This window comes from Thioclava sp. F36-6 (assembly GCF_002020305.1).
Taxonomy (GTDB): domain Bacteria; phylum Pseudomonadota; class Alphaproteobacteria; order Rhodobacterales; family Rhodobacteraceae; genus Thioclava; species Thioclava sediminum.
In genome coordinates this window covers 1-227,267 of sequence record NZ_MPZX01000003.1, presented here as the reverse complement: position 1 = coordinate 227,267, position 227,267 = coordinate 1, and the positions used below count along the sequence as shown (strand labels likewise).

The 227,267-nt window shown below is 64.5% G+C and carries 209 protein-coding genes, 2 tRNA genes and 2 riboswitches (1 of these 213 running past the window's edge); of the genes, 74 read left to right on the top strand and 137 right to left on the bottom strand.

Annotated elements, in window-relative coordinates; all coding sequences use genetic code 11:
* On the bottom strand, window positions 1-154 hold the beginning of the coding sequence (locus BMI88_RS15305; RefSeq protein ID WP_078550152.1) for a DoxX family protein. The gene continues 251 nt to the left of window position 1, outside the view; the window shows 154 of its 405 coding nt (coding positions 1-154); its start codon is at window positions 152-154; its stop codon lies beyond the left edge, outside the window.
* Window positions 155-281: 127 nt separating this feature from the next.
* Here BMI88_RS15305 and BMI88_RS15300 point away from each other — a divergent pair, with 127 nt between their 5' ends.
* Window positions 282-1,175 carry a LysR family transcriptional regulator gene (locus BMI88_RS15300; protein ID WP_078550150.1) on the top strand — a complete coding sequence of 298 codons (894 nt, stop codon included), beginning with the start codon at window positions 282-284 and terminating at the stop codon, window positions 1,173-1,175.
* 4 nt (window positions 1,176-1,179) lie between these two features.
* On the opposite strand, the gene BMI88_RS15295 is transcribed toward BMI88_RS15300, so the two are convergent.
* The 15 genes from BMI88_RS15295 to BMI88_RS15225 form a co-directional block, all read right to left on the bottom strand.
* Window positions 1,180-1,737 carry a LuxR C-terminal-related transcriptional regulator gene (locus BMI88_RS15295; protein ID WP_078550147.1) on the bottom strand — a complete coding sequence of 186 codons (558 nt, stop codon included), beginning with the start codon at window positions 1,735-1,737 and terminating at the stop codon, window positions 1,180-1,182.
* Between the two features lie 30 nt (window positions 1,738-1,767).
* On the bottom strand, window positions 1,768-2,277 hold the full coding sequence (locus BMI88_RS15290) for a hypothetical protein (RefSeq protein WP_146673601.1): 510 nt from the start codon (window positions 2,275-2,277) through the stop codon (window positions 1,768-1,770).
* An 82-nt stretch (window positions 2,278-2,359) separates the two neighbouring features.
* Entirely contained in the window at window positions 2,360-2,893 is a 534-nt protein-coding gene (locus tag BMI88_RS15285) for a PepSY domain-containing protein (protein ID WP_078540699.1), read from the bottom strand.
* A 139-nt stretch (window positions 2,894-3,032) separates the two neighbouring features.
* Entirely contained in the window at window positions 3,033-4,265 is a 1,233-nt protein-coding gene (gene trpB, locus BMI88_RS15280) for a tryptophan synthase subunit beta (protein ID WP_078520826.1), read from the bottom strand.
* A gap of 105 nt (window positions 4,266-4,370) precedes the next feature.
* Window positions 4,371-5,057 (bottom strand): phosphoribosylanthranilate isomerase, encoded by a 687-nt coding sequence (locus tag BMI88_RS15275; RefSeq protein ID WP_078550143.1) that lies wholly within the window; start codon window positions 5,055-5,057, stop codon window positions 4,371-4,373.
* A 1-nt stretch (window position 5,058) separates the two neighbouring features.
* Entirely contained in the window at window positions 5,059-5,415 is a 357-nt protein-coding gene (locus BMI88_RS15270) for a LapA family protein (protein WP_246831901.1), read from the bottom strand.
* A 6-nt stretch (window positions 5,416-5,421) separates the two neighbouring features.
* Complete coding sequence (ihfB, locus tag BMI88_RS15265) at window positions 5,422-5,709, bottom strand: integration host factor subunit beta (RefSeq protein ID WP_075774953.1); 288 nt, start codon at window positions 5,707-5,709, stop codon at window positions 5,422-5,424.
* A 301-nt stretch (window positions 5,710-6,010) separates the two neighbouring features.
* Window positions 6,011-7,690: a 30S ribosomal protein S1 gene (gene rpsA, locus BMI88_RS15260; RefSeq protein ID WP_078520828.1), complete on the bottom strand. Its 1,680-nt coding sequence runs from the start codon at window positions 7,688-7,690 to the stop codon at window positions 6,011-6,013.
* 197 nt (window positions 7,691-7,887) lie between these two features.
* Complete coding sequence (locus BMI88_RS15255; RefSeq protein WP_168174003.1) at window positions 7,888-8,493, bottom strand: glutathione peroxidase; 606 nt, start codon at window positions 8,491-8,493, stop codon at window positions 7,888-7,890.
* 96 nt (window positions 8,494-8,589) lie between these two features.
* Window positions 8,590-9,156 (bottom strand): hypothetical protein, encoded by a 567-nt coding sequence (locus BMI88_RS15250; RefSeq protein WP_078550138.1) that lies wholly within the window; start codon window positions 9,154-9,156, stop codon window positions 8,590-8,592.
* A 9-nt stretch (window positions 9,157-9,165) separates the two neighbouring features.
* Window positions 9,166-9,774: a d(CMP) kinase gene (locus BMI88_RS15245; RefSeq protein WP_078550135.1), complete on the bottom strand. Its 609-nt coding sequence runs from the start codon at window positions 9,772-9,774 to the stop codon at window positions 9,166-9,168.
* Entirely contained in the window at window positions 9,771-10,280 is a 510-nt protein-coding gene (locus BMI88_RS15240) for a hypothetical protein (protein WP_078550133.1), read from the bottom strand. Before BMI88_RS15240 ends, BMI88_RS15245 begins: the two co-directional genes overlap by 4 nt.
* Entirely contained in the window at window positions 10,277-11,626 is a 1,350-nt protein-coding gene (aroA, locus tag BMI88_RS15235) for a 3-phosphoshikimate 1-carboxyvinyltransferase (protein ID WP_078550131.1), read from the bottom strand. The genes BMI88_RS15240 and aroA overlap by 4 nt, the downstream gene beginning before the upstream one ends.
* Before the next feature lie 59 nt (window positions 11,627-11,685).
* Window positions 11,686-12,432: a tRNA (guanine(46)-N(7))-methyltransferase TrmB gene (locus tag BMI88_RS15230; protein WP_078550129.1), complete on the bottom strand. Its 747-nt coding sequence runs from the start codon at window positions 12,430-12,432 to the stop codon at window positions 11,686-11,688.
* A 33-nt stretch (window positions 12,433-12,465) separates the two neighbouring features.
* Complete coding sequence (locus tag BMI88_RS15225; RefSeq protein WP_078550127.1) at window positions 12,466-12,912, bottom strand: DMT family transporter; 447 nt, start codon at window positions 12,910-12,912, stop codon at window positions 12,466-12,468.
* Between the two features lie 195 nt (window positions 12,913-13,107).
* On the opposite strand from BMI88_RS15225, the gene BMI88_RS15220 reads away from it, so the two are divergent.
* Complete coding sequence (locus BMI88_RS15220; protein ID WP_078550125.1) at window positions 13,108-13,539, top strand: DoxX family protein; 432 nt, start codon at window positions 13,108-13,110, stop codon at window positions 13,537-13,539.
* 99 nt (window positions 13,540-13,638) lie between these two features.
* Here BMI88_RS15220 and queF read toward each other — a convergent pair whose 3' ends face one another.
* The 6 genes from queF to BMI88_RS15190 form a co-directional block, all read right to left on the bottom strand.
* Window positions 13,639-14,100: a preQ(1) synthase gene (queF, locus tag BMI88_RS15215; protein ID WP_078520836.1), complete on the bottom strand. Its 462-nt coding sequence runs from the start codon at window positions 14,098-14,100 to the stop codon at window positions 13,639-13,641.
* A gap of 310 nt (window positions 14,101-14,410) precedes the next feature.
* Window positions 14,411-15,577, bottom strand: coding sequence for a methionine adenosyltransferase (gene metK / locus BMI88_RS15210; protein WP_078550123.1), 1,167 nt, complete (start codon window positions 15,575-15,577; stop codon window positions 14,411-14,413).
* Between the two features lie 7 nt (window positions 15,578-15,584).
* Window positions 15,585-15,634, bottom strand: a riboswitch (SAM-SAH riboswitch).
* Window positions 15,635-15,644: 10 nt separating this feature from the next.
* A complete protein-coding gene (gene lnt / locus BMI88_RS15205) occupies window positions 15,645-17,210 on the bottom strand; it encodes an apolipoprotein N-acyltransferase (RefSeq protein WP_078550121.1) in 1,566 nt (521 codons plus the stop codon).
* A gap of 18 nt (window positions 17,211-17,228) precedes the next feature.
* The gene (locus BMI88_RS15200; protein WP_232621786.1) at window positions 17,229-17,996 is read right to left on the bottom strand and encodes a hemolysin family protein; all 768 of its coding nucleotides are present in this window, start codon (window positions 17,994-17,996) and stop codon (window positions 17,229-17,231) included.
* A gap of 162 nt (window positions 17,997-18,158) precedes the next feature.
* A complete protein-coding gene (ybeY, locus tag BMI88_RS15195; RefSeq protein ID WP_078550119.1) occupies window positions 18,159-18,656 on the bottom strand; it encodes an rRNA maturation RNase YbeY in 498 nt (165 codons plus the stop codon).
* Complete coding sequence (locus tag BMI88_RS15190) at window positions 18,646-18,981, bottom strand: DUF6476 family protein (RefSeq protein WP_078550118.1); 336 nt, start codon at window positions 18,979-18,981, stop codon at window positions 18,646-18,648. Before BMI88_RS15190 ends, ybeY begins: the two co-directional genes overlap by 11 nt.
* Between BMI88_RS15190 and BMI88_RS15185 the strand changes: the two genes are divergently transcribed.
* The 3 genes from BMI88_RS15185 (at window position 18,980) to rpoH (ending at window position 22,549) form a co-directional block, all read left to right on the top strand.
* On the top strand, window positions 18,980-20,032 hold the full coding sequence (locus tag BMI88_RS15185; RefSeq protein WP_078550116.1) for an RluA family pseudouridine synthase: 1,053 nt from the start codon (window positions 18,980-18,982) through the stop codon (window positions 20,030-20,032). The two genes, BMI88_RS15190 and BMI88_RS15185, sit on opposite strands and share 2 nt — an antisense overlap.
* On the top strand, window positions 20,029-21,471 hold the full coding sequence (gene cls / locus BMI88_RS15180) for a cardiolipin synthase (RefSeq protein WP_168174002.1): 1,443 nt from the start codon (window positions 20,029-20,031) through the stop codon (window positions 21,469-21,471). The genes BMI88_RS15185 and cls overlap by 4 nt, the downstream gene beginning before the upstream one ends.
* A 178-nt stretch (window positions 21,472-21,649) precedes the next feature.
* Window positions 21,650-22,549 carry an RNA polymerase sigma factor RpoH gene (gene rpoH / locus BMI88_RS15175; RefSeq protein ID WP_078520844.1) on the top strand — a complete coding sequence of 300 codons (900 nt, stop codon included), beginning with the start codon at window positions 21,650-21,652 and terminating at the stop codon, window positions 22,547-22,549.
* Window positions 22,550-22,628: 79 nt separating this feature from the next.
* Here the strand turns inward: rpoH and BMI88_RS15170 are convergent, their stop codons facing one another.
* Window positions 22,629-22,856: a hypothetical protein gene (locus BMI88_RS15170; protein ID WP_146673600.1), complete on the bottom strand. Its 228-nt coding sequence runs from the start codon at window positions 22,854-22,856 to the stop codon at window positions 22,629-22,631.
* Window positions 22,857-22,980: 124 nt separating this feature from the next.
* Here BMI88_RS15170 and BMI88_RS15165 point away from each other — a divergent pair, with 124 nt between their 5' ends.
* A complete protein-coding gene (locus tag BMI88_RS15165) occupies window positions 22,981-23,958 on the top strand; it encodes a Gfo/Idh/MocA family oxidoreductase (RefSeq protein WP_078550112.1) in 978 nt (325 codons plus the stop codon).
* A gap of 48 nt (window positions 23,959-24,006) precedes the next feature.
* Window positions 24,007-24,915, top strand: coding sequence for a formate/nitrite transporter family protein (locus tag BMI88_RS15160; protein WP_078550110.1), 909 nt, complete (start codon window positions 24,007-24,009; stop codon window positions 24,913-24,915).
* A 21-nt stretch (window positions 24,916-24,936) separates the two neighbouring features.
* On the opposite strand, the gene BMI88_RS15155 is transcribed toward BMI88_RS15160, so the two are convergent.
* Window positions 24,937-25,737 (bottom strand): SseB family protein, encoded by an 801-nt coding sequence (locus tag BMI88_RS15155; protein WP_078550109.1) that lies wholly within the window; start codon window positions 25,735-25,737, stop codon window positions 24,937-24,939.
* Window positions 25,734-26,315 carry a uracil-DNA glycosylase family protein gene (locus BMI88_RS15150; protein ID WP_078550107.1) on the bottom strand — a complete coding sequence of 194 codons (582 nt, stop codon included), beginning with the start codon at window positions 26,313-26,315 and terminating at the stop codon, window positions 25,734-25,736. Before BMI88_RS15150 ends, BMI88_RS15155 begins: the two co-directional genes overlap by 4 nt.
* A 155-nt stretch (window positions 26,316-26,470) precedes the next feature.
* Here BMI88_RS15150 and BMI88_RS15145 point away from each other — a divergent pair, with 155 nt between their 5' ends.
* From BMI88_RS15145 to kdsA, 3 genes are read left to right on the top strand one after another with little or no spacing between them, the layout of a single operon-like run.
* Entirely contained in the window at window positions 26,471-27,124 is a 654-nt protein-coding gene (locus tag BMI88_RS15145) for an ATP-binding cassette domain-containing protein (protein WP_078550106.1), read from the top strand.
* Entirely contained in the window at window positions 27,108-28,922 is a 1,815-nt protein-coding gene (locus BMI88_RS15140) for a capsule biosynthesis protein (protein ID WP_078550104.1), read from the top strand. The genes BMI88_RS15145 and BMI88_RS15140 overlap by 17 nt, the downstream gene beginning before the upstream one ends.
* A 37-nt stretch (window positions 28,923-28,959) precedes the next feature.
* A complete protein-coding gene (kdsA, locus tag BMI88_RS15135) occupies window positions 28,960-29,793 on the top strand; it encodes a 3-deoxy-8-phosphooctulonate synthase (RefSeq protein WP_078550102.1) in 834 nt (277 codons plus the stop codon).
* Window positions 29,794-29,854: 61 nt separating this feature from the next.
* On the opposite strand, the gene BMI88_RS15130 is transcribed toward kdsA, so the two are convergent.
* A complete protein-coding gene (locus BMI88_RS15130) occupies window positions 29,855-30,700 on the bottom strand; it encodes a fumarylacetoacetate hydrolase family protein (protein ID WP_078550099.1) in 846 nt (281 codons plus the stop codon).
* Window positions 30,701-30,760: 60 nt separating this feature from the next.
* Window positions 30,761-31,090: a DUF202 domain-containing protein gene (locus BMI88_RS15125; RefSeq protein WP_078550691.1), complete on the bottom strand. Its 330-nt coding sequence runs from the start codon at window positions 31,088-31,090 to the stop codon at window positions 30,761-30,763.
* A 631-nt stretch (window positions 31,091-31,721) separates the two neighbouring features.
* Here BMI88_RS15125 and BMI88_RS15120 point away from each other — a divergent pair.
* The 7 genes from BMI88_RS15120 to modC all read left to right on the top strand — a co-directional run bounded on the left by BMI88_RS15120 (window position 31,722) and on the right by modC (window position 38,998).
* A complete protein-coding gene (locus BMI88_RS15120) occupies window positions 31,722-33,296 on the top strand; it encodes a cbb3-type cytochrome c oxidase subunit I (RefSeq protein WP_246831900.1) in 1,575 nt (524 codons plus the stop codon).
* Window positions 33,293-33,946 (top strand): cbb3-type cytochrome c oxidase subunit II, encoded by a 654-nt coding sequence (locus tag BMI88_RS15115; RefSeq protein WP_078540647.1) that lies wholly within the window; start codon window positions 33,293-33,295, stop codon window positions 33,944-33,946. The genes BMI88_RS15120 and BMI88_RS15115 overlap by 4 nt, the downstream gene beginning before the upstream one ends.
* Before the next feature lie 16 nt (window positions 33,947-33,962).
* Window positions 33,963-35,243: a c-type cytochrome gene (locus BMI88_RS15110; RefSeq protein WP_168174001.1), complete on the top strand. Its 1,281-nt coding sequence runs from the start codon at window positions 33,963-33,965 to the stop codon at window positions 35,241-35,243.
* Window positions 35,240-36,340 carry a c-type cytochrome gene (locus BMI88_RS15105; protein ID WP_078550095.1) on the top strand — a complete coding sequence of 367 codons (1,101 nt, stop codon included), beginning with the start codon at window positions 35,240-35,242 and terminating at the stop codon, window positions 36,338-36,340. The genes BMI88_RS15110 and BMI88_RS15105 overlap by 4 nt, the downstream gene beginning before the upstream one ends.
* A gap of 140 nt (window positions 36,341-36,480) precedes the next feature.
* Window positions 36,481-37,230, top strand: a complete 750-nt coding sequence (gene modA, locus BMI88_RS15100) for a molybdate ABC transporter substrate-binding protein (RefSeq protein WP_078550093.1) — start codon at window positions 36,481-36,483, stop codon at window positions 37,228-37,230.
* Window positions 37,227-37,922: a molybdate ABC transporter permease subunit gene (gene modB / locus BMI88_RS15095; protein ID WP_078550091.1), complete on the top strand. Its 696-nt coding sequence runs from the start codon at window positions 37,227-37,229 to the stop codon at window positions 37,920-37,922. Before modA ends, modB begins: the two co-directional genes overlap by 4 nt.
* A complete protein-coding gene (modC, locus tag BMI88_RS15090; protein ID WP_146673599.1) occupies window positions 37,922-38,998 on the top strand; it encodes a molybdenum ABC transporter ATP-binding protein in 1,077 nt (358 codons plus the stop codon). The genes modB and modC overlap by 1 nt, the downstream gene beginning before the upstream one ends.
* Window positions 38,999-39,004: 6 nt before the next feature.
* Here modC and putA read toward each other — a convergent pair whose 3' ends face one another.
* Window positions 39,005-42,424 (bottom strand): bifunctional proline dehydrogenase/L-glutamate gamma-semialdehyde dehydrogenase PutA, encoded by a 3,420-nt coding sequence (gene putA, locus BMI88_RS15085; protein WP_078550087.1) that lies wholly within the window; start codon window positions 42,422-42,424, stop codon window positions 39,005-39,007.
* A 114-nt stretch (window positions 42,425-42,538) separates the two neighbouring features.
* On the opposite strand from putA, the gene BMI88_RS15080 reads away from it, so the two are divergent.
* A complete protein-coding gene (locus tag BMI88_RS15080) occupies window positions 42,539-43,006 on the top strand; it encodes an Lrp/AsnC family transcriptional regulator (RefSeq protein WP_075774978.1) in 468 nt (155 codons plus the stop codon).
* Window positions 43,007-43,474: 468 nt separating this feature from the next.
* Here the strand turns inward: BMI88_RS15080 and BMI88_RS15075 are convergent, their stop codons facing one another.
* The 5 genes from BMI88_RS15075 to BMI88_RS15055 all read right to left on the bottom strand — a co-directional run bounded on the left by BMI88_RS15075 (window position 43,475) and on the right by BMI88_RS15055 (window position 51,836).
* Window positions 43,475-44,995 (bottom strand): bifunctional UDP-sugar hydrolase/5'-nucleotidase, encoded by a 1,521-nt coding sequence (locus BMI88_RS15075; RefSeq protein ID WP_078550085.1) that lies wholly within the window; start codon window positions 44,993-44,995, stop codon window positions 43,475-43,477.
* Window positions 44,996-45,246: 251 nt separating this feature from the next.
* Window positions 45,247-46,671, bottom strand: a complete 1,425-nt coding sequence (locus BMI88_RS15070) for a GTPase (RefSeq protein ID WP_078550083.1) — start codon at window positions 46,669-46,671, stop codon at window positions 45,247-45,249.
* Window positions 46,672-46,684: 13 nt separating this feature from the next.
* A complete protein-coding gene (locus tag BMI88_RS15065; protein ID WP_078550081.1) occupies window positions 46,685-48,826 on the bottom strand; it encodes a dynamin family protein in 2,142 nt (713 codons plus the stop codon).
* Window positions 48,823-49,899: a dynamin family protein gene (locus BMI88_RS15060; protein WP_078550079.1), complete on the bottom strand. Its 1,077-nt coding sequence runs from the start codon at window positions 49,897-49,899 to the stop codon at window positions 48,823-48,825. Before BMI88_RS15060 ends, BMI88_RS15065 begins: the two co-directional genes overlap by 4 nt.
* Entirely contained in the window at window positions 49,896-51,836 is a 1,941-nt protein-coding gene (locus BMI88_RS15055) for a dynamin family protein (RefSeq protein ID WP_078550077.1), read from the bottom strand. The genes BMI88_RS15060 and BMI88_RS15055 overlap by 4 nt, the downstream gene beginning before the upstream one ends.
* A 474-nt stretch (window positions 51,837-52,310) precedes the next feature.
* On the opposite strand from BMI88_RS15055, the gene BMI88_RS15050 reads away from it, so the two are divergent.
* From BMI88_RS15050 to BMI88_RS15030, 5 genes are all read left to right on the top strand, one after another.
* Window positions 52,311-53,150 carry a helix-turn-helix domain-containing protein gene (locus tag BMI88_RS15050; protein WP_078550075.1) on the top strand — a complete coding sequence of 280 codons (840 nt, stop codon included), beginning with the start codon at window positions 52,311-52,313 and terminating at the stop codon, window positions 53,148-53,150.
* A gap of 10 nt (window positions 53,151-53,160) precedes the next feature.
* The gene (locus tag BMI88_RS15045; RefSeq protein ID WP_078550073.1) at window positions 53,161-54,159 is read left to right on the top strand and encodes an ArsJ-associated glyceraldehyde-3-phosphate dehydrogenase; all 999 of its coding nucleotides are present in this window, start codon (window positions 53,161-53,163) and stop codon (window positions 54,157-54,159) included.
* On the top strand, window positions 54,156-55,433 hold the full coding sequence (gene arsJ / locus BMI88_RS15040; RefSeq protein ID WP_078550071.1) for an organoarsenical effux MFS transporter ArsJ: 1,278 nt from the start codon (window positions 54,156-54,158) through the stop codon (window positions 55,431-55,433). Before BMI88_RS15045 ends, arsJ begins: the two co-directional genes overlap by 4 nt.
* Window positions 55,434-55,522: 89 nt before the next feature.
* Complete coding sequence (locus tag BMI88_RS15035) at window positions 55,523-57,199, top strand: AMP-binding protein (RefSeq protein ID WP_246831899.1); 1,677 nt, start codon at window positions 55,523-55,525, stop codon at window positions 57,197-57,199.
* The gene (locus BMI88_RS15030; RefSeq protein WP_078550067.1) at window positions 57,196-57,963 is read left to right on the top strand and encodes a crotonase/enoyl-CoA hydratase family protein; all 768 of its coding nucleotides are present in this window, start codon (window positions 57,196-57,198) and stop codon (window positions 57,961-57,963) included. Before BMI88_RS15035 ends, BMI88_RS15030 begins: the two co-directional genes overlap by 4 nt.
* 254 nt (window positions 57,964-58,217) lie before the next feature.
* On the opposite strand, the gene BMI88_RS15025 is transcribed toward BMI88_RS15030, so the two are convergent.
* From BMI88_RS15025 to BMI88_RS14990, 8 genes are all read right to left on the bottom strand, one after another.
* Window positions 58,218-59,060, bottom strand: coding sequence for a dipeptide ABC transporter ATP-binding protein (locus tag BMI88_RS15025; protein ID WP_078540628.1), 843 nt, complete (start codon window positions 59,058-59,060; stop codon window positions 58,218-58,220).
* Window positions 59,057-59,890, bottom strand: coding sequence for an ABC transporter ATP-binding protein (locus BMI88_RS15020; protein ID WP_078520872.1), 834 nt, complete (start codon window positions 59,888-59,890; stop codon window positions 59,057-59,059). The genes BMI88_RS15025 and BMI88_RS15020 overlap by 4 nt, the downstream gene beginning before the upstream one ends.
* Before the next feature lie 4 nt (window positions 59,891-59,894).
* On the bottom strand, window positions 59,895-60,794 hold the full coding sequence (locus BMI88_RS15015; protein ID WP_078520873.1) for an ABC transporter permease subunit: 900 nt from the start codon (window positions 60,792-60,794) through the stop codon (window positions 59,895-59,897).
* A 5-nt stretch (window positions 60,795-60,799) separates the two neighbouring features.
* Window positions 60,800-61,807, bottom strand: a complete 1,008-nt coding sequence (locus BMI88_RS15010; protein ID WP_078520874.1) for an ABC transporter permease subunit — start codon at window positions 61,805-61,807, stop codon at window positions 60,800-60,802.
* Window positions 61,808-61,967: 160 nt separating this feature from the next.
* Window positions 61,968-63,566, bottom strand: a complete 1,599-nt coding sequence (locus tag BMI88_RS15005; RefSeq protein WP_078540627.1) for an ABC transporter substrate-binding protein — start codon at window positions 63,564-63,566, stop codon at window positions 61,968-61,970.
* 222 nt (window positions 63,567-63,788) lie between these two features.
* Window positions 63,789-64,667, bottom strand: a complete 879-nt coding sequence (locus tag BMI88_RS15000; protein ID WP_078550065.1) for a transglutaminase family protein — start codon at window positions 64,665-64,667, stop codon at window positions 63,789-63,791.
* 4 nt (window positions 64,668-64,671) lie between these two features.
* Window positions 64,672-67,107, bottom strand: coding sequence for a circularly permuted type 2 ATP-grasp protein (locus BMI88_RS14995; protein ID WP_078550063.1), 2,436 nt, complete (start codon window positions 67,105-67,107; stop codon window positions 64,672-64,674).
* Window positions 67,108-67,128: 21 nt separating this feature from the next.
* Window positions 67,129-70,503, bottom strand: coding sequence for a transglutaminase family protein (locus tag BMI88_RS14990; protein ID WP_078550061.1), 3,375 nt, complete (start codon window positions 70,501-70,503; stop codon window positions 67,129-67,131).
* Between the two features lie 231 nt (window positions 70,504-70,734).
* Between BMI88_RS14990 and BMI88_RS14985 the strand changes: the two genes are divergently transcribed.
* Window positions 70,735-71,736 (top strand): Fe(3+) ABC transporter substrate-binding protein, encoded by a 1,002-nt coding sequence (locus BMI88_RS14985; protein ID WP_246831898.1) that lies wholly within the window; start codon window positions 70,735-70,737, stop codon window positions 71,734-71,736.
* Window positions 71,737-71,823: 87 nt separating this feature from the next.
* Here the strand turns inward: BMI88_RS14985 and BMI88_RS14980 are convergent, their stop codons facing one another.
* Window positions 71,824-72,597, bottom strand: coding sequence for a hypothetical protein (locus tag BMI88_RS14980; RefSeq protein ID WP_078540622.1), 774 nt, complete (start codon window positions 72,595-72,597; stop codon window positions 71,824-71,826).
* Window positions 72,598-72,792: 195 nt separating this feature from the next.
* On the opposite strand from BMI88_RS14980, the gene BMI88_RS14975 reads away from it, so the two are divergent.
* Entirely contained in the window at window positions 72,793-73,728 is a 936-nt protein-coding gene (locus tag BMI88_RS14975) for a nucleoside hydrolase (protein ID WP_078550057.1), read from the top strand.
* A gap of 160 nt (window positions 73,729-73,888) precedes the next feature.
* On the opposite strand, the gene BMI88_RS14970 is transcribed toward BMI88_RS14975, so the two are convergent.
* Together BMI88_RS14970 and BMI88_RS14965 are read right to left on the bottom strand one after the other, a co-directional pair.
* On the bottom strand, window positions 73,889-74,494 hold the full coding sequence (locus BMI88_RS14970) for a peptidylprolyl isomerase (protein WP_078550055.1): 606 nt from the start codon (window positions 74,492-74,494) through the stop codon (window positions 73,889-73,891).
* Complete coding sequence (locus BMI88_RS14965; protein ID WP_078520883.1) at window positions 74,487-74,993, bottom strand: peptidylprolyl isomerase; 507 nt, start codon at window positions 74,991-74,993, stop codon at window positions 74,487-74,489. The genes BMI88_RS14970 and BMI88_RS14965 overlap by 8 nt, the downstream gene beginning before the upstream one ends.
* Before the next feature lie 181 nt (window positions 74,994-75,174).
* On the opposite strand from BMI88_RS14965, the gene BMI88_RS14960 reads away from it, so the two are divergent.
* The 3 genes from BMI88_RS14960 (at window position 75,175) to BMI88_RS14950 (ending at window position 78,623) form a co-directional block, all read left to right on the top strand.
* The gene (locus BMI88_RS14960; protein WP_078540618.1) at window positions 75,175-76,371 is read left to right on the top strand and encodes a phosphoglycerate kinase; all 1,197 of its coding nucleotides are present in this window, start codon (window positions 75,175-75,177) and stop codon (window positions 76,369-76,371) included.
* Window positions 76,372-76,594: 223 nt separating this feature from the next.
* Entirely contained in the window at window positions 76,595-77,488 is an 894-nt protein-coding gene (locus BMI88_RS14955; protein ID WP_078550053.1) for a fructose bisphosphate aldolase, read from the top strand.
* 181 nt (window positions 77,489-77,669) lie between these two features.
* Window positions 77,670-78,623 carry a hypothetical protein gene (locus tag BMI88_RS14950; protein ID WP_146673598.1) on the top strand — a complete coding sequence of 318 codons (954 nt, stop codon included), beginning with the start codon at window positions 77,670-77,672 and terminating at the stop codon, window positions 78,621-78,623.
* Here BMI88_RS14950 and BMI88_RS14945 read toward each other — a convergent pair.
* Window positions 78,585-79,529 (bottom strand): glycosyltransferase family 92 protein, encoded by a 945-nt coding sequence (locus tag BMI88_RS14945; protein ID WP_168174000.1) that lies wholly within the window; start codon window positions 79,527-79,529, stop codon window positions 78,585-78,587. The genes BMI88_RS14950 and BMI88_RS14945 overlap by 39 nt on opposite strands.
* A gap of 266 nt (window positions 79,530-79,795) precedes the next feature.
* Here BMI88_RS14945 and BMI88_RS14940 point away from each other — a divergent pair, with 266 nt between their 5' ends.
* The 4 genes from BMI88_RS14940 (at window position 79,796) to BMI88_RS14925 (ending at window position 84,074) form a co-directional block, all read left to right on the top strand.
* Window positions 79,796-80,092: a septum formation initiator family protein gene (locus BMI88_RS14940; RefSeq protein WP_152844401.1), complete on the top strand. Its 297-nt coding sequence runs from the start codon at window positions 79,796-79,798 to the stop codon at window positions 80,090-80,092.
* Between the two features lie 182 nt (window positions 80,093-80,274).
* Window positions 80,275-81,300, top strand: a complete 1,026-nt coding sequence (gene pdhA / locus BMI88_RS14935) for a pyruvate dehydrogenase (acetyl-transferring) E1 component subunit alpha (protein WP_078520888.1) — start codon at window positions 80,275-80,277, stop codon at window positions 81,298-81,300.
* Between the two features lie 14 nt (window positions 81,301-81,314).
* Window positions 81,315-82,703 carry a pyruvate dehydrogenase complex E1 component subunit beta gene (locus tag BMI88_RS14930; RefSeq protein WP_078550044.1) on the top strand — a complete coding sequence of 463 codons (1,389 nt, stop codon included), beginning with the start codon at window positions 81,315-81,317 and terminating at the stop codon, window positions 82,701-82,703.
* Between the two features lie 12 nt (window positions 82,704-82,715).
* On the top strand, window positions 82,716-84,074 hold the full coding sequence (locus BMI88_RS14925) for a pyruvate dehydrogenase complex dihydrolipoamide acetyltransferase (RefSeq protein WP_078550042.1): 1,359 nt from the start codon (window positions 82,716-82,718) through the stop codon (window positions 84,072-84,074).
* Between the two features lie 194 nt (window positions 84,075-84,268).
* On the opposite strand, the gene cysE is transcribed toward BMI88_RS14925, so the two are convergent.
* From cysE to BMI88_RS14850, 15 genes are all read right to left on the bottom strand, one after another.
* Entirely contained in the window at window positions 84,269-85,075 is an 807-nt protein-coding gene (gene cysE / locus BMI88_RS14920) for a serine O-acetyltransferase (protein WP_078550039.1), read from the bottom strand.
* A gap of 29 nt (window positions 85,076-85,104) precedes the next feature.
* Complete coding sequence (locus tag BMI88_RS14915; RefSeq protein WP_078550036.1) at window positions 85,105-85,449, bottom strand: hypothetical protein; 345 nt, start codon at window positions 85,447-85,449, stop codon at window positions 85,105-85,107.
* Window position 85,450: 1 nt separating this feature from the next.
* The gene (locus BMI88_RS14910; RefSeq protein WP_078550034.1) at window positions 85,451-87,916 is read right to left on the bottom strand and encodes a glycoside hydrolase TIM-barrel-like domain-containing protein; all 2,466 of its coding nucleotides are present in this window, start codon (window positions 87,914-87,916) and stop codon (window positions 85,451-85,453) included.
* Window positions 87,846-88,262, bottom strand: coding sequence for a hypothetical protein (locus BMI88_RS14905; RefSeq protein WP_246831897.1), 417 nt, complete (start codon window positions 88,260-88,262; stop codon window positions 87,846-87,848). Before BMI88_RS14905 ends, BMI88_RS14910 begins: the two co-directional genes overlap by 71 nt.
* A 106-nt stretch (window positions 88,263-88,368) precedes the next feature.
* On the bottom strand, window positions 88,369-89,535 hold the full coding sequence (gene mltG, locus BMI88_RS14900) for an endolytic transglycosylase MltG (RefSeq protein ID WP_078550032.1): 1,167 nt from the start codon (window positions 89,533-89,535) through the stop codon (window positions 88,369-88,371).
* On the bottom strand, window positions 89,535-90,797 hold the full coding sequence (fabF, locus tag BMI88_RS14895; RefSeq protein WP_078550030.1) for a beta-ketoacyl-ACP synthase II: 1,263 nt from the start codon (window positions 90,795-90,797) through the stop codon (window positions 89,535-89,537). Before fabF ends, mltG begins: the two co-directional genes overlap by 1 nt.
* A 122-nt stretch (window positions 90,798-90,919) precedes the next feature.
* The gene (locus BMI88_RS14890; RefSeq protein WP_078550028.1) at window positions 90,920-92,329 is read right to left on the bottom strand and encodes a GGDEF domain-containing protein; all 1,410 of its coding nucleotides are present in this window, start codon (window positions 92,327-92,329) and stop codon (window positions 90,920-90,922) included.
* A 120-nt stretch (window positions 92,330-92,449) separates the two neighbouring features.
* Entirely contained in the window at window positions 92,450-93,022 is a 573-nt protein-coding gene (thpR, locus tag BMI88_RS14885) for an RNA 2',3'-cyclic phosphodiesterase (protein ID WP_078550025.1), read from the bottom strand.
* Between the two features lie 108 nt (window positions 93,023-93,130).
* Complete coding sequence (locus BMI88_RS14880) at window positions 93,131-93,364, bottom strand: acyl carrier protein (RefSeq protein WP_075775036.1); 234 nt, start codon at window positions 93,362-93,364, stop codon at window positions 93,131-93,133.
* Window positions 93,365-93,579: 215 nt separating this feature from the next.
* Window positions 93,580-94,317: a 3-oxoacyl-[acyl-carrier-protein] reductase gene (gene fabG, locus BMI88_RS14875; protein WP_078550687.1), complete on the bottom strand. Its 738-nt coding sequence runs from the start codon at window positions 94,315-94,317 to the stop codon at window positions 93,580-93,582.
* Between the two features lie 220 nt (window positions 94,318-94,537).
* Window positions 94,538-95,467: an ACP S-malonyltransferase gene (gene fabD, locus BMI88_RS14870; protein ID WP_078550023.1), complete on the bottom strand. Its 930-nt coding sequence runs from the start codon at window positions 95,465-95,467 to the stop codon at window positions 94,538-94,540.
* Window positions 95,468-95,531: 64 nt separating this feature from the next.
* Window positions 95,532-96,086: a sugar O-acetyltransferase gene (locus BMI88_RS14865; RefSeq protein ID WP_078550021.1), complete on the bottom strand. Its 555-nt coding sequence runs from the start codon at window positions 96,084-96,086 to the stop codon at window positions 95,532-95,534.
* A gap of 81 nt (window positions 96,087-96,167) precedes the next feature.
* Window positions 96,168-96,599 (bottom strand): glyoxalase superfamily protein, encoded by a 432-nt coding sequence (locus tag BMI88_RS14860; protein ID WP_078550019.1) that lies wholly within the window; start codon window positions 96,597-96,599, stop codon window positions 96,168-96,170.
* 281 nt (window positions 96,600-96,880) lie between these two features.
* Window positions 96,881-98,287, bottom strand: a complete 1,407-nt coding sequence (glnA, locus tag BMI88_RS14855; RefSeq protein ID WP_078520902.1) for a type I glutamate--ammonia ligase — start codon at window positions 98,285-98,287, stop codon at window positions 96,881-96,883.
* Window positions 98,288-98,358: 71 nt separating this feature from the next.
* Window positions 98,359-98,697: a P-II family nitrogen regulator gene (locus BMI88_RS14850; RefSeq protein WP_075775041.1), complete on the bottom strand. Its 339-nt coding sequence runs from the start codon at window positions 98,695-98,697 to the stop codon at window positions 98,359-98,361.
* Window positions 98,698-98,883: 186 nt separating this feature from the next.
* Between BMI88_RS14850 and BMI88_RS14845 the strand changes: the two genes are divergently transcribed.
* The 3 genes from BMI88_RS14845 to BMI88_RS14835 all read left to right on the top strand — a co-directional run bounded on the left by BMI88_RS14845 (window position 98,884) and on the right by BMI88_RS14835 (window position 103,610).
* A complete protein-coding gene (locus tag BMI88_RS14845) occupies window positions 98,884-100,449 on the top strand; it encodes an NAD(P)H-hydrate dehydratase (protein ID WP_078550017.1) in 1,566 nt (521 codons plus the stop codon).
* 162 nt (window positions 100,450-100,611) lie between these two features.
* Window positions 100,612-102,309: a type I secretion system permease/ATPase gene (locus BMI88_RS14840; protein ID WP_078550015.1), complete on the top strand. Its 1,698-nt coding sequence runs from the start codon at window positions 100,612-100,614 to the stop codon at window positions 102,307-102,309.
* The gene (locus BMI88_RS14835; protein ID WP_078550013.1) at window positions 102,306-103,610 is read left to right on the top strand and encodes an HlyD family type I secretion periplasmic adaptor subunit; all 1,305 of its coding nucleotides are present in this window, start codon (window positions 102,306-102,308) and stop codon (window positions 103,608-103,610) included. Before BMI88_RS14840 ends, BMI88_RS14835 begins: the two co-directional genes overlap by 4 nt.
* A 177-nt stretch (window positions 103,611-103,787) precedes the next feature.
* Here BMI88_RS14835 and BMI88_RS14830 read toward each other — a convergent pair whose 3' ends face one another.
* The 4 genes from BMI88_RS14830 to BMI88_RS14815 all read right to left on the bottom strand — a co-directional run bounded on the left by BMI88_RS14830 (window position 103,788) and on the right by BMI88_RS14815 (window position 108,782).
* A complete protein-coding gene (locus BMI88_RS14830) occupies window positions 103,788-104,393 on the bottom strand; it encodes a hypothetical protein (protein ID WP_078550011.1) in 606 nt (201 codons plus the stop codon).
* A gap of 36 nt (window positions 104,394-104,429) precedes the next feature.
* Complete coding sequence (locus BMI88_RS14825; protein WP_168173999.1) at window positions 104,430-106,823, bottom strand: calcium-binding protein; 2,394 nt, start codon at window positions 106,821-106,823, stop codon at window positions 104,430-104,432.
* A 284-nt stretch (window positions 106,824-107,107) separates the two neighbouring features.
* Entirely contained in the window at window positions 107,108-108,508 is a 1,401-nt protein-coding gene (locus BMI88_RS14820) for a surface lipoprotein assembly modifier (RefSeq protein ID WP_078550007.1), read from the bottom strand.
* Window positions 108,509-108,584: 76 nt separating this feature from the next.
* Window positions 108,585-108,782 carry a hypothetical protein gene (locus BMI88_RS14815; RefSeq protein WP_078550005.1) on the bottom strand — a complete coding sequence of 66 codons (198 nt, stop codon included), beginning with the start codon at window positions 108,780-108,782 and terminating at the stop codon, window positions 108,585-108,587.
* Window positions 108,783-108,997: 215 nt separating this feature from the next.
* Between BMI88_RS14815 and BMI88_RS14810 the strand changes: the two genes are divergently transcribed.
* Window positions 108,998-109,753, top strand: coding sequence for a Crp/Fnr family transcriptional regulator (locus BMI88_RS14810; RefSeq protein WP_078520910.1), 756 nt, complete (start codon window positions 108,998-109,000; stop codon window positions 109,751-109,753).
* A 6-nt stretch (window positions 109,754-109,759) separates the two neighbouring features.
* Here the strand turns inward: BMI88_RS14810 and BMI88_RS14805 are convergent, their stop codons facing one another.
* Window positions 109,760-110,491: a Crp/Fnr family transcriptional regulator gene (locus tag BMI88_RS14805; RefSeq protein ID WP_078550003.1), complete on the bottom strand. Its 732-nt coding sequence runs from the start codon at window positions 110,489-110,491 to the stop codon at window positions 109,760-109,762.
* A 211-nt stretch (window positions 110,492-110,702) separates the two neighbouring features.
* Window positions 110,703-111,242, bottom strand: a complete 540-nt coding sequence (locus BMI88_RS14800; protein ID WP_168173998.1) for a Hint domain-containing protein — start codon at window positions 111,240-111,242, stop codon at window positions 110,703-110,705.
* 173 nt (window positions 111,243-111,415) lie between these two features.
* Here BMI88_RS14800 and BMI88_RS14795 point away from each other — a divergent pair.
* The 3 genes from BMI88_RS14795 to tig all read left to right on the top strand — a co-directional run bounded on the left by BMI88_RS14795 (window position 111,416) and on the right by tig (window position 114,382).
* Window positions 111,416-111,499, top strand: a tRNA-Leu gene (locus tag BMI88_RS14795).
* A 119-nt stretch (window positions 111,500-111,618) separates the two neighbouring features.
* Window positions 111,619-112,551: a hypothetical protein gene (locus BMI88_RS14790; protein ID WP_078549999.1), complete on the top strand. Its 933-nt coding sequence runs from the start codon at window positions 111,619-111,621 to the stop codon at window positions 112,549-112,551.
* Window positions 112,552-113,053: 502 nt separating this feature from the next.
* Window positions 113,054-114,382, top strand: coding sequence for a trigger factor (gene tig / locus BMI88_RS14785; RefSeq protein WP_078549997.1), 1,329 nt, complete (start codon window positions 113,054-113,056; stop codon window positions 114,380-114,382).
* Window positions 114,383-114,491: 109 nt separating this feature from the next.
* Here the strand turns inward: tig and BMI88_RS14780 are convergent, their stop codons facing one another.
* The 6 genes from BMI88_RS14780 to BMI88_RS14755 all read right to left on the bottom strand — a co-directional run bounded on the left by BMI88_RS14780 (window position 114,492) and on the right by BMI88_RS14755 (window position 118,526).
* Complete coding sequence (locus BMI88_RS14780) at window positions 114,492-114,782, bottom strand: hypothetical protein (protein WP_078549995.1); 291 nt, start codon at window positions 114,780-114,782, stop codon at window positions 114,492-114,494.
* Between the two features lie 87 nt (window positions 114,783-114,869).
* A complete protein-coding gene (locus BMI88_RS14775) occupies window positions 114,870-116,033 on the bottom strand; it encodes a YihY/virulence factor BrkB family protein (protein WP_078549993.1) in 1,164 nt (387 codons plus the stop codon).
* A 209-nt stretch (window positions 116,034-116,242) separates the two neighbouring features.
* On the bottom strand, window positions 116,243-116,866 hold the full coding sequence (gene rplI / locus BMI88_RS14770) for a 50S ribosomal protein L9 (protein ID WP_078520923.1): 624 nt from the start codon (window positions 116,864-116,866) through the stop codon (window positions 116,243-116,245).
* 12 nt (window positions 116,867-116,878) lie between these two features.
* Complete coding sequence (gene rpsR, locus BMI88_RS14765; protein WP_038073027.1) at window positions 116,879-117,103, bottom strand: 30S ribosomal protein S18; 225 nt, start codon at window positions 117,101-117,103, stop codon at window positions 116,879-116,881.
* A gap of 22 nt (window positions 117,104-117,125) precedes the next feature.
* Window positions 117,126-117,479: a 30S ribosomal protein S6 gene (rpsF, locus tag BMI88_RS14760; protein ID WP_078520924.1), complete on the bottom strand. Its 354-nt coding sequence runs from the start codon at window positions 117,477-117,479 to the stop codon at window positions 117,126-117,128.
* A 204-nt stretch (window positions 117,480-117,683) separates the two neighbouring features.
* On the bottom strand, window positions 117,684-118,526 hold the full coding sequence (locus BMI88_RS14755; protein ID WP_232621609.1) for a DUF1223 domain-containing protein: 843 nt from the start codon (window positions 118,524-118,526) through the stop codon (window positions 117,684-117,686).
* A gap of 307 nt (window positions 118,527-118,833) precedes the next feature.
* Between BMI88_RS14755 and acnA the strand changes: the two genes are divergently transcribed.
* Window positions 118,834-121,584: an aconitate hydratase AcnA gene (gene acnA / locus BMI88_RS14750; protein WP_078549991.1), complete on the top strand. Its 2,751-nt coding sequence runs from the start codon at window positions 118,834-118,836 to the stop codon at window positions 121,582-121,584.
* A 105-nt stretch (window positions 121,585-121,689) separates the two neighbouring features.
* On the opposite strand, the gene BMI88_RS19640 is transcribed toward acnA, so the two are convergent.
* On the bottom strand, window positions 121,690-122,106 hold the full coding sequence (locus BMI88_RS19640; protein ID WP_146673596.1) for a hypothetical protein: 417 nt from the start codon (window positions 122,104-122,106) through the stop codon (window positions 121,690-121,692).
* 266 nt (window positions 122,107-122,372) lie between these two features.
* On the opposite strand from BMI88_RS19640, the gene BMI88_RS14745 reads away from it, so the two are divergent.
* Window positions 122,373-122,984 carry a thioredoxin family protein gene (locus BMI88_RS14745; RefSeq protein ID WP_078549989.1) on the top strand — a complete coding sequence of 204 codons (612 nt, stop codon included), beginning with the start codon at window positions 122,373-122,375 and terminating at the stop codon, window positions 122,982-122,984.
* A gap of 63 nt (window positions 122,985-123,047) precedes the next feature.
* On the opposite strand, the gene BMI88_RS14740 is transcribed toward BMI88_RS14745, so the two are convergent.
* A complete protein-coding gene (locus tag BMI88_RS14740; RefSeq protein WP_078520927.1) occupies window positions 123,048-123,254 on the bottom strand; it encodes a cold-shock protein in 207 nt (68 codons plus the stop codon).
* Between the two features lie 327 nt (window positions 123,255-123,581).
* Between BMI88_RS14740 and BMI88_RS14735 the strand changes: the two genes are divergently transcribed.
* Both BMI88_RS14735 and BMI88_RS14730 read left to right on the top strand, forming a co-directional pair.
* The gene (locus tag BMI88_RS14735) at window positions 123,582-124,400 is read left to right on the top strand and encodes an alpha/beta hydrolase (protein ID WP_078549987.1); all 819 of its coding nucleotides are present in this window, start codon (window positions 123,582-123,584) and stop codon (window positions 124,398-124,400) included.
* A gap of 111 nt (window positions 124,401-124,511) precedes the next feature.
* A complete protein-coding gene (locus BMI88_RS14730) occupies window positions 124,512-125,096 on the top strand; it encodes a hypothetical protein (protein ID WP_078549985.1) in 585 nt (194 codons plus the stop codon).
* Between the two features lie 9 nt (window positions 125,097-125,105).
* Here BMI88_RS14730 and BMI88_RS14725 read toward each other — a convergent pair whose 3' ends face one another.
* The 4 genes from BMI88_RS14725 to BMI88_RS14710 all read right to left on the bottom strand — a co-directional run bounded on the left by BMI88_RS14725 (window position 125,106) and on the right by BMI88_RS14710 (window position 127,923).
* A complete protein-coding gene (locus BMI88_RS14725; protein WP_078549983.1) occupies window positions 125,106-125,897 on the bottom strand; it encodes a hypothetical protein in 792 nt (263 codons plus the stop codon).
* Window positions 125,898-125,966: 69 nt separating this feature from the next.
* Window positions 125,967-126,719, bottom strand: coding sequence for a protein tyrosine phosphatase family protein (locus BMI88_RS14720; protein ID WP_078549981.1), 753 nt, complete (start codon window positions 126,717-126,719; stop codon window positions 125,967-125,969).
* 41 nt (window positions 126,720-126,760) lie between these two features.
* Window positions 126,761-127,411 (bottom strand): DUF6691 family protein, encoded by a 651-nt coding sequence (locus BMI88_RS14715; protein WP_078540567.1) that lies wholly within the window; start codon window positions 127,409-127,411, stop codon window positions 126,761-126,763.
* The gene (locus tag BMI88_RS14710; protein ID WP_078540566.1) at window positions 127,408-127,923 is read right to left on the bottom strand and encodes a YeeE/YedE thiosulfate transporter family protein; all 516 of its coding nucleotides are present in this window, start codon (window positions 127,921-127,923) and stop codon (window positions 127,408-127,410) included. The genes BMI88_RS14715 and BMI88_RS14710 overlap by 4 nt, the downstream gene beginning before the upstream one ends.
* Before the next feature lie 154 nt (window positions 127,924-128,077).
* On the opposite strand from BMI88_RS14710, the gene BMI88_RS14705 reads away from it, so the two are divergent.
* Window positions 128,078-128,968, top strand: a complete 891-nt coding sequence (locus tag BMI88_RS14705) for a serine hydrolase domain-containing protein (RefSeq protein WP_246831896.1) — start codon at window positions 128,078-128,080, stop codon at window positions 128,966-128,968.
* A 278-nt stretch (window positions 128,969-129,246) separates the two neighbouring features.
* Here BMI88_RS14705 and BMI88_RS14700 read toward each other — a convergent pair whose 3' ends face one another.
* From BMI88_RS14700 to speB, 9 genes are all read right to left on the bottom strand, one after another.
* Window positions 129,247-130,857 carry an FMN-binding glutamate synthase family protein gene (locus tag BMI88_RS14700; protein ID WP_078549977.1) on the bottom strand — a complete coding sequence of 537 codons (1,611 nt, stop codon included), beginning with the start codon at window positions 130,855-130,857 and terminating at the stop codon, window positions 129,247-129,249.
* 77 nt (window positions 130,858-130,934) lie between these two features.
* Window positions 130,935-131,726, bottom strand: a complete 792-nt coding sequence (locus BMI88_RS14695) for a cobalamin-binding protein (RefSeq protein ID WP_078549975.1) — start codon at window positions 131,724-131,726, stop codon at window positions 130,935-130,937.
* Entirely contained in the window at window positions 131,726-132,472 is a 747-nt protein-coding gene (locus tag BMI88_RS14690; RefSeq protein ID WP_078549973.1) for an ABC transporter ATP-binding protein, read from the bottom strand. Before BMI88_RS14690 ends, BMI88_RS14695 begins: the two co-directional genes overlap by 1 nt.
* Window positions 132,472-133,455, bottom strand: coding sequence for an iron ABC transporter permease (locus BMI88_RS14685; protein ID WP_078549971.1), 984 nt, complete (start codon window positions 133,453-133,455; stop codon window positions 132,472-132,474). Before BMI88_RS14685 ends, BMI88_RS14690 begins: the two co-directional genes overlap by 1 nt.
* A complete protein-coding gene (locus BMI88_RS14680; protein ID WP_246831895.1) occupies window positions 133,452-134,201 on the bottom strand; it encodes an ABC transporter substrate-binding protein in 750 nt (249 codons plus the stop codon). Before BMI88_RS14680 ends, BMI88_RS14685 begins: the two co-directional genes overlap by 4 nt.
* A gap of 88 nt (window positions 134,202-134,289) precedes the next feature.
* Window positions 134,290-136,113, bottom strand: coding sequence for a TonB-dependent receptor (locus tag BMI88_RS14675; RefSeq protein ID WP_078549968.1), 1,824 nt, complete (start codon window positions 136,111-136,113; stop codon window positions 134,290-134,292).
* A 138-nt stretch (window positions 136,114-136,251) separates the two neighbouring features.
* Window positions 136,252-136,446: riboswitch (cobalamin riboswitch) on the bottom strand.
* A 29-nt stretch (window positions 136,447-136,475) separates the two neighbouring features.
* Complete coding sequence (locus BMI88_RS14670) at window positions 136,476-137,522, bottom strand: DUF475 domain-containing protein (protein WP_078549966.1); 1,047 nt, start codon at window positions 137,520-137,522, stop codon at window positions 136,476-136,478.
* A gap of 113 nt (window positions 137,523-137,635) precedes the next feature.
* Complete coding sequence (locus tag BMI88_RS14665) at window positions 137,636-138,061, bottom strand: DUF1499 domain-containing protein (RefSeq protein WP_078549964.1); 426 nt, start codon at window positions 138,059-138,061, stop codon at window positions 137,636-137,638.
* On the bottom strand, window positions 138,058-139,029 hold the full coding sequence (gene speB, locus BMI88_RS14660) for an agmatinase (RefSeq protein ID WP_078549962.1): 972 nt from the start codon (window positions 139,027-139,029) through the stop codon (window positions 138,058-138,060). Before speB ends, BMI88_RS14665 begins: the two co-directional genes overlap by 4 nt.
* A 337-nt stretch (window positions 139,030-139,366) precedes the next feature.
* On the opposite strand from speB, the gene BMI88_RS14655 reads away from it, so the two are divergent.
* Window positions 139,367-140,332 carry a homocysteine S-methyltransferase family protein gene (locus BMI88_RS14655; protein WP_078549960.1) on the top strand — a complete coding sequence of 322 codons (966 nt, stop codon included), beginning with the start codon at window positions 139,367-139,369 and terminating at the stop codon, window positions 140,330-140,332.
* A 12-nt stretch (window positions 140,333-140,344) separates the two neighbouring features.
* Here the strand turns inward: BMI88_RS14655 and BMI88_RS14650 are convergent, their stop codons facing one another.
* Window positions 140,345-141,355 (bottom strand): SLAC1 anion channel family protein, encoded by a 1,011-nt coding sequence (locus BMI88_RS14650; RefSeq protein WP_078550683.1) that lies wholly within the window; start codon window positions 141,353-141,355, stop codon window positions 140,345-140,347.
* Between the two features lie 324 nt (window positions 141,356-141,679).
* Between BMI88_RS14650 and BMI88_RS14645 the strand changes: the two genes are divergently transcribed.
* The gene (locus tag BMI88_RS14645) at window positions 141,680-142,159 is read left to right on the top strand and encodes an Rrf2 family transcriptional regulator (RefSeq protein WP_078549958.1); all 480 of its coding nucleotides are present in this window, start codon (window positions 141,680-141,682) and stop codon (window positions 142,157-142,159) included.
* A gap of 556 nt (window positions 142,160-142,715) precedes the next feature.
* Window positions 142,716-143,075, top strand: a complete 360-nt coding sequence (locus BMI88_RS14640) for a TfoX/Sxy family DNA transformation protein (protein WP_078549956.1) — start codon at window positions 142,716-142,718, stop codon at window positions 143,073-143,075.
* Window position 143,076: 1 nt separating this feature from the next.
* Here BMI88_RS14640 and ndk read toward each other — a convergent pair whose 3' ends face one another.
* Window positions 143,077-143,499: a nucleoside-diphosphate kinase gene (gene ndk, locus BMI88_RS14635; RefSeq protein ID WP_078520946.1), complete on the bottom strand. Its 423-nt coding sequence runs from the start codon at window positions 143,497-143,499 to the stop codon at window positions 143,077-143,079.
* A 274-nt stretch (window positions 143,500-143,773) separates the two neighbouring features.
* Here ndk and BMI88_RS14630 point away from each other — a divergent pair, with 274 nt between their 5' ends.
* Window positions 143,774-145,627 (top strand): ABC-F family ATP-binding cassette domain-containing protein, encoded by a 1,854-nt coding sequence (locus BMI88_RS14630; protein ID WP_078549954.1) that lies wholly within the window; start codon window positions 143,774-143,776, stop codon window positions 145,625-145,627.
* 84 nt (window positions 145,628-145,711) lie between these two features.
* Here BMI88_RS14630 and BMI88_RS14625 read toward each other — a convergent pair whose 3' ends face one another.
* The 4 genes from BMI88_RS14625 to BMI88_RS14610 all read right to left on the bottom strand — a co-directional run bounded on the left by BMI88_RS14625 (window position 145,712) and on the right by BMI88_RS14610 (window position 150,278).
* Complete coding sequence (locus BMI88_RS14625) at window positions 145,712-147,178, bottom strand: carboxypeptidase M32 (RefSeq protein ID WP_078549952.1); 1,467 nt, start codon at window positions 147,176-147,178, stop codon at window positions 145,712-145,714.
* Window positions 147,175-148,329 carry a heme A synthase gene (ctaA, locus tag BMI88_RS14620; RefSeq protein ID WP_078549950.1) on the bottom strand — a complete coding sequence of 385 codons (1,155 nt, stop codon included), beginning with the start codon at window positions 148,327-148,329 and terminating at the stop codon, window positions 147,175-147,177. Before ctaA ends, BMI88_RS14625 begins: the two co-directional genes overlap by 4 nt.
* Window positions 148,330-148,473: 144 nt before the next feature.
* Window positions 148,474-149,154, bottom strand: a complete 681-nt coding sequence (locus BMI88_RS14615) for an FAD-binding oxidoreductase (RefSeq protein ID WP_078549948.1) — start codon at window positions 149,152-149,154, stop codon at window positions 148,474-148,476.
* A 140-nt stretch (window positions 149,155-149,294) separates the two neighbouring features.
* Window positions 149,295-150,278: a hypothetical protein gene (locus BMI88_RS14610; protein ID WP_078549945.1), complete on the bottom strand. Its 984-nt coding sequence runs from the start codon at window positions 150,276-150,278 to the stop codon at window positions 149,295-149,297.
* A gap of 234 nt (window positions 150,279-150,512) precedes the next feature.
* Between BMI88_RS14610 and infC the strand changes: the two genes are divergently transcribed.
* From infC to BMI88_RS14585, 5 genes are all read left to right on the top strand, one after another.
* Complete coding sequence (infC, locus tag BMI88_RS14605) at window positions 150,513-151,055, top strand: translation initiation factor IF-3 (RefSeq protein WP_078549943.1); 543 nt, start codon at window positions 150,513-150,515, stop codon at window positions 151,053-151,055.
* 659 nt (window positions 151,056-151,714) lie between these two features.
* Window positions 151,715-154,030 (top strand): glycosyltransferase family 2 protein, encoded by a 2,316-nt coding sequence (locus BMI88_RS14600; RefSeq protein WP_078549941.1) that lies wholly within the window; start codon window positions 151,715-151,717, stop codon window positions 154,028-154,030.
* A 64-nt stretch (window positions 154,031-154,094) separates the two neighbouring features.
* Window positions 154,095-154,760 carry an SDR family oxidoreductase gene (locus BMI88_RS14595; RefSeq protein ID WP_078549939.1) on the top strand — a complete coding sequence of 222 codons (666 nt, stop codon included), beginning with the start codon at window positions 154,095-154,097 and terminating at the stop codon, window positions 154,758-154,760.
* Window positions 154,761-154,804: 44 nt separating this feature from the next.
* The gene (locus BMI88_RS14590) at window positions 154,805-155,848 is read left to right on the top strand and encodes a glycosyltransferase family 2 protein (RefSeq protein WP_078549936.1); all 1,044 of its coding nucleotides are present in this window, start codon (window positions 154,805-154,807) and stop codon (window positions 155,846-155,848) included.
* A 176-nt stretch (window positions 155,849-156,024) separates the two neighbouring features.
* Window positions 156,025-156,963: a hypothetical protein gene (locus tag BMI88_RS14585; protein ID WP_078549934.1), complete on the top strand. Its 939-nt coding sequence runs from the start codon at window positions 156,025-156,027 to the stop codon at window positions 156,961-156,963.
* A 93-nt stretch (window positions 156,964-157,056) separates the two neighbouring features.
* Here the strand turns inward: BMI88_RS14585 and BMI88_RS14580 are convergent, their stop codons facing one another.
* Entirely contained in the window at window positions 157,057-157,269 is a 213-nt protein-coding gene (locus BMI88_RS14580) for a DUF1127 domain-containing protein (RefSeq protein ID WP_078540538.1), read from the bottom strand.
* A gap of 172 nt (window positions 157,270-157,441) precedes the next feature.
* Between BMI88_RS14580 and pyrC the strand changes: the two genes are divergently transcribed.
* The 3 genes from pyrC to BMI88_RS14565 all read left to right on the top strand — a co-directional run bounded on the left by pyrC (window position 157,442) and on the right by BMI88_RS14565 (window position 161,003).
* Window positions 157,442-158,482, top strand: a complete 1,041-nt coding sequence (gene pyrC / locus BMI88_RS14575; RefSeq protein WP_078549931.1) for a dihydroorotase — start codon at window positions 157,442-157,444, stop codon at window positions 158,480-158,482.
* 108 nt (window positions 158,483-158,590) lie between these two features.
* Entirely contained in the window at window positions 158,591-159,268 is a 678-nt protein-coding gene (locus tag BMI88_RS14570) for an orotate phosphoribosyltransferase (RefSeq protein ID WP_078550681.1), read from the top strand.
* Window positions 159,269-159,503: 235 nt separating this feature from the next.
* Window positions 159,504-161,003, top strand: coding sequence for a replicative DNA helicase (locus BMI88_RS14565; protein WP_078540536.1), 1,500 nt, complete (start codon window positions 159,504-159,506; stop codon window positions 161,001-161,003).
* A 152-nt stretch (window positions 161,004-161,155) separates the two neighbouring features.
* Here BMI88_RS14565 and BMI88_RS14560 read toward each other — a convergent pair whose 3' ends face one another.
* From BMI88_RS14560 to BMI88_RS14550, 3 genes are all read right to left on the bottom strand, one after another.
* On the bottom strand, window positions 161,156-163,723 hold the full coding sequence (locus BMI88_RS14560; protein ID WP_078549929.1) for a PBP1A family penicillin-binding protein: 2,568 nt from the start codon (window positions 163,721-163,723) through the stop codon (window positions 161,156-161,158).
* A 167-nt stretch (window positions 163,724-163,890) separates the two neighbouring features.
* A complete protein-coding gene (locus BMI88_RS14555; RefSeq protein ID WP_146673595.1) occupies window positions 163,891-165,105 on the bottom strand; it encodes an N-acetylmuramoyl-L-alanine amidase in 1,215 nt (404 codons plus the stop codon).
* Window positions 165,106-165,258: 153 nt separating this feature from the next.
* Window positions 165,259-166,398, bottom strand: a complete 1,140-nt coding sequence (locus BMI88_RS14550) for an aminotransferase class I/II-fold pyridoxal phosphate-dependent enzyme (protein WP_078549927.1) — start codon at window positions 166,396-166,398, stop codon at window positions 165,259-165,261.
* A gap of 204 nt (window positions 166,399-166,602) precedes the next feature.
* On the opposite strand from BMI88_RS14550, the gene BMI88_RS14545 reads away from it, so the two are divergent.
* The 3 genes from BMI88_RS14545 to BMI88_RS14535 all read left to right on the top strand — a co-directional run bounded on the left by BMI88_RS14545 (window position 166,603) and on the right by BMI88_RS14535 (window position 169,610).
* Window positions 166,603-167,373, top strand: a complete 771-nt coding sequence (locus BMI88_RS14545) for a DsbA family protein (protein WP_078549924.1) — start codon at window positions 166,603-166,605, stop codon at window positions 167,371-167,373.
* A 184-nt stretch (window positions 167,374-167,557) separates the two neighbouring features.
* The gene (locus tag BMI88_RS14540; protein ID WP_078549922.1) at window positions 167,558-167,854 is read left to right on the top strand and encodes a hypothetical protein; all 297 of its coding nucleotides are present in this window, start codon (window positions 167,558-167,560) and stop codon (window positions 167,852-167,854) included.
* Window positions 167,855-167,924: 70 nt separating this feature from the next.
* Window positions 167,925-169,610: a methyl-accepting chemotaxis protein gene (locus BMI88_RS14535; RefSeq protein ID WP_168173997.1), complete on the top strand. Its 1,686-nt coding sequence runs from the start codon at window positions 167,925-167,927 to the stop codon at window positions 169,608-169,610.
* Window positions 169,611-169,800: 190 nt separating this feature from the next.
* On the opposite strand, the gene BMI88_RS14530 is transcribed toward BMI88_RS14535, so the two are convergent.
* From BMI88_RS14530 to hemA, 4 genes are all read right to left on the bottom strand, one after another.
* Window positions 169,801-170,499: a DUF1236 domain-containing protein gene (locus BMI88_RS14530; RefSeq protein WP_078540526.1), complete on the bottom strand. Its 699-nt coding sequence runs from the start codon at window positions 170,497-170,499 to the stop codon at window positions 169,801-169,803.
* Window positions 170,500-170,654: 155 nt separating this feature from the next.
* Entirely contained in the window at window positions 170,655-171,776 is a 1,122-nt protein-coding gene (ispG, locus tag BMI88_RS14525) for a flavodoxin-dependent (E)-4-hydroxy-3-methylbut-2-enyl-diphosphate synthase (RefSeq protein ID WP_078549919.1), read from the bottom strand.
* Window positions 171,777-171,860: 84 nt separating this feature from the next.
* On the bottom strand, window positions 171,861-173,132 hold the full coding sequence (locus BMI88_RS14520; RefSeq protein WP_078549917.1) for a helix-turn-helix domain-containing protein: 1,272 nt from the start codon (window positions 173,130-173,132) through the stop codon (window positions 171,861-171,863).
* Window positions 173,133-173,239: 107 nt separating this feature from the next.
* Window positions 173,240-174,469, bottom strand: a complete 1,230-nt coding sequence (gene hemA / locus BMI88_RS14515; protein WP_078549915.1) for a 5-aminolevulinate synthase — start codon at window positions 174,467-174,469, stop codon at window positions 173,240-173,242.
* 222 nt (window positions 174,470-174,691) lie between these two features.
* Here hemA and BMI88_RS14510 point away from each other — a divergent pair, with 222 nt between their 5' ends.
* Window positions 174,692-176,068, top strand: a complete 1,377-nt coding sequence (locus BMI88_RS14510; protein ID WP_078549913.1) for a dipeptidase — start codon at window positions 174,692-174,694, stop codon at window positions 176,066-176,068.
* 187 nt (window positions 176,069-176,255) lie between these two features.
* On the opposite strand, the gene BMI88_RS14505 is transcribed toward BMI88_RS14510, so the two are convergent.
* The 3 genes from BMI88_RS14505 to BMI88_RS14495 all read right to left on the bottom strand — a co-directional run bounded on the left by BMI88_RS14505 (window position 176,256) and on the right by BMI88_RS14495 (window position 179,455).
* Window positions 176,256-177,647, bottom strand: coding sequence for a peptidoglycan -binding protein (locus BMI88_RS14505; RefSeq protein WP_078549911.1), 1,392 nt, complete (start codon window positions 177,645-177,647; stop codon window positions 176,256-176,258).
* Between the two features lie 3 nt (window positions 177,648-177,650).
* Window positions 177,651-178,847, bottom strand: a complete 1,197-nt coding sequence (locus BMI88_RS14500) for a biopolymer transporter ExbB (RefSeq protein ID WP_078520972.1) — start codon at window positions 178,845-178,847, stop codon at window positions 177,651-177,653.
* A gap of 62 nt (window positions 178,848-178,909) precedes the next feature.
* A complete protein-coding gene (locus BMI88_RS14495) occupies window positions 178,910-179,455 on the bottom strand; it encodes a gamma-glutamylcyclotransferase (protein WP_210402038.1) in 546 nt (181 codons plus the stop codon).
* Between the two features lie 47 nt (window positions 179,456-179,502).
* Here BMI88_RS14495 and BMI88_RS14490 point away from each other — a divergent pair, with 47 nt between their 5' ends.
* Window positions 179,503-180,558 (top strand): DUF2125 domain-containing protein, encoded by a 1,056-nt coding sequence (locus tag BMI88_RS14490; RefSeq protein WP_078549909.1) that lies wholly within the window; start codon window positions 179,503-179,505, stop codon window positions 180,556-180,558.
* A 3-nt stretch (window positions 180,559-180,561) separates the two neighbouring features.
* Here the strand turns inward: BMI88_RS14490 and BMI88_RS14485 are convergent, their stop codons facing one another.
* From BMI88_RS14485 to rpsD, 4 genes are all read right to left on the bottom strand, one after another.
* Window positions 180,562-181,167, bottom strand: coding sequence for an extensin family protein (locus BMI88_RS14485; protein ID WP_146673594.1), 606 nt, complete (start codon window positions 181,165-181,167; stop codon window positions 180,562-180,564).
* The gene (locus tag BMI88_RS14480; RefSeq protein WP_078549907.1) at window positions 181,164-182,090 is read right to left on the bottom strand and encodes a prephenate/arogenate dehydrogenase family protein; all 927 of its coding nucleotides are present in this window, start codon (window positions 182,088-182,090) and stop codon (window positions 181,164-181,166) included. Before BMI88_RS14480 ends, BMI88_RS14485 begins: the two co-directional genes overlap by 4 nt.
* Window positions 182,087-183,187: a histidinol-phosphate transaminase gene (hisC, locus tag BMI88_RS14475; protein ID WP_078520975.1), complete on the bottom strand. Its 1,101-nt coding sequence runs from the start codon at window positions 183,185-183,187 to the stop codon at window positions 182,087-182,089. Before hisC ends, BMI88_RS14480 begins: the two co-directional genes overlap by 4 nt.
* 389 nt (window positions 183,188-183,576) lie before the next feature.
* Window positions 183,577-184,197 carry a 30S ribosomal protein S4 gene (gene rpsD / locus BMI88_RS14470; RefSeq protein WP_078540514.1) on the bottom strand — a complete coding sequence of 207 codons (621 nt, stop codon included), beginning with the start codon at window positions 184,195-184,197 and terminating at the stop codon, window positions 183,577-183,579.
* A 443-nt stretch (window positions 184,198-184,640) separates the two neighbouring features.
* Between rpsD and BMI88_RS14465 the strand changes: the two genes are divergently transcribed.
* The 3 genes from BMI88_RS14465 (at window position 184,641) to BMI88_RS14455 (ending at window position 188,224) form a co-directional block, all read left to right on the top strand.
* Window positions 184,641-185,822 (top strand): substrate-binding domain-containing protein, encoded by a 1,182-nt coding sequence (locus tag BMI88_RS14465; RefSeq protein ID WP_078549905.1) that lies wholly within the window; start codon window positions 184,641-184,643, stop codon window positions 185,820-185,822.
* A gap of 6 nt (window positions 185,823-185,828) precedes the next feature.
* Complete coding sequence (locus BMI88_RS14460; RefSeq protein WP_078549903.1) at window positions 185,829-187,934, top strand: ATP-binding cassette domain-containing protein; 2,106 nt, start codon at window positions 185,829-185,831, stop codon at window positions 187,932-187,934.
* A 200-nt stretch (window positions 187,935-188,134) separates the two neighbouring features.
* A tRNA-Ser gene (locus tag BMI88_RS14455) sits at window positions 188,135-188,224 on the top strand.
* A 315-nt stretch (window positions 188,225-188,539) separates the two neighbouring features.
* Here BMI88_RS14455 and BMI88_RS14450 read toward each other — a convergent pair.
* From BMI88_RS14450 to BMI88_RS19930, 3 genes are all read right to left on the bottom strand, one after another.
* On the bottom strand, window positions 188,540-189,313 hold the full coding sequence (locus BMI88_RS14450) for a hypothetical protein (protein ID WP_078605731.1): 774 nt from the start codon (window positions 189,311-189,313) through the stop codon (window positions 188,540-188,542).
* 48 nt (window positions 189,314-189,361) lie between these two features.
* Window positions 189,362-189,661, bottom strand: a complete 300-nt coding sequence (locus tag BMI88_RS14445) for a DUF4156 domain-containing protein (RefSeq protein WP_078549899.1) — start codon at window positions 189,659-189,661, stop codon at window positions 189,362-189,364.
* A gap of 128 nt (window positions 189,662-189,789) precedes the next feature.
* Window positions 189,790-190,047, bottom strand: coding sequence for an HGGxSTG domain-containing protein (locus tag BMI88_RS19930; RefSeq protein ID WP_078549897.1), 258 nt, complete (start codon window positions 190,045-190,047; stop codon window positions 189,790-189,792).
* 147 nt (window positions 190,048-190,194) lie between these two features.
* Here BMI88_RS19930 and BMI88_RS14435 point away from each other — a divergent pair, with 147 nt between their 5' ends.
* Window positions 190,195-190,719, top strand: a complete 525-nt coding sequence (locus BMI88_RS14435; RefSeq protein ID WP_078549895.1) for a hypothetical protein — start codon at window positions 190,195-190,197, stop codon at window positions 190,717-190,719.
* Between the two features lie 86 nt (window positions 190,720-190,805).
* On the opposite strand, the gene BMI88_RS14430 is transcribed toward BMI88_RS14435, so the two are convergent.
* The 5 genes from BMI88_RS14430 to BMI88_RS14415 form a co-directional block, all read right to left on the bottom strand.
* Entirely contained in the window at window positions 190,806-191,918 is a 1,113-nt protein-coding gene (locus tag BMI88_RS14430) for a bifunctional DNA primase/polymerase (protein ID WP_168173996.1), read from the bottom strand.
* Window positions 191,919-192,009: 91 nt separating this feature from the next.
* The gene (locus BMI88_RS14425) at window positions 192,010-192,315 is read right to left on the bottom strand and encodes a hypothetical protein (RefSeq protein ID WP_078549891.1); all 306 of its coding nucleotides are present in this window, start codon (window positions 192,313-192,315) and stop codon (window positions 192,010-192,012) included.
* A 108-nt stretch (window positions 192,316-192,423) separates the two neighbouring features.
* Window positions 192,424-192,600: an AlpA family phage regulatory protein gene (locus BMI88_RS14420; protein ID WP_078549889.1), complete on the bottom strand. Its 177-nt coding sequence runs from the start codon at window positions 192,598-192,600 to the stop codon at window positions 192,424-192,426.
* Window positions 192,601-192,688: 88 nt separating this feature from the next.
* The gene (locus BMI88_RS19635) at window positions 192,689-193,393 is read right to left on the bottom strand and encodes a hypothetical protein (RefSeq protein WP_146673593.1); all 705 of its coding nucleotides are present in this window, start codon (window positions 193,391-193,393) and stop codon (window positions 192,689-192,691) included.
* Window positions 193,393-194,685: an integrase arm-type DNA-binding domain-containing protein gene (locus tag BMI88_RS14415; protein WP_078549887.1), complete on the bottom strand. Its 1,293-nt coding sequence runs from the start codon at window positions 194,683-194,685 to the stop codon at window positions 193,393-193,395. Before BMI88_RS14415 ends, BMI88_RS19635 begins: the two co-directional genes overlap by 1 nt.
* A 611-nt stretch (window positions 194,686-195,296) precedes the next feature.
* Here BMI88_RS14415 and BMI88_RS14405 point away from each other — a divergent pair.
* On the top strand, window positions 195,297-195,713 hold the full coding sequence (locus tag BMI88_RS14405; RefSeq protein ID WP_078520990.1) for a universal stress protein: 417 nt from the start codon (window positions 195,297-195,299) through the stop codon (window positions 195,711-195,713).
* A 297-nt stretch (window positions 195,714-196,010) separates the two neighbouring features.
* Here the strand turns inward: BMI88_RS14405 and BMI88_RS14400 are convergent, their stop codons facing one another.
* The 9 genes from BMI88_RS14400 to BMI88_RS14360 all read right to left on the bottom strand — a co-directional run bounded on the left by BMI88_RS14400 (window position 196,011) and on the right by BMI88_RS14360 (window position 207,038).
* Window positions 196,011-197,060 carry a betaine/proline/choline family ABC transporter ATP-binding protein gene (locus tag BMI88_RS14400; protein ID WP_078549883.1) on the bottom strand — a complete coding sequence of 350 codons (1,050 nt, stop codon included), beginning with the start codon at window positions 197,058-197,060 and terminating at the stop codon, window positions 196,011-196,013.
* A gap of 10 nt (window positions 197,061-197,070) precedes the next feature.
* Window positions 197,071-198,114 carry an ABC transporter permease subunit gene (locus BMI88_RS14395; protein WP_078540496.1) on the bottom strand — a complete coding sequence of 348 codons (1,044 nt, stop codon included), beginning with the start codon at window positions 198,112-198,114 and terminating at the stop codon, window positions 197,071-197,073.
* Window positions 198,115-198,228: 114 nt separating this feature from the next.
* Window positions 198,229-199,224 (bottom strand): ABC transporter substrate-binding protein, encoded by a 996-nt coding sequence (locus BMI88_RS14390; RefSeq protein WP_078549881.1) that lies wholly within the window; start codon window positions 199,222-199,224, stop codon window positions 198,229-198,231.
* 494 nt (window positions 199,225-199,718) lie between these two features.
* Window positions 199,719-200,762 (bottom strand): ABC transporter ATP-binding protein, encoded by a 1,044-nt coding sequence (locus BMI88_RS14385; protein ID WP_078549879.1) that lies wholly within the window; start codon window positions 200,760-200,762, stop codon window positions 199,719-199,721.
* A 1-nt stretch (window position 200,763) separates the two neighbouring features.
* Complete coding sequence (locus BMI88_RS14380) at window positions 200,764-202,032, bottom strand: hypothetical protein (RefSeq protein WP_078550672.1); 1,269 nt, start codon at window positions 202,030-202,032, stop codon at window positions 200,764-200,766.
* A gap of 6 nt (window positions 202,033-202,038) precedes the next feature.
* A complete protein-coding gene (locus tag BMI88_RS14375; RefSeq protein ID WP_078549877.1) occupies window positions 202,039-203,253 on the bottom strand; it encodes a carbohydrate ABC transporter permease in 1,215 nt (404 codons plus the stop codon).
* Complete coding sequence (locus BMI88_RS14370; protein ID WP_078549875.1) at window positions 203,250-204,485, bottom strand: sugar ABC transporter permease; 1,236 nt, start codon at window positions 204,483-204,485, stop codon at window positions 203,250-203,252. Before BMI88_RS14370 ends, BMI88_RS14375 begins: the two co-directional genes overlap by 4 nt.
* 81 nt (window positions 204,486-204,566) lie before the next feature.
* Window positions 204,567-205,928 (bottom strand): extracellular solute-binding protein, encoded by a 1,362-nt coding sequence (locus BMI88_RS14365; RefSeq protein WP_078549873.1) that lies wholly within the window; start codon window positions 205,926-205,928, stop codon window positions 204,567-204,569.
* 30 nt (window positions 205,929-205,958) lie between these two features.
* A complete protein-coding gene (locus BMI88_RS14360) occupies window positions 205,959-207,038 on the bottom strand; it encodes a LacI family DNA-binding transcriptional regulator (RefSeq protein WP_146673592.1) in 1,080 nt (359 codons plus the stop codon).
* Window positions 207,039-207,553: 515 nt separating this feature from the next.
* Here BMI88_RS14360 and BMI88_RS14355 point away from each other — a divergent pair.
* Both BMI88_RS14355 and BMI88_RS14350 read left to right on the top strand, forming a co-directional pair.
* Window positions 207,554-208,633: a type III polyketide synthase gene (locus tag BMI88_RS14355; RefSeq protein ID WP_078549871.1), complete on the top strand. Its 1,080-nt coding sequence runs from the start codon at window positions 207,554-207,556 to the stop codon at window positions 208,631-208,633.
* Window positions 208,633-209,130: an isoprenylcysteine carboxylmethyltransferase family protein gene (locus BMI88_RS14350; RefSeq protein WP_078549869.1), complete on the top strand. Its 498-nt coding sequence runs from the start codon at window positions 208,633-208,635 to the stop codon at window positions 209,128-209,130. Before BMI88_RS14355 ends, BMI88_RS14350 begins: the two co-directional genes overlap by 1 nt.
* A gap of 59 nt (window positions 209,131-209,189) precedes the next feature.
* On the opposite strand, the gene BMI88_RS14345 is transcribed toward BMI88_RS14350, so the two are convergent.
* The 10 genes from BMI88_RS14345 to pcaD are packed head-to-tail and all read right to left on the bottom strand — an operon-like array spanning window position 209,190 to window position 217,943.
* Window positions 209,190-210,545 carry a TRAP transporter large permease subunit gene (locus BMI88_RS14345; RefSeq protein ID WP_078521001.1) on the bottom strand — a complete coding sequence of 452 codons (1,356 nt, stop codon included), beginning with the start codon at window positions 210,543-210,545 and terminating at the stop codon, window positions 209,190-209,192.
* Complete coding sequence (locus BMI88_RS14340; RefSeq protein ID WP_078521002.1) at window positions 210,545-211,027, bottom strand: TRAP transporter small permease subunit; 483 nt, start codon at window positions 211,025-211,027, stop codon at window positions 210,545-210,547. The genes BMI88_RS14345 and BMI88_RS14340 overlap by 1 nt, the downstream gene beginning before the upstream one ends.
* Window positions 211,028-211,047: 20 nt before the next feature.
* Window positions 211,048-212,097, bottom strand: a complete 1,050-nt coding sequence (locus BMI88_RS14335) for a TRAP transporter substrate-binding protein (RefSeq protein WP_078549867.1) — start codon at window positions 212,095-212,097, stop codon at window positions 211,048-211,050.
* Between the two features lie 47 nt (window positions 212,098-212,144).
* Entirely contained in the window at window positions 212,145-213,314 is a 1,170-nt protein-coding gene (gene pobA, locus BMI88_RS14330; protein WP_078549865.1) for a 4-hydroxybenzoate 3-monooxygenase, read from the bottom strand.
* Window positions 213,311-214,630, bottom strand: coding sequence for a lyase family protein (locus BMI88_RS14325; RefSeq protein ID WP_168173995.1), 1,320 nt, complete (start codon window positions 214,628-214,630; stop codon window positions 213,311-213,313). The genes pobA and BMI88_RS14325 overlap by 4 nt, the downstream gene beginning before the upstream one ends.
* A complete protein-coding gene (locus BMI88_RS14320; protein WP_078550668.1) occupies window positions 214,627-215,469 on the bottom strand; it encodes a 3-keto-5-aminohexanoate cleavage protein in 843 nt (280 codons plus the stop codon). Before BMI88_RS14320 ends, BMI88_RS14325 begins: the two co-directional genes overlap by 4 nt.
* 3 nt (window positions 215,470-215,472) lie before the next feature.
* A complete protein-coding gene (gene pcaG / locus BMI88_RS14315; RefSeq protein ID WP_146673591.1) occupies window positions 215,473-216,072 on the bottom strand; it encodes a protocatechuate 3,4-dioxygenase subunit alpha in 600 nt (199 codons plus the stop codon).
* The gene (gene pcaH, locus BMI88_RS14310) at window positions 216,072-216,794 is read right to left on the bottom strand and encodes a protocatechuate 3,4-dioxygenase subunit beta (RefSeq protein ID WP_078549861.1); all 723 of its coding nucleotides are present in this window, start codon (window positions 216,792-216,794) and stop codon (window positions 216,072-216,074) included. The genes pcaG and pcaH overlap by 1 nt, the downstream gene beginning before the upstream one ends.
* Entirely contained in the window at window positions 216,791-217,165 is a 375-nt protein-coding gene (pcaC, locus tag BMI88_RS14305) for a 4-carboxymuconolactone decarboxylase (protein WP_246831894.1), read from the bottom strand. The genes pcaH and pcaC overlap by 4 nt, the downstream gene beginning before the upstream one ends.
* The gene (pcaD, locus tag BMI88_RS14300) at window positions 217,158-217,943 is read right to left on the bottom strand and encodes a 3-oxoadipate enol-lactonase (protein WP_078549857.1); all 786 of its coding nucleotides are present in this window, start codon (window positions 217,941-217,943) and stop codon (window positions 217,158-217,160) included. The genes pcaC and pcaD overlap by 8 nt, the downstream gene beginning before the upstream one ends.
* Window positions 217,944-218,019: 76 nt before the next feature.
* On the opposite strand from pcaD, the gene BMI88_RS14295 reads away from it, so the two are divergent.
* A complete protein-coding gene (locus tag BMI88_RS14295; protein WP_078549855.1) occupies window positions 218,020-218,940 on the top strand; it encodes a LysR substrate-binding domain-containing protein in 921 nt (306 codons plus the stop codon).
* A 47-nt stretch (window positions 218,941-218,987) separates the two neighbouring features.
* On the opposite strand, the gene BMI88_RS14290 is transcribed toward BMI88_RS14295, so the two are convergent.
* Window positions 218,988-219,917, bottom strand: a complete 930-nt coding sequence (locus BMI88_RS14290) for a hypothetical protein (protein WP_078549853.1) — start codon at window positions 219,915-219,917, stop codon at window positions 218,988-218,990.
* A gap of 331 nt (window positions 219,918-220,248) precedes the next feature.
* On the opposite strand from BMI88_RS14290, the gene BMI88_RS14285 reads away from it, so the two are divergent.
* Entirely contained in the window at window positions 220,249-221,094 is an 846-nt protein-coding gene (locus tag BMI88_RS14285; protein WP_078549851.1) for a hypothetical protein, read from the top strand.
* Between the two features lie 252 nt (window positions 221,095-221,346).
* Complete coding sequence (locus tag BMI88_RS14280) at window positions 221,347-221,577, top strand: hypothetical protein (protein WP_348638898.1); 231 nt, start codon at window positions 221,347-221,349, stop codon at window positions 221,575-221,577.
* A gap of 118 nt (window positions 221,578-221,695) precedes the next feature.
* Here the strand turns inward: BMI88_RS14280 and BMI88_RS14275 are convergent, their stop codons facing one another.
* Window positions 221,696-222,592 (bottom strand): LysR family transcriptional regulator, encoded by an 897-nt coding sequence (locus BMI88_RS14275; RefSeq protein ID WP_078549849.1) that lies wholly within the window; start codon window positions 222,590-222,592, stop codon window positions 221,696-221,698.
* Window positions 222,593-222,736: 144 nt separating this feature from the next.
* Here BMI88_RS14275 and BMI88_RS14270 point away from each other — a divergent pair, with 144 nt between their 5' ends.
* From BMI88_RS14270 to BMI88_RS14260, 3 genes are read left to right on the top strand one after another with little or no spacing between them, the layout of a single operon-like run.
* Window positions 222,737-223,966 carry an aromatic ring-hydroxylating dioxygenase subunit alpha gene (locus tag BMI88_RS14270; RefSeq protein WP_078549847.1) on the top strand — a complete coding sequence of 410 codons (1,230 nt, stop codon included), beginning with the start codon at window positions 222,737-222,739 and terminating at the stop codon, window positions 223,964-223,966.
* A gap of 4 nt (window positions 223,967-223,970) precedes the next feature.
* Entirely contained in the window at window positions 223,971-225,041 is a 1,071-nt protein-coding gene (locus BMI88_RS14265; protein WP_078549845.1) for a hybrid-cluster NAD(P)-dependent oxidoreductase, read from the top strand.
* A gap of 41 nt (window positions 225,042-225,082) precedes the next feature.
* Window positions 225,083-227,119: an NADH:flavin oxidoreductase gene (locus tag BMI88_RS14260; RefSeq protein WP_078549843.1), complete on the top strand. Its 2,037-nt coding sequence runs from the start codon at window positions 225,083-225,085 to the stop codon at window positions 227,117-227,119.
* Window positions 227,120-227,267: the final 148 nt, after the last annotated feature.

Below are 227,267 nucleotides of genomic sequence, written 5' to 3'. Positions count from 1 at the left end.
CGAGCCAGCCGGGCAGGCCCAGCGATTCAAAGAAGCCCATCGTGCCGGCCGGGGTGAAGACGAACAGCTTCGTCAGCCCGTGGACGAGGAACAAAGCGCCGGTCAGAAGGCGCAGGACGAGGATGCCGTAGGGGGCGAGTTTGGTGTCGATCATGGTCTGTCTCCTGTAGCCGCACTCTCTGTGCGGTGTGTTCGCGTTACAGCGAGGAAATTAGCCATTCCGTTAGCGAATAAAATGGATATTATCAGGAATGACTTTTACCATTTTGTTCTGAATAGCGATGGACATCACCGAACAACTCCGCGCCTTTGTCGCGACCGCCCGCGCGGGCTCTTTCACCGCAGGGGCGGAGCAGCTGGGCATCTCCAACCGGCTCGCCTCGAAATACGTGGCCGAACTGGAGGACCGTCTGGGCACGCGCCTTCTGCAACGCACGACGCGGCGGATCGGGCTGACGCCCGCGGGCGAGCGTCTGCTGGCCGAGGCGCCAAGCGTTCTCGACGGGCTCGACGATCTTCTGGGAGCGGTGTCGGAACAATCGCGCGGATTTTCCGGTGTGCTCCGGATCTCCGCGCCGGTCACCTTCGGCGAGGTCTATCTGGCCGAAATGCTCGCACGCTTCGCCGCCCCCCACCCCGATCTGGTGATCGACCTGACGCTCTCGGATGCGGCGACCGATCTGGCCGCCGAGGGGATCGACCTCGCCTTTCGTATCGGACAGCTGCGCGATCAGGCCCTGCGGGCGCGCAAGCTGGGTGAGATCGGGATGCGCGTCGTGGCCTCTCCCGCCTATCTCGAACGTGCGGGCCGCCCGGCCCAGATCGCCGATCTGGCCGATCACCGCTGTATCCACGACACCAATCACAGCGCGATCCCGCATTGGCGCTATCGCGCGGGCGGAGACATCGCCACCCTGCCCGTTCCGGCGCAGATCCGCGTGAATAGCGGGCGCGCCGCCTGCGAACTGGCGCTGGCGGGGCATGGCATCACCTATGGGCCGGACTTCGTGCTGGAGCCGGAGATCGCGGCGGGGCGGCTGGTCTCGCTGTTTCCGCCCGAGACGCTGCTGCGCATCCCGCTTCATGCGGTCTATCTCGACGGGCCGCGCCTGCCGCGCAAGCTGCGCGCGCTGATCGATTTCGCCTATGAGGATACGCGCGCCCTCCGGGCCTGAGCGCTCAGCCCTTGGCCACCGCCGTCACGCTTTGCTTCGTCGCCGTATCTTCGCGCTGCGCCGCCTCGGCGCGCTGATCCATCATGTCCTCGACGAAAAGGCTCAGAAGCGCACCGCGCCCGTTCACCCCCGCCTTGCGGTAGATCGCGGCGCTTTGCGCCTTGGCGGTGCCCTCGGACGTCTCGCGGAGCGCCGCGATCTCCGCCGTGCTCAGCCCCTTGATCGCAAAAAGCGCGACCTCGCGCTCTGCCGCCGTGAGGCCCCAGTCGGAGAAGCGCTCTTCCAGCAGGTCTTCGAAGGCCGAGGTCGCCCGGCGTAGACGCGCCTTCGCCCGTGCGCCTTCTCGCAGCGCCCCTGCGAGGGCGAACGCGCCGAGGGCGAGGCCCAGAACAAGGCCGATCGCGGCCCCGAGTTCGAGGATTTCACGGTTCTGCCAGCTGATCGGCGCGGGATAGAGGCCGAAGACCGACAGCAGGATATCGGAAATGAAAAACAGCGCGCAGACCGCCTGGAAAAGCAAGATCGCCCCGACAAGCACCGCACGGCGCAGCCGCGACGTCATAGCGCCGCTCCCGCCGGTCGGTCCGAGGCGTCAATCATCGTCGCTTTCCCCGCCGCCATCGTCTCCGCCACCGCTGTCGCCGCCGCCGCCACCGCTACTGTCGCTGTCGCTGCTGTCATGGCTTCCGCCATCGTCGCTGCCCGACGCGCTGCTGCTATCGTCCGAGGAGTCGTCGGAGGAGTCGCTATCGGAGGTCGTCGTTGTGCGGTCGGAGGTGGAGGTCGCGGAATAGCTCCCCGAGGCGGTGCCGCCCAGAGGGCTATTGTTCAGGATCGGCGTACGGCTGGAGCGGGACAGGTCGCGCAGAATCTCGCCGCTGCGCGGATCGAGGACGATTTCGCGCTCGACGCCTTTGCGGGTGCCGGTGATGCGCACGCGGCCCAGCAAGGTCCGGTGCACGTCGATATTCTGGTAGCCGTAGGATTTGAGCTGCCGGGTGACCGCTTCGCTCGCGGTTTCGGCCCGCGCGAGCCCTGGCGCCACGGGCACGCTCAGCGCGCCGATCAACGCGGCTATCGCCAGATCTCTGCGCAGTCTCATCGGCAAAACTCCCCCCGCGCGCGAACGCGGCATTTCAGAGGATTATGCCCGGCGCACATGGCACCGGGCAAGTCCGTTCGGATCAGTCGTCGTCGCCACCGTCGTCGCCGCCGCTGTCATGCGACCCGCCGCCGTCGGAACCACTGTCATGCGAACCGCCATCGTCAGAGCCGCTCTCATGCGAGCCGCCGTCATCCGAGCTGTGATCGGAATCGGACGTGGTGTGGTCGTCGTCGTGGCTGTCATCCATGTGATCGTCGCTGCCCGAATGGTCGTCGCCGTGATCGTCCATATGGTCGTCGTCGCTGCCGTCGTAGAAATCTTCCGACTGCTGACGGACGCTGACGCCCTGCGTCATGTCATAGCCGGCGCGCGTCCGCGACATTTCCTGCTTCTGGATCTTGCCGGTGGCGCGGTCGTAGACCACTTCGATCTTGGTGCCGTTCGGGTTGTAACCCTCGGCCTTCACCTGGGTCGGGCCGACCTTGATCTCGACATTGGTGAAGCCGTTGGCCTGCAGATCGGCAGCGATACCGTCCGTGGACACTTCAGCCTGTGCCATATGCGCCGAGACCGCGAGAGCCGCCAGCGCGGCGAGGGTGGATTTCATTTTCATCTTCTATCTCCTCCGGAACAATTGTCCGCCGCGGGCTGCGACGTCGGAGCAAAGGGTCAGCGGACAACGCCCGCCGGTCCATTGCCAATTGGGTTATGGAGGAGCAATAAACCTCAGGTTGTACGCCGTAAACCTGAGTTTATGCGTCCATATCGAAGCCGAGATGCTTCGCGACCGCGAAAATGTCCTTATCGCCGCGCCCGCACATGTTCATCACGATGATATGGTCCTTGGGCAGGTCAGGCGCAATCTTCATCACATGGGCCAGCGCGTGCGAGGGCTCGAGCGCGGGGATGATCCCTTCGAGACGGCAGGAGAACTGGAACGCCTCCAGCGCCTCCTTGTCGGTTATGTTCACATATTCCGCGCGGCCGGTGTCGTGCAGCCAGCTATGCTCGGGACCGATGCCCGGATAATCGAGCCCCGCCGAAATCGAATGCCCTTCGAGGATCTGCCCATCCTCGTCCTGCAGCAAATAGGTTCGGTTGCCATGCAGCACGCCCGGACGCCCGCCGGTGAGCGAGGCGCAGTGTTCCATCTTCTCGTCGACGCCGTGACCGCCAGCCTCGACCCCGATGATGCGCACGGATTTGTCGTCGAGGAACGGATGGAACAGGCCCATCGCGTTCGAGCCGCCACCGATCGCCGCGATCACGGTATCGGGCAGACGCCCCTCGCCTTCCTGCTCTTCAAGCTGCCAGCGCACTTCCTTGCCGATGATCGACTGAAAGTCGCGGACCATCGCCGGATAGGGATGCGGCCCAGCGACCGTGCCGATGCAATAGAACGTGTCGCGCACATTGGTCACCCAGTCGCGCAGCGCATCGTTCATCGCATCTTTCAGCGTGCCACGGCCCGATTTCACCGGGACGACTTCGGCGCCCAGCAGGCGCATCCGGAAGACGTTGGGCGCCTGGCGCTCGACGTCCGTGGCGCCCATATAGACTACGCATTTGAGGCCGAATTTCGCGCAGACGGTCGCGGTGGCCACGCCATGCTGGCCCGCGCCGGTCTCGGCGATGATCCGGGTCTTGCCCATGCGCCGCGCCAGCAGGATCTGCCCCAGCACGTTGTTGATCTTATGCGCGCCGGTGTGGTTCAGCTCGTCGCGCTTGAGATAGATTTTCGCGCCGCCCAGCTCTTCGGTGATGCGGGGCGCGAAATACAGAGGCGACGGACGACCGACATAGTGCTTCCAGAGGTCGTCCATCTCCGCCCAGAAATCGGGATCGGTCTTGGCCTTCTCGTATTCCTCTTCGAGCGAGAGGATCAGCGGCATCAGCGTCTCGGACACGAAGCGGCCACCGAAAATGCCGAACCGCCCATTCTCGTCGGGCACATTCATGAAGGAATTGATCAGATCGTCAGCCATGGCACACCTCGCGCTTGTCGTGAGGATCGGTCTAGCGTCAAAGCGAGACGAGATAAATCCCCGCCCCGGCTTCTGGCTAAAAATACTCGATTGCGCGGGGCCCCGCTACGCCCCGTCACTTCCCTGACGGGCAGCATGAACGAAAGCGCGGATTTTCTCGGGGTCCTTGACGCCCGGCGCGCTCTCCACGCCCGAGGAGACATCGACCTGCCGCGCGCCGGTCAGCAGGATCGCCTCGGCCACGTTCTCCGGCGTCAGCCCGCCGGCCAGCATCCACGGCTTTTCCCAGGTGCGCCCGGCGATCAGCCGCCAGTCGAAGGAAAGCCCGTTACCGCCCGGAAGCTCCGCCTCTTTCGGCGGCTTGGCGTCGAGCAGTATCTGATCGGCCACCGCCTCATACTCCGCGATCTTCGGCAGATCGGCGGCATCGGCCACGCCCACGGCTTTCATCACCGGCAGGCCGAACTTGGCGCGGATTTCCGTCACGCGCTCAGGCGTCTCCGAACCGTGAAGCTGGAGCATATCGAGCGGCACGGCATCCGTGATCTCGGTGAGCAGCTCATCCGAGGGGTTCACCACCAGGCCGACTTTGGCGATGCCGGGCTCGACCTCCTGGGCCAGCGCGCGCGCCTCGGCGATTTCCAGATGGCGCGGGGATTTGGCGAAGAAGACGAAGCCCACATAGCGCGCGCCCGCCTCGACGGCGGCGGCGATATCCTCGGCCTTGCGCAGCCCGCAAATCTTGACGCGGGCGAGACCCTGCGCATTGCGGTCTATGGCAACGGTCGGCATCTCAGCGCGAGGGCTGTTCGAGCAGCGCCAGCACGTCGTCCTTCGGGCCGGTCTTGTCGTGGCGCAGCGTCTGAACTTCAGCTTCGAGCTTGCGCGCCTTGCGGTCCGACTGGCGGGCATTGCGGCGCAGACGCGACTCGCGCGCCCATTCCCAGACGAAGCCGATCAGCAGACCCAGCAGAACGCCCGCGAGGATCACGAGGAACAACGGCACCTGAACCGCCCAGTCCCAGCCAAGGAAGCCGCCCGCCTCGAGCGGCAGCACCCGCAGCGTGACGATTTGACGATTGGCCAGCGCCAGCCCGATCAGGACCACGGCGAGCAGACCGAGAAACAGCAGCCGAAGCGCTCGAATCATTAGCTCTTATTCCTCTTTCCCGTTCAGCCGGTCGCGCAGCAGCTTACCGGTCTTGAAGAAGGGTACGTGTTTTTCCTCGACCTCAACCGCCTCGCCGGTGCGCGGGTTCCGCCCGGTGCGCGCGTCGCGCTTCTTGACGGAAAAGGCCCCGAACCCACGAAGCTCGACGCGGTCGCCCGAGGCCAGCGCCTCGGTGATCTCGTCGAAGATCGTATTTACGATTTTTTCGACATCCCGCTGGTAGAGATGCGGATTCTCCTCGGCAATCTTGGTGATCAACTCAGAGCGGATCATCTTGTTATCTCCCCCCACGGGCTTGGCCGGGTGTCCCCCGGCTCTTACATGCGTCATTTCGTAATTATAGGACCAATCGTTGCAACGCGGAACAGCAAAGACCCGGAAAATCCACGTAAAATCGAGCCCCTAGCGGTCTGCCGCCGACGGAAGCGCCTTCGCAAACGCAGAAATTCAGCGCTTCGCCCGCCCACGCGTCACCCGTTGCGCGAATCGTCGTCGCAGATCGCCAAGCTTTTGCGGAACGAAAAAGGCCCCGCCAAACGGCGGGGCCTTTCGTTGAGCCAAGCGGCTCGATCTCTTATTGGTCGCCCTTGAGCGCGGCACCCAGGATGTCGCCCAGCGACGCACCCGAGTCCGACGAACCGTACTGTTCCACGGCTTCTTTCTCTTCAGCGATCTCACGCGCCTTGATCGACACACCCAGCTTACGGGTCTTGGAGTCGACGTTGGTCACGCGGACATCGACGTGATCGCCAACCTGGAAGCGCTCGGGGCGCTGGTCGGCACGATCGCGGGCGAGGTCCGAACGGCGGATGAACGACTTCATGCCGTTGTATTCCACCTCGACGCCACCGTCTTCGATCGCGGTCACGGTCACGGTCACGATCGAACCACGCTTCACGCCGTCAACGGCATCGGAGAACGTGTCGGCGTCGAGCGCCTTGATCGAGAGCGAGATACGCTCCTTGTCGGTGTCCACTTCGGTGACAGCGGCCTTGACCATGTCGCCTTTGCGGTAGTCCTGGATCGCATCCTCGCCACGCTGTTCCCAGCTGAGGTCCGAGAGGTGCACCATGCCGTCGATGTCGTTCTCGAGGCCAACGAACAGACCGAACTCGGTGATGTTCTTGACTTCGCCTTCGATGACGGTGCCGACCGGATGCGTCTCTGCGAAGACTTCCCACGGGTTGCGCATGGTCTGCTTGAGGCCAAGCGAGACGCGGCGCTTCGCGGTGTCGATCTCGAGGACCATGACGTCGACTTCCTGGCTCGTCGAAACGATCTTGCCGGGGTGGACGTTCTTCTTGGTCCAGGACATCTCGGACACGTGCACGAGACCTTCGACACCCGGCTCCAGCTCGACGAACGCGCCGTAGTCGGTGATGTTGGTCACGCGGCCGGTGTGGACCGAACCCAGAGCGAACTTCGACTCGACCGAGTCCCACGGATCCGACTGCAGCTGCTTCATGCCGAGCGAGATGCGGTGGGTTTCCTTGTTGATCTTGACGACCTGGACCTTGACGGTCTCGCCGATCGACAGGATCTCGGACGGGTGATTCACGCGGCGCCATGCCATGTCGGTGACGTGCAGCAGACCGTCGACGCCGCCCAGATCAACGAACGCACCGTATTCGGTGATGTTCTTGACCACACCATCGACGACCTGACCTTCGGAGAGGTTGGCGATGACTTCGGCGCGCTGTTCGGCGCGGCTCTCTTCGAGGATCGCACGACGCGAGACAACGATGTTGCCACGACGACGGTCCATCTTGAGGATTTGGAACGGCTGCTTGAGACCCATGAGCGGGCCAGCGTCGCGCACCGGGCGCACGTCCACTTGCGAGCCGGGCAGGAACGCGACAGCGCCGCCCAGATCAACGGTGAAGCCACCTTTGACGCGACCGAAGATGGCGCCTTCGACGCGCTCTTCTTTGGCGTAAGCTGCTTCGAGACGATCCCATGCCTCTTCGCGGCGGGCTTTCTCACGCGAGATAACGGCTTCGCCGCGAGCGTTCTCGACACGGTCGAGATACACTTCGACTTCGTCGCCGACTTCGATCTGCGGAGCCTCGCCGGGGTTGGCGAATTCTTTGAGTTCGACGCGGCCTTCCATTTTGTAGCCGACATCGATGATGGCCTGGCCCGCTTCGATGGCGATGACCTTACCTTTAACAACCGAACCTTCGTTCGGGGTGTCGATTTCGAGGCTCTCGTTCAGAAGGGCTTCGAATTCGTCCATGGTTGCATTTTGCGACATGCGTTCAGATTTTCCTTTTCATCTTCGGTTTTCTGGCCTTGCGGTTGGCTCCGCCGGTCTTTCGTTGGAATGTCCGTGCTGCAATAGCATACGGGTCGGGTGAGTCCCAACCTGTCTCAGACCGCGCCCATATAGGCGCGATCAGCCAGTATCGCAAGCATTTATTGCGTCATAGGCAGGGCGCGAGCGCCTTTCGCTCAGCCTCGGCTCGCGGTTGCGAGAGCGGCTTTGACGTCGCCCAGCATCCAGGTCGAAAGGGGCTCTGCGCTGGCGGGATAGGTCGCGATCACCGAGCCGTCGCGGCCCAGTAGCACCTTGTTGAAGTTCCAGCTCGGCTCGAACCCCTCGGTTTCGCGCATCCAGCGATAGAACGGATGCGCCTGCGGCCCCTTCACCTTGGCGAGCTGCGCCATCGGCAATTCGGCCCCGAAGGTCAGCGCGCAATAGCGCTTGGCTTCCTCGGCACTGGAGAGTTCCTGCCGGAAATCGTTCGACGGCACGGTGAGGATCACCAGACCCTCGCGGCCATAGGTCTCCGACATTTCCTGCAACTCGGTGAATTGCGGGGCGAAGCCGCATTTCGAAGCGGTGTTGACCACCAGCACGACCTTGCCGCGGAAATCGGCGAGCGAGACCGTCTCGCCCTCCACCAGATCGAAGGACAGGTCCCCCGGCACCGGCATCGCGGACCGGGCTTTCACCGCGATCGGTTCAGGCGTCGCCGCCGGGCCGTCGGCGCGTGCCGGAGCGGTCGCAAAGGACACGCATGACAGCATGCAGGCCAAAATCAGGGACAAGCGCATCGGTCCACCCTCGAAATACATCCACCAATACCCAACGCGAGAGTCGGGAAAAAAGTTCACCACTTCGTGAAGATATATTTCACGCGCCCCTTTTCTTCAATCGCAAATGCGGTCGACGCGGCGGTATTTCGGCTCCGGGAACTCCGGTATTTCCATTGGGTCACGGGGCTTTACGCCGGGGCGCACCGCCTCCGGCGCGGTGTTCACGCTGTCGAAATCGAGCGCGAGGCGCTGACAGATTCCAAGACTTTTCTGGCCGATATCGCCGAGATCGCGCAGATCGATCAGATGCCCACCCTTCCGCGCGTAGCCCGTGACCCCGAAATCGAGCGGCGGGTCGAGGCGTAGCCTTTCCGTCTCGGGGCCGAACAGCGCAGCGCCGCCCTCCCAGTCTTCCGCAGGCCCGAGCGCCACCTGCACCTCGAACCGTCCCGGCGGCACCAGCAGGCGAAAGAATTCACCGCCCTGCGCATAGGCGCCCATCACGTCCTGCCCGGTCTTGGCATCGCGCAGCACGATATAGAGATCGCGATCAGGGGCGGATTTGATCTGCAGCGGCAAGGTGCGCGGCAGGTCGGTCTCGCTCCACAACAGCCCCTGCGGGCGCCCCTCGGCGGTGGCCTGTGAGGCAAGAACCAGTGAGAGGAGAACCCAGCGTAGCATCCCCGCCCCCTAGTCCAGATCGCCCGCGCGGCGGGCCTCGATCTGATCGGCGGCGCGCGCGACCGCCTCTTCGATGCTCAGCTCGGACGTGTCGATCACCAGCGCATCCACCGCCGGGCGCAGCGGGCTGTCGGCGCGGCCCATGTCGCGGGCGTCGCGCTCGCGCACCTGCTCCAGCACGTCGGCCTCATCGCCGCCGAGCTCGAGCCAGCGCCGATGCGCGCGCACCTCCGGTGAGGCGGTCACGAACAGCTTCACCTCCGCCTGCGGGCAGATCACCGTGCCGATATCGCGCCCGTCGAGCACCGCACCGCCCTCGCGCGCCGCGAAGTCGCGCTGAAACGCCACCAATGCCGCGCGCACCTCGGGGATCGCGGCCACGATCGAGGCCGCCTGCCCCGCTTCCATCGTGCGCAGATCGTCGCGCTCCAGATCCTCGGGGCAAAGCGCCTTGGCCGCAGCGATGGGCTCCAGCCCCTCGGTCTCGGATTTCATGCCAACCGCGCGATAGAGCGCACCCGTATCGAGATGCGCCAGCCCGAACCGCTCGGCCACGGCCCGACTGATCGTCCCTTTGCCCGCAGCGGCGGGGCCATCGATGGCTACTGTGAATTTCATCGTTTCATCCGCAAATAAACTGCCCGCAGGATCAATAGCGCCAGGGCCGTCAGGCTCAAAGAGACTGCGACGCTCTTCAGAAGCGTCCATCTGCTCGCGAAGGCGATCATGTCATCCGTTACCGTGCCGGTCCGCAACAATGCGGCAACGGCATGATTTTCGAGATAGTCAAACACAGCACCAAGAGCCGCTAGGATCGACAACACCACGGCAAGCCAGCCCTTTGCAAGGGCACGAAACGCGACAATCAGCGTCACCGCCTCCAGGGCCGGAAAGACAAGATCGAGCCGCTGCTGAACCGAGAGGTAATACTGTCGCGCCGGAGCATCGAGCGCATCGAGGAACGCCCGGGCCTGCGCAGCACTGTAGCCGCCCGGACGCATATCGAACGGCGCCAGACCGCCCGCCGCATCCCGAAGATGCGGCAAGGTAACGAGCGTCATCGCAAGATAGACCGCCCCCGTCAGGGCCGCGAGCAGGACAAAGGCGACCTGCGCCCGGCTCACCGGTCCGCCCGGACGATCTCCGCGCCAAGCCCGGCCATCAGGTCCTCGAAGATCGGGAAAGATGTGGCAATGGGCGAGCCGTCATCGACCGAGACCGGCTGTTGCGCGGCCATGCCCAGAACCATGAAGCTCATCGCGATCCGGTGGTCGAGATGGGTCACCGCCGTGCCGCCACCGGGCACGCCCTCGGGGCCGCAGCCATGCACGATCAGCGTGTCCTCGTCTTCCTCGATCTTGATGCCGTTGGCCTCCAGCCCGCGCGCCATCGCGTCGATCCGGTCGCTTTCCTTCACGCGCAGCTCATGCACGCCGGGCATCCGGGTCACGCCTTCGGCAAAGGCCGCGACGACCGAGAGCACCGGATATTCGTCGATCTGCGCCGAGGCGCGCTCGGCGGGCACATCGATCCCGTGCAGCTTGGAATAGCGCACGCGCAGATCGGCCACCGGCTCGCCGCCCTCTACGCGCTCGTTCTCGAAGGTCAGATCGGCGCCCATCTCGCGCAGCGTGATGAAGATCCCGTTGCGCGTCGGGTTCTGGCTGACGCCCGGCACCACGATCTCCGAACCCGGTACGATCAGCGCAGCACAGACCGGGAAAGCGGCCGAAGACGGGTCGCGCGGCACGGCGACCTCCTGGGCTTTGAGTTCCGGCTGGCCCTGTAGCGTGATCACATGGCCCTGCTCGGTCACCTCGGTGGTGATCTCGGCGCCGAAGCCGCGCAGCATCCGTTCGGTATGATCGCGGGTCGGAGTCTTCTCGATCACGACGGTCTGACCGGGCGCGTTCAGACCCGCCAGCAGCACCGCCGATTTCACCTGCGCCGAGGCCATCGGCGTCGCGTAGCGCACGGGCGCGGGGCTCGGCGCGCCGAGGATGGTCATCGGCAGACGCCCGCCATGACGTCCGAAGGCCTGCGCCCCGAACAGCCGGATCGGGTCGGTCACGCGGCCCATTGGGCGTTTGCGCAAGCTACCGTCGCCGGTGAAGGTCGCAACGATCGGCGAGGTCGCCATCGCGCCCATGATCAGACGCACGCCGGTGCCGGAATTGCCGCAATCGATGACGTCTTCGGGCTCGGCGAATCCACCCACGCCCACGCCATGCACCGACCAGCTGCCCGGACCGTGCTGCGTGACCTCGGCCCCGAAGGCACGCATCGCCTTGGCCGTGTCGAGCACGTCTTCGCCTTCGAGCAGGCCGGTGATCTTCGTCTCGCCCACCGAGAGCGCGCCAAGGATCAGCGCGCGGTGGCTGATCGACTTGTCGCCGGGAACCTCCGCCGTGCCCTTGAGGGGCCCGCATTTGCGCGAAGTCATTTTGATCGGAGTGCCGTGGCCGGACATAGTGCCTCCCTTATTTCAACGCGCCCCTGTTAGCGCGATCTGGCGGGAGGCGGAAGGGCTCAGATCCGCCGATAGGTCAGGTAATGCGGCTTGCGGCCCTCACGCAGCGCTTTCTGTTCGTAGCGCGTCGAGAGCCAGTCCGCCCACGGCGTATCCCAATCGCCCGAAACCGGCTGCGGATCGTCGAAATCGAACGCGGCTGGCACGTCGAACAGAGGCTCGAATCCGGCTTGCGGCACTTCCTCGACGGTCTGGCGGACGTAATCGGGGATGTCGGTCGCCACGCGGAATTCCGATCCCGGTTTCAGCGCGCGGTGCAGCGGCTCGAGATGCTCCTGCGTCACGAAGCGCCTGCGGTGGTGCTTCGATTTCGGCCACGGGTCGGGATAGAGGAGAAACGCCTTCGAGATCGAACCCGCGGGCAGCACGTCCATCAGGTCGCGCGCATCGCCGGGATGGACCGCGACGTTCGCGATCTTCTCGCGCCGCAGCTTGCCCAGAAGCATTGCGACGCCATTCACGAAAGGCTCGCAGCCGATGAACTCCACCTCCGGATAGGTCTGCGCCATATGCGCCAGATGCTCGCCCCCGCCGAAGCCCACTTCGAGCCAGACCGGCTTGCCCTTGAACCGCGCCTCCATGTCGAGCGGTTCGCGGTCGGGGTTCACGTCCCAACCGACGGGACCGGGCAGACGGCCCGGAAGGTCCTCGCGCAGATATTCCTTCTGCGCCTTGTTCAGCGTCTTGCCGTGGCGGCGACCGTAGAAGTTGCGCCAGGGCTGTTCGGGGGTGTCATTCTCGCTCATGGGAGGGGCCTCTAGCCGCGTCGCTCGAAAGGTTCAAGCCTTCTGAATGAGGAACAGCCCGAGGCACATGAAGCCGATCCCCGCCCCGCGCAGCAGGGTGATGGGCCGCACGAGCGCCCCGAACAGGCCGAACTGGTCGATCGCGGCGGCCGAGATCATCTGTCCGAGCAGCACGAAGAACACCGCATTGCCGACCCCGAACCGCGGCGCGATGAAGGTGATCGAGAGCACGTAGAAGGCGATCAGAACGCCTGCGAGAAACAGGTATTTCGGCTGATCGGGGATGCGCGCGAAGCTCGAGGGCCCTGTCGTGACCGCGACGGCCAGAACCGCGCCCAGAAGCGCCACGGAGAACAGTACCACCGCCGCCACCGCGGGCGAGCCGATGCGGCTGCCAAGCTGGGCGTTGAGTGCGGCGAGGACCGGAATGCCGATCCCGGCAGCAAGCATGATCGCGGCATAGCGCAGGGCGTCGGGCATGGTCTTTCTCCTCCGGTTTTCGGCGGAGAGTGGCGCGGAAGGGCTGGGGGTGCAAGGTGGATCGCAAAGCGCTAGTTCTGTTCGTTTTTGCGCATATTCTGTAATTTTATCGGTATTCCAAATTTTTACGCACAATGTAGACCCTGTCGCCATCGCCTCCGGTTCCATCAGACGACGACACAAAGGATAGATTCCATGACGAAACTCACCGACCTCGCGGCCCCGCTCGGCCGCCTCCTCCTCGCCCAGATCTTCATCATCGCGGGCTTTCAAAAAATCACCGGCTATGCCGGGACCCAAGGCTACATGGAAGCGATGGGCGTGCCCGGCGCGCTTCTGCCGCTCGTGATCCTGACCGAACTGGGCGGCGGCATCGCATTGCTGCTCGGTTGGAAGACGCGGATCGTAGCCTTCCTGCTCGCGGGCTTCAGCCTCATCTCCGGCTTCCTGTTCCACTACGTCCCGAGCCTCGGCATAACTGGCATGGAAGCGCAGGGCCAGATGATCAACTTCATGAAGAACATCTCGATCGCGGGCGGCATGCTGATGATCGTGGCGCAGGGCGCGGGCAAATGGTCGCTCGATGCCCGTGAAAACACCCAGCACACCGGCCGGGTCACCGCGTAAGCGACAACGCCCGAGGCGACCAGCCAAGGGCAGCGCCCCACCCTCCGAAAAACGGAAAAGGCCCCGCCGATGCGGGGCCTTTCTCATTGCAAGATCAACTCAGCCGCGGCCGCGATAAGGCGGCACGCCCTGATCGGGGATCCACATATCCTCGGGCTTCGGCGCGCTTTGCCAGAAGACGTCGATCGGGATGCCGCCGCGCGGGTACCAATAGGCGCCGATGCGCAGCCATTCGGGCTCCAGCAGATCGCGCAGACGCTGCCCGATCATCACCGAGCAATCCTCGTGGAACGCCCCGTGATTGCGGAACGCGCCGAGGAAGAGCTTCAGAGATTTGCTCTCCACCAGCCAGTCGCGCGGGACGTAATCGATCATGATATGCGCGAAATCAGGCTGGCCGGTCAGCGGGCAAAGCGAGGTGAATTCGGGGGCTGTGAACCGCACGAGATAGCGCTCGCCTTTGCGCGGCTGGGGCACGCGCTCCAGCACGGCCTCGTCGGGCGTTTGCGGCAGGTCGGTCGATTGGCCCAGCTGGGTCAGGCCGGAGGTATCGGTGCTCATGGGATGGTCTTTCCGTCGAGAAGCGTTCGCGCGGCACTAAGGCCACGCAGGCCCGCCGTCAAATCAAACCTCGCTGCGCCGTTTCGAACGAATGGCCCGGGCGGCTAGCCCGGGCCGCGCCCGACCCTCCCCATGGGAGGGCGCTTTGGCGATGATAGCGCGGGCTCTAACTTCGTTCGGGGCTTCCGAGATAAAGCGCCAAGCCTCAAGCGGAGGAAAGCGCCCACCCAAGGGTCGGACGCGCCCCTCACGCAATAGAAAACGGGCAGCGGTTTCCCCCTGCCCGTCGCACATTCCAGAAAAGCACGCCTTACACGGACTTCTTCAGCGCCTCGACCAAATCGGTCTTCTCCCACGAGAAGCCGCCATCGGCCTCGGGCGCGCGGCCGAAATGACCATACGCCGCAGTGCGTTCGTAGATCGGCTTGCACAGATCGAGCGTGTCGCGGATGCCTTTCGGCGTCAGGTCCATCACCTGCGCCACGGCCTTTTCGATCACCTCGTCAGGCACTTCGCCGGTGCCGAACGTGTCGACATAGATCGACAGCGGTTTCGCCACGCCAATCGCGTAGGACACCTGGATCACGCATTTGCGCGCCATGCCTGCCGCGACCACGTTCTTCGCCAGATAGCGCGCTGCATAGGCCGCCGAGCGGTCCACCTTGGTCGGGTCCTTGCCCGAGAACGCGCCGCCGCCATGCGGGGCCGAGCCGCCATAGGTGTCCACGATGATCTTGCGCCCGGTGAGGCCCGCATCGCCATCCGGACCGCCGATCACGAAGGTGCCGGTCGGGTTCACCCACCATTCGGTCTCCGGCGTGATCCAGCCCTCGGGCAGTGTCTCGCGGATATAGGGTTCGACGATGGCGCGGATGTCATCCGAGGTCTGATGCTCATGCGCGTGCTGGGTCGAAAGCACGATCTGGCTGACGCCGACGGGGCGGCCATTCTCATAGCGCACAGACAGCTGAGATTTCGCATCGGGGCGCAGCTCGGGTTCGGCGCCCGATTTGCGCGCCTCGGCGAGACGGCGCAGGATCGCGTGCGAGTAATGGATCGGTGCAGGCATCAGTTCGGGCGTCTCGTCGGAGGCGAAACCGAACATGATCCCCTGATCGCCAGCCCCGTCCTTGTCGACGCCCTGCGAGATATGGGCTGATTGCGGGTGCAGGAAATTCGCGACTTTCAGCGTCGCCCAGTGAAACTCGTCCTGCTCGTAGCCGATATCCTTGACGCATTCGCGCACGATCTTGTCGATGCCTTCGAGATATTCGGCGAGCTTGGTTTTGTCGGCCAGACCGACCTCGCCGCCGACCACGACCTGATTGGTCGTCGCGAAGGTCTCGCAGGCCACCCGCGCGTTGGGCTCTGCGGCCAGGAAAGTATCGAGAACGGCATCCGAAATCCGGTCACAGACCTTATCGGGATGCCCCTCCGAAACGGATTCGGAGGTGAAGACGTAATTCGCGCGTGCCATTGAAGGGTGCTCCGTTGTTGATATCCCCACCCCGTCAGGAAGCCGTTGGGGTGGTTCGGCTTTCTAGCTAGGAGCGCCTGCCGGTCGGGTCAATCGAAATACGCGCAAAGATTGAAAGAAGCGCTAAGGCTGCAACAATCAGCGCGATGAACGGAGCGTCACCCAGCTTGGAATAGAGCGTCGGCGGCAGGCTCGGCGGCAGTTCGACGTCGAGTTTGCCCATCTTGTCCAACCCGAGACTCGCCGTGATCCGCCCCTTCGCGTCGATCATCGCAGTGACGCCGGTATTGGCGTCGCGCGCAAGCGGCAGGCCCTGTTCGATCGCGCGCAGCCGCGCCTGCGCGAAATGCTGATAGGGCCCGCTGAGCGTGCCGAACCACGCGTCATTCGTGACCTGCAAGATCCAGTCGGGCCGCTGCGCGAAGCCGCGCAGGTCCTGCGGGAAGATCGCCTCGTAGCAAATGAGCGGCGCAACATGGCCGAGCTTGCCCAAGTTCAGCAGCTTCTCCCCCGGCCCGGACGAATAGCCGTTGCCGACCTGTGCGGCGAAGGCGGTGATCCCGATTTTCGCCAGCGCATCGCCGAAGGGCATGTATTCGCCGAAGGGCACGAGGTGGGATTTGTCGTAAAGCGCCTCGATCCGGTCATCGGGCGTGATGACGGCCAGCGAATTGAAATAGCGGCTGCCTTCACTGCGCTGCACCCCCATCGCGAGCGGGATCCCACCCGCCGCCTCGGTCGACATCTCCAGCCCGCCCATCGGACGGTCGAGCAGGAAAGGCACCGCAGTTTCAGGCCAGACGATCAGGTCGGGTTTCGGCTGGCCGGGTGCAGGATCGGCTTTCGTCAGGTCCAGCAGCCGCTGGAAGAACTTCATCCGGTATTCCGGCAGCCATTTCAGGTTCTGCGGCGCGTTGGGCTGTACAAGCCGCAGGGTGATCGGCTCAGCCCTCGGCGCCACCGGCGCATTGAGCCGCGCTACCCCGCCAAGCCACAGCCCGACCAGCACGACCAGCGCCGCGCCCACGATCCCGAAGGCGGCAGGCATCCGCATCCCGCGCGTCATCGCGGGTGCCGCCGCGATCAGCATCGTGATCAGGCTCAGCCCCAGCGGACCGACAAAGGCCGCCGCTTGCGCGACGGGCGAGCCGATCCAGATATGGCCGACCAGCACCCATGGAAATCCGGTGAAGACGTAAGAGCGCAGCGCATCCGAGGCCGCCATGCCAAGCGCGATCCCGAGCGCACGCGAGCGCGGCCCCTGCCCCGCATAGGCCCCGAGCCCGTAGCCGATCGCCCAGAAGACGCCCATACCCGCGGCCATCAGGACCAGCGCAAACGGCGCCATCCAGCCATAGACATCGGCCTCGACCATGAAAGGCTCGACGATCCAGAACATCGCGGCCAGCGCATAGCCGAAGCCGGTGGCGAACCCGATCCAGATCGTGGAGGCTCGCCAGCGTTCGGCGGAGGCGAACCAGACGGACGCCGCCAGCGCGGGCAGCGCGATCCACCACAGACCCAGCGGGGCTTGCCCGGCGGCGAACAGCACACCGAAAAGCGCTGCCAGAGCCAAACTCTGCCAGCGCGGGCGCAACGGTGCGCGGAAGCCGTCTCGGAGGGTCGCGATCATGGGCGCGTCATAGCCCGCTCACTCGGCGGGCGCCACTCCCGGAAGACGCACGCGCAGACGTTTGATCCGGCGCGGATCGGCATCGACCACCTCGTATTCGACGCCGTTCTCGGTCACCACGACCTCGCCACGGGCGGGCACCCGGCCAAGCTGCATGAAGACCAGACCGCCCATCGAATCAATCTCGTCATCGGCCTCCTCGTCAGAGAGCCGCATCCCGATCTGCGCTTCGAACTCGTTGACCGGCGCGCGGGCTTGCACGACCCATTGGCCAGGCTTTTCCTCGCGCCAATAGGCGTCATCGGCCTCGTCATGCTCGTCCTCGATCTCGCCGATCACCTGTTCGATCAGATCCTCGAGCGTGAGCAAGCCGTCGACCCCGCCATATTCGTCGATCACCAGCGCCATATGGGTGCGCTGCACCTGCATCTTCTGCAGAAGCACACCGATCGGCATCGACGGCGGCACATAGAGCAGCGGACGGATCAGCTTGCGCAGCGAGAACCGGCCATTGCCCGATCCGAACCCGTATTCCAGCGCCAGATCCTTCAGGTGAACAAGGCCCAGCGGCGTATCGAGCGTTTCCTTGAAGACCGGCAGGCGCGAATAGCCGTGCTGGCGGAACTTCTCCACCAGCTCGTCGCGGGTGATGGAGACCGGAACGGCCTCGATCTCGACTTTGGGAATGGCAACATCGCCCACCCGCATCTTGCGCAGGTTTCCCAGCCCCAGCGGCGCTGGCGCGGGTTTGGGCGGCATTTCTACCTGTGGGGCCTCTTCTTCCATGGGGCGTTGCCCGAAGAAGCGGCTGAGCAACCCGCGCGAAGCGGGCTCCGAAGACTGACCGGGTTCTGCGTTTTCCGAACTACCGGTATTGGCGGAGGTAACTCCGTCGGCGACCTGTCCCATTGTTCCTTTCCGAAAGATGACGCGGCGTTGCGTCTAGTCTTACACATATGGGTTACGAATTCCTACGCTTTCAAGAAGGCGGATTTCGATTTGTTCCATAACTTGCGCATCTTCGTCGCGAATATGGTCATAGCCCAACAGATGCAGCACCGCATGGATGAGCAAATGCAGCGTGTGATCTTCGACGGATTTGCCTTGTTCTTCAGCCTCTCGGGCGCAGGTTTCATAGGCAATCGCGAGGTCGCCGAGCTCGATTTCGCCGAAGACATCAGGCGCGGGCGGTTCGGGATGCGCACCGGGGTCCTCCGCGCCGCGCTCCTCGGCGGGCCAGCTGAGTACGTTCGTCGGCTTCGCCTTGTCGCGATATTCGCCGTTCAGTTCTGCGATGCGGGCGTCGTCACAGGCGAGAACCGATAGGCGGCAGAGCTCGGCTTCGACCCCGCGATCCTCCAGCACCAGCGTTGCGGCGCGGGTGATCAGGTCTTCCAGCCCCACAGTCTCCCAGCGGGCGTCTTCGATCTCGAGATCAATTTCCATCGGTCATTCCGCCCTCAGCCCCAAGCGTCAGATCGCCGACCTGCTGCCCGGCCTTGTCATAGACCAGCACTTGCCCCCCATCGGTCACCACCACGGTATAGTTGCGCGCGAAGGTCACGGCCTCTGCCTGCGCGCCCTCGGGCAGCGTGATAGCGGCGGGTAGTTGCGGCAGCGGATTGGGTTGCTGCAAGCGGATGACAAGCAGCGCCACGATCGCTACAAGCCCGACGATCATCACCGCCGCAAGCGTGGTCACCAGTATCTTGAGAAAGCGAAGATCGGGTGGCAGCGTGGTGGCAGGCTCTTCGTCAGGCAGGTCGGACATGAATAAGGAAATCCTCAGCATCGAGATCGGACCCGGCATGGGTCCCCGCCTTGATAAGGCCTTGGCGGCGGCTGTGCCAGAGGAAGCGGCGCTCTCGCGCTCGCGTCTGGCGAAACTGATCGCGGAGGGCTCGGTCAGCCGCGAGGGTGTGGCCGTGACCGATCAGAAAACCAAGGTCGCCGAGGGCGAGGTCTATCAGATCGCGCTGGAGCCGCCGAAAGAGGTCGAGACGGTGGCGCAGGACATTCCGCTCGAAGTGCTGTGGGAGGACGACGACCTGATCGTCGTGAACAAGCCCGCGGGCATGGTCACTCACCCCGCGCCGGGCACGCCCGAAGGCACGCTCGTGAACGCGCTGCTGCACCATTTCGGCGGCAATCTCTCAGGTATCGGCGGCGAGGCGCGCCCCGGCATCGTGCACCGCATCGACAAGGACACCTCGGGGCTGCTGGTCGTCGCGAAATCGGACCGGGCGCATCACGGGCTGGCTGCGCAATTCGAGGCGCATACGGTGCATCGCCATTACCGCGCGCTCTGCCATGGCGTGCCGCAGGCCTCCGATCCGCGTCTGCGCGGGCTTAAGGGCGTCAGCTTCGAGCAAGGCGGCGTGCTGAAGATCGTCACCCAGCTCGCGCGTCACAAGACCGACCGGCAGAAGCAAGCGGTGGTCGCCAATGGCGGCCGTCACGCCGTCACCCGCGCCCGGACGATCGAGGATTTCAACGGCACGGCGGCGCTGATCGATTGCTGGCTGGAGACCGGGCGCACGCACCAGATCCGCGTCCACATGGCCTATGCGGGCCACGGGCTGATCGGCGACCAGACCTATGGCGGCAAGCGCAAGATCTCGGAAAAAGCGGTGGGCGCTGCGGCGGCAGAGGCCGTGCGTGCCTTCCCGCGTCAGGCGCTCCATGCGGCGACTTTGGGCTTCATCCATCCGGTCACCGAGGAGGAGCTGTCCTTCGAGGCGCCCCTGCCCGATGACATGACCGCGCTGATCGACGCATTGCGTGCGGCCTCCGCGCCCCCAACCGGCGGCACGGGCCCGTGAACGTCTGGTGGGCCGAGCTTCTGACGCTGCTGATTCACTTCGGCTCTCAGGTGCTCGCGCTGTTGCGGGTGCTCACCCGTCCCGACAAACCGCCTGCGGTGCGCGCAAGCTGGACCGTCCTGATCCTGTCGGTGCCGTTTCTCGGCGTCATCCTCTACATCCTGATCGGCGAGACGCGGCTCAACCAGCGCATCGCGCGCAAGCTTCAGGCGACGGTGGACGCCCTGCCCGCCCCCGATCCGGTCGAGCCTGAAGACCTCGAGGCCGTCACGCCGGAATATCGCGCGGCTTTTGCACGTGCCGCCGCCATCAACGGCTATGCGCCCAGCACCGGCGATGCGATCACCTTCCTGCCCGACCCGTCCGACCAGCTCGAACCGCTAATCGCCGATATCGACGCTGCCACCCAGAGCGTGCACCTGATCACCTATATCTGGCTGAGCGATCTGACCGGCATCGCCATGGCCGAAGCGCTGACCCGCGCGGCGGAGCGCGGCGTGAAAGTGCGCGTCCTCGTCGACGGGCTGGGCGCGCGCGGCTTCATCAAGTCGCGGCACTGGAAGGCGATGAAGAAGGCCGGCGTGAAGACCGCCATCGCCTTTTCCTTCCGCTGGCCGCTTTTCAAGCTCGCGACGATGCGGATTGATCTGCGCAATCACCGCAAGCTCGCCGTGATCGACGGGCATGTGGCCTATGCCGGCTCGCGCAACATTGCCGACCCGGAATTCCGCATCAAGGCGCGCTTCGCCCCCTGGACGGATGTGATGCTGCGGATCGAGGGGCCGCTCGCCGCCCAGCATCAGCATATTTTCGCGACCGATTGGGTGACTCATAGCCGCGAGGAAATCTCGGACCTCGTGCTCCCGACCCCCGCCGCACCGACCGCGCGCCCGGGTACGGCGGTCGCCTTCGCGACGGGGCCGATGCTGGACACGCGCGGGGTGCCGGATGTGTTCCTTGCGGTGATCGGGGCCGCGCGCGAGACGCTGACGCTCTCGACCCCCTATTTCGTGCCAGGCGAGGAGATCGCCTCGGCGCTGCGCGCCGCCAAGCGCCGGGGCGTGCGGGTGCAGGTGATCGTGCCAAGGCGCAACGACTCGCGCTTCGTCGCCCATGCCGCGCGCAGCTTCTATCCGGTGCTGGCCGAGGCGGGCGTCGAAATCTGGGAGCATGGGCCGGGCCTGTTGCACGCCAAGACGCTGCTGGCCGATGGCCGCGTGGCGATCCTCGGCTCGGCCAATCTCGACCGCCGCAGCTTCGAGCTGAATTACGAGAATTGCGTGCTGATCGAGGATCACGAACTGGGGCTCGCACTTGGCGAACGCCAGCGTCACTGGATCGCGCAGGCCCGCCGGATCGGCCCGGAGCGCATCGCGGAATGGCCCCTTCACTGGAAAATCATCAACAATCTGATGTCGGTCCTCGCCCCGATCTTGTGAGGCGTCAGATGTTTTTTTACACAATCGCGACGGAAATCCCGTTACGATACGTTGATCTTTCTATGCGACTGCGTCAGGGCGGCTTTCGGTGAACCAATCGCCACTGCCCTGCGTTTCTTGAAAGAACGGGGAGATATCCCCATATTGAGCAGCCGCCAAAAGGGAGACATGGGAGACGATGACGAGCTATACAAACCTTCCGGCCCCGAGTCCTGAGCAGGGGCTGAACCGCTATCTTCAGGAAATCCGGAAGTTCCCGCTTCTGGAGCCGGAACAAGAATACATGCTGGCCAAGCGTTGGGCCGATCATCAGGATACCGAGGCCGCGCACCAAATGGTGACCTCGCACCTGCGTCTCGCCGCGAAGATCGCGATGGGCTATCGCGGCTATGGCCTGCCGCAGGCCGAGGTGATCTCGGAGGCCAATGTCGGTCTGATGCAGGCTGTGAAGCGCTTCGATCCCGAAAAGGGTTTCCGCCTCGCGACCTACGCGATGTGGTGGATTCGCGCCGCGATCCAGGAATACATCCTGCGCTCGTGGAGCCTCGTGAAACTGGGCACCACCTCGGCGCAGAAGAAGCTGTTCTTCAACCTGCGCAAGGCGAAGTCCAAGATCGGCGCTTATGAAGACGGCGATATGCGCCCCGAGAACGTCAAACAGATCGCGACCGATCTGAACGTGACCGAGGAAGAAGTGATCTCGATGAACCGGCGCATGTCGGGCTCGGACGCTTCGCTGAACGCGCAGATCGGCGCCGGTGACGAAGGCGGGGCCGCGCAGTGGCAGGATTGGCTCGAAGACGAGGATGCCGATCAGGCCGAGGCTTACGCCGAGACCGAAGAGATGGAAGCCCGTCGCGAGATGCTGATGGACGCGATGGACGTCCTCAACGATCGCGAGAAGGACATCCTGATGCAGCGCCGCCTGCGCGACGACCCGGTCACGCTGGAGGAGCTTTCGGGCGTCTATGACGTCTCGCGCGAGCGTATCCGCCAGATCGAGGTCCGCGCCTTCGAGAAGCTGCAAAAGCGCATGACCGAATTGGCACGCGAAAAAGGTATGAACGTGCCCGACTGACGCGCGACTGGTAACGAGTGTCGAAGTATCTCGCCGTTCCCAACTGGGGGCGGCGATTTTCTTTGCGCCGCGCCGCTCGCTATCGCCGCGCCCGCGTCATGTGCCGCAATTGGTAAAGGAAAACGACGGAGGCCATGCAGGTGAGCGCCAGCCAGACCGCGCCTGATTGCGCATGATAGACCACGCCCTCCTCCGGATCGAAGCAGCGCCCCATTTCGTTGAAGCAGCTCCGCCAGCGAAAATATTGCGCGTAATAGGCATAGCCGAAGGCAAGCGTCAGCCCGAGGCTGAGAAGCATAGTGATCACTCGCATCTCCGACGCCCCCTTCCGTTTCGACGCAGCGTAGCGATGCGGGACACCCGGTCAACGCGCCCCCGTTGCACCCGGTCCTGATTGCGCTACCATCGCGGCGAGAAAGGGAGGCTATCACATGACCGTTTTGAACTGGGGCATTCTGGGGGCTGCGAAATTCGCGCGCGAACATATGGGCCGGGCGATCCACGCCGCTGAGGGCGCACGGCTGGCGGCGCTCGCGACGTCGAGCCCCGAAAAAGCCGACCCGTTCAAGGCCTTCGCGCCCGATCTTAAAGTCCATGACAGCTATGACGCGCTGCTCGCCGACCCCGAGATCGACGTGGTCTATATCCCGCTGCCCAACACCCTCCATGTCGAATGGACGAAGAAGGCGCTGGCGGCGGGCAAACATGTGCTGACGGAGAAGCCGATCTCGATGAAGGCCGAGGAGATCGACGGGCTGATCGCAGCGCGCGACGCCGCCGGCAAATTCGCGACCGAGGCCTATATGATCGTGCATCACCCGCAATGGCAGCAGGTGCGCGACTGGCTCGACGCGGGCGCGATCGGCGAGCTGCGTCACGCCGATGTGGCCTTCACCTTCAACAACCCCGACCCCACCAATATCCGCAACAAGCCGGAGATGGGCGGCGGCTCGATCCCCGATATCGGCGTCTATGCCTATTCCTGCGTGCGCTTCGCCGCGCGGGCCGAACCGGGCGATCTGCGCGCCGTCATCCATCGCGAGAACGATGTCGACACCTTCGCACAGGTGACCGGCGAGATGATCGGCGACAAGGGCCGCTTCACCTATGGCGCGATGACCTCCACCCGGCTGCATCCGCGTCAGGAGGCGGTGTTTCAGGGCTCCGAGGGGCTCATCCGCCTCACCTGCCCATTCAACGCGAATGTTTTCGATCAGGCCGAAGTCACCCTGATCCGCAAGGGCAAACCGGACGCGGTGATCCGCTATCCGGGCGTGAATCAATACGTGATCCAGGTGGAGGCCTTCGTGCGCCATGTCACCGAGGGCGCCCCCTATATATGGACGCTCGAGGACGCGCGCGGTACGCAGGCGATGATCGACAAGGTGTTCGCCAGCGAACAGGGATGATGCGATCGCGCCTTGGGAACAAAGCACGCCTGACGGTGTTCAGGATGAATGAAATCACATAGTTCCCAAAGTAACGATCAGAACCAGTCCGACGACGAGAGCGCGAAATCCTCGAACGCCGTGCGCGAAAGGCATGAAAAGCGTTCGGTGATGCAGGCTTCGCGCCTGTCGGCGCGGCTGATCTATGCCGTGATCCGTCATGACGGCGACGAGGAGCTGAACCGCCCGCTGATCTCGCTCGTGTGGTCAGGTCTCGCGGCGGGCATCCTCATCAGCCTGTCGGTGATCGCGCAGGCGAGCCTGCACGCCCGTCTGCCCGACGAGGATTGGCGAATTCTGGTCGAGTCGCTTGGCTATTCGGCCGGGTTCATGGTGGTGATCTTCGGGCGGATGCAGCTGTTCACCGAGAACACGATCACGACCGTGCTGCCGGTGGTGGCGGATCGCTCGCTGACCTGCCTGCTGAAGATGCTGCGGCTCTGGGCGATCGTGCTGGCTTCCAACGTGCTGGGCTGCGCGATCGCCTCGGGCTTCCTGAGCATCCCGCATGTCATCCCCGACGAGATGACCGACAGCCTACTTGCAGTGGCGCGTCACGCGACCGATGGCGATATGGGGCAGAACTTCTACCGCGCGATGCCTGCAGGGATCATCATTGCGGCCGTTGTGTGGATCATGCCCGCAGCGCAGGGCAGCTCTTTCCTCGTGATCCTCGCGATGACATGGCTGCTCGCCGCCTCGGGCTCGGCCCACGTCATCGCCGGCTCGGTCGAGGCGGGGCTGCTGGTCTGGGCAGGCCAGATGAGCCTTGCCGAAGCGTTCAGCCGGTTCTTCCTGCCGGTGCTGGCGGGCAATGTCGCGGGCGGCACGGCGGTCTTCACGCTGCTCACATGGGGTCAGGTGAAGAACGAGGTGACGGGCGAACAGGACGAGGCAGAGACCGCGTCCGACCGATAAGCGAGCGCCGCCGGGCGCGCCTCAGCGCAGCTTCGGCGGCTTGCTCGGGTCCATGCCGGGGGCCGAACCGGGGACGATCTCCTGCACCTCTTCCTCTTCCGGCTCGGGCACATGCAGCACGAGGCCTTTGTCCAGCAGAAGCTGCGCGGCCTTTTCCTCGGGCTCGAGGAAAGTCACGTCCAGCTCCCCCGCATCGAGCCCGGAGAAGGTCAGCGCCTCGCCCATCGCCTTGGCGATCCCGGCGCGGAAATGCTCATGCGCGCCTATCACCGCGAGCACATGGCCCCGGTGGCCGTCCTCATAGGTCACGCCGCCCAGCACGGCGGCCTGCGCGATGCCAGCGAGCTGATGCAGCTTCGCCTCGAACGCGGGCAGCAGCAGCGCGATCACCGCAGGCGACAGGCCCGGAGCGGTGAATTCCACCGGGCGACCCTGCGCCTCGGACGGCGTATGCGCGAGCGTCTCGGTCAGCCAGTCGAGCGCCTCGGGCGGCAGAAGCATCGCCGATTCCGCCACCGAGAGATTGACGCCCAGCCCGATATTCTCGCCCACCAGATGCTGCGCGATCACCCGGCCCGGCAGCGCCGCATAGGGCTGCGGGCCGTCGGCGAATTCGCCCAGACGATCCTCGGTGTCGAAGACGAGGACGAAATCGCCCTCTTCGGTGGAGAACACCTGCGGCTTGATGTTTTCGTCCTCGGGTTCTTCCTCGAGAAGCAGGAAAAGCTCGGCATCGGCGAGACGGTCGAACACGGCGAGGCGCTTGGCCTCGTTCTCGGGTTCGGCTTCCATCGCGGCATGGGCGCGGTCATAGGGGGTCATGTCAACTCCTTCACCCGCGCGCGCAGGACCGGCAGCAGGTCGGCCTCGAACCACGGGTTTTTCTTCAGCCATCCCGTATTGCGCCAGGACGGATGAGGCAAGGGGAAGAGGCGCGGCGCGTGGTCTCGCCACCCCATCACGGTCTGGGTCACGTTGCGCGTGCCCAGATGCCAGCGCTGCGCGGCACCGCCCACCAGAAGCGTCAGATCGACCGGACCGATCTCGGCCATGACACGGTCGCGCCACGTCTCGGCGCAGATCAAAGGCGGCGGCAAATCCGAGCCCTTCGCGTCATAGCCCGGAAAGCAGAATGCCATCGGCGCGATCGCGATGCGGGCCGTGTCGTAGAAGGTCTCGCGGTCCACGCCCATCCAGTCGCGCAGACGGTCCCCCGAGCGGTCATTGAACGGCACGCCCGTCTCATGCACCCGAAGCCCCGGCGCCTGCCCCACGATCAGCACTCGCGCCCCCGCCCCGAACCACGCGACGGGTCGCGGAGAATGCCCCGTGGCCGTCGCCCGGAACCGCGCCGCGCAGATGCGACAGGCCCGGATGTCCTCTTGCACGGGTCGGGTCATAGTTTCCTCTCTGGTGTCAATGTGTTCCTCGTTGCATAACCCTCCTCCAAGTGAACATAATCCTGCCCAAATCCAAGGTTAGGTGGGTTCTCAGCCTGCGCCCCCCGTGATTTAGTGGCGAGACGCGTATAATTGGAGACCCGGACCGAGAGCTTATGATCGTATTCGAGAACGTCTCCAAATCCTTCTGGACCGGCAAGCAGCGCAAGGTGATCCTCGAACGCGCCAGCTTCCGTGTGGAATTGGGCCATAGCCTCGGCATTCTCGCGCCCAACGGCACCGGAAAAACTACGATCATCAACATGATGGCGGGGCTCGAAAAGCCCGACGAGGGCGACATTCGCCGCTCGAGCCGCGTGTCCTTCCCGCTGGGCTTCATGGGCGGCGTCGTCTCGAAACACTCGGCACGCGAGAACGCCCGCTTCATCGCGCGGCTCTACGGGCTCGACCCCGACTATGTCGAAGCCTTCTCACGCTGGCTGACTGGCATCGCGGAATATTTCGACCAGCCCGTGGGCACCTACAGTTCGGGGATGCGCGCGCGGTTCACGTTTTCCCTGCTTCTGGCGCTGGAATTCGACATTTACCTGATCGACGAGGGGATGCCCTCGACCACCGATGTGGAATTCAACCGCAAGGCAGGCTCGATCCTGCGCGACCGGCTGCGCGATTCCACCGTGGTCGTGGTCTCGCACCAGCCCGCCACGATCGAGAAATTCTGCAATCGCGCGGCGGTGCTGCGCGACGGCCAACTTTATCAGTTCGACACTCTGGAAGAAGCGAAGCGGTTGTATGACTACCAGTCCTAAGGCCCCGAAATTCCGTATCCGCCGCGATGGTCCGGTGATCACGGGGAGCGATGGCTCGCTGCAACTGGGGGCTATGCCGCTGCAATCGGGCGCGGGTTACGCCGCCTCCGAGCCTGCCACGCCGCGCGCTTCCAACGCCTCCGCCGCCTCCGCTGCGCAAAGCGCGCCTTCCTCGGAGGCGCCGCAGCCGCAACGACAGCGCAAGCCGCAACCGCAACGCCAGCCGGACGATCCGTCCAACCTGTTCGAGCCGCAGGATGACGGGTTCGGCGATCAGAAATTCCCGACCGCAGGCCAGACCGGCGCAGATGTGATCGATGCGGGCCAGCGGACCCCCGAGGAAGAAATCGACGCGATCCGCGCCGAGGGGCTGACGGGCCGCCAGTTGCGCCTCGCGCGCCGCATGGCCCAGAAACACGGCGTTCAGGCCAGTTCCGATTTCGAGGCCGTGCTGCTCCTGCGCCGCCGCGGGATCGACCCGTTCGACCGCTCGAATATCGTGGCGCTGGTGAAACCCGGCGAGGCGGAAGCGACCTCGCGGGCGCTGGCGCGCACCGATGGGCCGGGCGCCGATACCCGCGTGAACCTGCCGCAGACGATCAAGCAGGGTCAGGTCCCCTCCACCGAGGTAATGAACGCGGACCGCCGCGCCGCCGAGATCCTGCGCATCCAGCGCGACATCGCCAAACGCCGCCGCCGCAAGCTGATGCTGCTGGGCGCGCGGCTGGGCTTCTTCGTGGTGCTGCCGACGCTGATGGCCGCCTATTACTACTTCGCGATGGCCACGCCGATGTATGCGACGAAATCGGCCTTCGTGATCCAGAAAGCCGAAGGGATGGGCAATTCCGGGCTGGGCTCGCTGTTCTCGGGCACGCAGCTCGCCACCAATCAGGACTCGGTGACGGTGCAATCCTATCTGCAATCGCGCGATGCGATGAAGCGACTCGACCGCGATCAGGGGTTCAAGAAGATCTTCGAGGACCAGAGCATCGACCCGCTGCAGCGGCTGCCGGAAAACGCGACCGACGAGCAGGCCTACCGGCTCTATTCCAAGATGGTGCAGATCGGCTACGACCCCTCCGAGGGCATCGTGAAGATGGAAGTGGTCGCCCCCGATCCGGCGAAATCGCAGAAATTCTCCGAGTCGCTGATCTCCTATGCCGAACAGCAGGTGGACCAGTTGACTTCGCGGCTGCGCGACGACCAGATGAAGGGCGCGCGCGAAAGCTATGAGGATGCCGAGGCCAAGGTCTTCGCGGCGCAATCCAAGGTGCAGCAGCTGCAGGAAAAGGTCGGCGTGCTCGATCCCGTCAGCGAGAATTCGATGGTGATGGGTCAGGTCGCCAATCTGGAAAACCAGTTGCAGCAGAAACGTCTCGAACTGGGGCAGCTGCTCGACAATCCGCGGCCCAATCAGGCGCGGGTCGCGGGCGTGCAGGGCGATATCAAGCGCATTCAGGCGCTTCTCGACACCACGCGCAGCCAGCTGACGACCGCACGGCAATCCACGGGGGGCGAGTCGCTCGCCGCTGTCACCGGCCAGCTGCAGATCGCTCAGGGCGAGTTGCAGACCCGGCAGATGCTGCTGTCGGCGGCCGCCCAGCAGATGGAAACCGCCCGGATCGAGGCCAACAAGCAGGTGCGCTATCTGGAGATGGGCGTGCGCCCCGTCGCCCCGGACGAGCCCACCTATCCGCGCGCTTTCGAGAACACGCTGTTGGCTTTCCTGATCTTCTCGGGCATCTATCTGATGCTGTCGCTCACAGCTTCGGTCCTGCGCGAGCAGGTCTCGAGCTGACCCCTGAGCGGCCCGTCACGAGGCTGCGGAGTGAGATATGAAAGACGTGAAAATTGGCGGGCTGACCGTCTCGAACGACCGCCCGCTCACGGTGATCGCGGGGCCCTGCCAGCTGGAAAGCCGCGACCATGCGATGATGATCGCGAAGGAAATGGCCCGCGCCTGCGATCAGGCGGGCGCACAGTTCATCTTCAAGGCGAGCTACGACAAGGCCAACCGCACCAGCCTCAAGGGCAAGCGCGGCCTCGGCATCGACGCGGGGCTGAAGATCCTCGAAGAGGTGCGCGCCGAGATCGGCTGCCCGGTGCTGACCGACATCCACGATGCTGAACAGGCCCGCATCGCGGGCGCCGTGGTCGACGTGATCCAGATCCCAGCCTTCCTGTGCCGCCAGACCGATCTGCTGCTGGCCGCGGGCGAGACCGGCTGCGTCGTGAACATCAAGAAGGGCCAGTTCCTCGCGCCGTGGGACATGCCGAACGTGGCCGACAAGGTCGCCTCGACGGGCAACGAGAATATCCTGCTGACCGAGCGCGGCACGTCGTTCGGTTACAACACGCTGGTCGCCGATATGCGCGGCCTGCCCGAGATGGCCAAGACCGGCTACCCGGTGATCATGGATGCGACCCATTCGGTGCAGCAACCCGGCGGACAGGGCGGCTCCTCGGGCGGTCAGCGCGAATTCGCGCCGGTGATGGCGCGCGCTGCCGTCAGCCTCGGGATTGCGGGGGTGTTCATCGAGACCCACGAGGCGCCCGATACCGCGCCGTCCGACGGGCCGAACATGATCCCGCTGAACCAGATGCCGAAGCTCGTTCAGACGCTGATGGAGTTCGACCGGATCGCCAAGGACGACCCGATCCGGCTGTAAGCGCCCATAGAAAAGGGCACGCGAGAGACCCGCGCGCCCTGCCCTGTTCTTTGCGATCGGATCAGGCGTCGGCCACGACCTCGGCGCGCTGCTTGCCTAGACCTTCGATCTCCAGTTCCACCACGTCGCCCGGATGCAGGAAGCGCGGCGTCTCCATCCCCATCGCGACGCCCGGCGGGGTGCCGGTCGAGATCACGTCGCCCGGATGCAGCGTCATGAACTGGCTGAGGTAGCTCACCAATTTCTTCACACCGAAGACCATCGTCTCGGTCGAGCCGTTCTGCATCACCTCGCCATTCACGCTCAGCTTCATCGCCAGCTTCTGCGGATCGGCCACGGAGTCGCGGGTCACCAGATACGGACCGAGCGGGCCGAAGCTGTCGCAGCTCTTGCCCTTGGTCCACTGGCCCGCGCGATCCTTTTGATAGCTGCGCTCGGAGACGTCATTGGCGAGCACGAACCCCGCGACGTAATCCATCGCGTCCTCTTCCGAGACATATTTCGCGGGCTTGCCGATCACGATGCCCAGCTCGACCTCCCAGTCGGTCTGCTCGGAGCCGCGCGGCAGCACGATCGGGTCGTTCGGGCCCTGGATCGCGGAGGTGGCCTTCATGAAGATCAGCGGCTCGGGCGGCACCTGCGAACCGGATTCCGCGGCGTGATCGGCATAGTTCAACCCGATGCAGATCATCTTGCCGATCCCGGCCACCGGCGCGCCCAGGCGCGTGCCTTCCGGCACGACAGGCAGCTCCGACGCATCGAGCGAGCCGATCGCGGCCAGCCCGTCATCGGAAAGCACCGCGCCCCCGATATCGGCAACCTGCCCCGACAGGTCGCGGATCACGCCCTGATCGTCGATCAACCCCGGTTTCTCGGCCCCGATCAGCCCATGACGCAGAAGTTTCATGTGATGTCCTCCTTCATTTTGGCGGCATCAAGCCCGCGCAGCGGCGAAGATGCAAGGGCGTCAGCGGACATGCAGGATGAAAATCCCGAGCAGAACCATGAGCGCGATCGCCAGCGCGAAGAGCAGAAGATCGGGCCAGTTGGTGCCTTTTTCGTCCGGCGCTTCCTCGGCGTCGATCAGGGCGCGCAGCATCCGCATCCGCACGAAAGCGAGGATCACAACCACCCCGCCGCTCAGCACCATCGCGAGATCGGACCAGCCGGGAATATCCGCTCGGGTCAGCTTGGCGGCCGTCAGCCCGACGCCGACAATCGCGATGGCCGTGCGCAGCCAGGCCAGAAAGGTCCGTTCATTCGCGGCGTGGTCCTTGAAATTCTCCTTCGTGGCCACTGTGATCCCTGCCTTTCCATCGCCCCCGTCGCGGCGCGCCGTGGGCGGGTCCGAGAGGCCGCCCTTGTCGCCGTTCCTGCACCAGAATCGCGCCGAGGCCCCGCCCGGTTCCCGGGCCCCGCAAATCGGCACGCCGCCCTTCCCCTTGGAACTTCGGCCCACGCTTCAACCCGTCTCACGGCAAACGTGAGGCACGGATCACGCATTCGTTGCCCCGATCAGCACCGCGGGAGCACATTGCGAGTGCCCCAACGACGGCTTTCCGCGTTAAAAATAAGGCATGCCCGGACGCGTGCGCTTTCCGCGCAGGAACGCATGCCGCAGGGTCCGTTCAACCAAATTCATCATCGCGTGAGATGAGGTGGTCGCGCCCCCGTGACTGCATCATCCTTAGCGTTCGCGAACATACGGCCCCGCGCCACATGGTCGTGATCGTCCCTGCGCGGGCGTCGGTGCGTCCGACATCTGCAAACATCTGCATGTTTGGAACTGATCACGCTGCCGTGCATTGCTCGTGAAAGAGACATGAAAACAAACCGACCAACCGGGCTAAAGGGAGAATGGAACAGTGACGAGCATCCACGCGTCGCACCGGCTCGGCCCGGGTCAAGTCTGACACCGGAGCCAGCCTATGCAAATCACCGAAACGCTCGGCCTGCTGCTCGCGCTCAGCTTCGTCATCTCGCTTCTGGCGTTGACGATCCTGATCTGGGCGATCGCGAACAAGCAGGTCCACACGCCAGACGCCGATGACGCGCGGACCATTTTCGAGCCCGGCGAGGGCGCGGATATCGACTATCCCGACAAGCCCCACCATTTCGACACCGCCCGCAGCGGCATCGATGCGAACTCTTCCAGCGTCGTGATGTGGCTCATCGCGGCGGCGGTGTTCTGGCTGATCTACGGCTCGCTGCACGGGCTGGCCGCCTCGCTCGAACTCCACCTGCCCGACCTGATGTCGGGGTCCGCGCAGATGACCTTCGGGCGGATGCGCACGGTCCACCTGAACTCCGTCGCCTATGGCTGGGCGAGCCAGGGCGGGCTTGCGGCCGTGTGCTGGATCATCCCTCGCATCTTCCGCACCAACCTGCGCATGACGGGCCTTCTGAAAGTCGGGATCGTGCTGTGGAATATCGGTCTGGCGGCTGGCGTTCTGGCCATCGCGAACGGCTGGACCGACGGTCTCGAATGGCTCGAGATCCCGTGGCAGATCGACATCATCCTCGCCGCCGGCGCGGCGTGCTTCGTGGCCCCGCTGATCGCGACCGCGAAGAACCGCAACGTCCATCACATCTATGTCTCGGGCTGGTACTTCCTTGCAGGCGTGCTGTGGTTCCCGGTGCTGTTCATCGTCGCGAACATCCCCGGCGTCCATCACGGCGTCGAGCAGGCCACGATGAACTGGTGGTATGCCCATAACGTGCTGGGCCTGTGGCTGACGCCGCTGGGCGTGGGCACGGCCTATTACTTCATCCCGAAAATCATCGGCAAACCGGTCTATTCCTACGCGCTGTCGCTGGTGGGCTTCTGGGCGCTGGCGCTGTTCTACAGCCAGGTCGGCATCCACCACCTGATCGGCGGCCCCGTCCCCACCTGGCTGGTGACGCTCTCGGTCGTGCACTCCGTGATGATGTTCGTCCCCGTCATCGCGGTGGCGATCAACCAGCACGTCACGGTGGCGAGCAACCTCTGGGCGCTCAAGGAGTCGATGCCGCTGCGCTTCATCTCCTTCGGGGCGGTGATGTATACGCTGGCCTCGTTCCAGGGCTCGATCGAGGCACTGCGCTCGGTCAACACGATCACCCACTTCACCCATTACACGGTGGCGCACGCGCATCTGGGCGCCTATGCCTTCGTGTCGCTGGTGCTGATGGGCGCGATCTACCAGATCGTGCCGCGCGCAACGGGCAAATACTGGCCCTTCCCGCGCATGATCGCATGGCATTTCTGGCTGAACGTGATCGGCTTCGCCGTCTACTTCTTCTCGCTGACCATCGGCGGCATCCTGCAGGGCCTCGCCCAGCTCGATGCGACCAAGCCCTTCGCCGACAGCGTGATCCTGCTCAAGCCCTATCTCGAAGGCCGCTCGCTCGGCGGCGGGCTGATGACGCTGGGCCACGTGCTGCTGGCGATCAACCTCATCGCAATCGGCTTCGCCAAGAAGACCCGTGAGACCGAAACCGAAAACATGGTGGCTGCAGAATGAACCGCTATCTTCCTCTCGCAATCACGGCGCTGGCGATCCTTGCGCTCGCGACCCTGTTCCTGGTGATCGCGCCGGGCATGCAGATCAGCGCGCAAGGCCCGTCGCAGGGGCTCAAACCCTACACCGAGGCCGAGGCGCGCGGACGTGCCGTCTATGTCTCGATGGGCTGCCTCTATTGCCACTCGCAGCAGCCGCGCTCGCTGGCGCAGGCCCCCGATGCCGAACGTGGCTGGGGCCGCGCCTCGGTCGCGGGCGATTACGCCTATGACGACCCCCACCAGCTGGGCACGATGCGCACCGGGCCGGACCTGATGGATATCGGCGACCGCCTGCCCTCGCAGGCCTGGCAGCTGACCCACCTCTACCAGCCACGCGCCATCGCGAGCTGGTCGATCATGCCCGCCTACCCCTACCTCTTCGAGCATAAGGACAAGGCCGGGCCCGACGATGTGGTGGTCAAGCTGCCCGCGCAATACGCGCCGAAATCCGGAGTGATCGTGGCCAAGCAGGATGCGCTCGACCTCGTGACCTATCTGCAGGGCATGAAGCGCCAATACGCCCCGCCGAAGGACGGCCTGCGCGACAATGGCTACGCGCTGATCGCCGAAAAGCAACGCGACGCGACCGATGCCACCACGGCCTCGAACTGAGACCAGGGAGACAAGAATGACCGACAAGAAACCCGATCCCCGGCGTCCCGACGAAACCTTCGAGCCGTTCGAGGAAACCCGCCGCATCCCGTGGCCCGTCTATTCGATCGCGATCGCCCTCGCGATCTGGGGGGTGATCATGCTGGTCCAGACCAGCACCGCCGTTCAGGTTGCCGACAAGACGCAAGAAGAGGTGGCCAAGGAGGATAGCACCAAGCTCGCTCAGGCCGCGGCCCCCGATCTGGATGCGGGCAAGACGCTGTTTGCCGACAATTGCGCCACCTGCCACGGCGATGCGGGCGAAGGCGTGGCCGGCGCCTTCCCTCCGCTGCACGGCTCGGATGTCGTGAAGCTGGGCGGCGCAAAAGCCGTCACCCATATCGTGATGCGCGGCATCGGCGGCAAGCTCAACGTCAATGGCGACGGCTATGAAGGCCAGATGCCCGCCTTCGGCTCGGTACTCAGCGACACCGAGATTTCCGAAATCGCGTCCTATGTCGCGACCGGGCTCAACGACGACGCCAAGACGATCAGCGCCCCCGAGGTGGCCGATATCCGCAAGGTCGCCGGTGACAAAGATCCGTTCGATGGCGGGGCCGGGCTTGCCGGGCTGATCAACGACCTGCCCGCGCAGCCGAACTCGGAAGCGGCCGATCAGGGCGCCGATTCCGAGCGTGTCGCCCAGCTCGTGGGCAAAGGCACCGACACCGTCTGGGCCTGCGCAAGCTGCCACGGCGACAAGGGCGAAGGCATCGAGACCGTGCCGCGTCTGGCGGGCCTTCCGGCGCCCTATCTGGCCAAGCAGCTGCATGACTTCCAGAGAGGCACCCGGTTCAACGACTCGATGGCCTATGTCGCGAAGGGTCTCAGCGATCGCGAGATCGGCGAGCTCGCCAATTACTACGCGAGCATGAGCAGCCCCTCGGGCGCGAAACCGTCGCTGCAGGGCGATCTCAAGCGCGGCGCGCAACTCGCCAAACAGGGCGACTGGTCGATCGGTGTTCCGGCCTGCTTCACCTGTCACGGGCCCTCGGGCGTCGGCGTCGCGCCGAACTTCCCCGGGATCGCCGCGCAACAACCCAGCTACGTCGCGCATCAGCTCGCGATGTGGGCAGGCGGCGCGCGCCATAACTCGCCGCTCGGCCTGATGGCAGGGATCGGCAAGGCCCTGAACGACTCCGATCGCCGCGCCGTGGCCGATTACCTCGCCTCGCTCGCCCCGATGCCGGCGATGGACAAAACCGAACTGGCCGCGATGGAGAGCAACATCCCGGTCCGTGAAGGAGTGGATCAATGAGTAACAAGCACCCGTCCGATATCCCTCCGCGCGGGGAGACCAAATCCTCCCGCGGGCAAACCGTGCTGCGGGCGATCCTCGCGGTGGGCGGCGGCCTCGTGCTGGTAGTGCTGGGCTCGCTCCTCGTCGATTTCGGCCTCGCCCCCAGCTGGCTGACAGGCGCCACCCGCGACCAGAGCGAAGCCGAGACCGCCGCGGCGCAAAGCGGCGGCGACGGCAAGCAGGCCGCGCTGTTCCAGCCGCCTGCGGAAAGCACCATCCCCGATGACGATTTCGGCAAATCGGTGCGCCGCGGCATGGCGATCTTCAACGATACCGGCACCAACGCCCACGACTATGTTGGCAACGATCTGTCCTGTTCGAACTGCCACCTCGATGCGGGCCGTCAGGCCTATTCCGCGCCGATGTGGGCCGCCTACCCGGTCTATCCGAAATATCGCGGCAAGAACAAAATGGTGAATACCATGGAGGACCGCATCAAGGGCTGCTTCACCTATTCGATGAACGCGCAAGGCTCGCCCTCGGGTGGCCCGCCGCCCTATGGCTCGGATGTCTATCGCGACCTGCAGGCCTATTTCTTCTGGATGTCCAAGGGGCTGCCCACGGGCGAGAAACCGGAAGGCGCAGGCTTCGGCAAGATCGACAAGCCCGCGCAAGAGCCCTCGCGCCAGCGCGGCGAAGAGGTCTTCGCTCAAAACTGCGCGGTCTGCCACGGCGCCGACGGTCAGGGCCAGAAGGACATCAACGGCAAGGTCGTCTTCCCGCCGCTCTGGGGGCCGCACAGCTTCAACTGGGGGGCTGGCATGCACAAGGTCGACGCCGCCGCTGCCTTCATCAAGCACAACATGCCGCTTTCGGAGCCGAACAAGCTCAGCGTGCAGGAAGCCTGGGACGTGGCCGCCTTCGTCGACAGCCATCCGCGCCCGAACGACCCGCGCCAGATTGGCGACGTGACGGTGAAGGACGCCTTCGACAAATGGCACCACAAGCACCAGGGCTTCTACGGCAAGGAAGTCGATGGGGAGCTGATGGGTCCGGGCTACCCGTCCGGCGACCAGGCCTCCGTGCCCGCGCAAAACGAAAACTCGGGCGGCTAAGCCTTTCCCTTAGACGACCCGATCGGGCCGGCGCAGCGATGCGCCGGCCCATTTTTTTGCGCCCCTCTCATCGCTCCGTGCGCTTGCCTTTGGCGGCCTGCGCTGCAATATGTATGGCGGAACATATCGAAGGAGGCCCCATGTCCCTGCCCCGCATCCTCGCCCTTGCGCTGATCCCGGCGAGCCTCGCGCTGCCCGCCCGCGCAGATGACGTCACGATCTTTGCCGCCGCCTCGATGAAGACCGCGCTCGATCAGGTGGCGAAAGGCTGGGAAGCCAAGACCGGCGATGTGGCGCATATCTCCTACGCGGGCTCAGGCGCGCTGGCCCGTCAGATCGCCGCCGGGGCACCGGCCGACATCTACATCTCCGCCAATCCCGGCTGGATGGAGACGGTCGCGAAGACAGGCCGCATCGAGACGCAAGCGGACCTGCTGGCCAACCACCTCGTGCTGATCGCGCACGACCCGAAGGCGCAATCGGTAAAGATCTCGCCGGATCTGGATTTCGATGAACTTTTGAATGGCGGCAAGCTCGCAATGTCGCTGGTGAACGCGGTGCCCGCAGGCCAATACGGCAAGGCGGCGCTGGAGCATTACGGCCTCTGGACCAAGGTCGAACCCGAGGTCGCGCAGGCCGATAACGTGCGCGCGACGCTTGCGATGGTGGCGCTTGGCGCAGCGCCCTACGGCATCACCTACGCGACCGATGCCGTGGCCGAGCCGCGCGTGCATGTCGTGGCGACCTTCCCCGCGGACAGTCACCCGCCGATCCGCTACCCTGCGGCCCGTCTTGCCGACAGCGACGCAGCCAAAAGCTTCTATGCCGAGCTGAAATCCGACGCGGCGGCGAAAATCTTCCACGACCAAGGCTTCGAGACGCTGGAATGAGCTGGCTGTCGCCCTCCGACTGGCAAGCGGTTGTCCTGTCGCTGAAAGTGGCGGGCTGGGCGACTCTGTTGTCGCTACCGCCGGGCCTGTTCGTGGCCTATGCGCTGGCGCGCTGGCGCTTTCCGGGACGCAGCCTCGTCAACGGCCTGGTGCATCTGCCGCTGATCCTGCCGCCCGTCGTCACCGGCTATCTGCTGCTGATCGGCTTCGCGCCGAACGGGATAATCGGGGCGGCGCTGGCGAGGATCGGGATCACGGTCGCCTTCTCGTGGCGCGGCGCGGCGCTGGCCGCCGGGATCATGGCCTTCCCGCTGATGGTGCGAGCGATCCGGCTCGCGATCGAGGCGGTGGACCCGAAGCTGGAACAGGCGGCCTCCACCCTCGGGGCCTCACGCATCGCCAGTTTCGCAACGATCACCCTGCCCCTGATCCTGCCCGGCATCCTTGCCGGCAGCATCACCGCCTTCGCCAAGGCGATGGGCGAATTCGGCGCGACGATCACATTCGTATCGAACATTCCCGGCCAGACCCAGACCCTGCCGCTCGCGATCTATTCGCAATTGCAGGTGCCGGGCGGCGAGGCGGATGCCGCGCGGCTGGTGGTGATCTCGGTCACGCTGGCGCTTGGCGCGCTGTTGGTCTCGGAGTGGCTGGCGCGACGGATCGCGGCGCGGATCGCGGGGCATAACTGATGCTGGAAATCTCGCTCAGCCATCGCCTGCCCGCGCTCGATCTGGACGTCAATTTCACCGCGCCCGAAGGCGTCACCGCGCTGTTCGGCCCGTCCGGCGCGGGCAAGACGACGGTGGTGAACGCGGTCGCCGGGCTGCTGCGTCCCGACCGGGGGCGGATCGTGGTGAATGGCGAGGTGCTGCTCGATACCGAGGCCGGCATCTGCCTGCCGCCCCACAAGCGCCGTATCGGCTATGTCTTCCAAGACGCCCGGCTTTTCCCGCATCTCAGCGTGAAATCGAACCTGCTCTACGGGCAGCGCTTCAACACCTCCAAGACCGCGCCGGAGTTCGACCGCATCATCGAGATGCTCGGCCTCGGCGCACTGCTGGAGCGCCGTCCGGCCGCACTTTCGGGCGGAGAGAAGAGCCGTGTGGCGCTCGGTCGTGCGATCCTGTCAAACCCGCGCATGCTGCTGATGGACGAGCCGCTGGCCGCGCTCGATGCCGCACGGAAGGCGGAAATTCTGCCCTATATCGAGCGGTTACGGGACGAAGTTAAACTGCCCATCCTCTATGTCAGCCACGCCCCCGCCGAGGTCGCGCGGCTTGCGACCTCGATCGCGCTGATCGAGACCGGACGCCTGCGCGGCTTCGGCCCGGCGCGCGAAATCCTGTCCGACCCGAAGCTCGCCCCGGCGCTCGGGCAACGCGAAGCGGGCGCGGTGATCTCGGGTCGGGTTCAGGCGCAGGAGGCCGATGGGCTCGCCCGGATCGAGACCGCAGGCGGGCCGGTGCTGCTGCCCTATCCGGCGGGCCAGCCCGGCCAATCGCTGCGGCTGCGCATCCATGCGGGCGACGTGACACTGGCGGTCGGGCACCCCGAGGGGCTGTCCGCGCTCAATATCCTGCCTGTCACGGTCGCGGAGCTGCGCCCCGCGGGTCCGCCCAGCGTCTACGTGCGCCTGAAGATAGGTGACGAGCATCTGCTGGCCCGGCTCACCACCCGCTCGGTCGAGGCACTTCGCCTGACCGAGGGGATGGCGTGCCACGCGATCATCAAGGCGATGTCGGTGGCCTCCGAGGATGTGGGCTAGCGGGGTTTACCCCGCCAGCAGCGCCGCATTGCCGCCTGCCGCGGTGGTGTCGACGCACAGATGCCGCTCGTGGAGGACATCGGCCTTCTGCACCGCGCCGGTGGTCAGCGTCAGGATCGGCCCTTCGCGCTTGGCAAGCGCCTTGACGAGCGCGCGCGTGTCGTGGCCCCACCAGATGGCGCCCGCGATATCCTCAAGCGTCTCAAGCACTTCCGGGGCGATCTTGCCATCGGCACCGACGGCCACACCGCCCAGCTTCTCGACCGCCTTGATCTGCGCGACCTGCGCAGCCTCGCCCGGGCCGAGGCACAGGATCGGCCCGCGCGGATAGCGGCGCAGCGTGTTCGCCTCGCCCGTCGGCCCCGGCAGTTCCAGCGCCTCGATCGGCTCGCTTGCCTCGGCCTTCGCCGCCGCTTTCGCGAGCTTTTTGCGCAGCGCATCGAGATCGGCCTTGTGGCCCCATTCGCCATTCTTCGACGACGCCTCGGGCGCCATCGCGAAGCGCGTGAGATACAGCGGACCGCCCGCTTTCGGCCCCGTGCCCGACAAACCTTCACCGCCGAAGGGCTGCGAGCCCACGACCGCGCCGATCTGGTTGCGGTTGACGTAGAGGTTGCCGACATGCAGCGCGTCCGAGACCTCCTGCACGCGGTTGTCGATCCGGCTGTGCAGACCGGCGGTCAGCCCGTAACCGGTGGCGTTGATCGCGGCGAACACCTTCTCGATATCCTCGGCGCGATAGGTCGCGATATGCAGCACCGGGCCGAAGACCTCACGCTCCAGCGCCTCGATGCCGGAGACCTTCACCAGCGTCGGCGCGATGAAATGCCCCTTGGACGGCGCGTCGAGCTTGTGCAGCACGCGGCCCTCTTTCTCAGCTTGCGCGATGTAGGCGGCGATGTCTTCCTGCGCCTCGCCGTCGATCACCGGGCCGACATCGGTCGACAGATACCACGGATCGCCCAGCGACAGCTCGTCCATCGCGCCTTTGATCATCGAGATCAGCCCCTCGGCCACGTCTTCCTGCACATAGAGGCAGCGCAGCGCCGAGCAGCGCTGACCCGCCGACTGGAAGGCCGAGGCGATGATGTCGCGCGTCGCCTGTTCGGGCAGCGCGGTCGAGTCCACGATCATCGCGTTCAGACCGCCGGTCTCCGCGATCAGCGGTGCGGTCGGATCGAGATTGTCGGCCATCGACCGGCGGATCATCTTCGCCGTCTCGGTCGAGCCGGTGAAGGCGATGCCCGCGATCTTCGGGTTGGACGACAGGGCCGCGCCCACCGTCTCGCCCTGACCGGGCAGGAGTTGCAGCACGTCGCGCGGCACGCCCGCCTCATGCATCAGGCGCACGGCGATTGCGGCGACGAGCGGGGTCTGCTCGGCCGGTTTCGCGATCACGCCATTGCCCGCAGCCAGCGCCGCCGAGATCTGCCCGGTGAAGATCGCCAGCGGGAAGTTCCACGGGCTGATCGCCGCGAAGATCCCGCGCGCGGTCGGGTCGATCTCTTCGGCCTGCGCCGAGTAGTAATGCAGGAAGTCGACCGCCTCGCGCAATTCACCCACGGAGTCGAGCTGGCTCTTGCCCGCCTCTTTCGCGAGCACCGCGAAGAAGGGTCCGAAGTTTTCCTCGTAAAGCTCCGCCACGCGACGCAGCACGGCGGCGCGCTCAGCGACCGGGGCAGTCCAAGGGCGTGCGGCGTCGATCGCGGCCGCGACACAGGCCTCGTCGGCCTCGGTGACCTTGGCCACTTCTTCACCCGTCGAGGGGTTGATGACGGCCACGGCCTGCCCCGTCGCCTCGCCCGCCACCAGCGGACCCGCATCCGGGATCGCGACATTGCGGGCGGCGTCGATGCGCGCCAGCGTGCCCTCGTCGGTCAGATCGAAGCCCATGGAATTCTCGCGGGACTCTGCGAACACCTCCGAGGGGAGCTTGAGCATCGCCGAGCGTTCGGCATTCGCTAGCTGCACGAACGGGTCTTCCGCGATGGTCTCGGGGGCCACGTCCTCGTCGACGATCTGGTGCACGAAGGAGGAGTTCGCGCCGTTCTCCAGCAGGCGGCGCACCAGATAGGCCAGCAGGTCGCGATGCGCGCCGACGGGGGCGTAGATGCGGCAGCGGGTGCCTTCCTCGCGGTGGACGATCTCGTGCAGACGCTCGCCCATGCCATGCAGGCGCTGGAACTCGTAGGGACGGCCCTCGGCCATCTCGAGGATCGCCGCGACCGAATGAGCGTTATGGGTGGCGAATTGCGGATAGATGCGGTCGGTGTAGCTGAACAGCTTGCGCGCATTGGCAAGGTAGCTGACATCGGTCGCCGCCTTCGTGGTGAATAGCGGGAAGTCCGGCAGGCCTTCGACCTGCGCGAGCTTCATCTCGGTGTCCCAATAGGCGCCCTTCACCAGACGCACCATGATCTTGCGGTCGAGCTTTTCGGCCAAAGCGCCCAGCCAGTCGATCACGAGGCTCGCACGCTTGCCGTAAGCCTGAACGACGACGCCGAACCCGTCCCAGCCGGCCAGCTCGGGGTCCGACAGCACTTCCTTGATGATCTTGAGCGAGATCACCAGACGGTCCTGCTCTTCGGCGTCGATATTGAGGCCCATGTTCCCGGCCTTCGCGGCCTTCGCGAGATCCTTGAGCACCGGCACGATCTCGGCCATGGCGCGCTCTTCCTTGGCGACCTCGTAGCGCGGATGCAGCGCCGAGAGCTTGACCGAAATACCGGGGTTTTCGGCCACGGGGCGGTCCTTGCAGACCTTCGCGATGGCGGCGATCGCGTCGGCGTAATCCTTCGCATAGCGCTTGGCGTCGCGCGCGGTGCGGGCGGCCTCGCCCAGCATGTCGTAGCTGTAGGTATAGCCGCGATCTTCGAGCTTTTTGGCGCGGCTCAGCGCGTCCTTGATCGTCTCGCCGAGGACGAACTGGCGGCCCATCTCCTTCATCGCGCGGCTGACGGCGGCGCGGATCACCGGTTCGCCCAGACGGCGCACGGCCCCACGCAGCACGCCTGCCATGCCGGGCTTTTCGTCTTCGAGCACGCGGCCCGTCAGCATCAGCGCCCAGGTCGAGGCGTTGACCATCGAGGACGACGCCGTGCCCATATGCTTGCCCCAGTCAGACGGTGCGATCTTGTCTTCGATCAGCGCGTCGATCGTCTCGGCATCGGGCACGCGCAGCATCGCTTCGGCCAGACACATCAGCGCCACGCCTTCTTGCGTAGACAGGCCATATTCCGCGAGGAAATGCTCCATCAGCGTCGGTTTGGCTTCGGTCCGGATCCGGCGCACGAGCTTCGCCGCGCGGGCAGAGATCTGCGTGCGATCACTCTCGCTCAGTTCGGCCTGGCCCTTCAGGCGCTCAAGAAGTGCGGCTTCATCGGCGAATTTCGCCTGCGTTGTGAACTGATCGAACGTGTCGCCCATGCGATCCTCCCTTAAATCTGATTGTCCGATATTATGCGATTTCCCCTAGGCGATTGGCTCAAAGATTTGCTAAGCGATGGTCTCTAAGACTTATTTTTGGAGACTCCGCAGCCCATGAGTGAAGAGATCGATGCGATCGACAGGCGAATCCTCAACGAGCTTATCGCCGATGCACGCCTCCCCGTGGCTGAGATAGCGCGCAGGGTCGGCTTGTCGAAGACGCCGGTAGCCGCGCGCATACGCCAGATGGAGGAAACCGGGCTCATCAAAGGCTACCGGGCGATGATCTCGCCGATCAAGCTGGGGCTGACCCATGTGACCTATATCGAGCTGAAATTGAGCGATACGCGCGAGACCGCGCTGAAGGCGTTCAACGCCGCGGTGCGCGCGATCCCCGAGGTCGAAGAGTGCTACATGATCGCGGGCGGTTTCGACTATCTGGTGAAGATCCGCGCCCGCGACATGGCCGATTACCGGCGGATCATGTCGGAAGAGCTGTCCACCCTGCCCCACGTCCATTCGTCCTCGAGCTATGTCGCGATGGAGACCGTTGTGGAGGCGAGCGCGCCGCCGCTGGAGTAAAGCAACGCAGGGCAGCGCCCGATCGCCGGGCGGGCGTTCCTCGCCATGTGGTCTGCACTTAATCGCGGCCAAATCCGGATGACCTCGATCCGCGCGCTTAGCCCCCCAAGCGCCCGCCCGAGGGGGCGGTCGGGCGCTGCCCGGGCCGCTTCGCGGCTGTTCCGGGCAGAGGCTCCACTTGGCGCGGGGAGCGATCAGCCCCGGGCTGCGCCCGTCCGGCCTTCGCGATGCTCAGGCGTTCGCCGGGGCGTCCTTCCACTGGAAGGCCGCTTTCTCCCGGCTCACCCCTCCCCACGGGAGGGCGCATTGGCGATGCCAGCGCGGGCCCACGCGTCATTCGGGCTTGAGAGATAAAGCGCCCAGCCACACACCGATCAAAGCGCCCGCCCAAGGCTCGGGCGCGTCCCTCAGCGCAATAGAAAAAGGCGGCAGGTCTCCCCGCCGCCTCTCATTCCGATCAGACCGAACTCACTCGCCCTGTTTCTTGATCCGCCCGTCGAGCTTGGGCGCAACCGTGCCCTTGTTCTCGACATAGGTCATCACGTCATTGGCCATCAGGTTGCCGTTGCCCGCGTTCACGATGACCTTGCCACCACCAAGCGCGCCATACCCATCGCCGCCGCCCAGCATGTAATCGTTGGTCGCGACCTTGTAGACCTTGTCCTTGTCGAGAGGCTGACCGCCCACCTCGACCGAGACCACGCGCGATCCCGCAGGCGCGCTCGGATCATAGACCACGCTCATGCCCGAGATCTGCGGGAAGCGGCCCGCGCCGTTCTCGACCTGGCTGAAGCCGTTCTCCAGCGCGCTCAACAGCTGCGAGCCGGGGATCTCGGTCACCACCGTCTTATTGCCGAAGGGCAGCTCGGTCAGCACGTCCTTGCGCGTGATCTTGTGGCCCGCGTCATAGGTCGTGTCACCCCGGATGCCGCCGCCATTGATCAGCGTGACATCGGCCTTCGTCGCATCGCGCAGCGCATCGGCGATCAGATCGCCCATCGTGCTCTCCTGCGAGCGCACGACATTGCGCCGCGAGTCCAGCTCGGTTTCCGACGTGCCGATCTGCTGCCCGAGATTGTCGTCGAGCTGCTTTTTGAACCCGTTGACCAGATCCATCGATTCCGGATCCGGCGTGACATTCGCGGTGTCGATCCAGCGGAAATTCGGGGTCCAGCTGATCTTGCGCTTGCCGTCTTTCTCCGAGATGTCGACGGTCAGATCGAGCGGCTGCAGATAGCGCGCGTCGATCGAGGTCTCCACGTAAGCCGTGATCCCGTCATAGAACATCGCGTTGAGGTGGTCGTCGCCGGACATGATCACGTCGAAATCCTGGCTCGCGATCAGCTTGCGGTCGTTGGACTGGTCGGTCTGCACGACGCCGATCACCAGATCCGCGCCGTCCTCGCGGGCCTTCTTGGCGGCCGCGATTGCGGTGTCAACGGTGGGCTGGAATTTCAGATCGCCCGAATTGGCGACCTCGGGCGTGGTGTCTTGGGCCACCGGCACCAGCGCGACCTTGAGGCCTGCGATCTCCTTCATCATCACGCCGCCAAGCCCCTGAATGGGCGAGCCGTCAGCTTGCGTGATGTTGATCGCGGCCCAGGGGTATTTCGAGCCTTCCATCTTCTTCTCGAAATTCTCAGGCCCGAAATCGAACTCATGGTTGCCCGGCACCGCGATGTCGAAGGGCACGATATTGGTCAGGTCGATCGTGTTCTGGCCTTCGTCGATCCCCGACAGAAGCGAGGGCGAGAGCATGTCGCCATCGAAGACATAGAGCGTGTTGGGATTGTCCGCCCGCTCCTTCTTGGCGACCGCGTTGAGCCGCGCGAAACCGCCACGCTCGCCATCGCCGTCGAAATTGTAAATATCGCCGACCCCGAGGATCGTGAGCTTCACCGTCTCGGCCTGAATGGGCCCGGCGGCCAGAAGCCCGGTCGAGGCGGCGCCCAGCATGAGGGCAGCCAGACGGCGCTTGAAATCGGACATTTCGGTCTCCCTGCGGAATAAACTTTTTTCATAGACCCCGAGCGGCCGCAGTTATCGGCGCGCCGAGGCGTGAGAGAAAGATTAGCCGCACTCTGCCACGGCGCAAACCGATAGTCAGATGACCTTGCGTTCTCGTGATAGGCAGCGCCTGTTTTCGCGTCACTTCGCGGGCGAAGGAAGATCGCGGAGGCGACCTGCCGCCCCCGTAAGACCAAGCCCCGTAAGACCAAGCCCCGTCAGACCAAGCCCTGTCAGACTAAAGTGCCCGCCAAACGTGCGAACAGCGCATGCGCCGATGGCTCGTCGATCAGGTCGACCGTGAATTGCGCGAAGGTCAGGCCGGTCTCGGGCGCGCTCGCGAACATGATGCGTACATCGTCCCCCGCCTCCGTGATCGTGTCGAGCTGGCCGCCGAACACGGTGGTGTAATTTCCGGCGAACCCGGCCATCAAATTCTCCAGCGCCTTGGCACAGGCCACGATCTCGTCCGACGACCCTTTGACGGGCCGCAGGATCCGATCACTCGGGCCGATCCGCCCGGCAAGCTGCAACCCCTCGGGCAACTCGATGCCCAGCCTGAGCCGCGTGGTGGCCAGCAGCAGCGGGCTGTCCTGCTTGGTTTCCATCTCGGCTTCGGTTTCGGGCATGACGGGCCCGGTGACATTCGGCCCCGGCTCACGAACGGGCTCACGCTCCGCGTCGCGGCCCGGCTTGGACGAACGCGTGACGCGTCTCGGCGACACTTCGGGCGTGCGGTCGACAGGATGCGGGTCCGGCCGGAACTCGGGCTCCGCCCCGGGCGGCGCGACGGGCGCGCCGGAATTTGCCGGTTGCGAAGCCCGTTTACCCACGCTGCGCGAGCGGAACGGCAGCACCGCGCCCCCATGTTCGGAGAGCAGCGGCGACGGCGCGTCATGGGTGCCGATCGCCAGATCCGCCTCTGTCTCGGGATCGAGCGTATCGAGCCCGGCCACCGCGCGCCCCGTCATAGCCCCAAGCGCCGCGATCAGCGCCGCACCGCCGCTGCGCTGGAAGGCTTCATCCAATGTCTCGGCCTCGCGCAAAAGATCGCGCGACCCGTACAGGAAGGCGACCCGCGAGAAATAGGCCGCCGACTCGCGCTGAACCCGGGCCTTCAGCTTCGCCCGGTCGGTGTCGTTGCGCAGCTTGTCGCCGCGCGAAATCGCCAGCAGGCAATCCGACGGGCGCGCCGGCCCGAGCCGCTCGATCATCGTCTTCTCGGTCAGCCGCCAGGCCTGCGAAGCGATCGTCACCCAGATCATCACGTCGCAGGTCGCGATCAGGCCGATCTGCTCTTCGTTCACGTCTTCGGGGCGGCTCAGAGGCACTTCGACGAACTCGAACCCCTGCAGATGCGGCTGCGCGGAATAGACGTAAATCTCGGACGGCACGGCCCAGCCTTCTTCGACCTCCGCCGCGTCGATCTCGCGCCCCGTCGCGTCGCGCATCACCACGCCCGGCGTCGCCCGGTAGCGCGCGACGACCGTCGGACGCTCGGTCCGGCCCAGATTGTCGCCGATGCTGCGCGCGCGCAAAATCGCGTTCAGCACGGTGGACTTGCCGGAATTGACCTCGCCGCAAATCGCCACCCGAAGGGGCGCGCGATGGGGATCGGGCGGCGCGTCCTCGCGGTTGAGCTCTTGCTTGAAAATCATTGCCCTTTCGCCCTTACGCTGCGCGCGTCGCGGGTTTGCGGCGCGGCATCATGGTGCTGCTGACCGCGCTCTCGATCGCCCCGAGATTGATCAGACGCCGTTCGAGCACTTCCAACTTGCTCTGGATCCGGGACGCCAGTCGGCTTTGCATCTGCGGATCACGGGCCAGCCGTTCCAACTCGGCCCGCTCCTGCTTGAGCTGCAAGGTCCGCTCGCGCACGATCATCTCCATCATCCGCACCATCACCCGCAGCCGCGACCCGCCTGCGCTGGCGCGTTCCACCAGCGCCTCGCCATAGGCCTGCAGGATCTTCTCGACCGCCGGACGCAGTTCTTCGGCCGCCACGATCCGCAACCCGTCGAGGGTCTTCTCGATATTCACGGTCGGACCGCGCCAGAAGGCCCAGCCCCGCTCCAGCGCGAAGTTGATGCGCAGCGCACGCCGGGTCAGCGTCAGCGTCGAGGTGAAAGTGTCATGCGGCATATCCGACAGGTCGATCTCTTCGCTGGGATCGTCGAACCGGTCCGCGACCGTGGTGCGGCAGGCATGGATCGCATTGTCGAGCAGCACGTCGATGGCCGCACGCGAGCGGGCGTAGCTCTTCGTCACCTCGCGTTCGAGCGCGATCTGCAGCGCGGTCGTGTCGGTCTCGAAGCTGCGCGGCGGACGACCGTCGCGGATCCGGTTGGTGCGCAGGACATCCTCGAACCGGTCGCGCTGGCTCAGGACGAAATCCTCGATGCTCTTGTTGAGCCGCGTCTCCAGCGCCGACCAGCCGCGGTTGAGCACCGCTTCGATCTGATGCTCGGCGCTCTCGACATGGTTTTCGAGCGCGCCGCGCAACGCCTCCGTCGCCGCGATCTCGCCGCTCATTTCCTCGATCGCAGCCTCCGCCACGTCCGAACGGATGCTCTCGATCTGCATCTGCAGCGTGTCGCGTTCGCGGCGGGCAACGAATTGCATCCCCGACAGCTCCGCGCGCAGATCGCCGCGCAGCTGAGCGAGCTGCTGACGCCCCACCCCGCCATCGATGACGGCAGAGAGCACATGCTTGACCTCTTCGACGCCCGAGGCCAGCAACAGCCGGTCGATCGGATCCTCCGGCACGCGGCCGAAGCGCGAATACAGGTATTGCGCCAGCTCCATCGAATCCATCTCGGCGCGCGCCCAGGCGGCTTCCTCGTCGGAGCGCTGCGTCAGATCGGCGAGATAGGCGCTGCCCGCAACGATCTTGAAGTCGATATCGGGGATCGCCGCACGCAGACGGCGCGACACATCGGCGATCACGCGCGGCACTTCGACCGCGTAATCGTCGAGCTCGTCGATCCGATTGAGGAAGATCAGCACATCCTTGTCGTCCTGCTTGGCGAGAATGCGGATCAGGGCGAGGTCGACATCGGTCAGCGGCTGATGCGCCGAGAGCACCATGATGAACACGTCCGAGCGGTCGAGCGAACGACAGGTGAACTCGTCGCGCACGAGGAACGGGTCGTTCACGCCGGGCGTGTCGGTGATGATCGTGGGCACCTGAAACTCGGGCAAGCGCATGTAGATATTGGCGCTTTTCGTGAGCGCCGCATAGCGGCCAAGCGCCTCGCGCTCCAACCCGTCATCCGCGCCGGGCCCTGCGCAGACATAGCGTTGCAGCAAATCGGGTGCGAGGAAGTCATAGTCGTGATGCTGGCCCAGCAGCATCTGGTAATGCTTGCCGAGACGTCGCTGGGCGCGGCGGCGCATCTGCTCGGACTGCTCGCGCAGAATGTCGGTATCGAACCCCGGCAGCAGCTCCTCGGTCAGCTTGCGGATGCGCGTGCCGCCATTGATGATCTCGTCCCAATCGGCCTCCGAGAAGAACTCGAACCGCGCCCCCGTCACCGGGTCTTCGGGCAGGTTGATGCGCATATTGGTCACGACAGAGGTCCACGGATTCACGTCCGAGGGCAGGAAGTCATGCTGGTGCAGGAAGGCGTTGAGGAAGGTCGATTTGCCCGCCTTCACCTGCCCGATAACCGCCACACGCGCCGCCCAGTCATGCAGCCGCAAGCGCAGATCGCGGATGCGCGGACGGGCGCTGCGTTCGACGGAGGCCTCGATCCGGTCGAGCGCGCCGTTGAGAAAGTCGAGTTCCTTACGCAGTTGCGGGGCAATCTTCATGGCTTGGTCCTCTTGCTCGCGTAGGCTGGCTCGAATTCGGTCGGGGTTTCGGCATCCAGCCGATCAAGCAGATGTTCGACATGGGCGAGAACATCCGCGGCATCTGTGAAGGCGTAGCCCGCCGTGAGCTCCTCCCACAGCGCGCGGGCCGGGCCCGGCATCGGGGCGGACTCGGCAGGCGGATAGTCGGGCAGCGGCGAGTCGAGGATCAGCGGCTCGGCATCCGTCACCTCCGGCAGCTCCGCCGCTTCCGCCTTGATCAGACGCGCTGAGCGCAGACGGCGCGGCTTCACCGGCGTGCGTGGTTTCGGGAAAGCGATCACGTCGCGCTCGCCCACGAATTTCGCGACGATCTCGTTGGCCGCCCCTGTCGGCTGATCGATCTGCCCGACCAGCCGCTCGATCTCGCGCGCGATCTGCGCCACGTCCGAAGGCTCGGTCAGCGCGGCCAGACGGATCGTCGGGAAGACCTCCCCCGCCTCGCGCTCGACCCGGCGCATCAGCCGCGCGCGGGTGCGTTCGTCGGGCAGACGGTCGCCATGGGTCACGACCAGCATCGGCTGTTCCAGCAGCGCCTCGGGCATCTCGTCCCAGACCGCCTTCTCGCTTTGCCGCCACGCTTGCGTCGCGTTGGTGCACCAGATCACCAGATCGGCATAGCGCAGCATCCGCTGCCAGCTTTCCATCGGCATGTTCGGGTCCGACGAACCGGGCGTGTCGATGATGTCGATCCGGTCGAGGATCGGCGCGTTATGGGCGATCACGCAATAGCGCGCCTTCTCCAGATTGAGCTGCGCCAGATCGGAGAGCGGGCGCGCGACATCTTCCTTGTCGATCCAGAGTTGCGCCCGGTCCCCGCCGCGCACCAGCCAGATCGGCGGCAGCGCGGTCGCGGTGACATGCGAGGGCAGCACTTTCTCGCCCAGCAACCCGTTGATGAGACTGGTCTTCCCGGCCGAAAACTCGCCCGCGACCAGCACCCGCAGCTTGCGCGGCTTCGGAGTGGCCTGCGGAGCCTGCGCTTTCGACAGGTCCGGCAAGTCGGGGCGTTCACGTTTGCGCAGCGAGTTCATGCCGAGAGCCTTTCCTTATTGTGACCGGACGCGCCCGACAGGCAGCGCTCGCGCACCGCTTTGCAGAACTGCCCCTGATCGAAGGCGAAGCGCTCCACGATCTCGCGGCTGCGCGCGATGGCGGGGTCGAAATACTCGGTCATCAGATCTTCGATCAGCGGCGTGGTTTCCGCGATGATCACCTCGCGGTAGCGCGCCTGCGCCGCCCCCTTGCGATTGAAGCGCCAATAGCGCCGCCACCATGCGCCCTGCATATCCAGCGTAATCATCCGCGCCAGCACAGTGGGCGCGCGATGTTGCGGCTGTTCGGGGAAGCGGCTGACATCGGCCTCGCGGATCACGCCGAACTCGGCGGCGAGGAAAGTGTCGATCCCGTCGCTGACCATATCGAGCGCAGATTCCCCCTTGCGCCGCAGCCGCGCGCAATTCGACGCAAAAGCCGTCTTCATTGCCATGCGCAGCGCGGTCGGGTCATGGGTCCACGCGCCGATCTCGCCATAGGTGTCGATATGCGATTGCAGCGCTTCGAGCGCCGAGGCCACGAATTGCTCCTGCGCGCGGTCGAGCCGCTCGCGCAGCTCCGCGCGCAGCCCCGCCGCCTCGTTATTGAAGGCAGAGACCGCCTCTTCCTCGATCTCGGCGAGGCGGAACATCAGTTTGGATTCGCTGAGAATGGTGGACGGATCGGCCACGCGGGCAACGCTATCGACGGTCTCGGCGCGCTCGATGATGCGCTCCAGCTCGTCCTGCACATCGCCCAGCACGGCCTGCCCCGGCCCGTCGACGATGCGGGTGACGACGGCCTGCATCAGTGCGCCGATCCCGGAGGCTTCCATCGCGCGCTGGCGCAGTTCGGTCTCGCTGGTAGGCGTGGTGCCGGTCGTCTTCTCCAGCGCAGCACGGCTGGCGGGCGCCATCTCACTCACATCGCCCATCGCGCAATTGGCCCAGTAGCCCGAGCCGAACAGAATCTCGATCTCCTCGCCCAGCCCCATCCGGCCCAGCGTCTTGCGGATCGAGTTGCGGATCGCGGTCTGCGCCCCACGCGGGTCTTCCAGCTCGTCGATGCGGTTGACGAAGATCACCACCTCGCGCGCGTCGATCGCGCAGATGATGCGCAAAAGCGCCAGATCCATCGTGGTCAGCGCCTGATGGGCCGAGAGCACTACGATACAGGCGCGGCTGTCGCCGATCGCGTTCAGCGTGATCTGTTCGCGCATCATGAACGTGTCGTTCACACCCGGCGTGTCGCGCAGGCACAGCCCCCGCGGCAGATGCGGCAGATCGAGATAGAGATCGGCGGACTTCGTCAGATCGGCGTAGGTGCCCTCACTGGCCCCCTCGGCCAGATCGTCGGGATCGCCGTAGCAGATATATTGATCGAGCACCGCCTTATCGAGCGTCGGGAACGCGCGGCTGGTGCCCAGAAGTTCCTCGAATTGTTCGCCCAAACGCGCCTCGGTCGCATCGCGCATCGCGGTGACCTGTTTGCGCACGCTCTCGGCTTCGGTCTCGAAGCCCGCGCGGTTGGCCATCTCGCCCAGACGCCCGCCCGTCGCCACAAGCCGATCCCATTCGTGGCGGTCGAAGAAGCGAAACAGCGCGCGCGTGTCCATCGGGCGGTGGCGCGCGTTCAGATGCAGCGCCGTGATCACCGAGGTCCACGGGTTCACATCCGAGGGCAGCATCCCCGGCTTGCCGATCAACGCGTTGAGAAGGGTGCTTTTTCCCGCTTTGACCTGGCCGATGACGCTGACGGTCGGCTCGAATGCGTCGATCATCTCGAGAACGGTGTCGAGCTGATCCTCGACAAAGCCGAGATCGGCGTCCGAGACGTCTTTTACGGCCTGTTCAAGCTGGTCGAGCGTCTCCCAGTAAGAATTGAGCGCCTCGAAACCACGGCGATGCCAATCAAAGATGGAATTCGCTTCATACACGAGGGAGCTCTCCTTTTCCGCAGGGGCGATGCGGATTTTTGGGTGACACACGGCCCGGCACGCCCATGCCGACCGCGACCACCAATGTTACAGGGACGGCGCGCGCCCCCTTCTTGGCGACGCACCGGCTGGGTCGGTTCGTGCTTAAAGTTCTCTTGCCCAGTCATGTCCGAAATGCGGCAGAAATTATGGCAGACCGACCATAATTGCCGTTCTCAGTGCAGTTGGCCCTCCCGGCTACGATGCGAAATTGCGTTTGTTCTCTTTGCTTTGCTGAGGATTCTGCAATTGCATGACGCAGAGGAAGTCTCGTTTCGGCCCTATTTCCATGACTCTTCACGAATTTGTGAGTGTTTCCGACTGCGCCTATATCACGGGCGTTTTAATCGGATTGTTTACAACTCAAGCGTGCAAAGCGCCCTGTCATCAAAGCTTCACTTGATCCGACTCTCTTATTTCGTAAAACCTCGAAATATGGATCAGATGACACCTCAGCGGCTCACCGTGCTGGGCCATGCGCAACGCCTTGCGATCTTCCGGCTCCTGATGCGCCGGTATCCCGACCGGCTGCCCGCCGGCGAGATCGGCGCGGCGCTGGAGCTGAAACCCTCGACGCTCTCGGCCTATCTGGCCGCGCTGAGCGAAGTCGGGCTGATCGGTCAGACGCGGGCGGGCACCTCGCTGCGCTACGGGATCGAGATGGAGACCGTGCGCAGCCTCTTCGACGCGCTGCTGATCGACTGCTGTCAGGGCCGCCCCGATATCTGCTCCCCTCTCGCGCAACCCGATCCAAGTGGAGACCCTGCGATGACGCGATCTGCGGCGGGCCGGAAATTCAACGTGCTTTTCATCTGCACCGGCAACTCGGCGCGCTCCATCCTTGCCGAGACGATCCTGCGGGCGCGGGCCGGTGACCGCTTCAACGCCTATTCCGCCGGAACCAAGCCCTATTCCGAGCTGAACCCTTTCGCGATGCAGGTGCTGCGCGACAAGGGCCATGATGTCACCCCCCTGCGGGCCAAGACCATTGCGGAGTTTCAGGGCGAGGACGCGCCCCCGCTCGATTTCGTCTTCACCGTCTGCGATCTCGCCGCGAACGAGGAATGCCCGCCCTGGCCCGGCCAGCCGATCAGCGGCCATTGGGGGATGGCGGACCCGGTGAAGGCCACCGGCACCGAGGTCGAGCGCGCGCTCGCCTTCCAGCAGGCCTATGGAGCGCTCCTCCGCCGGGTAGAGGCCTTCGCCGCCCTGCCGCTCACAACGCTCGACCGCATCGCGCTGCAATCCGCTGTCGATGACATCGGCCGCAACTGAAGGACTGACCATGACCACCTACGCCCTCAATGGCCTCGGCCGCATCGGGAAACTCGCCCTGAAGCCGCTTCTGGAGTGCGGCGCGAAGATCGCATGGATCAACGACGCGGTGGGCGATGCGGCGATGCAGGCGCATCTGCTGGAATTCGACTCCGTTCATGGCCGCTGGGACGCGGAGTTCTCGAGCGACGAGAGCAGCGTCACCATCGACGGCACCCGCCTGCCCTTCATCGGCACGCGCAACATCGAAGACCTGCCGCTCGACGGGGTCGACGTGGTGATCGACTGCACTGGCGTCTTCAAATCCGAAGCCGCGCTCGCCCCCTATTTCGCCGCTGGCGTGAAGAAGGTCGTTGTCTCGGCCCCGGTGAAAGACGGCCCGACCGCGAATATCGTCTATGGCGTGAACAATGACGCCTACGATCCGGCTGCGCATAGCATCGTGACAGCGGCGAGCTGCACCACGAACTGCCTCGCCCCGGTGGTAAAGGTCATCCACGAAAATCTGCGGATCAAACACGGCGCGATCACCACGATCCATGACGTGACCAACACCCAGACCATCGTGGACCGCCCCGCAAAAGACCTGCGCCGGGCGCGTTCGGCGCTCAATTCGCTGATCCCGACCACGACCGGCTCGGCCACCGCGATCACGCTGATCTATCCCGAACTGAAGGGGCGGCTGAACGGCCATGCCGTGCGCGTGCCGCTGCTCAACGCATCGCTCACCGATTGCGTCTTCGAGGTGGAGCGCGAAACGACCGCCGAAGAGGTCAACGCGCTGTTCAAATCCGCCGCGGAGGGCGATCTGACCGGTATTCTCGGCTACGAGACGCGCCCGCTCGTGTCCTCGGATTACACCAACGATATCCGCTCTTCGATCATCGACGCGCCTTCGACGATGGTGGTGAACGGCACGCAGGTGAAGGTCTATGCGTGGTATGACAACGAGATGGGCTATGCCTACCGACTGGCCGATGTCGCGCTGATGGTGGGGGCGTCGCTGTGACCGACAACCCCGCCAGCCGCCCCGAAGGCTTCTCCGCCTATATCGCGGTGACGGCGGCCTATTGGGCCTTCATGCTCACCGATGGCGCGCTCAGGATGCTGGTGCTGCTGCATTTCCACACGCTGGGCTTCTCGCCGGTGCAGCTGGCCTACCTGTTCATCCTCTACGAAGTCGCGGGAATGGTGACAAACCTCTCGGCGGGCTGGATCGCGGCGCGGTTCGGGCTGGTCTCGACGCTTTATGCGGGGCTGTCGCTGCAGGTCGTGGCGCTGATCGCGCTGGCGCAGCTGAACCCGTCCTGGGCGATCGGGGCCTCGGTCGCCTATGTGATGGTGGTTCAGGGCCTCAGCGGGGTCGCGAAGGACCTTGCCAAGATGTCCTCGAAATCGGCGGTGAAGCTGCTGGCACCCACCGGCAAGGGCGGGCTGTTCAAATGGGTCGCGGTGCTGACCGGATCGAAGAACGCGGTGAAGGGCGTGGGCTTCCTGCTCGGCGCGGTGCTGCTGGCCGCGCTCGGTTTCGATTACGCGGTGGTCGCGATGGCGGTGGTGCTGGCGCTGATCCTCGCCGCGATCGTCGTGGCGATGCCGCCGGGCCTGCCGCGCGGGCGCAAAGGCGCGAAATTCTCGGAAGTCTTCTCGAAATCGGCCAATGTGAACTGGCTCTCCGCGGCGCGGGTCTTCCTGTTCGGCGCGCGCGACGTCTGGTTCGTCGTCGGTATCCCGATCTATTTCTACGCGGTCCTTTCGGACGGCACACACGCGGGCGACCGCGCGGCCTTCTTCCTCGTGGGCACGTTCATGGCGCTTTGGATCATTCTTTACGGCGCGGTGCAGGCCACCGCCCCGCACATCCTGAAAGCCCAATCCCGCCCCGAAAGCGACCTGATCGGCGCCGCGCGGCACTGGGCGCTGGCGCTGCTCGCCGTGCCTGCCCTTCTCAGCGCCGCCGTGCTGATCGACCCGACGCCGTCGCTGTGGCTCAGCACCGTGTTGGTCGTGGGCCTGCTGGCCTTCGGCGCGATCTTCGCGGTGAATTCCTCGCTCCACTCCTATCTCATCCTCGCCTTCACGCAGGCCGAGCGGGTGACGATGGATGTGGGCTTCTACTATATGGCCAATGCGGGCGGGCGGCTGATCGGCACCCTGCTGTCGGGACTGAGCTACCAGATGGGCGGGCTGCCCGCCGTGATGATCACCGCGACGGTGATGGTGGGTTTGAGCGCGCTGGCGGCGGGGCGGCTTGCGCCCGAGACACCCCTCACGAGCCCGTGAGCGGAGATGGACATTCCCGGCTCTGCGCGCTTTGGTAACGCGCGGAGGAGAGCGGCCCCCGCGCCGCTCGCAAAATGGGAGGAGAGCCGGTGCTGTCACGCGGCAAGGATTACGCGGCCACGCGGGCTGCGTTTCGATGGGACATACCCGAACGCTACAATATCGGCGTCGACACCTGCGACAAATGGGCCGCGCGCGAGCCTGACCGCATCGCGCTGATCGAGGTCGAAGAGGATGGTTACGGCGCGGTGCGCGAGACCAGTTTCGGCGCGTTGCGCGAGGCGTCCAACCGCTTCGCCAATGTACTGGCGGCTATGGGCGTGGGCGGCGATGGGCGTGAGACCGGCGACCGGGTGGCGATCCTGCTGCCGCAACGCCGCGAGACCGCCATCGCCCATATCGCGGCCTTCAAGGCGGGCTGCGTCTCGCTGCCGCTGTTTACCTTGTTCGGCCCCGAGGCGCTGCTCCACCGGCTGCGCGACAGCGGCGCGCGGGTGCTTGTGACGGACCCGGCGAGCTACGAGGTGATCGCGGCGATCCGCTCCGAATTGCCCGATCTGCAGACCGTTTTCGTCACCGATGGCGGCGGGACCGGCACGGAAGGCGTGGCAGATTTCAACGCGGCCCTTTCCGAGGCCTCGCCCGACTTCACCCCCGTCGATACCAGCGCCGAGACCCCCGGCGTGCTGATCTACACCTCGGGCACCACGGGCAATCCGAAGGGTGCGCTGCATGCCCACCGGGTGCTGCTGGGCCACCTGCCCGGCGTCGAGATGAGCCATGATTTTCTGCCGCAGGCGGGCGACCGCATCTGGACACCCGCCGATTGGGCATGGATCGGCGGGCTCTTGGATGTGCTGCTTCCGGCGCTGCATCACGGCGTGCCGGTCGTGGCCTGCCGTTTCCGCAAGTTCTCGGCGCAGGCGGCCGCCGATCTGATCCGGCGGCTGAGCGTGCGCAATGCCTTCCTGCCGCCCACCGCGCTGAAGATGATGAAGGCCGATCCCGAGAGCCTGACGTGGAGCCTCGATATGCGCTCGGTCGCCTCGGGGGGTGAACCGCTCGGCGCGCAGCTCCTCGACTGGGGGCGCAAGGCGCTTGGCGTCACGATCAACGAATTCTACGGCCAGACCGAATGCAACATGGTCGTGTCGTCCGCCGCGAGCCTTGATGCGCCCGAACCCGGCGCGATGGGCTGGCCGGTGCCGGGCCATGAGGTCGCGATCGTCGACAGCCAGACAGGCCAGGTTCTGCCCGACGGCACCGAAGGCGCGATTGCGGTGCGCGCGCCCGACCCGGTGATGTTTCTGGGCTATTTCAACCAGCCCGACGCGACCGAGGCGAAATTCGTGACCGGCCTCGACGGGCGCTGGCTGCTGACCGGCGACCGGGGCATCACCGGCGACGGCGGGCGGCTGCGCTTCAAGGGGCGCGACGACGACATCATCTCGACCGGCGGCTACCGCGTCGGCCCCGCCGAGATCGAGGATTGCCTGATCTCGCATCCGGCGGTGCAGATGGCGGGCGTCGTGGGCCAGCCAGATCCGCTGCGCGGCGAGATCGTCGCGGCTTTCGTCACGCTGTGTCCCGGCCACACCGATACCGAGGCGCTGCGCGAAGACCTTGCCGCCCATGTCCGCGCGCGGCTTGCGAAATACGAATATCCCCGCGCGATCTACGTGATCGACGACATGCCCGTGACCACCACCGGCAAGATCATCCGCAACGCGCTACGCGCCCGCCTACCCAAGGAGCCCGCCCTATGAGCCCCGTCCTGTTCGAGACCCGCGGCAATATCGCGATCATCACCCTCAACCGCCCCGAGCGGCGCAACGCGATCAATGCCGAGGCTGGCCACGCTCTGGCAGAGGCGGTGGCCCGTCTGGAAGCGGATGACGCGCTGCAGATCGGCATCCTGCGCGGCGAAGGCGCGGTGTTCTGCGCAGGGATGGACCTCGCCGCTTTCACCGAAGGTAAGGTCGAGGAGTTACTATTTGCTGAAGGCGGTTTCGGAGGCCTGACGGAATCCCACCGCAGCAAGCCGATCATCGCCGCGTGCCATGGCGCCGCGCTCGCAGGCGGGTTCGAACTCGCCTTGGGCTGCGACATGATCGTCGCCGAAGACGGCTGCCGCTTCGGCCTGCCAGAGGTGCTGCGCGGGCTGGTGGCGGGCGCGGGCGGCGCGCTGCGGCTGGCGAGCTTGATCCCCCCGGCCCGGGCGCGCGAATTGCTGCTGACCGGGCGGCTGTTCGACACCGCCGAGGCGTGGGATCTGGGCCTGATCGCCCGGCGCGCCGAGGCCGGGCAAGCGTTTGACGCGGCGCTGGCGCTGGCCGAGGAGGTCGCGAAGAACGCGCCCTTGGCCCTGCGCGAGACCCTGCGCCTGTCGCGCGAGATCGAGCGCCGCGCGGTCGACCCGCTTTGGGAGGAGAACGCGCGGACCTTGAAAGCCGTGATGGCGAGCGAGGACGCCGCCGAGGGCGCGCGGGCTTTCCTGGAGAAACGCGCGCCGGAGTGGTCGGGGAGATAAGGGACGCGCCCGAACCTCGGGCGGGCGCGTTGATGCGCTTGTGGCTTGGCGGTTTATCTCTCAAGCCCGCATGTCGGTGATGCTCGCGATGACATCGCCAATGCGCCCTCCCGGCGGGAGGCTCGGGCGCGGCCCGGGCTGGTCGCCCGGGCCAAGGTATGGGCTGCAACCTCCGCACAAAACGAAAAGGCCCGAGGCGCATCGCCTCGGGCCCATTTCCTAACTCCAAGCGGCTCTAAGGCGCCGCCCTGCCCTCAGCTCTCCGCAGCCAAGAACGCCTTCCGGCGCTCGACCCGCTCGCGGATCTTCTCGACATCGGCGATCGGCGTCGCGGCCAGCAGGGTCTTGGTATATTCGTGCTGCGGATTGGCGAAGATCTGATCGCGCGAGGCGTATTCCACCACCTCGCCCGCATTCATCACCATCACATCATCCGCGAAATAACGCACGACCGAGAGGTCGTGGCTCACGAAGATATAGGACAGGTCGAACTCGTCCTGCAGGTCTTTGAGCAGGTTCAGCACCTGCGCCTGCACCGACAGATCGAGCGCCGAGACCGGCTCGTCCAGCACGAGGATCTGCGGGTTCAGCATCAGCGCGCGGGCAATCGCGATCCGCTGGCGCTGACCGCCCGAGAACATGTGCGGGTAGCGGTTGTAGTGCTGCCGCTCGAGGCCAACCTTCTCCAGCATCTCCTCGGCGCGCTTGCGGCGCTCCTTGGCGGGGATGTCGGTGTTGATGATCAGCGGCTCGGTCAGAACCTCGCCCACCTTCTGACGCGGGTTGAGCGACGAATAAGGGTTCTGGAAGACGATCTGAACCTTGGCGCGCAGCGCGGAGGTCACCTTGGTTTCCTTGATGTCGATCTTCTCACCCTGAATATACAGATCGCCCGAATTGGCCGGGTCGATCAGCGTCAGGATGCGCGCCAGCGTGGACTTGCCACAGCCGGATTCGCCGACGATGGCCAGCGTCTTGCCCTGCTCGAGCGAGAAGGAGATGCCATGCAGCGCCCGGATCGTCTTCGCCCCGCGCAGGAACCCGCCCGAGACGATGTAGTCGCGCGTGATGTCGCGCCCTTCGAGGATCACACTCATTGCACGCCCTCCCAGCCATCGGCGACGGTCAGCAGACGATCCCCGGTCGCGTTTTCCGGCAGCGCGGCCAGAAGCGCGCGCGTATAGGGATGCTGCGGGTTCTCGAAGAGTGAGAGCACGTCCGCCTCCTCCAGTTTGCGGCCCTTGAACTGGACCGAGACGCGGTCGGCGGTCTCGGCCACGACGCCCATGTCATGGGTGATCATGATCAGCCCCATGCCGTATTCCTCCTGCAGGCTCATCAGCAGATCGAGGATCTGCTTCTGGATCGTCACGTCGAGCGCGGTGGTCGGCTCGTCGGCGATCAGCAGGCGCGGCTTGCAGGCGATGGCCATCGCGATCATCACGCGCTGACACTGCCCGCCCGAGAGTTGGTGCGGGTAGCTGTTCAGCCGCCGCTCGGGATCGGGGATGCCCACCTGCTCGAACAGCTCCAGCGCGCGTTTGCGGGCATGCTTGCCCTTCAGTCCGAGGTGACGCGTCAGCACTTCCTCGACCTGATAACCGCAGGTGAAGGAGGGGTTGAGCGAGGAGATCGGCTCCTGAAAGATCATCGAGATTTCTTTCCCGATGATCTGGCGACGTTCGCGGCCCGACATTTTCAGCATGTCGCGCCCGTCATAGGTGATCTCGTCGGCGGTGATCGTCGCGGTGGGCGGCAAAAGCCCCATCACCGCGAGCATCGAGACCGATTTGCCCGAGCCGGATTCGCCCACGATGGCGAGCACTTCGCGGCCCGAGACTTCGACATCGATCCCGTCCACGGCGCGGAACGCGCCCTGAGCGGTGTCGAATTCGACGGTGAGATTGCGGATTTTCAGCAAGGACATTGGCTTAGCTCCGCTTCAGTTTCGGATCGAGCGCGTCGCGAAGGCCGTCGCCCATCAGGTTGATCGCCAGCACGGTCACGAGGATCGCGAGACCCGGGAAGGTTACGACCCACCACGCGCGCAGGATGAACTCGCGCGCTTCCGACAGCATCGTGCCCCATTCCGGGGTCGGCGGCTGCGCGCCCATGCCGAGGAAGCCAAGCGCCGCCACGTCGAGGATCGCGTTCGAGAAGCTCAGCGTGCCCTGCACGATCAGCGGCGCGAGGCAGTTCGGCAGCACCGTGCGGAACATGAGGCGCATATGGCCCGCGCCCGCGACCTGTGCGGCCATGACGTAATCGCGGTTTTTCTCCGACAGCACGGCCGCGCGGGTCAGGCGCGCGAAATGCGGCTGATAGACGATGGCGATGGCGATCATCGCGTTGATCAGCCCCGGGCCGAGCACTGCCACGAAGACGAGTGCCAAGAGCAGCGACGGGAAGGCGAGGATGATATCCATCACCCGCATGATCACGGTATCGACCCAGCCGCCGAACCAACCGGCGAGCAGGCCGAGGATCACCCCCACGGAGAGCGCGAGCAGCACGACCATCACGCCGATGAACAGCGAGAAGCGCGCGCCGAACAGCAGGCGCGAGAGGATATCGCGCCCGACCGCATCGGTGCCCATCAGGAAGGTGCCGTTGGCATCATGCGTCAGCGGCGTCGCCAGAAGCGCGTCGCGGAACTGCGTGTCGGGATCGAAGGGCGAGATCAGCGGTGCCGCAATCGCGGCCAGCGCGATCAGGGCGAACACCACCAGACCGATCACGGCCCCTCGGTTTTCTTTGAAATAGAACCAGAACTCGGCGAATTGCGCGCGGCGCGTGCCGGCCGGAATATCGGTTTCGGTCACTTCGGACATGTCACTCACCTATGCCGGATACGCGGGTTAATCAGACCGTAGAGCAGGTCCACGATCAGGTTCACGAACATCACGATCAGCGCGATCATCAACAGACCGCCCTGCACGGAGGGGTAGTCGCGCCGCGAGATCGAATCGACCATCCATTTGCCGATGCCCGGCCAGGAGAAGATCGTCTCGGTCAGGATTGCGCCCGCCATCAGCATGCCGACCTGCAGGCCGATCGTGGTGATCACCGGGATCATCGCATTGCGCAGCGCGTGGACGCCCACGACGCGGCGCGGCGGCATCCCCTTGGCGCGCGCGGTGCGCACGTAATCCTCGCCCAGCACTTCGAGCATCGCCGAACGGGTCTGGCGCGCGATCACCGCGAGTGGGATTGTGGCGAGCACGACCGCAGGCAGGATCAGGTGGCTCAGCGCCGAGGTCAGCGCGCCGGATTGCCCCGACATCAGCGCGTCCCAGATCATGAAGCCCGTGCCGTTGGGGAAGTAATACATCAGCGAGATGCGTCCCGAGACCGGCGTCCATTGCAGGATGCCCGAGAACAGGATGATCAACAGCAGGCCCCACCAGAAGATCGGCATCGAATAGCCCACCAGCGCCGTGCCCATCGTCGCCTGATCGAACCACGAGCCGCGCTTGATCGCGGCCAGCACGCCGATCGGCACGCCGATCACGACGGCGAGGAACATCGCGCAGACGCCCAGCTCCAGCGTGGCCGGGAACAGCGCGAAGAACTCGCCCAGCACCGGCTTGTGGGTCACGAGGCTGTCGCCGAGATTGCCATGGGCGAGTTGCCAGATGAAATCGAGATATTGCTGCCAGAGCGGGCGGTCGAAGCCGAGCTGATGCGCCAGCTCGGCATGGCGTTCGGGGCTAAGCCCGCGCTCGCCTGCCATCAGCAGCACCGGGTCCCCGGGCAGCACCCGAACGAACCCGAAGGCCACGATCGTGATGCCGATCAGCGTGGGGATCAGCCAGAGGATCTTGCCGATTATGAAACGTAACATGTCACCGGTCCTGTTTGCGGTTCTCTTCGGAACCTGTGGGGAGCCCTTGCCCGCCGCACCCAGTTGCGCCAGCGGTCATCGGTCTCCGATGTTTGGCCCCTAAAAGTATTGCGAGGCGCCCGGTCTCCCGGACGCCCCAATCACGCGGGTATTCTCAGGATCACTCCGAGATGTCCACCCCGTAGAAGTCGTGACCGCCCAGCGGGCTCATCACGTAGCCGCTGACTTTGGTCGACATCGGCATGAACACGGTCGAGTGGGCGATGGTGTCCCACGGCGCCTGCTCTTTGAAGACTTCCTGAGCCTGCTCATAGAGCTTCGTGCGCTCGGCCTGATCGCTCGATTGACGCGCCTTGGTGATCAGATCGTCGAATTTCTGATCGCACCAGAAGGCACGGTTCGCACCGCTTTCAGCCGCCGAGCAGCCCAGAAGAACCGCGAGGAAGTTATCCGGGTCGCCGTTGTCGCCGGTCCAGCCGAGGATCACCGCACCGTCACGGGTCGGATCTTTCGACTTCTTCAGATACTCGCCCCATTCGTAGGAGACGATGTTCGCGGTGACGCCGACCTTGGCGAGATCCGATTGCATCAGTTCCGCGGTGCGGCGTGCGTTCGGCATGTAGGGCCGCTGCACGGGCATCGCCCAGATGTTCATCTCGAGATCTTTGACGCCAGCCTCGTCGAGCATTTTCTTAGCCTGCTCAGGATCGTAGGCGTCGTCCTTGATGTCCTTGTTATAGGACCACATGGTCGGCGGGATCGGGTTCTTGGCAACCTGGCCAGCGCCCTGGAAGACCGCGTCGATGATCGCGTCCTTGTTGATCGCCATGTTCAGCGCCTTGCGGACTTCCGGCTTGTCGAACGGCGCCTGCGTGGTGTTGTAGGCGAGGTAAGCCACGTTCAGACCGGGCTGCTCGTCGACCTTGATGTTCGAGTCGTCCTTGAGCGCCTGAATGTCGGCCGGCGACGGGTACGGCATGATCTGGCATTCGCCCGCCTGCAGCTTCTGCATGCGCACCGCCGGATCGGGGGTGATCGCGAAGATCAGATCGTCGACCGGGGTCTTGCCCTTGAAGTAGTCCGGGTTCGCTTTGTAGCGGATCACGGCGTCCTTCTGGTAAGCCACGAAGGAGAACGGACCGGTGCCGACCGGCACGTTGTTGATGTCAGCCTTGCGGTCTTCGCCGGCGAGCTTGTCGGCATATTCCTTCGACATGATCGACGCGAAGTCCATCGCGAGGTCGGCAAGGAACGGCGCGTTCGGCTCGGACAGGGTGAACTTCACCGTGTAATCGTCGACTTTCTCGATCGATTTGATGATCGTCGGCATGTCCATGCCGGCATAGTATTCATAGGAAACGCCCGGCGCGTAAGCGTAATAGGGGTTGTCCTTGTTGCCCTGACGGTCGAACGAGAAAATCACGTCATCGGCGTTGAAATCACGGCTCGGGGTGAAGCCCTCGACCGAGTGGAATTTCACGCCCTTGCGCAGGTTGAACGTGTAGGTCAGGCCGTCGTCGGACACGTCCCAGCTTTCTGCGAGGCCCGGTTCGATCTCGGTCGTGCCCGGCTTGAATTCGACCAGCTGGTCGTAGACCGGGTGCGACGAGGCGTCGAACGTCGTGCCCGAGGTGTAGGGCGCGGGATCAAAGCCTTCCGGCGAGGCTTCCGAGCAATAAACGAGCGTCTTGGCGCCGGCTCCGCCTGCGGTCATCATCACCGCGGCAGCCCCCGCCAAAAGCATCGAGCGAATGGTCATGGTCTGTCCTTCCTGTTGGTTGGTCTTTTCGTGAGTGCTGCCGCCCCCTCCGGTCGCACAGCCGCGACATCGTGGGACGGTTCAAACACAAACTGGTGAGGAGTAAATCGTGCTTTGATCACGTGGTCAATGAATGCCGCGACGTCGCGGGTCACGAGCCAGTGAAGCTTTCGTGCGAATCCTTCGGCGCGCCGCACGATGGCGCGCCGGGGTTGCGCAGGCTCAATCGAGCGGGATCACATCCACCGCCTGCGCGCTTTGCTGACCGCCCGCGCCGCGCATCGCCCCGCGCAAAGGCGGCACGTCGTCATAATCGCGCCCGTAGCCGACGGTGATGTAATCCTCGCCCGCATATTGATTGTTGGTCGGGTCGAACTCGACCCAGCCCGTCTCGGCGCCCGCCCAGGCGCGTACCCAGGCATGCATCGCATCCGCGCCTTCCAGACGGGGTTGGCCGGGCGGCGGATAGGTGCGCAGAAAGCCCGAGACATAGCCCGCCGGGATCCCCACCCCGCGCAGGCAGGAGATCATGATATGGCTGAAATCCTGACAGACCCCGTGGCGGTTCGCGAAGGCCTCGGCTGCGGGGGTGTTCACATCGGTCGCGCCCGCATCGAAGCGCATCTCACGATGCAACGCGCGGCCCACCGCCTCGATCGCGCCGCGCGCTGTCTGGCCCGGCTGCAACTGTGCCTGAGCGAACTCCGTCATCTCTTTCGTCGGTGCCGCGCGCCGCGAGGCCGCGAGAAAATGATGCGGCGCGTTGGGCGCGAGGCTGCGGAACTGGGTGATCTCCTGCGCCAGCTCTTCGCGCGGCGAGGACAGGTCCAGTCCCGGCTCCGCGAGCCCCCGGTCAATCTTGGCGGTGAGGGTCACGCCGATCTCGGCGATCGGCGCGTGCCAGACCGCCGAGGTCATCGTATTGCCGAAGAAATCGCGCGAGTCGTGGCGCTCATCGGGCGGCGGATCGAAGCTGAGCAGTCGCGACGTGACCGTTTGCATCCCCGCAATGTCCGAAGGCAGCACCCGCAGCAGCGTCCGCGCATGATCGGAGGGCGCGTTATACCGGTAGCTCAGCTTTAACTTCACCTCGTAACGCATTCGCTTACCTCAGATATTTCTGCGACACGAGATCGGAGAGCCGGAACAGGTCCGACCGGATCTGCTGCAACATCTGGGGCGTGACCTCCTCGGGTTCGATCACCGAGAGCTGGGTGCGCAACGGCATCAGCGCGCGCAGCAGATCGCCCGGACGCCCGGCCACCTCGGCCTCGGGAAGCTCATCAAGAAGCCCCTTCAACCGATTGAGATGAAACAGAATTGCGCGCGGGTTGGCAGCGTCGAGCACCAGCAGGTCCAGCACCGTCTCCAGATTGGTGCGCACCCGGTAGCGGCGCTGGTGGGTGATGACGCTGTCGGCCACCTCCACCGCCAGATCGAGCGCACCTTCCGGCGCATCCTCGGCAGTGAAACGGATCAGCAGCGCGGCAATCCCGTCGGCGCGCTCCAGCGCCCGACCGATCGACAGGAAGCGCCAGCCCTCGAAGCGATACATGTTCTCATGCACGAGACCGGAGAAGCCGGTGATCTTGCGCAAAAGCACCCCCATCGCGCGCGCCGTGTCGTCGCCGGGGCGCGCTGTGCTCACCATCCCGCGGGCGGTCTTCGACAGGTCCTTCAGCGCGAGCCACCCATCGGTCGAGAAGCGGTCACGCACTTTCGACGCACAGGCCTGCGCCGCATCGAGCCGCTGCAAAAGTGCATCCGGCACGGGTTGCGAGATATCGAACCCATGCGCGCCGAGGAACTCCGCCAGACGGGCCAACCGCTCGTCTTCCGGACTGCCTGTCGCGGCGAGGCGCAGGTGATAGGCGCGGATCACCCGGATCGAGTCTTCGCAGCGCTCGATATAGCGGCCGAGCCAGTAGAGGTTGTCGGCGGCGCGCGCAGGCAGCGTGCCGGGGATCTTGCGGCGGAAAGTGCCAGTCTGGCGCGGTGCCATGCTCGCCGAGGGCACCGGCTTGTCGGAGACGATCCAGACATCGGCGACGGCCCCGCCCTGCTGCATCGACAGCGCGGTCGCGTCGCCCTCCGGCCCGATCCGGGCATAGCCGCCCTTCATGAACTGCCAGCCCTGCGGCGTGCGCGCGGCAAACACCCGCACCGTCATCGGACAGGGCCGGACCGAGCCGCCCCCCTGCCCGTCGTCATGCCATGCGGGCGTCGTGGACAGCGTCACCGCCTCCTGGCCCACCAGATGCCGACCCTCGGCCTCCAGCCAATCCGCGATCGGCGCCTCCGCGCCCGAGCGGAACTGCCCGCCCAGCGCGGTCGCGGCATCCAGATCGAAGGGCAGGTTCACCGCCATCGCAGGGCCGATCATCATGTTCTCGGCATTGGCGCGTACATGGGCGCGCTCGGATGCGCCGCCGCACCACCATGTCGCGATATTGGGCATCGCGAGCGGCTGTCCGGTCAGCACTCGCGAAATCTTGGGTAGGAAGGCCATCAGCGCGCGGGTCTCCAGCACGCCCGCGCCCAGCGCGTTGACCATTGCGAGATTGCCCTCGCGCACCGCCTCCATTAGCCCCGGCGTGCCGATCTGGGTGTCGGGGTCCATCTCCAGCGGATCGACGAAACCCGCATCCATCCGCCGCCAGAGCGCGCCCAAGGGTTGCGGCCCCTCGATCGTGCGCACCATCGCCTCGCCATTCTGCACCAGCAGATCCTCGCCTTCGAGAAGCGACAGGCCGAGGTAGCGCGCGATATAGGTATGCTCATAGTAGCTGTCATTGGCCGGGCCCGGCGTCAGGATCGCGGCGCGGCGCATATCTCCCTCGCCCCGCCCCGCAAGCGTCTCCAGCGCGGCGCGGAAATCGCCAAAGAAGGTGGCGAGCTTATGGATATGATCGCGCGGGAAGCTCTCGGGGAAGATGCGCCCCGTGGCCATCCGGTTCTCCAGCGCAAAACCCGCCCCCGAGGGCGCCTGTGTGCGATCCCCCAGCACGAACCACGACCCGTCCGGTGAGCGCCCGATCTCGAAGGCGAGGAAATGCAGGTAATTCCCCCCCTTGGGCTCCACCCCCACCATGGGGCGCATCCAATGCGCGTTGCCTGCGATCAGCTCGGGCGGCAGGTGCCCGTTCGAGACGAGATTTCCCGGCCCGTAGAGGTCGGCCATCACCGCCTCCAGCAGATCGGCGCGCTGTGCCAGCCCCTCGCAGATACCCGACCACTCGCTTTCATGCAGGACGACGGGAATATGGCTCAGCGGCCATTCGCGTTCGGCCAGAACGTCATTGGAATATTGCCGGTAATAGACGCCCGCGTCCCTCAGGTACTGATTGGCGCGCTCGAAGCGCTGCGGGATTTCCCCGGGTTCGAGCTGCAGGAACTTCTCCACGAAGGGCCGCCAGACGCGCCGCATCGCACCGGAGCGTTCGAACAGCTCGTCGGCCACGCCCGGCACGGGCGCATAGCCCGCCAGAAGCGGGTGCTGTTCGAGCGGGCTCGCAGCGTCGGACGTGTTGGGGCTTTGCATCGGGTCTCCGTTAGGCTCGGATCAACTCAGCCCGACAGGACGTCGCAGGTCAAGCGTCAGGGGAAACTCCGGGTGGGGGGTCTCCGGTTCCGGGCGATAGGCCCCCGGCGTGTGACCGTGCCCCTCGAAGCGTGCCAATCGGCGGGCTTCCGCCTCGTTGCCGTTCACCGGGAAGGTATCGTAGTTGCGTCCCCCCGGGTGAGCGACGTGATAGACACAGCCCCCGATCGCCCTGCCCGTCCAGTCGTCATAGATGTCGAAGGTCAGCGGCGCATTGACCGGCAGCGTCGGATGCAGCGCCTCTGCGGGTTGCCACGCCTTGAAGCGTACCCCGGCGACCGAGACACCGCTTTCCTGCGTGCGCGCCAACGGCACGGGACGACGGTTGCACATCACCTTGTAGCGGTCCTGATGGAGCGAGGTCATCTTCACCTGCAAACGCTCGACCGAGCTGTCGGTATAGCGCACCGTGCCGCCAATGGCGCCGGTCTCTCCCAGCACATGCCACGGCTCGAGCGCCTGACGGATCTCGAGATGCACGCCTTCGGCCTCGATCTGACCGCAGAAGGGGAAGCGGAACTCCGATTGCGCCTCGAACCATTGCGGATCGAGATCGAAGCCGTGGCGACGCAGGTCGGCGAGAAGATCGGTGAAATCCTCCCAGAGGTAATGCGGCAGCATGAAGCGGTCATGCAGCACCGTCCCCCAGCGCACCGAACGCCCCTCTACCGGCGCATTCCAGCACCGCGCGATGATGGCGCGCAGCAGGAGTTGTTGCGCGAGCGACATGCGCGGGTCCGGCGGCATCTCGAAGCCGCGGAACTCGACGAGGCCGAGGCGACCGGTGGGCCCATCGGGCGAATACATCTTGTCGATGCAGATTTCGGCCCGGTGGGTGTTGCCCGTCACATCGGTCAGCATGTTGCGCAGAAGCCGGTCCACCAGCCACGGCGGCGGCACATTGCCTGCCTCGGGCGGATGGATCTGGCTCAGTGCGATTTCCAACTCGTAGAGCGTATCGTGGCGCGCCTCGTCAATCCGGGGCGCCTGCGAGGTCGGGCCGATGAAGAGGCCCGAGAACAGGTAGGACAGCGACGGATGCCGCTGCCAGATCAGGATCAGCGACTTCAGCAGATCGGGGCGACGCAGGAAGGGGCTGTCGAGGAGCGTCTCCCCGCCGACCACGACATGGTTGCCGCCCCCCGTACCGGTATGGCGCCCGTCGATCATGAACTTGTCGGCGCCCAGCCGTGACTGGCGGGCCTCTTCATAGATCGCCTCGGTGGTACCGACGCAATCCTCCCAGCTATGGGCGGGATGGATATTCACCTCGATCACGCCGGGATCGGGCGCGACCCGGATCACGTTGAGGCGCGGATCATGCGGCGGAGCGTAGCCTTCGATATGGATCGGCAGCCCCATCGCCTTGGCGCTTTCCTCGGCGGCGGCGATCAGCTCTAGGTAATCCTCCAGATCCTCGGTCGGCGGCATGAAGACGCAGAGCCGCCCATCGCGCGGTTCGACCGAGATCGCGGTGCGCACGACGCCGTCGATGGTATCGAGATCCTGCTCGACGATCCGCTGCCCCGGCTCGGCCGATTGCGCCTCGGAGACGGGTTGGCTGTGTTCCTCCGTGGGCTTGTCGACCAGCCCCTTCTCGGCAGCCTTTTCCATCTCGGCATGGAAGTCGGGCAAATCGCCTTTGGGCAGCGAGGTGTCGGTGACGTAGTGATAGGGATATTGCGCGGGCGGCACATAGGGCAACGCACCCAGCGGCAGGCGGAACCCGGCAGGACTGTCCCCGGGGATCAGGAACAGCTTGCCGCGCCGGGTCTTCCACTTCTCCGAGCGCCAGCGATGGCCGGGCTGCGCCTTGGCCTGCCAGCGTTGCACCGGCAGGATATAGCCCGTCGGCGTCTCCAGCCCGCGATTGAAGACCCGCGCGAAACGCGCGCGATCCTCGGGGTTCTTCAGCTTGCTGTCTTCGGGCGTGACATTGGCGGGGAGATTTCCCTCTTTCAGCATCCATTCGGCCGGGTCTTCATAGGCGGGCTGGGCGTGCTCGGGCTCGATGCCCAAATGCTCGGCGATGCCGCGCATCAAGGTACCGGCCTCCTCCGGCCCCGCGCCGGTCTTGTCGCCCTCCTTGGCGATCAGATCCTCGTCGCGCCAGATCGGCTTGCCGTCGCGCCGCCAATAGAGCGAGAAGGTCCAGCGCGGCAGGCTCTCACCCGGATACCATTTGCCCTGCCCGTAATGCAGAAAACCGCCCGGCGCGAAGCGATCCCGCAGCCGCCGGATCAGCTCATCGGCCAGCGCGCGCTTTTGCGGGCCGACGGCGGCGGTGTTCCACTCGTCGCTCTCGAAGTCGTCGATGGAGACGAAGGTCGGTTCGCCCCCCATCGTCAGGCGCACATCGCCCGCCTTCAGGCTCTCATCCACCTTGCGCCCCAGCGCATTGAGCCGGTCCCATGCCTCGTCGGAAAACGGCTTGGTGATGCGCGGATGTTCGGCCACGCGGTCCACCGTCATGTCGAAGGCGAAACTCACCTCCGGGCTGCCGACCGAGGAGAAGCCCCCCGAGATCGGGGCGGCATTGCGGAAATGAGGTGTGGCCGCCAGCGGGATATGGCTCTCGCCGGTCAGCAGGCCCGAGGTCGGGTCCAGACCGATCCAGCCCGCGCCGGGGATGAACACCTCGCACCACGCATGCAGGTCGGTGAAGTCGTGATCGGTGCCAGATGGCCCGTCGAGCGCCTCAAGATCGGGTTTCAGCTGGATCAGGTAGCCCGACACGAACCGCGCCGCGAACCCCAGATGGCGCAGCACCTGCACCAGCAGCCACGAGCTGTCCCGGCACGACCCCGACCCGATCTCCAAGGTTTCCTCGGGCGTCTGTACGCCGGGGTCCATGCGGATCGTGTAATCCACCACCTTCGAGATATGCGCATTCAGCGCGACGAGGAAATTGACCGTGCCTTTGATCGTGTAGTCGATCTCGCCGATGAACTGCGCCAGACGCGGGCCTTCCGGCTCGGGGGTGCGGTAGATCGACAGGTCGTCACGCAGCTCCTCGGGATAGTCGAAGGGCCATTCCTCGGCGAACTCCTCGGTGAAGAAGTCGAACGGGTTGTAGACGGTCATGTCCGCCGTCAGGTCCACCTCGATCTTCAGCTCGGTCACCGGCTCGGGGAAGACGAAGCGCGCGAGCCAGTTGCCATAGGGGTCCTGCTGGTGATTCACGAAATGCCCGCCGGGCGAGACCCTCAGCGAATGTGAGATCACCCGGGTGCGCGAATGCGGCGCAGGCCGCAGGCGAATGATCTGCGGGCCGAGCGTCACCGGGCGGTCATAGGTGTAATGGGTCAGGTGATAAATGCTGGCATGGATCGCCATAAGTCTCGCTCCTGCAATAGGTCTTCGCGATTTCACGATGACGGAGGCGGCGCTCCGGTAAAAGCCGCAATTTCAAAAAATGCGCCCTGCCCCTGCCCATTGGTCAATCGAACGCCCAAAAAGCGGGCAGGCAGGCAGCGGCAAAATATTTCCGATCAATTCACTCAGGCATTGACGCGTTCGTGAGCGACCGCTACCTCTTCGCTCACGAAAACGCGAATGGAGACTTCAATGACCCGGACCCTCGCCCTCGCCCTGATGGGCACGGCCCTCGCCACGCCGACGCTTGCGGATGTGAACATCTACTCCCACCGTCAGCCCGAACTGATCCAGCCCGTGCTCGACGCCTTCACCGAAGAGACCGGGATCGCGGTGAACATCGCCTATGTCGAGAAAGGCATGGTCGAGCGCCTGAAAGCCGAAGGCGACCGCTCCCCCGCCGATCTGGTGCTGACCGTCGACATCGCGCGGCTGAGCGAAGTGGTGAATGCGGACGTGACGCAGGCGGTCGAGGACCCGGCGCTGCAAGACGCGATCCCGGCCGAATTCCGCGACCCGCAGAACCACTGGTTCGGCCTGACCTCGCGCGCCCGCATCGTCTATGCCTCGAAAGAGCGCGTGGCCGATGGCGAAGTGACGACCTATGAAGACCTCGCCTCCGATAAATGGAAGGGCCGCATCTGCACCCGCTCCTTCACCTCGGATTACAACGTCGCGCTGACCTCGGCCTATCTCGCCCATCACGGCGAAGAGGCGACCAAGGAATGGCTCGAAGGGCTGAAGGCGAACCTCGCCAAGACCCCCGAAGGTAACGACCGCAGCCAGGTGAAGTCGATCTGGGCAGGCGAATGCGACATCTCGCTGGGCAACACCTATTACATGGGTCAGATGCTCGCCGATCCCGAGCAGGCGCAATGGGCCAATTCCGTGCGCATCACCTTCCCGGTTTTCGAGGAAGGCGGCACCCATATGAACGTCTCGGGCATGGCGATGACCAAATCCGCGCCGAACCGCGAGGACGCGCTCAAGCTGATGGAATTCCTCGTCTCGGATGAGGCGCAGGAAATCTACGCCCAGACCAACCACGAATTCCCGATCAAGCCGGGCGTTGCGCGCTCCGAACTGGTGCAAAGCTGGGGCGAATTCACGCCGGACACGCTGGACCTCGCGAAACTGGCCGAGCTGCGTCCGACCGCGCTGAAGCTGATCGACGAGGTCGATCTCGACGGCTGATCGCGCTCCCGCATCAAAAACACAGAAAGCGGCGTCCAGCGGGCGCCGCTTTTCTCATTGTCCGGAATTGGAGCGCAACCGCAGCGGTTACTGGGCCGCGATCTGCAGCGCCTCGTCGGGGCCGATGCGCACGCCGTCGATAGCGGCCATCTGTTCCAGATCCTGCTCGTAGCGACGCTGCAGCGAGGCCCGGTCGAGCGGATCGAACTCGGCGATCGGCGTGCCTTGCGGCTGCTGGTGATGGAACCGCGCCAGACGGCGTTTCTGTTTCGGCCCGATCACGACGCCCGAATGGTGCAGGCGCTGCATCATCGCGATCACCGTATCGGCATGGGCGGTCTCAGCATCGGGCGCGGGATCGAGCGAGGCGCCCGGCACCAGCGCGGCCATCGCCTCGCCGATCTTCGAGCCATGCGGCAACACGATGATTTCGCGCGGGTTGAGACCGGCTTTCAGATCGCGCACCACGTTCACCCAGCGGCGCGGACGCGCCATCAGGCGCGGCGTCAACTCTGCGAAGGGCTTGAGCGGACGGCGCGCGGCGAGATCACGCCAGAGCGCCGGGTAATAGTCTTCATAGCTCGGTGCGTAGAGCACCACGCGCCCGACCGAACCGCTCAGAGCCTCGCGGAACCGCTCGGCCCGTTCCTGAGCCCGGGCGAAGAGGTGATAGAGCCCCGCCGCCGCATCGCCGATCAATTGCGAATCGAGATGGACACGCCCGCCAGCAGCAGCCCCGATCACCGCCGGACCATAGCCTGCGCGGGCCAATGCGTCCTGCCCACAGCCAAGCGTGCGTGCCATCTGGCCACTCATTCCACCCGAAGCGGGCGCTGCGATGAAGATGTGATGCTGGTTCATGTCTGGGTGTCCTTCCCTGCAGATAGTGGTCTAGAGACCGAATGTGGCCAAATGTGGCCGCCCGCAGGAAAGCTTCGCGGCGAACACACGCATAGGTAATGTCGATTTGGTGTGCCCGAGGGTCACCCCTCCCCATATCTGGACATCGCCGCGACACCACGCCAAGGTCGCGCCGGACCCGCGAAGGAGGCGAAAATGGCGCGCAAGATCATCATCGATACCGATCCCGGACAGGATGACGCGGTGGCGATCCTGCTGGCGCTGGCCAGCCCCGACCTCGAAGTTCTGGGCATCACCTGCGTCGCCGGAAACGTCCCGCTGCCGCTGACGTCCAAGAACGCGCGCGTGGTCTGCGAACTGGCCGGGCGGACGGATGTGCCGGTCTATGCGGGCTGCGACCGGCCGCTCGCGCGAGACCTGGTCACGGCGGAATATGTCCACGGCAAGACCGGGCTCGACGGGATCGAACTGCCCGAGCCTCAGATGCCGCTGCAGGACCAACACGCGGTCGACTTCCTGATCGAGACGCTGCGCGCCCATCCCGCCGGCAGCATCACGCTCTGCCCGCTGGGCCCGCTCACTAATATCGCGACCGCCTTGCGCCGCGCCCCCGACATCGCCGAGAAGGTCGCCGAGATCGTGCTAATGGGCGGCGCCTATTTCGAAGTGGGCAACACCACGCCCGCCGCCGAATTCAATATCCATGTCGATCCGCAAGCCGCCGAGATCGTGTTCAAATCGGGCGTGCCGCTCGTGGTGATGCCGCTCGACGTGACGCATAAGGCGCTCACCACCCGCGCCCGCGTCGAGGCGTTCCGCAATCTCGGCACCCGCGTCGGCCACGCGGTCGCCAGCTGGACCGATTTCTTCGAGCGCTTCGACATGGCAAAATACGGCTCCGAGGGCGCGCCGCTGCACGACCCCTGCGTGATCGCCTATCTGCTCAAGCCCGACCTGTTCACCGGACGGCATATCAATGTCGAGATCGAGACCACGTCCGAGCTGACCATGGGCATGACCGTCGCCGACTGGTGGCGCGTGACCGACCGTGCGCCGAATGCGATGTTCATGGGCGATCTGGATGCGGACGGGTTCTACACGCTGCTGACCGAGCGGATCGCGCGGCTGTAACGCGCAGGGGGCTCTGCCCCCCGTCGCCGTAGGGCGACAAACTTAAGGGAGAGGGGGCGCTGCCCCCGCTTCGCTGACGCGAAGCCCCCCGGGATATTTGGGCCAAGCCGAAAGCGGCAGCCTGCGCAAGAGAAAGGGGGCCGAAGCCCCCTTGCCCGGTTTACTTGTCTTCCACCGTCGCCTTGACGATGTAATCGGGGTCATCGACCACGCCGTTGCGCGCCTCGTCGCCCTTCTTGATCTTGTCGACCACATCCATGCCGCTCACGACATGGCCCACGACGGTATATTGCCCGTCGAGATGGGGTGCGGGGGCGAACATGATGAAGAACTGCGAATTGGCCGAGTTCGGATCGGCGGAGCGGGCCATGCCCACGATGCCGCGCTGGAAGGAGATGTTCGAGAATTCCGCCGGAAGGTCGGGCAGATCGGAGCCGCCCATACCGGCCATCGACGTATCTCCGCCCTTCTTGCCGAATTGCACATCGCCCGTCTGGGCCATGAAGCCGTCGATCACGCGGTGGAAGACGACATCGTCGTATTTGCCTTCCTTGGCGAGCGTCATCAGCCGTTCGGCGGATTTCGGGGCCTTGTCGGTGAGCAGGTCGATCACGACCTTGCCCTCGGTCTGACCGCCGATCTGCAGGACGAGCTTCGGCCCGCCGGTATCGGCCACGCCCGAGCTGTCTTGCGCGAAGGCAGCGGGCGCTGCGACGACGAGGCTTGCGGCGGCGGCGAGAACGGTGCGGCGCAGGATATTACGCATCGGCGGCCACCTTCACCGAGATCATCCGGTCGGGGTTCTGCGGCGGCTCGCCGCGCGCGATCTTGTCGACATTGTCCATCCCTTCGATCACGCGGCCGTAGACCGTGTATTGACCGTTGAGGAAATGGTTGTCCTTGAAGTTGATGAAGAACTGCGAATTGGCCGAGTTCGGGTTCTGCGAGCGCGCCGCCCCGAGCGTCCCGCGATCATGCGGCAGCTTCGAGAATTCCGCCGGAAGGTCGGGATATTGCGAGCCGCCCGTGCCCGCGCGGCCCGGATTGTAGTCCTTTTCCATATTCGCGTTCGCGACATCGCCGGTCTGGGCCATGAAGCCCTCGATCACGCGGTGGAAGGCCACGTTGTCATAGGCGCCGTCGCGGGCGAGTTGCTTCATGCGCTCGGCATGTTTCGGGGCGACGTCGCTGAGAAGCTCGATCACGACCGGCCCGTCCTTGAGCTCGATGATGATCGTGTTCTCTGGATCCTTGATATCGGCCATTGGGTCCTCCGTTGAAAATTTGGGCCGACCATAGGAGCGAGGCCCTTGCGCGGCAAGGACAAAGCGCCGCAGTTCGGTCAGCCGTGTTGACGCGACCCATCGCCGCAGGCATGAAGAACGCAAGCTGCGGGAGCGGGCCACATTCACGATGGTCCCCTGCGCCGATAGGGAGAGTGATTTCATGGCTTGGAAAACCCTCGACGAGGTCGATCTGGACGGCAAGGTCGTGCTGGTGCGCGTGGATATCAACGTGCCCGTGGAGAACGGAAAAGTGACCGATGCCACGCGCATCGAGAAGATCGTGCCAACCGTGCAGGACATCATGTCGAAGGGCGGCAAGCCGGTGCTGCTGGCGCATTTCGGTCGCCCCAAGGGTCAGGTCGTGCCCGAGATGAGCCTCGAGCCGCTGGTGCCCGCGCTGGAGAAGGCCTTCGGCTTCCCGGTGAAATTCGCCAAGGACTGCGTCGGCGGCCCCGCGAAGGAAGCCGTGGGCGCGCTGCAGAAAGGCGAAGTCCTGCTGCTGGAGAATACCCGTTTCCACGCAGGCGAAGAGAAGAACGATCCGATGCTGGCCGCCGAGATGGGCGCGCTCGGCGAGGTCTACGTCAACGACGCCTTCTCGGCGGCGCACCGCGCGCACGCTTCGACCGAAGGCATCGCGAAAATCCTGCCCGCAGCCGCCGGTCGCCTGATGGAAGCCGAGCTGAAGGCGCTCGAGGCGGCCCTCGGTGACCCCGAGCGCCCCGTGACGGCGGTCGTGGGCGGCGCGAAGGTCTCGACCAAGCTCGACCTGCTGGGCAATCTGGTGGCCAAGGTCGATCACCTGATCATCGGCGGCGGCATGGCGAACACTTTCCTTGTGGCGCAGGGCATCGATGTCGGCAAATCGCTGGCCGAGCGCGACATGGCGGGCACGGCGAAAGAGATCATGGAGAAGGCCAAGGATGCGGGCTGCAAGATCCACCTGCCCGTCGACGTGGTCGTGGCGCGCGAGTTCAAGGCGGGCGCCGAGAACGAGACCGTGGCCAATGACGCCTGCCCGGCGGATGCGATGATCCTCGACGCCGGTCCGAAATCGGTCGAGGAGATCACGAAGGTCTTCGAGAACTCGCGCACGCTGATCTGGAACGGCCCGCTCGGCGCGTTCGAGATTGCGCCCTTCGATGCGGCGACCAATGCGGCGGCGGCGAAAGCAGCCGAACTGACCCGCGACGAGAAGCTGATCTCGGTCGCAGGCGGTGGCGATACGGTCGCGGCGCTCAACAAGGCCGATGCGGCGAAGGATTTCTCCTATATCTCGACCGCGGGCGGCGCCTTCCTCGAGTGGATGGAAGGCAAGGTCCTGCCGGGCGTCGCGGCACTCGACCAGCAAAGCTGAGCTTCGCGCCCTGTGACAGGGCGCAGAGACGGATCGGGCCGGGGCTGCGAGAGCGCCCCGGCCCTTTTCATTTGCGCGTCTTTTCGCGGCGCAGGACGGCGCGCGGCGGCGAGGTCACGCCAAAATTCACGCCATTTCGCGATGTTAGCGTCACCAGCGTTGCATCGCCTCGGCGCGGAAACTATCCCTTCAGACGACCCAATATCCCGCAGGAGGAATTCCCATGTCCAACGCCAAGCAGACCGAACAGATGCGCGAGGGCAACGGCTTCATTGCAGCCCTCGACCAATCGGGCGGCTCCACCCCCAAGGCGCTGCGGCTCTACGGGATCGAGGAAGACGCCTATAACGGCGAAGAGGAAATGTTCGACCTGATCCACCAGATGCGTGCGCGGATCATCAAATCCCCCGCCTTCACCGGCGAGAAAGTTGTCGGCGCGATCCTGTTCGAGCAGACGATGGATCGCGAGATCGACGGCACGCCCACTGCCACCTATCTTTGGGAAAAGCGCGGCGTCGTGCCCTTCCTGAAAATCGACAAGGGGTTGGAGGCCGAAGAGAACGGCGTGCAGCTAATGAAGCCGATCCCGAACCTCGACGATCTGCTGTCGCGCGCGGTCAAGGCGGGCATCTTCGGCACCAAGGAGCGTTCGGTGATCTCGGCGGCCAATGTCGGCGGCATCAAGGCGATCGTCGATCAGCAGTTCGAGCTGGGCATGCAGGTGCTGAGCCACGGGCTCGTGCCGATCCTCGAGCCGGAAGTGACGATCTCGATTGCTGACAAGGACGAGGCCGAGCAGATGCTGCTGGCCGAGATCCTCAGCCATCTCGATACGGTGCCCGAGGGCAAGCAGGTGATGCTGAAGCTTTCGCTGCCGACCGAACCGAACCGTTACAAGCCGCTGGTCGATCACCCGAAGGTGCTGAAGGTCGTGGCGCTCTCGGGCGGCTACTCGCGCGACGAGGCGAATGAGAAGCTGGCCAAGAACACCGGCATGATCGCGTCGTTCTCGCGTGCGCTGACGGAGGGCCTCTCGGCCCAGCAGTCGGACGAGGCGTTCAACGCGATGCTGGAGGAGGCGATCACCTCGATCCACGCAGCCTCGGTGGCGGGGTAAGATCGGTTAACCGATCAGGGGGCTCTGCCCCCACTCCCTGCGGGTGTTCCCCCGGGATATTTGAACCAAGCCGAAGCGGGGCGTCGGGAGGCGGCCCGCTTTTTGCATCGCACGCGACCTTGCGGCGTCGCGCCGGGACACGCTAAAGCTGAACATCCCAGACAGGAAAGGTGCAGGCTCCGTGCAACGACATGTCGTTCTGTTTCGTCGCATGGCGCGGCCGCTCGCGCAGCGTGGCTCGGCCTATATGCGGGCCGAGCAGCTGGTCGAGTTGCTGAGACCCCATCTCGATCCGGGGATCACTCTGTCTGTACGTCCGTTCCATGCGCTCGTGATGCCGCCGATTGCGATGCGCGCCGTGGCGCGCAGCATTCCGCGCGGCTCGCTGTGTATCTTCGTGAAATCGGCCGCGAAACACCTGACGCGCGCACATCTGGCCCCGCTGCGCAAACGCGGGATCACCGTCGCGCAGGATGTGGTCGACATGAAGCTGCGCCATGTGCGGCCCGAATTGTTCGACCTGCTGATTGCGGCCTCGCTGCGCGGCCAACGGGCGCTGCGCGACCTTTGCGCGGACAAGGGACTGTCCTGCCCGGTCGAGCTGCTGCATCACCATTTCGACCCACGCCTGCAAGCGCTGACGCTGCCCGAGCGACCCGGTTTCTCCTGCGGCTATATCGGGCGACCGGACAATGCGATGATCCCCGAGGCGATCCGCGCCAAGGTTGAGACGGTCGATATCTCGGTGGTCGAGGATTTTGAACGCGCCCTGCCCCGGATCGGGAGATTCGCGCTGCATTACGGTGTGCGCCCCGAGAGCCAGACCGCGCATGGCGTCAATCGCGGCTACAAACCGTTTACGAAGGGCTTCACCGCCGCGGCCTGCAACGCGAATATCCTCGTCAATCGCGATGTCGATGATGCGGTGGAGATGCTCGGTGCGGATTATCCGTTTCTGACCGACCCGACCCCCGAGAGCATCACCGAGACATTCCGGCTGGCACAGGACAGCTATGGCGGGCCGCTCTGGCGTGACGCGCTGGACCGGATGGAGGCGATGCGCGCGACGGTCGAACCGGCCGCCCTCGCGCGGCAGTTAACCGAAATTATTACCCGCGCCGCCCCGCTGGGCTGAGAGCGCGTCAAAATACGCCACCGCCTTGCGATCCTCGACCGGCGCGCGTTCGATCTCGGCCACTTTTTCCAGCACGCGTTTGCGATACCCTTCGGCGCCGCCGAAATTGATCGGGCCGCGGGAGAGTTTGGTCTCCAGCTCGGCTTTCGACAGCAGATAGTAGTGGTTCAGCTGCAGCGGGCTCGAGGTGAAGAACGCCGCCTGCTTGCGCGCGCGGTTTGACACCACCTGCCCCGCCGTGTTGGCGGTGCGGTCGCCCATATCCACGGTCTCGAAACTATGCACGCCCACCGCCGAGACGCGAGACGGATCCACGATGCATTTGAAGCGCAGCAGATCGCTGTCGCGGGCGTAGGGAACCGGCGCGCGGTCGGTGAAGGCGCGCGTCACCCAGCCGTCGGGGCGCGTCTCGTGGCCCGCATGGCCGAACATGTGCCAGGGCAGCGAGATGTTGGAGTGATCGCCATGCTGCGTGATCGCTTCCATCAGGTTCAGTCCGGGATCGGGGACGAGGAATTCGTCGATATCGATGAAGGCCATGCGCTCGAAATCGGCGCCGAAGGTGGTGACCGCATGGGCATATGCCCCGACCTGCTGCGAGATGCGGCGGTGCGTCGCCGGATCGTAGCCCGCCATACGCCAGGGGGTCACGGTGACGGACGTCGCGAAGGGCGACGCGGCGATCTTGGCCAGCGTGTCGTCAGTGCATCCATTGTCATAGAGAAAGACGTGGCGCGCCCCGGCCGCCGTATGAAATTCCAGCCATTCGAGGATGTAGTCGCCCACGTTCTTCACGATGGCGACGAGGGCCAGCCCCTCGCGCCCTTCGGCTGCGGGCGGCGCGGTGATCCCGAAGAGCCGCATCTTCTTCGACCCGATCGCCTTGATGAACCCGGAGATACTCACAAACACACCTTTCCTACTTCGAAACCTGCCTAGCCAGATGCGCGCGCCGGGGCAAGTCCGCGCGCATGCGGGCGACCGAATGCGAGAAGGACCGCACGATGCACAACCCGGTGCGCAACGGCATACGAAATCTTTGCAGAATTGATCATCCGGGGGATTCCAATGACGAATCACATGTGACATGATTCGAGACACAGGGCCCGTCAGAGGCCGTGGCGCGGGTCTGGGGGACAGGCATGCGACCAGCGAAGAAGCGAGGCAGTACAATGGTGATGAGACGCCCCACGATCGGGCCTCTGATTTTCGTGACCGTGGCGGTGGTGCTGGGCGCCTATTTCGCCTTTGCCGCCGTGCAGGGGCGTTACGGCATTCTCAGCCGCGTGCAGATCGAAGCGGAGATCGACGCCAAGCGCGCCGAGCGCGATGCGCTGCGCGCCAAGGTCGACCGGATGGCCAACCTGACCCATCGCCTCTCCGACGATTACCTCGATCTGGACCTCCTCGACAGCCGGGCGCGCGAAGTGCTGGGCGCGATGCGCTCGGACGAGATCGTGATCCGCTGAGAGGCTTACAGGCCTGCCCATTTTCGCGGCACAAACATCGCTCGAAAACCGCCTCACCGGCCCTAGTTGAAACGTGAGCGCCATTCCTGCCCTGCGATACCGCAGGGTCATTGCCTTCGGCCCGGCATTGCTGTAAGGAATGGTTTAACGCTAAACTATTCCGGCCAAGGGAGGTCTGACCAATGGCAGCACGGAAAGGCTCGGCGAGCGGCGCCAAAGCGGGCGCGAATGTCTCGGCCGAGGAACTCAAGCAATATTACCATGACATGCTGCTGATCCGGCGCTTCGAAGAGAAGGCGGGTCAGCTTTACGGCATGGGTCTGATCGGCGGCTTCTGCCACCTTTATATCGGGCAGGAAGCGGTGGTCGTGGGCCTCGAGGCTGCGGCGAAGGAAGGCGACAAGCGCGTCACCTCCTATCGCGATCACGGGCACATGCTCGCCTGCGGGATGGACCCGAAAGGCGTGATGGCCGAGCTCACGGGCCGCGATGGCGGTTACTCGAAGGGTAAGGGCGGCTCGATGCACATGTTCTCGAAAGAGAAGCATTTCTACGGCGGCCACGGCATCGTCGCGGCGCAGGTGCCGATCGGCGCGGGCCTCGCCTTCGCGGATAAATACAAGGGCAACGACAACGTCACCTTCACCTATTTCGGCGACGGCGCGGCGAACCAGGGTCAGGTCGCAGAGACCTACAACATGGCGCAGCTCTGGGACCTTCCGGTCGTCTTCGTGATCGAGAACAACCAATATGCGATGGGCACCAGCGTGAAGCGCGCGACCAAGTCGCCCGACTTCTACGAGCGCGGCATCGCCTATGGCATCGCGGGCGAAGAAGTCGACGGGATGGACGTGCTGGCGGTGAAACAGGCCGGCGAGAAGGCCGTCGCGCACTGCCGCTCGGGCAAGGGCCCCTACATCCTCGAGATCAAGACCTATCGCTATCGCGGCCACTCGATGTCGGACCCGGCGAAATACCGGACCCGCGAAGAGGTGCAGAAGATGCGCGAAGAGCGCGACGCGATCGAGCATATCCGCCAGCTTCTGCTGACCGGCAAGCACGCGACCGAGGACGAGCTCAAGCAGGTCGACAAGGATATCAAGGCGATCGTCAACGGCGCCGCCGATTTCGCCAAGGAGAGCCCCGAGCCCTCCGCGGATGAACTTTACACCGACATCTATACCGATGTCGCGCCGCAGAACGCCTGAGGGGGGAAAGACAGATGGCAACCAAGATTCTGATGCCCGCGCTCTCGCCCACGATGGAAGAGGGCACGCTGGCGAAATGGCTCAAAAAAGAGGGCGACGAGATTTCGGCCGGTGACATCATCGCCGAGATCGAGACCGACAAGGCCACGATGGAATTCGAAGCGGTCGACGAAGGCACGCTGGGCAAAATCCTCGTCGCGGAAGGCACTTCCGGCGTGAAGGTCAACGACCCGATCGCGGTGATGCTGGAAGAAGGCGAAGACGCCTCCGCCGCCGAAGAGGCCGAAGCGCCGAGCACCGGTTCCGATGCGGCTGAGAGCGACGAGAGCGACGAACCCGCGAAAGCCCCCGCTCAGGCGAAATCCTCGGACGACGATATGCCCAAGCCCGACACCACGCCGGACTGGCCCGAAGGCACGCCGATGAAGACGCAGACCGTCCGCGAGGCGCTGCGCGATGCGATGGCCGAAGAGATGCGTTCCGACGACAGCGTGTTCGTGATGGGCGAGGAAGTCGCCGAATACCAAGGCGCCTACAAGGTCACGCAAGGGCTGCTCGACGAGTTCGGCGACCGCCGCGTGATCGACACCCCGATCACCGAGCATGGCTTCGCCGGTCTCGGCGTCGGTGCGGCCTTCGGTGGCCTGCGCCCGATCGTCGAATTCATGACCTTCAACTTCGCCATGCAGGCGATGGACCAGATCATCAACTCGGCGGCGAAGACGCTGTACATGTCGGGCGGCCAGATGGGCGCACCGATGGTGTTCCGCGGTCCGAACGGCGCGGCCGCCCGCGTGGCAGCCCAGCACAGCCAGGATTACGGCGCATGGTATGCCAGCGTTCCGGGCCTGAAAGTCGTGCAGCCCTATTCGGCAGCCGATGCGAAAGGTCTGCTGAAATCGGCGATCCGCGATCCGAACCCGGTGATCTTCCTCGAAAATGAGATCCTTTACGGGCGTTCGTTCGAGGTGCCGGATCTGGAGGACTTCACCATCCCCTTCGGCAAGGCGAAAATCTGGCGCGAAGGCGCGGATGTCACCATCGTCAGCTGGGGCATCGGCATGAGCCACGCTCTGGAAGCGGCGGACAAGCTCGAGAAAGAGGGCATCGACGCTGAAGTGATCGACCTGCGCACCCTGCGCCCGGTGGATTACGACACGGTGCTCGCCTCGGTGCGCAAGACCAACCGCTGCGTGACCGTCGAGGAAGGCTTCCCCGTGGCAAGCTTCGGCAACCACCTGTCGGCCGTGATCATGGAGCGCGCCTTCGACTGGCTCGACGCGCCGGTGATCAACTGCACCGGCAAGGACGTGCCCATGCCCTACGCGGCGAACCTCGAGAAAATGGCGCTCGTGACCTCGGACGAGGTCGTCGATGCGGTCAAAAAAGTCACCTACCGGTAAGGGGATAGCGCAATGGCAACCCAGATTTTGATGCCCGCCCTGTCGCCCACGATGGAGGAAGGCACGCTCGCGAAATGGCTCGTGAAAGAGGGGGACGAAGTCTCCTCTGGCGACATCATCGCGGAGATCGAGACCGACAAGGCCACGATGGAATTCGAGGCCGTGGATGAAGGCGTGATCGGCAAGATCCTCGTCTCGGAAGGCACCTCCGGCGTGAAGGTCAACGACCCGATCGCCGTGCTGCTGGAAGAGGGCGAGGATGCCTCCGCCGTGGACGAGGCCGAGAGCCCCGTTCCCGGGGAAGCACAAGCCGAAGCCGCCGAAGATGCGAAAGAGACCAAGGACGCCGACAACGCGCCCGCCGAGAAAAGTGGATCGAAGTCGGCCCCGAGCGCCGCGCCGAAGACCGAAAAAGCGCCCGCCGCGCCGCAGGATGCGGATGGCAAGCGCGTCTTCGCCTCGCCGCTCGCACGCCGCATCGCCGCCGACAAGGGCGTCGATCTGGCCGCGCTCAAAGGCTCGGGCCCGAAAGGTCGTATCGTGAAGGCCGATGTCGAAGCCGCCGAAGGTGGCAAGGCAGCCCCGGCCAAGGCGGACGCTCCGAAAGCGGAGGCTGCGGCCCCTGCCCCGGCAGCGGCATCCGTCTCCTCCTCGACCATCGCGAAGATGTATGAGGGTCGCGAATACGAGGAGATCGAGCTTAACGGGATGCGCAAGACCATCGCCGCGCGTCTCACCGAGGCCAAGCAGACGATCCCGCATTTCTATCTGCGCCGTTCGGTCAAACTCGACGCGCTGATGAAATTCCGCTCGCAGCTCAACAAGCAGCTCGAGGGGCGCGGCGTGAAGCTGTCGGTCAACGACTTCATCATCAAGGCCTGCGCGCTGGCGCTGCAATCGGTGCCGGATGCGAATGCCGTCTGGGCCGGTGACAAGGTGTTCAAGCTGAAGCCCTCGGACGTGGCCGTCGCGGTCGCGATCGAAGGCGGGCTGTTCACCCCGGTGCTGAAGGATGCGGAGATGAAGTCGCTCTCGACGCTGTCCGCGGAGATGAAGGACCTCGCCACCCGTGCGCGCGACCGCAAGCTCGCGCCGCATGAATATCAGGGCGGCAGCTTCGCGATCTCCAATCTCGGCATGTTCGGGATCGAGAATTTCGACGCGGTCATCAACCCACCCCATGGCGCGATCCTCGCTGTCGGCGCGGGCATCAAGCAACCGGTCGTGAATGCCGAAGGCGAGATCGAAGTGGCGACCGTCATGTCGATGACGCTCTCGGTCGATCACCGCGTGATCGACGGCGCGCTCGGCGCGGAGCTGATGAAGGCGATCTGCGAGAACCTCGAGAACCCGATGCTGATGCTGGCCTGATCGGGCCGTACAGTCTGAAACGCAGGAAAGGGGGGCGCTGCCCCCCTTTTCGCGTTCGCGAATTCACCCCCCGGGATATTTCCACCAAGGGGAAGACCCATGCGCGAGGTCATTCGTGCGAACTGGAAACCGACGGCAAAACACAAAAAAAAGCGGGGCCGAAGCCCCGCCTGTCTATTCCATGTGAGACATGCTCACTTGCTGTGCAAAAGCTGATCCATCTCGCGCGCGGGACGGTCGCAGCCCGCCTCGCCCACGATCTTCGCGGGAACCCCGGCGACGGTCTTGCAGCACGGCACGTCTTCCAGCACCACCGAGCCCGCCGCGATCCGGCTGTAATCGCCGACATGGATATTGCCGAGCACTTTCGCACCCGCCCCGATCAGCACGCCATTGCCGATCTTCGGGTGACGCTCTTCGTCTTCCTTGCCGGTCCCGCCAAGCGTCACCGAATGCAGCATCGAGACATTGTCGCCCACGACAGCCGTTTCCCCGATCACGATCGAATGGGCGTGGTCCATCATGATACCGCGCCCGATCCTCGCGCCGGGATGGATGTCCACGCCGAACAGTTCGGAGGTACGCATCTGCACGAAATACGCCATGTCGCGGCGCCCGTTCGTGAACAGCCAGTGCGCGATCCGGTAGCTTTGCAGCGCCTGAAACCCCTTGAAGAACAACAGCGGCTGGATCAGCCGGTGGCAGGCCGGGTCGCGCTCGTGCACGGCCACCAGATCGGCCCGCGCCGCCTGCCCCAAGGCGGGATCGGCAGCGAAAGCTTCCTCGGCGATCTCACGCAGAAGCTGCTCGCTCATCTCGGCCGAGGCCAGTTTCATCGAGAAACGATAGGCCAGCGCCCGTTCGAGCGTCGGATGATGCAAGAGCCCGGCATGAATCAAGGACCCCAGAAGCGGCTCGTCACGCACCGCAGCCCGCGCCTCGTCGCAAATCTGCGTCCAGACCGGATCGACGGTTGCAACCTTGGCCATCTGCTTGTTCATCGGATTACTCCCTCTTCGCGCGCAAGAACTTAACACATAGGCTTTCCGGCGAATAGAGGAAGGGGCGTTTCGTCATTTCGCTTAAGGGGCTGTCGCGTCAAGCGCCACGCGGCCATCCCCGCACAGACATAGCCCAGCGCCTGCAGATAGCGCGGATCGCCCGGCCCCGCCTTCGCCCGAGGCAGGCCCAACGCCATGCTCAGGACCGAGCCGTTCCCCCAGTGCGGATGCGCGCGGCGGAATCGCTTGCAATAGAGGTCCGCCGCGTGAACCCGATCGAGGAGTCGCAGAAGCTGGTCCGGACGCTGCTCATCGGGCCAAAGCATCACCACCCGCGCGAGCGCCATCAGATCGCCGTCCAGCACCGCGCGCATCTCACCCGGTCCAGGTCAGCCGTGCTGGCAACCCCGGCCCGAAGACATCCGATATCTGCGCCACCTCGAAGCTCGGCGCGCCGATCATCCCGTCTTCCTTGCGCTCTGCCGCGCCATAAGTCCAATCCGGTGCGCTTACGACAACCTCGCGCCGGATCGCCTGCCCCTCAAACACCCGCACCCGATAGCGCTCCGACACCTCGCCCAAAGGCACGTCCAGCGCCTCCCAGTCGTCGCCCCCGATCCGCGTCCGCCGCACCCAACTCAGCCGCAGATCCCCGCCCAGCGACTGCGCGCACAAATGACAAGGCGACAAGGGCCGCAGCCCGATGCCCGCAAAGGCTTGAACCGTATGAATATAGGAGGGATCATCATAGCCACGACCGGCAGGCCCCACCCGGTAGTGACGCGCCTGATTTCGCGCCGAGGGCGACACCTCGATCTGGCGCGGCGTCCCGTCGAGCAGCACGACCACCGAGCCTTCCGGCCAAGCATCGGGCATGAGCGCATCGCTCCCCGCCTGCCCGCGCAAGCGCAACGAGACGTCCCAGACGCCCGGCTCGACCGGCTCGGCGGTCCGGAACTGGAACACCTCCCAGCGATCCGACGAGCCATCCCCGATCGCCATCGCGTTGAGCCCCGCCAGCACGCCCTCTTCGCTCGCGCTTTCCAGGGCCCCCGACAACATCTTCACGCGCAAGCTCGGCCCGCGATCCCAGAGCCCGCTCTGCGCACGCGACAAGATCGTTTGGGTCACCCCAATCGCAGCTTGGGTTTCGACCTTGGCATTCAGCGCATAGCCCGCATCCTCCAGCGCCGAATACAGCGCGGCCGCTCCCGGCCAAGGGCTCGACGTGACTGCCAGATGCGGCGCGTAAGCGTCTTCCGCGCCTGTCAACAACGGCAAATCAAGGAATACTGGTGTGACCGGCACAGGCGGCGTGAAGCTCTCGATCCGCGCAACCTCGTCGGTCTCTTCCGAGGCCTCATAGATTCCCGGCTCGACCCGGACCGCCTCCACACGGATCGCCTCCGCACGCTCCATCCGGTCGATCCGGTAGCGCCGCGCGCCCTCCTCGGTCTGCAGCAGCACGACATTCCCCGGCCCTAGCCACCCCATCGACGGCGGAAGCGTGAACTGCGCCGTATCGCGCGCCACCCGCGCCTCCGAGAGCCAGCGGTTCACGACACGCATTCCCTCCGCCCGCGTCAGCGCCAGGGGCGCCTCGCTCGCAGAGGCGGGGCCGTTTTCCTCGTCGGGGAAAATCGCCTCCACGGCGCGGGCCTCGAAGCTACCATCGGCCTCGACATAGGCCAGTCGTACGCGCCCCGCGATCTCCGCCTCCGGCGCACGGCGCGTCTCAAGGCTCTGATCGTCGCCATCCAGCGCCAGCAGCGGAGGCGCCACCTCCGCATCGACCGACGCATCACGCATCCGGAACACCAACTCCCCGTCGCGCTCCACCGCATCGAAACCGTAGATCAGGCTCAGCGACTGCAGCGCACCGCGCGGTGTGATCCCCCCGGGCATCGCATATCCGCGCACCACCCCATGCAACGCGCTCACATCGAACACCTCGACCCCCGCGAGCGCACAAATCTCGCCCACGACATGCGCCAGAGGCTGTGCTGTCGCCCGCCCCGAGATCCAATGCCCCCGCGCGTAGTTCGCCGCGTCGTCCCATACCTCCGGCAGACCGGGAAATTGCGGATAGGGTCGGACATCCCACGCCCAGACATGGGCGCGCGCCATATCCACCATCGTCCCGCCGTAATATTCCGAGAGCGGATTGTTGGCCGCATCCCCCCAATATTCGGTCATCGCCCGCAGATATTGCATCTGGATGTAATCATCGCGCCGCCAATCCGAGTAATGCGGCAGCGCGCTTTCCGAGCTTTTCGGATCGAGGAACTTGTTCGGCTCGTTCGTCCCCTTGTCGATGGCCGCACAACCCATTTCATCGACCCAGGCCGCGTCGAATTGCGGCCCCCGCAGCGCCTCGGGCTCATAGGCCGAGAAGGCCTGCGCGGTCGCCCCGTTCGGCCAGACGAGCCGCCGTCTTCCCGCTTCCCAGTCGGGCCTGCGGTCGGGCGGAGAGCAGGCCAATATCCCGCTCTCCCCCATCACCATCACATCACGCACCTGATCGAAGGTCTCGCCGACCAGCGCCACGCGCCGCGCCTTTCCGGGGTCGAGCGGGCGTGCGCCTTCCACCTGCGCACGCACCCACTCGGCCCCGGCCCGCGTCTTGCCCGCGCCGCGTCCGCCCATGATCACCCAGGACTTCCAATCCCCTTCGGGCGGAAGCTGATGATCCAACGCCCAGAACTCGAAGATCCAGGGCAGCGCGAGCAATGCATTGTCGTCGAGCCCATCCAGAAACGCCTCGACGCTCTCAGGCGTCGCGGAGGCGAGCCAGGCGGCGCCCGATTTCAGCTCTGGCGGCATCGAAGTCGAGCGCGCCATCGCGTCCGGCGGCGACACCTGCCAGCTGTCTGCGGAGTTTCTCGACACGCGATCGTTCCTCCATCACCAAATGAAAAGCGGTGCGGAGGTCCTTGACCGCCTGCACCGCCGCTTTCGCCTCGGATATGTCGCCACGCCGCACCCCCTGCAGCGCCTGCGCCAGCTCCTCGGCCACGTCCCGATAGAGCGCTTCGGTCTGATCCAGAAGATCGACCGGCGCCCCCGCCTCGTTCACTTTGTTGTCTTGCATCACTGACGAACCCACCCGTTCCAAGTTGGTCCGTTCGAGAGACATGAAAAAACGCCGTCGGGTTTCCCCGCGGCGCTTGCCCACTTCTCCTAGCATGCCAAATCTCTACCCGAGAGCGTTCGCAAAGTCAAGCTCTAAATTCTGGGTTGTGCACTCCAGTCAAAAAAGAACCCCGGCGAAAACCGGGGTTCTTTCTGAGTTATCAGTTGCTTGACGCATCTTCCTGACGCTGTTTCTCGATCTCGCGCCACTTCGCCACGTTCTTGTTATGCTCCTCGATCGTGCTCGAGAACGCATGTCCGCCGGAGCCATCGGCCACGAAGAACAGGTAGTCGGTCGAATCGGGATGCAGCGCCGCCTCGATGGCCGCCTTGCCCGGATTCGCGATCGGTCCGGGCGGCAACCCGTCGATGACATAGGTGTTGTAGGGCGTGGCCTTGCGCAGCTCGGACTGGCGCAGACCGCGGCCCAGCACCCCTTTGCCTTCGGTCACGCCGTAGATCACCGTCGGGTCGGTCTGCAACCGCATCCCCTTCTCGAGGCGGTTGATGAAGACGCTCGCGACTTCCGGGCGCTCTTGCGGCACACCGGTTTCCTTCTCGACGATCGACGCCATGGTCAGCGCCTGCTGCGGATCGTCATAGGGCAGCCCCTCTGCGCGTCCGTCCCAAGCGTCGGCGAGGATTTTCGACTGGCGATCTGCCATCAAACCGATCAGCGCCTGCCGGTCGGCCCCGCGCGTCACCTCGTAGCTGTCAGGTGCGAGCGTGCCTTCGCCCGGCACCCCGTCGATCTTGCCGGACAGGAAGCTCGCTTCCTGCAGCCCCTGCACGATCTGCCAGCTGGTCACACCGTCGACCACCGTCACGCGGGTGCGGACATCGGCACGGTCGGCCTTGTCCTCGAACCCTTCGGGCGGCTTCTCGCTCTCGGGATTGTACTCCGCGACCTTCTGGTAATCGCCCGTGGTCGGGTCCAGCTCGCGCAGCAGCACTTCGTTGCCGTTCACCCCGATCCGGAACACCAGTTCCGACCCGCAGGTCGACGGACCACCGGAGGTGATCTGACCGACGATGGACTGCATCGAGGCGTTCGGCTCGATCAGGTAGGAGCCGAATTTCAGCTTGTCGGCCTTTTCCTCGTACTGCGCGCCCGTGCGGAACAGATAGGAGGACGAGATCGCCCCCTTGTCTTTCAGAGTAGACGACACGCCCTGCAGGCTTTCGCCCGGCGCGACGCGCAGGCACATCGCCTCGGCCAGCGGGCCGGGTTCGACATATTGGTTCTTCGCCCAGGCGACCAACCCGCCAAGCGCGACGAGAATGACGATCAGCAGCGTCAGGAAATTCGAGACGATGTTACGCCACATCAGCTATCCACCTTGCCCATCACGAGGCTCGCATTGGTGCCACCGAAGCCGAAGCTGTTGGACAGCGCGACGTCGATCTTGCGCTTGACCGCGGTCTTCGGCGCGAGGTCGATCACGGCCTCTTCCGGCGGATTTTCCAGATTCAGCGTCGGCGGTGCGATCTGGTCGCGGATCGCGAGGATCGAGAAGATCGCCTCCACCGCACCGGCAGCGCCCAGCAGGTGGCCGACCGAGGACTTGGTCGAGCTCATCGTGGCTTTGCTCGCCGCGTCGCCCAGCAGGCGCTGCACCGCGCCCAGTTCGATCACGTCGGCCATGGTCGAAGTGCCATGCGCGTTGATGTAATCCACTTGATCGGGGTTCAGATCGGCCCGCTCCAGCGCGGCTTTCATCGCGCGGAAGCCGCCATCGCCATCCTCGGACGGCGCGGTGATGTGATAGGCGTCGCCCGACAGGCCATAGCCCAGCACCTCGGCATAGATCTTCGCGCCGCGCGCCTTGGCGTGCTCATATTCCTCAAGCACGACGCAGCCCGCGCCCTCGCCCATCACGAACCCGTCGCGATCGGCATCCCACGGACGGCTCGCAGCTTCCGGCTCGTTGCCGCGCTTCGTGGACAGCGCCTTGCAGGCGTTGAAGCCTGCGATGCCAATCTCCGAGATCGGGCTTTCCGCGCCGCCTGCAACCATCACATCGGCATCGCCGAGCATGATCAGACGCGCCGCATCGCCAATGGCATGCGCGCCGGTCGAACAGGCGGTGACGACCGCATGGTTCGGCCCCTTGAAGCCGAAGCGGATCGAGACCTGCCCCGAGACGAGGTTGATCAGCGCGCCCGGAATGAAGAACGGGCTGACGCGGCGCACGCCCTTTTCCTTGATCAGAACGGCCGTATCCGCGATCGAGCTGAGGCCGCCGATCCCCGAGCCGATCATCACGCCGGTGCGCAGACGGCTTTCCTCGTCCTGCGGCTCCCAGCCGGAATCCTTCACCGCCTGCGTCGCCGCCGTCATCCCGTAGAGGATGAAATCGTCGACCTTGCGCTGCTCTTTCGGCTCCATCCAGTCATCGGCATTGAACGTGCCGTCGGACCCGTCACCCAGCGGAATCTCGCAGGCGTATTTCGTGGTCACATTGGACGCATCGAAGCGCGAGATCGTCCCCGCCCCCGATTGTCCCGCGATAAGCCGCGACCAGGTCTCCTCGACGCCGCAAGCCAGCGGCGTGACCATTCCCAGACCCGTGACTACTACCCGACGCATGCCCGACCTCTTTCTCAGCCAAATATCTTGGCAGACCTGATACACGGGGGCGCGCAAAGGCGCAATCATAACCCATTGCGACAAGCGGGTTGTCGTTCAGGACAGAACTGCGCGCGAGGGCGCTAGCGCATCGGCGCGCGAACCGGTTCAGGCTGCCGGGCCGGACGCTTCGGCGCAGCCAGCGGCGCCCGCCCGGTGGTCAGGGGTGGCAACGCCTGCGCGGTACAGCGCATCTGAGCGGTGGGCGGCGCCAGCAACACCCGGTCGCGCCCGCCATTCTTCGCCGCGTAGAGCGCCCCGTCGGCGCGCGCATAGAGGCTCCGCAGCTCCTCGCCGCGCTCCCATTCGGCCACCCCGATCGAGACAGTGACCTGCAGCGCCGCGCCGTACTGATCCTCGAAACGCAGCCCCGCCACACAGGCGCGCAGCCGCTCCGCCACTTCGAGCGCCTCGACCAGCCCTGCCCCCGGCAGGATCACCGCGAATTCCTCGCCGCCGACCCGCGCCATCGTATCCTCCAGCCGCAGCTGCGCCCGCATCGCCCGCGCCGTGCGGCGCAGAACGCGATCGCCCAGAGAATGCCCGCCCAGATCGTTGATCTGCTTGAAATGGTCGAGGTCGATCATCAGCGCCGTGAAAGGCACCTGCTCGCGCATCCCCTGCGTGAAATACTGCGCGAAACGCCGCCCGAGCATCTCCCGGTTGAACAGCCCCGTCAGCCCGTCGCGCATCGCCCGGTTCACCAGTTCCCGCTCGGCCTTGCGCCGCGCATGATCCACCCGCTCCAGCGATACTGCCATCAGGATGATCAGCCCGATATTCACCCCCACGATGGTCGCGACCAGCAACAGCAGCTCCGCGCGCACCTGACTCCCCTGATCGCTGAGCAGGTAGAACGTGCCCAGCAGGAAGGGCGCGACGACCCCCAGAAGCATCTGCGCCCGTGCCTGCCGCCCCGAGGCATGCTCGTTGAGCAGCACCCGCATCACCCCACGATCGCTGCGGCAGATGAGCCCCGCATAGGCGAGACACATGATCGCCAGCGCCGCCCCGATCGACACGCCCTCCGCCAGCCGACTGGTCGCGATACTGTGCGACAGCAGGTACATCAAAGCCCCGCCGAACACCGTCAGATAGGCAATCGTTCCAAACAGATAAGCGCCCGCCTCCAGCGCGAAGAACCCCGCCGCGGTGATCGCCAAGAGCGCGGCCGCGCCTTCCCCGATCGCCCCCGCTCCGCTCAGGTCATAGACCTCCGCAACGTTCGAGAACAGGCACAGCAACAGCGTTCCCGCCGCCAGCCCGCGCGCCACATTCGGTGCCTCGCGCCGGAACGCGATCGCCCCCGCCATCGCCAGAATGGCCAGCGCCGTCCACGCGCCCATCGCGTTCCACGACGTGATCGCGCGAACGACCATATCCTCGCCCGACAGCGCGGTGGCTACCTGCGCCAGCAGAGCCAACCCCGCAAGCGCGGCGGCGAAAACCAAAAGAGGACGGATCAGAACCCGAGCCCGGCGAAACACAGACATAACGTGACCTCAACTGCGCGGGCAGAAGGGCATTTTATATAAGCACCCGCGACCTCTCCAAGGGACGCCTAATTCGTTAACGAAGGGTTAACAGCCACGCGGACGCGATTGCACTTTCGGTCAAGTCTTCGCGAATTGCACAGAATTTTCATCCGGATAGCGCATCAACACTTCATGCCGCGGCGGCCCGTGTTCCAGCGTGGAGTGGATCAACGCCACCTGCGCGGGCGCGAAAGCGGGCAGCTTCACAGCGCCTTGCGCCGCCATGAGTCGCCCCAGCCGCAACAAATCCCCCGGGGATGCGCGCTTGCCGAACCGCGCCAGCGTCACATGCGGGCGAAACCGTCGCCGCGGCAGGTCGATCTCCGCCAGACGCGCAGCGCTCATCACCGCGCGGTGCCAGCGATCGAGGTTCGGATCGGAATGCACGCCCAGCACCAGCGCCTCCGGACGTGCGGAACTACCGAAAATCTCCAGCCCCGCCAGCACCACTTCCGGCCCGGGCGCCCAGTCGATGGCCCGCAGCCCCTCGTCCAGCGCCTCGAGCTGGCCGGCGTCGATCTCGTCGAGAAAGGCCAGCGTCAGATGCAGGTTCTCGGGCTGCACGATCCGGCCCGCACCTAAGACCTGCTGCAACCGCTCGATGGCCTCGACATGCGCCTCGGGCAGCTCGATCGCGACGAAACTCCGCATCTTCCCTCCCCCGAACGCAGGCGCACGCGCTTTACGCAAAAGAAAAGCGGCGCTCCGGTTCCCCGAAGCGCCGCCCTTAACTCTCTCTCAGCGTCAGCCGTAGAAGGCTTACTGCGCTTCCGAGATGAATTTCACCGCATCGCCGACGGTCTGAATGTTCTCGGCGGCGTCATCGGGGATCTCGATGCCGAACTCTTCTTCGAAGGCCATGACCAGCTCGACCGTGTCGAGGCTGTCCGCACCGAGGTCGTCGATGAACGAGGCGCTCTCAGTGACCTTGTCCTCTTCCACGCCGAGATGCTCCACGACGATCTTCTTCACGCGATCAGCGATGTCGCTCATGTCAATTCCTCAAAGTTTATAGGGCCTAGCCCGTTCATGCTTGCTCGAATACGAGCGTCTCAACCCGCGCGCCCCGGGTCAACCCGAAGACCGCAATTCAGAGCCGTGGCTTTTACGCCCGGCCCGTCTGCAGCGCTCTTAGCGATTGCCGTGGCCCATGGCAAGACGTTTCTCTATCCTATCAAAGGCCTTCGTGCCCTAGGGTCACAAAGACGTCAGGCCATCGTCCCGCCACCATTGACGTGCAGCACCGCACCGGTGACGTAGCCCGCCTCGGGACTTGCGATGTAGCGCACCGCGGCCGCGATTTCTTCCGGCGTGCCCATGCGCCCGGCCGGGATACCCGACAGGATCGCGTCCTTCTGAGCCTCGGTGAGCTTTTCCGTCATCGGCGTCTCGATGAAGCCCGGCGCCACGCAGTTCACCGTCACGCCGCGCGTCGCGACTTCCTGCGCGAGCGATTTCGACGCGCCGACAAGACCCGCCTTGGCGGCCGCATAGTTCACCTGACCGGGATTGCCGGTCTGCCCGACAACGGAGGTGATGTTGATGATCCGGCCCCAACGCGCTTTCATCATCGGGCGAAGAACCGCACGCATCAGGCGGAACGCCGCCGTCAGGTTCACGTCGATCACCGATTGCCAATCCTCGTCCGACATCCGCATCGTCAGCTGGTCCCGCGTGATGCCGGCATTGTTCACGAGAATGTCGAGACCACCCATCGCCTCGATCGCCGCTTTCGGCAGCGCCTCGACCGATTCCGGATCGCTCAGATTCGCCGGGCAGACATACGCGCCCTCGCCCAGCTCGGTAGCCAGTGCCTCGAGCGGCTCGACCCGCGTGCCCGACAGTGCCACCGACGCACCGCCCGCATGGAGGGCCCGCGCGATTTCGGCGCCGATCCCGCCAGAAGCCCCGGTGACAAGCGCGCGTTTGCCTTTCAGATCGAACATCATGCTACCTCTTATCTAAGTTGGCGCTCTCTTAGCAGCGAAAGCGCCGTTAGGGAACTCTAAGTGCTACACGCCATAGTTGCGCACGTCGGGGCGACAGCCCATCGCGATCACAAACGTATGAAAAAGCCGACCAATTCGCTTTCGAACCGGTCGGCCTAAGCTTCTTCTCGATGGAAATATCCCAGGGGGTCCGGGGGAAGATCCCCCGGCGCAGCCCTCAGCCTTTCAGCGCGGCGATATCCTCCGGCGTGCCGACCGCGCGGCAGGTCACCTCTTTCGCGATCCGGCGGATCATGCCCGAAAGCGCCTTGCCCGCGCCGATTTCCCAGATCTCGTCGACGCCCTGACCGGCCATCCACGCCACGCTCTCGCGCCAGCGCACCGAGCCCGTGACCTGCTCGACCAGCAGCTCGCGGATCAGGGCCGGGTCGCTCACCGCTTCGGCGCGCACATTGGCGACCAGCGGCACGACCGGCGCCTTGATCTCGACGCCCGCCAGAGCGGCGTCCATCGCATCCGCGGCAGGCTGCATCAGCGCGCAGTGGAACGGGGCGGAGACCGGCAGCATCACGGCGCGCTTCGCGCCCGCTTCCTTGGCGAGCACGGTTGCGCGCTCGACCGCCGCCTTGTCGCCCGAGATCACGACCTGGCTCGGATCGTTGTCGTTCGCCGCCTGACAGACCTCGCCCTGCGCCGCCTCGGCTGCGACTTTCGAAGCGGCCTCGAAATCGAGGCCGAGGATCGCGGCCATCGCGCCCACGCCTACCGGCACAGCCGATTGCATCGCATCGCCGCGCACGCGCAGCAGGCGCGCGGTGTCGGCCAGGCTCAGCGAACCCGCCGCACAAAGCGCCGAATATTCGCCCAGCGAGTGACCCGCGACATAGGCCGCGTCAGTCACCGCATAGCCCTCGGCCTCCAGCGCGCGCAGGGCTGCGATCGAGGTCGCCATCAGCGCGGGCTGCGCGTTGGCGGTCAGCGTCAGCTCGTCCTGCTCGCCTTCCCAGATGAGCGTGCTCAGCTTTTGCCCGAGCGCCTCATCGACCTCTTCGAACACCGCTTTCGACGCGGGATAGGCGTCGGTCAATGCCTTGCCCATGCCGATGACCTGTGCGCCCTGACCGGGGAATACGAATGCGCGGCTCATGCCTGATCCTCCTGATTGATCTTTGGTTTCCCTTAGCGAGAAGGGCGCGGCGGGGCAAGTTTCGCTAAGCCTTGCCGATGATCCGCGCCGGGTTACCCGCGACCGTGGCACCGGCAGGCACATCGCGCGTCACGACAGCCCCCGCACCGATCAACGCGCCATCGCCCACCGTAATCCCCGGCAGGATGATCGCACCGCCGCCAATCCAGACATCTTCGCCGATCCGCACGGGCCGTCCGAATTCCAGCCCCGTCCTGCGCGCCTCCGGATCGCGCGGATGATCGGCGGTCAGGATCTGCACCTTCGGCCCGATCTGTGTGCGATCGCCGATCGTGACCGCAACCACATCGAGAATGACACAGTCGTAATTCAGGAAAACCCCGGCCCCGAGCCGGATATTGCTGCCGTAATCGCAATGAAATGGCGGGCGAATGCGCGCGCCCTGCCCCACGTCCGCGAACAGCTCCGTCAGCAGCGCGTGGCACTCTTCGGCACTATGCGCGACGGTGGCGTTGAACCGATCCATCCACGCAGCGGCCCGCGCCATATCGGCTTCGATCTCCGGGCCCTCGGCGCGATACAATTCGCCCGCCAGCATCTTATCCTTCTCAGAGCGCATGATCCCTCCCCGCCATCTCGCCGGACGATCCTGCCCCAGCCGCGCGCAAAGAAAAAGGGGCGCTAGATGCGCCCCTTCTGCTCAGTCCAGTTCGAGATGCGCGACCCCGTCGGAGCGCCGCCCGATCGAACGCCCATCCGCACCGATGGTCGCGCGCACGCGCCGCCGCATCGAGGAAAAGACGGGGCTTTCAACCACATCGACCGGCTCGTCCAGCGCGATCTCGATGTCGTAATGGGTCGCGCCCTTGCGGCGCAGCGCATGGACGCGCCCGCTCACCGGATGGCCCAGATAGCGCCCGCGCACCGCGTCACCCAAGGCATAGCCCTTCGCTTGCGCTGCCGGTTCGGCACGTCGCAGCGCCGCCACCATCGTGTTCCAATCCGCATGACCCGCCGCCTGCGCGGTCAGCTCATAGGCTTTCGACAGCGCAACGGGATTGCCCGCGCGCGCCATCGCCTCGCTCAACCGGCGCGCCTGCGCCTTCACGTCTTTCACTGTGTTCACAGTCATTGTCTCGTCTCCACGGGGATGATCCACCGCTTCGGGGCCCGCATTGCCGAAGAGCCCCCGAAAGAATGGAGAGCGATCGTGAACCGGATTTCACCAAGGGTCACACCCCGCGGGCGGCAGGCATCCGGCAGCCAAGGCCCGACAGATGGGCGGCGCAGGTGCGTCTGTCAAGTGGCGGGGCCTTACCCCGCGTCGGGCGATGCGAAAGCGCCATATCTCAGGCCCCAAAGCGAAAGGGGCGCCCAAACGGACGCCCCTTCCCATCACTGTCCCTCTCCCGTTTAGCAGGAGTAGTAGTACTTGTATTCCACCGGGTGGGGGGTGTGCTCGAACGCGTACACTTCTTCCCACTTCAGTGCGATGTAGCCCTCGATCTGGTCCTTGGTGAACACGTCACCGGCCAGCAGGAACTCGTGATCGGCTTCCAGCGTCTCGAGCGCTTCACGCAGCGAGGCGCAAACGGTCGGGATCGAGGCCAGTTCTTCCGGCGGCAGATCGTAGAGGTCCTTGTCCGAGGACGGGCCCGGATCGATCTTGTTCTTGATGCCGTCGAGACCAGCCATCAGCAGAGCCGAGAAGCACAGGTAGGGGTTCGCCGACGGATCGGGGAAACGGGCTTCGACGCGCTTTGCCTTGGGGGATTCAGCCCACGGAATACGGACACAACCCGAGCGGTTGCGAGCCGAATACGCGCGCAGAACCGGAGCCTCGAAGCCCGGGATCAGACGCTTGTAGGAGTTGGTCGACGGGTTGGTGAAGGCGTTGAGCGACTTCGCGTGCTTCAGGATACCGCCGATGAAATACAGCGCTTCCTGCGACAGGTCGGCGTATTTGTCGCCTGCGAAGAGCGGCTTGCCGTCTTTCCAGATCGACATGTTCACGTGCATGCCGGTGCCGTTGTCGCCCGCGATCGGCTTCGGCATGAAGGTCGCCGATTTGCCATAGGCGTGCGCCACGTTGTGGATCACGTATTTGTACTTCTGGATGTCGTCGGCCTGCTTGGTCAGCGTCCCGAAGATCAGGCCCAGCTCGTGCTGGCACGAGGCCACTTCGTGGTGGTGCTTGTCGACCTTCATGCCCATGCGCTTCATGGTCGAGAGCATTTCCGAACGCAGGTCCTGCGCGTCATCCACCGGGTTGACCGGGAAGTAGCCGCCCTTGACGCCCGGACGATGGCCCATGTTGCCCATCTCGTAATCGGTGTCGGTGTTCCAGGCCGCGTCGAGCGCGTCGACCTCGTAGGAGACCTTGTTCATCGAGACCGAGAACTTCACGTCGTCGAAGAGGAAGAATTCCGCTTCCGGACCGAAGAAGGCCGAGTCACCGATGCCCGAGGCGACGAGATAGGCTTCGGCCTTCTCGGCGGTGCCGCGCGGGTCGCGGGCATAGGGTTCGCCGGTGTCGGGCTCGACCACGGTGCAGTGCACGCACATGGTTTTCTCGGCGTAGAAGGGGTCGATATAGACCGAGGACGCGTCCGGGATCAGTTTCATGTCGGACTGATCGATCGACTTCCAGCCCGCGATCGAGGAGCCGTCGAACATGAAGCCTTCTTCGAAGAAATCTTCGTCGACCTCGGTATGCATCAGCGTCACGTGCTGCAGCTTGCCGCGCGGATCGGTGAAGCGAACGTCGACGTATTCGACGTCTTCGTCCTTCATCAGTTTGAGAGCGTCCTTGATGCTCATGTCACATTACCCTTTCGTTGAGCTTGGGTTATCCCCGGACCCGCAACGAGGCCCGGCGGGAATGGCGGAAGTTACAGCGCGTCGTCGCCCGACTCGCCGGTGCGGATACGGATCGCCTGCTCCATCGGAGAGACGAAGATCTTGCCGTCGCCGATCTTCTCGGTGCGCGCGGCATTCGTGATCGCTTCGATGGCGGCGTCGACGAGGTCGTCGGGCAGCACCATCTCGATCTTCACCTTGGGCAGGAAATCCACGACATATTCGGCGCCGCGATAAAGCTCGGTATGGCCCTTCTGGCGCCCGAACCCTTTCACCTCGATCACCGAAAGGCCCTGAATACCAACTTCCTGAAGTGCTTCTTTCACTTCATCGAGTTTGAAGGGCTTGATGATCGCCTCCACCTTTTTCATGCCGCCGACTCCTCCGTCAGGTCTTCGTTCCGACCCCCTCAGACCACTTTCCCAAAGCCCCCGCAATCGGCTAGGCTGGACGGGAGCGAAAAGGGGATCGGAATTCCGAAAGCCGCGCCCGCAATTCGTGCAAGTAGCACAAAAAAGCAGCAGTTTGAAAACGATTCCTTTGAAGACCCGAGGACCATGCCCGAAATCCTGACCGCGAGCCAAATGCGCCAATGCGAACGCGCCGAGATCGAGAGCGGCGCGGTGACAGGCCTTGAATTGATGGAGCGCGCCGGTGAAAGCGTCGTCACGGCGATCTTCTCGCGCTGGCCCGATCCGGGGCCCTCGCAGGCGGTGGTTTTGTGCGGTCCGGGCAATAATGGCGGCGACGGCTATGTGATCGCACGGCTTCTGGCCGAGCGCGGCTGGATCATCGCCTGCTACGCCTATGGCGACCCGACCCGCCTGCCCCCCGATGCGCAGACCAATCACGACCGCTGGGTGCAGATCGGCGCGGTCCTGCCCTGGGACGATGCCGCGATCGAGGACCGGATCGACGATATGGAGGGCGGGCTGGTGATCGACGCGCTGTTCGGCACCGGCCTGACCCGTCCGATGCCCGACGACACCGCGAAGACATGGCGCGGGATTTATCCGCGGCGCTTTTCCAATCCCTCGGGACCGCGCCCGCGCTTTGTCGCGGTCGATATTCCCAGCGGGATTTCCTCGGATAGCGGGCGCAATCTCGGGGGCGCTTTCCCGGCCGATCTGACCGTCAGCTTCCACCGTGCGAAATGCGGCCATTACCTCGACCCCTCGGACGGGCCCGACGCGCCCGGCGGCGGTGCGTCGATGCGCGGTCATCTGGTCGTGACCGATATCGGCCTGCCGCAGGATGCGAGTGCGGGAGCCGCACAGCTGATCGACCGCCCGTCGAATTTCCTGATGAAGCAGGCGGGCCACAAATACAGCCACGGCCATGCGCTGGTCCTGTCGGGCGGCGCGGGCAAAGGTGGGGCCGCGCGGATGGCGGCGCGCGCGGCGCTCAGGATCGGCGCGGGGCTGGTGACGCTCGCCTGCCCGCCAAAGGCGCTGGCCGAGAACGCCGCCCATCTCGACGCGATCATGCTGAACGCCCTGCCCGACGCCTACAGTTTGCGCGGGATGCTGGGCGACGAGCGGCTAAACGCGCTCTGCCTCGGCCCCGGCCTGGGCATGGCCCGCGCGCAAGAGATGGTGCCGGCGGCGCTTTGGGGCAAACGCGCGACGGTGCTCGATGCCGATGCGCTCAGCGCCTTTGCCGACGATCCGAGCGTGCTCTTCGGCCAGCTTCATGAGGCCTGCGTGATGACCCCGCATCCGGGCGAATTCAAACGGCTGTTCCCCGATCTGGCCGAGAAGCTCTCGGGCGACGATCCAAGCTATTCCAAACTGGACGCAACCCGCGAAGCCGCGGCGCGCGCGGGCTGCACGGTGCTGCTCAAAGGGGCCGACACCGCGATTGCGGACCCCGACGGGCGCGTGGCGCTGCATTCGGCGACGCAGGACCGCGCAGCGCCTTGGCTTGCGACCGCGGGCGCAGGCGATGTGCTGGCGGGGTTGATCGCGGGGCTGCTTGCGCGCGGCTTCACCCCCTTCGACGCCGCGACCTCCGCCGCATGGCTCCATGTCGAGGCCGCGCGCGGCTTCGGTCCCGGCCTGATCGCCGAGGACCTGCCCGAAGCGGTCCCGCAGGTGCTGCGCGCGCTGATGGCGCAGAGCTGACACCACCTGCGCGCCCGGCTGCCCGCGCAGCTTTTTCGACCTGTCTCGCGCAAAATTGACATCAATCAATGATGCCCCTCACCGCGTCGTGAAAATGAACCCGGGGATACGCAACTTTGGGGTATTGGCGTGGGACTTTCTTCTTCGGGCGCGCGGTCGGAAATGCGGCGCGCTTTTTCCGGGAGCCGGGGGCTGATCGGCTCGGCTGTTCTGTTCAGCTTTTTCACCAATCTTCTGCTTCTGACCGGGCCGCTTTTCATGCTGCAGGTCTATGACCGGGTGATCGGTTCGCGCTCGGAAGAGACGCTGGTCGCGCTGTTCGGTCTCGTGGTGTTCCTCTACCTTTTCTACACCATTCTGGAATTCGTCCGCGCCCGCGTGATGGCGCGGGTCGGCGCACGGCTTCACGCCAATCTCTCCGACCGGGTCTTCCGCGCCTCGCTGGAGCGCGCAGCGCTGGGGCGCACCGACAAGGGCGCGAGCGCGTTGCAGGACCTCGATGCGGTGAAAACCGTCTTCGCCTCGCCGGTGCTGCTGTCGCTGCTGGACATTCCGTGGACGCCGGTCTTCGCCGCCGCGATCTTCATCTTCCACCCGCTTCTGGGCTGGCTGGCGCTGGCGGGCGGCGCGCTTTTGATCGTGACCTCGCTGCTCAACCACTGGCTCACCCAGACCCGCCTGACCGAGGCGCAGGGCACCTCTTTCGCGGGCAACCAGATCGCGCGTCAGGTCGAGGACGGGGCCGATTACCTCTGGGCGCAGGGCATGGGAGAGACCATGCGCGCGCGCTGGCAGGACACCCAGACCGAAGGCCAGCGCAAGATGCTGCGCGCGGCCGATTGGACCGGCGCGTTCGGCGCATTTTCCAAGGGCTTCCGGATGCTGCTGCAATCGGCGGTGCTGGCCGTAGGCGCCTATCTGGTGCTGCAACATGAGATGACGGCCGGCGCGATCATCGCGGGCTCGGTCCTGCTGGGCCGCGCGCTGGCCCCGGTCGAGCAGGTGCTGGGCCAATGGACGCTGCTGCACCGCGCGCGCAACGGCTGGGCCGCGCTGCGGGCGTTTCTGGGCTCCGTGCCCGAGGCGCGTAAGCCGACCGAACTGCCCGCCCCGACGGGCGATCTGTCGGTGCGCGGCGTCTCGGTCTCGCGCAGGCGCGGCGAGCGTCCGATCCTGTATAACGTGAGCTTCGATGTCGCGCCGGGTGAAGCCATCGGCGTGATCGGCAAGAGCGGCTCGGGCAAGACGACGCTGGCGCGGGCGCTTGTGGGCCTCGTCTCCCCCACCGCGGGCGAAGTGCGCCTCGCCGCCGCCAAGCTCGACCAATACAGCCCCGAGCGGCTGGGCCAGTTCATTGGCTACCTGCCGCAGGTGGTGAAGACCTTCGACGGCACCATCGCCGAGAACATCGCGCAGATGGCCCAATCGCCGGATGCCGAGCGGGTCGTGGCCGCCGCCAAGAAAGCGCATATCCACGAGATCATCCTGCAACTGCCCAAGGGCTATGACACCCATATCAGCGCGCGCGACGCGCAGCTCTCGGGCGGCCAGCGTCAGCGGCTGGGTCTGGCCCGTGCGCTCTACAACGATCCGGTGCTTTTGGTGCTCGACGAGCCGAACTCGGCGCTCGATTCTGAGGGCTCCGAGGCGCTGAACGCCGTGGTGAAGGCGATGACCGAGGACGGCAAATCGGTCGTGCTGATGACCCACCGCACCAATGCGATCAAAGCCTGCTCGCGCCTCGTGATCCTCGAAAGCGGTCAGATCACCGCGCAGGGGCCGCGCGACGAGGTCATCCAGTCGATGATCAAGAACGCGCAGGACGTGCAACGGATTCTGACGATGAGGGCCGAGAAATGAGCAAATCCTCCGATTTCGCAAATAGCCGACTTCTGCTCGCCGCAGGCTTCGGCGCGATCACCCTCCTCGTCGGCGGCATGGGCGCCTGGAGCGTCGGCGCGAAGATCAACGGCGCGGTCGTGTCCCGCGGCGTGGTCAAGGTCGAGAGCGAACGGCAGGTGATCCAGCACCCCGACGGTGGCGTCGTGGGTGAAATCCTCGCCCATAACGGCGATCAGGTGCATGCAGGCGACGTGCTACTGCGACTCGACGGGACCTTCCTGCGCTCGGAACTTGCGATCGTGCAGGCGCAGCTTCTGGAGATCGCGGTGCGCAAGGCCCGGCTGGCCGCCGAGCGCGACGATCTGACAAAGGTCGATTTCACGGTCCTGCCCGACTTCCCGATGCTCGATCCCGAGCAGGTCGCCCAGCAACGCGAGGGCCAGAGCAACCTCTTTGCCGCGCGTCAGGCGACGATGGCCAAGAAGATCAACCAGCTGCGCGAGCAACAGCAGCAGATCGAAAAGCAGATCGAAGGCGTCGAGGCGCAGCGCGTCTCGCTGATGGAGCAGCTCGACCTCGTGTCGCAGGAGCTGAAGGACAAGCAGAGCCTCTACGAGCGCAAGCTGATGGAAGCCTCGCGCGTGCTCGCCACCCAGCGCGAACACGCCAAGCTGACCGGCGAAATCGGGCGGCTGAACTCGGTCATCGCGGAGGCCCGCGTGCGGATTTCGTCGCTCGAGATCGAAGTGGTGGGCCTGTCCGAGGATCGCCGCGAAGCCGCGATCACCCAGCTGCGCGACCTGCAATATAACGAGATTTCGTTGGTCGAACGCGAGACCACCCTGCGCGAGAAGCTCGCACGGCTCGACGTGCGCGCGCCGGTCGATGGCGTGGTGTTCGGCTCGCAGGTCTTCGCGCTGCAATCGGTCATTCAGCCGGCCCAGCCGATGATGTTCCTCGTGCCGAGCGATCAGCCGCTTTATGTCTCGGTCCGCGTCGATCCGACGAGCATCGATCAGGTCTATTCCGGCCAGCAGGTCTCGCTGCAATTCTCGACCTTCAATCGCCGCACCACGCCCGCGATCCCGGCCGAGGTGCTGCGGGTCTCGCCCGACGTGCAGACCGACGAGGCGAACCGCGAGACCTATTACGAGGCGACGGTGGAGCCCGATCCAGAGGCGCTGGCCGCCCTGCCCGAGGTCAAGCTGATGCCCGGCATGCCGGTCGAGGCCTTCCTCAAGACCGACGCGCGCACGCCGCTGTCCTACCTGACCCAACCGCTGACGATCTATTTCAACCGCGCCTTCCGGGGGGAATGAGGGGGGCCGCTTCAAGCAGCATCACGAACGATCAAGATGAACGGCCCGGCGGATACCTCGCCGGGCCGTTTTCGTGATCGGGAACAGGTTACTGCGCCGAGATAGCCGAATGAAAAAGGCCCGACGGATCGCTCCGCCGGGCCTTTCCCGTACCACTGATGAAAGTGGGGTCGATGCTTAGGGTTGCTGGGTCGCGATGAACACACCGGGATCGGGCTGCGGAATGAGAGCAATCGTCGTCGTGGTATCGCCCGCGATCGTGTTCACGCCATTGTCGCCGTCGTAGAAATGCCCGGTCATGCCAATGACGGTTGCGTAGGTCGTCCCGCCATTATCCAGATCCCCGCTCAGCTGGCCCGCAAACTCCTGCTCGCCAGCCAAGTTGGTCGAGATGGGCACATTCGGCATTGCCATCGTTCCCGAATAGGCCCCATCGGTCTCATGTTGGAAGTTCGCTGCCGAGCCGCTGATCTGCGGCGTGCCCAGATCTGCGGTCAGGGTGAGTTCCCCTATCAACTCACCGCCATTGGCCGAGCCCGACACATAGCCGGTATAGGTGCCCGAACCATTCGCGGGCAACGTGGTTCGAGCAGTGGCGGTGGGATCAATCGTGCCGGTGTTAGTGTCGATGACACCCGTATCCTGAGCCATCTGCTGCGCCTCGGAGAGGAGCGTCGCGTAGTCCCTGACGGCGGGCGTCGAGCTGCTGCTGCCACCGCCGCCACAGCCTGCGAGACCCGCGACTGCACCAGCCAGAACGAGATATTTTACTTGGTTTTTCATAATTTTAGTCCTTTTAGTTCAATCAGCTGGCTAGGCTCAGACGATCAATGCGTTGTCGGGGATGAATACGTCAGGTTCGGCGTTGAAGTCTGCCACGTCCACGCCGCGGAGGATCATGTAGTCATCCCCTGCGGTGAGAAGCGTCCCGATCGACCCGTAGGCGGAAACCGCAACATCGCCTTCGACAAAGCCGGAGAGCTGGATCGAGTCGACGCCGAGGTCGAAGTCGTAGACCATGTCGACATTCGTGCCGTCCGCGAAGACGAACGTGTCCGCGCCGACCCCGCCGTAGAGCAGGTCGAACCCTGCCCCGCCGTCGATCGTGTCGTCACCCGACAGGCCGTAGATCGTATCGTTCCCGGCGAGACCGAGGATCGTATCGTCCCCGAGCGTCCCCGTCAGATGATCGTTGCCGCTGGTGCCTTCGATCGGCACCTCGGAGACCGGCGCGTCGCCCGCACCCGGGTTGGCCAGAAGGAAGTCTTCCTCCATGACGAGGCCCTGGCTCGGCCCGAGATCGCCCGCCACGTCGGTCAGCGTCGCGATCAGAACCGGGTCGGCACCGGCTTCGGCACCATCCGTGTCGAGGTAGATTTCAAGATCGGTCCCGTTCACCACTTGCGAGATGTTGTCGGCGAAATTCGTGTCCGAGACACCCAGACCGATCAGGCCGATCGCATCGGTGCCGACTTCGAAATCGCTGATCGTGCTCGCGGTCAGCGGCACACCCTCCACCGAGGAGCCGTAGCTGAGGACGAAGAGATCCGTGCCCGCACCGCCCGTGAAGGCGTTCGCGCCGATCCCGACAAGGAAATCATTCCCGTCCGTGCCGACGACATCAGCCCCGACCGCGTAGGGCGTGACCAGCTCGTAATCCATCAGCAGCTCGGCGCTGTAGATCGTCGCGGGTTTGATATCGCCCTTGATGTAGACCGCCATATCGAAGCCGTCGGAATAGTTCATCCCGTTGACCGACACCTCGCCGGGCTTGTCCTGCCAGCCCGAGCTGACCGAGAGCGGCTGGGCGGGATAGCCCCAATCGAGCAGGTTGATCACCGTCTGGGTCTCTGCGCCGACCTCGTATTTCACCTCGTCATTGGTGGGAGGCGGCTCGTCGCTCGGGTCGATCGGGATCACCACCGAGGGCAGATCCTGCCCATATTTGTCGGTCTTCAGACGCCAGCGCGGACCGCTATCGGCATATTCGGTGCCATCTTCGTTCAGCACCGGCTCAAAGGGCTCGCGGTCCATCGTGGTGTACCACGCGTTGGTGAAGCCCGCCGCCCCATCCTCGGCCCCGATCGTCGCGAGATCGCTCGCTGCCCATTGCTGCGCCAGAAGATCGTCGCGCAGGATCGTGCCCGCCTCGTAGAGCGTGCCATCCCCCGCATAGTAGTCATCGGCGGTGATCCAGACCTCACGGGCACCCTGCCCGTCAAGGTTGTAGTCCGGCACGATGATATATTCCGGCAACGTGCCGATCGCGGCCTCGTTCTCGAAATCCTCGGGACGGATCTGGTCGTTGGGGTTGTTGGTGATCGTGTGATGCACGACCAGCTCGGCCTCGGTCACGTGGTAGATGTTACGCAGCGAGGTGTAGGGGTTGTACTCGCTCCACTCGTCGGGCAGGTCCATCGTCGCTTCAAGACGCACGTCATTGGGCTTCTTGATCGTGTTACCCCAGCGATAGAGCAGCTTTCCGTCATCCTTCAGCGTCACCGAGTAGTCGCTGCTGACCGCGATATTGCTGTCGATCTCGGTCTCGTTGGCAGAGAGGATATCCTTGATGTCGACCTTGCCGTCACCATTGGTGTCGGTGATCGTAATGCCTTCATATTCTCCCTCAAGTAGGCCGCGCACCGACTTCCCATCATACTCACCGCCGACGATGAAAAGCTCGTCGTCGAGCGGATAGAGCGCCTCGGTATCCCCCGGGAAACGCTGGTCCGACAGGATGTTCTGCATCACGACGTAATGCTCGGTCGAGGCCTTCACCGTGTTGCCGCCCAGACCCGCGAGCCAAGTGCCGTAGACGGCGGGCGTCTTGAACGTGTCGGTGGGTGAATCCGAGATCACGAGACCAAGCTGATTGCCCTCGGAGTCGTAGATATCGCCCGCCCAACCCTCGGCATAGTCGCCATCGAGCTCTTTCTGCTCGGCATTCTGGAAATCACTGACGTAATAGCCGAATTCACTGTCGATCGGATAAAGCGTCACCCCCTCCTTGGTGATCTTGGTATCCTCGGGATCGTTCGGATCGTCGACGGTATCAAAGACCGCCTGCGGGTCTTCGGAGTTCCCGACCGTCATCCCGTCGAAGGTCACCGTGATATCCGCCGTGCTGAAAACATGCGACGAGCGGAACATCGGGTCCGTGTTCAGCGGTTCGTCCCAATCGTCGACGTTACTCGGGTCAATTTGTGTCGCCATATCTGCGTCCCCTCTATCCATATGAGCGAACCGATGACCCCTCAGGCACCTGCCCTCCCGTCATCCGCCGCGTCCCCACGTCAAATGGCGTCCAGTCAGGAAATAGAGACTTATGCCTCTGATTTCACTGCGAATTTACCGTCAGCCACGGCTCACATTCCCGTGAGAACTTCGTGATTCGCATTGATGTGTGTCAACGAAATCGAGAGGAGATGGGCAGCGTGGCCACTTAGTCGCAGAAATCGCAATATTTACAGATGAAAGCCCCGAACCGGGGCGCGAGGTCAGAAATTCGACCGCAGTCCGAGCCGCAATTTCACCTGCGAGCTGTCGTAGAAATCGACATTGGAGCGGGTCTCTTCGCCCTCCAGCCGCAGGGTCGGCGAGATGCCGTAGAACTCGAGCTTCGGGAACCCGAATTGCAGCGCCAGCCGCCCGCGCGTGTCGCGCCGTGCGCCGGGCCCGTAAAGCGTCGCATCATAATCGCGTCGCTCCAGTTCCAGCGCCGCGCCGACGGTGACGGTCCCGGCCAGCGGCTTGGCGAAATCGTAAGACACGCCCGCAAGCATCGCCCGATGATCGATCTCGACCGCCTCCGAGGACGCGTCGCGCAGGGCAAAGGACAGCCCTAGCCGATCCCCTCCCTCAAGCCGCCGGTGATGGCTCAGGCTCGCGGTGACCACATTCGCCGAGTTGCGGAAATTGTCGAGGCGCAACTGCCGTTCGCCAGAGAGCGTCACCTGCGTCAGCGAACGCCGCGGATCACCCCACTGCGCTCTGCCCGAAACCCGCAGATAGTTGCTCAGATCGTCGCCGCCATACCAGTTCCTGCCCGCGAGAAGATCGAGGCGATAGCGCAACGGCGCATCGGCCGGGCTGAGCGCCTGCCCCACCGTCGCCTCGACCGCGCTGAACGCGTAATCCGAGCCACGCGCATCGGGCACCGAGTCCTTCGCATCGCCCGACAGGACCACCTGTTTGGTGTAGATCTGCGCCCCGAAACTCGCGGGCAACTCCCCAAACCCTGCGAATTTGTAGCGCGCCTTCAGCGACAACGAAATCTCATAGCCCGACAGCGCCTTCGCATCGGGATTGAGCGTGAAGTCGATACCGCCGATATCGACCGTATCGGCCAAACTGCCATTGTTGACATTGCTCGACGCGCCCGCGTCGAAAGCTACGGAGAAGCTCCACGGATTGGCCGCGGACAGGACGCGATAGTCCCGCACGCTCGACGCGCGCACCGCATCACTGGGCGCCATTTCGATCGCGCGGCGTTGCCAGAGCTGGGCTGCGAACGGATGCCCGAGATCGTAGCTCGCCGCCGCCATCTCGACCGCGCTGACATATTTTTCCTGCTGCGTCCGGGCCTGCGCATTGGCGCGGGTCGCCGCCGCCTTCGCGCCTGCCGCGTCGCCCTGCCCCCGCAGCGCCCGCGCCAGCACGACAAGCGCGCCCACATCGTCTGGATTGCGCGCCAAGCGCGCGCGCGCCGCTGCCTCCGCCGCGGGCCAATCGCCCGACCGCAGCACCTGCAACAGCGCCGCGTCGGTGATAGCGTCAGCGACGGGAGCCTCCGCGACCGCGGGACCGGGCCCCAAGACAAGCAGCAGGGCCATCGCCCCGCCGCACAGAAAACGCCAGGCGCGCCGCAGTTTGCGCCCGTCGATATGGCCTTCGGTCATTGTCACCCCTCTGAGGTCGCGCGCCCCAGACAATGCGGGCGGCGAGATGCATCAGCCCCTCGCCGCCCGTGTCAGATTATTGCGACGCTTGCTCGCGCGAACGATCTTGCGTGTTCGTGTTGGTGTGCGTACCCGAGGTGTCCGTGGTGTCCGTCGAAGTGCCCGCCGGGGCCATCATAGCCTCATCGGTCATGTCGGACGCTGCCGGACCGGTCATCGTCTCGCAGCCAGCCAGAGCCGCAGTCACGCCAAGAATGATAAGCAGGTTTTTCATCTGTCTCTCCTTTGTTGCAAGATATTTTACCGTGACTGTTCAGCGTGATTCTTTGATGCCGATCAACGTGCTACCTGTGCCGCGCGATTTTTCCTGCAACTTCATGATGAGAGGCGCAGAAAAGAGCGGCACAATCCCGGCTTTTCGACCTCGTAGCTCTCGCATCCCGGTCTGACCCGGACTAGAATCCTTCCTGCGACAGGGAGAGGAGACGCATGAACGAGCATCCGAAATCCGGACAGCCGGTCGAGATCGAGGGCGTGGTGGCGCAGGGCAAATTGCAGCGCCTGCTCGACGTACTCCCGGAGGATTTGCGCAGCGAGATGATGCCGCTCTGGCAAAGCATTCGCTTTTCGCCGGGCGATGTGCTGATCGAAGACGGCGAGGTCGCTGACCGGATCGGCTTCGTGACCGACGGGTTTCTCGCCATGTCGAAAACCCTGCAGGACCGGCACCGCCACATCATCGGGCTGATCACGCCGTCGGACATGTTCGGGCGCGCCTTCAACGGCCCCTCCGGCTACCGGATCGAGGCGCTCAGCGACGGGGCGGTTCTGACCTGCGACCGGCAGAAATTCGAAGCGATCATCGCCCGCTCGCATGAGGCGGAGCGGCTGTTCCTGCTGAGCATTCTCGACGAGCTCGACGCCGCGCGCGAGTGGGTGATGGTCTTGGGAAGCTCGAAAGTCGTCGAGCGGCTCGCCTCGCTCCTGATCATCCTGAGCCGCCACAAATACCGGACCCTCGAAGGCACTGCGCATGCGCCCATCCAGCTGAACCTGCATATCCATATCAAGCGGGTCGATATAGCGCATCTTCTGGGCACCTCGCCGGAATCGCTGAGCCGGGCGTTTCACCAGCTCGAGCGCACGGGCGCGATCCGGATCGTCACGCCTTACGATGTCGAGCTCGCCAATCTGGAGAGGCTCATCGAAATCTCGGGAAATTCGCTGGAGATGCGCGACGAGTGAGCGCGCTCAGTGGTGCAGGATCTCCTCCAGGCCTTCGGACAGGGCCTCGAGGTCGTTCAGGCGGAATTGCCTAGCGTTCAGGATATCGATCAGCCCGTCTTTCTGGAACTGATGCAGCGAGCGGCTGACCGTCTCCTGCGTCGTGGCGATGAGATCGGCGATGTCCTGACGCGGCAGCAGCATCGTCAACACGCCACCCCCGTCAGGCAGGGCTTTCCAAGGCATGATACTGGGCGCCAGCAGCAGCAGCGCGCGCAGTCGGCTCGCAGGTCCATAGGCGCCCAGTAGCAAGCTCAACCGCCGCGCTTTCTCGGTCCAGTTTTCCGCCTGATGACATAGCGCGCGGCGCAATTCGGGCTCCTGCTCGATCAGCTGAGCGAAATTGGCCGCCTCGAACAGGCAAAGTCTGGTGTCGATCACGGCTTCGATCGCGGTGTCCCGCGTGCCCCGGATGATCTGACCGATGCTGTCGCCCGGAACGACGAGCCCGGTGATCTTGCGACGCCCCGCGAGCGAATGGCTCTGCATCCGCAACATGCCGCTCTGAACCAGCGCGATGTGGTGGCAGGTGACATCTTCCTCGCACAGCCGGTCATTGGCCGCGACGGAGATCGCGCGCGCCCGTTGCGCGACACGGGCGACGGTTCGATCCGAGAGGGATCCGCAAACGCCATGGTTACGTCCAGCGCAACCCGCGCAATGCAAGATCGCCTCTGCATTTCGCAAAGGTGCCGTCATCAAAATCTCCGAACAGATTTAACCACGCGTTTCGCAGCGAAACTGCGTACTCGTCCCCTAGTGCATAATAAGACTATGCAAATGACATATCATCCTGTCAACACAAGCGCGTGACCAGGTACCTTTATGTCAAATCACTATCGCAGATGTGACGAGACGACGTCTCGCAACCCTCTGAGACTTATGAAAATTGTCGGGAATTCCGCGTCGATCAGGCGTCGACGCTTGCCACTGCAGCCGCCATTTCCACACCATCGACATAGATCACCTCGGGCGTCTCGAATTCCAGCACGAAGAGCCGCGCGCGGCCCTGACCGAGCGTGACATAGTGGCCGTCGACGACAGATTGCGCGGGCAGAAGCGCCTCGCGCTTGCCGTAGATCACCTGCACCCGCCAGTCGCGCATCATCAGCTGCGCCCCCTGCGCGATCAGCAGCGGCGCCCCGGGCCGGTCATGGCCAAGCGCGCCGGGCGAGATCCGGATCAGCGCGCCCACATAATCGCCCGCCCGCAACGCCTTGAGCTTGCATGTCCCGCTGCGCGTCACGATCCGGTCGCCGGGTTCGAGAAACTCGATCGGGATAGCCCCGTCGAGCGTGTAGACCCGCGCCCCGGCGGCGATCCCTGCGCTGAGATCCGGCTTGGGCCTGCGCGCCTCTGGCGGCGATGCCCGCTCGGTCACATTCGGACCGACCGCGCCCGGAAGGCTGTGGCGTGGATTGGATTCGATGATCTGGCGGAGCATGGCCATGCCATCCCCCCGCCCTGGTGCCTGTCCCATGGCGATACCTGCTCTTGCCTACTCGTAACTTCGGCGTCTGACGCGCCTTTGGATAAAGGCTAACCCTCACCATCGCGTTAAGACGAGCAAAATCGCATCTTCCTCTTTCCGAGCTCGCAGGCTGTTGCTATTACGCCCCTGATGCGGGTGTGGCGGAATTGGTAGACGCACCAGATTTAGGTTCTGGCGCCTTTGGCGTGGGGGTTCGAGTCCCTTCACCCGCACCACTCCCCACTTGCGGAATATCACAAGATACCCTCGCCTTATCACGCGAGCGTGCTAATTTCGGATGGCTGCGCGGGCCTGCTACGCCCCCGCTTTGGTGACCGAAAGCGTGGGAGGCGTGATGGTCGAAGGCCCGCAAATGCCGCCCCGGCGGCCTGTCGAAGACGCGCCGGAGTTCGGCTCGCGCTCCCCCAATTCCAGCCACGCGCTCAGCCGCAACGCGATTGCGGCCGATCCGAATTTCTTCGCCACACAGAAGGCGGTGGCGACGATGCTGCTCGACGTGCAGGCGCAGACGCCGCGGATTGCGCGGCACATGGCCTCGCATCGGCGCTGGCTCGTCAGCCAGACCAGTTTCGCGCTGGCGATGCGGGCGAAGACGGAGCCGGACGCTCCGGAACTGACGCCGGGCCGGCTTCTCGCGGCGCTGACGCCCCATGTCGAGATCAACCGCAAGACTTTGAGCCAGTATCTGGGCGAGATGGAGGTGCATGGCCTGCTCGCCCCGCCCTCCGAGCCCAAGGGCGACCGGCGCTTGCGGCCCGTCACCACCACGCTCATGGCCGAACAGGGGATGCGGCGCTGGTGCGAGGGGCATCTGCATTGCCTCGATATGCTCGACGGCGGCGCTCGGCTGGCAGCGGCGCGCAACGATCCCGATCTTCCCTTCGCGATGCAGCGGCACATGGTCGAGATCATCCGCGCCGATCCCGAATGGTGCGCGCCTCCGCCCTCGATGGCGCATTTCCTCGGCTCCGACACTGGCGGCATCCTGCTCCATGCGCTGATCCGCATGCTCATCGACCTGCACGAGACCGACGGGCGCATCTATCTCGAACCGGTCAGCATCGCCGCGCTGGCCGAGCAATTCCTGATCTCGGTCTCGAAGATCAAGCGCATGGTCCAGAAGGCCGAAGAGGCGGGCAATCTTGGGTGGGAATTGCCGCGCAGGCGGGGCCGGCTCTGGCTCTCGCCCGGGTTCGTGCGCGACCACTTCCGCAGGCAGGCGGTGAAGTTCGAATGTGTCGAACGCGGCTGGCGCGCCGTCGCGTGAGGACGAGAGGGCGGTTTTCCGGGCGCAACACGGGCCGCAAAGACGCGATCTGTCCGAAAATGACCGCTGAGTTTCAAACACTTCCGGCTTAGAGTGGACCTTCAGGGATGATCGTGACGTCTTCGCTTGGGCTCCGCAAACAAGGGGGCGGATCCGCCGAAGCGGAGAGAGATCACGACAACGCGCCCGTTGGGCGCAATCCCGGATTCGCGGCCGGGGCGACCATTGTGGGGTGGTGCGTCCCGGCTGCAACTTTCCTCCCGATCCGCCGCAGCCGCGCCCTGCACTTACCGCCGCCGCGTAAGTGCCCGCCCTGCCCGCTCCCGATCCTGTGTTCCCGGCATCTCCTCGCACGCGCCCGCCCGCGCGCGTATTTCACCGCCCGGAGGCCGCCCCGCAGCCCCTTTTCGCCTTGCCACCATGGCTGAGGCTCAATAGAAGGACGCCTGAAATTCGAGAACCGGCCGCGATCCGCGCGGCGCCCAGAGACAAAGGACAAACCATGCAGGTCACCGAGACCCAGAACGACGGCCTCAAGCGCGGCTACGAGATCACCATCACCGCCAAGGAACTCGACGAGAAGGTCACCGCGAAGCTTTCCGAAGCGCAGCCCGAGATCGAGATGAAGGGCTTCCGCAAGGGTAAGGTTCCGATGGCGATGCTGCGCAAGCAATTCGGCCCGCGCATCCTCGGCGAAGCGATGCAGGAATCGGTCGACGGCGCGATGAGCGAGCATTTCGAGAAGACCGGCGACCGCCCCGCGATGCAGCCGAAGATCGAGATGAAGGACGGCGAGAACTGGAAAGAGGGTGACGACGTGATCGTGACCGTCGAGTACGAAGCGCTGCCGGAGATCCCGGAAGTCGATCTGTCGGGCGTCAAGCTCGAGCGTCTGGTCGTGAAGGCCAATGAGGGCGAAGTGAACGAAGCGCTGGAAAGCCTCGCCGCGACCGCCAAGAACTTCGAGACCAAAGAAGGCAAGGCCGAGAACGGCGATCAAGTCGTGATCGACTTCGAAGGCTTCGTCGACGGTGAAGCGTTCGAAGGCGGCAAGGGCGAAGGCTACCCGCTGGAAGTCGGTTCGGGCTCGTTCATCCCGGGCTTCGAAGAGCAGCTCGTCGGCGCGAAAGCCGGTGACGACGTCGAAGTGACCGTGACCTTCCCGACCGAATACGGTGCGGAGCATCTTGCGGGCAAGGAAGCGCTGTTCAAGTGCAAGGTCCACGAAGTGAAGGCGCCGAAGGCTGCCGAGATCGACGACGAGATGGCCAAGCAGTTCGGCGCCGAAGACCTCGCCGCGCTGAAAGCGCAGGTCGCAGAGCGTCTGGAAGCTGAATACCAGGGCGCTGCGCGTCAGGTGATGAAGCGTGGCCTGCTCGACCAGCTCGACGATCAGGTGAAGTTCGACCTGCCCCCCTCGCTCGTGGAAGCCGAGGCCAAGCAGATCGCGCACCAGCTCTATCACGAAGAGAACCCGGACGATCACGGCCATGACCACGGCGAGATCGAGACCACCGACGAGCACAACACCCTCGCCGAGCGCCGCGTGCGCCTTGGCCTGCTGCTCGCCGAAATCGGTCGCAAGCAGGAGATCGAGGTCTCCGACGCCGAGATGACCCAGGCGATCATGAACCAGGCACGTCAGTACCCGGGTCAGGAGCGCGCCTTCTTCGAATTCGTGCAGCAGAACCCGCAGATGCAGCAGCAGCTGCGCGCGCCGCTCTTCGAAGACAAGGTCGTCGATTACATCGCTGGCGAAGCCAAGGTGGACGACAAGGAAGTCACCAAGGAAGAGCTGCAGAAAGAGATCGAGAAGCTCGACGAGCTGTGATCTTCGGGCACTCCGCCCAGTAATAGCGAAGGCCGCCTCTCGGGGCGGCCTTTTGCGTTCGCGGATGGCACGTGGCGCGGGGCGCGCCCGCCGCCATTCTCTTCCCGTCTCACTCCGCGGTCGGTACTTTCAGGAATTTCGCGTTCGGGATCAGCGAGGGCAGATCGGTCGCGGTCGCCACCTCGCGCAGCTTCTGGGCTGCACGATCCACCTGCAGGGACGCCGTGCGATCCGCCGCCGGATTGGCCGGTGCGACCCGGTCGTAGATCGCCGTGCGCAGCACCTCGCCCGCCGATGCGAGCCGGTCGCGCGCGCCTTCGGGATCATGCAGGTACAGAAGCCCGCCCGTCACGAGGATCGTGTGGGTCAGCGCGAAGTGCAGGATCGAAAACAGCCGCATGGCAGGGCCTCGTCAGGGTTGCTTGCCCGGACAGGATTCCCTGTAAAAACGGCGATTTTGAGGCCCGTTTCGCGCGCCCTGCCGCGCTCAGCGCTTGCGCGAGGGCGCAGGCGCGACCGCATCGGCCACCACGGCGTTGCGCGCGCCCAAGGGACGCGGGTCTCCGATGGTGCTGTCCTGCGCGGTCTGATGCTCGGCCTCGGAATTGATTTCGGCCCCCAAAAGCACCGCCGTCGTCGAGAGCCAGATCCACATCATCAGCACGACCACCGCGCCGATCGAGCCATAGGTGCTCGAGTAATTCGCGAAGTTCGAGGTGTAGAAAGAGAAGCCCGCCGAGACGATCAGCAGCAGGATGGAAGCCGCAATCGCCCCCGGCACGACCCAGATCCAACGCGGCGCGTTGCGTGCGGGCGCGTAGCGATAGAGCAGCATCAGCATCCCCACCAGAACCAGCGCCATCACCGGCCAGCGCCCCCAGCGCAGCACCGCATCCAGCGCCCCGCCCATCGGGATGTAATCGAGCATCACGGGCAGCACGGCGGCTACGAGGATCAGCGCGCAGACCATGACAATCCCGGTGATCGTCATGCCCAGCCCAAAAGCGTTGAGCTGCACGAAGCTGCGCCGTTCTTTCTCGCCATAGGCCACGTTGAGCGCGCCGATCATCGCCTTCGCGCCCCCATTGGCCGACCAGAGCGCCAGAAGGACGCCGAAGATCGAGGCTAGGCCGAGCGCGTTGGAACTCGACCCGATCAACTGCTCCAACTGGTTTCGGATCAGCGTCAGCGCCTCGGGCGGAATGACGTTCTTGAGCGCATCGAGGTCCTGCAGCATGGTCTGGCGATCCGCGAAAATGCCGTAGATCGAGACGGTGGCGGTCAGGGCCGGGAACAGGGCGAGCAGCGCGTAGAAGGTCACGCCCGCGGCGACGGCCAGCACGCGGTCCTCGTCGATCTGACCGTAAGCGCGCTTGGCGATGGCCTTCCAGCCTGCGCGGGGGATATCGAACGGGCTTTCCGCCTGACGTCCCAGCGCGCGGTCGGCGGGCCGGTCATAGCGGTCGGTGCGGGTCGCGGGGACATGACGGGCGCTGCGGCCTTCCGTGGGCCCGTGGATCGCGGCCTGCCGATCGTCCTGATAGCGCCGCCACATGAGATAGGCGCCGAAGCCCAGAAGCCCCGCCTGCACGAGCCGGTCGCGTCGGCTCGATGCGTCATCGCGTGGGCCCTGCCCCGATCGTTTCGTCATGCATGTCCCCTGTTTTCAAAGCCCTGAGGGCCATTTAGGGGCCAACGCCGGATTGCGGCACGCGGTTCCGGGGTCTGCGCCGCACGTCGCGGCCCGACTATGTCATTAGACATATTTCAGCAGAACCACCCTGACAGGCAAGCATGAAAAAACCGCGCCCCGAAAGGCGCGGTTTTCTGTCTTTAGGACTGAAAGGTCGAAGCGACCGATCAGGCGTTGTTTTCGTCTTCGGCCGACTCGGGGGTGGCAACGGGGCCGCCCTCGTCGTCGTCGGAGGTCGCGCCGCCGATATCGTCGAACAGTTCGGCGATCTCGAATTCGGCTGCAGCCTCTTCTTCAGCCGCCACGTCCTGGATCGACTTGCCCGACGCTTGCAGTTCGGCCTCTTCGGGCGAACGTGCGACGTTAAGCTGGATCTCGGCGACGACTTCGGGGTGCAGGTGCACTTCGACGTCATGCAGGCCGAGAACCTTGATCGGCTGGCGGATGATGACCTGCTTGCGGTCGACCGAGAAACCTTGCTCGGAGGCGATGTTCGCCGCGTCGCGGGTGGTGACCGAACCGTAGAGGTTGCCGCCGTCCGAAGCCGAACGGATCACGACGAAGGTCTCGCCGTCGATCTTCGACGCCAGAGCTTCGGCTTCTTTCTTGGTTTCGAGGTTGCGGGCCTCGAGCTGCGCTTTGCGCTCTTCGAAGCTCTTGATGTTGGATTCGTTGGCGCGCAGTGCCTTGCCTTGCGGCAGCAGGTAGTTACGGCCGAAGCCGTCCTTGACGGTGACGACGTCACCCATCTGGCCGAGCTTGGCCACGCGTTCGAGAAGGATCACTTCCATCGGTCGGTCTCCTTATTTCACGGCGTAGGGGAGCAGGGCGAGGAAACGGGCGCGCTTGATCGCGCGGGCCAGTTCACGCTGCTTCTTCGCCGAAACGGCGGTGATGCGGGCGGGGACGATCTTGCCGCGCTCAGAGATGTAGCGCTGCAGAAGACGGGTGTCCTTGTAGTCGATCTTCGGCGCGTTCTCACCCGAGAACGGGCAGACCTTACGACGGCGGAAAAACGGTTTTGCCATGGTGTCTACTCCTGTCTACCGATCAACGGCGCTCGCGACGGTTGTCGCGTTCGTCACGTTTCTGCATCTGGACCGAGGGGCCCTCTTCGTGCTCGTCGACCTTGATGGTCAGGACGCGCATCACGTCGTCATGCAGACGGGCCAGACGCTCCATTTCCTGCACGGCTGCCGACGGGGCGTCGGTGCGCAGGTAGGCGTAGTGGCCCTTGCGGTTCTTGTTGATCTTGTAGGCCATGGTCTTCACGCCCCAGTATTCGGAATCGACGACTTTGCCGCCGTTGTCCGACAGGACCGTGGAGAAATGTTCGACAAGGCCTTCGGCCTGCGCGTTGGACAGATCCTGACGCGCGATGAGGACATGCTCGTAAAGCGGCATGCGAACTCCTGTATTTCGAGGCGGCTTCAAAGTTGGGCGTCTGACACTTCCGCAACCCAACACGAGAGGCTCCGCCGGTTCATAGCAAACGCGGAAGATGCGGCCTTATACGGGATGCGCGCCTGGATGCAAGGAAAAATCAGGGCTCCGAAGGGACGGTTGCGCCCTGCCCTGACGGGCTCGGCGCAGCTCGATCCGCCCCGGTCAGTCCAGCTGACCCGCGGCGAGGATCGGCCCAGGCAGCGGGCCGTTCTTGCTCGGACGGGATTCCTGAACGATCACCACGGCGGGCGCGTCCCCGTCGAGATCGACCGAGAGCGTCACAGGCGCGCGCCCGTCCCATTCGGCGATGCCGGTCAGGCTGGTGACGATGTTCTTGTAGGTCACCGTGCGCCCGGCATTCTCGCCGCGCAGGATGTCGACCGTGGCGGAGGGCTTGTAGCGCACGAGCTGCACCATCGCGGGCGTCTCCAGCTTATCGACCGGGCTCAGCGCGATCTCGTAATGATCGCCCTTCCCCGTGATCTTCAGATCGACCTCGGGATGGGCGTCGCTCTCGCGTGCGATGGCGGTATCGAGCGCCGCTTCCTGCGGCCCGATCAGGGCCTCGCGGCCGGCGATGATCATCTGCGGTGTGTAGACCGTGCGCTCGCCCGCGGCGATCGCATAGGATTTCTGCCGGGCGGAAAACTCAGGCTTTCCAAAGGGATCCTTCCAGCCGAGATAATCCCAATAATCGACATGCAGCGCCAGCGCGATCACATCGTCCCGATCCGTGAGCTCCTTCAAGAGCGCATCCGCCGGCGGGCAGGACGAGCAGCCCTGCGAGGTATAAAGCTCGACCACGACCGGGTCGTGCTCGCCTTCGGTGTCGGGATCGGGCGCCACGGGGTTCGGCTTCGCGGGGGTGTCGGACTTCTCGGAGGCCATCTGGTCGAGAAGCGCCTCGGAGGCGTTGAGACGCATCCCGGGCGGCGCGTCGGCTGCCCCTTGGGCAGACGCAAATTCCGCAAAGCTTACCAGCCCTGCGGCGAAAGCAGCTCCCATCGCGGTCAAACGTCCTGCGCGCACTCGAAAAACACTCCTCACTTCGCCGTCTTTATACCTAGCGTTTCTGCTCAGACCATGCCTAATCAATGTTTTGAGAGATTTCTTTCTGTCCGGGCGCGCGAAACGATATATGTCCAACGTATACGGCCCAAGCGCGGTTCAAGATGACGCTGGGTCGCTCCAGTCGCGTGTTTTTGTGTGCAATGGTATACTAAAAATGCCCCGACCCTCTTGAACGGATCGCGCGCTTGGGGCAAACACACGCCAGCGACACCCTTAGGACCCTTGAAGGGAGGCCATTCTCATGCCCATCGTTACCGGTAAGGATACCGCAAAGACCCGCCGCGAACTCAGCGTCGGTTCGAAAACCTATGCTTATTACTCGATCCCCGCCGCCACCGAGGCTGGCCTGGGTGATTTCTCGAAGCTGCCCGCTTCGCTGAAGGTGGTTCTGGAGAACCTTCTTCGGTTCGAGGATAACGGCTTCACGATCTCGACCGACGACATCAAAGCCTTCGGCGAATGGGCCGAGCAAGGCGGCAAGAACCCGCGCGAGATCGCCTACCGCCCCGCCCGCGTGCTGATGCAGGACTTCACCGGCGTTCCGGCCGTGGTCGACCTCGCGGCAATGCGTGACGGCATCAAGGGTCTTGGCGGCGACGCACAGAAGATCAACCCGCTCGTGCCCGTCGACCTCGTGATCGACCACTCGGTGATGATCGACGAATTCGGCAACCCGCGCGCGTTCCAGATGAACGTCGACCGCGAATACGAGCGCAACATCGAGCGCTACAAGTTCCTCAAATGGGGCCAGACCGCGTTCGAGAACTTCCGCGTGGTTCCGCCGGGTACCGGCATCTGCCACCAGGTGAACCTCGAATATCTCGCCCAGACCGTCTGGACCGACAAGGATCAGGACGGCACCGAAGTCGCCTATCCCGACACGCTCGTCGGAACCGACAGCCACACCACCATGGTCAACGGCGCGGCCGTTCTCGGCTGGGGCGTGGGCGGTATCGAAGCTGAAGCCGGCATGCTCGGCCAGCCGATCTCGATGCTGATCCCGGAAGTCGTGGGCTTCAAGCTCACCGGCGCCATGGTCGAAGGCACCACCGGCACCGACCTCGTGCTGAAAGTCGTCGAAATGCTCCGCGCCCATGGCGTGGTCGGCAAGTTCGTCGAATTCTACGGCGACGGCCTCGACAACCTGCCGCTGGCGCAGCGCGCGACCATCGCCAACATGGCGCCCGAATACGGTGCGACCTGTGGCTTCTTCCCGGTCGATGAGGAAACCCTGCGCTATCTCGAGCAGACGGGCCGCGACAAGGACCGCATCGCGCTGGTCGAAGCCTATGCCAAGGAAAACGGCATGTGGCGCGACGCGGATTACGCGCCGGTCTACTCCTCGACGCTCGAGCTGGACATGAACACGATCGTTCCGGCGATCTCGGGTCCGAAGCGTCCGCAGGACTACGTTGCGCTGACCAACGCCGCCGACGCGTTCGAGGGTGTGGTTGCCGATTACCGCGGCATCGACATCTCGTCGGAAGCCAAGAACATGGCCGCCGAAGGCCCGATCGCGACCAAATCGGTCACCATCGGCAAGACCGCCAAGGTCGAGGGCGAGGATTACGAACTGCATGACGGTTCGGTGGTGATCGCCTCGATCACGTCCTGCACCAACACCTCGAACCCCTATGTGCTGATCGGCGCGGGTCTCGTGGCGCGCAAGGCGCGTGAACTGGGCCTGAACCGCAAGCCCTGGGTGAAGACGTCGCTGGCGCCTGGCTCGCAGGTCGTGTCGGAATATCTGGAAGCCGCCGGCCTCCAGGAAGATCTCGACGCGGTGGGCTTCAACCTCGTGGGTTACGGCTGCACCACCTGTATCGGTAACTCGGGTCCGCTCCAGCCGGAAATCTCGAAGGCGATCAACGACAACGACCTGATCGCGACCTCGGTGCTCTCGGGCAACCGGAACTTCGAAGGCCGGATCTCGCCCGACGTGCGCGCCAACTACCTCGCGTCCCCGCCCCTCGTGGTGGCCTACGCGCTGGCTGGCGACATGAACATCGATCTGTCGAGCGATCCGATCGCTCAGACGCCGGATGGCAAGGACGTCTACCTGAAAGACATCTGGCCCTCCGACAAGGAGATCGCCGATCTCGTCGAGAAGGTCGTCACCCGCGAGAAGTTCATCGAGAAATACGCCGATGTCTTCAAAGGCGACGAGAAGTGGCAAGGCGTGGAAGTCGAAGGCGGCGAAACCTATGACTGGCCGCCGCAGTCGACCTACATCCAGAACCCGCCCTACTTCAAAGGCATGTCGCCGGAAGCCGGCACGATCTCGAACATCTCGGGCGCGGGCATCCTCGCCGTGCTAGGCGATTTCGTGACCACCGACCACATCTCGCCGGCGGGTTCGTTCAAGCCCGACACCCCGGCCGGGAAATACCTGGTCGAGCGTCAGGTCGCACCGAAGGACTTCAACAGCTACGGTTCGCGCCGTGGTAACCACGAAGTCATGATGCGCGGCACCTTCGCCAACATCCGGATCAAGAACGAGATGCTGGACGGCGTCGAAGGCGGCTACACCAAGGGCCCCGATGGCGAGCAGACCTCGATCTTTGACGCGGCGATGGCCTATGAGAAAGCCGGCAAGCCGCTGGTGATCTTCGGTGGCGAGCAATACGGCGCAGGCTCCTCGCGCGACTGGGCGGCGAAGGGCACCAACCTGCTCGGCGTCAAGGCCGTGATCGCGGAGAGCTTCGAGCGTATCCACCGCTCGAACCTCGTCGGCTTCGGCGTGATCCCCTTCGAGTTCACCGACGGCCAGACCCGCAAGGATCTGAACCTGACCGGTGAGGAAGAGGTCTCGATCGAAGGTCTGGAAGGCGAAATCAAGCCGCAGTCGATCGTGCCCTGCACCATCACCTACAAGGACGGCTCGACCAAAGAGATCAAACTCAAGAGCCGGATCGATACCGCGGTGGAGATCGAATACCTCAAGAACGGCGGCGTGCTGCACTACGTGCTGCGCAACCTCGCCAAAGCCTGAGGCTGACGGTTACGAGATTGGAGAAGGCCCCGCGAGCGCGGGGCCTTTTTCGTTGCGGGGGAAGCGATCCGCCTCTCGCCCCGGCATCAAGCCACGAGAGCAACCTTATATGCCCACCTTCCGGTCGAGACATCCAATAAATGCTTCAATAAAGCGTGCCGCCTCGGGCGAAAGTGTTTCGGGGAGAGGTCGACTTTGCGCGATTGGCGTCATCCATTCGCGATAATAGGCCAAGGCACCAACGCGGAAATCGGACGCGACCGCGTCAACGATCGCCTGCTCATCGGGAGAGAAATCAGGCAGCGGCGCAAAGCTCGGCTTGCCTCGATATACAGTCTTCCCACTATCAAGCGTAAACGCGAGTCCGGTTAGCGACTCCGCGCCCCATCGACTTGCACGCTCAACGCCGTAGCAGCGCAGATCCTCTGAGTTTACTAAAGCGATTTCCCGCGCCTGGGCATGGGTGACGACCACCGGGCACAGAAGAAATCCAAGTAGGAACGCTGCGGGTATTGCCTGCATGGTAGAGACCAAATTTATTTGCGACTAATAGACTTTCTCAAGACTATCGAGGGTGCACTCCGTTCGATCAAGCAAGGACTTCCCTACCCGAGGGGGCGTCTTCACCGTATTCCCGAGAACAGGCCGACGGGGCGGTTGAGAAATAACACGCATCCGCCCACATCTCGCGAGCGCCCACCCGAGGTCGGGCGCGGCCCTCAGCGCGTAATTCCCGCCATTCGCCCGGCCTGTGCTATACTTGACCTCTCACAAGGGAGGACGACGCGATGAACAGACGCGAGGTGTTGGCCCTGACAGTCGGGGCGATGACAGTGGGAGGCGCGTTGGGAGGCGCGCGGCCCGTGCAGGCCGAGGCGGTGATGGGCGATGGCGGGCTCTATCAGCAGCCCTTCTTCCACGAGGGCTTTCTCGATCTGGGAGAGGATCTTCAGGAGGCCGCCGATCAGGGCAAGGGGCTTCTGGTGATCTTCGAACAGCGCGGCTGCCCCTATTGCCGCGAGATGCATCTGGTGAATTTCGCCAAGCCCGAGATCACCGGGCTGATCGAGAAGAGCTACATGGTCGTGCAGCTCGATCTCTGGGGCGCGCGCGAGGTCACCGATTTCGACGGCGAGGCTCTGGAGGAGCGCGCTCTGGCGCAGAAATGGGCGGTGAATTTCACGCCGACACAGGTGCTGATCCCGGCCGCGAATGCAGGCGCGCAATCCGTGCGCGAGGCGGAAGCCTTCAGAATGCCGGGCTATTTCAAGCCCTTCCACCATCTGTCGGGGCTCGAATACGTGGCGAGCGGCGCTTACGCCGATCAGCCGTTCCAGCGTTTCTTGCAGGACAAGTTCTCGGAACTCAGCGCGAAGGGTATCGACCCGGACGTCTGGTAAGGTCCAAATGAAAACGGCCCGCGCGATTGCGCGGGCCGTCTCAAACCGTCACACGGGCTCAGCTTACGCGAGCGCGATGTTACCTGCCGACTGGCGGCCGTCACGGCCGGTTTCCAGATCGTAGGTCACTTTCTGACCGTCATCGAGACGCTGGATGCCAGCGCGCTCAACGGCGGAGATGTGAAGGAAGATGTCTTTGCCGCCATCGTTCGGTGCGATGAAGCCATAACCCTTGGTGCTATTGAACCATTTCACGGTGCCTTCGGCCATCGTGAGTCTCCTATTAAATTATGCTGCCTGCGAAATGCGTCAGCTCGGCGTAGTCAGTTCTTGAAAGCAAACTGAAGCCGTAAGGAGACAGTGCATCTGGGAATCAAACGTAGCGAGAGAATACATAAGGCGAACGGGCCCTAATTGCAATGATCAAAGCATGTGAGGGGGTTGCACGGCACCGCGATCGACGGAATTCGGCGTCCTCCCGCCGAGCTGCGAAAACATGCAAAAAATATATGAGATTTCGGACCTTTGCCTGCGTCGCCCGCGTTACTTCAGTGAACAGGTGAGATCTTCAAACGCTGAAGACGCAGGAGGACCCCCATGACAGCAGCCCCGCTCGGCCCCGGCCAACTCAACGCAATCGACCATGGCGGCTCGGGTCGGCCCGTGGTCCTGATCCACGGCTGGCCGCTCTCGGGCAAGGCGTGGGAAAAACAAGTCCCGGCGCTGATCGCTGCCGGTCACCGCGTCATCACCTATGACCGTCGCGGCTTCGGTCTCGCGGAAAAACCCACCGAAGGCTTCGATTACGACACGCTTGCCGCCGATCTCGATGCGATCCTTACCGCGATGGATTTGCGCGACGTGACGCTGGTGGGCTTCTCGATGGGTGGCGGCGAGGTCGCGCGCTACATCCGCAACCATGGCGAGGACCGTCTGCGCGCCGCTGTTTTCGCCTCCGCCGTGACGCCTTGCCTGATGCAAAGCGATAACAATCCCGACGGTCCGCTGACCAAGGAAGCCGCAGGCGAGATGGAACAGGGCCTGCGCGACGGGCGCGAGGCGTTCTTCCCGCAATTCGTCGAGAATTTCTACAGCGTCGACGGAAAACTCAAAGCCTCTGCCGAGGAATGCGAACAGGCGGTGACGCTGTGCAACCAGTCCGACCAGAGCGCAGCACTTGGCTGCATGGAGGCTTTCGGCACGACCGATTTCCGCGAGGATCTGGAGGCGGTGCGGGTCCCGGTTCTTGTGATCCACGGCGACAGCGACGCGATCGTGCCGCTCGAAGGCTCCGGTGCGCGAACCTACCACGCGATCCCCGACAGCCAGTTCTTCACGATCAAGGGCGCGCCGCATGGCTGCAACGTGACCCATTCGGAAGAGTTCAACATCGCGCTGCTCGAGTTCCTGAGGTAACGCCCCGCCGCTTTCGGCATTCTGTTTGCCCGGCCTGCGATCCCTTGCAGGCCGGGTTTCTCTTGCATACAATGTTCATGTTTTGTTTTCACTCAACCCGCTGCCGCTCCGATGACCACGCCCCACCCGTTCCCCCTGCGCGAAGGCCGCACCCATGAGGTCTGCGGCATCGGCACCACGAGCTTTGCCTGCGCGGTCTGCGCCAGCACCACGGGGCCGATCCTCTGGGTGAACGAGCGCCATCGCCGCGAGGGGCTCAACCCGCGCGGGCTGGTGAGCTTCTTCGACCCGGCGCGGCTTCTGCTGGCGCGCGGCAAGGACCAGACCGACACGCTCGCGGTGATGGAAGAGGCGTTGCGCGACGGCTCGGTGCCGCTGGTGATCGGGGAATTGCCGCGCGAGATCGGGCTGACGGCCGGACGGCGGCTGCAACTGGCCGCCAAGGAGGGCCGCGCCACGGGGCTGTGCCTGATCCTGCCCGATGGCGGCTCGAACGCGGCGGAGACGCGCTGGCACGCGATGCCCGTCTACGACAAGCTGCTGCGCGAGGGGGTGGACTCGCCCCGGCTGCGCTGGCGGCAGCTGAAGAACAAATCCGGCCCCTGCCGCGCCTGGGAGGTGGAGTGGAACGCGAAGACCCGCGCGCCCGAGATCCTCTCGGTCAATGACTGCGCACCCTCGAGCGTGCCGGTGTAGCCCCGCGCCTCAGAGGTCGAGCTTGTCCTCGATCGCGCCGATCTGGGCGACCGGATCGACGGGCCACTGACTGATATTCTGCAAGCCGCGATCTTCCAGCACCTCGCTGCCCGGATGATCCGCCAGCCATGCCTCGATCTGCGCATCCCGCGCGCGCAGGAGCGCCGCGAATTGCGGACGGTAGAGCGTCACCATTCCGCTCAGCCACAGGTTCACCGCCCAGTTCGGATGCGCCAGTTCGATCGCGAAATGATCGAGCAGCCGGATCATGTCCTCGGCGCGGTAGAGGCACTCATCCGTCACCCAGCGATTGGTCGTGAAAATGCGGATCGCCCGGCCCTTCGCATCCACGCTGATCGCGCCGATATGGACGAAGCGCGCCGCCCGGTCCTCGGGGATCTTCGCACCGGGCAGGTTCCACGGCTCCAGCCCCGGAATGATCCCTTCGGGGCGCATGAACAGGTGGAAATGCCCGTTCTCGCCCTCGGCCATCTCGCGCGCATCATGGGCGTGGTAGAAATAGTGGCAATGCGTCTCGGTATCGAAGACATCGCCCTGCGGGTAGCGCGACCAGACGAGGAAATCCCCCTGCCCGCGCAGCACTTCCGACACCACGCTCATCCCCGACTTCGCCAGCACCGTCTCGCATTCGAGCACGGTCTCGGCCGCGTCATGCATCTCCTCCAGGCGCGCACGCGGCAGCCCCTCGATCCCCGGATTGACGATGCGCAGCGTGGGCGCGGGCGTCGCCGGGTTGGCGCTGTCGGGTGACATCTCGGAGGGCGTTTCGGGTCGGGTCATCGGTCTCTCCTCATGCGAACGGGGCCAGCCTAGGCGCTGACCCCGTCCTTGTCATCGCGGCATCTGCGCTCAGAGCGGCTCCATGCCGAGCATTTCACGCACAGCCGGTTCGCGCGAGGTCTTCAGACCGACCTGACGGCCTTCCTCGATGGCGATCTCGTTCGGCACGCCTTTCGAGGCGCGGTAGAGCGCCCACATCGCGCCCACCCGGTTCGAGCTCTCGCAATGCAGCAGGATCGGGTAGTTCGCCGGGTCTTCGACGATCTTCGCGAATTCCGCGACCTGCTCCTCGGTCGGCGCCTTGGTCGGCACGGAGATCTGGATGTAATTCATCCCGGCCTTCTGCACGAGATCGCCCTCGTTCGGCGCGCCTTCGTCGGGCTTGAGCAGGCTCACGACGGTCTTGAAGCCGAGCATCTTGAGCATCGGAATGCCCGTCGGGTCGATGAAGCCACCGGTGCCGACATAGGGCGTCGCGCGCAGGTAGTTGTCGACGATCGGGGGCATCTTGTCGCCATAGGGCGCCTGGGTTGCCTTGACGGTGGTGTCATAGGGCCCGTTCGCCATCGGTGCCGCCTCGCTGCCCGCATCCGCGGCCTTGGCCGCCGAGGGCGCACAGGGGTTTGCCGCAGCCGGTGCGCAAGGGTTGGCGGCCGCCGGTGCGCAGGGGTTGGCCGGCGCACAGGGATTCGTCACAGCCGGAGCGCAGGGGTTGGTCGCCTGCGCGCTGGAGGTGGCGGGAACGGCGGCGCTCATCGCGACCGCAGTCACCGGCACCATCGCGGCGCGCAGCAGGCTCTTGCGTTTCTTATGCAGTTTCATGGACTTTTTCCTCCCTAGAATTTCGTCCGTATTACAAACCGTTACCCGCGCGCATCTGCCGATGCCGACGTCAGGGCGAACTCGTCGGCCTCGTCATCCGGGGCGCAGACCTCTTCGGCGGTGAACGGACCGCCGCGCGACCGCTCGAGGATCGTGCCGAGGCGGAAGCCCACGGCGGCGATGATGATCAGCGCCAGCAGGATCACCCATTCCGGCAGTCCGAAGAGCTGCGGCAGCGTCTGTGCCGTCGGCCCCTGACCAGCGAGGTAGAAATCCTTGATCGGGTCGAAGACCCAGGCGAAGACCGAGGTGCCGAGCACCATGCCGATCGCGAAGACCACCGCGTCGATCCGGCCGGAGGCCACACCGACCACCGACGTGCCCGGGCAATAGCCGCCCACAGCAAAGCCCGCGCCGATGAAGACGCCGCCCAGCAGGATCGCCCAGAAGAAGAGCGTCGGGATGAAGACCGCAGCCGGGCCCATCCAGCCCATTGTCCGCAGCACGTAAAGCCCCACGGCGCAGACGATCACGGCGGTGAACATCACCTTGAAGACCGAAAAGTCGCGCAGGGTGAACTGCCCCGTCAGCTTGCGCGGAGAGCCGAAGCCCGCCGCCTCCAGCGCGTAGCCGAACAGAATGCCCGACAGGAGGCCCGAGGCTATGCCGCTATCGTAAAGAGGGATGCTCATTGCCAGATCCTCCGCATCATCATGGAGACGGCGAAGCCCGCCGCGAAGAAGCCGATCAGGAAGACGAAGCCCGCCACGGCGAGCGTCGCGCTGCCCGACAGGCCCAGACCCGAGGTGCAGCCGCGCGCCAGACGCGCGCCGAAGCCCACCAGCGCGCCGCCCAGCAGCGCGTAGACGAGGCGATTGCCGCTCGTGGTGCGCGGGCCGCGCTCTACCTTGACCGAAATCCGGCCCGCGCCTTTCGCGCCGAGCCACGCCCCGATCAGGACGCCGACCACTTCCCAAGTGATCCAGCTCAGAAGCGGGCTACCCGCCGCCATGAAAGGCCCGAAATAGGAATTGTCTGCGGTCGCCTGCGGGGCGACCCAGTCATTGGCCTGTGCCGCGAAGCGGGTCACGAAGCCGGATGCGCCGAGCCCATGCCCGGTCACGACGAAGGTCAACAGCAGAGCCAGGCCGAGCGCGGTGCCGGCGGCGAGCGGTGACCAAAATGCTTTGGGTGCGTCTCTCATGAAAGCCTCCCTTCCTCCCATGATCATATTCATAAGTGATGATACAAAACGCCAAAGCCGTTTCAACTTTTTTCAGCGCCGCAATGCGGCAAATGACATACCATTGGAAAACGTCCTGCCCGCCCCATCTGAAAAATCATATAAAGACAAAGCTTTGACCCAATCCCCCACCGCCTTCACCGCGACGATCGACCGCGACGGCCGCTGCCAAACGGCCCAATCAGGGGCGCGGCTCTTTCCGTATTGGAGCTTCACCAAGCCCGTGATCGCGGCGCTGGCGCTGATGCTCGAGTCTGAGAAGCGGCTCGATCTGGACGCGCCGCTCGATCTGCCGGAGCTGCGCGCGGGGGGTACGCTGGCGCAGCTTCTGGAGCACAGCGCAGGCCTGCCCGATTACGGCACCCTGCCCGCCTATCACGCGGATGTCGCGGCGGGACGCACGCCGTGGTCGCGCGATCTGCTCGTGGCCCGGACGCTCGCGCTGCCCGCGCCATTTCCGCCCGGCGAAGGGTGGCGCTATTCCAACCTCGGCTACATGCTCGCCCGTGAGGTGATCGAAGGCGCCGCAGGCCCGAGTCTCGCGGAACTGGTGCAAGAGCGGATCGCAGGGCCGCTGGGGCTGGATAGTGTCCGGCTCGCCCAAACGCCCGCTGATTTCGCGGCGCTTCACTGGCCTGAGGCGCGCGACTACGACCCCGGCTGGGTCTATCACCGCACGCTAATCGGCACGGCGAGCGATGCCGCACGGCTGTTGCACGGGCTGGGCGGGCTGCTGCCCAAAGCCGCATTCGCCCACATGACCGCCTGCCGCGAATTGGGAGGCGCGCTGCCCGACCGCCCTTGGACGCGGCATGGTTACGGGCTGGGGCTGATGTGCGGCGACTGGGGCGACACCCGCGTCTTCGGCCATTCCGGCGCGGGGCCGTTCAGTTCCAACGCCGTCTATCACTGCCCCGAGACAGGCCGCACCGCCGCCGCCTTCACGCATGGTCCCTTCGAAGGACCGGCGGAACAAGTCGTGGCAAAGCTCGTGGCAGGGCGGTGAGGGCTGCGCCCGACTCTGGGTGGGCGCATGCGCTCCCTAGGTGGATTTCCGTTTATCGATCCACCTCTCCCCAACCTGCGTTCGCGCGGCGCCGGTGCAAATGCGCCCTCCCGGGGGGAGGGTCGGGCGCGGCCCGGGCTGGCCGCCCGGGCGCAGGCACGGTTTCACACGCGTTCTGACGCCTCGGGCACTCCCCTCATCGCAAGCAAGAGACGCCGCCAAAAAGAAAGGCGGCAACCTCCGTCGCCGCCTCTCCCAAGATACCGTGAAATCCGATCTCACACGCCGCTGTCGAAGGGCTCGAACGCCTCGGCGCGGGCGCGTTTCCAGCGCTTGAGATAGCCGAAGCGGTCGTCATCCTCGCGCAGGAGGAACCCTTCGGGCATGTAGTGGTAGATCTCGTCGCCCACTTTGAAATCGCGCTCGCGGTCGCGCACCAGCAGGTGATGCGGCAGGAACTGCCCCGGATGGGTGAGGCCCGCAGCCCCCGTCATCTCGGCCAGCGCCTTCATGGTGTTGCGGTGGAAATTGGCCACGCGGGTCGACTTTTCCGGCACGACGAGAGCGCGCTGACGGATCGGGTCCTGCGTGGTCACCCCGGTCGGGCATTTATTCGTGTGGCACGACTGCGCCTGAATGCAACCGATCGAGAACATGAAGCCGCGCGCCGAGTTCGCCCAATCCGCCCCGATTGCCAGAACCTTGGCGATATGGAAGGCGGTGACGACCTTGCCCGAGGCGCCGATCTTCACTTGATCGCGCAAGCCCGCCCCGCGCAGCGTGTTATGCACGAAGCTGAGACCTTCGACGAGCGGAAAGCCCATGTGATTGGCGAATTCCAGAGGTGCGGCCCCGGTGCCGCCCTCCTTGCCGTCGACCACGATGAAATCGGGGGTGATGCCGGTCTCCAGCATCGCCTTGACGATGCACATGAATTCGCGGCGGTGACCGACACAAAGCTTGAAGCCCACCGGCTTGCCGCCCGACAACTCGCGCAGCTGGCCGATGAATTCCATCATCTCCAGCGGGGTCGAGAAGGCCGAATGCGAGGCGGGCGAGATGCAGTCGCGATCCATCGGAATGTCGCGCGCCTCGGCGATCTCGGGGGTGATCTTGGCCGCAGGCAGCATCCCGCCATGGCCCGGCTTCGCGCCTTGGCTCAGCTTCAGCTCGATCATCTTGACCTGAGGATCCTGCGCACGCTTGGCGAATTTCTCGGGGTTGAAGCTGCCATCGTGATTGCGGCAACCGAAATAGCCCGAGCCGACCTCGTAGATCAGATCGCCGCCCTCACGGTGATAGCGCGAAATCCCGCCCTCGCCCGTGTCATGCGCAAACCCGCCCATCTTCGCGCCCTTGTTGAGCGCCATGATCGCATTGGCCGACAGCGCCCCGAAGGACATGGCCGAGATATTGTAGATCGACGCCTTGTAGGGCTGCTTGCACGCCTCGCCGCCGATCTCGACGCGGAAGTCGCTGTCCTCGATATGACGCGGCTTCACCGAATGGGTGATCCACTGATAGCCGGATTCCGAGACGCGGATACGGGTGCCGAAGGGCTTGGCATCCTCGATATCCTTGGCGCGCTGATAGACGATCGTGCGCGTCGCGCGGGAAAACGGAATGTCCTCATCGTCCCCCTCGATCAGGTATTGGCGGATTTCGGGGCGGATCTCTTCGAAGAAGAACCGCAGATGGCCGAGGATCGGATAGTTTCGGGTGATCGCGTGCTTGGTCTGGATCAGATCGTGGATCCCGACAAGCGTCAGGAAACCGAAAAGGATCGCGACGACCAGAAACCAATCGGTAAGGATCAAACCGGAAACTGCGGCGAGCGTCAGCAGAGCTGACAAGACGAGTGGTGAAAACCGTATAAAACGCGTGAACATGCCCCCTCCCGCGGGGTAAGTAGCCTCTGTTCCTGCGCGGACACTCTAGCGCGCGAGGGCTCTATGTCTAAGAACTATTACGCCCGCAACCCCGGATCGGACCAGATCGCGGCCTCCAGCGCGTCGAGCCCGTCCGTTAGCGCTGCAGGCCCGGGCTGCAGGATCAGGGTGGATTTGACCTCGTGAATCCGGTTTCGCGCAACAGCCGGAACGTCCTGCCAGCCTGGCCTTGCGGAAACTTTCTCGGGCCGGAACTTCTTGCCGCACCACGACCCCACGATGACCTCGGGCGCGGCGTCGATCACTTGTTCGGGAGTGACGATGCGATGCTTGGCTTTGCCCTCTCTCGCCAGATCGGCGAAGACATCGCGCCCGCCCGCGATCTCGATCAGCTCCGACACCCAGCCCACGGCAGAGATCAGCGGCTCATCCCATTCCTCGAACCAGACGCGCGGACGGCTCGGGCGCGGCTTGGCGGCGATCTCCGCCAGACGCGTCTCGTAACCCGCGGCGAGCAGCTCCGCCCGCTCGGTGCAGCCCACCAGCGCGCCGACCGTGCAGATCATGTCGAGGATGCCTGCGACCGAGCGTTGGTTGAACGCGTGAACGGCGACGCCCTCGCGCACCAGCCCCGCGACGATATCGGCCTGAAGGTCCGAGAAGGTCAGAACGAGGTCCGGCTCCAGCGCGAGGATCTTCGGCAGATCGGCGGAGATGAAGGCCGAGACGCGCGGCTTCTCCTGACGCACCCGTTTGGGCCGCACCGCGTAGCCCGACACGCCGACGATGCGCGCGTCCTCACCCAGAAGGTAGAGCGTCTCGACCGTCTCCTCGGTCAGGCAGACGATGCGCTCGGGCGGAAATGCCATCAGACCCCCAAGGTGGAAAGCGGTTGAAAAACGGGGCCTTCCGGCGTGTTCTTGAAGTGCGCGCGGATGTGGAAGACCTGCGCAAGAAGCGTCTCGGTCAGCACCTCGCCGGGCGCACCGTCCGCGACCAGCCGCCCGCGATCCATCACCCAAAGCCGGGTGCAATGGCGCGCGGCCAGCCCAAGATCATGCAGCGAAGTGACCACCGCCCCGCCCGCCTGCGCATGGGCGGTGAAGACCTGCATCGTCGCAATCTGCGCCGCCGGATCGAGGCCTGCGATCGGCTCGTCCGCAAGGATCAGCGGGCTTTCCTGCGCGAGCGCCCGCGCGATCAGCACCCGCGCCTGCTCGCCGCCAGAGAGCTGCGTGGCGGCGCGGTCGCGGTAGTTGTCGAGCCCCATCCGGCGCAGCGCTTCCTCCACTGCAGCCGCCCCGCGCGTCGCCTGATCGCGCCCATGCGGCAGCCGCCCCAGCGCGACGAGATCGGCTACCGACAGCCCCCAGGCAATCTCGCGCGCCTGCGGCAGCCACGCCGCCGCCCGCGCCCGCGCCATCGGGTCGAGCGCCGATAGCGAACTGTCCCCGCGATGCGCCAAAAGCCCCATCGCCCCGCGCAGCAGCGAGGTCTTGCCCGCACCATTGGGCCCGATCAGACCGATCACCTCGCCCGGCCCGACCTGCGCCGAGACGCGATCGACCACCGGACATTCGCCACGCAGAACGGTAAGGTTTTCCAGCTCCAGCATCAGCCCTCGCGCCCCATTTTTCGGATCATCGACAGGAAGAACGGCGCGCCGACCAGCGCGGTCAGCACGCCCAACTTCAGGTCACGCTCGGGCGCGATCACCCGCGTCGCAATATCGGCCAGCGTCAGCATCGCCGCCCCGCCAAGCGCCGAAGCCGGAAGCAGCCGCGAGGGCCGCGCGCCCACGGATTTGCGCAACAGATGCGGCACGACGAGGCCGACGAAGCCGATCGCGCCCGCGACAGCCGTGGCCGCACCGACCATCAGCGCCGTGCCGAAGACAATCTGAAGCCGTAGCCTTTTCAAGGAGATACCCATCGAAGCTGCAGCATCTTCCCCAAGGCTCAGCGCATCCAGCCCCGCGCCCGCGCGCAGCAGGATCAGCGCGCCGACGATCAGGAACGGCAGCGCCAGCGCGACATGGGTCATCGAACGATCGGCGAGCGAGCCCATCATCCAGAACACGATCTCGGCCGCGGCATAGGGCGAAGGCGCGAGGTTCAGCACCAGCGCGGTCGCCGCCGCCGCCAGCGCCGAGACGGCGATGCCTGCAAGGATCAGCACCAGCGCCCGGCCCTCGCGCCCCGCAAGGATCAGGATCAGTGCGACGGCCACACCCGCGCCCGCCAGCGCCGCCAGCGGCAGGGCCAGCGCGAAGAGCGCGTAGAGCCCGGTCTGGATCGCAATCACCGCGCCAAGCGCGGCGCCAGCCGAGGTGCCGATCAGCCCCGGTTCGGCCAGCGGATTACGCAAGAAGCCCTGCATCGCGGCGCCCGACAGCCCCAGCGCGGCGCCGACACCGATCCCGAGGATCGCGCGCGGCAGGCGCAGCTCGCGCATCACAAGGCCCGCCGCGCCATCGCCCGAGATCAGCGCAGAGACGCCATCAAGCGGCGAAATCCCCGATGGCCCGATCAGCAGTGAGGCTGCGAATAGCACCGCGCAGAGGATGGAGAGAAGGATGAGGATCGTGCGATAACTCATTGCGTCAACTTCTCTTTCTCGATTTCACGCCCGAGCTTTGCCAGCGTCTCCACCGCATTCAGCATCGCGGGCGCGCCACAGGTCCAGCTTGCATCGCGCAGCCCCCGCACGACCGGCAGATCGCGCAGCACCGGGTGCGCCAGCACCTCCTGCGCGCGGCTCGTGCCGGTGCCGCCTTGCGAGCCGCCAACGACCACCAGATCGGGGCGATCCATCACCAGATCTTCCAGCGGCAACCGGCCGCCCCAGTCCAGCCCCGGCCCGCTGACGACATTCTGAAACCCTGCCATTTCAAGGATTTGCCCTTCAAGGGTCCGCGGCCCGTAGCCATAGCCCGAGGGCCCGATGATCGCAGCTTTCAGCCCCGGCGCGGGCGTTTTGATCGCCGCCAGCCGCGCATCGAAATCCGCGAGCATCTTCGCCGCGCGGTCAGGATGGCCAAGCAGCTTGCCCACCGTCTCGATCCGGCCCCGAATTTCGGACAGCGAGGTGCCGGGCGGCAGTTGCTCGACCCGGATTCCGAGCGTGCGCAACATGCGGATCGTGTCCGGGTTCGACCAGGTGTCGGCCAGAACGAGATCGGGATGCAGAATAGAAATTTCCTCGGCGCGTCCGTAGTTTACAGGCAGGTCTTCAGCCTGTTTCCAATGCACAGACATCGACGGATCGGTGGCGAAATGGCTGACCGAGACGACCTGCGACGGATCGGCCAGCGCCAGCGCCAACTGATCCGTGCAGAGGTTCATGGACACGACCCGCGCAGGCTCCTCCGCCCATGCAGAGGAGGTCGCCGCCAAGGCGGCGAAAAGGGCGGCGCAAACCGCCCCTTTCAGATCAGAACCGCGCACGCAGCCCCACATAGGCGGCGCGACCCGAAGTGCCGTAGCCCGGCCAGAGCTGGTAATCGGTGTCGGTCAGGTTCTCGATGCGCAGATAGGCCTCTTTGTCATTGCCCAGATCGTAGGTCATCTGCGCGTTCAGCAGGCCGTAATCGGGCTGGCTCTGACGATCGGTGACCACGCGCATATCGGCGGCGAGCGTGAGCTTGTCAGTCACCTGCGCGTCGATCCCGGCGGTCAGCGTATGCCGCCCGAAAGCCGAGTTCCACGTCGAGCCGGCAGAGAGGCCATCGGGGTTCTTCGAGTCCAGATAGGTATAGCCGAGGCTGTAGCTGACCGTGCTGGAGATCGGCCCTTTCAGACCCAGTTCCAGACCCTGCCGCTTGGCGGTGCCCGAGGTCTGATAATAGCTGTAGGTCGTGTTGCTGTAGTCGATCAGGTCGTCCACCTCGATGTGGAACAGCGTCGCGGTCAGCTTATGCGCGCCGAAATCACGCTCGACGCCCAGATCGTAGCTCAGCGATTTCTCGGGCTTGAGATCGGGATTGCCCGCATAGCCGTCATAGAGCTCGTAGCCCGACGGCGCGCGGAACCCGTTGCCCACCGAGGCACGCAAGAGGGTCGCGGCATCGGCCTGCCAGGTGACGCCGAGACGGCCCGTGGTGTTGCCGCCGAAATCCGAGTGATCGTCATGGCGCGCCGAGGCGGTCACGTTCACCCCGTCCATCGGCGAGAAGGCATATTCGCCGAAGACGCCCGTATCGGCGGTCAGAACATCGCCCGTGACATAGGTGCCGGTATAGGTTTCCAGCGTGCGATCGGCGCCGAAGGTCACGCGACCCGGCCCGAGATCGGTCGAGGCTTTCCAGTCGAGTTTGCGGCGCTTGCCCTCGTAGCCATAGTCATAGACCGGATACCAGCGCGAGGTCGTGTAATAGGTCAGACCGAGCTCGTGATCGAGCGGACCTGTCGCGAATTTCGCGAAGAGACGCCCGCCCCGCTCCTTGTGGACGGTGTATTCGTTGCTGTCCGTGGGCGGCGAGCTGAAGCCGTTATCGAACTCGCCCCGATCGTTCTGCGCAAACCCGTTGAAGCCGATCAGCAGATTGTCGGAGATACGCTTCTGCGCACGCAGGCTCACGCGATCGGCGCGGTAGCCGTCTTTCTCGGTATTGCCGTTCTTCTTGTCGGCGGCCGAGAAGCCTGCGGTGTAGACTTTCGAAAGCTGGATCGCGAGCTCGTCGTCACCCTTCTTCCAGCCGAAGTTATAGGCCGCATTCGCGGTGTGGTAGGAGCCGAGCTCAAACTTGACGCTCTGGCTCACGCCATCCTCGGTCGGGCGCGGCGTGTCGAGGTTGATGACACCGGCGACCGCCTGCCCGCCATAGACCGCCGATTGCGAGCCGCGCATGATCTCGACCCGGTCGTAGTTGAACGTGTTGAACCGGCCCAGATCGGGCAGCACCTGCGGCGCGGACGGATCGGAGACGTCGATCCCGTCCACCATAACCTTCACGTAGTTCTGCGACACGCCGCGAATGGTGAAGCCGGTCTGCGCGCCCATCGGACCGCGCGACAGGATGCCGACGCCCGGCGATTGCGCGATCAGATTGGCAAGGCGGGTCTGGCCCGAACGCTCCAGCTCGTTGCGCGACAGCACGGTGACCGCCTGCGCGGTCTTGTCCGACGATTGCGGCTCGAGCGCGCCGTGATAGATCACGATCTCATCGAGTTGGTAAGGTTGGCTGTCTTGCGCAAGCGCAGGGGCTGCCAGCGCGGTGGTGAGCATCAGGCCCATGGTCAAACGGGTGCGGATCATATCCAATTCCCTCGTATCGCGACTCTGCGGTCGCGTGAACTTCGCATCGTAAGTCTTTGGAAATTTTTGGAATTTCCGCCGACGGTGAGAATGTCACCACTGACGGAAGACCGCCTCCGCTGCGCGCCCCGCACAGGCAGAAAGGATGAGCGCCTCGGCAGGTCTCCTGGCTCGCGGGTCTTGGTTTCGGCTGGCCTTCCCGGGTCGCCCCAGTGGCTCAGTCAGCCGTCACTCGCCGCTCACAGTTGCGGGGGCAGCCCCGGAATGAATGCACGCATCGCACCGGGTTCCCTTTTCATCCGCCAAGGCGGAACCGAAGTGCCCCTGCTGTGCCGCGCGCGCCGCAGTCTGTCAAGAAAATTTCAACTCTCGACGGCGGCTCTGCTGCGCCGGTTGAACCGGATCGAGGACAGGAGCGCTAGCCCGATCAGCCCCGCCCCGATCAGCCCGGTAATCACTTCGGGCACTTCCACCAGCGTCTGCGCGAACATGACGACGGAAAGGATCAGGATCGACCAGAAGGCGCCGTTCTCGAGATAGCGGAATTCACTCAGCGTGTTGCGCTCCACCAGCATCAGCGTCATCGAGCGCACATACATCGCGCCGATCCCCAGACCGATCGCGATCAGGAACAGGTTCTGAGTCAGGGCGAAGGCCCCGATCACCCCGTCGAAGCTGAAGGACGCGTCGAGCACTTCGAGATAGAGGAACGCGCCGAGGCCCGCCTTGGCCGTCTCGGCGGCGATATTCGTCCGGTCGAGCACGTGGCTGAGCACTTCGACACCGAGGAAGGTCGCAAGCCCGCAGATGGAGGCGAACATGAACTCGTCTTCGCGCCCTTCCGGCAGGATCCAGGTGAAGGCCAGAATGACGATCAGCACGAGGCCGATCTCGAGCCCGCGGATCGAGGCGAGCGCGCGCAACCGGCGTTCGAGTGCTCGGATCCAGTCGACCTCTTTGCCCTCGTCGATGAAATAGGTAAGCGCGACCATCATCAGGAAGGCCCCGCCGAAGCCCGCGATCGACAGATGTGCGTCCTCGATGATCTCGGCATATTCCGCCGGATGTTTCGCGGCCAGTTGCACCGCTTCCCACGGTCCGATCCCGGCGGCGATCACGACGATCAGCAGCGGGAACAGGATACGCATCCCGAAGACCGCGATCAGGATGCCCCAAGTCAGGAAGCGACGCTGCCATTTCGGCGTCATCTGGTGCAGCTTGTTGGCGTTGACGATGGCGTTGTCGAAGCTCAGCGAGATTTCCAGTACGGCAAGCACCGCCGTGATCATCAGGAAAGAGACCGCGCCGCCCAGCCCGCCGGTCTGGGCAAATCCCAGCGCGAACGACCCGACCAGCCCCGCAACGGTGACGGCGATGGCCCAGGAGAAATAACGGTACATGATGGTCATGCTGGCTCCGGCTGCATGGAGCCTCACTTAGGCTTCGCCCCCTCTCTTCGCAAGGGAGCGCGCCGTCAGAGTTGATCGCTGTGGCCCGGCAAGCGCGCCTCGGAACAGACCCGCTACAGCCCCGCCTCGTCGAGCCAGCCCATGATCCGGGCCTTGTTCACGCCGAGGTCGGATTTGCCGTAGACGAGATGGCCGCGGATTTGCAGCGAGTTGCCCTCGACCCAAAGCGTGGTGACGTCGGGAAAGCCGAAGAAGGCGGAGCGGGTGACATAGGCCACATGCCCCTCGTCGACGCTGCCGGCCACCTGCTTCGTGCGCGCGGTGGCGCGGATGATCTTGTCGAGCGCGGCCATTTGCACCAGCGGATCGGAGACCTCGCGGGCCGCCTGAAACCCGCCCGTCTCGGGGTGATCGCCGGGCGCTTTTGCCAAGCCCTCGACCTTGTAGCGCGCGGGATCAATCGGGGCGAAGCGCACCCAGCCATCGGCCACGGCCACCGCGGCCAGCCCGAGCGCGAGGATCGTCACGGCCCGGTTCATGCCGCGCTCTCCCGCAGCCCCCAACCGGCCAGCGCGATCAGCTCGGTCGCGACATGGGCGCCCGCGATGGCCGTCACGCCGGTCGGATCGTAGGGCGGAGAGACCTCGACGACATCGCCGCCGATCAGGTTGATGCCCTTGAGCCCGCGCAACAGCTCTGCCGCCTGCCAGCTCGCCAGACCGCCCCAGACCGGCGTGCCGGTGCCCGGCGCGAAGGCCGGGTCCAGCCCGTCGATATCGAAGGTGATGTAACAGGGCTTGTCGCCCACGACCGCGCGGATGCGTTCCAGCGTGGCCTCGACGCCCTCGCGATGCACGGAAGGCGCATCCACGATCGTCACGCCCAGCGTATCGGGATTGTCGGTGCGGATACCGACCGAGACGGTGTTCTCCGCCTTCACAACGCCCGACTTGATCGCCTTGTAGAGGAACGTGCCGTGGTCGATCCGGTCCATATCGTCATCGGCCCAGGTGTCGGAATGGGCGTCGAACTGAACGAGCGCGATCTCCCCGTGGGCGGCAGCGGCCGCGCGCACGATCGGCAGGGTAATGAAATGATCGCCGCCGAGCGTGATCGGCACGACGCCCGCCCCGAAGATCGCGCCCAGATGCGCCTCGATCCGGCCCGGCACCTCCGGCACATTGGCATAGTCGAAGGGCATGTCACCGTAATCGACGATGGCGAGTTCTGAGAACGGGTCATAGCCCCAGCCATAGGGCGCGTCGAACGCCTGCAGCGTCGAGGCTTCGCGGATCGCCCGCGGCCCGAAGCGCGTACCGGGGCGGTTCGTCACCGCCTGATCGAAGGGGACGCCGGTCACGGCGATCTGCGCGCCCGCGAGGTCCTTCGTATAGCGCCGCCGCAGAAAGCTGGTGGCCCCGCCGAAGGTGTTCTCGAAGCTCAGGCCACGCGCCTCTGCCCGCGTAAAAGCCTGATCCACTTGGATTTTCGCATCTTCCAGAGCCATGATCGCCCCTCCTTTTCGCCCGCGAAATCTGCGCTCGCCCTCGCGGGAGGTCAAGCGCCGTCGAGAATGGGCGGCAGCATACCGCGCCCATCAGAGCTCGGGATGGAGCCCGTGTTTCATCCGTCAGTTCAAGAGGTCACCGCGCGACCGAATCCGAGCCGACAAGAGGCGACGTAGCCACACAATGGACGGCGTGATAAGGTGACCCAACGTCACCCTGTAAAGACAAAGTCCGGCACGACCGGATCAACGACCTGCGCCGCGTGCTGATTTCACCGCCTCTCATGCGCTTTCAAAAAGTTTTCCGAACCGAACTGCGTCACACAAGGAGAGCGTCATGACGTTGCAGAGCACCACCTTTCCCCGAGAGGACGGCATCCTCTACCTCACCGAAGGCGGCACCGAGACCGAGGTGATCTATCGCCACGGTCACGAGCTGCGCGACTTCGCGATGTTCGAGTTGATGAACAAGCCCGAAGCGGTGCGTGACATGGAAAACATGTATCGCCGCTATCTCGACAAGGCAGCTCAACACGGGTTTTCGGCGTTGATGGCGGGGTTCGACTACCGCGCGAGCCCGGACTGGGGCGCGAAGCTGGGCTATTCGGCGGAAGGGCTGCGCGAGATGCAGCACAAATGCATCGACTTCCTGCGCGGTGTCTCGCGCGCTTACGAGGACCAGATCGAGCGCATCGCGATCGCGGGCTGTATCGGGCCGAAAGGCGATGCCTATTCGCTCAACCGCGATATCACTGCCGAGGAAGCCGAAGACTACCACGCCACTCAATGCGAGACGTTGAAGGATTGCGGCGTCGATCTGATCTGGGCTGCCACGATTAACAACATGCCCGAGGCGGTCGGGATCAGCCGCGCGGCGGCGCGCGTCGGGCTGCCGGTGAACATGTCTTTCACGCTCGACAGTTCCCACAAGCTGAAATCGGGCCCCAGCCTGAAAGAGGCGATTGAGGCGACCGATACTGAGGCCGGGACTGCGCGCCCGGATTCCTACGGAATCAATTGCTCGCATCCGCTGGAATTCGGACCCGCGCTCGAACCGGGAGATTGGGCGCGGAGGTTGCGCTCGTTGCGGCCAAACGCGGCGAAAATGGACAAGGTCTCGCTCTGCAAGCTCGGCCATATCGAAGAAGGCGATCCCGAGGAATTGGGCCAGATGATGGGAGATCTGGCAAAGCGCTATCCCGACATCGACATCTGGGGCGGCTGCTGCGGGACATGGGACAAGCATTTCGACCGCATCGCGCATTACGTGCGACAAGCGCGACAGGAGCCGCTGCCTGCGTGAACTCCGGCCCCCTCACTCCGGCTGGCAAATCTCTCCGCGCAGGATCGCAAGCCCCGTGCGCCAGACGAGCCCCACGATCACCACGGCAAGGATCGCGAGGAAGGCCACCGCCATGCGCAGATGCGGCTCGGAATGGGCGTATTCGGCATGCAGGAAGGTCGCGATGGTCAGCGCCGCGATGGGGAAGCTCAGCGCCCAGAAGCTCATCGCGAAGGGCAGACGCAGGATGCGCGGCAGCTGCACCGCGACAAGCGCGGCAAAGACATAGGCCAGCGACAGAAGGATATGCGCGAAAGGATCGACGCCCTGTCCGATCTCGGCCCCGGGCACGATCTGCTCGCCGGTCAGGCGCAGCCACGCGATGAAGGCCACCGCGGGCGGCGCGATCAGGATCACCAGCGTCGGCTGCAGCTTGCTCGGCAGGGGGTCGTGGAAGATCAGACGGTTGAAGACCAGCGTCAGCAGCACGAGCCAAAACAGCATCCCGGCCGAGAAGAACAACCAGCTGATCTCGATAAAGCCGAGCTGCGCGCCAGCCACCGGCACGATCACATTGCCCACCGCCGGGATGAACCATGCCGGGTTCAGCTGCCCGTGTTTGAAACTGCGCGTCCCGATCCAGTTGGTCACGACCGCGAGTGTCATGATCCCCTGCAGAGTCGTACCCGCCAGCCACAGCAGGAGCGAAAGCGAGGTCGAGACCGTCAGCGCCCCGGTCGCCAGCAGCAACAGCGAGATCGCGACGGTCGGGAAGAAGGCCAGCCGGATCGGGTGATGCCATTCCGCGCTCACAGCTTGCGGGTGCCGCACGGCCTTGGCGAGATAGAAGGCAGAGATCAGCACGAACACGGTCGCGGTTAGCGCGAACATCACCTGATAGGGCAACGGCCCGAGCCCGAGCGGCTTGGCTGCCGCACGCAGCGCCAGCGTGAAGCCCCCGAGCCCCATCGTCGTCGCATAGAAGGTGATCGGAAAATGCTCGAGCCGGCTATGCGCGGCGGGTGCCTCAGCTTGAATGCTCATCTTGCCCTCCCGGTGGCCATCGCCGCGCGGGGCCGAACGGCCCACAACGCGACGGATCAGATCACCCGCGCCGCGCCGGACCAACCCACGCGGCGGGATCACACCTCTCATTTACTCACGCATCCGTGTGTGAGGAGGCTGACAAATGGACGCATTCGCCGCGCCGGGCGCAGCGCGCATCTACGTCCCGCGCATATTGCCTCTGGCGGATCCCCGCTTGCGCCAAACCCGCTCTGTGACGAAAATTTTCAAGGAACGTGACATAGGTCAAACCTGCGAGGTAAACTTACCTATATCACCGCTTCGTGAGCTGGAGGAGTTGCGATGCGTCTGACCACACGAACCAATCTCGCGATGCGCGTGCTGATGTTCTGCGCGGTCAATCCGCATCGCACCGTGCGCAAACACGAGATCGCGGAGGCCTGTAACGCGTCCGAGAACCATCTCGCGCAGGTCATCAACACGCTCGCACGCGAGAATTTCATCACCACCCTGCGCGGCCGCGCCGGTGGGATGCAACTCGCCCGCCCGCCCGAAAAGATCGGCGTGGGCAAGGTGCTGCGCGCCTTCGAGGCCGCCCTGCCCTTCGCGGAATGTTTCGATACCGAGACCAACACCTGCCCGCTGCGCGACGCCTGTCTATTCCGCGATGCTCTGACCGATGCGCTCGAGGCCTTCTACGGGACGCTGGACCGCAAGACGCTCGCCGATCTGGTCGACAATAACACCGCGCTGGAGGCGATGCTCAGCCTGCCCGGCCTGCAGCCGCTGTCGATCTGCGCAACCGCACGCGCTGCGGAATAACCGCTGCGACACGACGCTCCGGTAGGTCCATATTTCTGACGCATTGCCGTGCGCAGCAGCGCTTTCGTGGCGGCAACGTCACAGTTTCATGACACCCGCTCACGGCAAAGAGATCAAAATTCAGTTTCGCTTGACCACCCCTTTTCCCGGCGAGAGCCTGTGTCTACTTGTCGCAGCAACGGGAAGACCCCGCTAAACGCGACTCATCACAAGGCTTAGGTCATGCAACAGCAATCGGGCACTCAATCAGGCCAGCAACAGCAAGGCGGCACGAACCGTCCTGGCCAGCAACAAGGCCAAACGGGCAATACGACCCAACAGAACGGCACCGTATTCGACGACTGGGCGTCCATCTGACGCCCTTTCTCGCGTCGCTATGATAGCGGCGCAGGCAGGCCCCGCAACCGGCATCTTCATTCATCGCCGGTTTTCGCGCCGCCTCCCATTCGATCTCTCTTCGCGCCGCTCTTGCGTGGCGCGAAGTCCAGCCTCAAACTGTCCCGACGCCAGCCCGCGCGACACTGATACCGCGCGCCCCGAAGGACAGTCCGGCACGATGAGCACCTCTCTCACATCCATCAAGGGGATCGGCCCCGCCACCGCCGAGGGCTTTATCCGCGCCGGGATCACCTCGGCCGAGGAGCTGCGCGAGATCGGCGCGGACGCCGCCTATGCCGCCTGGATCGAAGTCGGCAACCCCGCCCATTTCATCGGCTATTACGCGCTGCACATGGCGCTGCAAGGGCGCCCGTGGAACGACTGCCGTGGCGCGGAGAAAGCCGAATTCCGCAAGAAATTCGATGCACTTAAGGCGCGGATCGCGGCGAGCGACAGCGCCGCGCCTTCCGCAAAAGAGAAGGGCCGCGCCCGGCTGGACGCGGCCCTCTCGGAAATTGGTCTGATCGCGAAACGCTAGATCAGCCGACGATCTCGAGACCCGAGAAGAAGAACGAGATTTCTTCCGCAGCGGTTTCCGGAGCGTCGGAGCCGTGCACCGAGTTCTCACCCACGGAGAGCGCGTATTCCTTGCGGATGGTGCCCTCGTCGGCTTCCGCCGGGTTGGTCGCGCCCATCACTTCGCGGTTCTTGGCGATCGCGCCTTCACCTTCGAGCACCTGAACGACGACCGGCTCGGACGCCATGAACTCGCACAGTTCGCCGTAGAAGGGGCGCTCTTTGTGGACTTCGTAGAACTTGCCGGCCTGATCCATGGTCAGCTGGATGCGCTTCTGCGCGACGATGCGCAGACCGGCTTCCTCGAACTTGGCGTTGATCTTGCCGGTGAGGTTGCGCTTGGTCGCGTCGGGTTTGATGATGCTCAGCGTGCGTTCGATGGCCATGTGTGACCCTTTCCTTGTGGTTCGTGGCCGGTATCCGGTCCGAAATATCTGCCGCGCCTGCTACCATGCAGGGGAAGCCTTGAAAAGCCCTCATGGGCGGGGCTGCGGCGACTCTAGATTGGGTTTGTGACCGTTTGGTCAAGGCCGATCGGCAGGTCGTTGCGCGGGTTTGCGCCCGCCGATGCCTCCGGCGGGGATATTTTTGCCAAGCCGAACGGGCCGCGGCGCGCAGCAGCGATTGACTGTTGCCCGCCCCTGCGCCAAGTCAGGCCCCATGTTGCGCATCTCCGATATCTCCTTTTCGATCGAAGGCCGTCCGCTCTTTGCGAACGCCTCCGCCACCATTCCCGAAGGCCACAAGGTCGGCCTCGTCGGCCCCAACGGCGCGGGCAAGACGACACTGTTCCGGCTGATCCGCGGCGAGCTGACGCTGGATGGCGGCGAGATCGGCCTGCCCTCGCGCGCCCGGGTTGGCGGCGTGGCGCAGGAAGTGCCGTCCTCTTCGACCTCGCTGCTCGACACGGTGCTGGCCGCCGACGAGGAACGCGCGAGCCTTCTGGCCGAAGCCGAGATCGCGACCGACGCGCATCGCATCGCCGAGGTGCAGACGCGGCTGGTCGATATCGACGCGTGGTCGGGCGAGGCGCGGGCGAGCGCCATCCTGAAGGGCCTCGGTTTCGACATGGAAGCACAAAAGCGCCCCTGCTCGGACTTCTCCGGCGGCTGGCGGATGCGCGTGGCGCTCGCGGGCGTGCTGTTCGCGCAGCCCGATCTGCTGCTCCTGGACGAACCGACGAACTATCTCGATCTCGAAGGCGCGCTCTGGCTGGAAAGCTATCTGATGCGCTACCCGCATACGGTGATCGTGATCTCCCACGACCGCGATCTGCTGAACCGCGCGGTGGGCTCGATCTTGCATCTCGAGGATCGGCAACTCACGCTTTATCAAGGCGGCTACGACACGTTTGCGCGCACCCGCCGGCTTCGCCGCGAGGCGCAGACCGCCCAAGCCAAGAAGCAGGAGGCCCGCCGCGCCCATCTGCAGGGCTTCGTGGATCGCTTCCGCGCGCAGGCCACCAAGGCCAAGCAGGCGCAGGCGCGCGTCAAGATGCTCGAGAAGATGGAGCCGATCACCGCACCGGAAGAAGCGGCGAAACAGGTCTTCACCTTCCCCGCGCCGGAACAGCTCTCGCCGCCGATCATCGCGATGGAAGGCGCCGCCGTCGGCTATGGCGGGCCCGCGATCCTCAAGCAGCTCAACCTGCGCATCGATCAGGACGACCGGATCGCGCTTCTGGGCCGGAACGGTGAGGGGAAATCCACGCTTTCCAAGCTCTTGGCGGACAAACTTCAGGTGATGGACGGCAAGATCACGCGCTCGTCCAAGCTGCGGATCGGCTATTTCGCGCAGCATCAGGTCGACGAGCTGGACCTGAAAGAGACGCCGCTGACCCATCTCAAGCGCGAGCGCCCCGACGAGCATCCCGCCAAGCTGCGCGCGCGGCTTGCGGGCTTCGGCCTCGGCGCGGATCAGGCGGAGACGGCGGTGGGCAAGCTCTCGGGCGGGCAGAAGGCGCGGCTGTCGCTGTTGCTGGCGACGCTCGACGCGCCGCATCTCTTGATCCTCGACGAGCCGACCAACCACCTCGATATCGAGAGCCGCGAGGCGCTGGTGACGGCGCTCACCGAATATTCCGGCGCGGTGATCCTTGTCAGCCACGACATGCACCTGCTGGGACTGGTGGCCGACCGGCTCTGGCTGGTCAAAGGCGGCGCGGTCGCGCCCTATCAAGGCGATCTGGAAAGCTACCGCGCGGAGTTGCTGGCGCCGCCGCCCGAGGACAAGCCCGCGAAATCGGCCGCACCGAAAGCCGCGAAGCCGTCGCGCTGTGCGATGACCACCATGAAGCGCGAGGTCCGCGACTGCGAGGCCCGGGTCGAGAAGCTGAGTGACATGCTCGAGAAGCTCGACGCGAAACTCGCCGACCCCAAGCTCTACGAACCTGAAAAAGCCCGAGATCTCGCGATCTGGCAGGCCAAGCACACCGAGGCGACCAAAGCGATGGAGAAGGCCGAGGCGCTCTGGATGGCGGCGCTGGAGAAACTCGAGACCGCCGAGCAGGACTGAGATCATCGAAGGGGCCGCGCGCCCCTTCTTCTTGATACAAATATCCCCGCCGGAGGCGCCTGCCCCCTCAGCAAGTGCTGCGGCTCACAGCTTGTAGATGCCCTCGAATTTCCGCGTCAGATAAGCCAGCAGCGGCGTCTCGGTCGGCTCGAAGCCGCAGGCATGCTGGATTGTCTCGCGCGGGGTGCGCAACCCGCCGTGGACCCGCAGGTTCTCATCGAGCCATTGCTTGGCGGGCGTCGCATCGCCCTCGGCCAATGCCGCGTCGATACCCGGCGTGACCGCGCGCATCGCCTCGTCGAGACAGCCCGCATAGACATTGCCCAGCGCATAGGTCGGGAAGTAGCCGAACAGCCCCACCGACCAATGCACATCCTGCAGGAAGCCCTGGCTGGGCTTGGTGACCTTCACGCCGAAATCCTGCTCGAAACGGGTGTTCCACGCCTCTTCGAGATCGGCGACCTCGAGCTTGCCCGAGATCAGATCGCGCTCCAGATCGAAGCGCAGCATGATGTGGAGGTTGTAGTTCAGCTCGTCCGATTCCGTGCGGATGAAGCCCATATCGACGCGGTTGACCAGCGCGTGGAAGGCCTCCGCATCCATGCCGAGATCGCCGAACGCATCGGTCATACGCTGATGCAGCCATCCGGTGAACGGGGCCGAGCGGCCGAGCTGGTTCTCGTAGATCCGGCTCTGGCTCTCATGCACGCCCATCGAGACGCCATGGCCCAGCGGCGTGAAGCGATAGGCCGGGTTGATCGCCTGCTCGTAGGTGGCGTGACCGACCTCATGGATCGTCGAGTAGATATTGCCGAACGGGTCGCTCTCGGAGATGCGCGTCGTGATGCGCGCATCGTCGCCGCCGCCAGAGGAGAACGGGTGTACCGACATATCCAGCCGCCCCCGCGTCCAGTCATAGCCGAAGGCGGAGGCGCATTTGCGCGCCAGCCGCAGCTGGGCGTTCTCGGGGAAGACCTTGTCGAAGGGCTGCGGCGAGACCTCCGAGCCCAGCACCCGGTCGCGCAGTTCCACCAGCGGGCCGCGCATCCGGTCGAAGACCGTGGCGATTTCCTTCGACGTCGCGCCCGGCTCATAGTCGTCGAGCAGCGCATCGTAGAGATTGCCCTCGGACAGGCATTCGGCCTCTTCACGCTTGAGACGCACAACCTCTTCCAGCGTCGGCAGGAAGGCGGAGGCATCCTCATTGGCGCGGGCTTCCGCCCAGATGCCCTGAGACAGCGAGGTCAGACGCGCCATCTCGGTCGCAAGGCGCGCCGGGATGCGGGTCGCGCGGTTGTAGCTGCGTCCCACCAGATCGAGGACGCGCGCGCTGACCGCGTCATCGGCCTCGGCGCGGGCCAGCCAGTCCTCGATGCGCGGATCGGTGCGGCGCGCATGCAGCACCGATTCCAGCGCGGCGGATTCTTCGGCGCGCTGATCGGCGGCGCCGCGCGGCATCATCACCTCTTGGTCCCAGCTCAGCAGCCCGGCGATATTGCCCAGCGCTTCGGTTTCGCGCTGATGCGCGAGCAGGTCCTGATAGGCGCTCATACGCGGCCCTCCCGGATGGAACGAACAAGGGGGAAGCGCGCCATGTGACGCGCACGGATCACGAGGACCCAGGTGATGATAGCACCGAATTGGTGGATGAGCCCCAGCCACCAGTAATTAACCAGCTCAAGCGCGGTGGTGATGCCCAGCACCATCTGGAAGAAGATCATCGCCGCCATCAGCGCGAAGGCTTCCTTGGTGCGCGGATGGGCCGAGCTGCGCGCGCGCCATGCGGCGTAAAGGCCGGAGGCGAAGACGAGATAGCCGACCATGCGGTGCAGGAACTGCACGAGCGCCGGGTTCTCGAAGAAGTTGCGCCAGATCGGCGTGTAGTCGAAGCTCTCCGACGGCAGGAACTGCCCGTTCATCGAGGGCCATGTCGGGAAGGCGAGGCCTGCGTCGATCCCCGCGGTCAGCGCGCCGAGGATGATCTGCACGAACACGAGCCCGATCAGCACCGAGCCGATCCGGCTCAGGCGCGGCTCGGCCAGACGGCGGGCCTGCAGCAGCGCCGATTCCGGGCGCGAGAGCTGCAGCGCGAACCACGAGATCAGGCCGAGGATGATGAAGGCGAGGCCCAGATGGGTGGCGAGCCGATAGGAGGCGACCGAGGTCATCCGCCCCACGAGGCCCGAAGACACCATCCACCAGCCGATCGCGCCCTGCAGACCGCCCAGGACCCCGAGGCTGAACAGTCGCCCGGTCCAGCCCGTCGGGATCTTCTTGGTCAGCCAGAAGCCGATGAAGCCGATGAACCAGACCATGCCGATCAGGCGGCCCAGCTGCCGGTGGCCCCATTCCCACCAGAAGATGCCCTTGAATTCGGACACGGTCATGTTGGGGTTCATGTATTTGAACTGCGGGCTCTCTTTGTAATGGGTGAATTCCGCCTGCCAGTCCGCATCGCTCATCGGCGGGATCGCCCCCGAGATCGGGTCCCAGCGGGTGATCGACAGCCCGCTATCGGTGAGGCGCGTAGCCCCGCCCACGGCGATCATCGCCACGACCAGCGTGAACAACACAAACAGCCACATCCGGATCGCCCGGCGCGCACCGCGGGGCTTTGCGTCGATCATGCCGCCCTTGGGTTCGGCCCGCGTGGTGGTGCCCTCCGATCCAACTTCCTCGAAGATGCTGCGTTTCTCGCTCATGCGTGCGGACCCCCGGCTTGTCTGTCGCCTGTTCTTGGCAGAAATTTGCGCGAGGGCAAACTAGGCCGCCCCCTCACCGGGGGCAAGGGGGCGGGAAGGCGCAGGGCGCGCGGTCTCAGGGCACTTAGACGTGATCGGACAACGTCAGTCGAAATCCTCGCGGATGATGCGGTCTTCCTCGACGCCAAGCTCCTTCAACGTGGCCTCGATCTCATCGACCATCTTGTCGGGACCGCAGATGTAGAACTTGCCGCTCTCCTTCTCGACGAAGGGCGCGAGGAAGCTGCGATCGACATGCATCGAAACGACGCCCTTGCCGGGGTCGCTCTGGTCGGTGACGGTCCAGACGGTCTCCAGCCCCTTCATCGCCTCGAACTCGTCGCGCAGGATGATGTCGGCTTCCGTCTTGTTCGAGAAGATCAGGCGGCAGCCTTCGAGCGTGCCTTCGCGGGCCAGCCGCGCGCGCAGGATCGAGATGAACGGCGTCACCCCTGCCCCGCCTGCGATGAAGGTGCCGGGGCCTTCGTCCTTGATCGCGCCCCACGGGTCGGAGACCTCGACGGTCTCGCCGGGCGTCAGCGTCGCGATCTGCTCGGTCACGCCATCATGGTCGGGATAGCTCTTGATGACGAATTCCAGCGTGTCGCCATCTACCGGATTGGTGAAGGTGAAGGGGCGCTGCTCATCGGTCCAGCCCTCGCGGGTCAGGTTCAGATCGACTGCCTGACCGGGCGCGAAGTCGAACCCCTCGGGGCGCGGGAAGACGAGGTGATGCGTGTCATGGGTGACGGGGGAAATGCTTTGCAATTCGAGACGGGTGCTCATGGCGGGCTCCTTTCGTTGAAGAGCGAACGCGAGGCTTTGCGCAGACGTTCCCACCCGACTGGTCGGATGGGAAAGAAAAGGGCCGCGCGAGGGAATGTCGCGCGGCCCTTCGTTCTCAGCGGATCGGGCGGCAGGTGGGATCAGAAGCCCAGCGCCGCACGGATCTGATCGACCACACCTTCGACGAGTTGGGGATTGTCACGCGCGCTCTGCACCGCCGTGCGCAATTGCTCCTTCGTCGCTTCGGGCAGCTCGGAGGTGTCGACGATATCCATCACCCTGTCCGCGTCGAACCCTTCCACGGTCAGCGCCTTCGCCGCGCTCATCACGCCCTGCGCCGGCACCGGCTTTTGCGTGTCGCCACCGCTCGCGGTACCTGCGGGGGCCGCCGACTGTGCGGCATTGGTCGCGGCGGCTGCGGCGTCGGCTGCGGCATTGGCGGCTTGGCTGGCGGCATCGGCCGCCGCTTTTGCCGCCGTGCTCGCGCCTTCGACAGCGCTATCGGTCGCCTCCTCTTGCGCGCCGCTGGCGGCCGAGGCGGCCGCATTCGCAGCTTTCGCGGCCGCTTCCGCCGCCGCCGTGGCGGCCTTCGCGGCATCGGTGGCCGCCGCACTGGCCGTATCGCTTGAGGAATCCATCGTGGCTGTCGCGGCCTTACTTGCAGCGGAGGCGGCGTCCTTGGCCGCGTCACTCGCGTCGCTTGCCGCCTGCTGCGCGGTCTCGGTTGCTTTCGAGACGGCGTCGGCGGCGCTTTGGGCGGCGTCGGAGGCGGCGCTTTGCGCCTGATCGGCCCCGCTCTGCGCAGCCTCTTTCGCGGCATCGGCGGCATCCGCCGCCGCGTTCGAGCCCGTATCCATCGCGCCCGAGGCCTTTTCCTTCACGCTATCGGCCGCGTCGGACGCCGCTTGGCTCGCCTTGTCGGCGGCGGCCTTCACCGACTCGCCCGCAGACTTCACCGCATCGCTGGCCTTGTCCGCCATGCTCTTGTCGCCAGTCTCAGTGCCTGCCGCTGCGTTTGTCGTCGGATCGGTCGCGTCGGGCGAGTCTGTGATATCGGTATTGAGGATGATCAATCCGGCGGCCACCGCCAACACCACGATCGCCGCTGCCACAATCTTGTTCATCACGCTTTTTCCCTTGATTGCCTCTCTCTGCGGGCGGTATTCACCCCGCCTCGACCACTGGGCACAGCCACGCATACGGACCGCTAACGCGCCGCAAATGCCTTTGCCCTGCCCGGCAGGACACAACGCGTTTCCTCCCTGCCCGGTTCCCGTGCCTTTGCGGTTGAATACGGCGGCACTCGGGACTATCTTTTCCGCCCGAAATTACTCAATGGCTACAGAAGGATTCCCACCATAGCCCGCAGACCCCATAACGCCCCGCCGACCCGTGACACCGGCCCCCGAGTGAACGGCCGCATTCGTGCGACCGAGATCCGCCTGATCGGTGCCGAGGGTGAGAATGTCGGCGTGGTTACCCCGCGCGAAGCGATGACCATGGCCGAAGAGGCCGGGCTCGATCTCGTCGAGATCTCGCCCAACGCCAATCCGCCCGTCTGCAAGATCATGGATTTCGGCAAGTTCAAATACGAACAGCAAAAGCGCGAAGCCGAAGCCCGCAAGAAGCAGAAGACGATCGAAATCAAGGAAGTCAAATTCCGCCCGGGCACCGATGTGCACGACTATGACGTCAAGATGCGCAACGTGGTGAAGTTCCTCGAGAACGGCGACAAGGTGAAGGTCACCCTGCGCTTCCGTGGTCGCGAAATGGCGCACCAGGATCTGGGTCTCGAATTGCTCAACCGCGTCCGCACCGATGTGGGCGAGTTGGGCAAGGTCGAGAACATGCCCAAGCTCGAAGGCCGCCAGATGGTGATGATGATCGCCCCGGCGAAATAACCGCCCAAGCATCGCGAGATGGTTTGAACCCTCCCCTCACCGGGAGGGTTTTTTCATGGCCCGTCGCGGGTGGCTCGTGCATTTCGAGGGGAGGAAAAATTAAAGCGCCGCGGGAGGGAGACCCGCGGCGCATTTTGGGGAAGAGACGAGGGAGAACGTCTGTTCCTCTGGTCGGGTTCTGTGCGGTTTGGGCCGCGTCAGGGAGATCAAGAACCCGATGCACTTGTGATATGGGAGTATCCGTGTGCTGAACTTGACTTAGGTCAAAATTCATCCGGTTTGAACTGCGACAAACTGTTCCAATGGTCACGTTTCTGGCAGGGTCGGTGAGCCGCGTGTGAGGAAAACCTTACCAGAAGCCTGACACCCCGCCTTCGGACCTGTCTTTTCGGGCTCTCAAGACACACGGCGCGATCACGCGAGCGAGTCGCCCCGATCGAACTTTCAGCGTCTTTTTCTTCCCGTCCCATCCGGTCTTGCGCGCGCTCCTGCGCGATTGCCCCGGTTTCGCCATTCCCACCGCGCGAAATCGCCCCGTTCGGAGGCGAAATCGAACCCTGGACAGGCGCGGCCCGGAATCGGGTTACCGGCAATTGCGCGCTCTTTATCGCGTCACCCCCTGCGTGCTAGTTGGAACGAGAGGCAGTTTCGAGATCGATATGGGCAAGCAACGAGTGATCCGGCGCAGGATGCAGGCGCAGACGGGCAAGCCCGCGCTGCTCGACGCGGTGGGCTGGACCGAGGAGACCGATCTCGGGCCGCGCCACCATCTGCGCGCCTTCTTCGCCGCGCCGTCTCAGGCCGAAGATCTGAGCTTCGATGCCGTGCCCGGTGCGGCGCATCTGGCCGAGGGCCGCAATGTCGCGGGCGCGGTGATGGCGATTTACGAGCCGACCGAGCCGGGCCCGATTCAGGCCGCGATGTCCGGGCCGGACGGGCCAAGCCTGCGCGAGATTACCCCCGCCGCCCCCGATTGGGAGATGTTCGAAGGCCGCAACTGCCTGTTCGGGCTGCGGCTGGAGGAGAGCGTCGAGACCGTGCTCGATTGGCTGAGCTGGCATCACGACCACCACGGCGCGGCGGGTGCGGTGATCTTGAACCGCGCTCCCGAGGATGGCCCCGCAGGCACCGGCGAAAGTTTCGCCGATGCGCTCGAGGCGGGCATGGCGCTGCGCGAGCTGGACCTGCCGGTCGCGATCCTTGAAAGCCCGCTGCCGCTCGGCAAGCCGGGGATGGGGCCGGAGAACCATGTCTTCCTCGCGCCCGACGCCCCCGGCAAGGACCGGATGGAGCCGCCTGCCCCCGATCCGCAGCGCAGCCCGCTGGGTCAGGCGCTGGTCTTCGAGATCGCGAAATGGCGCTTCTTCGCGAAGGCGGCCTCGGTGCTGGTGCTCGACGTGACCGATCTGCTGGCCGCGCGCGAGCCGGGCCAGCCCTCGGCTTTCGAGGCCACGCAGGCTGCCGAGAACGGCGTGATCCTTCTGGTGGGCCGCCGCATCTACCCTTGGCGCGTGCGCAACGATCAGCCCGCGCGCTTCCCCGACCATATCTGCCGCCAGTTCGACGCGCGGCGCGGTATCGCCCGCTGGGGCTGCGCGCCGCAAGAGGCTGGGCTGGAGAATACATGGCGCCTGCTGCGGGTCAGCTATTGCCGGCCCGATCCGGGGCTGACCTACGGTTTCTGGCGCGCGATGGCGCTGCGGGTGCCGGGAACCTCTCCTGCGGAACTCGCCCCCAAGACCTCGCTGGTCGAGGACGAGCGCCTGCTGCACCTGTCGCGCGACATCTGGGGGTTCAAGCCGGTGCGCCCGCCGGTCTCCAAGGTGAAGGACGCGCCCGCTCAGGCGGTCGAGGCAGGTCGCACCGCCATCGTCACCACGATGAAGAACGAAGGCCCCTTCATCCTCGAGTGGATCGCCTATCACCGCGCGATCGGGGTGGATGATTTCCTCGTCTATACGAACGACTGCACCGACGGCACCGATACGATGCTCGATCTGCTGCAGGCGACGGGCTACGTCCAGCACCGCGAGAACCCGTTCCGCACGATGGTCGACATGAAGCCGCAGCACGCGGCGCTGGCCGCGGCGGAGACCGAGCCGGTGATCACCAAGGCGGGCTGGTCGATCTGCATGGATGTGGACGAGTTCATCAATGTGAAGATCGGCGACGGCACGCTGAAATCACTGTATCAGGCGATGGGCGAGGCGAACATGATCGCGCTGACATGGCGGCTGTTCGGCAATGCGGATGTCCACGAATACGCGGACAGCTTCATCACCGGGCAATTCACCCGCTGCGCCCCCGAGATCGTGCGCAAGCCGCATCAGGCCTGGGGCTTCAAGACGCTGTTTCGCAATATCGCGCTCTACAAGAAGCTGGGCGTGCACCGGCCCAAAGGGCTGAACCCGGACCTCTGGGATCAGGTGAACTGGCTCAACGGCTCGGGCCAGCCGATGCCGCGCGAGATGTTCCGCAATGGCTGGCGTTCGACACTCGACACCTATGGCTATGACTGGGTGCAGCTGAACCATTACGCGGTGCGCTCGGCCGAGAGCTTCCTCGTGAAGCGCGACCGGGGCCGGGTGAACCATGTCGATCGCGATCAGGGACTGAACTACTGGTTCCGGATGAACCACAACGCGGTCGAGGATCGCTCGATCCAGCGGATGCTGCCTGCGGCTCGCGCCGAGTTCGACCGGATGATGGCCGATCCCGAGATCGCCGCCGCGCATCACCATTCCGTCGCCTGCCACCGCGCGAAGATCAAGGAACTGATGGCGCGCCCCGATCAGCGCGAGTTCTACGAGACCCTGACCTCGGAGCGGTTCGAGGCGCTCTCGCGGATGCTGCATGTCTTCGGCTCGGCCGTGTTCAACACCGGCCCGCATGTGATCCCCGACGACCTGCATGCCCGCGATTTGCCCCACGACTTCTTCTTCACCGTCGACGCCCCCGACGAGGCCACGCACTAAGCGCGGCGCCTTTACCCCTGCGTGCTCTGACCTAGCTTTCCGCTCAAAGGAAAGGACACAAAACATGGCACGCATTTTCGTCATCGGCGCGACAGGCGGCGTCGGGCATCGGCTGGTCCCGCTTCTGATCGAGGCAGGCCACGAGGTCACCGCGCTGCACCGCAAACCCGAGCAGGCCGACAGCCTCCGCGCGATGGGCGCGACGCCTGTCCAAGGCGACCTGATGGAACTGACCGCAGGCGATTTCGAACCGATGTTCGAGGGCCATGACGCGGTTGTCTTCTCGGCGGGGGCTGCGGGCTCCGGCCTCGAGCGCACCACCCGTATCGACGGCGAGGCACCGCTCGACGTGATTGCCGCGATGAACCGCACCGGGGTGCCCCGGCTCTACCTCGTCTCCGCCTTCCCCGATGCCGGGCGCGGCAAGGAGATCAAGCCGGGCTTCGAGCATTACATGCTGGCGAAGAAGACGGCCGATGCCGCCGTGGTCGCGAGCGGGCTCGACTATGTCATCCTGCGCCCCGGCACGCTGATCGATGAGGACGGCGACGGGCGCGTGGCGCTGGCCCATGCGCTCAATTACGGCTCGGTCGCGCGCGGCCATGTCGCGGCTGTGCTGGCGGCGCTGATCGACACGCCCGAGATCAGCCATGAGATTCTGGAGCTGACCGACGGCACCGAGGAGATCGCGGCAAGCGTGGCCGCCCTGCCGCGCCACGTCGCCGTGTGATCCCAGACACTTGCGGGCGCGCGCGGCCTCACTACAGTGGCGCAATGCGTGCGCTCGCGATCACATCCGTCAAGAATGAAGGCCCGTTTCTGCTGGAATGGCTGGCCCATCACCGCGCCATCGGCTTCACGGATTTCCTTGTCTTTTCCAACGACTGCGACGACGGCACCGATGCGATGCTGGATCGGTTGCAGGAGATCGGCTGGCTGACCCATGTGCCCAATCCCGGCCCGTGGAAGGAAGGCCCGCAATGGGCGGCGTTGAAACAGGCCGATGCGCATCCGCTGGTGGCTCAGGCCGACTGGATCGCGGTGATCGACGTTGACGAATTCATCACCATAAAGACCGGCGACGGCACGCTGGACGCGCTGATCGAGGCGGTCCCGCAGGCGACCGCCTTCGCGATGACATGGCGGCTCTTCGGCAATTGCGGCGTGGTTGGCTTCGAGGACCGCCCCGTCACGCAACAATTCCCCCGCTGCGCGCCGCCGGACATGCTCTGGCCGTGGCGCGCGTCGATTTTCAAGACGCTGTTTGCCAATACCGGCGCCTATGCCAAGCTCGGCGTCCATCGCCCCCGCGCGCCGCAGGACGACAAGCTGGCGGGCACGCTCTGGGTCGACGGATCGGGACGCAAACTGCCGCCTCACTATCAGCGCCAGAAACTGTTCACCCCGCCCGGCAGCGCGCCTTACGACCTTGTTCAGCTCAACCATTACCCGCTTGGGTCGATGGAAGGCTACCTCGTGAAATGCGACCGCGGCCGATCCAACCGGCAGGCAGGCGCCTTCGACATGTCCTACTGGGTGGAGCGCAATTTCTCGGACGTGGAGGACGATTCGATCCGTCGCCACGATGCGGGCACGCAGGCGCGCCTCGCCGAGCTGACCGCCGATTCTGACCTGCCCGACCTGCACAATAAGGCGGTTATGTGGCGCAAAGCGAAAGCCCGCGCGCTTCTGCGCGAGGAGCCGTATCGCGCGCTTTTTGGCAGACTTCTTCTCTGCCCGCCAAGCCGCCCGCTCTCGCCGCAAGCCGCTAAACTCATGGTTCGCCTCGCAAAAGCGGCGATTACCGAGAACCCGTGAACAAACGCAGCCAACTAGGCCGATTGTTGCCCATTAAGAAATGTGGCGACAGATTCCTCGCTTGGCTCCTATTTGTGCCCCTTTCTTGCGGTGATACGTTGGTTGAGCAGAACTGGCGGTGTCCCGCCCGCGCCCGCAGCAAGCGACGCGCGCACGAAAGCTGAAAAGAGGCGAAGGTGAACAAGGCAGACACGGACTGGCGTGCACGGCTGGAAGCGATCGCGGACGAGACCGGCTATTACGAGCCGCTCGGCGCCGATCACGAAGTGCTGTTCCACGACGACTCGCCCGTCCTGATCGTCAGCTTCGAGACCCGCGCGCAGATCGAGGCCGATCGCGAAGAGGCGCTGCCCTTCGGCTACAAGATCGCCCGCGATGAGGGCTGGTCTGCACTCAGCGTGATCGCTTCGGACGAGAGCTGGTTCCGCGACCCCGCCATCTATGCCTATTTCGACCGTCTCGTCGACGAGGCCTTCTTCGAAGATTTCGACCGTGTGGTGTTCTACGGCGCGGGCCCCTGCGGCTATGCGGCGGCGGCCTTCTCGGTCGCGGCGCCCGGTGCCACGGTGGTTGCGCTCGCACCGCAGGCGACGCTCGATCCGACGCTCGCGGGCTGGGATGACCGGTTCCCGCAGACCCGCCGCATGTCCTTTACCGATCGCTACGGCTTCGCGCCCGAAATGCTCGACGGCGTGGAGCGGGCCTTCGTCTTCTATGACCCGTTCGAGCGGCTCGACGCGATGCACGCGGCGCTGTTCGCACGGCCTTGCGTGACGCTGATGCCGTGCCGGCATATCGGCCCGGACCCGGCGGCGGGGCTACTCGATATGGATATTCTCGACGAGGTTCTGATCGCGGCGGGCGCGGGCAAGCTGACCCCGTCCCTGTTCTGGACCTTCTTCCGCGCCCGGCGGCTCTCGAAACGCTACGTGATCCGGCTGGTCGACCATTTGCGCAGAGCGCGCCGCCCGGTGCTGGAGGCGATCCTGTGCCGCGCGGTCGGGACCAGCCAGAACCGTCCGAAATTCCGCAACCGCTATGAGGCGCTCGCCCAGAAGCTCGCCGAGCAGGGGGTCGAGTTGCCGGAGCCACAAGAACGGGCTGGCGCGGCCTGAGCCCCGATCGAGAGACTGAAACATAAAAAGGGCGCGCCCCGGCTTGGGCACGCCCTTTTTCAATGCGAGACGCCGGAGCGCCCCGAACCGCGATCAGATGTAGAAGCGGTCGCGGAACACGTGGCGCACGATGCCGTCACGGGTCAGACCCATATCGGCCAGTTCGGCGTCGCTTTTCGCGTCGAGCGCACGGATCTGCTCTTGGCGCGACTGGCGCTCCATATAGGCGACGAGGCCTTGCGTGATTGCGTGGCCCATACGGGCAAAGATCGATTGTTCGCCATGGGCGGTGGTAACGAATGCCATTGGAAACCTCCTGAGGTTCAGCGTTCAGGTCGTTTTCTCCCTTGGCACTGAATTTAGGTCAGCTTTGCTGCCAGTGGTACCGCCATCTCCGCATCCCCGCCATGCAATTGCTGCAGCGCGGCATGCGCGCTCCCTCTGGATTTGCACGCAGCCTCGGGCTAAGGACTTTTTCATGAGCACGATCACCCTTCCCCGCCCCGACGATTGGCACCTGCATCTGCGCGATGGCGCGATGCTGGAAGGTGTCGCCCCCGAAACCGCCCGTGATTTCGCCCGCGCGATCATCATGCCGAACCTCGTGCCCCCCGTGGTGCGCGGTGACGATGCCGCCGCCTATCGCGAGCGCATCCTGAAGGCGCTGCCCGAGGGGAGCGATTTCGAGCCGCTGATGACGCTCTACCTGACCGAGAAGACCGATCCGCAGGATGTGGCGCAGGCCGCGGCCTCCGGTCTGGTGAAGGCGGTGAAGCTCTATCCGGCGGGCGCCACGACGAACTCGGACTCGGGCGTGCGCGATTTCGACAAGGTGCGCGGCGTGCTGGAGAAGATGGCCGAGATCGGCTTGCCGCTTTGCGTCCATGGCGAGGTGACCCGCCCCGAGGTCGACATCTTCGACCGCGAGGCCGTCTTCATCGAGACCGTTCTGGACCCGATCCGGCGCAAGACCCCCGGCCTGCGCGTGGTGATGGAGCATATCACCACGAAAGACGGCGTGGATTACGTCGCCGCACAGGGAGACGATATGGGCGGGACGATCACCACGCATCACCTGATCATCAACCGCAACCATATCCTCGTGGGCGGGATCAAACCGCATTACTACTGCTTGCCGGTGGCCAAGCGCGAAACGCATCGGCTGGCGCTGGTAGAGGCCGCGACCTCGGGCAACCCGCATTTCTTCCTCGGCACCGACTCTGCGCCGCATGTGGACGCCGCAAAGGAAACCGCCTGCGGCTGCGCGGGCTGCTTCACCGCGCCCCATACGATGCCGCTTCTGGCGCATGTGTTCGAAGCCGAGGGCGCGCTCGATAAGTTGGAGGCCTTCGCCTCGCGCAACGGCCCCGCCTTCTACCGCCTGCCGGTCAACGAGGGCACGCTGACGCTCGAGAAGACCGACCAGCCCAATAGCTGGCCCGCCAAGATCGAGACCGGCGCGGGCCCCGTCACCCTCTTCGATCCGGGTTTCCCGGTCCATTGGCATGTAAAACACTGATTTCCAACTGCTCGAAATATCCCCGCCGGAGGCTCCCGGGCCAGCCGACGGACGCTCCGCGGGGGATATTTAGACCAAGCCGAAACCAGCCTTGATAAGGACGAGATGATGATCCCCAGCTCCTTCCCCAGCAAAGAAGAAATCGCCCGCCTGACCGCGCGGATGCTTCTGGAAATCGAAGCGGTGCATTTCAATGCCGACGAGCCCTTCACGCTCGCCTCCGGCCTGCCCTCGCCGACCTATATCGATTGCCGCAAGCTGATCTCTTTCCCGCGCATCCGCTCGACCCTGATGGATTTCCTCGCGGTGACGGTGATGCGTGAAGCGGGCTTCGAGGCCTTCGACAATATCGCGGGCGGCGAGACGGCGGGCATTCCCTTCGCGGCGATGGTGGCCGAGCGTCTGGCCCTGCCGATGACCTATGTGCGCAAGAAGCCCAAAGGTTACGGGCGCAACGCGCGCATCGAGGGCGCGATGACCGAAGGCCAGCGCGTGCTGCTGGTCGAGGACCTGACCACCGATGGCGGCTCGAAGCTGAGCTTCGTCGACGCGATCCGCGACACCGGCGCGAGCTGCGGCCATACGGCGGTGATCTTCTACTACGGGATCTTCCCCGAGACCGTGCCGAACCTGCGCGAACATGGCGTCGAGCTGCATCACCTGTGCACCTGGTGGGACGTGCTGGCGGAGGCGCGCGCACAGGGCAGCTTCTCGAAGGAAACGCTCGACGAGGTCGAAGCTTTCCTGAGCGATCCGCGCCCGTGGCAGGACGCGCGCAAGGGCTGAAACAGCCCGGAGATTCCTGTGGATGATCCTGTGGATGCTCTGGGGAGCGTTTTAGCTCCGAATCTCGCGCTTCGAAAATAATCGCGAGATGTGGTAGGCTCTCCACGGGCAAACACCATAAATTCCGAAAACTCCGCTGAAACAGCGGGGTTTTCCCCAATCTTATCCAGATTCCCTTTTCCCCCGACTGCGGCTAGAAGACCGCGCAGAGGGACGGGGACACCGAGGCAGGTACATGAACGATCAGGCACAACGACCCGATGAGGGACAGCCCGGCAATTTGCCCGCAGAGGGCACCGCACTGCCCCATAATATCGAAGCGGAACAGCAGCTTCTGGGCGCGATCCTCACCAATAACGACATCTTCGACCGGATCGCATCCGTCATCAAACCGGAGCATTTCTACGAGCCGGTGCACCAGCGCATCTACGAGGTCGCGGCGGCGAAGATCCAGAAGAACGCGCTCGCCTCGCCGGTGACGCTGAAAGCCTATCTCGAAGACGACGCGGGCCTTCAGGAGCTGGGCGGGCCGGCCTATCTGGCGCGTCTGGCGGGGGCGGCGATCTCGGCCTATGCGGCGCGCGACTATGCGTTGATGATTTACGAGATGGCGGTGCGCCGCGGGCTGATCGAACTGGGTCAGGATATCTCGTCGCGCGCGGGCAAGCCGCAGATCGACGACGACCCGAAAGAGCAGATCGCCTCCGCCGAGCAGCGGCTCTACACCCTCGCCGAAGAGGGTCAGGCGCAGAAGGGCTGGACCTCGTTCCTGTCGGCGGTGACCGAGGCCGTGCAATCGGCCAACGCCGCCTATCAGCGCGATGGCGGGCTTGCGGGCGTCTCGACCGGGCTGGTCGATCTCGACAAGAAGCTCGGCGGCTTCCACCCGTCGGATTTGCTGATCCTCGCAGGGCGTCCCTCGATGGGGAAAACCTCGCTTGCGACCAACATCGCCTTCAATATCGGCAAAGCTTACAAGAAGGGCATGCGCCATGACGGGGTCGAGGGCGCGATCGAAGGCGGCGTGGTCGGGTTCTTCTCGCTCGAGATGAGCGCCGAACAGCTGGCCGCGCGTATCCTTTCGGAAGCCTCGGAAGTGCCCTCGGAGCGCATCCGCCGCGGCGACATGACGGAGAGCGAATTCCGCCGCTTCGTCGAGGCCGCGAAGGCGCTGGAGAAATGCCCGCTCTATATCGACGACACGCCCGCCCTGCCGATCGGTCAGGTCGCCGCGCGGTGCCGTCGTCTGAAGCGGACGCATGGGCTCGACGTGGTGATCGTCGACTACCTGCAGCTGCTGCGCGGCTCGGGCCGGGGCGACAACCGCGTGCAGGAGATCGGCGAGATCTCGATGGGTCTGAAGGCCATCGCGAAGGAGTTGAACATCCCCGTGGTCGCGCTGTCGCAGCTTTCGCGGACGGTGGAAAGCCGCGAGGACAAGCGCCCGCAGCTCTCCGACCTTCGGGAATCGGGCTCGATCGAACAGGATGCCGACGTGGTCATGTTCGTCTATCGCGACGAATATTATCACGAGCGTCTCAAGCCACCGGAAGACGATCCGAAATTCGCCGAATGGATGCAGAAGGCCGAGCGCGTGCATGGCAAGGCCGAGGTGATCCTGGGCAAGCAGCGTCACGGGCCGATCGGCACGGTGGAATTGGCCTTCGAGAGCCAGTTCACGCGCTTCTCGGATCTGGCCAAGCCCTGGCAGGGCGACGGCAACGAAGGGTTCTGAGCGGGGCTTGGGGGCGCCGCCCCCGCCCCTTACGGGATATTTGGGCAAGCCCGAACCGCCAGAGCTCTGGCACGTATAATCGAGCAGAAACGGAAAAAGGGGGGCCAACGCCCCCCTTTTTTAATGTCTGTCGGTTGTGACGCGCGGCGCGCTCAGTAGAGGCCGCCTGCCGAGAGCGAGCCGAAATCGGCCTTCTTCTTCGGGATGACCTTCTGCTGGCCGGTCGAGGTGGTGACCGTCGTGGAGCCCGCATCGTCACGCTCGCCCTGCGCAAACAGCGGCAGGTTCGAGCCCATCGCGAAGCCGCCATCGACGACCAGCGAGCCGAGACCCGACATGTCCTGACCGGGGCGCAGATATTCGGCCTGCACGAATTCGCCGGTGGCGGAATCCGACAGACGCTCGCCGGTATAGCGGTTGAACTTCGCCCAGGTGCCGCCCGGCGGAACTTTGAATTTCGAGCCGCCGAATTCCTTGATCGCCTCGCGCATGAACTCGTTGAACACAGGCACACAGAGCGTGCCGCCATAGGCGTGACGGCCCAAGCTGCGCGGGTTGTCGTAGCCCATGTAGCACGAGGCCACGATGTTCGAGCTGAAGCCGGTGAACCACACGTCCTTCGCGTCGTTGGTGGTGCCGGTCTTGCCCGCGATCGGAACAGGCAGGTCGACGCCGTAGCCGGAGCCGCGCTTCACCACACCCTCCATCAGCGAGATCATCTGATAGGCGGTGATCGGGTCGATGATCTGGTCGCGGTGGCTGACGATCTTCGGCCCCTGCCCCTCGGGCAGGTTCGGATCCTCGCAATTGGCGCAGCTGCGCTGATCGTGGCGGTAGATCGTGCGGCCATAGCGGTCCTGCACGCGGTCGACCAGCGTCGGCTCCACCCGCTCGCCGCCATTGGCGAACATCGCATAGGCCGAGATCAGGCGGAACATCGTCGTTTCCTGCGCGCCGAGCGCATTGGCGAGGAACTGACGCATATGGTCGTAGACGCCGAATTTCTCGGCATAGGCCGCGACCGTCTCCATGCCGATTTCCTGCGCGATCCGGATCGTCATCAGGTTCCGCGAATGCTCGAGCCCGGTGCGCATCGGCGTCGGGCCGTAATATTTGTTCGACGCGTTCTTCGGGCGCCACATGCCCTGGGGCGTGTTGATCTCGATCGGCGCGTCGACCACGATCGTCTCGGGCGAGAAGCCGGAATCCAGCGCCGCCGCATAGACGAATGGTTTGAAGTTCGAGCCCGGCTGGCGCATCGCCTGCGTGGCGCGGTTATAGACCGAGGACTGATACGAGAAGCCGCCCTGCATCGCCAGCACGCGGCCGGTATTCACGTCCATCGCCATGAAGGCGCCTTCGACCTTCGGCACCTGGCGCAGCGTCCAGCGGATGAAGGAGCCGTCGCTATCCTTCGTCATCGCGCGGACCTCGACCACATCGCCGGTCTCCAGCAGGTCCTGCGCCTGTTTCGCGCGCGGACCAAGCTTGCCGTCATCCTTCAGCTTGCGCGCCCAGGTCACGTCCTCGGGCGGAATCCAGTGGCCGTCTTTGTCTTCCTCGATGCCTTCGATGCCGATGCGGGCCGAGCCGCCCTCGAAGCCCAGCACCACGGCCGGGTGCCAGCCGTCGATGTCGCGCGGGGCTTTCGCGGTCGAGACATCGGAGAGCGCGGCGCGCCAGTCGGCCTCGTTCTTCAGCTTGTCCTCGGCGATCTTCGCCCCGGTGCCGCGCCAGACGCCCTGCTCGCGGTCGTATTTCTCCAGCGCATGTTGCAGCGCCTTCGTCGCATGGGATTGCAGATCGGGGTTCACGGTCGCGCGGATCGTGAGGCCGCCGCCAAAGAATTCCTCTTCGCCGAAGCTCTTCGACAGCTGACGGCGAATTTCGTCGGTGAAATAGTCGCGCGGCGGAAGCTGCGCGCGGAACGGGGCGTAATCGCCGTTCTGCACCGATTTCAGCGGCTTGTTCTGCTCCGCCTCCATCGTCGCCTTGTCGATCCGGCCATCCTCATACATCCGGCGCAGCACGTAGTTGCGGCGATCCACGGCGGTCTTGTAGTCGCGCACGGGATGCAGATCGGCGGGTTTCTTCGGCAGCGCCGCGAGATAGGCAGCCTCGCCCACCGTCAGATCGGCGAGCGGCTTGTTGAAATAGGTCTGCGCGGCAGCAGCGACCCCATAGGAGTTCTGGCCGAGATAGATCTCGTTGAGATAGAGCTCGAGAATACGGTCCTTGCTCAGCACATGCTCGATGCGCGAGGACAGGATCAGTTCCTTGATCTTGCGCTCCACCGAGCGGTCTGCAGAGAGAAGCAGGTTCTTCGTCACCTGCTGGGTGATCGTCGAAGCACCGCGCACGTCGCGCCCGCCCGACTTCACGGCCGTGAACATCGCCGCCGCGATCCCGCGCGGATCGAAACCGGGGTGGATGTAGAAGTTCTTGTCCTCGGCCGAGACGAAGGCGCCCTTCACCCGATCGGGAATGTCGCGGATCGGCACGAAGAGGCGGCGCTGCTCGGCGAATTCGTCGATCAGGCGGCCGTCGCCGTTATAGATGCGCGAAATGGTCTTCGGGCGGTATTGCGCAAGCTGGTCGTAGCTCGGCAGATCGCGCGAATAGATCCAGAAGATCGCCCCGATGGTGAGCGCGGCAAAGAACAGCCCGGTCACAACCCAGGAAAACACGCCGCCGATCGAGCCGAGAATGAAACGGATCACAGATACACCCCTTGCCTCGGGGCAGATCACCCCATCGCGCCAGCCTATACATCGCGCCTTCGTGACGGTCAAAGTAATGTGCGCTCACGCTTCCGAGAAGACTCCGCATGGTCACAATCCCGCTCAATGGGCGGATGACCGCGCGTCAGACCGGGAACAAAACGCGATTATTGGCGCAAAAGCTTCGCTTCCGCCGCATCGCCCTGCGCCCATGTCTCGACGCCTTTCGTGATCGCCTCGGCCATTCGTGCGCGCCAATCGGGATCCTTGAGCCGCGCGCGATCGGCGGGAGACGACAGGAAGCCCAGTTCCACGAGGACCGAAGGGATATCGGGCGATTTCAGCACCGAGAAATTCGCGCCCTGCACCGGGCGTTTGTGCATATGCAGTCCCGCGCCCTTGATCGCGCCCGCCAGCACCTGCGACAGCCGGACCGAGCGCGGCTGCGTGTCGCGCCGCGCCAGATCGACGAGAATATGGGTGATCGCATCGCCCTGCCCGTTCAGATCGACGCCCGCGAGGATATCGTCGCGGTCGTGGCGCTGCACGAGCTTGCGGGTCGCCTCGGTTTCGGCGTGATCCGCGAGCCGATAGATGGTGGAGCCGGTCGCCTTCCCCTCAGCGATGGAATCGGCATGGAGCGAGATGAAGAGATCCGCGCCCGACGCCCGCGCCACCGTCACGCGGGTTTCGAGCGGCACGAACACGTCCTGATCTCGGGTCATCACCACCTGCATCCCTGCCCGGCGCATCGCGTCACGCAGTTGGCGGGCGAAACCCAGCACGATATCGGCCTCATGCGCGCCGCCATCCTCCGCCCCCGGATCGATGCCGCCATGGCCGGGATCGAGCACCACTTTCAGCGGTCGCGTCCCGTCCTGACGGCGATGCGGCGCGACGGTCGGCGCGGGTTGCGGCAGATCCCACAGCGCGGAATCGGCGGCCCCCTTGCGCGGGGTGAACTTCGCCGCCGGCACCTGCGCCAGCGTCAGCGCGATCTCGGGGTCGCCCTTGGTGCGCTCTTCCGAAGTGACGAGGCGCATCGGATGGGTAAGCTCGGCCACCATGCGCGACCAGCCGGGACGGAACTTGCCCCAGCGCAGCCCTTTGATCTCATCGCTGCCTTTCAGCAGATTTTCGGGCGGGTTGGCGCCGAAATTCACCTCGCGGAAATCGATGACGAGCCGGTAGGGATCGGCCAGCAGAAAAGCGCGATACGGCACGGGCTGACTGATCCCGAGCGTGATCGCGACCTTGTCGCCGTTTTGCGCGATCTGGCTGCGGTCGGGCGCATATTGCGCCAAGGCAGACAAGTCCTGCGCCCGCGCAGGCAGAGCCAGCGCGAGAGACATCGCGAGAAGAAGAATAAACCGCCCGATCATACGCGCCCCGTTTTTATGCGCTTTCGTTTTGCGGGCACTATAGCGGCCGGGTTCGCGTGGAGCAAAGGGCGAATGGGCACGTTGGCGCGGGCGCCCAGCCACCGACGAGGCGGCGCGCCCACCCAAGGGTCGGGCGCGCCCCTCATCGCAACCTCAGCGGTTCTCCATGAAGCTCCGCAGCCGCTTGATCCCCTCGGCGACCCGCTCGGGGCTTTGCGCATAGGAAAAGCGGATGGTCTGCGCGCCGCGATGGGGGTCGAAATCCATCCCCGGCGTGACCGCCACCCCGACGCTCTCGAGGATTTCCGCGGCGAAAGCGGCGCTATCCTCAGTCAGCTCCGACACGTCGGCATAGAGGTAGAACGCCCCATCGGGCGGCGCGATCCGGGTAAAGCCCATCTTCGGCAGCTCTTCGAGCAGCATCTGGCGGCTCTGCCCGTAGCGCGCGACATTCTCGGCCATCTCGTCGAGGCTCTCCAGCGCGCCCAGAGCCGCCACCTGGCTCGCATGGGGGGCGCAGATGAACATGTGCTGCGCGAGGCGCTCCACGGTGCGCAGATGGCTTTCCGGCACCACCATCCAGCCCACGCGCCAGCCCGTCATCGAGAAATATTTCGAGAAGGAATTGATCACTAAGACGTCGTCGGAAACCTCCAGCGCCGAGACCGCACGGCCCTCATATTGCAGCCCGTGATAAATCTCGTCCGAGATGAAGGCGATGTCGCGGGCCTGACAATGCTCGATCAGCGCCTGCAGCTCCGGCTTGCCCAGCATCGTGCCCGACGGGTTACCCGGCGAGGCCACGATCAGCCCGGCCAGATCGTCCGGAATTTCTTCGGGCGTCGGCTGGTAGCGGTTCTGCGCCTCGGTCGGAATGCCCACCGGCTCAATCGAGAGCGCCTTGAGGATCTGGCGGTAGCTCGGATAGCCCGGCTCGCCCAGCCCCACCTTGTCGCCCACATCGAACAGCGCCGTGAAGGCCAGCTGGAACGCCCCGGACGAGCCCGACGTGATGACCACGCGCGCGGGATCCAGATCGATGTCGTACCAGCGCTTGTAGAGCTTCGCGATCCCCTCGCGCAGATAGGGCAGCCCCAGCGCCACCGTGTAGCCCATCGGCTGGCTCTCCAGCGCCTCGGCCAGACGGCGCTTGGCGGCTTTCGGCGCGGAGGTGCCCGGTTGGCCCACTTCCATATGCACGATGTCGCGGCCCGCAGCCTCCGCCTCTGCCGCCATGCGCAGCACATCCATCGCGATGAACGGTTCCACCTGCCCGCGTTTCGACTGCCGCATCCTGCCAACTCCTTGCCGCTTGAGATTTCGCCCAAGGGGTTAGGCCGAAGCCACCCGAGCGTCAATGCGGCGTCGATGCACGCATATGTCGCCGCGCGCCTCGCGATGAAGCCGCGTCCTGCGCGTTAACGCCCTCTTGATCCCGCGCGCCCGAGCGGTCAGGTTGCTTGCGAACCAACAGGACCCGATCCAAAGGATACGCCCATGCTCCGCACGCTTCTGGCCGCGACCGCCTTCGCCGCGCTCGCCACGGCCGCCCCGCTCACCCCGGCAGCCGCGCAGGATTTCGACTTCGCCAACATGTCCGACAGCCAGAAATCCGCCTTCGGCGACGCCGTGCGCGAGTACCTGATGGCCAATCCGCAGGTTCTGGTCGAGGCAATCAACGAGCTGGAAGCCAAGCAGCAGGCGCAGCAGGCCGATAACGACACGCAGCTGATCAAGACCAATGCGAAGGATATCTTCGAGGACGGCTACAGCTGGGTCGGCGGCAATCCCGATGGCGACATCACCGTCGTCGAGTTCATGGATTACAAATGCACCTACTGCAAGAAAGCCTATGACGACGTCTCAGACCTGATCTCGAAGGACGGCAATATCCGCTTCATCGTGAAGGAATTCCCGATCCTCGGGCAGCAATCGGAACTCGCGGCGCGCTTCGCGGTCGCAACGAAGCAGATCGAGGGCGACGACGCCTATGCGAAGATGCACGACACGCTGATGAAGGCCCGCGGCAATCTCACCGTCGAAAGCCTGAGCCAGTTCGCCAAGGACCAGGGCCTCGACCCCGATCCGATCCTGAAGCAGATGAACGATGACAAGGTGACCGAGGTGCTGCGTCAGAACTACCAGCTGGCACAGCGCATGGCGATTTCGGGCACCCCGGCCTTCGTGATCGGCGGGCAGCTGCTGCGCGGCTACGCGCCCGAAGCGGCAATGGCGAAAATGGTAGCAGAAGAGCGCAACGCCGAGTGATCCGCATCTGAAGAACGCCGCGCACGGCATTCTTTGGATTGAGATTTTTAAGATAGCAAGCGCCGTCCGGGTCAATCGCGATCCGGGCGGCGTTTTCATGTCGTTTACCGTGCGAGTCCGAAGTTTTCACGTCTTAGGGGGCCGTTAATGGATCGGGCGTAGCCTGCCCTCGAAAAGGACTGTGATGCGACTCGAACTGCTGCTTATGACCCTCTCGGTGCTCTGCGCGCCGATCGCCGCCCTCGGCATGCTGCCAGAGGACCGACCGGGGCTTTACCTCGTGGTAGTCCCGCCTTGGCGCGCCGCCGATCCGGTGATCGCCGCCGCAGGGGCGCACCCCGTGGGACCGGTGCGCGCGCCCTTGGGGGAATTCGCAGCAGCGGATGCGCCGGGCACGCTCGCCCGGCTGCGGGCGGCGGGCGCATGGGTCGTTCTCGACGCCAAGAAAATGGCCTGGCTCTGCGGGGCGGCCGAGATTTGAGGGACCTCTGATGATTGACGGGAACACCGCTGGGCCGACCACTGTGCAAGCGCCACAAAAAGACGCGCATATGCGCCAGGTGCGGAAATTGCTGGCCTTCGGAACAGTCGCCATGGCCGCCATCGTCACGGCAACCGCCTATCTGGTGGGCAATGCCTTCCTCGTGGCCAGCGTGACCGCCTGGGTCTTCGCCTCTGCCGCTCTGCTCGGGTGGCGGATGCGCGATCGGCGGCGCGGCAACACCATCCTCGCGCAAGGGGTGATCGGCCAGGCCGTGGCCCTCACCGCCGCACTCTCCGGGCATCCGTGGCAAATCGATGCGCACCTTTCGTTTTTCGCGCTGATGGCCGTGCTGATCGTGATGGTCGACAACCGCGCGATCTTCTTCGCCGCAGCGACCATCGTGGTGCACCACCTCGCGCTCTCCGTCCTGATGCCCAGCCTGATCTATCCCAGCGCGGATATCTGGGAAAATGTCTCGCGGTCGCTTTTCCACGGCGCGACCGTCGCGATCGAAACGGCGGTGCTCGTCTATGCCGTTCTCAACCGCCGCCGCATGGAAAGCTCGATGGAAGAGCGCGTGGCAGAGGCGATCGACGCCACCACCCAAGCCGACGAAGCCCGTCGTCGAGCGGAGGGAGAGACCACGCGCGCCCAGCAGATGCAGGACGCCGCCAGCGAGGCCGCCCACAAGGCAGAGGCGCTGCGCATCGATGCGGAACGCAACGCGCGCGAGGTCGAAGAAGCGACCCGCCTCGCTCGCCTGGCCGAAGAGGATCTCGCCCAGGAACGCGCCGAAACCACAGCGCGCCAGACTCGCGTAGTCGAGGCGCTCGAAATCGCACTGCAACAGCTCTCGCGCAAGGACCTCAAGGCCCGGCTCGGTGAGGTGGATGCGGATTACGCGGGGCTCGCCGTCAATTTTAACACGGCGATTGAGCAACTCGAAGGCGCCATCGCCCTCGTCACCGGCCACAGCGTCGACATCCGCCAACAGATCGGCGAGATCAGCGCTGCCTCGGCCGCGCTCTCCACCCGGGCTGAGAAGCAATCGGGCACCCTTGCCGACGCAGCCGCCTCGCTCAACGAATTGACCTCCTCGGTGCAATCGGGCGCGAAAATGGCAGCCGAAGCTGCGAGTGCGGCCAGCAATGCGGAAACCGTCGCCAAGGAAAGCGCTGCGGTGGTCAGCGAGTCGATCCGCGCGATGAACGAAATCGAAACCAGTTCGAAACAGATCGAGCGCATCACCTCGGTGATCGACGATATCGCTTTCCAGACCAACCTCCTTGCGCTCAACGCTGGTGTGGAAGCTGCCCGCGCAGGTGAGGCCGGTCGCGGCTTCGCCGTCGTCGCCTCTGAAGTGCGAGACCTCGCGCAGCGCTCCTCCGCCTCCGCAAAAGAGATCACCGCACTGATTGAAGCCTCGGGCCAACAGGTCAGCACCGGCGTCGAACTCGTCAGCAAGACCGTCGCCTCGCTCGAAGGCATCGTGAAATCGGTCGAAGAGATTTCGCAGCGCGTCGCCCAGATGGCCCGCTCCTCCGAGGAGCAGTCCCGCACCCTCGCAGCGATCAACGGCTCGGTCGAACAGCTCGACCACGCCACCCGCCAGAATGTCGCGATGTTCGAAGAAACCACCGCTGCAAGCAAAATGCTCGACGACCTCGCCGAGGCACTCCGCAAAGCCGTGACGCAATTCTCGACATCTCCCGCTGTTCTGGAGGACCGAGACGCGCTTCCGCGAGCGAGTTGACGATTGGCCCGGTTCAATAGCCGGAGCGCTCGACCGCGGCGAGGACCATGCCGCTCGCCGAGGCCCGCGACGCGGCAAGTCGATCGCGTTGGGCTGCGAACCGGATAGGACTGCGTGCAAAATGTTTGCCGCGATAAAAAAGCCGGCGCGGTGAGGCGCCGGCTATCTTGGTGGTATTTGTCATCGAGCCTTACGAGGCGGGCACGACGTAGACGATCGCACGGCTATCAGGGTTCACGAAGACCGTGTTGTCGTTGATGTTGCCATAGGCATAGGTGCTGTCAGGCACCGGCGTCAGCGTCACCATGTCCGGAATGACCTTGCCGGTCGCGACTTCCCCGTCGAGATAGACCGGCGCGACGGGGTGCTTCTCGACCCAGGTGATCGTGGTGGGCTCGGGCTTGGCCGCAGCGCCCACACCGGCCGAGCCGATCAGCGCGCCGACGACGGCGCCCACGGGACCACCCACGGCCGCACCGGCTGCGCCACCAGCAGCTGCACCGGTCAGTGCCGCAGCGCCTTGGCCATCCTTGTTGGCGTTATCACCCGGGACCTGGATCTGGTTCACGGTGACCGATTGCGGGCCGGTCGACAAAAGCGCCATCTGGCCATCGACCATCACACCCAGCTGACCTGCGGGCGCATAGCCATTCATACCATCGAAAGTCACCTGACAGATCGTGCCATCAGGCAGACAGCCTTCCACCGGAACGATGGTGCCGTCGGAGACCGTCGCGATCGTTTTCGACGAGGCCTCGACCCCGGCATGGATATCGAACTCGCCTTGGGCGGTGGCCATCAGCGGCGGGCTGGTCTCGGCAAAAGCGGTACCGGCGATCATCGTGGTGCTGGCGGCAGCAGCGAGGATAGTTGCGAACTTGCGGGTCATTGGAATTACCTCCTTTATTACCCTGACCGCCACGAGGGACGGCCTCTCTCCGTTGTGGGGAGGGAAATGTGGAGGGGCGCCAATTCGTTCCCCCGGAACCCTATCACGGCAGCGTGATAGGGGCCGATTTCGGGGGCGCTGCGGCACTTTTCCGCTTATTCGGCGGCGGCTTTCTCCGCTTCGATCTCGGAAGCCTTTTTCTCAACCAATTCAACGATATGGTCGATCATATCCGCGTTGGACTGCTTGTGATCCTGCTTGCCGGCCATGTAAACCATGCCCGATCCGGCACCACCGCCGGTAAAGCCGATATCGGTCATCAGCGCCTCGCCGGGACCGTTCACGACGCAGCCGATGATCGACAGCGAGATTGGCGTCTTGATGTGTTCGAGCCGTTCTTCCAGCTCCGCCACGGTCGCGATCACGTCGAAGCCCTGACGCGCGCAGGACGGGCAGGAGATGATCTGCACGCCGCGGGTGCGCAGCCCCAGAGACTTCAGGATCTCGAAACCGACCTTCACCTCTTCGACCGGATCGGCCGAGAGCGAGACCCGCAGCGTGTCGCCAATGCCCATCCACAGGAGGTTGCCCAGCCCGATCGCGGATTTCACCGTGCCGGAGGTCAGGCCCCCCGCCTCGGTGATGCCAAGGTGGATCGGCGCGTCGGTCGCCTCGGCGATGCCCTGATAAGCAGCGGCAGCGAGGAACACGTCCGAGGCCTTCACCGAAATCTTGTATTCGCGGAAATCGTGATCCTCGAGAATGCGGATATGGTCCATCGCGCTCTCGACCATCGCGTCGGGGCACGGCTCACCGTATTTCTCCAGCAGGTGCCGCTCGAGCGAGCCCGCGTTCACGCCGATCCGGATCGAACAGCCGTGATCCTTGGCGGCGCGCACGACCTCGGCCACGCGCTTCTCATCGCCGATATTGCCGGGGTTGATGCGCAGGCAAGCCGCCCCCGCCTCCGCCGCTTCGATCGCGCGTTTGTAGTGGAAATGGATATCCGCCACGATCGGCACCGGGCTCTCGCGGCAAATCTCGCGCAGGGCGCGGGTGCTGGACTCGTCCGGGGTCGAGACACGCACGATATCCGCGCCGACATCGGCCGCGCGGATCACCTGATCGAGCGTCGCGCGCACGTCCGAGCTGTCGGTATTGGTCATCGTCTGCACCGAGATCGGCGCATCGCCCCCGACGGGGACATTACCGACCATGATCTGGCGAGACTTGCGGCGGTAGATATTGCGCCACGGACGGACCGGGTTGAGAGACATGCAAACGCTCCTTCGAGACCTCGGCTCCTGATACGCCAAGGCCCGCTGCGGTGCAACGGGCCGGGGCGGATCGTGATCTGCGGTTTATTGCTGGTCGGTCTGCGCCGGCGCGGCGGCATCGCCCGCATCGGCCACGGCGATCATCTTCGCGAGGTCCTTGTCCTGCGCGAGATTGGCAACCGGATAGTCCTCGTCCAGCGCGGCCGACGACAGCTTGATGTTCTTCGTGACCTGACCGCGCTTGCCGACCGGGCCATGCGTCACGCCGTTGACCGCGAAATAAATCGCGCCGGATTCGCCCGTGCGCATCGTCGGCGCTTCTTCGAGCTTGGGCAGCACGTAGCGTTCGCCCGCATCCATGACCTTCTCGAACAGCGTCGCGCCATCGGCAGACTTGATCCGCACCCAGGACGGGCGCACGGCCAGCACGACGACATCGGGCTGATCCGCTCCCAGCGCCTTGGCGACGGCGGATTGGATATTGTTCTCGGGGCCCGCCGCCGAGGCGAGCTGCGTGCCCTGCGGCGTGTTCGGGGAGGTGTTGGATTGCGCCAGACCGATCAGATTGGGCGTCAGGCCCGGAGCGGCTGCACCCACGCCCTGCCCGGCCAGCGCGCCGGTCGCATTGGGGTCGATCGAAGCGATCGGCCCGTCGCGCGAGACCAGAACCGGCGCGTCGAGCGCCGCCGGACGGTAGATGCGCGCGGAGCGCTCGGGTTGGTTGACCTCGGGCAGCGTGTCGTCGGCCTGCGCCATTTCGGGTCCGTCCTTGACCGAGTCGAGCGGGTCGAGATCGGCCATCACGCCGGGGGCCTGATCCACCGGCGTCAGCTGCACGCGCTGCACTTCCTGCAGCACGGTCCAGCCGCCATAGCCGATACCGCCACCGATCAGCGCCAGAACGAAAAGCGCACCGACGGCACGCGGCTCGATCTTGGTCCAGAGCGATTCCTTGCGCGGAATGAAGGCGGGATTGGCGAGCGCCTCGGCCATATCTTTCGGGTCGCGCTGCGGCTTCGGGCCGGAGGCGGCCTCGGACATGCCATGGGCGGGCGAGTAGCCAGCCTCGTTGCAGAAGCGCTGGAACGACCATTCCGGGTCAAGACCGAGATAGCGCGCGTAGGAGCGCACATAGCCCGCGATGAAGGAAGGCGTGTCGAAAGCCTCGACGTCGCAGGCTTCGATGGCCGCGATATAGGCCGCTTTGATCCGGAGTTCACGCTGGACATCAAGGAGCGATTTGGCGAGCGTCGCCCGCTCGCCGCGCATCACATCGCCAAGACGAAGTTCGAAATCGTCGAACCCTTTAGGTTTGACTTCGTCCCCCGTCGAAGGTTTAGCCCTTCGCCCGATCATGCTGCCTGTCCCTGCCGTTGCCCGCCTGCGTCGATTCGGAGCCAATAGCCCCTTCGATTAACAAAGGCTTATCACAAGCAAGCGAGCCGCGCACGCGCCTATGTGGCTTACGCGCTGGCTTCGGCGCGATTTAGCTCACAGCGCGCCCAAAGCGCGTCCATGCCCTTGACCAGACCGTCAATCATACCGGTGTCGTGCACCGGCGAGGGCGTGAAGCGCAGACGCTCAGTGCCGCGGGGCACGGTCGGGAAGTTGATCGGCTGGACATAGACCCCGAACTCGTCGAGCAGCATGTCCGACAAGGCCTTGGTATGTTTGGGGTCTCCGATGATCACAGGCACGATATGCGAGCCGTGGTCGATGATCGGCATGCCCATACCTTTCAGGCGCATCTTGAGAATCTTCGCGTGCAGCTGCTGCTTGTCGCGCAGCTCCTGACCGCCCTCGCCTTTCAGGAAGGCGATCGACGCGGCAGCGCCAGCCGCAACCGCCGGCGGGATCGAGGTGGTGAAGATAAAGCCCGGCGCATAGGAGCGCACGGCATCGACCATCTTGGCCGAAGCCGCGATATAGCCGCCGAACACGCCGAAGGCCTTGCCCAGCGTGCCGTTGAAGATGTCGATCCGGTCCATTTCTCCCAGCTTCTCGGCGATACCGGCCCCGCGCGGGCCATACATGCCGACTGCGTGCACCTCGTCGAGATAGGTCAGCGCGCCGAATTCCTCGGCCAGATCGCACAGTTCGGAGATCGGGCCGAAATCGCCATCCATCGAATAGACCGACTCGAAGGCGATCAGCTTCGGCGCGGCCGGATCGTCGGCGGCCAGCAATTCGCGCAGATGCTCGACGTCATTGTGACGGAAAATGCGCTTGGCGCCGCCGTTGCGGCGGATGCCTTCGATCATCGAGGCGTGGTTTAGCTCGTCGGAATAGATGATGAGGCCGGGGAACAGCTTGGGCAGCGTGCTCAGCGTCGCGTCATTCGCGATATAGGCCGAGGAGAAGACCAGCGCGGCCTCTTTGCCGTGCAGATCAGCGATCTCGTGCTCCAGACGCTTGTGATAGACCGTCGTGCCCGAGATGTTGCGCGTCCCGCCCGAGCCTGCGCCGGTGGCGTCCAACGCCTCGTGCATCGCGGCCAGCACGACCGGATGCTGGCCCATGCCCAGATAGTCATTGCCGCACCAGATGGTGATGTCCTGCTTCGACCCGTCCGGCTTGGTCCAGACGGCATGGGGAAAATTACCCTTCTCGCGCTCGATGTCGATGAAGACGCGATAGCGGCCTTCCTCGTGCAGCTTGTCAATCGCCTGATCGAGTGCGCGGTCGTAATCCATCTCGTGCTTCCCTTGCATGACTGTTCGCTGGGTCTGCCCTACCGGGCACCACAAAGCGCGACATTGATAAATGTCAAATTCCTCTCCCTGAAGGGCAAAAATGTCGCAAATAGTCATGAAAAGCAAACATTCAATTTTCGCAATTTGTCGCGCCCTCGCGTCACCCCCTCTGGACAGTCCCGCGCGCAGCCCTAGGCTGAGGCCAAAATAAAGGAGGCCTGCATGGCACTGAACGAGGTTCTCACCGAAATCGATAGCGGCCTGGATGCCGCAATGGACCGTCTTTTCGAGCTGCTGAAAATCCGCTCGATCTCGACCGATCCGGCCTATCGCGAAGAGACCCACGAAGCTGCGGAATGGCTCGTCAAGGAATTGAAATCGCTGGGCTTCGACGCCGAACTGCGCCCGACCACGGGTCATCCGATGGTGGTTGCGCATTCCAAGGGCGAGGGCCCGCGCCTGCTGTTCTACGGCCACTATGACGTGCAGCCGGTGGACCCGCTGGAGCTGTGGAATACGCCCCCCTTCGAGCCGCAGATCGAGGACACCGAGAACGGTCGCGTCATCCGCGGACGTGGCGCGTCCGACGACAAGGGCCAGCTGATGACCTTCATCGAGGCCTGCCGCGCCTACAAGGCCGTTAACGGCGAGCTGCCTGGCAATCTTGTGATCTTTCTTGAAGGCGAGGAAGAATCGGGCTCGCCCTCGCTGGTGCCCTTTCTCGAGAACAACCGCGAAGAGCTGACCTCCGATCTGGCGCTGATCTGCGACACCTCGATGGTCTCGCCCGGCGTGCCCTCGATCGCAGGCAGCCTACGCGGCATGCTGAAGGAAGAATTCACCCTCCACGGGCCGCGCATCGATCTGCATTCGGGCCATTACGGCGGCCCCGCGCTGAACCCGCTGCGCGAGATTTCCAAGATCATCGCGAGCTTCCATGACGATCAGGGCCGCGTCGCGGTGGATGGCTTCTACGAGGGCGTGCATGAAGTTCCGGCCGAGCAGCTCGAAGCGTGGAAGACCTGCGGCTTCGACGAGAAGGAATACCTTCAGCACGCGGGCATGACCGTGCCGCATGGCGAAGAAGGCTATTCGACGCTGGAGCAGCAATGGGCACGCCCGACGCTGGAGATCAACGGTCTCTGGGGAGGCTATCAGGGTGCGGGCTCGAAGACCGTGATCCCGGCCGAGGCGCATTGCAAGATCACCTGCCGTCTCGTGGGCGACATGGACCCCGCCCATATCCGCAAGGCGCTGCGCGCCCATGTCGAGGCACGCCTGCCGGTCGATGCACGCATCACCTGGGACGGCGATCTCGACGGCGCACCGGCTTCCGTGATGGACACGTCGCGCCCCGAATTCGAAGCCGCGCGTCAGGCGCTGAGCGACGAATGGAACCGCGAGGCGGTCATCGTCGGGATGGGCGGCTCGATCCCGATCGGCTATTACTTCAAGTCGATCCTCGGCATGGACGCGATGCTGATCGGCTTCGCCAACGATGACGACGCGATCCACTCGCCGAACGAGAAATACGACGTCAAAAGCTTCCACAAGGGCATCCGCTCCTGGGCGCGCATCCTCGACCGGATCGCGAAATAAGCACGCAGCCGGGGGCTTCGCGGCCCTCGGCAGACGCAATTATCGTAGAAGGCTGCCGGAGCTTGGCCCGGCAGCCTTTTCATTTGTCATCGGGGCGCACTCATTTCGCAGCTTGCAGGGCAGTGCCGAAGGGCGGCTCAGCGCTTTTGTCGACTGGCTGACGGAGATCAGCGGACCGACGCCTGCCTCAGCGCTCGGTCAGCTTCAACTCGATCCGGCGGTTCTGGGCGCGCGCTTCGGGCGTGTCGGCGGTGTTCACCGGGTCGAACTGCGCGAAACCGGCGGCGGCGAGGCGTTGCGGCGGGAAGCCGAGGCTCTCGACCATGTATTTCACCACCGACAGCGCGCGGGCCTGACTCAGCTCCCAGTTATCCTTGAACTCGCCCTGCCCCGACAGCGGCGTGTCGTCGGTATGACCATCGACGCGGATGATCCACGGAATGTCGCCCGGGATTTCCCCACGCAGCTGGTCGAGGAGCGAAGTCACCTGTTTGATCTGCGCGCGGCCCGCATCCGACAGCGTCGCGGAGGCCGGCGCAAACAGCACCTCGGAGGAGAACACGAAGCGGTCGCCTTCGATCTTCACGCCCTGCTTGCCCTTCAGAAGCTGCGACAGCTTCCCAAAGAATTCAGAGCGGTAGTTCTCCAGATCTTTCGCCTTGGCCTCGGCCTCCTTGCGCATCTTCTCCTGCAGATCGGCGCGTTTCTTTTCCTCGGAGGCCGCACGGGCGAGCGCCGCGTTCAGCTGCTGGCCGAGATTATCGAGCTGCACCTTGGCCGCGGCATCCTTCTGCTGCGCCTCGTCGAGCACGTTTTGCAGCTGCGCGAGCTGGCTGCGCAACGCCGCGACCTGCTGATTGAGCAGCGCGACTTTCTTCTGCGCCCCTTCCGAGATCGCCTGCTGATCGGCCAGCGCCTTCTGCGCGGTGGCTTTCAGCGCGGCCTGCTTCTCGGCCTCGGACAGCTGCTTGCCGAGCTGCTTTTCCAGATCGTCTTTCGCGGTCTGCGCGGCGGCGAGCTTGGTCAGCGTGTCCTCGGCCTTTTTGCGCGCTTCTTCGAGCTGCAGCGTCATCGCCGCGACCTCATCACCCGATTTCGTCAGCTTGTCGCGCAGATCGGCGATGGTCTCCTTGCTCAGCCGGATTTCGTCGGCCTTGGCGCTCGCATCCTGCTGGGCGGCGTTGCGCTCGCCCACCAATTGCGCGACGCGGGCCTCGAATTCGGTGATCTTCTGCTTGGCATCGGCCAGCGCGGCCTTGCGGTCATCGAGCTGCGAGGTCAGCGTCGCGATCAGCGAATCCTGCTGGTCGGCCTTGTCCTTCGCATTCTCCAACTCGCCGGTCAGCTGCTGCGTCTTCGTCTGTTGCAGCGACAGTGCCTTGGCGAGGTTCGACACCTGTTCGTTCAGCTGGATCAGCTCGCCTTCCTTGGTGCTCAGCGTGTCACGCAGCACCGATTGCACGATCATGAAGATCGACAGCACGAACATGAGGACCAGAAGAAGCGCCGTCATCGCATCGACGAAACCCGGCCAGATATTGGTCGAGAACCGATTGCCGCCGCGCCGTGCCAGAGCCATGAATTAATCCTCGCGATGCGGTTTGTAGCCGAGGATCGCGCGCGTGAGCCCCGCGAAGTCATGGCGCAGCTCGGCCATGCTTTCCTGCCGCCCGGCGCTGACTTCCTCGAGCATCCGCATCATCTGCTGGTCGATCGAGCGCAACCGCATCCGGGTCTCCATCAGCGCCTCCGCCTCGGGAGCGCCCTCGGCCGTGCGCTGCGCGAGGTGATCGAGCGCGCCGATCAGCCGCTCCTGCCCCTCGGCCATCTGCTGCAGCGCGCCTTGCTGGCGGTGCCGCGCATCCATCTCCGCCGAGAGCCGTTCCGACAGGTCGTGAATGGCGTTCGACAGATGCGCGATCCGTGCTTCGGTCTGCACGCGCCCCGCATCGGAGCGCACGAACAGCGTCTGGATCTGGTCCATCTGCTCGGACATGTGATCGAGGACGCCCGCCACCATCGAGCCTTCGCCATCGCCCCCTTCGAGCGCGGTGAAGGAAAGCCGCGTGATCGAGGAAATCCATTCCTCCAGCTCGCGGTAGAACCGGTTCTGACCGTGGCTCGCGAACAGTTCCAGCAAGCCCACCACCAGCGAGCCCGCAAGACCCAAGAGCGACGAGGAAAACGCCGTGCCCATGCCGCCCAGCTGCGCCTCCAGACCTGTCATCAGGTTGTCGAACACGCCGATCGCGCTCTCGCCTTCCTTGGGCGCCAGTGCGCGGATCGTCTCGACCACCGCAGGCACGGTGGTAGCGAGGCCGTAAAACGTCCCCAAGAGGCCGAGGAAGATCAGCAGCCCTGCGATATAGCGGGTGATGTCGCGCGCCTCGTCGATCCGGGTCGCGACGGATTCGAGGATCGAGCGCCCCGAGGAGGAGGACACCGCGCGGCGCGCCTCGCGCGAGCCCAGAAGGGACGCAAGCGGCGCCAGCATCGACGGCGGGCGCACCTGCGGACGACCCGGGCGGTCAGCGGCGAAGCTTTCGATCCAGTTCACCGCCTTCACCAGCTGCACCACCTGCCAGAAACAGGCGAGGATGCCGAAGACGAAGACCGCGAGGATCACCCCGTTCAGCCAGGGATTGGCGAGGAAAATCGGGAAGATGCGCGAATAGGCGAAGTAGCCCCCCGTAGCGACCAAGCCGAGCACCAGAAGCATCAGGATCACCTGACGCACGGGTTGTGAGAATTGCGGCTCCAGCCGGATCGGCTCTTCCATTATTGCCCCTCTTGCCTGTTTGCGCAGAGCCTAGCGAGGGTGCAGCCCTTCGCCAAGGGCTATCACGACAAGTCGTGCAGCCGTGCCACCAATGCATCAAGATGGGGATCGGGGATGCCCAATTCGTGCAGATGCTGGGCAGTATTGAACAGATAATCGCGGTTCGGACCGCGTCCGCCGGTGGCGCTGGCGATGATCCGGGCCTGCTCGTCATCGGAAAGCCCGCCGCAATACTGATCGTGATGGCGGTCGATCACATAGGTGACCGCGCGCACGCGCCGCCCGTCATTCAGATCGACGTCGACCTCGCGTTCCAGATAGGCCGAGGTGACCAGCTCGCGCTCGCGCAGATAGGCCATGACCGCGTCTTCCTGTCCGGGCTTCACTGCAAAGGCGAGCCCCGCACAAGCGCCCTGCCCCTCGTCGAGCGCCAGCACCAGCCCCGGCGCTTCGGGCGTGCCCCGATGCACCAGCGAGCGCAGGCAGAAGCTGCGCTCCCAACCCGGCGCACGGGCGAGCATCCGCTCGTCAAAATCGAAGCCGGGGTTCCAGATCAGCGAGCCGTAGCCGAAGACCCAGATCCTGTTGTCGTCGCACTGGTCCTGCATGAGAACACGGCTTACATGGGGTTCACCCGATTTGCAAAGAGGCGAAGATGCGCAAACTGATCATTCTGGTGCTGGTCGCGACGCTGGCCTATTGCGGCTACTGGTTTTACGGCGCGCATAAGATCGAAAACGGCGCGCGCGACATGCTCGCGCAGGCCCGGCAGGAAGGCTGGGGCGATGCGCAATCGGTGTCGCTGGCGGGCTTCCCCTCGCGCTTCGATCTGACCTTCGACAAGCCCGAACTGAAGGATCAGGGCGGCCTGTGGCACTGGAGCGCGCCCTTTGCGCAGCTCTTCGCTCTGGGATACGAACCCAATAAAGTGATCGCCTACCTGCCCTCGGGCCAGTCGCTGCAACTGGGCGATCAAAGCTACAAGCTGACGCAAGAGGACATGCGCGCCTCGCTGACGGTGGGCTATTCGACCGCGCTGCCGCTGGAGCGGGCGATTGCCGTGATCTCCGCGCCGGTGCTGACGCCCGCGGGCGAGACGGCCCCCGCGCTTTCGGCCGATCAGCTGCGCCTCGCCATCGAGCGCAAGGACAAGGCGCAGGGCGCGCTCGGCGGCTCGGCGCAAGCCGCCGATCTGGTGATGCCCGCCGCCGCCTATCGTCTGGGCGCGGAGGCGAAGTCGCTGAAACTCCCGGCCGATCTCCTGGAGCGGGTCGACCCGAAGGGCAAGCTGCCCGACACCATCGCACGCATCCATTTCGACGCGCTCATGGGCACGCGCGAGCCGATTGACCAGACCGCGCTGGAAGCGGGCCTACCGGGGCTGATGACGTTCTCGGTTTCGGACCTTTCGCTGAGCTGGGGCGGCAACGATGTTTCGGTCGAGGGCAACCTGACGGTCGATCCCTCGGGCTATCCCGACGGCACGCTGACGATCCGCTCTGCCTCGTGGCGCAACTGGGTCGGCATCGCGCAGAGCATGGGTCTGATCGGCAAGGACCAGATGAAGCTCGTAACCGGGATCGGCGCGATGCTGGCCGCGAAGAACCCCGATGGCGCGCTGGAAGTGCCGCTTGTCTTCAAGGACGGGCAGATGAGCCTCGGCCCGGTGCCGCTCGGCCCCGCGCCGCAGCTGGTCGCGCAGCGGCAGTAAAGGTTAACGGCAGTAAGCCCCGCCGCGGTAGCTGGCCACGTCCACGTGGATGTGGTCCTGATGGAAGCGATCCGATTTCGGCCCCAGCACGGTGCCGAACGGGCCGCAGGCCGATTTGTGCATCCGCTTGATCACCCGGCCCTTGCGCCAATCCTTCAGCACGGTCAGCGTCTCGCCGTTGCGCAGGACCACGCCCGAGACGTCGATCGCGTTGCCCTTCGCATGTTCGGACAGCTTCGCGCCGGGTTGCGAATTGCGGCTCCGGCAGGAATAGGAGGCTGCGATGCGGATCGCCTCGATCCCCCCGCCGCGCCGTCCCACCGCCGGTTTGATCCCGCGATCGACCCAGCGCTTGAAAGACTTCGCTGCCGAGCAATTCACTCGCACCGGCGAAGTCAGACGGATACCGGAGACGGAGGTGATCTGCACCGGGTCGGCGATGCCGCAGCGCCCGGGCCCGTCGATCGGCGCGATATGCGCGCCTTCCAGCCCGGCAATGCCGCAAAGCTCGCCCGAGGAGGAATAGCGCGCCGAGCGCCGATCTTCACCGCGCCCGCAGGAGCCAAGCGCAACCACTGCCGCAAGTGCGATCAGCGCCGCTACTCTCATGCGTCTTTCTTCGGCGCACCGCGCCCGAAATCGGGCGCATCCGTATCCTGCCCGGCCTCGATGATGCCGCGGCGGATCGCGCGGGTGCGCGTGAAATAGTCGTGCAGCATGTCGCCATCGCCCATGCGGATCGCGCGTTGCAGCATGAACAGCTCCTCGGTGAAGCGGCCGAGAATATCGAGCGTGGCTTCCTTGTTGGTCAGGAAGACGTCGCGCCACATCGTCGGGTCCGAGGCCGCGATCCGGGTAAAATCGCGGAAACCCGTAGCGGAATATTTGATGACTTCCTCGTGGGTTACACGACGAAGATGATCCGCCACGCCGACCATCGTATAGGCGATCAGGTGCGGCGTATGCGACACGACCGAGAGCACCAGATCATGGTGATCGGGCACCATCTCGTCAGTATTCGCGCCCATCGCCTCGACCAGCGATTTCAGCCGGGTCAGCGCCTCGGGGTCCGTGCCCTCGATCGGGGTGAACAGCCACCAGCGATTGGCAAACAGCGTCGCAAAGCCCGAGCGCGGGCCGGATTGTTCCGTCCCCGCCAGCGGGTGGCCGGGGATGAAATGCACGCCTTCGGGCACGTGCGGGCCGACCGCGTCGATCACCGCGCGTTTGACCGAGCCGACATCGGTGATCGTAGCCCCGGGGGCCAGATGCGGCGCGATCTCTTCGGCGATCTTCGCCATCGCGCCGACCGGCACACAGAGCACGACCAGATCCGCGCCCGCGACAGCCTCGGCAGCGGTCTCATAGACGGCATCGACCAGCCCGATCTCCAGCGCGGTGTCGCGCGTCTCGGCGGAGCGCGCATGACCGACGATCTCGCCCGCCAGCCCCTTCTCGCGCATCGCATGGGCCATCGACGAGGCAATCAGGCCGAGCCCGATCAGCGCGACCCGCTGGTAGAGTTGGCTCATCTGGGCACCTCGATCCCGCCTGCCTTGAAGACGCCGATCAGATGCGCCACGCGGCGGCACGAGGGCTCGTCGCCCACGGTGATGCGCAGGCAGTTGGGCAGGTTATAGCCCGCGACCCGGCGCACGATGATCCCTTCGGATTTCAAATAGGTATCGCAATCGGCAGCCTCCTGCTCGGAGGCCAGACGTGCGAGGATGAAGTTCGCCGTGGAAGTGTCTGACGGAACACCCTTTTCCGCCAGCGCTTCGGCCAGCCAAGCGCGCAGGCGCGTATTGTCATCGCGGCATTTGTTGACCCAGTCCTGATCGCGCACGGCGGCCTCTGCGGTCTCCTGCTGCGCGGTCGAAAGGTTGAACGGCCCACGGATGCGGTTGAGCACGTCGATCACTTCGCGCGAGCCGTAGCCCCAGCCGACGCGCAACCCGCCGAGTCCGTAGATCTTCGAGAAGGTCCGCGTCATGAAGACATTGGGCAGGCGCGTCGCCAGCTCCGCCCCGCCGTCATAGCCTTCGACATATTCCGCATAGGCTGCATCGATCACCAGCAGCGCGCCTTTCGGCAGCCCCGCCGCCAGCCGCTCCAGTTCCGCCAGCTGGATCATCGTGCCGGTCGGGTTGTTCGGATTGGCGAGGAAGACGAGCTTGGTCTTCTTGGTGCAGGCGCTCAGGATCGCATCGACATCGGTCGTGCGGTCGCGCTCCTTGACCTCGATCGGGGTGCCGCCCGCGGCCATGGTCGAGATGCGATACATCAGGAAGCCGTGCTCGGTGAACACCACCTCGTCGCGCGCGCCGACATAGGCCTGGCACAGGAAGTGGATGATCTCGTCCGAGCCCACGCCGCAGATGATCCGGTCGGGATCGAGCTTATGCACCTCGCCGATCGCCGTGCGCAGCTTGGCATGGTCGGTCGGGGGGTAGCGATGCATCGAATGGGCGCATTTCGCGAACGCGTCCTTGGCCTTGTCAGAGGGGCCGAACGGGTTCTCGTTCGAGCTGAGTTTGACGGCATCGGTGCGCCCCGCCACATGGGAGGCGCCGCCCTGATAGAGCTCGATGTCCATAATACCGGGCTGGGGGCGAATATGCGTGGTCATTGTGCACTCCTGAATCGTGGCCCGAGTTCTATCCGCCATGGCGCGACAGGGCTAGTGAGAAGATCACCCGCATAGCAGACGCGGCAGGGATGCAACGGATGTCATAGCACGTCGATGATAGATGTATTGCCCAAGGGTGCCGCAGGGCAGCGCCCGACCGCCGGATGGGCGCGCTTCCTTCAGAGGTCGCCCCTTTATCTCCCCACATCCGCAAGACCTCGCCGCGCGCGATGAGGCCATAAAAGCGCCCGCCCGAGGCGGCGGTCGGGCGCTGCCCGGGCCGCTGCGCGGCTGCTCCGGGCAAAGGCGCGCCCTCGCCCATCGCCCAAAAGAAAAAGGCCGCGCCCCGAGGGCACGGCCTTTCCTAATGATCGGCGAAGACTGAGAGATCAGTTCTTCGCGTAGAATTCGACCACGAGGTTCGGTTCCATCTGAACCGCGAAGGGCACGTCGGACAGAGCCGGGGTGCGCACGAATTTCGCGGTCAGTTTGTTGTGGTCGACTTCGAGGTAATCCGGAACGTCACGCTCGGGCGACTGAACGGCTTCGAGAACCAGAGCCATTTGCTTCGACTTCTCGCGGACTTCCACCACGTCGCCTTCTTTCAGGCGGTACGAGGGGATGTTCACTTTCTTGCCGTTCACGAGCACGTGGCCGTGGTTCACGAACTGGCGCGCTGCGAAGACGGTCGGAACGAACTTGGCGCGGTAGACCAGCGCGTCGAGGCGGCGCTCGAGCAGACCGATCAGGTTTTCACCGGTGTCGCCCTTCACACGCTCGGCTTCGGCGTAGATGCGGCGGAACTGCTTCTCGGTCAGGTCGCCGTAATGGCCCTTCAGCTTCTGCTTGGCGCGGAGCTGGATACCGAAGTCGGACAGTTTGCCCTTGCGGCGCTGACCGTGCTGGCCGGGGCCGTATTCACGACGGTTGACGGGCGACTTGGCGCGGCCCCAGATGTTCTCGCCCATGCGGCGGTCGATTTTGTACTTGGCAGACGTGCGTTTGGTCACGGCTGATCTCCTTCATTATAGTTTCGAAGGGCGTTGTCCTCCTCCGGGCCTCGCGGCGACCGGCGACAGGTTTCCTCTTGCGAGGTCCACCAACACCAATGAATAATCCCGGCAACTCGCGTTACCGGAATGGCGGGCTTATACAGCGGCGCACGCGGGTGTCAACCACTCCGGCCGCCACATCGGTGCCGCGCGAAGTCAGCCGCTCGTCCCCCGCTACTCTTCTCGGTTGCCCCGGAACGCCACGGCCTCGCAGTTTCGTGAGTGTTTTGTGTTCGCCACCCCCCTGTTCAGAGCAACATTTCAAGCCATGATTGCGCTAACGGGACGCGTACCGGATGCGCGCCCCGGCGCTGCCCTGTCCGTAACCGGCACAGGCGGCGCGCTGGGGCAAGGCGATGCCACCCCACGGGAGGAACCCATCCGGCCTTAGGAGGATTATAATGAAAGACATTCGTCGCTCGACGTGCGGAACCGCCGCGCGTCTCGCTGGAACCAGCGTTCTCGCGCTTGGCCTGATTGCAGGTGCCGCGCAGGCTCAAGGCATCACCGCCGACAGCTTCGGCGCTGATTTCTCGGCCATGGGCCAGCTCAAGGACGTCGCCGCCAAAGGCAAAGGCAAAGTGGGCGTGCTGCTGCCCGACACAGCAAGCTCCGCGCGCTACACCTCGTTCGACGAGCCCTACCTGAAGAAAGCCTTCAAGGCAGCGGGCCTGTCCTCGGACGATCTGATCATCACCAACGCGCAGGGCTCGGAAGCCGACCAGCTCACCCAGGCGCAAACCGACATCAGCCAGGGCGCGACCGTTCTGCTGATCGACCCGATCTCCTCGGGCGGCGGTGCGGCTGTCGAGAAATACGCCAAAGAGCACGGCGTCGCGGTCATCGACTATGACCGGATCACGCTTGGCGGCTCGCGCGACTATTACATCAGCTTCGACAACGAATATGTCGGCGAACTGATCGGCAAGGGCATGGAACAGTGCCTCAGCGACTGGAACATCGAGAAGCCGAATATCCTCGTGATGGCGGGCTCGCCCGATGACAACAACGCCACGCTGTTCAAGCAGGGCTACATGAGCGTGCTGAAGCCGAAATTCGACGATGGCAGCTACACCAATGCGGGCGAGCCCGCAGGCACCTGGGACCCGTCGGTCGCACGGACCACCTTCGAGCAGCAGTTCACCGCGCATCAGGACATGAACGCCGTCGTCACCCCGAATGACGACAACGCAAACGCGGTCATTTCCTATCTCAAGACGCTGAAGGTTCCGCCGAAAGCCTTCCCGACCACCGGTCAGGACGCGACGGTCACCGGCCTGCAGAACGTGCTCACCGGCTACCAGTGCGGCACCGTCTACAAGCCGATCTATCTGGAAGCTCAGGCCGCCGCCGCGCTCGCGCTCTACATGCGTGCTGGCGACACCCCGCCCGACGGTCTCGTCAACGGTAAGGTCAATGACAGCCAGGGCGGCATGGACGTGCCCTCGATCCTGCTCAAGCCGATCTGGGTCACCCCGGAGAACATGGCCGACACCGTCGTGAAAGACGGCTTCGTCGACACCTCCAAGCTTTGTGCGGGCGACGCAGCCGATGCGTGCAAGGCCGCGGGCATCGGGAACTGATAGCCAATGATGGACACGGGTAACGGTACCGGGTCCCTGACGGAGGATCGCGACGCGATCCTCCGTATTCGGGGTCTGGAAAAGAGCTTCGGTGCAGTGCAGGCGCTCAGCGGGGTCGATTTCGACGTCCGCCCCGGCGAGGTAACGGCACTGGTCGGTGACAATGGCGCGGGCAAATCCGTGCTGACGAAAACCATCGCTGGCATCCATGAAGCCGATGGCGGCGTGATCGAATGGGAAGGCAATGAGGTCCGCGTCCGCTCGCCCCGCGACAGTGCGGAGCTGGGCATCGAGGTCGTCTATCAGGACCTCGCGCTGTGCGACAATCTCGACGTCGTGCAGAACATGTTCCTCGGTCGCGAAATCCTGACCAACGGGATGCTCGACGAGGATGCGATGGAGCGCGCCGCGGCGGAGACGCTGCAAGGCTTGCGCGTGACCACGCTGCGCTCGATCCGCGCGCCGGTCTCGGCGCTTTCGGGCGGTCAGCGGCAATCGATTGCGGTCGCCAAGGCCGTGATGTGGAATTCCAAACTGGTGATCCTCGACGAGCCCACCGCGGCGCTCGGCGTGGCCCAGACCGGTCAGGTGCTGCAACTGGTGCGCCGCCTCGCCGATCAGGGTCTCGCGGTGGTGATGATCTCGCACAACCTCAACGACGTCTTCGCGGTCTCCGACCGGCTCGCGATCCTGCGTCTGGGCGAGATGGTCAGCCAGGGCCCGATCGAGGAATACGACACGCAGCGCGTGGTCGAACTGATGACCACGGGCAAATCCGATCACGTCGTCGAAGCGGGCGCGATGCGCGCCGCCGCCTCGATCGCGGCGGAGAACGCCAAGGATGTCGCGGCCCAACGCGAGGCGTCGGGCGACAGCGGCCCCTCCGCCGTGGTGGGCGCCACGACCGAGGATCAGAGCTTCTCGAGCTACCTCTCGCGCACCTGGGCGAAGATCAAGGCGGGCGAGAGCGGCGTACTTCCGGTTCTGCTGGGCTTCGTGCTGATCTCGCTGATCTTCCAGTTGCAGAACCCGAAATTCCTCTCGCCGGGGAACGTCGTGAACCTGCTCGTTCAGGGTTCGGTCTTCATGATGATCGGGATGGGACAGGTCTTCGTGCTCTTGCTGGGCGAAATCGACCTGTCACTCGGATTCGTGGCCGGGATCGGGGCGACGGTGGCGACGCTGCTGGTGGCACCGGGCACCGACTGGCCGTGGTGGGCGGCGGTTCTGGCAGGCTTGGCCGTGCCCGCGGTACTGGGTATCTTCCAGGGTTCGCTGATCACGCGGCTCAAACTGCCCTCTTTCGTGGTGACGCTGGCGGGTCTTCTGGGCTTCAACGGTCTGATGATCCAACTGCTGGGCGCCGGGGGGACAATCCCAGTCGCGAGTGACACGATCAACAACTTCGCAAATGGCACGCTGAGCCCGCTGATGGGCTGGCTGATGACCGGAGCCGTGGTTCTGGTCTTCGCGATCATGACCTTCAGCAAGGATGCGAAACGCCGCAAGAGCGGCCTCGTCGCTCCGCCTATGGGTCTCACCGTCGCGAAGATCGCCGCGGCCGTAATCGCGGGTATCGTGCTGGTGACGATCTCGAACATGAACCGCGGCGTCGCACGCTTCCCGCTCTCGGGCATGCCGTGGGTGATCCCGATCGTCTTCGCGGTGCTCTTGGCATGGTCCTTCCTGCTGGGACGGCTTAAATTCGGCCGCTATGTCCTCGCGATCGGTGGCAATGCAGAGGCCGCGCGCCGGGCGGGCATCAACCTGCGCCTGATCCGGACCGCAGCCTTCACGCTGGCCGCGACGACGGCGGGTCTGGGCGGCATCATCTACGCCTCGCGCCTGCGCTCGATCTCCACCAGCTTCGACGGCGGCACGATCGTGCTCTATGTCGTCGCGACCGCGGTGATCGGCGGCACGTCCCTGTTCGGCGGGCGCGGCCATCCGATCCACGCGATCCTTGGCGGTGTCGTGATCGCGGCGATCGTCAACGGCATGGCGCTTCTGGGTCTGCCGGCGGCGGTGCAGCTGATGGCGACGGCAGCGGTGCTGCTGGCATCGATCACGGTCGACGTGGTGGTGCGCCGGCGCGGCGAGACGACCCGCTAAGCCAAGCGAAACCCCTTGAAAACGAAACGCGCGCGAGACATCTCGCGCGCGTTTTTCATTGCACCCGGCGCCCCTGCCCCACGCCGACCCGCGCCCTCGCCTGCGCCATCTCCGCCCCACGGGAGGGAAATCGCAAACCTCCCGAAATTCCGCCGAAAAACCGCTTGTCTCCCCCCGAGACGATCCCTATACGGGTCCGCGGAGACGTGGCCGAGTGGTCGAAGGCGCTCCCCTGCTAAGGGAGTAGGCCCGGAAGGGTCTCGAGGGTTCGAATCCCTTCGTCTCCGCCATTACGCCTTGATTTAATTGAATTATTTTCAATTACTCAGGCGCTACCCACCGAAAAACCCACCAAAGAAAAAACGCTTGGGATTCGTGGCCCTACGCATCGCGCGCCCCTCGATCAGTAGGGGGTGACCCAATCTCTGGGCGAGGCAAACGGCAAACCGTGGCGCTCGCTCGACGCGCACATCCGCAATTGAGGGAACGGCCCCCTACCCCTGTTTTGCGCCGAGCATATTGCAAACGCGCCGAGGGTGCGGGTTTCCGGTTGCATACTGAGTGAACAATCGAAGCCCCCCGCAACAACGCCTGCACCAGTTTGTTCAACTTGTGTGAATGCACGGGCGGTTTTCGTATACCTCAAGAATTGCCTTACCTCCGCATGTCTCGAGTCCAAGGCTCGCGCTTCGCGCCTCTTCGGGCTTATATTTGATGAAGTTGTCAGCTTCCGGCAGCTCCCAAGCCGTAACGCTTCGGGTGACGATAACTTTCCTGTCTGAGGCGACCGTAGATGCAAAGTCACGTGCGGCTTGGACTGACGCAAGCTGGTTTTGAGAACGAAAGTTGAAAGAGTGGTAAGGCACCAGCTCGACAGATGCGACCCGGCGCGCGAGATCGGCTAGGGCGTTTCCGTAATGGCCGTCGAAATGCTCAGTCGCGATACACTGGGCCACCGAGCGGAATTTTCTCTCCCACCAACTGAAACCACTAGTCCAAGCCCACTTTGGATCTAGGAACATATGGCTACGCTTCTCTTGCCGAAGCGAGCCGATAAGTTCATCGCGATACTCCGGGCAGGTTTCCTCTGCGAAGTAGTCAGACGCAGAAAGGCCTGGATTTGCCAAGAGGATCAGAATTTCAGCATCTTCTAAGTCACCGAAATAGGGTTGCGGCAGCAAGTGAAGATGAAAGTTGGAACGCGGCATATTCCCGCGTTCCAAAGCACTTACGAAGGTTTCGTAAGACGAAACATCGAGCTGAATATGGCTCTCCGAAATGGTGTCGTCCGGATGCTGGAAGCGCATCGCACCCGCAGGCGCTTTGCCCCAATCTTCCAAAGGCGCTTGGTTCCAAAAATCTAGTAGCGATGGCCTCATCAAGGGTCTCTTCCTTTCAGAGAGCAACCTAGGCGTCTAAGCTGGGCACTACCGGCAGAAATAGGCGTCGCCTTGAATCACGGTGCCGTCGCCACGCGTAGAGCTATTGGTTTGGACGAAAGCATTGCCTCCTAGTGCAGCGACCTTGTTGCGCAATTTGTTGAGGGCGCTTTCTGCGTCTTGAGTGGTCCCCATTCCCCAGGATTCAGAACCGGACACTGGACCTAAGAAACGACAATCTGAGACCGAATGAATCGATACTTGGCGAACTAATTGTGCCTCAGGACTCAACTCAGCAACACATGCTGACAAGAGAGAAAGAACACCAATCATCAAAACTCTTTTCATTCGCCACTCCAAGCTAACTGCGAAGACCTCACGAAATTGAGACTAGGCACTGAACCGGCAACCTGTCCAGCTCCCGTGACCAGCTTCCGTTCGATCTAATCTCAAAATGAAATATCGACTGACAACTCCTAACCTGTCCTGCTAATTGCCCAGCGCCGTTTCTGCGTCTCTCGGATGCGCTCGATGCCTTCGGCTGTTTTCGGCCCGGTCGATAGCCCGCCGTGGAATTTGCATCGCCGCTTACCGGAAAGGCTGAGCGCTTTGCACGGATGCCCTTTTCGCGTCTTGGCTCCACATCGCACACGGCGCTTAGCCTGTCTCGCTTGCTCGCGTGCAAGGGCTGCGGCCAGTTGGCCCTCAAGCCATGTCGTTTCCCCCGCAGTCATACTAACACCCCATCCCATGCGCGCGCGTATCGGTTTCAGAAGCATTCAAAGGAGCTGTCATGCCAGCTAAGGGGCCTCGCCGGTGTTGCTGGAAACGCTTAATTCTCCGATAGTAATTCTTCAAAAAGAAGTATCGAGAGCCTGACAGTGAAAAAATTAGTTTTCGCCTTTGTAGCCATAGCGATTCTCGCCCCTTACTCGTCGATTGCGGGGCCCGATGCAACGACCCAGTATCTCCAGCGAGACGTGGCAAGCACCTTCGACTTTGGCATGCTTCGTCTCAACTTGCGCTTAGAGAGCAATGGTCTTGGCAGCGCCTCCTATAATTGGAGTGAAAACAGAATTTACATTGTGCCCAACTTAGACACCGCCTCTAGTCTGCTCGAGAAAGACGAGCGCGAAATTGAGAGAGTTTGTTCGGGATGGATTCAGCGCGTAAGGGGCAATGCGGTCATCGGTGTTGACGGTTCACCTATCTTGGGTCACAGCACTTACTCGTGGTTGTTCTCTCACTACGGCTATGAACGATCGAACGAACCCGAAAATCTCTATTCAGATCTCGACAAGATTTTCGTGCTCAGTTGCGGTGGATCGAGCAAAGCAATTTATGTAACGCTCACCGCACCTCTTCTCGGGAGCACGTATGCCGTTGAGAAAAAGCCTAAGGAGTAGAGTAGATTGCAACCTAGGCAGTCAATTCATTGTCGCATGCCGGTCGTCTGCACTATGTGGCGCAAATCTGCTCCACAAATATAACCTTAGTCCTTCCCCCCTTCTTCCCCGTCCTTCCCGCGCGGCGCGATTTCGGAAATTCGGGCGACGTTCGGCGCAGCATCCATACCGGGGCGCAGGCGCTCAAGGCGGTATTGCTGGCGATGTGAGCCGGGGCGGTATTTGGTCGCCACCCCCAGAAGCCCCTCATTCTCCAACATCCGACGCGCCGCCCGAAACCCACGCGCTGACAGATCGGTCAGCCCCGCCGCCTTCATCGCCCCGTGATCGAGCGCGAAGCGTTTGCCGGGGTCGTGCCCATGCAGATCGACCAACAGAACGTAGAGCGCGATTGCATCGCTCCCGCCCGGTTTACCGCGCAGGGCGTCATGGGCCAACCTATGGACGGAGAAGGCACTGTCCCGCCCGTGATATAGCTCGCCCCTGAGCAAGCGTTGCCATGTCCAATCGGCAATCCCGCGCAGTTCCGCACCGGGCATACTGGAAGGGGCTGCACATCGCTCATCACGCAGCACGACAAGACGCGCGGTCAGCTCATCAGGGCCGCTGACGGTTTCGACCATCGCAATGGCTTCGCTGACCAAGGCTTGGTGACGCTCACCCTCTCGGATCGGCTCTGGCGCACCCGTCACCGTTTTCGCGCCGTAGATTACGGGCAATCTCTCCACCCCCAGCACCCCCTTTGCCGGAACATAGCGCCCGCCATCGGGCCGCTGAGAGAGCGGGCCGACCACATAGGACCGCCCGCCCGATTTCAGATCGACAGGAAGCCCCTCGGCGCGCAAGTTCGGCGTTGCACCGCCCGCACGGTAGTAGAGATGCCGCCCCCTTGGGGTGAGCACATGCACCGGGCTTGGGCCGAACCGGGCTTCCATTTCCGTGACAAGGGCGGGGTCGTCGTGGTCGCAGTCGATCACGGCCAACCCGTCGAGCCTCACGCCATAGACGCCCACCCCGTGGCGATGGAGCGGGGCCAGCACTTGGCCCAGCTCTACCTTGGGCGCGGTCCAATTCCCGATGCCAGGTGTTTTCCCGTCATCGCCGCGCCCAAGCGGCAAGAGGTGAAAGCCTGCCAGTTTGAGCCGCACAATCTCTTGCCGGATTTCCTTGGCCAACAGGGAAGCGCGCTGGGCCGTCATCACCACCACCCCCCATAGACCAACGGGGCCAAGCTGCGGGCTTGGGCTTCGCTCAGCCCCCGGCGCATCAATCGGCGGATCTGGGCGCGCATCATCGCGCACCCCCTCGGTCGATCCGCGCGACCGTCGAGCGCAGGACGTAGCGCGCATGGGTGCCGGGAAATGCCCCCTCGTGGCGCTCGTGGACCGTCTCGATCTGCACGCCCTGTTCCTTGAGCTTATGAACGTATGCGCTCCAACGCGGGCCGGGATGGTCAATCGGGGTGCACCCCTTCGCCCCGGCGCGGATCAGGTTATCGAGCGCCCAGCGCAGCCGCCCGTTGAGATGGATTTCAGCCCGTTTCCCGTTGCCTTCGGCAATAAGGTATCGGGCATGGTCAAAGCCATGTTTCGCCATTCCTTCGGCTCCTGTTTTCATTTGTAGAAACAGGGGCGCTGGGCTAGGGTCGCGGTGTTCCAACACACACGAAACTAGAACCGCCGCCCCCGATTGTGGGGCGCGGTTTTAGCGCTGCGCAGCTTCCCAGCGTTCAAGCTCTGCGAGGTTCCAGCGGGTGCATCCCGGCGAAAGCGTCACGGGCTTGGGAAAGCGCGGATCGGTCTTGGCCCAGCGCCACGGCGTCGAACGGTGGACGCCATATCTTTGGGCCAGTTGAAGGTCGGAGAGGTAGGTTTGTGCCATGCGGCGTGCTCCAATCGTTTAACGCTGAAATCCGTCGCAGGATTGCGCAACGAAATCGGCACACGAACCTTTTTCGATTTCGAATGAATTATGAGCGCCTTGGCCCCGGTTTCGATAACTCAGGGTGCAGGTTTGCGGCTACTCGCCAAACGGCTCTCCAAGCATCAGTTTTCATTCCGGGACAAACGAGGCTTCGAATTTCATCTCGCTTTAGCGACGTGTCGCTCTTTGCAAGAGAAACAATCTCATTGATTATCTCCCGCTCACCTCGCATTTCGCTCGGTGAGCTCGCCTCGTTTTCTGAAATGATTTCCTCGATACTTGATGGCCGATACTTGTTCAGGATTTGCGGAGAACAACCATCGAGATGAGCAAAAGTGTCTCGGATCTTAGCGATTGCAGCGAAGTCAGAAAGCGCTTTCAGGAAAGGCACCGAAGCGCCGCTTGAAAGCCTAGGTGTCGGCTCTCGATCAAGTTTAGCCTGCGTCTCGTCTAGTCGCTCTGATGCAATCTCTGTGTAGCGCTCGAGCTGGTGCTTCGAAATCGTGAAGGTGACGATGTCAATTGCTGGGTGAAAACCTAGGAAGCGGTTTCGGACGGGCTTTTCACGGTAGAAAGCGTGCCTTGCAAGAAACACCGTTCCACCTTGAGGCGTGCAGAGCGAGAAGCCCGGCTGTCGGAAAGCAAAGGACATAATATCCAACTGTGTAAGCTTGGGCGTATCTTCGTCGCTCCAATCGCGAGCATCGCGATAAATTTCCGCAAGGGAAACATAACCTGAGTTGCAAAACATCACCCAATCCTCACCACATCAGCGCCAGCCCGCGCACGGCCAGCCAAGTAATCCGCCCAAGCGTCCATCATGCCGCGCCGCTTCTCGACCATATCACCGCGCCGATAGGCGGCTTCCACGGCATTGCCGACCTTGTGGGCCAGTGCCACCTCGGCCATGTCGCCGGGAAAATGCGTCCGCTCTGCCACCCAATCGCGGAAGGTCGAGCGCAGCCCGTGCGGCACCGCTGGGCGCTTGCTCACGCGGTCCACATAGCCCACCCCACCCTCTGCCAGCTTCGCAGCGTGCAGGCGCTTCATCGCGGCGCTCAGAGCCATATCTGACATTTCGCCCCCCTTGGGTGCGGGGAACACATGGGCGCTTCCTTGAAAGCGCGGCAGAGCTTTCAACAGCGCCAGCGCATCCGCTGAGAGCGGCACGCGGTGTTCGCGGTCCATCTTCATCCGCGCCGCCGGGATGATCCACAACGCCGCCTTAAGGTCGATTTCCTCCCAGCGCGCGCCCCGCACCTCTTGCGAGCGCGAAGCGGTCAGCGCGGCAAATTCGAGCGCACGATTGCTCATTCCCTCACGCTCGCGCAGATCGGCCAGCCATTGCGGCGCGTCGTCGATCTGCAAGGCGGGTTGATTGGCGTTGCCCTTGAGCTTGGCAGGCGCGGGCAACAATTCCTTGAGGTTGCCGCCCCAGCGGGCCGGATTGTCGCCCCTGCGATAGCCCGCGACCGTGGCCCAAGACAGAACCGCCTCGATCCGCCCGCGCAGGCGGGATGCCGTTTCGGTCTTGTTGTGCCAGATCGGCTCCAAGACGCGTAGAACGTCCTGCACGGCAATATCCTGCACCAGCATCTTGCCCAGATCCGGCACGGCGTAGGTTTCGAGCGTGCTGCGCCATTGCGCGCGGTGTTTGTCATTCTTGAAGGCGTCGAGCTTGGCCGACAGGTATTGCTCTACCGCATCGGAGAAGGTCAGCCCCCGGCGCTGGGCCGCGACAAGGGCCGCTTTGTTGGCCTTGCGCTGCTCCACGGGGTCTATCCCTGCGCGGATCTGTTCCTTGGCCTCTCTGGCCCGCTCACGCGCTTGGCTTAGGGTTACATCAGGGTAGCCGCCCAAACCGATTTCCCGGCGCTTCTCGCCAATCGTGGTGCGCAAGAGCCAAGACCGCCCGCCCTTTGGCGTGAGTTGCAGGTAGAGCCCCGTCACCCCGCCCACCGGATGGATTACGTTTCGCCCCGTGCCGGGATGCGCGAGGTTCTTCACCTCCAGCGCGGAAAGCTCTTTGGCGATTTTCGGCATGGGAACCTAACTCACTTGCCCAGCATCCTACCCACCATTAAAGATGCACACCCCTGCGATTGATTGCAATGGGCCGCGAAGGCGTCTTGATTAAATCACGCTATTTTATTGGGTTAGCGCGACAGGTTCTGACAGGTTGCAAAACCCTTCGGGCGGGCTTCGTCTCCGCCATCACTCAGTGCGGAAAAATCCAATCTGTTCCTGCCAATCGGTTATCGGGACAGAGCAAAAGCCCTTCGCCACGCGTGAACACCCCAGATCATCCTCGGCCACACCGTATTGAACGATGAGCCCGGTGCATCTTCTATTGCTCGATGGGCCACATGCTCGACGACCTTCGGGTCGATCAGATGACCGAGATCATCCGGCGCGGGATGCGGTGGACGGCGCGCGGGTCTGCACAACCGACCTGCCCCCAGCGATCCGGGACTGAGCCGTGCTATGCGCTGCGGGAATACGCGCTCAAGAATGTCGCATCGGGGCATTGGAGCGACGTATGTGCTCGATTGGAAGATGAAAAATCGTCGTAGGCGCGGGGCACCTTTAATCCGGGTTTGCGCCCGGTCGCCACGCGGTTCATTCTCCGCCTCGAATTTCCCCCGGAGGCCATCATGGCACGCCAGACAAAGCTCATCCTCTGCCCGATCAACCTGCGCCACGCACAGGTCGAGCATCATGCCTATATGGAAGCCGTCGAGATGGCGCGGCGGCGCCGTGCGAAGCTGATCGTGGCGACGATCGCGCCCGAGATCGAGCGTAACCTCAACATCTACAACTCGGATACCTACTGGGGCCAGCAGCTGCGCAAATTCCTCAACGACAATCCCGCCAGCGGGGTGACCGAGGTCGAGATGGTCGTGCGCAAGGGCGCGGTGCATCGCCAGATCGTCAAGCTGGCGGATGAGCGCAAGGTGGACCTGATCGTGATGGAAGCGGCCAACCCGAAGGTGCAGGACTACCTTTTGGGCACCACAGCGTCTCATGTCGTGACCCATGCGGAGTGCTCGGTCTACGTCGTGCGCAGCTAAGGGCTGGCCCGGGGTGCGACGAGCACACCGGGCAGCGCCCGACCTCCCCCCGGGAGGGCGCTTTTGCGCCACTTGCGCGCGCATGAAAGTCGGAAGGGTGCGGCGGGATAAAGTGTAGACCACCAAGGTCGGGAACATGCGCCCACCCGAGGCCGGGCGCTGCCCTCTCGATGCGCCATCCCACGGACTGGCGCGCGCTCCGCTTGCCAAGGCAAATGAACTGACTTTTGGGAAAAGCCCGCGCCTGTCGCGCGGCAGGTCGGACCCGCCCCAATGCAGGGGCGGATCCCTTTCTTCTTACCTCTTGGCAGTCTCGCCCGAGGACTGCGCGGGCACCAGTGCGCGCATGATCGAGGGCATGGTGAGGCTGCCCACCGGCTCGCCCCTCATCATCACGCGGTAGCGGCGGTCGAGCGCCCCTTCGGCCTTGGCGATGACGCTCTCGAGGTTGTCGTTGCCGTCGATATCGCCCGACATCTCGCCCTCCGGCGCGCCGCGCTCCATCACCGAGCGCACGCGCAGCACGCGGGCGCGGTTGATGTCGGCCACGAAGTCCTCGATGTAGGGATCCGCCGGGTTGAGCAGGATCTCCTGCGGCTCGCCCTGCTGAACCACCCGACCGTCATTCAGGATCACCAGGTGATCGGCGAGCTTGAGCGCTTCGTCCAGATCGTGGGTGATGAAGATGATGGTCTTGTGCAGCTCGGCCTGAAGCTCGAGCAGCAGGTCCTGCATGTCGGTCCGGATCAGCGGATCGAGCGCCGAGAAGGCTTCGTCCATCAGCATAATGTCCGAGTTCGACGCCAGCGCCCGGGCGATGCCCACGCGCTGCTGCATCCCGCCCGAGAGCTGGTGAGGGTGGTGATCGCCGTAGCCGCCGAGCCCGACGCGGTCGAGCCATTTCTCGGCCTCCGCGACATAGTCCGAGGCCGGGAAGCCGCGGGTGGCCAGCGCCATCGCCGTGTTCTCCGCCACCGTGCGGTGCGGCAGAAGGGCGAATTTCTGGAACACCATCGACATCCGCTCGCGCCGCAGCTTGCGCAGCTGCGCCTCGTTATAGTCGAGGATGTTCTCGCCATTGACGATCACTTCGCCAGCGGTGGGCTCGATAAGCCGGTTGAGGTGCCGGATCAGCGTGGATTTCCCCGAGCCCGAAAGCCCCATGATGACGGTGATCTCACCCTCTTTCATGTCCACGTTGATGTCGTTGAGCCCGAGCACGTGATTGCGCTTCTCGAGCAGCTCCGGCTTGCCCATGCCCGCCTTGACGTCTTCGAGCGCCGCTTGCGGATCCGACCCGAAGATCTTGTAGAGGTGTCGGATCGAGACCTTGATATCTTTCGTCATGTCTGTCTCCTCACTTCCGGCTCTTGCTGGTGTCGATCCGGGCGAGCGAAGCTTTCGTCACGCGGTCGAGCAGGATCGCGATGATCACGATCCCGAAGCCAGCCACGAGACCCGTGCCCAGTTCGAGCGACCGGATGCCGCGCAGCACGAGCACGCCGAGACCCGGGGCCGAGACGAGCGAGGCGATCACCACCATGGCGAGGCTCATCATGATCGTCTGGTTCACACCGGCCATGATGTTGGGCAGCGCGAGCGGGATCTGCACGCCGAACAGCTTCTGGCGCTTGGTCATGCCGAAGGCGTCTGCCGCCTCGATCACGTCGGGATCGACCAGACGGATGCCGAGATCGGTCAGGCGCACCACGGGCACGATCGCATAGAGGATGATCGCGATACCGTAGAGCTTCGGCTCGGTGACCGAGAACAGGAAGATCAGCGGGATCAGATAGACGAAGGGCGGCAGCGTCTGCAGCATGTCGAGGATCGGGATCACGGTGCGCTGGAGCCGGTCGCTCCGCGACATCGCAATGCCTATCGGCACCCCGAAGAGGACGCATATGAAGGCACAGACGAAGATGATCGCCAGCGTCTGCATGGCCGCCTCATAGTGATTGATGAAGGCGAGAAAGGCGATCGAGACCAGCACGAAGACCACCAGTCTCCAGGAGCGCGTCACCAGCCAGGTGATCAGCATCAGGATCGGCACCATCAGCCACCACGGCGTGTTGGTCATGATCCAGAGCATGTCGCGCAGGGCCCAGCTCAGCGGCTGTGTGAGCGGGTCCACGACGGCGCGCAGCCCGCCACGGATCGCGAGGAAGCCGTCCTCGAGGCCTTGCGTCACGTCGCGCGAGGGCGGGATCGCCCCGCAGGCCTTGTTGAGGGCGTCGAGCGAGGGGAAGGGCCAGTTCCAGAGGCTGGGGCCCTGCGTCGTGGTGCCGTCGGTCTGCGCGATCAGGTCGGCCATCGACGTCATGCCGCCGCCACCGTCGCCGCCAGCCGAACACCAGTCCTTCAGCCCCACCGCGTTGAAGAAATTCTCGTAAGCTGCCATTGGTTTTCCGGGTCGCACAGGGAGACCCGTCCCATGTTGTTGCGTGATTGATCGAAAAAGGACGGGGCCTGTCCCGGCCCCGTCCATGTGTTGCGCGTCAGGCGCGCGTCACGATCATCCGCCGATCAGCTTCGAAAGCTTCTTCTGGGCATCGGCATCGAGCCAGTTCTTCCAGGTGTCCTGGTAGTTCTTGATGAAGTAGACCGCCGTCTCTTCACCCGAGGCTTTGTTCTCGTCCTGCCAGGCGAGCAACTTCGACATGGTGTCGGTCTTGAAGCTCATCTTCGAGAAGAACTCGGTCTCGGCCGGGTGGGTATCCGCGAAGTCGCTCGTCACCGAGGTCAGAACCGGAGCTGCCGGGAAGTCCGAAACCTGCGGGTTCGACGCGTCCTTGTTCTGGAGATTGTCGAACTTGGCCTTGTCGTAATCGCCAAGCTTCACGCGGGTCATGTCGTAGTTGCCCATGACCACGGTCGGGCCCCAGTAGTAGCCGAACCACGGCTTCTTGTCGGCGAAGGCCGAACCGATCGACGAGGCGAGCGTCTGGCCGGAGCCGTGGTTGAACACCTTGATGCCCGAGCTCTCGAGGTCGAGCGCCTTGATCAGGTTGTCGCTCACGACGCGGCAGCCCCAGCCGTCGGGGCAGTTGTTGAACGTGCCGCCGACCCATTCGGGGTGCGCCATGACGCCCTCGATGGTCTTCAGCTCGGGGTGCTCTTTGGCGAGGTAGGTGGGGATCCACCAGCCTTCGACGCCACCCGGCTGGAGCGTCTTGGCGACGCGCTTGATCTTGCCTTCGCTCTCGAGCTTCTTGTAGGCGTCGCCCGCCGAGTTCAGCCACAGGTTGGTGACGACGTCGGGGCGGCCGTTTTCGGCGATCGAGGTGATCGCGGGAATCGTGTCGGATTTGACCAGGCTGGTGTTACAGCCGTAGCCTTGGTCCAGCATGAACTTCGCGATGTTGGTGGTGACTTCGGCAGCGGCCCAGTTCATCTGGGCGATCGAGATGTCACCGCATTGCTCGGCGGCACGGGCGGTTCCGGTCTGGGCTGCAAAGCCGGTGACCATAGCGGTCGCACCGGCGACCGCGAGAAGTGTCGTCTTCCGCATATGTTTTCCTCTCATCCGTTGGATTGTTCACGATCGTTTTCGGATCGCATTCGCCTTGCGCGTGATGAGACCGTCCGACCTCCCCGCGCGGGCGTGCTTCCACCCGGGGGAGCGTCTCGGCCCATCGTCGATCTTCAGGTTGCGCAGTGCACGCGAATGCGCCCGTTCGACGATTGCCGCGAACGGTAGCGCCGGTGCTCCCGATCAGCAATCGTCCGCCGGTCACATTAATTTGAGAAAAGAGACAGGGAACCCAATGATAACTGGAGGAAATTTTGTAAAAGGAGACACTTGAGGGGCGACAGAACGGCAAAGAGATCCGGCACCCGGGGGATGCCGGACCGACAATTTTTGAGCATGTGCGCGCGAAGTCGCTAGGCGCGCCTCCGTTGCGTGAATTGACGCACTGACGCGCCTGCACGAGACGACGTCGCCTCGCCCCCTGCCCGCGCAATTTTCCGCGTTGCCCGGGCCGCACGCCCGGGCGCTCGGGATCAGACCGCCATGCCGTCCGCGTCGAAGAAGACCGTGCGATCCGGCTCGAAGTTCAGCCCCGCCACATCGCCCGGACGCAGATCGGTATCGCCCGCGACGCGCACGTTCACGGCGCCCAAGGGGCCGCAATCGAACAGGATGAACGTGTCGGCGCCGAGGAATTCCACCACGTCGACGCGCCCGTCGCATTGCCCCTCGCCCTCGGCCACCAGCGAGATGTGCTCGGGCCGGATGCCAAGCTGCGTGGCTTGCGGCGCAGGACATTCCCCGCCGCGCCCGCCTTCGAGGCTGTAGCTGCCGCCCGAGACCGCGCAGGGCATCACGTTCATCTTCGGGCTGCCGATGAATTGCGCGACGAACAGGTTCGCGGGCTTCTCGTAGAGCTCGCGCGGGGTGCCGACCTGCGCGATCTTGCCGTATTCCAGCACCACGATCCGATCCGCCAGCGTCATCGCCTCGACCTGATCGTGGGTGACGTAGATCATCGTGCGCTGGAGATTGCGGTGCAGCCGCGCGATCTCCAGCCGCATCTCCACGCGCAGCGCCGCGTCGAGGTTCGACAACGGCTCGTCGAAGAGGAACGCCGTCGGGTCGCGCACGATCGAGCGCCCGATCGCCACGCGCTGACGCTGACCGCCCGAAAGGTCCTTGGGCCGCCGGTCGAGGAAGCTCTGCAGCTTCAGGATATCGGCCGCCTCGTCGACCTTGGCGCGCCAGTCCTCCTGCGGGGCCCCTGCCATCTTGAGCGAGAAGCCCATATTCTCGGCCACCGACATATGCGGGTAGAGCGCGTAGGACTGGAACACCATCGCGAGGCCGCGCTTGGAGGGCGGCTGGTCGGTCACATTCGCGCCGTCGATCTCGATCGCCCCGCGCGAGGTATCCTCAAGCCCGCCGATCATCCGCAGAAGCGTGGACTTGCCGCAGCCCGAGGGCCCCACGAAGACGACGAATTCGCCGTCCTTGATCTCGAGGTCGATGCCCTTGATGACCTGGGCGTCGCCGAACCACTTCTCGACACCGTTTAGCGTGATCGAACCCATTTCACCCCTCCTTGCCGGCCCAGGCGAGCCAGACGGCCGCCGTCCAGGTAAATGCCTTGCCGCCCGCAGCCGCGCCCGTCATCGGGTCGAAATACTCGACGAAGCCGTAGCGCCCGATGACTTCGCGGGTGCGCTTGCGCACCTCTTCGCCAAGCGCGACGCCGCGTTCCGAGGCGCCCTCGCCGATCATCATGTTCATCATCCCCCAGGTCGGGCCGCGCCAGTAGCGCTTGGCGTCGAACCGCGGATCGAAAGGCGCGAGCGACGGCACGCCATAGGGGGCCGCATCGAGCACGCGGGCCAGATGCTGCTCCATATGCGGCGCGTCGAGCCCGCCGAACCAGCACAGGAAGGAGGCGTTGCTCAGCGCGTTCGACCAGATGCCGTTGTTGCAGTTGTAGCTGTCGTAATAGCCCATGCCGGGGTTCCACAGCGCCTCTGCTCCGGCTTCCAGCTCGGCCAGCTGCGTGGCCATGTCGCCGGTGTCGAGGTCCTGCCCCTCGCCAGCCGCCAGCAGGTCGCGCAGGCCGCGCATCAAGATGAAATGCATCGTCGGGTCGGCCACTTTGAACGGGTTGCCCTCGGCGACTTTCGCATCATCCCAATCCAGCGCCTTGGCGCGCTGCACCAGCCAGATATAGCGGTCGTAATCGTATTTCGTCGGGCGCATCGAGGCGTCGACATGCTGGGTGTCGCGGCGCTCGTAATAGCCCACGTCCTGCGGGTCGATCCCGCTCATCGCGTCATCCCAGTCCGGCGCGTTGTCACGCCCCGATTCCCACGGATGGATCACGAAGATCGCGCCCTTCTCGTCGCGGCGCCATTTCAGGAACCACTCCGCCCATTTCTGCATCTTCGGATAGAGCGCGGCGAAGCGGGCCGCGCCTGCCTCCGGATCAGCCGCCAGAAGCCGCGTCGCGAAGCTGAGTGCGACCGGCGGCTGGGTGATTCCCGAAGACGCGATCGGCCCGTTGCAACCCCAGACGTCGGGGCCGGGGAAGTAGCCCGGATCGGGCTTGTGGAAGATGATATGCGGGACCATGCCGTTGTCCCACTGCCCCGAGAACAGCGTCTCGATCTCCTGCCAAGCGCGGTCCAGGTCGAACTCGGCGAAGCCGAGGCTCGCGAAGGCGCTGTCCCAGTTCCACTGGTAGGGATAGAGGCCGTCGGTCGGCACGGTATAGCCGCCCCGGTCGTTCTGGGTGAGGATGTCGCGCGCCGCGGCGTCCCGGTCGGAGAAGTCGTCTGCGGCAGCCAGAGTTTCGGTCATCATATCTTATCCTTTCACCGCGCCGGCCGTCAGGCCGCGGGTCATGAAACGTTCGAGCCCGAGGAACAGCGCCATGATCGGCACCGTCGCGATGACGGCGCCCGCCATCAGGTGCTGGCGCGGAATCTCGGAAGAGTTGAGCGAGGCAATGCCCCGCGTGAGGGTGAATTTGCTGGGATCGTCGAGGAGCATGAAGGCGAGCAGGAACTCGTTCCATGCGATCATGAAGACATAGAGCCCGACCGAAGCCATCGCGGGCAACGCCAGCGGCAACGTGATCTTCCAGATCACCTTGAGCCGCGAGAGCCCGTCCATCAGGCCCGCCTCCTCGACCTCGACGGGGAGGCCACGGAAATAGCCCTGCAGCATATACAGCGCGACCGGGATCGTGGTGACCGGGTAGACCATGACGATCCCGAGGATCGAGTTACGCAGACCGACCATCGAGTAGGCGATGTAGATCGGCAGCGCGAGCACGATCATCGGCACCATGTAGATCAGCAGGATGCCACGCGAGAACACTTTCTGCCCGCGGAAGCGCAGCCGCGCGACCGCATAGGCGCCGGGCACCGAGAACAGCAGCGTCAGCAGCACGGTCAGCACCGAGACATAGAAACTCGTCCAGAGGTAGCGCCCGAAATGGAACTGCGTCATCAACTCGTAATAGCTGTCGAACAGATGCCAGCCCCGGCTCAGGTCGATCGAGAAATCGAGCGGGTTGAGCATCAGCTGCTGCTGCGACTTCATCGAGGTCATGACCATCACGTAGAACGGGATGACCACGATCGCGGTGAAGAAGATATAGCCGAAGCCGGTGAGGAAGCGGATCACCGCATCCTCGAACTGGTGGCGCGTGAGCGCACCGAACCGCAGCTCGCGCAGGATCGAGTTGAGCGGGATCGAGACCGCTCCCGCCAGCACCACGCTCAGCGCGACGCGCCAGACAAAGTTGAAGCTGTCGTCGAATTGCAGCGCGCCGAGGCCCACCGCCATCAGCGCCAGCGCCACGATCACCGCCACCGCATCCGCGGCCCAGCGATTGGCGATGCGCACCCGGGCAAACCCGGTCGCAAGCCCGAGGATCAGCGACCCGATCAGAGCAGGCTTGGCCGCAGCGCCGGTCGCAAAGGAGATCGCAACCCCCAGCGTGACCGACATGACCAGCGCCCAGAGCGCCCCGATGATCGGCCCGGTGAGATAGCCTTTATGCAGGATTTTCATAGCCCTTCCTCCCGGCTCATGGTGCGGAAGAACAGCCCCGAGAAGACCAGAAGGCAGGCGAAGATCACCACGGCGACCGCGGCACCCGCACCGATATTCGACACCGCGAAAGCCTGTTCGTAGACATTGACCGTCAGGACCCGCGTGCCGGCATTGCCGCCGGTGAGCAGGAAGATGTCGTCGAACTTGTTGAAGGTCCAGATGAAGCGCAGCAGGAACAGGACCGACAGGATCCCCAGTAGCTGCGGCATCGAGAGATACCAGAATTTCTGGAACGGAGAGGCCCCGTCCATATCCGCCGCCTCATACATATCCGTGTCGATGCTCTGCATCCGCGCGAGGATGAAGAGGAACGAGAGCGGGAAATAGCGCCAGATCTCGAACACCGTCACCATGATCAGTGCGAGCGGCTTGGCCCCGAAGAAGTTGATCGCGCCTTCGCTCACGCCCATCTGCACCAGCAGCGCGTTGGCGGAGCCCGAATAGGGATCGAACAGCGTGATCCATGTGAAAGCCACGGCGATCACCGGGGCCACATAGGGAAAGAGGTAAAGCCCGCGCAGGATACCCTGCCCGCGGAAGCTCTTGTTCAGGAGCAGCGCCGCAAACAGCCCCACGACCAGCGCGCCCAGCGTCCCGAAGACCGTGTAGAACAGCGTGATGCCCAGCACGCTCCAGAACTCGCTGCCCGAGAAGAGCTGGCGGAAGTTGTCGAGCGTGAAAGTGGAATTCGTCAGGACGTTCGAGACGTGACCGGTCGCCGTGACCTCGGCGTCACGCATGGCGCGCTCTGCCTCGCGGGTGTCCCCCGTCACCTGCGCATCGACGCGGAAGCGTTCGTTCGCGCCGGCCTCGAGCGTGCCGAAATCGCAAGACAGGTCCTGCCCGTCCATCGCGCAGCCCTCCGGCAGATCGCCGGTCAGCGCAACGCCTTCAGGCAGGGTAACGTTCAGACCCGCCTTGGTCATCTCCTGCTCGCGCGAGGGGTTGATGACGCGCAGCTCCAGAAGCGCCTGATCGCCGCGTTCGCGCAGCGCCACCCGCGTGCGGATCTCGGCGGGACGCAGATCGCCCAGCGTCACCGGCTTGAAGGAGATCCAGAAGATCGCCAGCAGCGGCACGATCACGACAAGCGCCACGATCGCGATGGTTGGGAACAGCAGGCCCCAGGCCAGGCGCGCCTCGCGACGAGCAAGCGCGCCGCGCCCCTTGGGCGGCGATATGTCAGTCATGACAGTCTCCAATCCATGCAGTCAGAGCGGGCTTTGGTCCCGGGGCAAGGCGCAACCGCCCTGCCCCGGCCAGAGGTCGGATCAGTTGATCTTGCCCAGCTCGTCGTTCATCTTCGCGACCGCATCCTCGGCCGAGATGTTGCCGTCGATGAAGTCGCGCACAACCCGGTTGATGACCTGGCTGTTGAGCATCTTCGAGGCCAGCGCGAGCTGCCCGTCCTTCACGCCCCAGCGCTGTGCGGTGTCGAGACCCTTGGTGATCTCGTCGACCACGGCCGGCGCGTAGAGATCCTTGAGCGGCGCCTTGCGATCCACGCCCACCGGCAGGGTCGCCCAGAGCTTGGTGAACTTCTCCGGATTCTCGTCGGTGCCGCGACGGGTCGGGAACTTGCCCTCCGGCGCGATCGACAGCGTCTGCTCGTAGCCGTCATTCATCGAGTAATCGACGAATTGCTCGGCCGCTTCGGTGTCGGCATCGGCGGTGATGGTGAAGTAACGCAGGTCCGCCCAGCTCGCACCGTCGGGGTTCGACGGGCCCGCGAGGTTGGTCACGACGCCGGTATCCTTCGACAGCTCGGTCGAGGTCGGATCGTCGTTGATCATCGGCGGAGCGCTGTCACGCAGACCGGCCAGCTCGTCGAGGATGAAGGGCGACCACATGATCATCGCCGCCTTGCCCGCGAAATACAGCTCGCGCGACTGCTTCCAGTAGTTCTCGCCGGGCGGGGAGGCGTCGGCCAGCTTCTTGTAGAAGTTCAGCACCTCGACCGTCTTCTTCTCGTCGAGCGGCTTGAAGCCGTCCGGCCCCACCGGCGAGACGCCGTTGGCGAGGAAGATCTGCTCGAGGATCTGGCTCATGTAGTTCTCGTCGACCTTGGTCGCGGCGACGAAGCCATACATGCTCGGCGGATTATTGAGCTTGTCGAGCGCGGCTTCGATCGACTTGAAATCGGTCGGCGGCGCGAGGCCCGCCTTGTCGAACAGGTCCTTGCGATAAAGGATCATCTGGGTCCAGCCGTCGACCGGCACGGCGGCGTAATCGCCATCCGTCTCGACCATTTTCAGCGCACCGGGCGCGAAGGTCGCCGGATCGAGCTTGTCGACCACATCGGTGCTCGCCAGCGTGTCGACGATGCCCGCATCGGTCCAGGGCAGCACGTTTTGCAGCGGCGTGTAGATCACGTCGGGCAGATCACCCGCCGCGAAAGCCGCGGTGGCGCGCTGGTTCAGGTCGCTTTCCGTCACCGGGATCACGTCGACGGTGATGCCGGTCTTGGCCTTGAAGTCGTCGGCCATCTGCTGCTGCTTGGCCAGACGCTCAGGCTGTTCCTCGGTGGTCCAGAACTTGATCGTCTCGGCCTGCACCGCGACGGCGCCCGCCATCAGCGCCAGAACGGTCGAGCCCATCAGCATCGCCGTTTTATGTCCTCGAATTAGCTTCATTTACTTTCCTCCCAGTAGATTTCGTTTCTCTTATGGGTCGACGGGCGGCCCGTCAGAGCCTCCCGGTTCCAGTTGCGCCGCCACCAATTCCGTCAGCTCTCCGGGCGGCGCACCGCGGAGCTGCGCGATCAGCAGTGACGCGAGACGCGCGCCCGCGTGCTGGCTGTCGACTGCGAATGTCGTGAGGGGCGGATCGACCATCCGGCCCTCGGGAATACCGTCATAGGAGATGATCGACAGGTCGCGCCCGATCGTCAGCCCCCGCTCGCGCGCCACGTCATAGGCCCCGAGCGCAGTCGCGTCGGTCGAATAGACGATCGCGGTCGGCGGATCGGGCAGATCGAGCAGATCGCGCGCCGCCTGCGCCCCTTCCGAACGGTCGGAAATCTCCATCAGTTCGAGCGCGGGATCGAAGGGCAGACCGGCCTCTTCCAGCCCCTCACGGTAGCCGTCCCGGCGCAGTAGCGCGAAATTGTAGCTTGCGTGCGACCCAGCAAAGGCGATGCGGCGATGACCGAAGCCCGCCAGCCGCGCGACCGCGGCGCGCATCGCGCCCTCGCCATCCACGTCGTACCACGACAGACCCGGATCGGGCTGACCGTGACCGGTGCGGCCGAACAGCACGAAGGGCACGTGTTTCGCCTGCAGGAACTTCACCCGCGGGTCCACGACCTGCGTCCGCGGCAGGATAAAGCCGTCGACCTTGTGCTCCTGCAAGAGCCGCGTGACCGTGTCCTCCATCTCCTCGCGCGAATTCGACGAGGCGATCGTCAGCGTCCAGCCTTCAAGCGAGGCTTCCTGCGTGATCCCGCCCAGAAAATCCGTGAGGAACGGCCCGTAGCGGTCCGGCGCGTCGAGCTCGAGCACCAGACCCAGCGCCCGCACCCGCCCCGTGCGCACGGCCTGCGCATAAGGCATCGGCGCATAGCCCATCTCGGCGGCGACGCGCGCCACGCGCTCGCGGGTCTCGGGAGAAATGTCGGAATAATTGTTGAGCGCCCGCGACACGGTGCTCTTGGTCAGGCCCAGCGCCTGCGCAAGATCAGAAATCCGCACCCGGCGCGGCACCGGTTCGGACGGTTTCTTATTTGTGTCGCGAATCTCCTCCATGGCGAGAGACTAGGTTAACGAAACCGATTTCGTAAAGCCGAAACCGGTTTCGAAACACGAATTCAGCCTCAAGTCGCCGTGTGCCGCGCTGCGGCAATGTGGCTATTGACGGGCCGTGTTGAGGCCCGAGAATTTTTGAAAAACCTTGCGAAATCAGGTTACTAAAGGACGACTTTGACACAGCGGAGGACCGTGCGTTTGCCGTCCTCTTTCGCTGCACCGGTAGTCCGCCAGCGCCCGGCCCGGGGAAACATCGCCCCATTGCGATCACAGCTTGGTGTTGAAGACAAAACCGCCGCGCGCGCCTATCGAAGAAAATCCCCTATTCACATGCTGTTACGCGCGACTGTTAAGCGACCCGGCTTCGCCGCCCGGCGCCGGCTCCCTTTCCTTGCAGCTGAACCAAAGGTCCCTCTCGTCCGTTGACTTACAGGGCAATCCAAACGCGCCCCCGAGTTTTTCAAAAGTTTCCTCAAGGACTGACCAGCATCAGCCTTCAGCGGAAAGGAATTGCCATGTCAGTTTATCTCCACGGCCTCTCGACGGCCCTGCCGCCGCATTGTCTCGCGCAATCCGAGGTGCGTAAGCGCGCCGAGATCATCTTCGGCGAGACCTACCCGCAATTCGAGCGGCTCTCGAAGACCTTCGACACGGCCGGGATCGATCGGCGCTATTCGGTCGTGCCGATCGATTGGTTCTCGGAGCCGCACGGCTGGGCTGACCGCAACGCGGCTTTCATGGAAGGCGCGAAGGCGCTGTTCATCGACGCGGCGCAGGCGGCCCTCGACACCGCAGGCTGGCAGGGCTCGGAGGTCGATTGCGTGGTCACGGTCTGCTCGACCGGGCTCGCGACGCCCTCGCTCGAGGCGCAGGTTCTCGGCGAGATGGGATTTCGCGACGACATCATGCGGGTGCCGATTTTCGGTCTGGGCTGCGCGGGCGGCGTCTCGGGACTGTCGACGGCGCAATCCATCGCGGCGGGGCGTCCGGGGGCGAAGGTGCTGCTCGTCGTGGTCGAAACCTGCTCGCTTTCCTTCCGTGCGGATCGGATGCAGAAGGCCGATATCGTGGCGGCCGTGCTGTTTGCGGACGGCGCGGCGGCGGCCTGTATCAGCACCGAGGCGCCCGGCGCGGGTCAGGTGATCTCGCTCGGACAGGGGCACCAGAAGATATGGCCCGACACGCTCGACGTCATGGGCTGGGATGTCGATGAGATCGGCTTCGGTGTGATCTTCGACCGCTCGATCCCGGGCTTCGTCACGTCCGAGTTCGCGGAGGCAGCCGATGGCGCGCTCAAGGCCGCGAACCTTAACCATGACGAGATCGACCGCTATGTCTGCCACCCCGGCGGCGCGAAGGTCGTGGAGGCGATCGAGGGTGCGCTGCATCTGGAACAGGGCGTTCTGGATGCCGAACGCGCGGTGCTGCGCGAGGCGGGCAACATGTCCGCCCCCACGATGCTGTTCGTGATGCGCGCGGTGTTGGACGCGGGCAAGACCGGGCAGATGATGGGCTGCGCGCTGGGGCCGGGCTTTACCGCCTCCTTCCTGCCCTTCCATGTCGGCCCGGCCCAAAACGAGAGGGAGGCCGCCTGATGGTCCTCCCGAGCCTCCTGTTTCTGGCCTTCATCGTCGTGCAGCGGCTGAGCGAACTGGTCATCGCCAAGCGCAACACCGCTCGGCTTCTGGCGCGCGGGGCCCATGAGGTCGGCGCGTCGCATTACCCGGTGATGGTTGCGATGCACAGCGCCTGGATTCTGTGCCTGATCGTCTTCGGGATCGGCCAGCCCGTTCACCTCGGTTGGCTCGCGATCTTCGCGGTCCTGCAGGTTCTGCGCGTCTGGATCCTCACCAGCCTCGGCGGTCGCTGGACGACGCGGATCATCATCCTCGACGAGCCGCTGGTCGCACGCGGGCCGTTCAAATACGTCTCACACCCCAATTACATGCTGGTCGTGGCGGAAATTTTCGTGGCCCCGATGGTGTTGGGGCTTTTCTGGGTCGCGATGCTGTTCACCGTGCTGAACGCGGCGATGCTCTGGGTGCGGATCGGGGTAGAGAACAAGGCCCTCGCCCCGATGCGCGCGGGCTGAATGCGAAACGGGGGGCGATTGCGCCCCCCGTTTTGTCTCATCCGCTTGTCTGACGTGGCTCAGCCGCCCAGCACCCGCGGAAGCCACAGCGTCAGCGCCGGGAAGCCCAGTAGAAGCGCGACGCGCACCAGCTCGGACAGGAAGAACGGGAAGACGCCCCGGAAAGTGGTGCCCATCGGCACGTTCTTCGCCAGCGCCGAGATCACGAAGACATTCATCCCCACCGGTGGCGTGATCAGCCCTAGCTCCACCACGACAAGCGCGAGAATGCCGAACCAGACCTTCAGCTCGTCGGTCGAGAGGCCGAAGCCCGAACCATCCGCCATCTGGTAGAGCCCGCCATTGATCTCGACCAGCACCGGCCAGAAGAAGGGCAGCACCAGCAGGATCATCGACATCGAGTCCATCAGGCAGCCCAGCACGATCAGCGCGATCAGCAGGATCGCCATCACCATCATCGGCGGCAGGCCGGAATTCACCGCCATATCGGCAGCCGCCTGCGGCACCCCTGCCCGCGACATGAAAATCTTCAGCAGCTCGGCACCCAGCAAGATCAGGTAGATCATGCCCGTGGTGCCCGCCGTCTCGAGGATGGACGAGCGCATCGCCTCGCGCGACATCAGCCCGCGGAAGAGCCCGTAGACGAAGACCGCGAAGACACCGATCGCGGCAGCGGGCGTCGGGTTGTAGAAGCCCGCATAGATGCCGCCGATCACCACGCCGAAGATACCCAGCACCGGAAGCACGCCGCGCGTGGCCGCCCAGAACTCCGCCTTGTCCGACACGCCCTGCGCGGGGCCTGCGCTCGGCACGAGGCGAACATAGATCGCGATGGTCATCAGGAACAGCACGACCGCGATCAGACCGGGGATCAGCGCGGCCATGAACATGGTGACGATATTGGCCTCCACGATCACCGCGTAGATCACGAGGATCACCGAGGGCGGGATCAGGATGCCCAGCACGCCGCCCGCCGCGACCGAACCGGTCGCGAGTGCGGGCGAGTAGTTGTAGCGCTCCAGTTCCGGCAGGGCGACCTTGCCCATCGTCGAGGCGGTGGCGAGCGAAGACCCGCAGACCGCGCCGAAGCCCGCGCAGGCGGCGATCGAGGCCATCGCGGTGCCGCCGCGCATCCAGCCGAACCACGCGTTCGCGGCGCGGAACATATCGCGCGACAGGCCCGTCTTGGTGGCCAGCGCCCCCATCAGGACGAACATGGGCACGACCGAGAGGTCATAGATCGAGAATTGGCCGTAAGCGAGCGTCTTCAATTGGCTCAGCAGGATCGCCGGGCCGTTGATGATCGCGGTGCCGCCAGCGCCCACGACGATCATGGCATAGGCGATGGGCACACGCATCACGATGAGCCCCACGAGAATGGCGAGGCCCAGCAGGCCGAGAGTAATCGGGTCCATCAGGCACGCCCCGTCCAGTTGTCCCGCAGGCTCAGCGCTGCGGCGATGAAAAGTAGCGCCAGCGAAGCAAGCGCGGGAAGGTAGGCCCACCAGACCGGGATCTGCAGGATCGTGGTCGCGAGCGAATAGGATTTCTGGTCGAGCATCCCGAAATACATCCGCCACAGCAGAAGCGCCGCGAAGCCCAGCGCCAGCACCGAGCCGATGGCAGAGAAGCGGCGCTGCACGGCGGCGCTCAGTTTCGAGGTGAAGATATCCGCCGTCACGTTCTGATCGGCGAGTTGGCAATAAGGCAGGAACATGAAGGCCGCGATGGCGACCCCCATCTCCGTCAGCTCGAAGTCTCCCGCGAAGGGCAGCCCGATGAAGCCGCCCACCACGGTCCAGACGTTTACGGCGACGATCGCTGCAAGCACCCCGCCTCCGGCGAGGGCCCAGGCATAGATCGCCTTGCGCAAGAAAGTCTCGGTTGCAGAATGCATGATCGTCGCCGCTCCGTTGGTTACTGGCTCGCCAGGTTCTTTTCTTCTTCAGCGGTCAGCTCGCGGGCTTCTTTCACCAGCGCCGAACCGTCGATGCCTTGGCCTTTCACCTCGTCTTCCCAACGGGTGACGACCGGCTGCATCGCATCCTTGAAGGCTTGGGTCTCATCGGCCGAAAGCGTGATCAGCTCGTTGCCATCCGCTTCGGCGGCCTTGATCCCGTTATTGTCGCTGGTGCGCCAGATATCACCGACCTGCTTGAGCCACTCCTCGTCGGAGGCCTTGCGGAACGCCGCTTTGACGTCGTCAGGCAGGCTGTCCCATTTCGCTTTGTTCATCGACACCTGGAAGATCGAGGTGCCCAGACGCCAATGGTCCTGCCCTTCAATCTGGTACTGGGTCTGCTGCTGCAGCTTCAGCGCGGGGATGATTTCCCACGGGATCAGCGCGCCGTCCACGACCTTCTTCGAGAGCGCCTGCGGCAGTTCCGGCACCGGCATCGCGACCGGCTGCGCGTTCAGCGCCTCGATCACCCAGGCCCCCGTGCGCGACGGCGTGCGCAGCTTCATGCCCTTCACGTCGGCGGGGCTGTGAACCAGGGTATCCACGGTGTGGATGCCGTTGCCCGCATGGGCATGCAGGAACATCACTTCGAGGCCCTTGTCCTCGTATTCCTGCTTCAGCTCCTTATCGAACATGTCGCGCATCGCGAGGTTGGTCGCGGCCGGATCGTTGTTGAAGACGGTCGGCAGTTCGAACACCTCGGTGCGCGGGAAGAGACCCGGCGTGTAGCCGTTGAGCGTCCAGACCAGATCGACCACGCCGTCACGCGCCTGCTGCACGAGTTCCGGCGGGCGACCGCCCAGCGTCATTGCCGGGTAGATGTCGATCTTGACCTTGCCGTTCGAAAGCTCTTCGACGCGCTTGGCCCAAGGCTCCAGCATCTGCGTCTGCACCGGCGCCTTGGCGCCAAGGAAATGGTGCAGCTTGAGGGTGATCTCCTGTGCGAAGCTCCCGCTTGCCCAAAGCATGGCCGCGGCGCTCAACCCCAGCAGTTTCGTAAATTTCATCGTTATTTCCTCCCTTTATGCCCCTCGCGCGGGGGCGGTTCGGCCTGTCAGTAAGGCAGGCCCACGTAGTTTTCGGCAAAGCTCTTGCGTGCGGTCTCCGACATCTGGAGATACTCGAACTCCGCGCGCTGCATCCGGCGCTCGAACGCACCCGTTTCCGGGAAATCGTGCAGCATCGAGGTCATCCACCACGAGAAGCGCTCGCATTTCCAGACCCGCGACAGCGCCGTCTCGGAATAGGCGTCGAGCCCTTCGGACGTGCCGTGGTTGTAGAACCGATCGAAGGCGCGGTGCAAATAGTAGACGTCGGACGCCGCGAGGTTCAGACCCTTCGCGCCGGTCGGCGGCACGATATGAGCGCTGTCACCCGCCAGGAACAGACGCCCGTGGCGCATCGGCTCGGAGACGAAGCTGCGCAGCGGCGCGATCGACATCTCCAAAGGCTCGCCGGTGACCAGTGTCTCGGCCACATCGGCCGGGATGCGGGTGCGCAGCTCGTCCCAGAACCGCTCGGCGGGCCAGTCTTCCAGCTTCTCGCTGAGCGACACCTGCACGTAATAGCGGCTCAGCGTGGGCGAGCGCATCGAACACAGCGCAAAGCCCCGATCATGGGCCGCGTAGATCAGTTCGGGCGCGGCGGGCGGCGTCTCGGAAAGAAGGCCGAGCCAGCCGAACGGATAGGCGCGCTCGAACTCCTGACGATGGCTTTCCGGGATCGCCTTGCGCGAAGGACCGTGGAAGCCGTCGCAGCCCGCGACGAAATCGGCGGTCAGGGTCTTGGCCTCGCCCTCATGGGTGAAATGCACGGTGACGCCGTCGCCTTCGATCCCCTCGATTGCCGTCACCTCGGCCTCGTGCAGCACCGTGCCGCCGCGCGCATCGCGGGCGGTATACAGGTCCTGCGTCACCTCGGTCTGGCCATAGACCATCACCCCGCGGCCCGTCAGGTCCTTGATGTCGATATTGAGCCGCTCGTCATGCCACGAGATCTCGACCCCGTCATGGATTTCGCCCTGCCGGTCCATTCGCGCGCCCACGTCTGCGGCGCGCAGCAGATCGACGGTGCCCTGTTCGAGCACCCCGGCCCGGATCCGCGACAGAACATAGTCGCGCGAGCGCCGTTCGAGCACGACGCTCTCGATCCCATGCAGGTCGAGCAATTGCGACAGCAGCAGCCCGGCCGGCCCCCCACCGATGATAGCGACTTGGGTCTTCATGCGTTTCCTCCGCAAAGGTCATTGCAGCGCTGCGCAAAAGCGCGCGCCTGCGCCGGGGACTGCCCTGCCGCCAGAAGCGGATCGGTCAGGGTGTCCCCGTCGAGTTCGGGATAGGCGGCCAGCAACGCCGCCACCGGATCGGGTGCGGCCATCGCCTCTTGCACCGCGGCCTTCGCCGCGTTGCGCGGCAGCGTCTTGGCCAGCGTGAAAATCGCGCGCTCGGCGTAAGGGCCGAAGCCCGCCGCCTCGAGATTGGCGCGCATCCGGGGCGCGTCGGTCTGGAGGCCGTCCAGCATATCTCCGGCGAGGCGCAGCGACGCTCCGCAGGCCACGAGGATCGGGCGCAGGCTCATCCATTCCAGCGCCCAGGCTGCGCCGTCGCGGAACTGACCATGCAGTGCGGATTCGAAAAGGCTGACCTGCAGATGCGCGGCGTGACGGGCCAGTGCGATCAGCGCCTCGGCGGCCACGGGGTTCGACTTATGCGGCATGGTGGACGAGCCCCCGCTCGCGATCCGCACCTCGTTGATCCCCGACTGCGCGAGCGTCACGACATCGGTGCCGATCTTGCCCAGCGAACCGGTCAGCAGCACCGCCTGCGCGCCGGTCGCGGCCATCGCGTCACGGCGGCTGTGCCACGGCTGATCCTCGGCCTGCAGGCCCAGCGCCGCGGCCATGCGGTTGCGCACCGCCTGCGCCTTGTCGCCCAGCGCCGCATCGGTGCCGACTGCGCCATGCAACGAAATCCGCCCAGCGCCTTGCATCACGGCCATCCGCGCCGCCGCGTCGATCAGCGGCTGCCCCCAGGACGCCACCAGCGCGCCGAAAGTCACCGGCAGGCCGATCTGGCTGCGAGTGCGCCCGGCCATCACCGTCTCGGCCTCGCGCCCGGCCAGCGCGCCGGTCACACGGATCACGCGCCGCAGCCGCGCCGCGATCACGGCAAGCGCCTGCGTCATCAGAAGCGCCGTCGCACTGTCGATAATGTCTTGCGATGTCGCTCCCCAATGGAGCGCCTGCCCCGCCTCTTCCGAGAGCTTGCCGCGCAGATCGCTCAGCAGCGCCGGAACCGGCACGCCGTCGCGCGCGGCCCCTTCGGCCAGTGTCGCCGGGTCGGGCTGGTAGCCGGTCAGCTTGTCCGCGATCTCGGTCGCGGCAGCCTCGGACACGACCCCCTCGGCAGCGCAGGCCTCGGCCAGCGCCACTTCGACCCGCACCATCGCCGCCAGCAATGCGGCATCGTCGAGCATCGCACCCAGTTCCGGATCACCGTAGAGACCGGACCAGAGCGGGCTGTCGAGGGGCGACAGGCTCATGCGGCCCCCTTCATCGGCAGCGCGAGGATCTCGCGCGCCTGCTGCCATGTCGCAACCGGACGGCCCGCCTGCTCGCACAGATCGACCGTGCGCTGGACCAGCGCCGCATTCGACGGCGCAAGCGTCTCACGATCCAGCCGGATATTGTCCTCCAGCCCGGTGCGGCAATGGCCGCCGGTCTCGATGCACCATTGGTTGACGACCACCTGCCCCGGCCCGACGCCCGCGGCGCACCATGTCGCCTCGGGCAGCACCCGCGCACGGGTCTCGCGCATGAAATCAAAGGCCGCGCGGTCGACGGGCATTGCGTTCTTCACGCCCATGACGAATTGTACATGGACATTCGCGGGCAGCCGCCCGTCGCCGACCAGTTTCGCGGCCTGAAAGATGTGGCTGAGATCGAAACACTCGATCTCGGGGCGCACGTCGTAGGTCTTCATCTCGGAAGCCAGCCAGTCGACCAGATCCGGCGGGTTCTCATAGACCCGCGTCGGGAAGTTGTTCGACCCGACCGAAAGCGAGGCCATGTCGGGCCGCAAAGGCAGCATCCCGCCGCGCGTCTTGCCTGCGCCGGAGCGCCCACCCGTCGAGAGCTGCACGATCATGCCGGGGCAATGCTGGTGCAGCCCCTCCATCAGCCGCGCGAAGCGGTCGGGGTCGGAACTCGGCGAGCCGTCCTCATTGCGGACATGGCAATGCGCGATGGTCGCGCCCGCCTCGAACGCGGCCTGCGTCGACTCGATCTGCTCGGAGATCGTGATCGGCACAGCGGGGTTGTCGGATTGCTGCGGCACGGAGCCGGTGATCGCGACACAGATGATGCAAGGGTCCTGGGTCATGGCTCAGATATCGAAGAAGACGGTTTCGCCTGCACCTTGCAGACGGATTTCGAAGCGGTATTCGCCCGGCCCGGTCGCTTCGGCGACCATCGTGGCGATCCGGTCGCGATGCTCGATCCGCGCCAGAAGCGGGTCGCCCGACAGGTCGTCCTCGGGGAAATACATCCGGGTATGGAGCCCGTGATTGATCCCGCGCGCGAAGATCCAGAAGGAGATATGCGGCGGCGTCTTGCGGTCGCCCGAAAGCGCAATCGCGCCGGGCTTGATCGTCTCGAAGGTGATCTCGCCGGTGGTGAAATCGGCGGGAATACGGCCGAAACCGGAGACAGCCGGGTCGGCCCCCTCCTGCCCCGGATAGATACCGGCGGCGTCAGCCTGCCAGGTCTCGACGAGACAGTCGCGCAGCGGCAGATCGCCCCCGTCGACGACGCGGCAGGTGATCTTGATCCGGTCGCCTTTCGCCTCCTCCCCGGCAATCTCGCGGCCCAGCGTCTCGAAGGGCACATCCTCGATGCCGCAGGCTTCGGGGGCGAGACCGATATGGACGTAAGGCCCTGCCGTTTGCGAAGGCGTCAGGATCGGCTTGTCGAATTTCTGCACCATCACAATCCCTCCGGGCGGTTTTCGAAATGGGTCTGGCGGTGGCCGCGCAGCACGATGTCGAAGCGATAGGCAATCGCGTCCATCGGTTTCGTCTCGCCCATGTCGAGCGCCGCCACGAGCCGGTCGAGCGCGGCCTTGTCGGGGATCGTCTGTGCGATCGGGCAGCGCGCGATCAGCGGATCGCCCTCGAAATACATCTGAGAGATCAGGCGCTGGCCGAAGCTGTGGCCGAAGATCGAGAAGTGGATATGCGCGGGACGCCATTCGTTCGGACCATTGGGCCACGGGTAAGCGCCGGGCTTCACGGTGCGGAACGCGTAGGAGCCGTCTTCGCCGGTGATCGTGCGCCCGCAGCCGCCGAAATCGGGATCGAGCGCCGCCAGATAGCCGTCTTTTTTGTGGCGGTAACGCCCGCCCGCATTGGCCTGCCAGATCTCGATCAGCGCGTTGGGGATCGGACGGTTGTTCTCGTCCAGAAGCCGACCGTGAACGATGATCCGCTCGCCGATGGCGCTGGTGCCGGGGCGGGCATAGTTCAGCAGCAGGTCGTTATCGAGCGCGCCGAGCTTTACATGGCCGAAGGTCGGGCCGGTCTCCTCGCTGGGCGAACTGTCGAAAGAGATCAGCGCGCGCTCTGGGCTGCGCAGCACCGAGGTCTTGTAGGTCGGCGTGAAGAGAGGCGGATGGATACCGGCCTCGCGGGGGATCAAACGACCGGTCATTGGCCCATCTCCTTCAGCGTTTCCTTGATGATCTTGATCGCGTGATTGGCGCGCGGCACGCCCGCGTAGACCGCGACATGCAGCATCGCTTCGCGCAGGTCTTCCGGCGTGGCGCCCGTGTTGGCGGTGGCGCGGGTATGCATCGCGATTTCCTCGTGATTGCCCTGCGCCGCCAGTAGCGCGATCGTCACTATGGAGCGTTCGCGCGGCGTCAGGTCGGGCCGCGACCAGACCGAGCCCCAGGCGCCTTCGGTGATGAATTCCTGAAACGGCGCGTCGAACTCGGTCTTGCCCGCATCGGCGCGGTCGACATGGGCGTCGCCCAAGACGCGACGGCGCGTTTCCATCCCTGCTTCATATCGCTCAGACACGCTCATGCTCCTTCAGAAATTCAGTGATGAGGCGCGCCAACTGCTCGGGCGCCTCGATTGCGGGAATATGCCCCGCGCCCTCAATCAATTCGGCCCGCGCGCCGGGAATGGCGGCGGCCATCTCCATGACCTGCTCGGGCGGGGTCGCGCCGTCATGGCTGCCCGCGATCACCAGCGTCGGGGCGGAAATCTCGGACAGAGCGTCGCGCAGATCGGCCCCGGCGAGCGCCGCGCAGCAATTCGCATAGCCCTTGGCATCGGTGCGTGCGACCTCCGTCACCCAGAGCGCGCAATCAGGATGGGCGCGGAAGGTGGGGCCGAACCAGCGCTCGATCACGCCTTGCGCCATCGCGGGCAGACCCTGGCTTTCCACGGTGGCGATCCGCTCGGCCCAGCTTTCTTCGGTGCCGATCTTGGCGGCGGTGTTGCTGAGAACAAGCGCGCGCACGCGTTCAGGGGCGATCCGCGCGATCTCCTGCGCGATCATGCCGCCGATCGAACAGCCGACGAAAACCGCACGCTCGATGCACAGATGATCGGCCACCGCCAGCGCGTCCTGCGCCAGATCGGTGATCGTGGGGGCAGCGTCAGAGGTCGCGCTGAGCCCGTGGCCGCGCTTGTCCATGCGCACCAGACGATAGCCGGAGAGCGGGGCGACAAGCCCATCCCACATCCGCAGATCGGTGCCCAGCGAGTTCAGACATATAACCGGAACGCCCTGTGCCACACCGTCTTCGCGGTAATGGATATGGCCCCAGTCGCAAATAAGTGCGTGCATCCTCTTCCTCCCACCATAATCTTTTCTGAAGTTTTCGCTTGAGCCAAATATAAAATGCACGTTAATCCATAACCCCATGGCTATGCATAAAGGTCTCAAGCTGCGGCACATCCGCGCCTTTCTCGACACGATCGAGGCAGGCGGCGTCTCTGCTGCGGCGCGCAAACAGGGAATTTCGCAGCCTGCCCTGTCGAAAACCCTCTCCGAGATGGAGGCGATGCTGGGCGGCGCACTGCTGGAACGGCGCGGGCGGCGGCTGACGGTGACTCCTGCGGGCGAGGCGTTTCGCCGCCATGCGATACAGGCGCTGCAGGAGCTTGAGGCAGGCGCCGCTGCGCTGAGCGGCGACGGGATCGGCGACGTGATCAATGTGGGCGCGCTGCCGACCGTGGCGGGCTCGATCTTTCCGGGCGTCGCGCTCGACTTCAGCCGCGCCCATCCGGGCACGCGGCTCTCGATCAGCACCGGGCCGAACCTGTATCTGCTCGACCGGATCCGCTCCGGCGCGCTGGATCTGATGATCGGGCGGATGCCGGCGGCGGGCGACATGCCGGGGCTGCGCTTCGATTTCCTCTATGAGGAAGAGGTCATCCTCGCGGCGCGCGCGGGCCATCCTTTCGCGAACAGCCCCGCCCCCGAGGCACTGCGCCAATGCGACGTGATCCTGCCCACGCGCGGCGCGATCATTCGGCGCATCGTCGACGATTATCTGGGCGCACAAGGCATCACCGAGCCGCGCTGCCCGATCGAGACCGTGTCGCTCGCGACCGGGCTCGGGCTGCTGGAAGGGTCGGATATGCTGTGGTTCATCTCGCGCGGCGTGGTGGCGCGCGAACTGGCCTCGGGGCTTCTGGTGAGCCTGCCGCTGGGCGCGCAGTTCATGTCGGGCGCGGTCGGGCTGACGATGAAGCACGAGATGACCGAACGCCCCGAGGTCGCCCGGCTGACCGCGATGATGCATGAGGCCGCCCGGCTGCGCGAGGCGACAACACGCTGAGGCGCGGGCAAGCCGCCCTGCCCCGGCGTATTACACCTCAAAAGGCGTTATGATCCGGGCGAGGTCGCCGCAGCGCGCGCCTGTCTTTGCGCTTGCCTGCGCGCCTTGAAGGCCGCGACCAGACGCGGGATGCGATGTTCCTTGCCGCGGCTGGCGAGATGGTCCTCCATCACCTTGCGGTAAAGGTAGATATCCTTGCGGCCTCGGGTCGACCGATAATACCAATCCTCGCTCAGCTCGCCCGTGACCGCGCGCGCGATGACCGCCTTCAGAAGCTCCATCCGGCGCAGCACCAGCGCCGTCTTGTGCCCCTGCCCGAATGCCTTGAGCAGCGTGACGTTATCGCGCGGCAGACGCCCGACCTGTCGCATATCCTCTTGCAGGAAGGGATCGCAGATCACCCAGACCTTGGCCGCAGCACCGCTATGTTCAGCCGCATCCGAGCGCGGCAGCGACCAGTCCTGATCGCGCCCCCGCGCAAAGCGCCGCTCCCACGGGACCAGATCGCGCGCGAGCGTCGTCTGCGGGCTGAAGGCCACCACTTCGCAGCCCGGCGCCAGATCGGCGAAGGCCAGCGCGCCGAAGCCGCCCATCGAGGTGCCCGTCATCACGACCCGCGCGTATCCTTCGAAAAAGCCCTGATCGCGCAAAGCCTCCATCCGGGCGATCAGCCGCGCGTCGCGAAACCATGTCGGGCCTTGCGCAACCACGCCCAAATGGCTCCAGCCATTATCGCGGATGAATTTCTCGGCCCATGGCCGGATGTCATAGCCGGGATAGCCCGCATCCGAGAGGTTATCGAACGTCACGACCAGCGTGGCCGGATCGCGCGCGACATGGATCAGCGCATGAACCCCGAGCTTTTCATAGAAGCCGTCGCGGGGACCGGCGGGAAAAATCTCGCGATACCAATCGGGCAGCTTCTCCTCGAGCCCGGTTTCGCCCCCTGCGGCGTCGTCTTCGAAATCATCGGCCATCGAGATCGCTTTTTCCTGCTCGGGATCGGTTGAGGTCTGACATTTTTTCTTGCGCCGATCAATTACATACGGATGGTTTGGTGCTATCGTCACGGCGAATGCGAGATAAGAAAAACCAAAGAGATCGGGCACATTTATGGCAACAGGGAAGCGGAGCGCAGAACGTGGCCTGAGCCGCAGGATGCGGAGTGGGTCGACCCCGTCATATTGTGAACGAGATTTCGTGCATTCTCGCCCCCGTTGGACGCCCGACGTCTCCACCGAACTTACCGGATACCGCCCCCACGCAGCCTGACCGCCGCGAAAGACCTTTCCAAACAGGAGCCTACCCTTGTCCCAACTGCCGACGATCGCGACCCTGTGGATCGGAGACCGCCTGTCCTGGCTCGAACAGCTGAGCCTGAAATCTTTCGTCGATGCGGGCCATGACACGCTGCTTTATTGCTACAACCTGATCCCGAACGCCCCGCCCGGCGTGACGCTGCGCGACGCGCGCGAGATCTTTCCGGGCGACGAAATCATCCGCCACAAGCGCACCGGCAGCCCCGCGATCCATGCCGATCTGTGGCGCCTGCATCTGATGGAGAAGACCGATTACATCTGGGTCGATGCCGATGTGCTTTGCGTGAAACCCTTCGATTTCAAAGATGATTACGTGTTCGGGCTGGAGAAGCCGCACCTGATCTGCAACGCGGTGATGCGCTTGCCTGCGGAGTCGCAGACTCTGCGCGGGCTGCTGGATTTCGTGGCCGACCCCTATGCGATCGGGCCATGGCTGAAAGAAGAACAGCAAGAGGAACTGCGCGCAGCCCGCGACCGCGGCGAACCGGTGCATTTCTCCGAGCAGGAATGGGGGCTGACCGGCCCTGCCGCGTTGAGCCACTTCCTGCGCGAGACCGGCGAATGGGACCATGCGCTCTCGCAACAGGCCTTCTATCCGATCCCGTTCAAGAACCGGAACAAGATGATCATGTCGCGCTTCGACGTGGAGACGGATTTCCTGACCGACGAGACCTATGCGGTGCATATGTGGGCGCGTCGGATGAAGCCCCGTCTGGAAGAGGCCGAGAACAACCGCCCCCGGCGCGGCAGCTACATGCACAAGGCGTTGCAGAAACACGGGATCGACCCGTCCGGGGCCCCGATCCCGCCCAAGGTGAAACCCGTCGACGCCTGAGGCGGTGGGGTCTCCGGCAGTCGACGCGGGGTGCGAAAGCGCAGGCCCTGCCCGCGGCCAGCCTTGACCTCGACGGTCCGCTGACCCATCTTTTTGCTCAGATGCAGGTCACACTGAACGCCCGAGTGCTCGAACCTGCATTCAGATGATGTTAGCCTGCTGTTTCGTTGACCCGGCTTGCAGCCACAGACAATCCGCCTTTGCTGTTCAGCCCGGAGGAGGTCCGCCATCAGCGCTCAGATACTCGCCGCCGTGATACTTTTGCCGTTCGTGTTCGTCGCTCTCTACGCGGGCATTCACGAGTTTCTCCGTTTCAGATCGGAGGGACGGGCGAATTACGGTCTGATCTTCGATGAAGAGACGGGAACCTCCTACGTGACCGGCATCGCGGAAGAAGAGGACGCGTTCGACCCTGACGACTTCGATCCCAACGACTACAACGAGTCAGAAGTCGCCGAGGAAACGGATGAGAGCAAAACCTGAGAATTGCGGCCTCTGAGCCTTCTTTGTCGGCGCGACCGCTCGCGGGGACAGGCATCTTCACACCTTTTCGCGCTTGAGCGCCTAGGGACGTGGCACGTGCCTGTGCGATGCTTTGCGGTCAGCCGTCCGCCTTCGTGACGCTCTGCGCGACCAGCCAGTCGCGGAATTTCTTCGCCTTTGCGGAGGCGCGACGGTGAACCTTGATGTAGAAGCACTGTGGCGACACCACGCTTTCTGACCCGAGCGCGACGAGCTCTCCGGCCTCGATCAGGTGGCCGACCAGACCGTCCCAACCAAGCAGAGCGCCGACACCCTCCTTCGCCATCTGCAGCCCGATCATGTAATTGTTGACGGTGATCCGTTTGCCGGTCGGCCGCGGAGCGCCGAGCTCGGACAGCCAATCGGGCCATTCGGTCCAACGATGGCGCTCGCGCGTGATGTGGATCAGCGGGACGCGGTGCAAGTCATGTGCGGCGGTGATGGCATAGCGCGCAGCAAATGCCTCCGATCCGACCGCGCAGATGCGGTCCTGAAAAAGCTGCGTGCAGGTTTCGTCCCCCTCGGGAAACTCGCCGTAATGAAGGCTGAGATCGACGGTCGCTTCCAAATCCACCGCGTCGCTCACGATTTGCGAGACGTTGATATCCGAATGGTTCAGCCAGAATTCCGTCAGTTTGGGAGTGAGCCACAAAGAGCTGACCGCGGTCGAGGCCAGCACCATCACGTCGTCCTCCGCGACAGGCCCGCGCATATCCCTCACGACGTCGGATATCGCCTCGAAGCTGCGCTGCACGGCGTTGAACAGATAGGCCCCCGCCTCGGTCAATTCGACGCCGCGATGCTGGCGGCGAAACAGCTGCTGACCGAGCTCCGTCTCGAGCGCCCGAATCTGATGGCTGACGGCCGTCGGGGTCACGTTCAGCTCTGACGCCGCCGCCTTGAAGCTTAATTTTCGGGCAGCAGCCTCGAAACAATTCAGTGAGCTAAGCGAGGGAAGATCATAGGGGCGCTGCATGATGTCGGTTTCGAACCATTCCGTGTCGAAATATGTCTTAGGTGAGCTGAACTCACCCGGGATGAATATTTATGACGTTGAGAGGCACGAAAAAGCAAATTTGAAATGAGGTGAAATCACGCTTGGATAGGAAAGGCCGCGCCCGTGACACCTTCTCTTGCCGATCTGCTCGCACATCGCAAACCCGGATATTCGCTCGACCGGGCTTTCTATACCGACCCGGGCATCTTCGAGGAGGATCTCGAGCATATCTACTACCGCGAGTGGCTTTATGCGATTCCGGCCTGTCAGCTGGTCAAGACCGGCGACTATGCGCGCCTGAAGATCGGAGCCTATGACGTCATTCTGGTCAAGGGCAGCGACGGCGAGATCCGGGGCTTTCACAACACCTGCCGCCACCGCGGCTCGATCCTGTGCAAGGCGAGCGCGGGCCGCGTGGCCAAGCTCGTCTGCCCCTATCACCAATGGACCTACGATCTGGATGGCAGCCTGCTCTGGGCGCGCGAGATGGGGCCGGAGTTCGACCCGAAAGAGCATCGCCTGCACGCGGTTCAGACCCGCGATCTCTGCGGCCTGATCTATATCTGTCTGGCCGACGACGCCCCTGATTTCGAAGCATTCGCGGCCATGGCGCGCCCCTATCTGGAGGTCCACGACCTGCACCGGGGCAAGGTCGCCTTCACCTCGTCGATCATCGAGGAAGGCAACTGGAAGCTGGTCTGGGAAAACAACCGCGAGTGCTATCACTGCTCGAGCAACCACCCCGAGCTGTGCAACTCCTTCCCGCTCGACCCGGAAGTCGCGGGCGTCTCCGCCGATGGTTCGATCTCGGCCCGGCTTCAGGGGCATTTCGACCGCTGCGAGGCATCCGGCGCGCCTGCGCAATTCCGTCTGGGTGGCGACGGCCAATACCGTCTGGCGCGGATGCCGCTGCAGGACAATGCCGTCAGCTACACGATGGACGGTCAGGCGGCGGTGCGCCGTCCGCTCGGGCGCGTCGCCCTGCCCGATGCGGGATCGCTTCTGAAATTCCACTACCCGTCGACCTGGAACCACTTCCTGCCCGACATCACACTGACCTTCCGGGTCATGCCCATCAGCCCCACGCAAACCGAGGTGACGACCTGCTGGATCGTCGATCGCGATGCGGTCGAGGGGGTGGATTACGATCTGGATCGCCTGACGGAAGTCTGGATCGCCACCAACGATCAGGATCGCGAGATCGTCGAGGACAACCAGCGCGGCATCAATTCTCCGGCCTATACGCCGGGGCCCTACAGCCCGGATTGGGAGTCCGGCGTGATCCAGTTCGTCGACTGGTATGCCGACACCATGACTCGCGCGCTTGCCCCGCGCAGCGTCGCGGCGGAGTAGGCTCATGGCTGCAACTGCTCAACCGCTCCTTCAGTTCTGGACCGATGACGAACCGCTGGAATGCGTCAACTTCCTGCCCGAGGCCCCGAATACGGCGAGCTTCACCTTTCGCCCGCCCTCGGGAGCGCTGTTCCACTTCAATGCCGGGCAGTTCGTGACGCTGGAATTGCCGGTGGCGGGCGGCCCGCTGCACCGGACTTTCACGATCTCCTCCTCGCCGTCGCGGCCCACCTCGCTCACCGTCACGGTGAAGGCGCAGCCGGACTCGCTCGGCACGCGCTGGATGCTCGACAATCTGCGCCCCGGCATGCGGATCAAGGCGTTGGGACCGGCGGGGATGTTCTCGAACGTCGTTCATCCGGCGTCGAAATACCTGTTCATCTCGGCAGGCTCCGGCATCACTCCGATGATGTCGATGACGACGCAGCTCTATGACGCGGGCAGCGACCCGGACATCGTCTTCATCAATTGCGCGCGTCGTCCGTCGGAGATCATCTTCCGCGAACGGCTGGAGCATATGGCCTCGCGCCTGCCGGGGATCGCGCTGACCTGGGTGGTCGAGGAACAGGATCGCTACGCGCCCTGGACCGGGATCAAGGGGCAGTTGAACCAGCTCATCCTCGGTCTCGCAGCCCCCGACTATCTCGAGCGTGAAGTGTTCTGCTGCGGCCCCGAACCCTTTATGCGCGCGGTGCGCGAGGCGCTGACCGGTCTGGGCTTCGACATGGACCACTACCATCAGGAGAGCTTCAACGCCCCGATCTCCGATCGCCCCGTCGAGCCCGAAGACGACGTGACCCCCGACGAGGATGCCGCCGTCGAGGTCACCTTCGCCAAATCCGGCAAGACCGCGAAGATCAAGGAGACCGAAACCCTGCTCGCCGCCGCGAAAGCTGCGGGCGTGCCGCTGCCGTCGGGCTGCACTTTCGGCGTCTGTGGCACCTGCAAGATCAAGACCAAAGGCGGTCAGGTCCACATGGTCCACAACGGCGGCATCACCGATGACGAGATCGAAGAAGGCTACGTTCTCGCCTGCTGCTCGAACCCGATCGGCGACGTCTCGATCGACGCCTGACAGCCCCCTGCCCTCAAGACCCGACCTCAAGGAGTCCGCCCATGTCCAGTGATCCGCTTCTGCAGCCCTATCAGCTCAAGCATCTGACGCTGAAGAACCGCCTGATGATCACCAGCCACGAGCCCGCCTACCCCGAGGACGGGATGCCCAAGGATCGCTACCGCGCCTATCACGTCGAGCGGGCGCGCGCGGGCGTGGCGCTGACGATGACGGCGGGCTCCGCTTCTGTTGCGCGCGACAGCCCGCCGGTCTTCAACAACATCCTCGCATGGAAAGACGAGGTCGTCGGCTGGATGAAAGAGCTGACGGATGCCTGCCACGAGCACGACTGCGCCGTGATGATCCAGCTGACCCATCTCGGCCGTCGCACCCGCTGGGACAAGGCCGACTGGCTTCCGGTCGTCTCGTCGAGCCATGAACGCGAGGCCTCGCACAAGGCCTTCCCGAAGAAGGCCGAGGATTGGGACATCGCGCGCATCATCGAGGACTATGCCGATGCCGCCGAACGGATGAAAGCGGCAGGGCTCGACGGGATCGAGCTGCAAGCCTATGGCCACCTGATGGATCAGTTCTGGTCGCCACTGACCAACGATCTGGACGCCCCCTATGGCGGTAGCTTGGAGAACCGCCTGCGCTTCACCTTCGACACGCTCAAGGCGATCCGCGCGCGGGTGGGCGACGAGTTCATCGTGGGCGTGCGCTACACCGGTGACGAGGACCTGCCCGGCGGCATCACCCGCGAAGAGGGGCTGGAAATCTCGCAGCGTCTGAAAGACAGCGGCATGGTCGATTTCCTCAACGTGGTGAAGGGCCATATCGACACCGATGCGGGCCTGACCGATGTGATCCCGGTGCAGGGCATGCGCAGCGCGCCGCATCTGGATTTCGCCGGAGAAATCCGCGCCGCCACCAAATTCCCGACCTTCCACGCCGCCAAGATTCAGGATGTCGCCACCGCGCGGCACGCGATCGCGGAGGGCAAGCTCGACATGGTCGGCATGACCCGCGCCCATATGGCCGACCCGCATATCGTCGCCAAGATCATGCGCGGCGAGGAAGAGCGTATCCGCCCCTGCGTCGGCGCGAATTACTGCCTCGACCGGATTTATCAGGGCGGCATGGCGCTGTGCCTGCACAACCCCTCGACCGGGCGCGAGTTGGAAGTTCCTCATGAGATCGCCAAGGCCGATGCGCCGCGCCGCGTGGTTATCGTCGGGGCCGGTCCGGCCGGGCTCGAGGCCGCCCGGGTGGCCGCGGAACGCGGCCATGAGGTCATCGTGCATGAGGCCGCCAACGATCCCGGCGGACAGGTGCGCCTGACCGCGCAATCCAAGCGCCGCCACGAGATGATTCAGCTGATCCAGTGGCGTTTCGCGGAATGCGAGCGTCTCGGCGTGAGCTTCCGGTTCAACAGCTATGCCGACGCGGACACCATCCGCGCTGAACAGCCCGATGTCGTCGTGATCGCGACCGGCGGCCTGCCGCATACCGAGGTGCTGGACGCAGGCGACGATCTTGTGGTCTCGTCCTGGGACATCCTGTCGGGCGACGCCCGCCCGGGTAGCAACGTGCTGATCTATGACGACGCTGGCGACTACGCCGCCCTGCAGGCCGCCGAGACCCTCGCCGCCAGCGGTGCCAAGGTCGAGGTCATGACGCGCGACCGCAATTTCTCCTCCGAGGTCATGGCGATGTCGCTGACCCCGTCCTTGCGCGAATTGCAGGCCCGCGACGTGACCTTTACCGTGCTTTGGAAACTGACGGGCGTGGCGAAGGACGGAAACGGCTTGGTCGCGCGCGTCGGCAGCGATTACGGCGCTTTCACCCGCGAGCGACAGGTAGATCAGGTCGTCGTCAATCACGGCACCCGCCCGCTCGACGACATCTATTTCGATCTTCGCGAAGACGCGATCAATCAGGGCGAAGTCGATTACGAAGCCCTGATCGCCGGCCAGCCGCAAACGGCCACGCGAAACCCGAGCGGCGCCTATCAACTCTTCCGCATCGGCGATGCGGTGGCTGCACGCAACACCCACGCGGCAATCTACGACGCCTTGCGGCTGATGCGCACGGTCTGATTGTGGTTTCAGGCGAGTGGCACGCCGCGGCCTCCCACGACACGGGAGCCTGGGGCACACTGCGCAGGCTGCGGTCAGTGCAGGGGTGTAGGTCTGCCGTCAGGCCAGCCAAAGCGCAAGACACCGCCCAAAGGCGGCATTTAACGAA

Bases quoted from the DNA above. Each gene is read 5' to 3' on its own strand.
- trpB (WP_078520826.1), bottom strand. From the start codon at position 4,265: ATGGCTGACGATCTGATCAATTCCTTCATGAATGTGCCCGACGAGAAT.
- BMI88_RS15000 (WP_078550065.1), bottom strand. From the start codon at position 64,667: ATGCGTTACGAGGTGAAGTTAAAGCTGAGCTACCGGTATAACGCGCCC.
- BMI88_RS14665 (WP_078549964.1), bottom strand. From the start codon at position 138,061: ATGAACCGGGCCGTGACGATCCTCGCGCTCGGGCTGGCCGCGGTGGCC.
- BMI88_RS15295 (WP_078550147.1), bottom strand. From the start codon at position 1,737: ATGACGTCGCGGCTGCGCCGTGCGGTGCTTGTCGGGGCGATCTTGCTT.
- ispG (WP_078549919.1), bottom strand. From the start codon at position 171,776: ATGTCTCTCAACCCGGTCCGTCCGTGGCGCAATATCTACCGCCGCAAG.
- BMI88_RS14930 (WP_078550044.1), top strand. From the start codon at position 81,315: ATGGCAACCAAGATTCTGATGCCCGCGCTCTCGCCCACGATGGAAGAG.
- BMI88_RS14335 (WP_078549867.1), bottom strand. From the start codon at position 212,097: ATGAAATTTACGAAACTGCTGGGGTTGAGCGCCGCGGCCATGCTTTGG.
- BMI88_RS14905 (WP_246831897.1), bottom strand. From the start codon at position 88,262: ATGCTAGGAGAAGTGGGCAAGCGCCGCGGGGAAACCCGACGGCGTTTT.
- BMI88_RS15145 (WP_078550106.1), top strand. From the start codon at position 26,471: ATGATCGTATTCGAGAACGTCTCCAAATCCTTCTGGACCGGCAAGCAG.
- BMI88_RS14550 (WP_078549927.1), bottom strand. From the start codon at position 166,398: ATGCGGCAGTCGAAACGCGGGCAGGTGGAACCGTTCATCGCGATGGAT.
- BMI88_RS14580 (WP_078540538.1), bottom strand. From the start codon at position 157,269: ATGGCATTCGTTACCACCGCCCATGGCGAACAATCGATCTTTGCCCGT.
- BMI88_RS14360 (WP_146673592.1), bottom strand. From the start codon at position 207,038: ATGGAGGAGATTCGCGACACAAATAAGAAACCGTCCGAACCGGTGCCG.
- BMI88_RS14965 (WP_078520883.1), bottom strand. From the start codon at position 74,993: ATGGCCGATATCAAGGATCCAGAGAACACGATCATCATCGAGCTCAAG.
- BMI88_RS14375 (WP_078549877.1), bottom strand. From the start codon at position 203,253: ATGAAAATCCTGCATAAAGGCTATCTCACCGGGCCGATCATCGGGGCG.
- BMI88_RS14720 (WP_078549981.1), bottom strand. From the start codon at position 126,719: ATGAAACTGCATAAGAAACGCAAGAGCCTGCTGCGCGCCGCGATGGTG.
- BMI88_RS14710 (WP_078540566.1), bottom strand. From the start codon at position 127,923: ATGAGAGACGCACCCAAAGCATTTTGGTCACCGCTCGCCGCCGGCACC.
- BMI88_RS15185 (WP_078550116.1), top strand. From the start codon at position 18,980: ATGAATAAGGAAATCCTCAGCATCGAGATCGGACCCGGCATGGGTCCC.
- BMI88_RS14380 (WP_078550672.1), bottom strand. From the start codon at position 202,032: ATGACCGAAACTCTGGCTGCCGCAGACGACTTCTCCGACCGGGACGCC.
- mltG (WP_078550032.1), bottom strand. From the start codon at position 89,535: ATGTGGCGTAACATCGTCTCGAATTTCCTGACGCTGCTGATCGTCATT.
- BMI88_RS14565 (WP_078540536.1), top strand. From the start codon at position 159,504: ATGAACGATCAGGCACAACGACCCGATGAGGGACAGCCCGGCAATTTG.
- BMI88_RS14805 (WP_078550003.1), bottom strand. From the start codon at position 110,491: ATGACGGCACCTTTGCGAAATGCAGAGGCGATCTTGCATTGCGCGGGT.
- BMI88_RS14500 (WP_078520972.1), bottom strand. From the start codon at position 178,847: ATGGAAGAGCCGATCCGGCTGGAGCCGCAATTCTCACAACCCGTGCGT.
- BMI88_RS15270 (WP_246831901.1), bottom strand. From the start codon at position 5,415: ATGATTCGAGCGCTTCGGCTGCTGTTTCTCGGTCTGCTCGCCGTGGTC.
- BMI88_RS14960 (WP_078540618.1), top strand. From the start codon at position 75,175: ATGGCTTGGAAAACCCTCGACGAGGTCGATCTGGACGGCAAGGTCGTG.
- thpR (WP_078550025.1), bottom strand. From the start codon at position 93,022: ATGCGGAGTTTCGTCGCGATCGAGCTGCCCGAGGCGCATGTCGAGGCC.
- BMI88_RS15105 (WP_078550095.1), top strand. From the start codon at position 35,240: ATGAGTAACAAGCACCCGTCCGATATCCCTCCGCGCGGGGAGACCAAA.
- BMI88_RS14865 (WP_078550021.1), bottom strand. From the start codon at position 96,086: ATGCGCTCTGAGAAGGATAAGATGCTGGCGGGCGAATTGTATCGCGCC.
- ctaA (WP_078549950.1), bottom strand. From the start codon at position 148,329: ATGAGCGAGAAACGCAGCATCTTCGAGGAAGTTGGATCGGAGGGCACC.
- BMI88_RS15155 (WP_078550109.1), bottom strand. From the start codon at position 25,737: ATGACCCCCTATGACCGCGCCCATGCCGCGATGGAAGCCGAACCCGAG.
- BMI88_RS14725 (WP_078549983.1), bottom strand. From the start codon at position 125,897: ATGACCCGACCCGAAACGCCCTCCGAGATGTCACCCGACAGCGCCAAC.
- aroA (WP_078550131.1), bottom strand. From the start codon at position 11,626: ATGTCCGGCCACGGCACTCCGATCAAAATGACTTCGCGCAAATGCGGG.
- cysE (WP_078550039.1), bottom strand. From the start codon at position 85,075: ATGAACAAGCAGATGGCCAAGGTTGCAACCGTCGATCCGGTCTGGACG.
- BMI88_RS14600 (WP_078549941.1), top strand. From the start codon at position 151,715: ATGGGCAAGCAACGAGTGATCCGGCGCAGGATGCAGGCGCAGACGGGC.
- BMI88_RS15020 (WP_078520872.1), bottom strand. From the start codon at position 59,890: ATGTCCTTGCTGAAAATCCGCAATCTCACCGTCGAATTCGACACCGCT.
- BMI88_RS15050 (WP_078550075.1), top strand. From the start codon at position 52,311: ATGGATCAGATGACACCTCAGCGGCTCACCGTGCTGGGCCATGCGCAA.
- BMI88_RS15160 (WP_078550110.1), top strand. From the start codon at position 24,007: ATGAAATCACATAGTTCCCAAAGTAACGATCAGAACCAGTCCGACGAC.
- BMI88_RS15005 (WP_078540627.1), bottom strand. From the start codon at position 63,566: ATGACCATTCGCTCGATGCTTTTGGCGGGGGCTGCCGCGGTGATGATG.
- fabD (WP_078550023.1), bottom strand. From the start codon at position 95,467: ATGAGCCGCGCATTCGTATTCCCCGGTCAGGGCGCACAGGTCATCGGC.
- BMI88_RS14995 (WP_078550063.1), bottom strand. From the start codon at position 67,107: ATGCAAAGCCCCAACACGTCCGACGCTGCGAGCCCGCTCGAACAGCAC.
- BMI88_RS14975 (WP_078550057.1), top strand. From the start codon at position 72,793: ATGGCGCGCAAGATCATCATCGATACCGATCCCGGACAGGATGACGCG.
- BMI88_RS14735 (WP_078549987.1), top strand. From the start codon at position 123,582: ATGACAGCAGCCCCGCTCGGCCCCGGCCAACTCAACGCAATCGACCAT.
- rpoH (WP_078520844.1), top strand. From the start codon at position 21,650: ATGACGAGCTATACAAACCTTCCGGCCCCGAGTCCTGAGCAGGGGCTG.
- BMI88_RS15045 (WP_078550073.1), top strand. From the start codon at position 53,161: ATGACCACCTACGCCCTCAATGGCCTCGGCCGCATCGGGAAACTCGCC.
- BMI88_RS14925 (WP_078550042.1), top strand. From the start codon at position 82,716: ATGGCAACCCAGATTTTGATGCCCGCCCTGTCGCCCACGATGGAGGAA.
- BMI88_RS14915 (WP_078550036.1), bottom strand. From the start codon at position 85,449: ATGCGCGCGGTGCTGGACGGCGATCTGATGGCGCTCGCGCGGGTGGTG.
- pyrC (WP_078549931.1), top strand. From the start codon at position 157,442: ATGAGCACGATCACCCTTCCCCGCCCCGACGATTGGCACCTGCATCTG.
- BMI88_RS14775 (WP_078549993.1), bottom strand. From the start codon at position 116,033: ATGACGAAACGATCGGGGCAGGGCCCACGCGATGACGCATCGAGCCGA.
- modB (WP_078550091.1), top strand. From the start codon at position 37,227: ATGAGCTGGCTGTCGCCCTCCGACTGGCAAGCGGTTGTCCTGTCGCTG.
- BMI88_RS15065 (WP_078550081.1), bottom strand. From the start codon at position 48,826: ATGAAGATTGCCCCGCAACTGCGTAAGGAACTCGACTTTCTCAACGGC.
- BMI88_RS14480 (WP_078549907.1), bottom strand. From the start codon at position 182,090: ATGAGCCAACTCTACCAGCGGGTCGCGCTGATCGGGCTCGGCCTGATT.
- BMI88_RS14715 (WP_078540567.1), bottom strand. From the start codon at position 127,411: ATGAGCATCCCTCTTTACGATAGCGGCATAGCCTCGGGCCTCCTGTCG.
- BMI88_RS14985 (WP_246831898.1), top strand. From the start codon at position 70,735: ATGACCCGGACCCTCGCCCTCGCCCTGATGGGCACGGCCCTCGCCACG.
- BMI88_RS15075 (WP_078550085.1), bottom strand. From the start codon at position 44,995: ATGTCCGATTTCAAGCGCCGTCTGGCTGCCCTCATGCTGGGCGCCGCC.
- BMI88_RS14490 (WP_078549909.1), top strand. From the start codon at position 179,503: ATGCGCAAACTGATCATTCTGGTGCTGGTCGCGACGCTGGCCTATTGC.
- BMI88_RS14990 (WP_078550061.1), bottom strand. From the start codon at position 70,503: ATGGCGATCCATGCCAGCATTTATCACCTGACCCATTACACCTATGAC.
- BMI88_RS14325 (WP_168173995.1), bottom strand. From the start codon at position 214,630: ATGAGCCTGTCGCCCCTCGACAGCCCGCTCTGGTCCGGTCTCTACGGT.
- BMI88_RS14370 (WP_078549875.1), bottom strand. From the start codon at position 204,485: ATGACTGACATATCGCCGCCCAAGGGGCGCGGCGCGCTTGCTCGTCGC.
- glnA (WP_078520902.1), bottom strand. From the start codon at position 98,287: ATGAGCATCAAGGACGCTCTCAAACTGATGAAGGACGAAGACGTCGAA.
- BMI88_RS14510 (WP_078549913.1), top strand. From the start codon at position 174,692: ATGGCACTGAACGAGGTTCTCACCGAAATCGATAGCGGCCTGGATGCC.
- BMI88_RS14355 (WP_078549871.1), top strand. From the start codon at position 207,554: ATGTCAGTTTATCTCCACGGCCTCTCGACGGCCCTGCCGCCGCATTGT.
- BMI88_RS14675 (WP_078549968.1), bottom strand. From the start codon at position 136,113: ATGATCCGCACCCGTTTGACCATGGGCCTGATGCTCACCACCGCGCTG.
- BMI88_RS15130 (WP_078550099.1), bottom strand. From the start codon at position 30,700: ATGAAACTTCTGCGTCATGGGCTGATCGGGGCCGAGAAACCGGGGTTG.
- BMI88_RS14845 (WP_078550017.1), top strand. From the start codon at position 98,884: ATGCCCGAAATCCTGACCGCGAGCCAAATGCGCCAATGCGAACGCGCC.
- BMI88_RS19635 (WP_146673593.1), bottom strand. From the start codon at position 193,393: ATGTTTTGCAACTCAGGTTATGTTTCCCTTGCGGAAATTTATCGCGAT.
- rpsR (WP_038073027.1), bottom strand. From the start codon at position 117,103: ATGGCAAAACCGTTTTTCCGCCGTCGTAAGGTCTGCCCGTTCTCGGGT.
- BMI88_RS14860 (WP_078550019.1), bottom strand. From the start codon at position 96,599: ATGACTGTGAACACAGTGAAAGACGTGAAGGCGCAGGCGCGCCGGTTG.
- BMI88_RS15250 (WP_078550138.1), bottom strand. From the start codon at position 9,156: ATGCTACGCTGGGTTCTCCTCTCACTGGTTCTTGCCTCACAGGCCACC.
- BMI88_RS14780 (WP_078549995.1), bottom strand. From the start codon at position 114,782: ATGCGGCTGTTTTCGATCCTGCACTTCGCGCTGACCCACACGATCCTC.
- BMI88_RS14980 (WP_078540622.1), bottom strand. From the start codon at position 72,597: ATGAACCAGCATCACATCTTCATCGCAGCGCCCGCTTCGGGTGGAATG.
- kdsA (WP_078550102.1), top strand. From the start codon at position 28,960: ATGAAAGACGTGAAAATTGGCGGGCTGACCGTCTCGAACGACCGCCCG.
- BMI88_RS14690 (WP_078549973.1), bottom strand. From the start codon at position 132,472: ATGCTGGAGCTGGAAAACCTTACCGTTCTGCGTGGCGAATGTCCGGTG.
- modA (WP_078550093.1), top strand. From the start codon at position 36,481: ATGTCCCTGCCCCGCATCCTCGCCCTTGCGCTGATCCCGGCGAGCCTC.
- BMI88_RS14615 (WP_078549948.1), bottom strand. From the start codon at position 149,154: ATGAGCACCCGTCTCGAATTGCAAAGCATTTCCCCCGTCACCCATGAC.
- BMI88_RS14955 (WP_078550053.1), top strand. From the start codon at position 76,595: ATGTCCAACGCCAAGCAGACCGAACAGATGCGCGAGGGCAACGGCTTC.
- putA (WP_078550087.1), bottom strand. From the start codon at position 42,424: ATGGGCGACACGTTCGATCAGTTCACAACGCAGGCGAAATTCGCCGAT.
- BMI88_RS14555 (WP_146673595.1), bottom strand. From the start codon at position 165,105: ATGATCGGGCGGTTTATTCTTCTTCTCGCGATGTCTCTCGCGCTGGCT.
- lnt (WP_078550121.1), bottom strand. From the start codon at position 17,210: ATGATCGCGACCCTCCGAGACGGCTTCCGCGCACCGTTGCGCCCGCGC.
- BMI88_RS15070 (WP_078550083.1), bottom strand. From the start codon at position 46,671: ATGATTTTCAAGCAAGAGCTCAACCGCGAGGACGCGCCGCCCGATCCC.
- BMI88_RS14625 (WP_078549952.1), bottom strand. From the start codon at position 147,178: ATGAGCGCCTATCAGGACCTGCTCGCGCATCAGCGCGAAACCGAAGCG.
- BMI88_RS14970 (WP_078550055.1), bottom strand. From the start codon at position 74,494: ATGCGTAATATCCTGCGCCGCACCGTTCTCGCCGCCGCCGCAAGCCTC.
- BMI88_RS14835 (WP_078550013.1), top strand. From the start codon at position 102,306: ATGAGCAAATCCTCCGATTTCGCAAATAGCCGACTTCTGCTCGCCGCA.
- BMI88_RS14685 (WP_078549971.1), bottom strand. From the start codon at position 133,455: ATGAGTTATCGCACGATCCTCATCCTTCTCTCCATCCTCTGCGCGGTG.
- BMI88_RS15030 (WP_078550067.1), top strand. From the start codon at position 57,196: ATGAGCCCCGTCCTGTTCGAGACCCGCGGCAATATCGCGATCATCACC.
- BMI88_RS14890 (WP_078550028.1), bottom strand. From the start codon at position 92,329: ATGTCTGTGTTTCGCCGGGCTCGGGTTCTGATCCGTCCTCTTTTGGTT.
- BMI88_RS14320 (WP_078550668.1), bottom strand. From the start codon at position 215,469: ATGACCCAGGACCCTTGCATCATCTGTGTCGCGATCACCGGCTCCGTG.
- BMI88_RS15200 (WP_232621786.1), bottom strand. From the start codon at position 17,996: ATGGAAGAAGAGGCCCCACAGGTAGAAATGCCGCCCAAACCCGCGCCA.
- pdhA (WP_078520888.1), top strand. From the start codon at position 80,275: ATGGCAGCACGGAAAGGCTCGGCGAGCGGCGCCAAAGCGGGCGCGAAT.
- modC (WP_146673599.1), top strand. From the start codon at position 37,922: ATGCTGGAAATCTCGCTCAGCCATCGCCTGCCCGCGCTCGATCTGGAC.
- BMI88_RS15165 (WP_078550112.1), top strand. From the start codon at position 22,981: ATGACCGTTTTGAACTGGGGCATTCTGGGGGCTGCGAAATTCGCGCGC.
- BMI88_RS14260 (WP_078549843.1), top strand. From the start codon at position 225,083: ATGTCCAGTGATCCGCTTCTGCAGCCCTATCAGCTCAAGCATCTGACG.
- BMI88_RS14880 (WP_075775036.1), bottom strand. From the start codon at position 93,364: ATGAGCGACATCGCTGATCGCGTGAAGAAGATCGTCGTGGAGCATCTC.
- BMI88_RS14745 (WP_078549989.1), top strand. From the start codon at position 122,373: ATGAACAGACGCGAGGTGTTGGCCCTGACAGTCGGGGCGATGACAGTG.
- BMI88_RS19930 (WP_078549897.1), bottom strand. From the start codon at position 190,047: ATGACTGCGGGGGAAACGACATGGCTTGAGGGCCAACTGGCCGCAGCC.
- BMI88_RS14545 (WP_078549924.1), top strand. From the start codon at position 166,603: ATGCTCCGCACGCTTCTGGCCGCGACCGCCTTCGCCGCGCTCGCCACG.
- BMI88_RS15285 (WP_078540699.1), bottom strand. From the start codon at position 2,893: ATGAAAATGAAATCCACCCTCGCCGCGCTGGCGGCTCTCGCGGTCTCG.
- BMI88_RS14595 (WP_078549939.1), top strand. From the start codon at position 154,095: ATGGCACGCATTTTCGTCATCGGCGCGACAGGCGGCGTCGGGCATCGG.
- BMI88_RS14645 (WP_078549958.1), top strand. From the start codon at position 141,680: ATGCGTCTGACCACACGAACCAATCTCGCGATGCGCGTGCTGATGTTC.
- BMI88_RS14450 (WP_078605731.1), bottom strand. From the start codon at position 189,313: ATGAGGCCATCGCTACTAGATTTTTGGAACCAAGCGCCTTTGGAAGAT.
- BMI88_RS14825 (WP_168173999.1), bottom strand. From the start codon at position 106,823: ATGGCGACACAAATTGACCCGAGTAACGTCGACGATTGGGACGAACCG.
- BMI88_RS14910 (WP_078550034.1), bottom strand. From the start codon at position 87,916: ATGGCGCGCTCGACTTCGATGCCGCCAGAGCTGAAATCGGGCGCCGCC.
- BMI88_RS15110 (WP_168174001.1), top strand. From the start codon at position 33,963: ATGACCGACAAGAAACCCGATCCCCGGCGTCCCGACGAAACCTTCGAG.
- BMI88_RS14755 (WP_232621609.1), bottom strand. From the start codon at position 118,526: ATGGGAGCTGCTTTCGCCGCAGGGCTGGTAAGCTTTGCGGAATTTGCG.
- metK (WP_078550123.1), bottom strand. From the start codon at position 15,577: ATGGCACGCGCGAATTACGTCTTCACCTCCGAATCCGTTTCGGAGGGG.
- BMI88_RS15220 (WP_078550125.1), top strand. From the start codon at position 13,108: ATGACGAAACTCACCGACCTCGCGGCCCCGCTCGGCCGCCTCCTCCTC.
- BMI88_RS14670 (WP_078549966.1), bottom strand. From the start codon at position 137,522: ATGACCATCATGTACCGTTATTTCTCCTGGGCCATCGCCGTCACCGTT.
- BMI88_RS14940 (WP_152844401.1), top strand. From the start codon at position 79,796: ATGGTGATGAGACGCCCCACGATCGGGCCTCTGATTTTCGTGACCGTG.
- BMI88_RS14420 (WP_078549889.1), bottom strand. From the start codon at position 192,600: ATGGCACAAACCTACCTCTCCGACCTTCAACTGGCCCAAAGATATGGC.
- BMI88_RS14495 (WP_210402038.1), bottom strand. From the start codon at position 179,455: ATGCAGGACCAGTGCGACGACAACAGGATCTGGGTCTTCGGCTACGGC.
- BMI88_RS14655 (WP_078549960.1), top strand. From the start codon at position 139,367: ATGACGTTGCAGAGCACCACCTTTCCCCGAGAGGACGGCATCCTCTAC.
- speB (WP_078549962.1), bottom strand. From the start codon at position 139,029: ATGGCTCTGGAAGATGCGAAAATCCAAGTGGATCAGGCTTTTACGCGG.
- BMI88_RS14465 (WP_078549905.1), top strand. From the start codon at position 184,641: ATGAAAGACATTCGTCGCTCGACGTGCGGAACCGCCGCGCGTCTCGCT.
- BMI88_RS14740 (WP_078520927.1), bottom strand. From the start codon at position 123,254: ATGGCCGAAGGCACCGTGAAATGGTTCAATAGCACCAAGGGTTATGGC.
- BMI88_RS14840 (WP_078550015.1), top strand. From the start codon at position 100,612: ATGCGGCGCGCTTTTTCCGGGAGCCGGGGGCTGATCGGCTCGGCTGTT.
- BMI88_RS14520 (WP_078549917.1), bottom strand. From the start codon at position 173,132: ATGATCGGGCGAAGGGCTAAACCTTCGACGGGGGACGAAGTCAAACCT.
- BMI88_RS15150 (WP_078550107.1), bottom strand. From the start codon at position 26,315: ATGACCCGACCCGTGCAAGAGGACATCCGGGCCTGTCGCATCTGCGCG.
- pobA (WP_078549865.1), bottom strand. From the start codon at position 213,314: ATGAAGACCCAAGTCGCTATCATCGGTGGGGGGCCGGCCGGGCTGCTG.
- BMI88_RS15225 (WP_078550127.1), bottom strand. From the start codon at position 12,912: ATGCCCGACGCCCTGCGCTATGCCGCGATCATGCTTGCTGCCGGGATC.
- BMI88_RS14800 (WP_168173998.1), bottom strand. From the start codon at position 111,242: ATGGCCATGCTCCGCCAGATCATCGAATCCAATCCACGCCACAGCCTT.
- pcaH (WP_078549861.1), bottom strand. From the start codon at position 216,794: ATGACCGGTCGTTTGATCCCCCGCGAGGCCGGTATCCATCCGCCTCTC.
- BMI88_RS15080 (WP_075774978.1), top strand. From the start codon at position 42,539: ATGAGTGAAGAGATCGATGCGATCGACAGGCGAATCCTCAACGAGCTT.
- BMI88_RS15300 (WP_078550150.1), top strand. From the start codon at position 282: ATGGACATCACCGAACAACTCCGCGCCTTTGTCGCGACCGCCCGCGCG.
- BMI88_RS14815 (WP_078550005.1), bottom strand. From the start codon at position 108,782: ATGAAAAACCTGCTTATCATTCTTGGCGTGACTGCGGCTCTGGCTGGC.
- ndk (WP_078520946.1), bottom strand. From the start codon at position 143,499: ATGGCCATCGAACGCACGCTGAGCATCATCAAACCCGACGCGACCAAG.
- BMI88_RS15015 (WP_078520873.1), bottom strand. From the start codon at position 60,794: ATGTCCGAAGTGACCGAAACCGATATTCCGGCCGGCACGCGCCGCGCG.
- BMI88_RS15190 (WP_078550118.1), bottom strand. From the start codon at position 18,981: ATGTCCGACCTGCCTGACGAAGAGCCTGCCACCACGCTGCCACCCGAT.
- BMI88_RS14460 (WP_078549903.1), top strand. From the start codon at position 185,829: ATGATGGACACGGGTAACGGTACCGGGTCCCTGACGGAGGATCGCGAC.
- BMI88_RS14365 (WP_078549873.1), bottom strand. From the start codon at position 205,928: ATGAAGCTAATTCGAGGACATAAAACGGCGATGCTGATGGGCTCGACC.
- BMI88_RS14295 (WP_078549855.1), top strand. From the start codon at position 218,020: ATGGCTATGCATAAAGGTCTCAAGCTGCGGCACATCCGCGCCTTTCTC.
- BMI88_RS14650 (WP_078550683.1), bottom strand. From the start codon at position 141,355: ATGAGCATTCAAGCTGAGGCACCCGCCGCGCATAGCCGGCTCGAGCAT.
- rpsF (WP_078520924.1), bottom strand. From the start codon at position 117,479: ATGCCGCTTTACGAGCATGTCCTCATCGCGCGTCAGGATCTGTCCAAC.
- BMI88_RS14680 (WP_246831895.1), bottom strand. From the start codon at position 134,201: ATGAACCTCTGCACGGATCAGTTGGCGCTGGCGCTGGCCGATCCGTCG.
- BMI88_RS14290 (WP_078549853.1), bottom strand. From the start codon at position 219,917: ATGGCCGATGATTTCGAAGACGACGCCGCAGGGGGCGAAACCGGGCTC.
- BMI88_RS15025 (WP_078540628.1), bottom strand. From the start codon at position 59,060: ATGAGTGTGATCCTCGAAGGGCGCGACATCACGCGCGACTACATCGTC.
- BMI88_RS14590 (WP_078549936.1), top strand. From the start codon at position 154,805: ATGCGTGCGCTCGCGATCACATCCGTCAAGAATGAAGGCCCGTTTCTG.
- acnA (WP_078549991.1), top strand. From the start codon at position 118,834: ATGCCCATCGTTACCGGTAAGGATACCGCAAAGACCCGCCGCGAACTC.
- hisC (WP_078520975.1), bottom strand. From the start codon at position 183,187: ATGACCACGCATATTCGCCCCCAGCCCGGTATTATGGACATCGAGCTC.
- fabG (WP_078550687.1), bottom strand. From the start codon at position 94,317: ATGTTCGATCTGAAAGGCAAACGCGCGCTTGTCACCGGGGCTTCTGGC.
- BMI88_RS14265 (WP_078549845.1), top strand. From the start codon at position 223,971: ATGGCTGCAACTGCTCAACCGCTCCTTCAGTTCTGGACCGATGACGAA.
- BMI88_RS14730 (WP_078549985.1), top strand. From the start codon at position 124,512: ATGACCACGCCCCACCCGTTCCCCCTGCGCGAAGGCCGCACCCATGAG.
- BMI88_RS14535 (WP_168173997.1), top strand. From the start codon at position 167,925: ATGCGCCAGGTGCGGAAATTGCTGGCCTTCGGAACAGTCGCCATGGCC.
- BMI88_RS14790 (WP_078549999.1), top strand. From the start codon at position 111,619: ATGGTCGAAGGCCCGCAAATGCCGCCCCGGCGGCCTGTCGAAGACGCG.
- BMI88_RS19640 (WP_146673596.1), bottom strand. From the start codon at position 122,106: ATGCAGGCAATACCCGCAGCGTTCCTACTTGGATTTCTTCTGTGCCCG.
- BMI88_RS15140 (WP_078550104.1), top strand. From the start codon at position 27,108: ATGACTACCAGTCCTAAGGCCCCGAAATTCCGTATCCGCCGCGATGGT.
- BMI88_RS14430 (WP_168173996.1), bottom strand. From the start codon at position 191,918: ATGACGGCCCAGCGCGCTTCCCTGTTGGCCAAGGAAATCCGGCAAGAG.
- ihfB (WP_075774953.1), bottom strand. From the start codon at position 5,709: ATGATCCGCTCTGAGTTGATCACCAAGATTGCCGAGGAGAATCCGCAT.
- pcaG (WP_146673591.1), bottom strand. From the start codon at position 216,072: ATGGTGCAGAAATTCGACAAGCCGATCCTGACGCCTTCGCAAACGGCA.
- BMI88_RS14445 (WP_078549899.1), bottom strand. From the start codon at position 189,661: ATGAAAAGAGTTTTGATGATTGGTGTTCTTTCTCTCTTGTCAGCATGT.
- BMI88_RS15120 (WP_246831900.1), top strand. From the start codon at position 31,722: ATGCAAATCACCGAAACGCTCGGCCTGCTGCTCGCGCTCAGCTTCGTC.
- hemA (WP_078549915.1), bottom strand. From the start codon at position 174,469: ATGGATTACGACCGCGCACTCGATCAGGCGATTGACAAGCTGCACGAG.
- rplI (WP_078520923.1), bottom strand. From the start codon at position 116,866: ATGGAAGTGATCCTTCTCGAACGCGTGGCCAAGCTCGGCCAGATGGGT.
- BMI88_RS15230 (WP_078550129.1), bottom strand. From the start codon at position 12,432: ATGAGCGAGAATGACACCCCCGAACAGCCCTGGCGCAACTTCTACGGT.
- queF (WP_078520836.1), bottom strand. From the start codon at position 14,100: ATGAGCACCGATACCTCCGGCCTGACCCAGCTGGGCCAATCGACCGAC.
- BMI88_RS14820 (WP_078550007.1), bottom strand. From the start codon at position 108,508: ATGACCGAAGGCCATATCGACGGGCGCAAACTGCGGCGCGCCTGGCGT.
- BMI88_RS14415 (WP_078549887.1), bottom strand. From the start codon at position 194,685: ATGCCGAAAATCGCCAAAGAGCTTTCCGCGCTGGAGGTGAAGAACCTC.
- BMI88_RS14275 (WP_078549849.1), bottom strand. From the start codon at position 222,592: ATGCAGCGCCCCTATGATCTTCCCTCGCTTAGCTCACTGAATTGTTTC.
- BMI88_RS15275 (WP_078550143.1), bottom strand. From the start codon at position 5,057: ATGCCGACCGTTGCCATAGACCGCAATGCGCAGGGTCTCGCCCGCGTC.
- fabF (WP_078550030.1), bottom strand. From the start codon at position 90,797: ATGCGTCGGGTAGTAGTCACGGGTCTGGGAATGGTCACGCCGCTGGCT.
- BMI88_RS14695 (WP_078549975.1), bottom strand. From the start codon at position 131,726: ATGGCATTTCCGCCCGAGCGCATCGTCTGCCTGACCGAGGAGACGGTC.
- BMI88_RS14485 (WP_146673594.1), bottom strand. From the start codon at position 181,167: ATGAGAGTAGCGGCGCTGATCGCACTTGCGGCAGTGGTTGCGCTTGGC.
- tig (WP_078549997.1), top strand. From the start codon at position 113,054: ATGCAGGTCACCGAGACCCAGAACGACGGCCTCAAGCGCGGCTACGAG.
- BMI88_RS14700 (WP_078549977.1), bottom strand. From the start codon at position 130,857: ATGTTCACGCGTTTTATACGGTTTTCACCACTCGTCTTGTCAGCTCTG.
- rpsA (WP_078520828.1), bottom strand. From the start codon at position 7,690: ATGTCGCAAAATGCAACCATGGACGAATTCGAAGCCCTTCTGAACGAG.
- BMI88_RS15290 (WP_146673601.1), bottom strand. From the start codon at position 2,277: ATGAGACTGCGCAGAGATCTGGCGATAGCCGCGTTGATCGGCGCGCTG.
- BMI88_RS14400 (WP_078549883.1), bottom strand. From the start codon at position 197,060: ATGACGAAAGATATCAAGGTCTCGATCCGACACCTCTACAAGATCTTC.
- BMI88_RS15060 (WP_078550079.1), bottom strand. From the start codon at position 49,899: ATGAACTCGCTGCGCAAACGTGAACGCCCCGACTTGCCGGACCTGTCG.
- pcaD (WP_078549857.1), bottom strand. From the start codon at position 217,943: ATGCACGCACTTATTTGCGACTGGGGCCATATCCATTACCGCGAAGAC.
- BMI88_RS15255 (WP_168174003.1), bottom strand. From the start codon at position 8,493: ATGCGCTTGTCCCTGATTTTGGCCTGCATGCTGTCATGCGTGTCCTTT.
- BMI88_RS15010 (WP_078520874.1), bottom strand. From the start codon at position 61,807: ATGTTACGTTTCATAATCGGCAAGATCCTCTGGCTGATCCCCACGCTG.
- BMI88_RS14630 (WP_078549954.1), top strand. From the start codon at position 143,774: ATGTTGCGCATCTCCGATATCTCCTTTTCGATCGAAGGCCGTCCGCTC.
- BMI88_RS14810 (WP_078520910.1), top strand. From the start codon at position 108,998: ATGAACGAGCATCCGAAATCCGGACAGCCGGTCGAGATCGAGGGCGTG.
- BMI88_RS15115 (WP_078540647.1), top strand. From the start codon at position 33,293: ATGAACCGCTATCTTCCTCTCGCAATCACGGCGCTGGCGATCCTTGCG.
- BMI88_RS14385 (WP_078549879.1), bottom strand. From the start codon at position 200,762: ATGGGTTCGATCACGCTAAACGGTGTCGAGAAGTGGTTCGGCGACGCC.
- BMI88_RS14540 (WP_078549922.1), top strand. From the start codon at position 167,558: ATGCGACTCGAACTGCTGCTTATGACCCTCTCGGTGCTCTGCGCGCCG.
- ybeY (WP_078550119.1), bottom strand. From the start codon at position 18,656: ATGGAAATTGATCTCGAGATCGAAGACGCCCGCTGGGAGACTGTGGGG.
- BMI88_RS14350 (WP_078549869.1), top strand. From the start codon at position 208,633: ATGGTCCTCCCGAGCCTCCTGTTTCTGGCCTTCATCGTCGTGCAGCGG.
- BMI88_RS14830 (WP_078550011.1), bottom strand. From the start codon at position 104,393: ATGAAAAACCAAGTAAAATATCTCGTTCTGGCTGGTGCAGTCGCGGGT.
- BMI88_RS14640 (WP_078549956.1), top strand. From the start codon at position 142,716: ATGAGCACCTCTCTCACATCCATCAAGGGGATCGGCCCCGCCACCGCC.
- BMI88_RS14850 (WP_075775041.1), bottom strand. From the start codon at position 98,697: ATGAAAAAGGTGGAGGCGATCATCAAGCCCTTCAAACTCGATGAAGTG.
- BMI88_RS14405 (WP_078520990.1), top strand. From the start codon at position 195,297: ATGGCACGCCAGACAAAGCTCATCCTCTGCCCGATCAACCTGCGCCAC.
- BMI88_RS14345 (WP_078521001.1), bottom strand. From the start codon at position 210,545: ATGGACCCGATTACTCTCGGCCTGCTGGGCCTCGCCATTCTCGTGGGG.
- BMI88_RS14390 (WP_078549881.1), bottom strand. From the start codon at position 199,224: ATGCGGAAGACGACACTTCTCGCGGTCGCCGGTGCGACCGCTATGGTC.
- BMI88_RS14505 (WP_078549911.1), bottom strand. From the start codon at position 177,647: ATGGCTCTGGCACGGCGCGGCGGCAATCGGTTCTCGACCAATATCTGG.
- BMI88_RS14610 (WP_078549945.1), bottom strand. From the start codon at position 150,278: ATGAACAAGATTGTGGCAGCGGCGATCGTGGTGTTGGCGGTGGCCGCC.
- BMI88_RS14425 (WP_078549891.1), bottom strand. From the start codon at position 192,315: ATGGCGAAACATGGCTTTGACCATGCCCGATACCTTATTGCCGAAGGC.
- BMI88_RS14530 (WP_078540526.1), bottom strand. From the start codon at position 170,499: ATGACCCGCAAGTTCGCAACTATCCTCGCTGCTGCCGCCAGCACCACG.
- BMI88_RS14340 (WP_078521002.1), bottom strand. From the start codon at position 211,027: ATGCATTCTGCAACCGAGACTTTCTTGCGCAAGGCGATCTATGCCTGG.
- BMI88_RS14395 (WP_078540496.1), bottom strand. From the start codon at position 198,114: ATGGCAGCTTACGAGAATTTCTTCAACGCGGTGGGGCTGAAGGACTGG.
- BMI88_RS15245 (WP_078550135.1), bottom strand. From the start codon at position 9,774: ATGAAATTCACAGTAGCCATCGATGGCCCCGCCGCTGCGGGCAAAGGG.
- BMI88_RS14570 (WP_078550681.1), top strand. From the start codon at position 158,591: ATGATCCCCAGCTCCTTCCCCAGCAAAGAAGAAATCGCCCGCCTGACC.